Raw genomic sequence first — 230,686 nt, 5'->3', positions numbered from 1 at the left:
GTGATACCGCCCGGCGCCAGATCGACGTCCAGTTCCTGTGAAGGAATGATGTCGCCGCCGATGGCGAACCCGTTCGAAATGTCCAGGCCCAGTTCGAAGTCCGGAACCAGACCGATACCGAGGTTCGTTCCGCTCTCGACTGCCCAGTCGAGGCCGGGACTGTTGAGAACAACCGTCGCGCCGGTCAACGCGATCGGGTAGCCGATTTGATAACCGATCGTCAGCTTCGTTCCGGTGAAGCTTGCCGCGTCCGGCCCGTCGATCTTCACGCCGGCAACCCCGTCGTGGAAGAACTCGACGCTCAGCGGTGAGCTGTCGAGAGGCGGAAAGACGTGGATAGCGGTATCAGCCTGATAGACCTCTATCCGATTTCCTTTGACGTCGGTGATCGAACTGGTGTTGTCGACGCCTGCCGACGCCGTCCCACCCCCCAGGACAACGGCCAGTAAGGCCACTGCTCCCACTGCGCTACTGCGAACTGCTGTCTTCGACATGCACAAGCACCATCCCATCCGGTATAGGCCCCGGACGTAGGTTCCAACTCTTCGTCGAGGATGGGATTCGTCGGGGCTGCCTGAACAAACGCGAGCAAGATCCTTGTTGCGATACCCCGGTCACGAACCCGTCAAACGATGCACGAAAACATTACTTTCCGGACAAGTCGGGTGGCCCGGTTTGTCCCTTCGACTGCGCCCGCTCGCGGACGCGAACCGTTTTGTTCGTTACTCTGACAGAGGAAGTTATCGAATCGAGACCTAAATAGGCCACCCCGAACTTCTGAGAACTGCCACTTCAGGGATGGGCGCCAGAACCGAAAGGCACCGACTGCATGACCGAGACCTTGCCCGACGTCCAACTGCTCGAAGAAGCACGTCCAGGGCGAGTCCGTTCAGCAGTGCGGCGCTCGGTCGTCCAGCGCGGGCGTCTTGTCGACCTCGCGATCATGGCGACGTTCACCGTTGCGGCGATCTACGTGATGTCGAACCTGTGGAGCGATCTGCAGTCCGGCTATCTGTTCAACGCGGGCCGCGACCAGGCCATGTGGGAATGGTTCTTCGCCGACACCGCCCACGCGCTCGCCCAGTTCCGCAGCCCGCTGTTCAGTGACCTGCAGAATTACCCGCTCGGCGTGAACCTGATGGCCAACACCGCGATGTTCGGCATCAGCATCCCGCTGGCCCCGATCACGCTGATTTTCGGACCGACGGCCACGTATGCGATCGGGCTGACCGCCGGACTCGGCGGCACCGCCATAGCTTGGTACTGGGCATTCTCGCGGCACGTACTGACCGGTGTCTCCGTCCGCTCCAAGATCGCCGCCGCCGTCGGAGCGGGGTTCTGCGGATTCGCGCCCGCCATGATCTCGCACGCCAACGGTCATCCGAACTTCGTCGCATTCTTCGTACTCCCCTTCATCTTCTTGCAGGTAGTACGCATCTCGAACGGCAAGCGTCCGGTTCGCGACGGAATCGTTCTCGGCCTACTCGTCGCGTGGCAGATCTTCCTCGGCGAAGAGCCGCTCCTCATCTTCACGATGTCAGCCATGGTGTTCGGCGCCGCCTATGCACTGCCTGACCTGGCCAAGTCGCGCCAGGCGATCAAGCGCGCGATGCCCGGTCTCGTGATCGGCGGCGCGGTCACACTCCTGATCACCGCGGTGCCGCTGTGGTCGCAGTTCTTCGGCCCTGCGAGCTACGACGGCGTCTCACACGGTCAGGCAGGCAACGACACCGCTGCACTCACCACGTTCCCGACCGAATCGGTTGCGGGTGATCCCGAGGGCGCGGAGTTCCGAATGAACCCGACCGAGGAGAATGCGTACTTCGGATGGCCGTTGGTGCTCCTGCTTCTCGGTGCAACGGTGTGGCTGTGGCGCATCCGCCTGACCCGCGCTGCCGCCGCCGTGATCGTGGTGATGGGTGTGCTCTCGCTCGGTTCGGAACTGACCATCGACGGTGACAAGACCGGCATCACCCTGCCGTGGAAACTCCTCGCCGACTTGCCGTTGTTCGAATCGGTGCTCGAATCCCGATTCGCCATGGGCGCGATTCCGGCGATCGGACTGTTGCTCACCCTCGGCACCTACCGCGCTTTTGTCGAACTTCGTGGACCGCGCCGCACGGCAGCCGGTGTCTGGCTGGTGGCACTCGCCGTCGCGATGATTCCCCTGATCCCGACCCCCATCGACGCCGATCAGCGATCTGCGACGCCCGAATTCATCACCAGCGGCTCGTGGGAGAACTACGTCAGCGACGGCACCCTGGTGACGGTCCCTGTCGCGAGCGCCGAAGATGCCCGCGCACTGAGCTGGCAGGTCGACGCCGACTTCGGCTTCCCCATCGCCGGCGGGTACTTCGTCGGCCCGGATTCGAAGACCCGCGCCGGGATCTACGGCGCCGAGTCACGGCCCACCTCGACCCTGCTGGTCAATGCCAAACAAACCGGCAAGGTCCCGTTGATCGACGTGGGCACCAGGGCGAACGCACTGACCGACCTGCGGTACTGGCACGCCGATGTACTGGTGCTTCCCCGATTCTCCGGCGACGACGCCCTGCGCCACACGGTCGACGAGCTGGTCGGCTTCGACGCCAAGCGCGTCGACGACGTGTGGGTGTGGGACGTACGAGACCTCGTGAGCGGCAAGACCTCCAACCAGAGCTAAGCGGGTTGATCAGCGGGTCATGATCACCGGACCGTCTTCGGTGATCGCGACCGTGTGCTCACTGTGCGCAGCCCTGGCGCCCGAAACGGTGCGAAGGGTCCACCCGTCGGCGTCGTGCCGGTAGTCGTCGGTTCCGTCGGCAATGAGCATCGGTTCGATGGCGATGACCAGGCCGGGCCGTAACCGGAAGCCTTTGCCTGCTCGACCTTCGTTGGGCACATCCGGCCCTTCGTGCATCTCGCGGCCGATGCCGTGCCCACCGTGATCGGCGAGCATTCCGTATCCGAGGCCGCGCGCGTACTGTCCGATCGCGGCACCGATGTCGCCCAATCGGTTTCCGGGCTGGGCGGCGGCAATGCCACGGGCTAGTGCCTCATCGGTCGCGTCGATCAGTGCCTGATCCTCACTACTTCCCTGTCCGACGGTGAAGCTGATGGCGGAGTCGCCGCACCAGCCGTCGAGTCTCGCACCGCAGTCGATACTGACCAGGTCACCGTCACGGAGTCGGTACCCATTCGGGATACCGTGCACCACAGCATCGTTCACGCTGATGCAGGCCACACCGGGAAAGGGTATCGGCGCCGTCGCCGGCCGATAATTCAAGAACAGCGCCGAGGCGCCGGCAGCCGAAATGACCTCCGCGGCAACGGCGTCCAATTCGAGCAACGTCACTCCGACGCTCGCCGCCTCACGCGCCGCAGCCAGCGCCTGCGCGGTGATTCTCCCCGCCGCCGCCATCGCGTCGATTTCCCCTGCGGTCTTGATTTCGACCATCTCGAACACCTTCCTTGTCGAATAACTATACCGGTATTACTATAAGCACATGGTGCGCGTGCCGCTGACGGCGGAAGAACTCGAACGAGGACTAAGACTGGGTGAACTCCTGCGATCGGCGCGGGGGGACCGAAGCATGGTTCAGGTAGCGCTCGACGCCGGTATTTCCGTCGAAACGCTGCGCAAGATCGAAACCGGACGCATCGCGACACCCGCCTTCTTCACCATCAGCGCGGTCGCGGAAGTGTTGGGTATTTCACTCGACACCATCGCCCGAACACTTGAAACACCACAATCCGAACAGGAAGTTGCATCCTGAGTAGTTCTCTCAGGATGTGTGGGCCCGCACTCGCCTAACATCGTTCCTTGTGCCGTCTGAAGTAGTAGTGCCCCCGAAACCCGTGCCCACTGGCCCCGAAGCTCCCCGAGAATCGGATTCCCAGAGAGTCCGGACGGCACGACTCATCGCGATAGTCACCGGCCTTCTTGGCCTGCTTCTTGCACTCGCGACGCCGTTCCTGCCCGTCAAGCAGGAAGCCGCGAGCATCGACTGGCCGCAGGGTGGGACCGTCAACAGCGTCTCGTCGCCGCTGATCTCCTACTCGCCCACATCGCTCGACATCAGCATTCCCTGTTCCACCCTCGGCCAGTTGGGCGGCAGCGGCGGCACACTGCTCTCGACCATGCCGAACGGTGCGCCGGACCGAAACGCCCGCGGCCTCACCGTCCGCACCACTGCCGACCGCCTGGAAGCACTCACTCGCGATTCGGTGCTGATCTCGGCTCCGCTCGATCAACTGAGCGGGTGCACGGCGATCACCATCACGACCAACTCCGAGCAGACCGTCGCGGCGGTCACCGGAATCGACGGCGTCGGCACCACCCTGACCGGTGACTACCGCCCACAGGTTGTCGGCATCTTCACCGACCTGCAGGGCGCAGCGCCCGCCGGATTGTCTGCCCATATGGACGTCGACTCGCGGTTCTCGTCCAGCCCCACACTTCTCAAACTGTTCGCGATGATCGTCGCGGCACTCTCGACCATCGTCTCGCTGTACGCACTGCACCGGATCGACGGCGTCGACGGCCGTCGTGCCCGGCGGTTCCTTCCGGCACGGTGGTGGAAGTTCACCGGCATCGACGCCCTGGTGATCGGCACGCTGGCGCTCTGGCATGTGTTCGGCGCCAACACTTCCGACGACGGTTATCTGCTCGGCATGGCCAGAGTCTCGGAGCACTCCGGGTACATGGCCAATTACTTCCGTTGGTTCGGCGTCCCCGAAGCGCCGTTCGGTTGGTACTACGACGTGCTGGCGCTGTTCGCGAAGGTCAGCACCGCGAGCATGTGGATGCGCCTGCCCGCATTGATCGCCGGCATTCTGTGCTGGATGGTCATCAGCCGCGAGGTGATACCGCGACTCGGTGTTGCGGTGCGCCGCAACAAGGTTGCCATCTGGACGGGCGGGCTCGTGTTCCTGGCCTTCTGGTTGCCGTACAACAACGGCCTGCGTCCCGAACCCATCATCGCCCTCGGCGCCCTGCTCACGTGGTGCTCCATCGAGCGCGCCATCGCCACCGGACGTCTGTTGCCCGCCGCGATGGCCGTGCTGATCGCCGCATTCTCGCTGGCCGCCGGGCCTTCCGGGCTGATCGCCATCGGCGCGCTGATCGCCGGAGCCCGGCCGATCCTGCAGATCCTCATCGCCCGCGGCAAACGCGTCGGCTTCCTGTCCCAGGTCATGCCGATCCTCGCAGCCGGAACCGTGGTTCTTGTCGCAGTCTTCGCAGATCAAACCCTCGCGACAGTTCTCGAATCGACCCGGGTGCGAACCGCCGTCGGGCCGAACGTTCCGTGGTTCGAGGAGCGGTTGCGGTGGGACGCACTGATGACCATCTCCCCCGACGGCTCACTGGCCCGCCGCTTCGGCATGTTCGTCATGATCGTCGGACTCGTCTTCTGCGTCATGATGATCCTGCGCAAGGGCCGGATCCCCGGCACCGCGATCGGGCCCTCGCGCCGAATCCTCGGCATCGTGTTCGCGTCGCTGCTCCTGATGCAGTTCACCCCCACCAAGTGGACCCACCACTTCGGTGTGTACGCCGGTCTGGCCGCCACGGTTGCCGTGCTCGCCGCTGTCGGCGTGAGTGCGTCGAGCATGCGTTCCAAACGAAACCGCGCGCTGTTCGCCGCGGGCATCCTGTTCATCCTCGCTGTGGCGTTCACCAGCTCCAACGGCTGGTGGTATGTCTCGAGTTACGGCGTGCCGTGGTGGGACAAGCCGCCGTCAATCGCCGGCAAGGGATTCTCGACGGGTTTCCTCGGCCTCACGATCCTCGCCCTGCTGCTGGCAGCCTGGTACCACGTCATGGAGCCGCGCGAGCGAAACGGCACAGAAGACAGCGTCAAGAAGACAAGGCGACTTCGCCTTCTCGCCCCGTCACCGTTGACCATCGCGGCCGGAGCCGTCGTGCTCTTCGAGGTGCTGTCCCTACTCAAGGGAGCGGTCGCTCAGTACCCCGCGTACTCGATCGGCAAGTCCAACATCGAATCCGTCTTCGGCGGAAGCTGCGGTCTCGCGGGTGAGGTACTCGTGGAGTCCGATCCCAACACGGGCGTCCTGCAATTGGTGGACAGGCCCACCGATCTCGCCGGCGCCGGAGCTTTCGGTGCAAGCGAATCGACCGGATTCTCGCCGGACGGAGTCGCCGGCGACCTCACCGCAGACGCCGAGGACTCGACGGCGGGCAGTGCAAACAGCCTCGACACGACAACATCTCAGTCCGGCACCACCAGCACGCCCGGCACCGGATCCGGAACCGCTGGCGGCTCGCAGTCGACCTCGGGCGTCAACGGCAGCAACGTCGCGCTCCCGTTCGGGCTCGACCCCGCAAAAACGCCGGTGCTCGGTAGTTACGGAGCGCCCCAGAACGCGTCACTGACCACCGGTTGGTACTCACTGCCCGAGCGCAACGACGCCGCGCCGCTCCTCACCGTCGCCGCGGCCGGACGAATCCGCTACGTCAACTCCGACGGCATCGTCACCCCCGGCGCGGTCTTGCAGGTCGAATACGGCAAGAAGCAGGCCGACGGAAGCGTCGACGCGCTGGGACGAGTCGATCCGATCGACATCGGCCCGTCGCCGTCGTGGCGCAACCTGCGCGTTCCGATGGATCAACTGCCCGCCGACGCCGACACCGTGCGTCTGGTGGCCAGTGACACCGACATCAGTGCCGACCAGTGGCTGGCGGTGACACCGCCGCGAGTGCCGACCATGCGCACGCTGCAGGACGTCGTCGGATCCACCGATCCGGTGCTGATGGACTGGGCCGTCGGTCTCGCCTTCCCGTGTCAACGTCCGGTCGATCATCTGTACGGCGTCGCCGAGATCCCCGAGTGGCGCATTCTGCCCGACCGCATCGGCGCGGAGTCCACCAACGCCTGGCAGGACCACTACGGCGGCGGACCGCTCGGTTGGACCAGCGAACTGCTCTCGGCCAGGGCATTGCCCACCTACCTGGACAACGACTGGGATCGTGACTGGGGTTCGCTCGAGCAGTACACACCGCTCGATCCGGACGCAGTTCCCGCGCAAATGAACGTCACCACCGAGACCCGGTCGGGCACCTGGACACCGGGCCCGATTCGTTACCAGTCGTAACTGTTACGCGTGGACCTACCAACCACCCAGGCACGGTAGGTCCACGCTCAGCCCTGACATACCATCGGTAGCCGTGCCCGACGCCGTGACAGCTTCACCCCAGACTTCGAGTTCGCCGCCTCCTGCTGGTCAGGATGCCCGCGAGCGTTTCCATCGCACTCGATGGGTTGCGATCATCGCCGGCTTGCTCGGCTTCGTACTCGCACTGGCAACTCCGCTGCTTCCTGTCGTGCAGACGACGGCGACGGTCAACTGGCCACAGAACGGCGTGATCGGCGACGTCGAGGCACCGCTGATGGCGCAGGTTCCCATCGACGTCAACGCGTCGATCCCCTGCACCGCGGTCAGCTCACTCCCCGAGGGCGGCGGCATCCTGATGTCGACGGCACCTGCTCAGGGCGACGGTGCCGCGCTCTCGTCGATGTTCGTCCGCGTGTCCGCTACCAGCGTCGACGTGCTCGATCGCAACGTCGTCGTCGCTTCGGCAGCGCGCGAGGACGTCGAGTCGAGTCGCTGCGGCTCCATCGCGTTCAGCTCGGATATCAATCGGACCGCCGCCGAGTTCGTCGGACTGACGTATCCCGACGGCAACCCAATTCGTGGCCAGCTCGACGGCGACTTCCGCCCGCAGGTGGTCGGCGTCTTCAGCGACCTGCCCGACGGCGCTGCCCCCGAGGGCCTCGGCTTCTCGATGACGATCGACTCACGTTTCTCGTCGAGCCCCAGCGTCCTGAAGCTGGTCGCGATGATCGTGGCAGTGCTCTCGACCATCGTCGCGCTGGTCGCCCTGGCTCGCCTCGACGGCACCGACGGCCGCAAGCACCGACGTTTCCTGCCCGAACGCTGGTGGAAGTTCTCCGGTATCGACGGAGTTGTGGTCGGCACGCTGGTCGTCTGGCACTTCATCGGCGCGAACACCGCCGACGACGGTTATCTCCTGACCATGGCCCGAGTCTCGCCGGACGCGGGATACATGGCCAACTACTTCCGTTGGTTCGGCGTTCCCGAGGCCCCGTTCGGCTGGTACTACGAAGTCCTGGCCGTGATGGCGAAGATCTCGACGGCGAGCCCATTCATGCGTCTGCCCGCTCTGCTCGCCGGAATCCTCTGCTGGATGGTGATCAGCCGCGAGGTCGTCCCGCGTCTCGGCCGGGCGGTTCGCCGGAGCAACGTCGCCCTGTGGACCGGCGGTCTGGTATTCCTGTCCTTCTGGCTGGCGTACAACAACGGTCTTCGCCCCGAGCCCATCGTGGCTCTCGGCGCACTGCTCACCTGGTGCTCCATCGAGCGCGCCATCGCCACCGGACGTCTGCTGCCGGCGGCCACGGCAATCTTGATCGGCGCCTTCACTCTTGCCGCCGCACCCACCGGATTGATGTGTATCGCAGCCCTTCTCGCCGGTGTGCGCCCGTTGGTGCGCATCGTCGTCAAGCGTCACCGACTGGTCGGCACACTGCCGCTTCTCGCTCCGATCGCCGCTGCCGGAACCATCGTGCTGGTGGTCATCTTCGCCGACCAGACCTTTGCCGGCGTCATGGAAGCCACGCGCGTCCGAACGATCATCGGCCCCAATCTCGAGTGGTACCAAGACTTCCTGCGCTACTACTACCTCTTCGTCCAGACGGTCGACGGCTCGGTTGCCCGACGCTTCGCGTTCTTGACGATGATCCTGTGCCTCTTCACGACGCTCTTCGTGTTGTTGCGCCGCGGCCGCGTCCCCGGCGCGGCAACCGGTCCGTCGTGGCGCCTGGTCGGCGTCGTCTTCGGCACGATGTTCCTGATGATGTTCAACCCCACCAAGTGGACTCACCACTTCGGTGCGTACGCGGGCATCGCCGGTTCTCTCGCCGCGCTGACCGCCGTGGCAGTGTCCGCGTCTGCCCTGCGCTCGCGTCGCAACCGATCGGTGTTCGTGGCCGGGCTGCTCCTGATGCTCGCGTTGACGTTCGCCGGCATCAACGGCTACTGGTACGTCTCGAGTTACGGCGTTCCGTGGTTCGACAAGACCATCTCCTACGACGGCCGTGAATCCAACACACTGTTCCTCGCGCTCTTTGCTCTCGCCTTGGCCTTTGCCGCCTGGCAGTACCTGCGTGAGGGATTTGCAGCCCCGCCCGAGAAGCCGAACACGGCCAAGGGCAGACGAATTCGCAAGTTCGCGGCTGCTCCGCTCACCGTGATCGCCGGTCTGATGGTCCTGTTCGAGGTGCTCTCACTACTCAAGGGCGCTGTGTCGCAGTACCCGGCGTACTCGCTGGGCCGAAGCAACATCGAGGCACTCGCGGGCAAGACCTGCGGCATGGCCGAGGACGTTCTGGTCGAGACCGACGTCAATTCCGGAAATCTGCGGCCTCTGCCCGCTCCCGGATTCAACGCCGAGGATCCGTTGTCCGGAGTCGATCCGAAGGGCTTCTCCCCCAATGGGGTTCCCAGCGATCTGACTGCGGATTACATCGAAGTCAAGCAGGGCATGGGCAATACCGACAGCCAGAGTGTCGGCCCCACCTTCGCCACCGGTTCCGGCGCCGGAACCAGCGGCGGCACCGGTAACCTCGGCGTCAACGGCAGCACGGCCAAGCTCCCCTTCGGCCTCGATCCGTCGAAGACGCCGGTCATGGGCAGCTACCAGCCCGGCGTGCAGGAACCTGCTTCCCTCATCTCGAGTTGGTACGGATTGCCCACTCGCAGTGAAGAATCACCGCTGGTGGTCATGTCCGTAGCGGGCCGCGTGTGGTCCGTCGACAACACCGGTGCGATCACGTACGGCCAGTCGCTTCTGGTCGAGTACGGCAAGACTCAGCCCGACGGGACCGTGCAGGTTCAGGGTTCGTACATGCCGCGAGACATCGGCCCGGCGCCGTCGTGGCGCAACGTCCGTATCCCGATCGACGAACTCGCGCCAGATGCCGACGCCGTTCGGGTGGTCGCGTTCGATCCCAACCTCACGGGCGATCAGTGGATGGCATTCACGCCGCCGCGCGTGCCCAAGCTCGAGTCCCTGGACTCGTACATCGGCAGCGAGCAGCCGGTTCTCCTGGACTGGGCTGTCGGCCTTCAGTTCCCGTGCCAACGTCCGTTCACACATCAGAACGGTGTGGCCGAGATGCCGAACTTCCGCATCCTCCCGGACCGTCCCCTGGCCGTCAGCTCCACCGATACCTGGCAGTCCGCAGACAACGGTGGACCGCTCGGATTCACCGAGGTCCTCGCCGGTGCTACGACGGTTCCGACGTACCTGAAGGACGACTGGGCACGGGACTGGGGATCACTCGAGCGCTACGACCGGTACTTCCCGAATGCTGTTCCGGCAGAGGTGGAGACGGGCACCGCAACCCGCTCGGGCATGTGGATGCCCGGCGAGATGCGAGTGCACTAGCCTGCGCTACCTACTCGGGTGACTGCTCGGGTGCGACGTACGGAGACGGCCGAGACCGCTCCGACAACGACGACGCACCCGAGTAGTTGCCCAACGCCTGGCCGTTCGCCGAGCAGCACAACCGCCAGCAGCACGGCGAGGACCGGTTGCATGAGCAGGAGCGTCGCGCCCACCTCGGCGGGAAGCCGAGGGAGCGAGTGCCCCATCAGCATCCAGCCGAACACCTGGCCGACCAGCGCCAGTGCCGCGAGCCAGCCGAACGCTTCCCAACCCGGGACGAAATCGATCCGGCCCCACAGCGATCCGATGACGGAGCCGGCGATGCCCGCGGACGTCGTCGAGATCAACACCTGGCTCGCGGCCCGATCCGCCTCGCCCGTACGGCCGACCACGAAGATGTAGCCGCCGTACGCAATTCCGGAGACGAGCGAGAGCGCCGTTCCCCACAGCAAGTCGTCGCCGGTTCCCCCGCTCCCGAACACGCCGCCCGCCAAGGCGATTCCCGTGAACATGAACGGTAGGGCGAAGACGAAGCGCATCGGAACCCGATTGCCGAATACCAACCAGGACAGTGCGGGCACCACGATCACCTGCACGTTCACGACGACGCTTGCCATACCCGCGCCGATCATCAGAATCGACTGCGACCACAACGCAAAATCCAGTCCGAGCAACAGACCGCCGAGCACCTGCAGAACGACTGCCCGCCGGCTCGGTTTGCCCACCCGGCGGTACTCTCGCCACGCCAACCACAACAGCGGCGGCAAGGCCAGGAAGCAACGGAAGAAAACGACGGTCGAGGGCCCGACATCAGCCAGCTTGATGAGGAGCGAACTGATCGAGATCGCGGCTGCGCCTCCGACGACCAGCAATCGAGGGTCGATACGCCCCCGAGGAGTTCTGGTGGGTGTCGGTGTCTGCGCAGTCACGGAGGTCAGAGTGGTCACCCGACAATGTTCCTGCCGCTAACTATTCAGCACAAGCAAATGTTCAGACCGTATATTCGGTAGCATTACTACTGTGTTGAATCTCGAAAGACTCCGCGCCCTGCACGCTGTCGCCGAGAACGGATCAGTAGCGGCTGCCGCCCGCACCTTGCATGTCACACCCTCCGGAATTTCGCAGCAGTTGAACAAGCTCGAGCGCGAGGTCGGTGTTCCGCTCCTCGAACCGCAGGGCCGCGGTGTACGACTCACCGAAGCGGGCCGGATCCTCGCGCGCCGAACCGCAGAGGTTCTCTCGACGCTCGCCCAGGCCGAGGCGGAAATCGCGTCGCTGCAGAGCGAGGTGACGGGCCGCGTACGCATCGGGGCCCTGGTCTCCCCCAGCAGGACAGTGCTGCCGCGAGCCATCGCCGAGATCAGGCACGCGCACCCCCAGCTCGAAATCACCTTCAACGAAGGCGAATCCGAAGAACTCCTCCCCGCACTGATTCGCCGCGACCTCGACGTCGTGGTGGTCGACAGTTGGAGCACTCTGCCCGTCGAACTTCCCGACGGAGTCTCCTTCACGCCCGTGTACGACGACGTGGCGCTGCTCGCTCTCCCCGCGTCACATCCGCTGGCGGATAACAAGGTCGTCGCGCTCAGCGAGCTGTCCGAGCATGCCTGGGCGACGTGGACCCGGGGAACGGACTTTCACACCTTCACCGTCAGGACCCTGCGCGCGCAGGGGTTCGACCCACGAATCGAGTACGAGGTCGCCGAGTTTCCCACCCAGGTCGAATTCGTCGCTCAGGGCCTCGCCGTCGCTTTGATCCCGCGCCTGGCGAGAGTTGTACCACCGGAAGGTGTTCGAATGCTCGACACCCTTCCGCCGCTGGGCCGCGACATCTACCTCGCCTGGCGGACCGACAGCGAAAGACCTGCCGTCCTGGCGGCGATAGAAGCGCTACGCCGCCAGTTCGACGCCCTCGGTGACAAGAAGAATTAGAGCGGCATCAAGTTGTGCTTGCGCGGGTTCTTGAAAATCGTCTTGTCCTTGAGCAACTTCAGAGCCTTGCGGATTTCGAGACGCGTCTGCGAAGGCTCGATCACCGCGTCGATGTATCCGCGCTCAGCCGCGATGTACGGCGTCGCGACGAACTCGTTGTAGAAGTTGATCAACTGAGCACGCACCGCGGGTGCGTTCTCGCCCGCCTCGGCGAGCTGACGACGTCCCATGATGTTGACGGCACCCTCGGCGCCCATCACGGCGATACGAGCGGTCGGCCACGCGAGGTTGATGTCGGCACCGAGCTGCTTGCAACCCATGACGGCATAACCGCCGCCGTACGCCTTACGAACCACCACAGTCACCTTCGGGACAGTGGCTTCGATGTACGCGAACAGGAAACGCCCGCCACGCTTGATGACACCGACCTTTTCCTGATCGACGCCGGGAAGAAAGCCTGGTGTGTCGACGACAAAAACGAGCGGGATGCTGAAAGCGTCGCACAGGCGCACAAAATGGGCAGCCTTGTCGGAGCTGTCCGCATCGAGGGCGCCACTGAGGTACGTGGGCTGGTTGGCCACGACACCGACGGGCAGGCCGTCGACGCGGGAGAACCCGGTGATCACGTTGTGCGCGACCTGGGCTCCGATTTCATGAAAGGTTCCGTCGTCGAAGATCCGCAGAATGATGTCGTGCATGTCGTAGCCGGCATTGTCGGCATCCGGCATGAAGGCGTTGAGTTCGAGATCCGACTCGGTGATCTCGGGTTCGAGACCCGGGTTGATCAGCGGCGCCTTCTCCGTGCACGAGGACGGCATGAAGCTCAGGTACTCACGCACCCAGTCGAATGCAGCCTTCTCGTCGGGAGCGACGTGATGGATGTTTCCGTACTCCGCCTGCTTGCGCGCTCCGCCCAGATCCTCCAGGCTGACCTCTTCGCCGGTGACCGACTTGATGACGTCGGGTCCGGTGACGAACATGTACGACTCTTCGGTCGCGACCACGACGTCGGTGTTGATCGGTGCGTACACGGCACCGCCGGCGCACTTACCGAGGATGACCGAGATCTGTGGGCAGACGCCGGACAAGGGCTCCTGACGTGAACCCATGTTGGCGTACCAGGCCAATGAGGAAACGGCATCCTGGATTCGAGCTCCACCGGAATCGTTGATACCGACGACCGGGCAGCCCACCTTCAGTGCAAAATCGTTGACGGCTGCGACCTTACGGCCGAACATCTCTCCGGCGGCACCGCCGAACACAGTCTGATCGTGCGCGAACACGGCAACCGGACGCCCGTCGACAGTTCCGTGACCGGTCATGACGCCGTCGCTGTACGGGTTGTCCTCGCCCGCCATCTTCACCAGGGCGCCGACCTCGACGAAGCTACCGGGATCGAGCAACATGTCGATGCGCTGGCGCGGCGTACTGTGCCCTGCTGCATCGCGCTTCGCAATGGCCCGAGCCGAGCCGGGTTCCTTTGCCTTCTCCAACTTTTCGCGGAGTTCAGCGAGCTTCTCCGCGGTGGTTGTCGTCACTTCTGAACTCCGGTTTCCGCTGCTTTGGTCTGAGCTGTCTCGATCTGGGCCAGCTTGGTGGTGAGGTCTGCCGCAACCTTCGCGATGTACGGCTCGTCGACGATCTGCAGGTGGTCCCCGCCGATGTAGACGACCTCGAGGTTCTTCACGTAGTCACCCCAACCACCATCTGCCTTGCGGGTCTTGAATGCAGGCTCGAGCGTCATCAACTCGTCGTGGTACTTGTCGGCCATGTAGAGCACGACGTCGCCGTCGTAGCTGCTGAACTCGGCCGTCTGGATGGCACGGTTGTCCAACCACGACGTCCGCTGATGCTCGATGATGCCGCCGGGAATCTTGGCGCCGCTCATCTTGATCATGTCCATCAAGATCTGGATCTGATCTTCGTCCGCTTCGGTGGAGGCCAGAACGTCAAGCGGCAGCGGAACATCCAGGTTGTAGGTGCGCTTGGCGAACTTGCCGTAGCGCTCCCAACGCTTGCGTCGTTCCGCCTCGGTGTCCGGCACGACCTCGCCGGCCATGACGGTGTCGAGCAGTCCGACCACACGCACGTCGGCGCCCTGCTCACGCAGCAACTTCGCGACCGCATACGACATCACGCCGCCGAACGACCAGCCACACAGCACGTACGGTCCGTCGCCCTGGATCTCACGCAGCAGCGGAACGTAAGCAGCAGCACGGGTTTCGATCGAGCCCTCGACCCGCTCGAACCCGTACATCGGCGTGCCGGCGGGCAGGCGCTTGAGCAAAGGCTCGTACGTCACGGTCGAACCACCGGCAGCATGGAAAACGAATACCGGTACGGCAGTGGAACCTTCGGGACGGGCACGCAGAGTGCGTACGAGTCCGTCGATCTTGCCGTCGTCCTCGAGGTACTGGCGCACGACGTCCGCGAGCTCTTCGATGGTGGTGGAATCGAGAACGTCGTCGAGAGTGATCTCGCCGCCGGCACGCTCGGAAAGCCGAGCAGCAAGCTTCTCGGCGACCTCGTCACCGACGATCGGCAGATCGTTGAAAATACCCTTGGCGGACTTCCCGGTGACGACGGCCCACGTCGCAAACGTCAAGCGCTCGGCCGCATCTCGCGGCGGAACATCGGAGCCGGCATCGTCGGCAGTTCCGGCTCGAGAAGGATCGGAAGGCGCAGCAGCAACCGGAGCAGTCGCCGGCAGTTCCACCGACTCCTCAGCGGGAGCAGCGTCCTCGTCAGCCGCATCGGCTACCAACTTCTCGGCAGCCTGCTTGTCGGCCATCGCCTGAACCTCTTCGCGATTGTCAATCGCGTAGCGCAGGTACTTGTTGACCTCGTTGAGGCTCGCGTCCTTGACTGCCTGGAGCTGGAGCTGCGGAATGTCGAACTCGTACTCGACGCGGTTCTTGATACGCATCGCCATGAGCGAATCGAGACCCAGTTCGATGAGCGGAACCTCGGCCGGAAGATCTTCCGGCGAGTACCCCATCGACTCGGCCACAACGATCTTGAGGCGGTCGTCGAGGCTCTGCGAACCGTTCGGATCCCACTTGTCTCCGGCGTCTTCGACGACCTCGGCCAGGGTTTCCATCGGCGCACTGGTCTTGACCGGCGCGCTAATGACCAGCTCGGGCAGCGGCTCACCGGACGTGACGACGGCATCGAACAGCAAACGGAACGTAGCGCCCTCGCGTGCGTGCACCTGCACCGACGCTCCACCCGGATGCGGGTTGAGGGTTGTCGTCAGGGTCGCAGCGCCGGCCAGTTCACCGTGCGGAACGGCAGCGGTGAGAGCGACATCCGAGAGCACCTGTCCGGCAGCAGCGCTCACGAGCACAGCCAGATCGGTGACGGCGGATGCGTCGACCTCCCACACGTAGCGGCCGTCGGGCAGAGCGACGTGCGAGCCGGGTACGCGAGCCGAACCGCCGGCACTGACGCGAATGTCGAGCCAGTACGGCTTACGCAGGAATGCAGTACGCGGAACCGAGGCGAAATCGCCTGCAGGAAGCAAGGACTCGAGGTTCACGGCATGGCCGTGCACGTACAGCTGCGCGAGAGCGGCAAGCACACCCGCGGACTCGTCTTCCTTACGCTTGAGCGTCTGGATGAGTTCCATGTCGTGCAGGCCCGAATCGAACGCGGTAGCCGCCACCGACATCAGCGTCACCGGGTTGGGTGCAAGCTCGACAAAAGTGGTGTGGCCGTGGGCAACTGCACCGCGTACCGCATTGGTGAAGTACACGCTGTGGCGAAGGCCCTTGACCCAGTACGCCTCTTGATGGATCGGCTCGTGACCGGGACGGTAGAAGGTGTCCTTGTCGACGGACGAGTAGACGCCGAGCTTCAACGTGGTCGGCTCGATACCGGCCAACTCCGCGGCAAGCTCGCCGAGCAACGGATCGACCTGTGAGGTGTGGCTGGCACCCTTGGTCTGCAGGACACGCGCCATCTTGCCGTCGGCCTCGGCGGCCGCGACGATCGCCTCGATGTCCGGCTGCGGTCCACCGATCACCGTGTGCGTCGGAGCTGCGTAAACGCAGACCTCGAGCTTGGGGTACGTGGGCAGCAGCGCCTCGATCTCGGATGCGCTGTACTCGAGCAGTGCCATCAGACGGATGTCGTCACCGACGAGTGCGCCCTCGGCCTCACCCATCAGCCGTGATCGTGAACAGATCACGCGCACAGCGTCTTCCAGGTTCAGACCACCGGACACGTATGCGGCAGCGGCCTCACCCATCGAGTGCGGAACCACGGCTTCGGCCTCAGCGCCGTGGTGACGCAGCAATGCGGCCAGACCGACCTGGATGGTGAAGATTCCCACCTGTGCGGTCTCGACGTTGTACTCGATCGAATCGTCGAGGAACATCTCGACCATCGAGTAGCCGGCCTCGTCCTGGATCAGCGCATCGACCTCGTCGACGGCTGCCTTGAAGGCCGAGTTCTCCGTGTAGAGCTGCTTGGCCATCTTGCGGTGCTGCGAGCCGAAGCCCGAGAACACCCACACCGCGCCCTTGGGCGACGGCGAGTCGGCCGAGAAGACTCCTTGAGCCGGCTTGCCTGCGGCGACGGCGCGCAGCGAGCTGATGGCCTCGGACCGCGTCTTCGCCAGAACAGCGGCGCGCGAGCGTCCGTGGTTGCGACGCGCGAGTGTGCGGGCAACGTCGGCGAGGGGCGTCTTGCTTCCCTCTTCGGTTTCGAGCCAGTCGGCCAGATCTGCAGCTGCGCGGCGACGACGCGAAGGCAGCGCACCGGACACAGCCAGCACAACGGTGCTCTCGTCCTCTGCTGCCGGTTCGTCAACTACCGGGGCATCCACGACTGGTTCATCGACTGCCACGTCGGCGGGCACGTATTCCTTGACCACGACGTGCGCGTTGGTTCCGCCGAAACCGAAACCGGAAACACCGGCGACGGCCTTGCCGGTGTAACGCGGCCAGTCGGTGGCCTCGGGCGTCACCTGCAGGTGCGACTTCTCGAAGTCGATGTGCGGGTTCGGGCCCAGGTAGTTGATCGTCGCGGGAATCTTGTTTTCCTGCATCGCCAGAACGACCTTGATCAGGCCGGCGGCGCCCGCAGCTGCTTCCAGGTGCCCGAAGTTGGTCTTCGCACTACCGAGCAGAGCCGGCTTGTCGTCGTCACGGCCACGACCGACGACACGGCTGAGCGCGTCGGCCTCGATTGGATCACCGAGATCGGTACCCGTTCCGTGCGCCTCGATGTAGTCGACTGTGGTCGGCAAGATTCCGGCGTCGCGGTACGCGAAACGCAACACGTCGGCCTGGGCGTCAGGGTTGGGCGCGAGCAGACCGTTGGAACGGCCGTCCTGGTTGACCGCGGATCCGGCGATCACCGCGAGGATGGAATCGCCGTCACGCTCGGCGTCTTCGAGACGCTTGAGCACGACGAGTCCGCCACCCTCACTGCGAACGATGCCCTGAGCGTGTGCGGAAAATGCACGCAGTTTTCCGTCGGGAGCGAGCATCCCGGTCTGATCGAAACCGAGGGTTCCGGGAGGGGCCAGCAGCATGTTGACGCCACCGGCCAGCGCGATGTTGGAATCACCACTGCGCAGCGAACGCACAGCCTCGTGAACGGCAACCAGCGAAGACGAGCACGCGGTGTCCAGAGCGATGGACGGTCCACGGAAGTCGAAGAAGTACGAAACCCGGTTCGCGACGATGGCCGTCGACGTTCCGGTCAGTGCGTACGGGTGCGCCGTCGTCGGATCACTGACCGCGAGCAACTGGTAATCGTTGGCGGAACTGCCGATGAAAACACCGACCTGCTTGCCCTTGAGCCCGCTGGCCGGAATGCGCGCGTGCTCGAGCGCTTCCCACGCGAGTTCCAGGGCGAGGCGCTGCTGCGGATCGACGTTGACGACCTCGAGCGGAGACATCGCGAAGAACTCGGCGTCGAAGCCCTTGACGTCGTCGAGGTACCCGCCCTTGGTGTTGGCATTCTCGACCGCGGCCTTGATGGCGGGATCCGACATGAACTCGGCCCAGCGGTCCTCGGGGAGGTCGCTGATGCCGTCGCGTCCGGCCGCCAGCATTTCCCACATGTCCGAAGGCGTGTGCCCGGCACCGGGGAATCGTGTGGACAGTCCGACGATGGCGATGTCGTGGGCGTCCGTCGTGGCGCCTGAGACGTAGTACGACGCGTCGACGGTCTCCTCCGGCGCCTCGGGCTCACCTTCGATGATCCGAGTAGCCAGCGAAGCGATGGTGGGGTGTTGATAGGCAACCGTGGCGTTCAGCGTGACGCCGAGCAGATCCTCGATGTCTCCGCTCAGAGCGACTGCGTCCCGCGAGGCGAGCCCGAACTCTTCCATCGGGCGATCGTCCGTGATCGACCCAGCCGGCTGACCGGTCGCATTCGCGATCCAATTGCGAAGCCACTCACGCAGCTGCGCAACACTCATCTCGCTCACAACGTCTTTGCTCTGCACACCATCTTGTTCAACCATCAACTCACCAAGCCACCGATCATGAAGGGACTGCTCCTCAAACGCTATCGGGGAATGCGGTCTGCTGATAGCCGCCTCGCAACGTTCCCTCGATATAACTCGCCTTACACGCGCGGCGAGCGATCTTGCCGCTGGACGTACGCGGAATCGAACCCGCGGGGACGAGCAGGATGTCTCGGGCCGTAACACCGTGACGGGAAGAAATCGCCGCACGCACAGTGTCCGCGATCGGCTGCGGATCGGCCTTGCCTGCGCCGGGAGCACGCTCGGCCACGATGACCAACTGCTCCGAGGAATCGTCGTCGTCGAACTTCAGACCGGAGTGCGTGTTGGAGAACACGACAGAAGGCAGCTGGTTGGCCGGTACGGCAAACGCAGCGATGAAGCCGGGGCGCAGGGCGGGGCTGGCTTCCTGAGCCGAAGCCTCGAGGTCCTGCGGGTAATGATTGCGACCGTCGACGATCACGAGGTCCTTGACGCGACCGGTGATGTACAGCTCGCCGTCGACGTAGACACCGAAGTCGCCGGTACGCATCCAGTTGGCATCCGCCGGCGTGCCCTCGGTGTGGCTGTCTTCGCTCAACCGATTGTCCAGCTTGTTGTGGAAGGTCTCCGCCGTCTCGTCGGGGCGACCCCAGTAGCCGATGCCGATGTTCTCGCCGTGCAACCAGATCTCGCCGACGTGATTGTCGGGGACCTCGGTCAGAGTTTCGGGATCGACGATCGCCGCCCACTGACTGCGCGAGACGTACCCACAGGAGACCTGTGCGATGGCGTTCTCGGAGTACTGGTCGACGATGACCATGCGGCCCTTGTTGAGTTCCGTGCGGTCGACGTAGATGACCTTGGCCTCGTCGGAATGCTTGGTCGAGGAGACGAAGAGCGTCGCTTCGGCCATGCCGTACGACGGCTTGATCGCAGTCTTGGGCAGACCGTACTGAGCAAAAGCGTCGTTGAACTTGCGCATCGACGACGTCGTGACCGGCTCACTGCCGTTGATCAGGCCGATGACGTTGCTCAGGTCCAGGGTCTCGCCGTCCTTCGGCAGGCCGCGCGCGGCAGCGTGCTCGAAAGCGAAGTTGGGAGCGGCGGCAAAGGTGCCTGCGCCGTCGGAAACCGCAGCCAGTTCCTTGATCCACCGGTACGGCCGCTGCACGAAAGCGCGCGGGCTCATGATGGTGATGTACTTGCCGCCCAGAGCAGGCAGGATGACCGTCAGCAGGCCCATGTCGTGGAACAGCGGCAGCCACGTGACGCCGCGTGAGTCCTCGTTGAGTTCGATGGAGTCGACCATCTGGAGCGCGTTCGTTCCGACAGCGCGGTGGGTGATCTCCACGCCGGCGGGAACTCGGGTCGAACCGGAGGTGTACTGCAGGTACGCGATGTCGTCGAGTTCGATGTCGGGACGAACCCACGTTTCACCGACAGTGTCGGGAATCGCGTCGACGGCGATGATGCGCGGACGCTCGGCAGCGGGAAGCGAGCGGAACAACTGACGAACACCGGCTGCCGACGATGCGGCAGTCAGAATCGCAGTCGGCTTGCAGTCACCGAGAACAGCGTGAAGACGGTCGGTATGGCCAGGCTCGTCCGGATCGAAGAGCGGCACCGCGATGGAACCGGCCTGAATGGCGGCGAAGAACGAAATGACGTAGTCGAGCCCCTGCGGCGCAAGAATCGCGACACGGTCGCCACGCTTGGTGACCTGCTGCAAACGGGCTGCAACAGCGCGCAGACGCACACCGAACTGCTCCCAGGTCAGCTCCAGGGCTTCACCGTCACGCTCGCGTGAGTAATCGATGTACCGATACGCGAGCTCGTCCGCGTTGACACGCGAGTGTTGCTCGACGTAGTCGACCAGCGTGAAGCCTGGTTGCAGGCGGATCTGGCCCTTCTCGTCGAGAAAGCCATCGAACAGCGCGTTCATTCCATCTCCTCCGAAGCGATCACACAAGCACTGTCTTTCATGCCTGCGCCCCAGACTTCCTTCGCTCTCTCGGGTCCATCTTCGATCAATCGAATCGCACTTTGTGCGCAACTCACCTGAATCACTTCATCGATCCCAAACCATCGATATGTTACAGATTCGCATCGTCCGTATTCTCCGGCCTACTCGCCCGCCAGTAACGGGATGATCGGGGCGAACGCTTCCATCTGCGTCGGGAAGACCCCGACGTACGACATCGACGTCTTCTCGCGGACCAGTCGAATCTGGTCTGCGATTTCCTCGAAAGTGCCCACAGCCAGGTATGGAGAGTTCAGCAACTCCTCCACGCTCAGCTTACGATCCACTTCGATGTTCGGCGGAAAACCTTGGTCCAGAGCGGCGATTGCCATCTCGGCAGCCTGCTCTCGATCGTCGGTGATCATGATCATGGTGATGGTCCAGTTGAGTTCGATCTCATCGAAACGCTCGCCGGCAGCTTCGCGGATCCGCTCGACACGTTCGATGGTCTTTTCCATCGTGATTCCGGAGAGCAGAAGCCGCCCGTCACGGTTGGTCGGTGTGGCGACCGAGATGATGTCCGCGTACTTCGCGGCGAGAGCGAGCATCTTCGGTCCACCGCCACCGACGATGATCGGTGGCCGCGGGCCCTGCCGCGGTCGCGGGCTGCCCTTGAGGCCACGCACCTGATAGTGCTTGCCTTCGAAAGTGCATTCCTGCCCGCGCAGCAGTGTGTCGAGAATCTGCAGAGACTCCTCGAGTTTCTCGATGCGAACGCCGGGGCTTTCGTATGGGATGCCGCCCTTGTCGAACTCTTCCTTCATCCAGCCTGCGCCGATACCGAGTTCGAGTCGACCACCGGACAGCACGTCGATAGTCGCCGCGTCCTTCGCGAGCACAGCAGGATGACGGAAGCCGTTGGCCAACACGGCAGTGCCCAGACGGATCTTGTCCGTGGCCACTGCGAGCGCTCCCAGTGCGGCGATCGGTCCGACCTGATTACCCAGGTGGTCCGGAATCATGAACGAGTCGTAGCCGAGTTCCTCGGCCTTCTGCGCAAGCTTGACGAAACGTCGCGCACCACCCTCTTCGGCGTTGCCCTCGCCACCGGCCGCAAACCGGAATTTGCGTAGGGCATCGCTGCCGTGGGTGGAACTCATATAGCGATTCTCCTGTGATGGACACGTACGTCGTACTCGGACTTCGAAACCGGACAAATCGAACCTACTCGCCAGTCACTTACGTGACAGCACTGTAGAGGACGCCCCCGGACCGTGCAGCACTCTACCGGGACCAAACGAGCAGATTACCCGCGAGCGAACTCCCGAGACGCCCGATTGTGACGAATCAACAGTGCGGCGGTGACTCAACTGTGGGGCGGTGCCGGTGCGGCGTCGATCTTCTCCGCAGCCCACTGTGCCATCCATTGGGTGGCCGTCGTGCCGTTCGGATCGACTTGGAAGGAGTTGTACATCGCGTGCACAGGGTTGTTGTAGTACTCGAGAAGCCGCGGCGCCGAACTCAACCAGTTGGTCGGATTGAGAGCGGCGGCCGGAGCGTCGCAGATACCGTCGCTCGGCGCGCAGATCTGATAAGTCCGGTCGTTGAGGTCGCCGAATCCGCCTGGCCTCGGGCCGGTCATCGTGAGACCGGGAAGCTTCAGCCCGTTCAGCGACAGCTCGGCGCCGACACCGGCAACGCTCGGGCCAACCGTGTTCCCGAACGCCGGATCGCGCCGACCGTCGGCAATCAAGCCGACGCCCAGAACCAGATCGGCAGGCACCGCGCCGGTACCGTCGCCGATACTCGCGGCGACGTCACCCGCGATCACCGCGCCCTGGGAAAATCCGGTCAGGACGTAGCTCGTGAGCGGGCACTCGGCGTGCCGCTTCATCAGAAAGTCGTTAGTGGCAGCAGTTCCCGCAGCCCGGCTGTTGTTGTAGGACTGCTGTCCGTCCGGCGGGATCGCAACCGGATTCGAAAACTGTGCGACGTAAGGAACGGTGTAGACGTCGGCCCTCGAACTATCGAACTTCTCCTGCAGAGGACGGGTCACGTTCAGCATCAACGACGCCGGATTGGCCGTCGGGTTGTACGGGTCGTCGGTAGCGCTCGACTCCCACGTACCCGGTATGGCTACTACCTGGACATCGGGGCAACTGGCCGGCTGAGAGACCGGTGGCTCCGGACTCGGCGGGATCGGAGTCGGCGAAGGCACCCGCCCGGCCAGGATGTACCAACCGCCGATCACGACCGCTGCGACCACAAGAATGATCAGCAGCGGGATCAGGCACCCACGACGCTTTCCAGACCTCGCCATGACCCGCGCCTACTTGCAGTAGGTGGTGTTGGCGACGTCGATATAGATCTGAGCGTTCGCACCTGCCTGCTCGGGAGTGATCTGCTTGCCTTCCGCCGACGCTTCCTGGCCGACGAAGGCAGTCACGAAGGTCAGGACCTCGTCGTCGGTCTGAGGACCGGCAGCGCAGATGTAATTGGCCGTGTTGACGGCGATGCTTCCGTCACCGGCTGGGGTGATGCCCTTCGCCTTCAGTCCGTCGAGGAACTTCTGTGCCTCTGGACTGACCTCGACGACTGTGGGGCCCGGGAAGCCTTCGATGCTCTGCGGCTGCTCCGGCGGCGCAGTGGCTGCTGCTCCTGGACTGGTGGGCGCAGCCGACGCCGTCGTGGTCGCAGAGGCGGACGAAGACGCCGAACCGCTCGAGGACGAAGCCGCAGCGGACGTCGTGGTGACCGGATTGGAGGTTGCAGTGGAGTCGTCACTACCGCACCCGACCAGCGCGCCACCCGCGGCGAGCGCCAAGGCGCCGACCGCGATCGCGCGTGCACAAGTGTTTCGGTTACCCGAGAAAAGCGACATCAATGTCCGTCCTTGCCTTCAGTCGAAAGTCCATCAACAGGTTACGCAACGCACGCGGGCGGGCACCGATCCGTGATCGGGCCCGCCCGTCGTGCACCACTGTGAGTTAGTGAACTTCTGTCTTGTCACCGATCACCGTGATGTAGCCGAACTGGAAGTTCTGCTGGACACCACCGGGAATGTCGAACTTGTCACTGATCGGGAATCCGAGGCGGCCGCCCTCGTATCCGACGCTCTTCCAACCGTCGAAGAGCGGGCCGTTCTCGACGGACCATGCACCGGTGCCGGGGCTCCAGTAGATGTTGCCGCCCTCGAACTCGGTGAAGCGCCCGTTGTCCTTGATCGGAACCTCGTTCGACTTCGGGAATCCGAGCCAGCCGTTTTCCCAACCGAGTTCGCCGTACTTGCCCATGATCATTCCGAGAACCGCGTGAGTTCCGTTGGCGCTGCTGTACATCGCGCCGATCTCGAATCCCTGAACCTTGCCCGGCTTGCCGGGCGTCGCGATCTCGTCGGCGGTCGGGTAGCCGAGCGGGCCACCTTCCCATCCCTGTGCGGACCACTCGGCGAGGATGTCGCCGCTGACGGGGTGAGCGCCGGTCTGCGGGGTCCAGTAGATGGAGCCGTTCTGGAAGTGGTTGAAGCGTCCGCGTCCGTCGGGGGTACCGAGTTCCGGGGTACGCGGGAAGCCGAGCGGGCCGGCCGCTGCTCCGGTGTTCATGTACGCGCCGGCGATACGACCGGCGACAGGCTGGGCGCCCGTTCCACTGGTGAAGTAGATGCGACCGTTGCGGAAGTCCTGTGCCAGTCCACCCGCGACGCTGTACTCGGGCGTGATGCAGTCGCCGATCCAGCCGTTGGCTGCAGCCGTCGCACCGATCTCACCCGAAGTGCCGCAAGCCGGCTTCTCGACCTCGACGCCGATGGCGTTGGCCAACTGCGGCCACAGCTGATGAAGCTCGAACTGCCAGTACGGCCACGAGTGGGTTCCGGACGGGCGGTAGTTGACCTGCGCGGGGATGCCGAGCTGGTTGAGCTTGGTCGCGAAGGTCTGCGAGGTCAGGCGAGCGAGGATCTCGAGGCCCATACCTGCGTAGTTGGTGCTGACGCCGGGAATTCCCGACGGCTGGTCGTACGGGCCGGTCGTACCGCTGCCACTCGAGACGTACAGGCTGACGCCCTTGAGCTTCTCGGCGAGCGCATACGGATCGTGTGCAGCCCACTGTGCGTTGGACGGCGGTCCCCACATCGCGGCGGAGTTGTATCCACCGGCGTCGGTCATCGCGAACTGGATTGCCTGAGGCATGCCGAGCGAAGTGGTGGTGAGGATGCCGGACAGCGAAGCCGCGAACTTGAAGAAGCCGGGGTTACGCGCCGTGAGGAACATCGCGGACGTTCCGCCCATCGACAGTCCGACGACACCGCGCGTCTGCGTGGTCCGCCAGTCCTTTTCGAGGATCGGGGGCAGTTCCTTGGTCAGGAACGTCTCCCACTGGTAGTTCTTGCCGTTGTCGGGCTCGAGCCAGTCGGAGTAGAAGCTGGACTGACCGCCGACGGGAAGAATGACGTTGACGTTCTTGTCCGCGTAGAAGGACTCGGCGTCGGTTTCGTAGGTCCAGGCGTTCTCGTTGTCGGTCGCGCGAAGACCGTCGAGCATCCAGACCGAGGGGAAGCTGGCCGACGGATTGACGTTCCAATCGCGAGCCAAGAGGATCTGCACCTGAATCGGGGCGCCCATCGCGGGAGAGTTCACCCACAGCGCGACGCGACGCTCACTGAGCCAGTCGACCTTCGTGACCGCTGCGCCGGTGGGGTTCTGGGTCACGGCCGGTGCGGCCTGAGCAGGTGCCGGCGCGGCTGCCGCGGTTCCGGCCGTCGTCAAGCCCGCGGCGATCGGCAGTACCAGCATCGCTGCCAGTGCGCCGACGACCTTTGTCCGGAAGGTTGCCCGGGACCGGCGACGGTCCTCCGTGGCAAGGCCTACTCGCATGAGCTCACTCTCTTTCCTTACGTTCGGTCCGCGCGTCGATCGTGTAGCCGCCTGAGCAGCCAGACCCCCGTTGAAACTATTTCTACACGCAAACGATCCCCGCTTGGGGTAGCCGCGCTGTTACTGGTGGTGCAATTGTTACTGACCTCAGGCGATCGTGCAGCACCTGAATACACAAGTGCCGTCCCGGTTTCCCTTGGAGGGAGTCCGGAACGGCACTGGTGAAGTGACTAGGTCACGGGATGGCGCACGATCACCAAGCGTTCATGGTGTCGAGGATCTGGCCGCGAGCCTTCCACAGCTCTGCCGACCAGTACGGCCACGAGTGCGTGCCGTTGGACGGGAAGCTGTAGGTGGCCGGGATACCCAGCGAGTTCATGCGGATCTGGAATGCACGGGTGTTGACCAGGGCGAGTGCTTCGAGGCCCATGCCGTTAGCCGTGTTGTAGTAATCGATCGGTGCGCGCGGGTGGTCGTATTCACCGGGCAGGCCGCTTGCCGACGAGATGTACATCGACAGGCCCTGCAGACGCGGTGCGAAGACGAACGGGTCGTTGCGCAGCCAGGACGGGCTCCACGGCGGTCCCCACATGGAGTCGACGTTGAAGCGACCGGCATCGAGCATTGCGACGCGGATTGCCTCGCGCATGCCGGGAGCCGAGATGTTCAGGTAGCCCGACAGCGAGCCGGCGAACTTGAACTGGTCGCGGTGGTAAGCAGCCAGCGTCAGAGCAGCGCTGCCACCCATCGAGAGACCGAGAACCGCGTTGTTGTTCGGCGAGACGCCGTAGTTCGCGAGGAAGTTGGGGAGTTCCTGCGTGAGGAACGTTTCCCACTTGTACGTGATCTGCTGACCGTTGAAGTTCGACGGTGCATACCAGTCGCTGTAGAAGCTGGACTCGCCGCCGACGGGCATCACGAGGGTGATGTTGTCGTTGCGGTACTGGTCCATCGCGTTGGTCTCGAAGCTCCACGCGTTGGCGTCGTTGCGCGCACGCAGGCCGTCGAGGAGGTAGAGGGCAGCGTTTCCGCCGCGTGCGGCCCACTGGACCTGGACCTTGATGTTGCCCATCGAGGAGGGCACCCACAGCTCGTCGTATCCGCCCGAGGGGGCGGTGTGGCTGGGAGCAGTGTGCGCGGGCGCAGCAGAGGCGACAGCACTACCGGCAACTCCTGCAGCAAGGGGTAGCACAAGTGCTGCGGCACCGATGGCCAACGCTCGGTGCTTGAGGCGCTGGGTCAGCCTCTTTCTGGCAAAACGCATGGATACTGCTCTCTCTCTTCGTCTGCGGCACTCACTCGGTGGAGTGGCTCCGGCGGATTCCGTCGGGGAACAGGCTTTTCTGCCAGCCCGAACAAGTTCGGGTCGGCAGCGGACCTCTTCCAAGTCACACTGCGCTCGCTGGACTTTATGTCACAGGTTCAGCTGTGACAAATAGACAGACCGTTACGTCTCAGTCCGCGGGCGACGCCGTCATCACCCGCAGGGAGTGATTCAGGTTAGGTGAATCGTCTTCGAGTACATCGTGGCCAATCGATTCGGTGTTACTGAATCGAAATATTCAAACCTTCAACCGTCGGTGATGCTGATCACATCACTTCGGCGGCTCCGGCGGAACGAGCCCGCAGCGTTCCAATTCGTAGGCCGGAACCCGGTCGAATCGGTACTTCGCGAAGTCGAAAGCCTGCTGGAAGTTCTGTTTGAATCTGGCCCAGGTCAGCTCGGAGCGATACGACGTGAGCAGCTCCTGCGTTTCCGGGCACGTGATGGCCAGCTTCGCGTCGGCAACCCAGTCCTCGTCGAGGAAGAACGGCAGCCACGGGCGAACGTCGATCATTCCGGTATCCGCGACCACCCAGTCCGGGTAAAGGTTCTTGTCGTGCCCGATCCGGCCGTCTTCGAGGCGCTCGGTGTGTGCTGCCAGGGGGTACGCCAGCCCCATCTGATCGAGCACCCGAACGTCGAGGCCCACGTTCATGCTCGTCATTCCGAGGTTGAGGAAGAAGACGACGTGCTCGGCAGGCTCCTCGAGCGGCCCTGGCGGTGGGACGACGAACCAGGAGTCGTAACTCGCCGACGGCAACAGCAGCCCACCCTCCGGAGTCCGCGCGATGGTCTCCACCATGGCACGCATTCGCGGATAGTCGAGGTAGTCCTCGGCAAGAATCGGGTGCTTGTGACCGGTGTTGAGTGCATAGAACGCACGCTCGTCGACGATTCCCGAGCGACCCACCACGGAGCCTTCCGGCATGCCCGTCGTGTTGGCGGCGAAGAAGGCCCAGATGATCGTGCCGATCCACAGCACCGCCGAGACTCCGAAGATCGCGGTGTCGCGGTTACTTCCGAACGCTGCCCGCGCCGGAACCCGCAACGGAATAACCGCGACCGGGATGAGCAGGCAGAACAACACCGGCAACAGGACGCGGCCGTGCATGAAGTCGCCGCCGACGCGTAGCGAATAGATCCCGAGGATCAGCCCACTGCCGAGGATGAACGTGACGACGGCCCGCGGCGTGCGCAGAAACTGCTGAAAGCGCTGCCACAGCGAGCGTGCGGGTTGATCGGTGGCGGTAGCAGGTGCGTCCGCTCGGCTTCGCCACACGAGCAGCAGCGCGCCGATGAGCAGGAACAGCAGCGGCAGCCAGAGCAGGTACGGCCCGACGAGGTTCCACAGGTACGCAAAACCCTGCGCCCACTTCGCGCCACCGGCGTCCTTCGACACCGCGGTGTTCGGGTACGGCAGGGCGTAATAGCCCATTCGCCAGATCTGATAGCCCACCGGCACAAGTCCGGCGACGACCACGATCAGTGCACGAATCTTCCAGGTCAGGCCTGCGGAGAGAACGATCATCATCAACGCGGCGGCACCGGGAATTGCCATCTCGGGTCGAACCAATGGTCCGAGGCCTGCCACGAACGAGAGAGTCAGGATCGACGCCGTGGACGGCGTCGACGCCTGCGCCCACCGAACGAGCAGTAGCCACAGGAGCGCGATCCAGAAGATCACCAAGCAAGTCTCGAGCCCGGAAGTGGCGAAATCTCGCGCAGGCGGAACCGCGATGTAGACGAGAACACCTGCCGGTACCAGCAGGATCGTTCCGCCCGCCGACGGCCGAACGCCGCGGTACAGACGACCGGTGCCGAGCATCGCCAGCACGACGGCAGCAGTCGAGAGTACGAGCGCGATCGTCAGAACGACGTATTCGAGGCGGATCTGCGTGAGCCAGCTGAACGCGTAGACGATGTACGTCCACGCGGTACTCGTGTTCGCCTCGACACGCTCCCCCGCATTGAAGACCGGGCCGTTCCCCGCGAGCAGGTTGCGGACGGTTCGCAAGACGATGAGTCCGTCGTCGGCGATCCAGCGACGCTCCCACGCCCCCCAGAACATGAGGGCAGCAGCAAGCACCACCCCGCCGAGAAAAACTCCTCGACTGAGGGTGGTGCGATTCGCCGCAGTGTCGACGTGCGGGTCGGCCTCGGTGCGTGGCTCAGACGAGGTAGACAGCGACACCCACTACTCCGATCCACGCAATCGCGAGGAGTTGCAGCACCCGGTCACCGAGCGCGATCTCCTCAGGCTCTCCGGCTTCGCCGCCGTCGACGTCCACCGCGTATCGCAGCACCGCGATGGTGAAAGGCACCATCGAGATGGCATACCAGTTGGTGCCCTTGATGGCGTCCTGTTGGAACGCCCACAGTCCGTAGCAGAGGACCAGCGTCGTCGCTGCCATCGTCCACACGAAACGCAGGTACGTCATCGTGTAGCTCTCGAGGGACTTACGGATCTTCGCGCCGGTCTTCTCGGCCAACTGCAGTTCGGCGTAGCGCTTGCCAGCCGCCATGAAGAGTGAACCGAACGCCATCATCAGCAGGAACCACTGCGAGAGATCGATCTCGGCGGCAACGCCACCGGCGATCGCTCGAAGCAGGAAGCCGGACGAGACGATGCAGATGTCGATGACGGCCTGATGCTTGAGACCGAAGCAGTAGGCGAGCTGGATGACGATGTACACGCCCATGACCACGGCGAGTTGCCAGTTGGCCAGGAAGGACAGCCCGATCGCACCGGCAAGCAGCACGACTGCCATGCCGTACGCGATGTTGACGGGTAGAACTCCGGCCGCGATGGGACGGAATCGCTTCGTGGGGTGAGCACGGTCGGCTTCGACATCCATCGCGTCGTTGACGAGGTAGATGCCCGATGCCGCCATGCAGAACACGACGAACGCCAGCGCGACGGGCAGGAGCACGTCGGCTTCGGTGGCGGTTCCGGCCGCGATGGGCGCTGCCAGCACAAGGACGTTCTTGACCCACTGACGTGGGCGAAGCGCCTTGACGATGCCGGCGGGCAGGGACTTCGGGGGTCCGCTGACCGTAGCCGGTTCCTCGCTCATTTATCTCCACATTTCTGTTCGGCTCTGGCTTCTTCGACCCGGCGAACTACCGCCGCGGATGCGGCTCCCAGTGCCGCTCCGGCGAGTACGTCGGTCGGGTAGTGAACTCCCAGGACCAGACGCGAGAGCATCATCGGGGGCACCAGCAACGCCGGTAAGGGTAGCCCGGTGAGTCGACCGATCAGCACAGCCGCCGCCGTCGTCGACGTCGCGTGTGACGACGGGAAGCTGAGCTTGCTCGGTGTCGAGACGTTGACCTGCACCGAAGGGTCGGAAGGTCGCTTGCGCCTGACGACTCGTTTGATCACCACGGAGGCGGCGTGTGCACCGAATGCGCCGACGGCTGCTCCGGCCCACTCACGTCGACGCGGCTTGTCCACAGCAGCTCCGACGGCAGCGATCGCGATCCACCCGAGGGAGTGCTCACCGAAGTGAGACATACCGCGGGCGACCTTGACGGCTCCCGGCAGCTGCCCGACGGTCGATTGAATTCCGGCCAGAATCTGTACTTCAGGAGATGCCGAAGACACGTTCCCACCTTTCCGTGCTGGTCAGTGAAGGAACGGCGTCCTGGTACTGCTTCTTGAGTTCAGGGAAACGCGCGGCGAGTTCGCGGCGCAAACGCATGGCTTCCTTGAGCAGTTCGAGTGCCTGCTTGGGGTTGCGCTTTCGGTAGACGACGCCGCGGCCGTCGGCGGTGGTGACGGTGACGCCGTCGACCTGCGAGAGCAGGTACCACCTGGCGTCGATGGTCGGCACGTTGAGCTGAGGACGCTCGTGATGCTCAGGGTGCGCAGGCTTGAGGTTGTGTACCACGGCCTTGCCGACGCGGACGATCTTGGCGACGGGGTTGGTCGGCGCGCTGACGTCCCCGACCTCGGCGCCGGAGGGCAGCGGTAGTGCGGTTGCCGAGGGCACCACGACGGCGTCGGGGTACTCCTTGCGCTGGGCATGGACCTCACCGAGTGCGGTGGGCAGCATGTTCGCGACGTGTTCCGGTCCGGCAAGGAAGTCCGCGATGGCCTTGTTCTGGATCGCAACGGTGGAGTACTCGAGGCACAGCAGGTGCTTGAGAGTCGCCTTCACCGTGTTGACGACAAGGCCGCGGCCGTTGCCCGGCATATGGAGCGCGGCCACCACCAGACGGTTTCGGAGGTGGAAGTACGCCTGCCAGTCGATGGCGTCGTCCTTGTCGCTCCACGCCATGTGCCAGATCGCGGCACCGGGCAGCGTGACGGTCGGGTATCCGGCTTCCTTTGCGCGCAAACCGTATTCGCAGTCGTCCCACTTGATGAACAGTGGCAGCGGCTGCTTGAGCTCTTCCGCGACCTGGCGCGGGATCATGCACATCCACCAGCCGTTGAAGTCGACGTCGATGCGACGGTGCAGCAGTTTCGAATCTCGCAGCGAATTCTTGGAGAAGTCGTGGTCGTATTCGACGTTCGGCGCGGCAGACCACATGAAGATCCCGCGGTTGACCACTTCACCCATCACGTGAAGGTGGCTACGTTCCTGCAGGTTGAGCATCTGCCCACCCACCAGCATCGGCGACTTCGCGAAGCGCGAGAAAGCAAGCGCGCGAAGGATCGAGTCGGGTTCGATCTCGATGTCGTCGTCCATGAACAGGATGTGCTGGCACTGCGTGGTCTTGAGTGCCTCGTACATGATTCGGCTGTATCCGCCGGAGCCGCCGAGGTTGCCCTGATCGTGAATGGCGAGCCGATCACCAAGTGCTGCAGCAGCTTCGGCGAACCCGGGCTCGTCACGTACCTTACGAGTGCCCTGATCCGGCATGATGACGGCCTTGATCACGTCGGACACCAGAGGATCCGAGGACAATGCAGCCAGCGCCTTGACAGCGTCGGTCGGGCGATTGAACGTCGGAATACCAACGGCGACCGTCGCTTCGCCGGGAGCCTCGACGGGCGCGTACCAGCCGCCGCTCTCGACGACTACGGCCGTATCGGTGGTGATGTCGAACCAGATCCAGCCGCCGTCCTCGAACGGTGCCAGCTCCACCTCGAGTTCGACCGCGGCATCACCGTCGGCAAATTCCTTGCCTTCCACGTGAATTCGCGAGGAGTCCGCCTTGGAACGGTAGACATCCACGCGGCCGTGTCCGGACAGTTCGAGTCGAAGGACCACAGATTTCAGGATGGACCATCGACGCCAGTAGCTGGCGGGGAACGCGTTGAAGTACGTGGCGAACGAGACCTCGGTCTCGGCGCCGAGCGCGACGGACGTCCGCGAGGTGGAGTGAGCCCGACGACTGTTGGTCGAAGCTTCCTCCAAGTACAGCGTGCGGACGTCGAGAGGTTCGCCGGCGCGGGGAAGGATGATCCGAGAGAGCAGGGACTTGCCGAGGTAGGTCACCTCGTCGCCGGTGACGGCTTCTTCGCCTTCGAGTAGATGACGTGCGTTCATTCGCTCTCCCCTGCCAATTCCGCACCCGTTTCGAGATGCGGGCGCAGGGTGTTCTCGAACATCGTCAGCGCGCTGGCGATCGCCATGTGCATGTCCAGGTACTGGTAGGTGCCGAGACGCCCACCGAAGAGGACCTTGTTCTCCGCGGTCTCCTTCTTGGCGCGTGAGCGGTACGCGGAGAGCTTCTCACGATCCTCCGGAGTGTTGATCGGGTAGTACGGCTCGTCCTTCGCCTCCGCTGCACGTGAGAACTCACGCATGATGACGGTCTTGTCGGTCGGGTACTCGCGCTCCGGGTGGAAGTGACGGAACTCGTGGATGCGGGTGAACGGGACGTCCGCGTCGTTGTAGTTCATGACGGGGGTGCCCTGGAAGTCTCCGGTGGGCAAAACCTCGGTCTCGAAATCGAGGGTGCGCCATCCGAGCGAACCTTCGGAGTAGTCGAAGTAGCGGTCGAGCGGGCCCGTGTAGATGACGGGTGCGTCGGGGCTCGCGGTGCGCAGTTCGTCGCGGACGTCGAAGTAATCGGTGTCGAGGCGGACCTCGATCTTCGGATCCTTTGCCATGTTCTCGAGCCACGCCGTGTAGCCGTCGACGGGCAGGCCCTCGTACGTGTCGTTGAAGTAGCGGTTGTCGAAGTTGTAGCGGACCGGCAGGCGGCTGATGTTCGCCGCGGGCAGCTCGGTGGGGTCGGTCTGCCACTGCTTTGCCGTGTAGTCACGCACAAATGCTTCGTAGAGCGGGCGTCCTATCAGGGAGATCGCCTTCTCTTCGAGGTTGGAGGCATCCTTCGAATCGATCTCGCTGGACTGCTCGGCGATGAGGGCCCGTGCCTCTTCGGGAGTGAAGTACCGACCGAAGAACTGCGACACGAGGCCGAGGCCCATCGGGAACTGGTACGCCTGTCCCTTGTGCAGCGCGAAGACGCGGTGCTGGTAGTTCGTGAACTCCGTGAACTGGGTGACGTAGTCCCAGACCTTCTTGTTGGAGGTGTGGAACAGGTGGGCACCGTACTTGTGGACCTCGATGCCGGTCTCCGGCTCAGCCTCCGAGTATGCGTTCCCCCCCAGGTGGTGACGGCGGTCCAACACCAGCACACGCTTACCCAGCTGGGTAGCGGCACGCTCGGCGATGGTCAGCCCGAAGAATCCCGAACCGACGACGATCAGGTCGTACTGGGCACGGGCGGTCTCTGAATTTGCAGCGGTCACGATGAACCAGGGTATCGGACCTGTTCGGACGCCGAGGGTTGGATGCGTCACCAGGGACTATGGCCCTTGTTTCCTGATTTCAGCATCCCTGGCGGCTACTACTCATGAATTACTTGGCAATACCAACGATTGTCTTGCCAATCATTGGTAACACTGCTTATATTTTGGGAACAGTGACCATCAAGTGCATTCGAGGGAGATCATCGTGATTCAGGAACTGTCGTATATCGGAGTCGCGTCACCCAGGGCTGAGGACTGGAGAAAGTACGGAACGGGACTTCTGGGCGCGAAACTGTCACCAGACGGACCGGATGGCGCAATCCGGCTCGCAGTAGACGACGTCAACTATCGAATTGCCGTCCACCCCGGCAAGGTAGACGAATTCCTTTACGCCGGCTGGGCAATGGCCAATGAATCCGATCTTCACTCGTTTGCCGCACACCTCGACCGGAGCGGCATCACGCTGCACGACGGCAATCCCGACCTGCTCGCCGAGCGGCAAGTCGCCGAACTCGTGTGGTTCACCGACCCATGGGGAACTCGACACGAAATCTCGTGGGGAAAGGCATCGACGCCACTGTCGTTCACACCGGGTCGTGTCATGCGCGGTGGATTCGTGACCGGAGATCAAGGCCTGGGCCACATCGTTTTACAGGTGCCGAATATCGAGGAAGCCAACAAGTTTTACGTGGATGTGCTGGGTTTCCGACTCTCGGACCGGATCACCAACGACCAATTCACCGTGCGCTTCTATCACGTCAACGGGCGTCATCATTCACTTGCGCTGGCCGAATATCCCGGCCACGTCGGCTTCAACCACCTCATGCTCGAAGTCGAATGCATGGACGATCTCGGACGCCTGATCGATCTTCTCGACAGTCACGACACCGAGGTCATGCAAACGCTGGGGCGCCACACCAATGACCTGATGACGTCGATCTACATCGGCAGCCCGTCCGGTCTGCAGATCGAGTACGGGTTCGGTGGTCTCACCGTCGACGATCTGAGTTGGGTGGCAAGAACTTACAACCAACCGAGTTACTGGGGCCACAAGCGTCCAGCCGAGATGAGCAAAAGAGTACCCGGAATCATCAGGCCTCTGACGGCCGCGCCGTCGGCCCCGTGAGCTTGGCGGATACGACCGTCAATGTCTCACGTTCCTGATCGGTCAACGACTCGAAGACCTCTTGCTCGACGGCGTCGAGGGCCGCATCGCCCTCGATCAACTTCGCTACTCCGGAGTCCGTGATCGATACGACCTGCCTACGCCGATCAGATTGATCGCGTTCGCGCACAACGTATCCCGACTCCTGCAGACTGTCGAGATAGGCAACGATGTCACCGGGGTCGACCACCACTCGGGAAGCAAGCTCCTTTTGATGGCATGGGCCGAGTTCATCGAGTGTGCTGAGAATGGCGTGATGATTGGGCAGCAGTCCGACGCGAGACAAAGCCTCCGCGTACGACTGCCTCACGCGGAGTGCGGCTTTGACCAAGCCGTATCCGATCCGACTCGAAAGCGGCCTGCCGGAGAGCGATGGCGTCGATTCGGTCGCAGGCATTGGCCCATTCTATGCAGGCCTCGCAACATATATCGAAGGTGCCATCGGGCGATCGTCCTCGTTTAACCGAACCGTGATCGGTTCGTCGACGGGGAAGTGTGCGGGAAGTAGAAGCAGTCCCTCCGACGCGCAGCGTTCGAGAAGTTCGCGGCGGGTGACCCTGGCGATCTCGGGATCGGCGTCGCCGCCCTGGCTGAGGTCCGGGTACAGAAACTGGATCGGATGGTGGATCACGTCGCCGGAGATGACGGCGCCGCCGTCGGCAGTGCGGATCTCGATCACGACGTGACCCGGCGTGTGGCCGGGCGCGCTGCGCACGACGACGCGTGTGCCTTCGGACTCGGCCAGGACGTGGCCGTCGTCGACCGCCTCCCACTTCGCCCCGTCCAGAACGGGACGGACGCTGTCCTCGAAGGTCTGCGCCAGATCCGAGACCACTCCTTCGTGTGGACCGTCGGCGGCGAGTTGTTCGAGCGCGGCCAGTTCGGTGCGGTCGAAAATGTAGGTCGCGCGGGGAAAGGTGGGCCGCCAGGTTTCGGCCTCGAGGTTGGTGTTCCAACCACAATGATCGGGGTGCAGATGTGTGCTGACCACCAGATCGACGTCGCCCAAGTCGACGCCGGTGTCGGCGAAGCGCGAGAGGTAGTCGGTGCCGAACATGTGGTGCGGCAGGAGGTTCGGCCGGTGCTTGCTGTTCCCGTTGCCGGTGTCGACGACGATGGCCTTGCCGCCGATCTCCACCAGGTAGGTGTGGATGGCAAGTACGAGGTCACCGCTACCCGCGTCGAAGAACTCCGGTGTCAGCCGCGCCGACGCGTCCTCGATCTCCGCATCACCCGCGTGCGGAAAAAGCTCTCGCGGCGGGAACGGCCAGTGCGCCAGCTCCGTCAGTTGGGTGACGCGCGCCGATCCGACGTCGATGGTGAAGCTCATCAGTGATTGCCTTCCGAACAGCTCGATCCCGCTTGTAGGCACACACAAAGGCACCCACCGAAATGCTCGGTGGGTGCCTGGTCGGTGTCAATGGTTTTCGACGCCGGTGATCAAAGACTCTTCGCGATGATGCCCTTCATCACTTCGTTGGCGCCGGCGTAGATCTTCTGGACTCGGGAGTCCTCGTACATGCGCGCGATCGGGTATTCACGCATGTAGCCGTATCCGCCGTAGAGCTGCACGCACCGGTCGACGACGGCGCACTGCTGTTCGGTGAGCCAGTACTTGACCATCGCGGCGTCTGCGCCGTCCAGCTCGCCGTTGAGGTGATCCTCGATGCAGTTGTCGAGGAAGACACGGCAGGTGCGCGCGATCGTCTGGCACTCGGCCAGCTCGAAGGCAGTGTTCTGGAACTCGAAGAGGCTGTGCCCGAACGCTTGACGCGCCTTGGTGTACGCGACGGTCTCCTCGACGGCACGCTCGATGGTGCCGATGGCCTGCGCGCCGATGATGAGACGTTCCTGCACCAGCTGCGCCATCAACTGACCGAAACCGAGCCCCTCGGACTCGCCGAGGAGGTTCGAAACGGGAACGCGGACATCGGTGAAGGACAGCTCCGACGTATCGGCGCCGTGCTGACCGACTTTGTCGAGGACGCGGCCGACCGCAAAGCCTTCGCAGTCACGCAGATCCACGATCAGGAGCGAGACACCCTTGGCGCCCGCCTTGGGATCGGTCTTGACGGCGAGCACGATCATGTCTGCGCTGCCACCGTTGGTGATGAAGGTCTTCGACCCGTTCACGACGTAGTGGTCACCGTCGCGGATCGCGGACGTGGTGATGGCCTTGAGGTCGGAACCTGTTCCCGGCTCGGTCATTCCGATGGCGCCGAGGATTTCACCCGTCGCCATACCTGGCAGCCAGGCCTTCTTCTGCTCTTCGCTTCCGTACTCGAGCACGTAGTGGGCGACGATGCCACTGTGCACGGAGTTACCGAGTGCATAGTCACCGCAGTAACCCTGCGCCTCGAAGACTGCAAGATCGTGCGCGAAAGATCCACCGCCCCCGCCGTATTCCTCGGGAATCGAGCAGCACAGCAGGCCGAGCTTGCCGGCTTCGAGCCACACGGACCGGTCGACGCGATGCTGAGCGTCCCACTGCTCACGCTTGGCGATCAGTTCACGATCGAAGAAACCACGGGCCAGTTCGGCTACTGCGGTGATCTCGTCGTCATGCCACGACGGCTTGCGCTTGGTCGCCATGATCAGACCCGCTTCAGCAGGGCAGCGAGTGCCTGACCGCCGCCGATGCACATGGTGACGATGCCGAATTCGAGGTCGCGACGGACCATGTCGCGTGCCGCGCGCAGCGTGAGGATGGCTCCGGTGGCACCGACCGGGTGTCCGAGGGCGATTGCTCCGCCGTACGGGTTGGTCTTCTCCGGATCCAGGCCACTGTCACGGATGACGGCGATGGCCTGCGAAGCAAAGGCCTCGTTGACCTCGGCGGTGCCGATGTCGGACGGCTTCAATCCTGTTTGCGCAAAAAGCTTTTCGAGAGCGAGCACGGGAGCGTAGCCCATCAGGCCGGGCTCCATGGCTGCCGTCGTGACAGTTTCGAGCGTGACGAGTCCGGTGAGACCGCGCTTGGCTGCCTCGGTTCCTGTAGCGAGGACGAGTGCGCCGGCGCCGTCGTTGATGCCCGACGCGTTACCGGCGGTGACGGATCCGCCCTCTTCGAATGCGGGGCGCAGCTTGGCGAGGGTTTCGACAGTGGTTCCGGGCTTGGGGTGCTCGTCTTCGGTGACGGTGACGGAGCGCCGACCACCGGTCTCGACGGGAGTGATCTCCTCGGCGAATGCTGCCTTGGCTGCGTCGGTAGCAGCGCGGCGCTGAGATTCGACGGCGAACTCGTCCTGCTGCTCGCGGCTGACGCCGTACTTGCGGGCGACGGCTTCGGCGGTGCGGCCCATATGAGCCTTGCTGAACGGGTCGGTGAGCATTGCGACGGTGCCGTCGACGAGGCTGCGATCGCCGAGCTTGTAGCCCGAGCGGGCGGCGAAGTCGTAGAACGGCATGCGGGACATGCTCTCGTCGCCGCCGGCGAGGGTGATGGCAGCTGCGCCCCAGCGCATCTGCATCGCCGCCGACCACACGGCCTGCAAGCCGCTGCCACAGAGGCGGTTGACGGTGTAGGCGGGAACGTTCTCGGGCAGTCCGGCGGCGATGCCCACGCGGCGTGCGTTGTAGGCGTCGGGGCCGACCTGGCCGATGCAGCCCATGACGACCTCGTCGATGTCTTCGGGTGCAACGCCGGCGCGGCTCAGCGCAGCCTTGGCTGCTGCGGCACCCAGCTCGTGTGCGGGTACGTCCTTGAAGACGCCGCCGAAGCTACCGACGGGGGTCCTGGCCCCGTCGACGATGACGATCGGTTCGGGTGTGGTCATGATTGTCCCCATCTGCTGTGCTCACGTCGATTTCTCTGTCCGTGGCCGATACTAGGACATCTAAGTATCTCGCAGATGGGGACGTTGGTGTCAGGGTGTGGGAGCGCTCTCGGACACGGGTACAACCTCGGCGTCGGCGCCTTCGGCGTCCTCGGTCTCTTTGTGGTTCCGGTATCGGTAGAGCCCGATGCCCACGAGGATCGCTGCGAGCCCCAGGGACACGATCATCTGGCTGCGCGTCGAGTCCAGGGTGAGCATGCCGATGCAGAGCGCGATGATGGCGGCGATCGTCGCGTAGGTCAGGTACGGGAAGAACCACATCTTGAGTTCCAGCTCCTGGCCCGAAGCTTCGAGCTTGCGGCGGGTGCGCAGCTGGGACACCGAGATGACCAGCCAGACGAACAGCGCGATCGCACCGGAGGAGTTGACCAGGAACAGGAAGACCTTGTCCGGGGAGAGGTAGTTCATGCCGACGGTCAGGAAGCCGACGATCGTCGAGACCAGGACAGCGCGCATCGGGACGCCGGTCTTCTCGATACGTGAGAGCGACTTGGGGGCGTCGCCGCGGCCGGCGAGAGAGAAGATCATGCGGCTCGCGGTGTAGAGACCGGAGTTGAGGCAGGACAGAACCGACGTGAGGACGACGACGTCCATGATGTTGCCCGCGGCCGGAATGCCGTAGGAGTCCATGACGGCGACGTACGGGCTGAGCGCGACCGATGCGCTGTCCCAGGGAAGCAGGGTGACGACCACCGCGATCGAGCCGATGTAGAAGATGAGAATTCGCCAGACGACGGACTTGACGGCAGCGCGAACAGCTTCGAGCGGGTTGGCCGATTCACCGGCGGCGATGGTGGCGATTTCGGCGCCGAAGAACGAGAACACGACCACAAGGACTGCGGCGAGCATGGCTCCTGTTCCGTTCGGCAGGAAACCGCCGTGACCGGTCAGGTTGGTCATTCCCGGTGCTTCGACGCCGGGCATCCATCCGCAGATCGCCACAATGCCCATGCCGAGGAACGCGATGATGGCGACGACCTTGATGGAAGCGAACCAGAACTCGAACTCGCCGAACGACTTGACCGAGATGATGTTGGTCAGCGTCAGCACGATCATCAGAATCAGAGCCCAGGTCCACTGGGGAACGCCGGGAACCCAACGATTCATGATGAGGGCACCGGCGGTGGCCTCGATGCCGAGCACGATGATCCAGAACCACGCGTACAGCCAGCCGATCGAGAAGCCCGCCCAGCGGCCGATGGCCTTGTCGGCGTACGACGAGAACGAGCCGGTTTCCGGCGACGCTGCCGACATCTCGCCGAGCATGCGCATCACGAGGATGACGACTACGCCGGCCAACGCGTAGGAAACCAGGACACCCGGTCCCGTCTCCTGGATCGCCACACCGGAGCCGACGAACAGTCCGGCGCCGATGACGCCCGCGATCGCAATCATCGACAGATGCCGCTTCTTCAGCGTGTGCTGAAGTGCCGGCTGGTCTGTACTGGACATCAGTACTCCTTGTGGGCTGTTCGGGAGGGTGGATCTCGGTGACGCTCTTCTGGAGCGCATTTTCGATAGCGCCAGTGTCGGACCTTCGGCAAGCTCGCGTCAGGCTCCACTTTGTACAAACGTGACCGCAGGCACTACAAAGTGGCGAGTTCGAGGTGTCAGACTGGACCCATGCCCATCACGCTCCGCCAGCTTTGTGCGACCGAACAGTTCGGCCTTCGCGTCCTGGCGGGGCACGATCAGCTCGATCGCACCCTGACCTGGGCACATGTCTCCGAACTTCCCGACCCGACGCCCTTCCTCGACGGCGGCGAACTACTACTCATCACTGGAGTGTCGCTACCGACGACGGCCGCGGAAACGACCCGTTTCGTACGCACCCTGGTGGCGGCCGGAATTGCCGGAATCGGTTTCGGAACCGGCCTCGGATACGAGCAGGCGCCGCAGACTCTGGTGGATGCGGCCACCCGTTTCAGTGTGCCCCTACTCGACGTCCCATTGCGAACACCTTTCATCGCCCTGACCAAAGCGGTGTCGAAGGCGCAATCCGACGACGACATGAAAGCGCTGCGCAGCAACTACCAGAGCCTGCGGCGACTGCTTCAAGCTGCAGTGACGGTCAACGGCACCCGGGCAGTCGTACGACGGGTGGCGGAATTGATCGGCGGATGGGCGGCCCTGCTGGACTCGGCCGGCCATACCGTCGAGATCTCACACACCGCTGCTGCCGCAGGAATCGAGCGAACGGCTCCCGAGCGCGACGCCCGCCCGATGGAAGTCAGTTTCCTCACGAGTGAGAACGAGGACGTCATCTCGCACCCTTTGATGACGTCGAGGGGAAAGCTGATGGGGTATCTCGTCGCCGGCTGCCCCGGCGCCGTCGGCTCTCTGAATCAGGGCATCGTCATCGCCGCCGCGTCTCTGCTCACGTTGATGACGGCTCGAACCCGAGATGCGCAGTTGACGATGAACCACTTGCGTACCGTGGCGATGCATCAGCTGTTCGAAGGACAGAATGCGCTCGCCCGCAACATCTCCGGGGAACTGTGGGGAGGATTTCCGGTCGAACCTTTCCAGGTCTTCCACGTAGCGGGCCCGAGTGGCCTGCTCGAGAGCGTGTCCGTCTCACTGCTCGACGGCCTCAGCCGCGATCTGGCGTTCGGCATCACCGACGGAGCGTTGATCGCCGTCGTCTCGGCTACCGACAGCGGGCGAATCCTCGCCCGTGTCAACGAAATCGACGTAACCGTCGGCGTGTCGGACATGCTGTGGTGGGACGATCTCTCGCGCGCCAGACGCCAAGCCGCGCAGGCAGCAGCCGAGGCCGGCGCCCGCAACCTGCCTTCGATGCGGTTCGCCGAACTCTCGGAGAGCGGATTGTCCGCGTTTCTCGATCAGGATCGCTCGACGGCATTCGCGGCGGCACACTTGCGCCCGCTCCTGGAAGCGAAGGGCGGTAGCGATCTCTACCGAACCTTGGCCATGTGGTTGGCACACAACGGTGTGGGCGACGCCGCAGCCACAGCGCTGAATATTCATCGGCATACGTTGCGCAGCAGACTCGCTCGGATCGAGAGCCTTCTCCAACTGGACCTCGGCTCCCCCACGGAACGTGCGGAGTTGTGGCTCGAGTACCGCTTGCTCGGCGACGCTCCGACCATCTGACCGACAACCAATGAGCCCTGAACGACCTGAAGGGCCTCCGCCGGGTTACGGCAGAGACCCTTCAGAGTCGATACGTGCGAGTCGCTACCGACCGACCTTCCCCTAGCTTCCGCCCGTCGGTATCCACTCGCGGAGCACGTTGGCATCAACTACCTGCGCACCCAAAACCTTTGTCCAGATGATGGTTCCGTTTTCGTAGACACGGAAAGTGCCTGCTTCGGAGGGCAACTGCATCTCCGGGCCGGCAGGAGCACCGAGAGAGCCGCTTTCACCGCCGAGCTCCCGATACTTCTTCTCGATCTGCGTCTCCGTAACCGTACCCGATGGATCGCCGAATGGCGAATTGGATTCCGGCACTGTCGATTCCGAATCCGGTGCCACTACCACACCAGCGCCGTCGCCGACGGTAAACCAGTCCGATTTCAGGCCGAGTTTCTGACGGAACTGCATTCCGGTGGCGCCAACAGTTGCATCTGTTCCGACCACCTCGACTGCCGTCACTCGCCCGCCGTCGGTACCGAATCCGTTGCGCGAGAGAATCTTGAGCGATTGCAGCTCGCCCACATCGAAGGCGTCCGCAATCTCACCCGCGGTCAGATTCACTGTCCAGTCGTGATTGGGCGAAAGGGCGTCACCGAGATCCTCGACGGCCGGGAATTCACCGCCGGAACTGTAACCTCCTGTGGACGAAGAGAATTCGGTGGCAACAATCTTGCCGTCACGCGACAGAACGGCGCCGGCGGTGGACCGAACGGCTTCAGTGGTGCGGGGATCTTCCTTGCCAGCTCCGCCGTAGACCTGGCAGTCCTGAGTGTCGCACGTGTCGGCGTACGAGCTGCGATGCTCGGTCGCAGCGTACGAGCGTGCCGCCACGGCTTGCGCCCGTAGTGCTTCGGCCCCACCGGAATCGGCCCATTCGGCCTTCGCTTCGACCGGCACCACGCCGAGCAGGTAGTCCTCCATGTCGAGGAGATTGACCGTCCGAGCCGAGCCGTTGTCGAGCACTACGCCGAGGGCGCCGCGATAGGGCGCGTCGTTGTTGCACAGCTTCAGGAACTGGTCGGCGGGTCGATCGGGACTGAGATCCACCGGATCCACCCACGGATGCTCGGTGACCGCTTCCCAGACAACGCCGCCACCACAACCGCTGGTGACAACCACCTGCGCACCGCCACCGGGCAGTGCAGTGAGATGGGCAGCCTCGCCGGGCGCGGTGCGCTGACCGTTGACCACGAGGCCGGCGTCGGAGTAGACGTCGAGCGTCGAGTTGTCCTGGGCTGTGAGCCGCACACTCATCTGGGCGGGCGGCAAGGAGTCCAGGACGGTTCCGCCGTAGTAGTGACTGAGGATTCGCTCGCCGGACCAGCCGTCGTTCTTGGCGTAGCCGTAAGCGCCCCACTGCCCCATTCCGCGGCCGTGTCCGTTGCCATGACCGGAGAGCGTGAATTGTGTATCGGCGGCGACGGCGTGCAGGATCGACGGCTCGTCAGCGCGGATTTGCGTGAAACCTCCGATCGCGACGCCGAGCGCAAGAGCCGGAACGAGACCGAGGACCGAGACCCGCATCAGCGAGGTTCGCCTCCCGGGTCCGCCCACCAGAAAGCGACCTGCGCGACCGGACGCAGGCTTCTTACCTGCAGTTCCGCTTCTTCCGCTTCTCGCCATCAATGCTCTCCTCATCGCTACCGGCCTCACGAGTCCGCGAAGTCGGTACTTCGCGCGCAGGCCAGTCCACAACGATTTAACTAAAGTCTCACCCTAAGGTTGAGCGTTATGGACTTTTGTGACTAGTGTGGCAAGAGTGTTTGGAGTTAGCAACACCAGTCACACGAGTCACATCAGCATCACGAGTTGCAGACGTACGCGTCCGAAAACTGGAGTTCAACCCCAGAACATGGCATCCGACCTGCTCGGATCCGGTTTTGAAGGATTCCGTTCACGGCCGTCATCGGCCCTGAAGTTCGCTCGCAAGTAACTACAACCGAGGAGTAATCCCTTGCCACACCGTCGACCGAAGCCCTCGCTCGTACTCGGGGCTGTAGCCGCAGTGGCTGTCGCAAGTCCTTTTGCGGTCTACGGCTTCACGAGCACTACGTCCGATGTACGTTCCGCGAACGAAACGACGTCAGTAGCAGTGCCGACCCAGATCGCAGAGGTGCTCCTCGCGTCGGTGCCCGACATCATCATTCCGGTCAAGGAGCTGACCGGTCTCGATCTCCCCGACATCAACCTGGGCGATCTCAGAAACCTCAAGCTCCCGACCGAAATCCCGCTACCTCCAGGGATCACGTTGCCGACCGAGCTCTTCCCGGCACCCGCTGCTCCCGGTGCCCCGACCGAAACCGCTCCGGTTCCTTCCGAGGAAGAGCCAGGTGCCGTGGTCAAGGAAGTCACCCGCGACACTCCGTTCAGCATGGTCGCGTTGACCTCGGACACGCTCGCTTCGGCGCAGTCCAAGGTCCGCGCCCTGGCCGAAGACGGCACCTGGGGTCCGTGGTTCACCCCTGACGCCATCGACTCCGCCAGTTCGGATCAGGCCACCAATGCCGGTACCGCCACCGAACCTGTCTTCGTCGGCGCCACCAAGTCCATCCAGATCCTCACCCCGCAGGGTGTCGCTGCCCCCGCGGCCGAAGCTGTTCCGGCTCCGGAAGCCGCACCCGCACCTGTCGAAGCACCTGCTGAAGCGCCTGTGCCTGCCGAAGCACCTGCCGAAGCACCTGTGCCCGCGGAAGCACCCGCAGCCACCGGCGAACTCGGGTACACCCCGGCTTCGGTGTCCAAGCCGCTACGCCAGGCGACGACGGCAGCAGATGCCGTTACCGCAGTGTTGATCGATCCGGGTACCAGCGACGCGGACAGCAATCTGCAGGCAGTCGCGGCACCGCTCGGCGGCAGTGGACCCTCCGTCATCACCCGCGCACAGTGGGGAGCCGACGAGTCACTTCGCTGCGACTCCCCCACGTACGACGACTTCACCGGTGGAGCAACCGTTCACCACACCGCGGGCAGCAACAACTACACCAAGGAAGAATCGGCCGGCATCGTCCGCTCTATCTACGCCTACCACGCACGGACTCTCGGCTGGTGCGACGTCGGATACAACGTCCTCGTCGACAAGTACGGTCAGACCTTCGAAGGCCGCGCAGGCGGACTCGACAAAGCAGTTCAGGGCGCGCACGCCGGCGGCTTCAACGAGAACACCACCGGTATCGCGATGATGGGTGACTACTCCACCGTCGAGCCTTCGCAGGCGACGCTCAATGCCGTCGGCAAGTTCCTCGGTTGGAAGCTCGGCCTGGCCGGCCTCGACCCGAAGGGTCGAACGACGATGTACTCCGAGGGCACGGAGTTCACTCCGTACCCGCAGGGCGCAGCAGTGGATCTGCCGATCATCTTCGCCCACCGCGACGTCGGAAACACGGCTTGCCCTGGTGATGCCGCATACGCACACATGAACGACATCCGGAACATCGCGGCCGCGAATATCGGGGGATCGTTGAACCCGTCGAACCCCTCCAATCCGTCGACGCCTGCGCCCAAGCCGACCACTCCGGTCGACACGGTCACCGGTGGCACCGGATCGTCGATCCCGGACCTGGTCACCCAGATTCTGAAGATCACCGACAATTCACCGCTCGCGCAGAAGTGGATCGCCGAAGGTGGTGACCTCGGACGCCTCGGCCAGGCGCTGTCCGGAATCCTGCAGGCGAAGCTCGGCAACCAGGGTGCGTTGTTCCAGAACGGCGCTGTCTACACCTCACCCAACGGCGGAGTGTTCACCGTGCTCGGCGAGATCTTCAAGTCGTGGCAGAGCTTCGGTTCCGACGCGGGTGAACTCGGATTGCCGATCTCGGACGAATACTCGATCCCGGACGGCCTGCGCAGCGACTTCGAGAACGGTTCGCTGATCTTCAACCAGATCACCGGCATGGTCACGAAGGTCCTCAAGACCTACAACGAGACCTTTGCCCAGGAAATGGCCAACAGCGCGCCTGTCGGCTGACACTCGAGCAGTACACGTCCTCGGGCGCTGGTGGGTTCTACGACCACCAGCGCTCGAGGACTTTTGCGACGCCGTTCTCCGAATTGGTGTCGGTGACCTCGTCGGCTGCGGCTTTGGCTTCGGGGTGAGCGTTGCCCATGGCAACGCCGAGGCGTGCCATCCCCAGCATCGGGATGTCGTTGGGCATGTCCCCGAAGGCCACCAGACCAGACAGGTCGAAGCCGAACCTTTCGGCCGCGGCAACCAGGCCGGACGCCTTCGTGATTCCCGGCGCCGAGAGTTCGATCAGTCCGTTCTCGGTGGAGTACGTCATGTCGGCGAGCGCACCGACGTGCGGGGCGAGCGTGTCGTACATCGCCGTGCTGGTCATGCCTGGACGGCGAATCAGGAGTTTGACGGCCGGCGCCGCAAGCACTTCGTCCTCGGACATCTCGGTGTTGTCCGGGTTGAGCCAGGCGTGTTCGTAATCTGGTGAGCTGACGAACTGTGGGGTGGCGGCGTCGTGTGCGCTCTCCCCCACCCGTTCCGCGGCCAATCCCGACCCGGGAAGTGCAACCAGAGCCAACTCGGAGAGTTCGGTGAGTGCGTCGACCGACAAGGTCGCGGCGCTGAGGACGCGGTCGGCGTAGCTGTCGTAGACAACGGCTCCATTGGCGCAGACGGCGAGTGGCGCGTATCCCAAACCTTCGACGACGGGCGAAATCCATCGCGGAGGACGCCCGGTTGCCAGCAGGAACGGCGTGCCGGATTCGACGACGGCATGCACGGCGGCGCGGGTGCGGGCACTGACCAACTCGTCGTGATCGATGAGGGTGCCGTCGACATCGGTCGCAACCAAGGTTGGGCGGTCAGGGCTGATACGACGGTCTGGGCTCACACCGCCATTGTGCCTGCCCGGTACGACGGTCTCGCTCAGCGCGCCCGCTTCGCGCGTCCTCACCGGAGATCGCGAACCCCGAGAGATACCCGCAAATCACATTTCAGTCCGACCGGTCTGGTATCTATTGCGGGAGAACCAGACATTCGGCCTTACCTGGGACCGCTGCCCTGCTCCTTCGGCGCACCTGACTCAGGGTCCTTTCGTCCTCGAACCCGAGACGATCAACCTTCTCAAGGAGAACACCCCATGTCCGTGCCACCCGATCTGCCGCAACCTTACGGGGGCCCACAGCCTCCATTCCAGATTCCGCCACAACCGCAACCTGAGACCAAGAAGTCGAAGAAGTGGCCGTGGATTGCCGGTGCAGTCGTCGCGTTGCTCGTCGTCGCAGGCATTCTCGGCGGACGAGACAAGGACGACGCAAAAACCACCAGCGCTGCACCGAGCTCGAGCGCCTTACAGGCCACTACCAGTGCCGTTACGTCGCGCGCCTCTGTCGCACCGATCGTCAGTTCGCCGACCGCTGCTCCTGCCCCGCCATCCAGCAAGGTGGCGGAGCCCACGACGACCACGTACCAGGCGCCCGCACCTGTGGTCACTCCGACAGTTGCGCCTGCCCCGGCCAGGCCGCAGGTAAGCTCCGGTCAGCGCAACGCCGTCCGATCCGCCCAGCAGTACATCGACATGACTGCCTTCTCCCGCAGCGGACTGATCGAACAGCTCGAGTACGAAGGTTTCTCCACGGAGGATGCGACGTACGCCGTAGACAATTTGAACGCCGATTGGAACAAGCAGGCTGCGCTGAGTGCCGAGCAGTACCTCGAGATGACGTCGTTCTCCAGGTCAGGACTGATCGAACAGCTCGAGTACGAGGGCTTCACGAGTGCGCAGGCCGAGTACGGAGCCAACGCTGTGCACTGACCGCATCAGCGCAAGCGCCGTCTATTCAGCGCGCCCGCTTCGCGCGTTCCTGGGCATCCATGGCCGCGGCTTCCGCCGGCGTCGGCGCGCCACCGCCGAGTCGACGAGGCACCCAGTACGCCCCGGGCTCGTGCACGAACCCGTCCTGAACGTGGCGCAGGATCGCATCCATCTCGATGCGCAGGATCTCGCTCAGCGCTTCGGCGGGCTCGACCGGATCGATCGGTGCACCCACCTCCACCGAGATCGGGAAATGATTGCGGCCCAGATTTTTCGGTCCGCCCTTGGTGACGATCCGCTGGGCGCCCCAGACGATCAGCGGAATTATCGGCACGCCGGCGTCGATGGCCATCCGAGCTGCTCCGGATTTCATTTCCTTGATCTCGAAGCTCCGGCTGATCGTCGCTTCCGGATAGACGCCCACCAATTCGCCACGCTCGAGGGCGTCGACTCCGGCTCGATACGCCTGCGCTCCGGCGGAGCGGTCCACTTCGATGACGCCGCATCCACGCATGAGGAAGCCGAGGACCTTGTTGTCCGCCAGCTCAGCCTTGGCCATCACTCTGAGCTTGCGTTTCGCGGTGCCGACCGCCAGGGCCGCCGGTATGAAATCGAGGTAACTCGTGTGGTTGATCGCGATGACGGCGCCGCCGGACACCGGGACGTGTTCCGTCCCGGTGCGGGTGACTTTCACGCCCTGAAAACCGCTCAGACCACGCGCGACTACCTCGACGGCGGTGTAAACGGGTTCGAAGGACATGGGTCAGCCTTCGGACTTCCGCGCCTCACGTGCTTTGGCTTTCGCCTCGGCCTCGTCGGCATCCATCTTGTCTGCCTGCTCGAGCGTCGGCGCGCTGCCACCGAGGCGGGCCGGTACCCAGTACTCGCCGGCGGGATGGTCGTAGTCCTTCTGCAGATCGAGTAGCAACTCCTGCATCGTCGACCGTAGCTTCGCCGTCAGCTCACTCGCCGGTTCGAAAGGTGCAATCGGCTCGCCGACGGCAATGGAGATGGGAGTGTTGGTGCGGCCCAACCGCTTCGGATAACCCTTCGTCCACACGCGCTGAGCGCCCCAGATGACGACGGGAACGATCGGGACGCCCGCCTCGATCGCCATCCGGGCGGCGCCGGACTTGAATTCCTTGATCTCGAAGCTCCGACTGATCGTCGCTTCGGGGTACACGCCCACCAATTCGCCGCGCTTCAGGAAATCTACGGCCGCCTTGTAGGAGTCGGCGCCCGCGCCGCGGTCGACCGGGATGTGCTTGAGGGCCCGCATGATCGGTCCGGAGATCTTGTTGTCGAAGACCTCCTTCTTCGCCATGAACCGGATGTAGCGCTTGGGGGTCCGCGCCGGCAGTCCCGCATACGTGAAGTCCATGTATCCGGTGTGGTTGATCGCGATCACGGCGCCACCGGACGCCGGGATGTTCTGCTCTCCCTTGACGGAGAACTTCAGGCCCTCGAAAGCGAAGACGGTACGGGCGATGCCGATGACTGTTCTGTAAACGGGATCCACAGTTCGCTAGCGTAGACGGGAATCCGTGATCTGACCCGCAGCAGTTATGGGGTGGATGTTGGTCAGAATGTCGCAAAAGGGGCGTAAGAACGAATGAAGTCGGCAGGACGAGCGGCAGTGGGGGCAGTCGCACTCGCCATGACGTTGGCGATAACCGCATGTGAGGACGACGGACGGACAGGAATCCTGACGGACGAACCGTCTCCGCCTACGACGGAAACCACGACGACAACCACTCTCGCGCCCACGACCACCACTGCGCCCGCCGCGCCGGTCGCGCCACCTCCGGTTGGTGACGTGCCCGGTAATCCGGCTGCTGCGCCGGCCTTGGCGGCCTGGGCAACGGACCTGGTGTCTTTGGACGTCGACGCGCTCACGAACGCATGCTGGACGATGCCGCCCACAACAATTGCCGACCGATACTCGGATGTGCCCGCCATCTTGACGGCCATCGCCGCGCCAGGTGTCGACGGCCAGTACGCGGTCACCTGGAGTGGAGGCGGACTCTCCGTCGCCGCCAAACGCTCGGAGATCGCTTCCGGCTATGCGTGCCCGTTCGTCTTCCCTGCGGGGCAATCAAACTTCTACACCGCGGCCGACGCTTCCCACGCCGTCGTCCGGTTTCTCTCACGCGCCACGGGACGGCCGGTCAATACCCGCGACGTCGAGACGTTCTATCCACTGATCTGCCCCGGCAACAGCCCGTGGGATCCCGACGGCACCGGCGCCACCGGCCAGCCGCCACTCAAGCTCGATCCGAATCAGCTGGCCGGTATCAAGTCTTTCGACGCCGACGCTGCAACAGTCACTCCGGTTCGCGGCGACTACGTCCGTGTCACCCTGCCCGTCAGCGACGGAACCGGTAACTCACGCCCGATGCAGTTCACCCTGTCGATCGGCCCCGAGGGATACTGCCTCGGGGCCGCGACCTGAACCGCTTCGGTCAGGAACCGAAGGGAAGGAAATCGCTCGAGCCAGCGCTGCCTGAACCGAGGCTGCCCGTGCCACCGCCGGTTGCAGCCTTGATCTGAATTGCGTGGGCCGCCGAGGTGGAGCCTGTGAATCCGGCTGCGCCGCTGTAGATTGCCGAAATCGAATGCGCACCGGTTGTGGTGAAGGTGTGGTTCAGCGCCGCAATCCCGTTGACCACTGGCACAGCGTCACCGATCGGGGTGTCCCCATCCATGAACTGCACCGTTCCACCGTTCTGCACCGAACTGACAGTCGCCGACAGGGTCACCGACTTGTTCACCACACCATCGGCAGGCACCGTCACCACAGTCTCCGTGGTGACATCCGAAGGCGCAGGGTCCGTTACATTCACCGTCCGCGCCTGGGCCGAGGACCCGACTACACCGGCTCCTCCCGAGTAAACCGCCGTGATGCTGTGCGCACCCGCAGAGGTAAACGTATGCGACAGACCAGCAGCTCCTGCCGTCACCGCTTCAGGACCGCCGATCGCGACGCCACCGTCGTAGAACTGCACGGTTCCGACGCCGACAGCGTCATCCGACGACGTTCGGACGGTTGCCCACAAGTCGGTCGCCACACCAGTTTTGGCGTCGGTGGGGACATTCAGTTCGACGACGGATTCCTGGTCGGCAACACTCACCTGAACTGACTTCGCACTCGCAACCGAGTTCTTGAATCCGGAACCAGCGGTGAAGTCAGCCGTAACACTCTGAGTGCCAGCAGCATCGAAGATGTGCGACAGCGTCGCGGTCCCACCGGAAACTGTCACCGGTGAACCAATGGCCGTGCCGTTCGACTTGAACTGCACCGTGCCCACAGCATTGTTCGGAGCAACCGTCGCAGTCAGATCAACCGCCGCACCCGTAGTTGCCGTAGCGGGAACCGAGAGCGACGTCGTGGTCTCGACATCGATGGGAGCCGGATCCGAAACGGTCACCGTCTGGGCCGATGCCGAGGAGCTGACGAAGCCTGCACCGGCAGTGAAGTCCGCCGTAACACTCTGAGCACCAGCAGCATCGAACGAATGCGACAGCGTCGCAACACCCGACGTGACTGTCACCGGTGAACCGATCGCCGTGCCGTTCGACTTGAACTGCACCGAACCGACAGCGTTGTTCGGAGCCACGGTCGCCGTCAGATCAACCGCCGCACCCGTGATCGCCGTCGCCGGAACCGAGAGCGACGTCGTCGTCTCGACATCGACCGGAGCCGGATCGGACACCGTCACCGTCTGAGCCGACGCCGACGAACTCACAAACCCTGCACCAGCAGTGAAATCAGCCGTAACACTCTGAGCACCAGCAGCATCGAACGAATGCGACAGCGTCGCAACACCCGCGGAGACTGTCACCGGCGAACCGATCGCCGTGCCGTTCGACTTGAACTGCACCGAACCCACAGCGTTGTTCGGAGCCACCGTCGCCGTCAGATCAACCGCCGCACCCGTGATCGCCGTCGCCGGAACCGACAACGACGTCGTCGTCTCGACATCCACCGGAGCCGGATCAGAGACCGTCACCGTCTGAGCCGACGCCGACGAACTCACAAACCCTGCACCAGCAGTGAAATCAGCCGTAACACTCTGAGCACCAGCAGCATCGAACGAATGCGACAGCGTCGCAACACCCGCGGAGACTGCCACCGGAGTGCCGATCGCCGTGCCGTTCGACTTGAACTGCACCGAACCCACAGCGTTGTTCGGAGCCACCGTCGCCGTCAGATCAACCGCCGCACCCGTGATCGCCGTCGCCGGAACCGAGAGCGACGTCGTCGTCTCCACATCGATGGGAGCCGGATCGGACACCGTCACCGTCTGGGCCGATGCCGAGGAGCTGACGAAGCCTGCACCAGCGGTGAAGTCAGCCGTAATGCTCTGAGCGCCAGCAGCATCGAACGAATGCGAGAGCGTCGCAGTCCCACCGGACACCGTGACCGGGGAACCGATCGCCGTGCCGTTCGACTTGAACTGCACCGTACCGACAGCGTTGGAAGGAGCAACCGTCGCCGTCAGATCAACCGCAGTACCCGTGATCGCAGCAGCCGGAACTTGAAGCGTTGTAGTCGTACTCAGCGCTGAGCTCGAGATCTCGATGGTCTGAGCTTGCGCGGTCGAACCACCAAAACCTGCAGTGCCTGAGTAGACCGCAGTGATCGAGTGCGATCCCGTCGTAGTGAACGTGTGATCCAGGGTCGCTCCGCCGGCAGTCACCGCGATCGGTCCGCCGATGTCTGTGCCACCGTCCTTGAACTGGACCGTTCCGCCGTCAGCTGCCGGAGAGATGTTTGCGGTCAGCGCGACCGAGGTCTGCTCGACGGCGCTGCTCGGAACTGTCAGCGCCGTGGTCGTCTGTACATCGGCAGCAGCCACGCTCACTGTGCGCGCCGGTGACGTTGAGGTCAAGAACTCGAGAACTCCGTCGTACACAGCGGTGATGGAGTGATCTCCCGCCGCGGTGAATGTATGTGGCAGTGTGGCAACGCCATTGACGACGGCCACCGGGGCGCTGATGTCAGTCCCGCCATCCTTGAACTGAACGGTGCCGCCTGTCGGCGCCGGGGAGACCTGCGCAATCAAATCCGTCGATTGACCGATCGTTGCCGACGCGCCGGACGTCACTGCGGTCGTGGTCGCCACCTGCGAGACGACGTTGACGGTGGCCAATGCCTGACCACCCGCATTCAATCCCGCGCTGCGTGAGTCATGCGGAGAGCAGTTGTACCTCTCCCAGTATGCGACGGTGAAGACGTCCTTCTCGCGCTGCAAGAAGGTGAAGGCATTTTTCGGAGAATCAAAGGATCCCGAATTGCCATCCGTCACCCTTAACTTCGGCTGCACAGTGCTACCCGCACCACCCGCAATCACCGTCACATCGATCGCCGGCAACCGGAAAGTCTTTCCAGCCTCCGCGCCGATTCCGCCATCATCGTTCTTACTTGTACTCGGACCGTTTCCACCACCGCCATTGGAGTCAGCAGTCTGATTGTTCCCCGAAATACGCAAGTGAGTGCCCGCAGCATCCGGCGAACCACCGTCGTTGATTCGAATTACCGAGGGCGCCGCACCCGACAAATTCGACGACGTACCCGCCACTACCTGAGCATCGACCAACGACACCCCCGCAGGAATGTCGAAGTCGTACTTCATCCGTGTCCACCTGATCGCCGAACGCCCCGCATGACCACTCGTGGGAACAGTCATCGCACCTGGCTGGACTCGGTAGGTGAACGTCGACCCCGCCGCGACCTTCTCCGGAGCCGAGATGGTCACGCCCGTGGAGTGGAATTCGTCGGAGATGCTGCCCAAGCCAGGGTGCTCGTAACCATCGCAACCCAGTTTGAACCCGATCGTGTTCTCCACCGCGGGAGATGACGTCGGAGCAGCCGAAGCAACACCACCTGCCACCAGCACGCCACCGACCAACGCCGCCACCACAACCGCGGAACTTCTTCTCACCAACACGAACTCTCCTCAGCTAGCAACAGACGTGGATCGGGAACCGCACGGAAGGAGGTCACTCGAACAGAGCGGAAATCAGAATGGAGCTGGACGCTCGTACAGTACCCGTCGAAAGTAGTACTTGTATCAGTTATTTCAGACAAATATTCACGAATTGCCGATAGTTCTGCTAACGACCAATCATCGATTCGCGAAGAGTGATGCCCCTTGCACCCGTCGGGCGCAAGGGGCATCACATCATCGGAGAATCAGGACCCGAACGGCAGCGACAACGATCCGAGCGAACCGAAGTCACCGCCCCCGTTACCGACGTTCACAACCGATGCAGTCGACGTGGAACCCGTGACGCCCTGGGCTCCGCTGTAGACCGCGGTGATCGAATGGTTGCCGGTCGTGGTGAAGGTGTGGCTCAACACAGCCTGCCCACCGACAACATCGACGGCCGTTCCGATCGGAGTCGTTCCATCGAAGAACTGGACGGTTCCCGACGTCGCGCCGGAAGAACTGACCACAGCCTTCAGCTGCACCGACGTCCCGACCTTTGCCGAAGACGGAGCCGTCAACGACGTAGAGCTTTCGACATCCGACGGGGTCGGAACCGTGACATTGACGTCGACGGATTCCGCGGTGGACGACGTGAACACGCCGGAGCCACTGAATACAGCCGAGACTACAAAGGTGCCTTCTGCTCCGAACACGTGCGGCAGCTTGGCAACTCCGTCAACAACCGCGACCGGGGCACCCTGATCGACTCCACCGATCTTGAACTGAACCGTTCCGCCGGACGGCACCAGGGCGTCCGAGGGATCTTCGGACACCGTCGCGAAGAGATCAACAGGCAGTCCGACCTTGGCTTCACCCTGAACGCTCAGAACCGTCTTCGTCGCCTTGTCGACCGGAGCCGGATCGGACACCGTCACCGTCTGAGCGGACGCCGAGGAGCTGACGAACCCTGCACCGGCGGTGAAGTCCGCCGTAACGCTCTGAGCGCCAGCAGCATCGAACGAATGGCTCAATGTCGCAACACCCGACGCGACTGTCACCGGAGTGCCGATCGCCGTGCCGTTCGACTTGAACTGCACCGTGCCCACAGCGTTGTTCGGAGCAACCGTCGCGGTCAGATCAACCGCCGCACCCGTAGTTGCCGTAGCCGGAACCGACAGCGACGTCGTCGTCTCGACATCGACCGGAGCCGGATCCGAAACGGTCACCGTCTGAGCAGATGCCGACGAACTCACAAAGCCAGCACCGGCAGTGAAGTCAGCCGTAACACTCTGAGCACCAGCAGCATCGAATGAATGCGACAGCGTCGCAACACCCGCGGAGACTGTCACCGGTGAACCGATCGCAGTGCCGTTCGACTTGAACTGCACCGTACCGACAGCATTGTTCGGAGCAACCGTCGCGGTCAGATCAACCGCCGCACCCGTGATCGCCGTAGCCGGAACCGACAACGACGTCGTCGTCTCCACATCGACCGGAGCCGGATCAGAAACCGTCACCGTCTGAGCCGACGCCGAGGAGCTGACAAACCCTGCACCGGCAGTGAAGTCAGCGGTAACACTCTGAGCGCCAGCAGCATCGAAGGAATGCGACAGCGTCGCAACACCCGCGGAGACTGCCACCGGGGAACCAATGGCCGTGCCGTTCGACTTGAACTGCACCGTACCGACAGCGTTGTTCGGAGCAACCGTTGCCGTCAGATCAACCGCCGTACCCGTGATCGCCGTAGCCGGAACCGACAACGACGTCGTCGTCTCCACATCCACCGGAGCCGGATCAGAAACCGTCACCGTCTGAGCCGACGCCGAGGAGCTGACAAACCCTGCACCGGCAGTGAAGTCAGCGGTAACACTCTGAGCGCCAGCAGCATCGAAGGAATGCGACAGCGTCGCAACACCCGCGGAGACTGTCACCGGCGAACCAATGGCCGTGCCGTTCGACTTGAACTGCACCGTACCGACAGCGTTGTTCGGAGCCACCGTTGCCGTCAGATCAACCGCCGTACCCGTGATCGCCGTCGCCGGAACCGACAACGACGTCGTCGTCTCCACATCGACCGGAGCCGGATCAGAAACCGTCACCGTCTGAGCCGACGCCGAGGAGCTGACAAACCCTGCACCGGCAGTGAAGTCAGCGGTAACACTTTGTGCACCAGCAGCATCGAAGGAATGTGACAGAGTCGCAACACCCGCGGAGACTGCCACCGGGGAACCGATCGCCGTGCCATTCGACTTGAACTGCACCGTACCCACAGCATTGTTCGGAGCCACGGTCGCAGTCAGATCAACCGCGCTGCCCGTGATCGCCGTAGCCGGAACCGAGAGCGACGTCGTCGTCTCCACATCCACCGGAGCCGAAGCAATGCTGATTGTCGCAAGCGGACCCGCGCCGGCATTGAGCGGTGTGGTGTCCTTGTTCTCGCGGGGCGAGCAACGGGTCGGCGCCCACTGTGTACCAAGGAAACTCGCCTTTGCGAGCTGAGTGCTGAAGTTTTCGCTGGCACCGAGGTTGCCGGCCGTACCCGCGGTCCTCACCTTCGGTTGGATCACTCCCGTCGCACCAGCGACCATTGTTACGTCGACTGCGGGAAGCCGGAACCAGGTGTCTCCGTTGCCGTTTGTCGAGCCATCGAGGTTCTTCTTGGACTTCGGTACTCGAATACCTCCCTCCGAGTTGGTACTCGTCGTCGGACTGTTGCCGATCACCTGGTTGTTTCCGGACAGCCGAAGGATCCCGCCGCTACCGTCGACGTTGCCAGAGTCGTTGACCCTGAGAACGTTCGGTGCGACGCTGTCGAGTCCGACCGAGGTGCCCGCGACGACGGCCGCGGAAACGAACGTCGCGTTGGCCGGGATTGCGTAGTCGACCTTGAGACGTGACAGGTTCGTAGTCGTCGCGCCGGAATCCTTGTCCGGATACGACGTTCCGCTCGGCTGAATTCGGTAGGTGAAAGTCTCGCCGGGTTGGACAGAAGCGGGTGCGTCGACCGTGATGAGGTTGTCGGTGACCTTGTGGACGTCTCCGATGATGGAGCCTGCGACACACGCTGTTTTGAAACCGGTGGTCGAGATCGCGGCGGATGCGGGCGTGCCGATCAGCAGCATCCCCGCGACCATGGCGGTTCCGGTTATGGGCACGGCGAATCGCCGCAACTGAGAGATTTGGGGCATGGGCACTTCCTTCGGAAGGGCAAACATAGGCAGTGGATTCGGACAAAACGTGTGCGCGCCGTCACAACATAACGAAAAAACTAGTACGTGTACTACTTTTGGCAAGACACTTGTCCAATTCACCCCGGACTCACCCTCACATCACCTGACGGGGGATGGAAAAGCAGGGTATGGAAGCCCGATTGAACGCAAAACTAACGCCAAAGCGGTCTATCGACAACGCTTTTGGTGGTCAACTCGTCAATCGGCGGGAAAAATTTGACATTCCGCCAGTTCAGAAAAAGTTCCAAACCTACCAGTACGAAAGTACGAATCAGGGCCGCGACGGAGTCCGTCGCGGCCCTGATGGTGTTGGTTCAGCGTGTCAGCGAAGCACATCCGTGCCGACAAACGGCACCAATGCCTCGGGCACTCGCACCGAGCCGTCGGCCTGCTGATGATTCTCGAGAATCGACACGATCCAGCGCGTCGTTGCCAGGGTGCCGTTGAGAGTGGCAGCCGTCTGCGGCTTGCCGTTCTCGTCGCGGTACCGAACTCCGAGGCGGCGGGCCTGGAAAGTCGTGCAGTTGGACGTCGATGTCAGCTCGCGGTAGGTGCCCTGCGTCGGAACCCATGCCTCGCAGTCGAATTTACGCGCAGCCGAAGAACCGAGATCTCCGCCGGCGACGTCGATCACGCGGTAAGGAACGTCGATGGCGGCCAACATGTCTCGCTCCCAGCCGAGGAGACGCTGGTGTTCGGCGTCGGCATCCTCGGGACGGCAGTACGTGAACATCTCGACCTTGTCGAACTGATGGACACGGATGATGCCGCGGGTGTCCTTCCCGTAGCTACCGGCCTCACGGCGGAAGCACGAGGACCAACCGGCGTAACGCTTCGGGCCTTCGTTCAGTTCGAGGATCTCGCCCGAGTGGTAGCCGGCCATGGGTACCTCGGAAGTTCCGACAAGGTACAGGTCGTCATCCTGCAAGTGGTAGATCTCGTCCGAGTGAGCACCGAGGAAGCCGGTACCCGCCATGATTTCCGGGCGTACGAGCACCGGCGGAATCATCATCGTGAATCCGTTGGCGATCGCCTTCTGCGCCGCCAACTGCAGCAGTCCGAGCTGGAGCATGGCTCCGTAGCCGGTCATGAAGTAGAAGCGTGAACCCGAAACCTTGGCGCCGCGTTCCATGTCGATCAGGCCGAGCGACTCGCCAAGCTCGAGGTGATCCTTCGGCTCGAAGTCGAACTTCGGAATCTCACCGACGTGTTCGAGCACGATGTAATCGTCCTCGCCGCCGGCCGGCGCACCTTCTTGTACGACGTTGGAAATCGCGCGGTGTGCGGAGTCGAGCGCGGCCTGCGCCTCGTGCTGCGCGGCCTCGGCTTCCTTGACCTTGGCCGCCAGTTCCTTGGAACCCTCGAGCAGCGCGGGACGCTCCTCCGGAGATGCCTGTCCGACCTTCTTGCCGAAGGCCTTCTGCTCTGCGCGGAGGTTGTCTCCGGTCAGAACGGCAGCGCGTCGGGACGCGTCGGCTTCGAGCAGAGCGTCGACCAGTCCTGGATCTTCTCCACGGGTGCGCTGCGACTCGCGGACGATTTCGGGGTTCTCACGGAGAAACTTGAGGTCAATCACGACTTCGAACTTTACCCACTCACCGCAGCTCGCCGACGGTCACGTCCACGTCGGAGAGGGGGAGATCACGATTCGAGCAGACTCAGGTAGTCCTCGCGTCCGAACATCCGAGCCGCGTCGACGGCAGTCGGGTGTCCACCTTTCGGGTCGGCTCCCCCGCTCACCAGCGCTTTCACCACCGCATCCTCGCCCTTGAAGACGGCTCCGGCGAGGGGCGTCTGGTTCTTGTCGTTGGGCCGGTTGACGTCGGCGCCGCGCTCGATCAAGGCAACGACGGCGTCAGCGTGACCGTGATACGCCGCCAACATGACGAGCGTGTCGCCACTCTCGTTGGTCAGATTGACGGGAACTCCAGCATCGACGTACGACGCCAGCCCGGCCGCGTCGCCGGTTCGTGCCATGTCGAAGAGCCGGCCCGCCAGCTCGACAGCCTCGGGATCGAGTGGGGTGTTTTCGCTCATGATTACAAAATACTCACAGACGCGTTTGTGAGTTTTGTAGTGAAGGTTCGATATCGCCACGGCAACAGGCATGATGGAATCGATGTCCGAAGACAAGATCGAGAAGTCGCCAGATCCGGCAGATCCCCAGGGGACGCCGGCGAAGAAAACTGTCTCAGCGAGTCGCACCCGTCGGGTCCTGGCTGCTGTGGCGGTAGGTGCGGTGGTCGCCGCGATCGCAACGATCGCGATTTCCGGTGGATTGAACAAGGACGACTCGTCCTCGGTCAGTGTCAGTGGTGGCGGTCCGGCAGCGACGGGATCTACTCGCGACGACGCCTTCACCGCGGCTGCGGCCGGCGACTGCCTCAACTGGACGCCTGCGACCGAGTCGGGCGGGGACCGCACGGACATGTCAAAGGTTCAGTGCGGAACTGAACACCGCTTCGAGGTTGCCGGACCACTCGACCTGTCGGTGTTCCCCGGCGCCGAGTTCGGCCCCGGTTCCCGGTACCCGGGCGCCCTTCGATTCGCCGAACTCCGCGACGAGCACTGCACACCCATCGTCATGTCCTACCTCGATTCGAAGTTCGATCCCAAGGGCAAGTTCAGCGTCGGCCTGATGTTCCCGAGCGAATCGGGTTGGGCTTCGGGCGAGCGCGCACTGCGTTGCGGCTTGCAGTTCTCGACCACGACCGGCGAACTACAACCGTTCGTGGGCCGCGTGGCGGACCAGGACCAGTCGAACGTGTGGGACGTCGGCACGTGCATCGGCATCAACCAGAACCTCCCGACCGATCCGGTCGATTGCGCGAAACCGCATGCATACGAGGTTATTTCGGTGATCGACCTCGGCACTCAGTTCCCGGGCGCAATGCCGTCGGTCGAAGATCAGGACCGTTACCTCGAGGGCGTCTGCACTCAGGCGTCCAACGAGTACCTTGGTTCCGCAGACGCGCTTCGCGACAAGACGCTGACGCTGTTCTGGGACAACATTTCACTGGAAAGCTGGTTGGCCGGTAGCCGCCGAGTCAATTGTTCGATCGGCAAAGAGGTCGAAACCGGCGGGTTTGCCGCGATCACCGGAAGCGCCAAGGGCGAAATCCTGATCAACGGCGCCGCTCCGGTCCCGCCACCCGCTGCACCGGAAGGTCGGTCGCTGCCGACGCCGTTGCCCGGCGCAGCTCCGCCGTCGTAAGCCATGACGGTGACTATGACGCCCGACCGGTTCGAGGAACTGGTCGGCGAGGCGCTCGATCTGATTCCGCCCGAACTTGCCAAGGCCATCGACAACGTCGTGGTGCTTGTCGAAGCACGTGACGAGGAAGAACCGGGGCTGCTCGGTTTGTATCAGGGCGTCGCTCTGACCGAGCGGGATTCTCATTACGGTGGGTACCTGCCGGACACGGTCACTATTTTCCGCGATTCGATACTCGACATCTGTGCATCCGAGGACGAGGTTGTTCACGAGGTTGCCGTGACCGTCATCCACGAGATCGCGCACTACTTCGGCATCGAAGAAGACAGATTGCACGAACTCGGCTGGGGCTGAGGGCAAAGTCGTCCGATTTCGGGGGAACCAAAAGCGGCCGGTATGCATCAAACTATGTGCGGGGGGATTTCTACGGCTTTGTGCACGACCTCCCGACCACTTATCCGCCCTGGTCAGGAAGGAGTTCGGCACTATGTACGTCGACCCTCAAGCCCTAGTTGCCGCCGCAATGGAACTCGAGTCTGCGGCGACGCGATTGCGCGGAATCGTCTCTACTGCGCAGCCGACGCTACGCGTTCTCCCAGCCGGATCCGAGGAAGTGTCCGGTAGCGCGGCAAATTACTTCAACACCATCTCGGACAGCCTTGCCTCGTCCACCGATCGGGCAATCGAGGAGCTCACCGCGGCTGCGGCAGCTCTGCGCAAGAATGCAGCTGCCTACGAGCTCGAAGACCAGCTCACCAAGTCCAGCCTGGCAGCCGCACCGATCTGATCGACAGAAATCGAACTCGGTAACTCGGCAACTCGGCAACTCGGCAACTCGGCAACACAGTCACACTTCCTGGGGGGAAGAACAATGGTCGGCATCACCGGCGTCATCTGGTATCCACGGGGCGCAGCACCCAACTCTGCAGCACTGGTCGCCGGGGCCGGGCCGGTCCCTCTCGGTGTGGCGGCCGGGGCCTGGTCCACCGTGTCGTCCGGACTGACCGACACCGCTGCGTCCATCTCTCGCGTGATGGCGGACCTTCGCACCGGGTGGTCAGGAGAAGCCGCGGATGCCGCGTTGAGCAAGTTCGCACCGTTCCAGGAATGGGCTGCCTCGGCCGCGCTGCTCGCCGGAGAAACCGCTGGTAAAGCCCAAGTGCAGTCCGGTTCCTACACCGTCGCCACCCTGGCCATGCCGTCCCTGGCGGAGATCGCGGCGGTTCAAGCGGCCAAGGTCGCCGCGTACTCCATCGGCGGGGCCCTGGTCGGCGGGGCTGCTGCCGCCGAGGCTGCCGAAGAAGCACTCAAAATTCGAGCGGCGGTGACGATGGAAACGTACGACGCCGCAACGACGCATCTGGCCGTGCAGCAGAACTTCGATTCACCACCGTCCATCGCGGAACCCACAGCTGGGGCATCCGCTTCGGCCGAAAGCCCAGGCAGTGCTGCACGACAGTCCGTCGTGCAAGCGGCATCAACGCTCGCTGACGTAATCGCGGATCCCGTGCGCGCCGCAACCGCTGCTGTCGCATCCGTAGCTTCCAACCCGGTATTTGCCGCCGCTGCCTCACAGGCCGGTGCCATCTCCGGTGGAGCGTCGGCCGCCGTCAGTGCCGCGACCACCGCCGTCACGGGCGCCACCACTGCCGCATCAACTCTCGCGACGGCCGGAGCAGGACTCACCGGACTGGGCGGCGCAGGGCTCGGTGGCGCAGGACTCGGCGGCGCGAGACTCGGCGCTTCCACACCATCACTGTTCGGCGCCCCCTCGGCAAGTCGGGCAACGGCACAGGTCAGCGCAGCTTCCGCGACCACCGGAGCCGGAGCATTCGCGGGCTCGTCGTCGAGCAGCAGCACCGGCCGGCACGCTCTTCCGGATCCCTCCACCGGCCAGAGCGCCGCGCGCCAGAACCCCGTGACCTCGCCGGTTCAGGGCACCGTCGATACCGTCAAAGTGGATCCGGCCCGAACCGCAGGCGGATCTGCGCCGATCGCCGGCGGCCGTCATGCGGCCCAATCTCAAGACGAGACCGAGCACGACACACCCGATTATCTGAAGCACTTCGAGCACTTCGCCGACGGCCGAACAGTCATCCCGTCCGTGATCGGTGGCGCACTCGAAACTGCAGAGCGTTGATGGTGGACCTCGGCACCTCACCTGATGGGTGGAATTTGCCTGTCGTCGCCCTGTCACAGGACGAAATCGACTATGTACGTGAGCGACTCGGGCTCGATGCGCTTCCCGTGGTTCTCGGTGGCGCGACGGTTCACGCCAGTGCGAGCGCTCACCATACGGCGATGCAGTCCGCGGCAGATTCGCTCTCCGAGCGCGATCTCCTCCCCGGCGGGGAGATCCATCACGAACTCAGTGCCCGCCTGCGCGTCCTGACCCACCCCAAATGGGAGTTGGCGCTGCGTCGGCATGTCGGTGGAAGGATTTCACGCCTCTGCGTCGCACAGGGCGAATTCCTTTGTGTCGAAGCAACTTCAACCGATTCTTCGTTCGCATTGTGCAGCGTCACCGCCGAACCAGCTGCACCCGTCGTCACCGCGCTCGGCAGCGCCGAAGCAATGCCGATTGCCGTGATCAACGCACCGACCGAGATGCTCAGCCTGGCATTCGGCGCCGGCCCGGATGCAGACAGCGTGACCTCGGCCTTGATCAACGCCGGGATACCCGAAGACGACGCGCGCCAACTGGGTAGCGCAATCGTCACATGCACCGCCTTCGCCGAATTGGTTGGAATACCACACAGTTTGGGAGCGACGACGCTCATGACCGGCGCAGTGACTGTGTACGACACCTTGGCCGGCCGGCTCGTGGGTTCGACTACTCGGGCTGCCGACGGCACCGAGTGGACGTCCATCAGTTCCGGAACACCGCATCGCCTGCGACAAGCCGTGAACGCGCTGGTAACCGAACTCGAGGAATCGACGCCGGAGACTTCCGGGTAACCTCGGGGCGTCCCTTCAACGCCCGGAGCCTTACTTCAGCATGCAGTTCTCGCGTCAACCGTCGTCACCGGGCGAACAAGGCTCGGTCGCCACGATCGACCGGCCGAACGAAGAACGGGCAACAACACCGCACCGACAAGACCTGAACGGACTGCGTGGCCTCGCCATCGGTTTGGTGGTCGTATTCCACGTATGGTTCGGACGGGTATCGGGCGGGGTGGACGTCTTCCTGGTTCTGTCCGGATACTTCTTCGTCGGCTCACTGGTTCGACGCGCCGAAGCCGGGGGTTCACTCAACCCGGTCCCGGCACTGCGGCGGGTGTTTCTGCGGCTGTTCCCCCTGATCGCGGTGGTCAGCATTTTGACCGCACTGGGGACCGCGTTGCTGCTGCCACGCACACGCTGGGCCGATCTGGGCGATCAACTGATCGCGGTGCTCGGGTTCTTCCAGAACTGGCAGCTCGCCAGCACCGCAAGCGACTACCTGGCCGCCGACGGCTCGGTCACTCCCCTGCAGCACCTGTGGTCGATGGCCGTGCAAGGTCAGTTCTATCTCCTGGCCATCGCACTCGTCTCCGTGATCGCTTATGTGGCTTCACGCGTGAATCCCAACTATTTCCGCCCGTCACTCGCGGTCACCCTTCTGGTTCTGACCGCAGGATCTTTTCTCTACGCACTCGCCAAATCTTCGCGTCACCAAGCCTGGGCGTACTACGACTCCGGCGCCAGGTTGTGGGAATTGGCCCTCGGTGGTCTGCTGGCCGTTCTGATGACCAGCACGCGCAGTCGGCAGATCGCATCCCTGCCGTTCTCGGTCAGAGCGACGATCGGCTGGGCGGGGCTTTCGTCGATCCTGTTGTGCGGCATAGTGCTCGACGGCGCCCAGCAGTTCCCCGGCCCGTGGGCGCTGGTACCGGTGCTGGCCACTCTTGCGTTGATACTGTCCGGAGTCGGCGACGACACACCTTGGACGTCGAAGACGCTCGCCCATCCGGCACTGACGTGGCTCGGCTCGTTCGCATTCGCGCTGTACCTGATTCACTGGCCGATTCTGGTGTTTGCACTCGTGATCACCGGACGCCCCGAAGCCGGCCTGCTCGGCGGGGCACTGATCATCGCCCTCTCCGTCGCGGGGGCGCTTGCACTCCGGCGCCTGGTCGAGGTTCCGGTGGAGCGCGGAGGCCGCTCGCGCCGGTACACCGTCCTGGCATGCGTCGTCACCGCTGCCGCGGTCCTCGCCGCTTCGGTCGCCTGGCAGTCGTACGCGAGCAGCCAGACGACGGGCCAGCGGGCGGTCGACACCCTCGACCTCCCGACCCATCCCGGCGCACTCGCGCTCACCGACGGTGCCGAAGTACCCAAGGCGTCGATGGTTCCCTCGATCTTCGATGCGCCACTGGACCTTCCGGCCAGTACGCTCGACGGCTGTATCGCCGATTTTCTCGAGCGGGACGTCGTCCACTGCACCTACGGCGACGCCGATGCAGACAGAACCATCGCGCTCGCGGGTGGTTCGCACTCCGAGCACTGGCTCACTGCGCTCGACGAACTCGGCAAGAGTCACGGGTTCCGCGTCGACACGTATCTGAAGATGGGCTGCCCGCTCACCGTCGACTCCATGCAGACGTTGTCGGACAACGACTATCCGGATTGTGTCGACTGGTCGCGTGGAGTGCTGACCGAGTTGGCCGACGCCTCACCCGATTTCGTGTTCACGACGGCAACCAGGCCGAGTTCCGACGGCCCTGGTGACGTGACGCCCGAGTCGTACGTTCACGTATGGGAGGAACTGGGGCGCGACGGTATCGACGTACTCGCCATTCGCGATACCCCCTGGCTGCACCACGACGGCGTCGCCTATCGCGCGATCGACTGTCTGGCGACAACCACGTCACCCGATCACTGCGCGATGCCACGGTCCGAAATGCTCAGCGACGTCAATCCGGCGCCGTCGGCAATTGCCGATCTGACCAACGTCCGTCTACTCGACCTCAGCGACGGCGTGTGCGGACCGGAACTGTGCCGGGTCATGGAGGGAAATGTGTTGGTGTATCACGATTCCCACCACCTGACAGCCAGCTACGTGAGCACACTGTCGGCTGAACTCGGGCGCCAACTGAGCGTCCAGACCGGTTGGTGGTGAAGCAGTCCGTCAGCCCATCACGTCGTCGGCGCCGGGGATGAGTCGGTGCTCGAACGGCGGGTTGACGGCTCCCCAGCGTAGGCATTCCCAGCCGCCATCAGCTGAGGGCAACAGTTCGACGGTCTCGGTGTTGGCCAAGTGGTTGTTGGCTGCGAACAGTCCGGGGACACCGGCAAGCTGGGCGGCGACAAGACGAATCGCAGCACCATGACTCACCACGACGATGTCGCCGCCGTCTCGTGAGCCTTCCAGAAATTCTTCGCGCAGCGCATTGACGACGGGGACGTACCGTTCCAGGACGTCGTATCCCGTTTCACCGCCGGGAATGCGAGCGCCGAGGTTGCCGGTGTGCCAGTGATGGAACGTCTCCATGAACAGTCGGTGCGCGGCCTCGTCGGTGCGATCCTCGAGGTCACCGGCCTGGACCTCGTGCAGTCCGTCCCGCACATCCAGGGATACACCGGCGGCCTGCTCCACAAAACCTGCTGTCTGCCGGGCACGCAAAGCCAAGGACGATACGAGCGCCAGAGGAGGAGCCGAAGCCAGGCCGATGCCCAACGTCTCGGCCTGCGCCAACCCTTCCGGCGTGAGCTTTGCTCCGGGCAGAGCGGTGTCGAGACGTTTGGCGACATTCGCCTCCGTCTGACCGTGCCGAACGAGGATGAGCCTTCCGGTCATCGTTCTCCCCCTCCATGCTTGAGCTGGTCGATCCACCGAATCGCTTCTTCGTCCGAAGGAGGTTGTGGCCCGGTCGAATTCGCTGTCGCCCACGACCCCAGGAAGCGGACTCCGGATTTGCGATGCAGTGCACGCATCGCCTCGGCCACCAGCGAGTCCTCGACGTGTCCGACGCAGTCCACGAAGAACCGGTACGTACCCAATTCCGTTCGCATCGGACGTGATTCGATCCGAGTCAGATCGATACCGCGAGCGGCGAATTCGGAGAGTGCGCGCACCAGGGAGCCGGGAGCGTTGTCGAGGTGAAGCACCAGCGCGGTCCGATCGGCACCGGTCCGTTCGGGAACCGGAGCCGGCTTGGTGACCAGCACGAAGCGTGTACGGGCGCCGCCCACATCGGCGACGTTGTCCGCCAGGCTGTCGAGTCCGAGCATCTGACCGGCCAAAGCCGTGGAGACACCGGCGTCGACCGTTCCGGCCTGCACGTCCAGCGCCGCACCGGCGTTGGACGAGGCCAACACCACCTCGGCCTGGGGCAGGTTCTCGGCGATCCATCCGCGGACCTGTGCGCCCGCATGCGGATAGGCCCCGATCGTGCGGACCTGGTCGGCGGTGGTCCCCGCGCGAACCAGGATGGAGAAACTCACGTCCAGATCGGTTTCGGCAACGATCTGCAGGGGCGAACCGAGAGCGAGTGAATCGAGCGTCGGCGCTACGCCGCCTTCCACCGAGTTCTCGAAGGGAACTACGGCCCCGTCCACGGAACCATCGCGAACCATGTCGAGAGTCGCCGGCGGACTGCCGGCCGGTACTCGCTCGACGGTTTCGCCGAACGCGCCCTCAGCCTCCAACTGGGCGAGAGCTATCTCCGTGAAGGTTCCCGACGGACCGAAATACGCGATTCTTGGCACGCCTAAAAGATTACGCATCGCCCCACGCCGGTCACTGCAAACCCGCGGCACGCAGAGCCGTTTCCACCGCAGGCAGATCCGCGACCTCGATCGTGAGCAGCACCTCGCGCATCGCGGACGCGGCTTCCGGGATCAGCGCGGCGAGTTTTTCGGGCTTCGGATCGACTATCGCGGCGCGCACGTCGTCGCCGCGTAGTGCAGCGACGGTGCCACACAGTAGGGCGATCACCTCGTCGCCGTCGGCTGCGCGGGCTACGAAACCGACGGACTCGTGCGCGAGCACCGCCAGGAAATCAGCCACTTCGGTGGGCGCGAGACCGGCGGCGAGTCCGGGGATCCGTCCACCTTCGCACAGGCGCAGCGCCGCTTCGGCGGGTGTCAGATCCTCTTCGCCGCCGTCGACGTACACCGCGAGCGGAGCGGGCAGACGTAGCGCGATCGCGTCGTCGATCTGGTCGGTGGTGACGTCGACGTCGAAACGGACGGCCTCGTACGACGCATCCGTGTCCGCGCGCAGTTCTTCCGGATCGATATCGAGGCGGACGACAACCCGGCCTGCTGCTTCGCCACCGATCAGCGCCGACGCCGGAACGACCGGGAGAAAGAGTGCTTCGAGGAGTCCGCGCGAGTTTCTCGGGGCGGGCAGCCCGAGTGAAAGAGGAATGGCCACAGACAAACCGTAACCCCGGCGCAGGCGGCGGATTCCACGCGAGTTGCGCAAAAGTCTTGCGATTCACACCGAAGCGCCTTAGGTTAGGGTTACCTCATCATCCGATGGAGTTCGAGAGAACACCCGCCAAGGGGGCAGCATGGCAACGAAGACCAGCACCGGCCCGTCCACCGCCGAACGCGTCCGCAGCGCCTGTGTGCGCGCACAGGACGCAGTTCTCGCCATCGAAGGCAGCGATCCCACCGTCACGTCGGTGCATCACCTGCGTTCGAACGGTGACGTCGTCGTTGCAGTCCCACATGCCTCCGCAGCTGCGGCCCTGGCCTGGAACTCCGGCGGCGGCGGACTGCCTGCCGTCCTCGAGATCACCGATCACGCACCACTGCGGCTGCGTGAGCCCGTGCGCTCCCTCGTGTGGCTTCGCGGCTCGTTGCACGCCGTGCCCGACTACGAGGCACGCGTTCTCGCCGACGACGTCGCATCCGAACATCCCCACCCGGGGCTCCTCGACATCGGCCACACCTCGGTCCTCCTTCGCCTGAGCCTGGCCTCGGCCGTTGTCGCCGACTCGACGGGGGCAGAGCCCGTCGCCGTGGACGAGTTGCTGAACGCCAGCCCCGATCCCTTCTGGGAAATGGAGACGGCGTGGCTGCAGCATCTCGACGAAGACCACCGCGATCTCGTGGACCTGCTCGTGCGCAAGCTTCCCCCGTACATGCGCACCGGACGCGTTCGCCCACTCGGCATCGACCGCTACGGACTGCGCCTGCGGGTCGAGGATCACACCGGTGACCGCGACGTGTGGATGCCGTTCGCCAACCCCGTCGACGACGCTCCCGCGCTGAGCCGTGCCATCCGCATGCTTGTCGGGTGCCCTTTCCTCAACGGCCTCCGATCGGGTGGCGCTGCAAACGGCTAGCGTTGCGCGGGTGAATGCCCGCGAAACCGTCCGCACCTGGTTACGGCCGCCGTCTCCCGTTCGAACGGACCCGGAACTAGATCCCGCCGCCAGACGCGGAATCCGGATCGAGATCACTATCGTTCTGCTGGTCACCTTCGGGCTCAGCGGATTGTCCGGGATCCTTTCGCTCGCCGAATCCTTGGCGACGCCGGTTGCGCTCTCGGATCAGACGGTTGCACTCAACCCGTCGCGCGCTGCCATCGACTGGATCGACCTGGCGCGCCAATTACTCGGCGTTGCAAAGCTTCTCGCGTGGGCAGCGCTGGGACTCTATCTACTGTGGCGTTCGGGGATCGGTCCACGTGCTGCGGGCCTGACTCCCAAACCTCGATTCGGTCGCGACATAGCTCCGGGATTCGGCCTCGCCGCTGTGATCGGCCTCCCCGGACTCTTGTTCTACCTCGTCGCTCAGGCACTGAGCTTCAACCTCACCGTCCAGGCCAGCGCGCTCGACGACCACTGGTGGCGGGTGCCGATCCTCGTACTGTCCGCGATCGCGAACTCGGGCGCCGAAGAGGTACTGGTCGTCGCCTACCTGATCACTCGCCTCCGGACACTCGGCTGGAGCGAGAACAAATCTCTGCTCGCGTCCTCGCTCCTGCGCGGTAGTTATCACCTCTACCAAGGGTTCGGCGGCGGTGTGGGAAACGTGATCATGGGGCTCGTGTTCGGTCGATACTGGCAGCGCACCGGCAAGCTGTGGCCGCTGATCATCGCCCACGCGCTCATCGACATGGTGGCGTTCATCGGTTACGCCCTCCTGCGCGATCACGTCTCCTGGCTGCCGTGACCGGTACCGTGAACTGGTGACCGGCGACTCCGAATATCCTCAGCGCCCTCCGCGGCGCCAGCCGCCAGGGCCACCTCCGCGGCGCCAGCCGCCCCCGCGTGGACCGATGCCACCCCGTCAGGGCCCACCCCCGCAGCGGCGCCCACCGATGCCGCCCGAAGGGCCGACGGTCATTCGCCGCGACGGACGTCCACCGCAGCAGAATCCGGCCAATCAGGCCTGGTCACAGGTCCCACCAGAAGCGCCGCAGCAACCCAGGCGTGAGGACTGGGCGCCGACCCAACGCCCGCAGCCGTTCCAGGACGACCCCCGCAGGCAGGGGCCGCCGCGTCAGGATCCGCAACGCCAGGCGAAGTACGCACCCGCGCCGCCGCGCCGAACCCCGCCGAACGCCCCGCCTCGCCCTCCTGAACCCCCGAAGCAGCGACGCCCACGCAAGCGTCGTAGCTGGGGTAAACGTATCGGCATCACGTTGTTGGTCTTGCTGCTCGCGCTGGCCGGCGCGGTCTATTACGTCGACAGTTCGCTCAATCGAATCGACGCGCTGCCCGACTACGCGGGACGCGTCGCCGATACTCCGGGCACGAACTGGCTGATCGTCGGCTCCGACAGTCGTGAGGGACTCACACCCGAGCAGGAGCAAGCGCTTGCGACAGGTGGTGACACCGGCCCCAAGCGCACTGACACGGTCATCTTGGTCCACGTTCCCAAGAGCGGGAAGACGACGATGGTCAGCATCCCTCGCGATTCGTACGTTCCGATTCCCGGCTACGGCTCGGACAAGATCAACGCCGCCTTCGCTTTCGGTGGTGCCCCCTTGCTGGTGCAGACCGTCGAGGAGGCAACCGGACTTCGCATCGACCACTATGCCGAGATCGGATTCAGCGGGTTCGCCGGCATCGTCGACGCCGTCGGTGGCGTCAATGTATGCCTGACGCAGGCGATCGACGATCCGCTGGCTGGGATCAACCTCCCCGCTGGATGCCAGGACTTGAAGGGTTCGGATGCACTCGGGTTCGTGCGGACCCGAGCAACCGCGCTCGCCGACCTCGACCGCATGAACAACCAGCGCCAGTTCATGTCGGCGTTGCTGTCGAAGGCGACGAGTCCGAGTACGTTCCTCAATCCGTTCCGGTTGTGGCCGCTCGTCTCCGATACGGCCAAGTCCCTGCAGGTCGACGAGGGCGATCACATCTGGAATCTGGCCTCACTCGCCTGGGCGCTTCGCGGCGGGATGACCACCACGACGGTTCCCGTCGCCGGTTTCGAGGACGTGGACGGGTCGGGCAACGTGTTGTTGTGGGACAAGGCACGCGCTTCGCAGTTCTTCGACGCCCTGGCCAACGATCAGCAGATTCCGCAGGATCTGATCACCACGGGGTGATCGCCCTGAGTTTCGGTAGTACCCCGGGAGGACAGGCCGAGCGAACAAATCGCTTTCCGGCAGGACGCGGAACGGCCGGCGGAAAAATACCGTGAAGGTATGAACACAGCACACCGCCGATTCCGCACTGCCGCCGTCATCGCCGCCTCGGCCGGAGCGGCTTTACTGGCCACGTCCTGCTCGGGCACCTTCGACAAGTTCGACGAGTCGAAGGCATACAAAAAAACCGAAACCTTCTCTTTTGCACAAGCATCCAGCGGAATCGACACACTGCCGAGTTGGGTTCCCGCCGGCGCGACGGGTATCGACGAGGTCATCCGCACCACCGGCAACGAACGCATCCTGCGAATGACTGCGAACATCACAGAGATAGATCACAACAGCTGCATCGCACGACCCACCGTCGAAACTCGTCCGGCATCGCTGTCCGCACAGTGGTGGCCGACGGGGGTCGAGAAGGGCAGTTCTTTTCAGTGCGGCGACTGGTACGTCGGCGAAAAGGACTCGTTCGTCTACGGATACCGGCCGGAAACTCTCGACTTCATCATCGATCAGCTCGACAACAAGTAGCTCCCTGTCCGTGCCGCCGACCCAGTAATCTGTTGGGATGACACAGGCGAAGAACTCGAGCGAATTCACCACTCTGCTGCGTCAGCAGATCCGTAACGAGTTCACTGCATCGCAGCAGTACATCGCGGTAGCGGTGTACTTCGATGCACACGATCTTCCGCAGATGGCCGCGCGCTTCTACAGCCAGGCCGCCGAGGAACGCGGTCACGCGATGATGATGATCCAGTACCTGCTCGACAACGACCTCGACGTGGACGTACCGGGTGTCGACGACGTCGTGACGAAGTTCGACAGTGTCCGGGCTCCCGTCGAATTGGCACTCGAGCAGGAGAAGACGGTCACCGAGCAGATCACGCAGTTGGCGCGCACCGCGCGCGATACCGGCGACTACCTGGGCGAGCAGTTCATGCAGTGGTTCCTCAAGGAGCAGGTCGAGGAAGTTGCAAGCATGACAACACTTCTCACCATCGTCGACCGTGCCGGCGACAACCTCTTCCACCTCGAAACGTTTGTCGCACGCGAGATGAACACACCGGCAGCTGCCGACGCAATGGCGCCGACACCCGCCGGCGGCGTCTGAGGGCCACCGGCCTACCGAGTCTCCGGCCGCTCGGCGGCGCTCAGTGATCTGAGGAAGTTGTTGTATGCCTCCAGATCACTGTCGCCGTCGATCTCGGCGCGGCGGTCCTGGGCGGCATTCATCCGTTTGTCGTCCCGGTTCCAGCGCATCGCGAAGATCACGACCACCACCAGCGCGACGGGCTCACCGTACGACCACGCAAGGGCACCGGCCAACTGCTGGTCCTGCATCACGTCCACGCCCCACTCGGGAGGCGGATTCACGAACGTGGTCAGCAGCGGCTTTGTCGCCATCATGAGAACGACTCCGATGAACACGTGCAGCGGCATCTCCACGAAAAGGTCGAAACACCGGCCGAGATAGCTTTGCCGCACCGGCAGTGGTCCGGTGGCGAGCACGGGCATGATGAAGAGCAGACCGCTGGCGAGAAAGAAGATTTCGAGAAAGACGTGTCCGGCCGCCGGACGGCTGCGCAATGCCGATAGTGCAAGCGCCAGAACATTTCTCCCGGGACCTCGATGCGACGTCGAACGCAGTAGCAGCAGTCCTGGCGAGCCCAGCACCCACAGCGGCGGGATCGCCATCGAGAGCGTCAAATGCTGGAACATCCAGACACTGAAGAGTTCGTTCCCGTAACTTTCGACCTTCGAACCGGTCACGGCGATCAACAGCAAGCACCCGGCCAGAAAACATGCAGTTCGATACCAGGGCCATAGCCGTCCCCGCGCACGCACACGGTGCATTGACCACCAATACCAAAGCGCCAGAACAGCTCCCAGTAGAACAAGAGGTGACAGGGACGAGGAGTCCCAGGTCAACATCTGTCCGATCGACGGCGGCGCCAGACCGTTCACCTCCGATTCACGGGCGAACCCTCCTTCGAATCCTTTCGGGTACGGTCGACTCTACACCTAAATACTATGTTGGATAGTATTTAAGTATTCGACGGAAGGTCAAGGTACACAGCAGTGTCCAGAAGCATGAAGATATCCGCCGCCCTGATCGCGTTGTTCGCGGTAGCACTGATCACGTTCATCACCGTCGATCCGATCAGGGCGGACAACGAGAGCACCGATCGGGCAGCACAATCCACCGCCGTCCTGACCGACGACGCGTACCGATTGACCTCGGCCGCTGACGACAAAGTGAATCTTGTCGAGTTCCTCGACTTCGAATGTGAGGCCTGCCTCGCGCTGTACCCGACGATGGAGCGAATCAGAGCCGAGTACGAGGATCGAATCACATTCGGTATCAGATACTTTCCGATTCCGAGTCACACCAACAGCACTCTCGCGGCGCAGGTCGTCGAATCCGCATCTCGCCAGGGCAAGTTCGTCGAGATGTATCAACGGATGTACGAGGCTCAGTCGCAGTGGGGTGAATCCGCCGAATCGCAGGAGGCACTGTTTCGCTCCTACGCACAAGATCTCGGCCTGGACATGACCCGATTCGAATCCGACCTCAGCAGCCGCGGCGTCCGCGAGCGGGTCGAGCGCGACTTCAACGAGGGCAAACGCCTTGGCGTCCAGGGCACCCCGACGCTGTTCCTCAACGACGTGAAGCTGGCCCAGATGCCGAGCTACGAAGATCTGAAAGCCCAGATCGACTCAGCCTTGGAGCAATGATCAGGTCAGAACAGCGCAGATACCGGCGGAGACGGCCACCGTCACGGCTGCGGCAACGGCCGTCGTGACGGCCGCCGGCACGCACGCCGCGACCGCGCAGGTCAGTCGCCGAGGCGACGCCACGTCGCCGTCGACCAGGGAACGCAATCGCACTGCGGTCGCGCCGCCGCGATCGCCCAAACTCCAGTCCGGCTGAGGAAGCGGCGATTTCGACACCACGGCAAGGGCGGAACGCACTGCAGCCGGGCTGGTGACGCGAGCGGCGTGCCGGTCCGCCGACAGTTCCACGATCGCGCCGACGGCAGCAGGTGCCGCCGCGAACAACGGCACTCCCGGCAGAACAGCGGCCAAGACTTCACAGGCACCGACGATTCGGTGATGACCGCCGCTCAGGTGCGCACGCTCGTGCGCGAGGACCGCGTCACGCTCGCCCCCGGTAAGAGCGGATGACAAGCCTTGTGTCGCAACAACAAATCCAGGCTTTCCGGCGACACTGTAGGCCATCGGCAGCGGATGATCCAACCACAACACGTCGGACTCCGAGTTGTCGCGGCGCGCGACGATCGAGAGAACATCACGATGGAAATCTCGGACTCTCGCGTGCTCACGTGCCTGTTTGCGGCCGGCCAGCACGATCCGAACAGCGGTCAAACCCACCACACCAACGGCTGTGCCGGTGATCAGTTCACCCACCCATGAACTCGTGCCGTGCGCGAAGGCGCTGAAACACCGAGCGATACCGTCGACCAGCCCCTCGACCGGCGCGTGGCTCGGCCACACCAGAACCAAGACCGCGGAGAGAGCGAGATACAGAGCCGACGCCATACTGCCGAGCCACGCCGCGAGCAGCACCGTCGGTGACAACGTCGAGGAAACGGCCCGTAACGCTCTCGGAACCAAAAATCCGACGAATACCGCACCGAGAAGCATCGGCAAGGCCAGTGTCATTGCGCACCTTCCCCGGAAAGTCCCCGGCGCAGGGCCTCGTTCTCAGCGTCCGTCATTGTCTTCGCGAAGTGCAACAGCACGGCAGCGGAATCGGAACTGCTGTCCAACAATTCGCGCAGTGCCCTGGATGTGGCCTCTTCACGGCTGCGACTCGGCCGATAGAAGTAGGCGCGACTCTTCTTCTCACGACTCACCCAGCCCTTGTCGTAGAGATGAGTCACGACGGTCAGGATGGTGGTGTACGCGAGTTGTCGACGCTCACCCAGGATCTCGACCAGATCCTTGACCGAGAGCGCGTCGTCGGACTGCCAGAGCACATCCATGACCTCGGCTTCGAGTCCGCCCAGCCCCTGCATTGCTCCTCCATCGCGTCGTGACAGAACTTCAGCCGCTCGCGGCCTTCTCCCCGAACGACACGCCCCGGGAATTCAGATACGCGAGCGGATCAGTCTTCTGCCCGTCAGATTGCCACACCTCGTAGTGCAGGTGCGGTCCCGTCGATTGTCCACGATTGCCGACGGTCGCGATCAGTTCACCCGCCCGCACCTTCTGACCGGCAACCACGAGTGCCTCGTTGATGTGCCCGTAGACGCCGACGGTCCCGTCGTCCTGCTGGATGCGGACCCAGAGCCCGAATCCCGCGGCGGGACCGGATTCGATCACAACACCGTCGGTCGCCGAGACGATGGGCGTACCGATCGAGTTTGCGATGTCGAGACCGTAATGGGTTGTTCCCCAGCGTGGACCGAAGTTGGACGTCATCGTCCCGCTCACGGGGGCCATCACCCGCGGCTTTTCTGCCTCGTACGCCAACGCCGCCCGTTCGGCTTCGAGTTGTCTCGTTTTACCGAGTTGTTCGGCTATCCCGGCAAGATCCGTCGTCCGAACAAGGTCGAGTATCTCCGGCACCGACACCAGCGCTGGACCTTCCGTTGCAACTGGAAGCGGCGATGCGTGCCCGATGGAAGTGCCGGACGCCAGGATTGCGCCCGTCGCCACGGAAACCGCGGCCATGCGCCCGCCGGGTCTGATCGGCTCGGATTTTCGATGTCTTCCCACTGCTCGGTCCTCGCGTCGATGACAAATGAAGGTCTACGCCGCCACCTTAAAACTATGTTGCATAGTTTTTAAGACATGCACTATTGCGCATATATGCATATATGTCTAGGCTGACGTCGACGAAAGGACCTTCGATGTCACACGGACACGGGCACGGAATCTCTCCCGCCGAGGCTGCGACCAGCAACAGCGGCAAGCATGTCAACAAACTGTGGATCGCCGCCGGCCTCGGGTTGGTGACGTTCGTGCTGCAGGTGACGGTCGGCTTCTTCACCTCGTCACTGGCGCTGCTTTCGGACTCGGCGCACGTGTTCACCGACATCTTCGGCATCTTCATGGCGCTCGCCGCGATCCTCGTCGCACAGCGCGCAGCACGGCGCCCGGATCGCACTTTCGGCATGTACCGCACGGAAGTGTTTGCGGCACTGGCCAATGCGATCCTGCTCTTCGCAGTCGCCGGGTGGGTGCTCTACGAGGCTGCCAGCCGATTCTCGGATCCGCCCGAGGTTCCAGGCCTCCCCGTCGCGACAGTCGCCGTCGTCGGTTTGGCGATGAACGTCATCGCCTTCCTGATGCTCCGCAGCGGCGCGAAGGAAAGCATCAACATCCGCGGCGCCTACCTCGAAGTCATGGCGGACATGATCGGGTCCATCGGCGTCCTCGTCAGCGGCTTGGTCACGCTCGCTTTCGGTTGGCGCTACGCCGACCCCGTCATCGGCGTCGCCATCGGCCTTTTCGTCTTGCCGCGCGCCTTCAACCTGGGCCGCCATGCGGTCCGCATCTTGCTCCAGCAGGCTCCCGATCGCATCGACGTCACCTCGATACTCGAGAAGATCAACACACTCCCGGGAGTCGTCGACGCGCACGATCTGCACGTCTGGACACTCACCTCGGGGATGGAAGTTGCTTCCGTTCACGTCACCGCGGCCAGTGACGCCGATCCCACTACGGTGCTCGCGGCCACCCAAACCTTGCTGGCCGAGGTATTCGAACTGGAGCACGCCACCGTGCAGGTGGAACTCCAGGGAAGTGACGGTAAATGCACGGAACTCGCCTGGTAAAAAGGACATTCCTAAATGAAACATTCGCTTTCGGGCCAATGGATAACCGCACCGAATTCGAAAAGAAATTAGGTCTTCTTTAGTTTGGGAACGCTTACCACAATAAGGTCAGACTGGGATGACAGGGCCTCTGACCTGCACTATCTTGGAATTCATGACTTCTGGGGAGACTCACATGACCAAATTCCACGCACTACTCCGAGACCAGATTCGCAACGAGTTCAACGCTTCGCATCAGTACATCGCGACAGCGGTTTACTTCGACAATGCGGACCTGCCACAGCTGGCAAAGCACTTCTACAAGCAGGCTGTGGAAGAGCGTAACCACGCCATGATGATCGTTCAGTATTTCCTCGATCGCGACATCAACGTCGAACTCACCGGCGTCGACGCCGCGAAGGCCGACTTCAAGGATGCCCGTGAGCCGATCGCTCTCGCGCTGACGCAGGAGAAGACGGTCACCGAGCAGATCGTCCAGCTCGCGAGCACTGCCCGCGAAGAAGGCGACTACCTCGGTGAGCAGTTCATGCAGTGGTTCCTCAAGGAGCAGGTCGAGGAAGTTGCCAGCATGACAACACTTCTCACCATCGCGGACCGCGCAGGCGCCAACCTGTTCGACCTCGAAGACTTCGTGTCCCGCGAGATGAGCACCGTCGGTGACACCACCGGTGCGCCGAACGCAGCAGGCGGAACCATCTAGCCTGCAGCACTCACGGATTTTGCCCTCGAGCCGAACGGTTCGCTTCCTGCCAGCAGGATCGAACTGATCAGCTCGGGGGCATCTGTCATCGGCACGTGCCCCAGTCCGGGCAAAACCATCAACTTCGCCTGCGGGAACGGCTTTTTCACGCGCTGCGCTTGGTACACGGGCAGAATGAGATCGCGTCGACCCCACGCAACCGTCACCGGCACAGTGGGATCCACGATGGGCGGCAACACGAAGTCCATCTCGAGACCGAGATCGACGAGTTCGTTGGACACGAGCGAACGGCAGTCGGCCAACGCCGCCGCATAACCGACATGACTCGGATGAGCGAAGAACGCGGCGAGCGCCGGATAGCGAATCAGCTTGTACCGCAATGCGCGTGGCAGACCATCGCCCATGAGCTTGGCCGTGCCGCGCAGTGCACGGAACGTGTTGATCGCCCGCACCTGATCGAGGTGATTGACAAAGAACCCGGCCGGCGAAAGAGCTGTCGCCGACGCGACGTCTCCGCGCGCGGCCAGCGAGAGTGCAATCCATCCGCCGAGTGAGTTACCGGCGACGTGGGCGCGCTCCCCCGCCGGAGTCACTTCCTTGACGAACTCACTGACGTCGTCGATCAGCTGTCCCATGACGTCCGGACCGAGTTCGGGCAGCAGAGACTCTCCGTGACCTGGCAGGTCGACCGTGACCACACGGCGATACGGCGTCAGCTGGTCCAAAAGCGAATCCCACGCCTGCCGTCGATGGACGATGCCATGGACGAGCACAAGCGTGGGACCGCTACCGGAGATGTCGTGCGACAAAGTCATGCCGCCAACATTAACCGTAACTTTGCGTAACGCCTATAGTTCTGGCGAAAAAATCAGCGCAGCGTGACCTGGCGTCCGCGCAGGCCGTCGCGCGAGCGCAGCTCGGCCGAGTTCAGTGGAGCGTCGACGGCCAGAGCCTCGGCAAGACGCTCACCGAGCTCGACGGTTGCCGCTACCCACTCGTTTGCATGCTTTTCGCGGTCGAGGTCGAAGACGGGGACCAACAGGCCGTGGGTGCGGAACGAGCCTGCGTAGCGCGAGCCCTCACCCAGGTGCAGTCCACCGGTCGCGTGCACGCGCGCCAACGCGAGCATCAGGTCGTCTTCGCTCTCGGGGCGAACCCAACGCAGGTGCGCCTTCTCGCCGGCGTCGACCCACCACGCGGCAACGAGGCCGTCGCCTTCGAGGCGTGCAGAGGGCATGATCGCCGAGTTGGCGTGCTGCACGGTGGCGGCAACCTCAGGATCGGTTTCGACGCCTTCCGGAATCCACCAGTTGAAGTTCTGGTGCACCGTGATGTCGAGCAGAGCCGATGGATCGACAACCTCGGTGACGGCGGGTGTCTCGGAATCGGGGTTCGCGGCAGAAAGCGCGTCGCCGGGGGCCGCGTCCTTGATCCAGTTCACCGAAGCGGCGAGGTCTGCGCCGAGGTCGGCAGAGTGCGCTTGAACCTGGACACCGACAAATCCGGTGGCCGTCTCGCCCTCGTCGCGGACGAGGGCGGCAACAGCGCCGGGGAGGACCGTCGCCAACGTGACGGGACGGTCGGAGCCGATGACCGGCAACGGAGCCGTGGCGGACGGAACGAATTCGCGCAGCGCGACCAGATCGCACTCGGCGGCAAGGCCCTCGAACGGGCGGTTCACTGCGCCGGCAGCGGCTTCACGCTCTGCTTGGCGTGCCGCCAGCTTCTCTGCGCGTGCGCTGCCCTGCTTCGGTCCACTGTTTCTTTTGCTCTTCTTGGCCACGAGGGCAAAATCTACACGCTGCCCAGCCATTGCTTCGTGCGCCCGGGATGGTTGGTGGCCACCCAACTGACCCCGAGCTCACGACACAGGTCCACATCCGCCTTGTCGTCGACGGTCCAGCAGTACGTCGCGCGACCCGCAGCGGCAGCCCGATCGACCAGATCGGGATGTTCGCGCAGCGCCTTGATCGACGGCCCGATCGCCGTGGCGCCGACAGCCGTCGACGCACCACCGCCGAGGTATCGCGACGCGTCACCGAGCAGGACCGTCGGCAGCAGCGGTGCCGAACGACGCACTCGCCAGACCGCAGTAGCCGAGAAAGACATGACCACAGCGCGAGAGTGATCGGCCGACGGCGGCGACGCGATCCCGAAGCGGTGCAGTTCCGCGAGAAGTTTTGCTTCGACCAGGCCGCCGAATCGCACTGGGTGCTTGGTTTCGATGAACAGCTTCACCGGGCGCGCGAAATCCAGGGCGAGGGTGATGAGGTCGGAGAGAGTCAGCAGTTCGGCCGGTTCGCTCGTCGACCCGTAGTCCAGAGCGTTCAGCGAATCGAGCGTCATCTCGCTGACGATCCCCGTGCCACTGGAGGTGCGATCGACCTTGCGGTCGTGAACGCAGACCAGGTGCCCGTCGCGGGTGAGGCGGACGTCGCATTCGAGCCCGTCGGCACCCTCCTCGAGGGCCAGTTCGTAGGCGGCGAGGGTGTGCTCCGGCCGCGCAGCCGACGCACCTCGGTGCGCAACGACGAGTGGACCTCGACGATCTGGGCTCACAGGGCAGCGGTCTCCTTCTCGTCCAACTCCGTCTTCTCTTCCAACACCGAGCGCGGCACTGGCACCCATCGAGATTCCGATTCGGGTTCGCCGCGCCAACTCTTGCGCTCGATCCGTCGGATCACGACGAGCGTCAACGCCGCGGTGACGGCTGCGACCAATGCGATGAACGCGTTCAGCAGAACCCCGTCGGCCATTGCCTGAATCCCCGGGCGTGATCGCCAGTACGCGTTGACCACCAGCAGCAGAGCGCTGAATCCCCAGAAGCCCCACCAGATCTTCACCAGCAGAGTTCCGCGCGGATCGCGGCGGACCAACTCGAAGAGATAAACGGCCGGCATCACGAGGTTGAGGATCGGCACAGCGCAGCCGACGACAACTTCCGACGCTGTGCGCGGATCGGATTCACAGCCACCTGCGAAGTGTTCACGACGCCGACGAAGCAGCCAGCACACACCGGCGACAGCCGCGAAGACCGAGATCAGCAGTCCACCCAACTGAGTGAAGTACACGGCGGCGTCGGAGACCGTGAGAAGCCACTGCGGGATCAGCGTGGTGCGGTTACGCACCAGGATCGCGTACCTGCCCAGTTCGGCGAACACAGCGAGTCCGTAGAGGATTGTCGCGAGTGTCAGCAACGGCCCGACTCGGTCGGCCATCCGGTCCGCTCGCGAGGGCGGCACCGGTGAGGTGTCGACGATGTCCTGGAGTCCCCACTGCGGGACGGCGTCGTAGCGCGGGGTGGTGAGGCTACGACGCACTGGTGCGTCCCCCACGCCGCGTGGGTCGGACGGTGAGCGCGCGATCCAGCGGAAGCCACGACGGTTGGGTGGTTGGTAGATCTCGGTGCGGGTGGGGATCAGCAGGACGCCGCTGCAGCGCGGGCACCACTGCGTTGGGCCGCCGACGACAGGCCATCGTGCGGCGCACCGGGCGCAGACCTGAACGACACTCACAACTTCGATTCTGTCACGCCGTATCGGTAACGGCAGCAAATGGATTCACTCCCGATTTGTGATCGAACCTCCACCCCGTTCACCTGCATTGTTCGAATAATGTGACCTCCGCCACTTAAAAACTCGAGTTATCCACAGTTTCCACAGGTTCATCCACAGTTCTGGATGAATGAATCGGGCTTTATCCACAGGTCACGGGCAAGACCCTGAGAATTTGCTGACAGGTGTTAGCGAACGATGCACAGGCTCGAGGATGAATTTGACACCGCAGGTCAGTGAACTTTTGGGCGTCGGCGTCATTTATCCCGGCAAAGTTCACAATCCATTCAGAAATTGCTTCCGAAAAGACAGAAAAGACCGTTATCCCCTTTTTGGGGGAAGTCGGTTTTTGACACACCTGGAAGCATGACCGTCGATGACTTCTCCACAGCCCGAGCCAACTCTGACGTTCACCCCGAAACGGGTCGCGCAGCTCGCGTTCGTGTTGATCGGATGTCAGCTCGTCATTCGCGCCTGGGTTGCCTCGAGCAATTACTTCTACTGGGACGACCTCATCCTGATGGGCCGCGGAGGACGCTTCCCTCTCTTCTCGAGCGAACTCCTGCTCTACGACCACGACGGTCACTTCATGCCCGCGGCCTTCTTCTTCACCGGGTTGATCACCCGCATCGCGCCGTACAACTGGGCGCTGTCGGCAACGCTGCTCGTCATCGGCCAGGCCGCGGCGTCGTTGGCGCTTCTGCGCACTCTTCGGTTGGTCCTTGGTTGGCGACCGGCGCTATTGATTCCGCTGATCCTGTATCTCTTCGTCCCGCTGACCCTTCCGTCGTTCTCGTGGTGGGCGGCCGCACTCAACGCCTTGCCGCTTCAGATCGCGCTTGCCTGGGCGTGTGGGGACGCGATCAAGCTGTACCGCACCGGGCATGTGCGCTACGTGTTCTCGGGCACCGCGGTTTTTGTCGTCTCTCTGCTGTTCTTCGAGAAGGCAGTGCTCGTTCCGTTCGTGGCACTCGCTTTTCTGGTGCTGTACTTGCGCACACAAGGTGAAGGAACGCCGATACGAAGTGCGGTCACGAAGTGCCGACGCCTGTGGACGGCCTGCGCCGCCGTGCTCGCGATCTGGATTCCGGTGTATCTGACAACTGTCGAATCTCCGATCACCGGCAACGGCCGTTCCATGTCCACCGAACTGCTGCATCACGGCACGTCTTTGGGGATGCTTCCCACCCTTCTCGGCGGCCCCTGGCGCTGGGAGCGGTGGATCCCCAGCCCCGCCTGGGCCGATCCGCCGACGGTCTTGGTGGCCGCGGCCTGGGCCGCGCTGCTGACGACGGTCGTGATGACCGTGCGTGCCCGACGCGGCGCTGCCTGGATCTGGGCCGCCGCTGCGCTGTACTTCCTGGCCTCTGTCGTGGCGATGACCGCTACCCGATCCGACGCCGACACCACGTACGAGTTGGCGCAGACCTTGCGGTACTTCACGGATTCGGCGACGGTGTTCGCCCTCGCCGCCGCTCTGATTCTCGGTGCACCTCGGCGGCGTCCGGCCCGGATACCCGTCGCAGTCGCCGCCGGCCTGTCGGCGCTCTTCGTGGTCAGTTCGCTCGTCTCGACCGTCACGTTCGTCGACATCTGGCGCGAGAACCCGACTCGCGACTACCTCGCCAACGCGCGAATGTCGTTGTCACAGAATCAGGATGCTCCACTGCTCGAGCAACCCGTCGCGATCGAAGTGCTCCTTCCCGTCGCCTTTCCGAACAATTTGGCAAGCAATGTTCTCGCGCCACTGCCTGATCGCCCCGAATTCTCTTCCAGCACTCCGATTCTGCGCACCATCGACGACAGCGGACGGATTGTCGACGCCGAAGTGACCTGGACGAGAAGGATTCCCGAAGGAGCAGCACCGAACTGCGGCACCCGTGCCGAAGGCCCGACCGAACTCCCCCTCGACGGCCCCCTGGCCGGCTGGGAATGGACGGTGCAGCTCAATTACCTCGCGAGCACCGACGGAACGATCGATGTTGCGTTGGAGTCCGGCGACGCAGTATCGGTACCCGTGACGCAGGGTTTGCACTCGGCATTCGTGCGCCTGGTCGGCCACGGAAACAGTGTGAAGATCACGCCGACAACGCCGGGACTGACGCTGTGTTTCGGCGCCGGACAAGTCGGTGCCGTCGTCCCGACCTCCGCAAAATAGTGGCAGAGTAGAAGTCATGGAGCTGCGTATATTCACCGAACCCCAGCAGGGCGCTACCTACGAACAACTACTGACTGTTGCCCAGACCGCCGAAAAACTCGGCTACGGCGCATTTTTCCGCTCGGACCACTATCTCGCCATGAATTCCGACGGCCTTCCCGGGCCCACCGACGCGTGGATCACGCTCGCCGGAATCGCCCGCGAAACATCCACCATCCGCCTCGGCACTCTGGTGACGTCGGCTACGTTCCGTCACGCCGGACCGCTGGCCATCTCGGTCGCACAGGTCGATCAGATGAGTGGTGGCCGCGTAGACCTCGGCATCGGTGCCGGCTGGTACGAGGAAGAGCACCAGGCGTACGGCATCCCGTTCCCGGCGCTCAAGGATCGCTTCGAACTGCTCGAGGAAACTCTCGACGTAGTGACCGGCCTGTGGCGTACGCCGGTCGGCGACACGTTCGACTACGACGGTAAGCACGTGCAGATCAAGAACTCTCCCGCGCTTCCCAAACCGCACCAGGTCGACGGTCCGCCGATCCTGATCGGTGGCACGGGCAAGAAGAAGACTCCGGCGCTCGCCGCTCGGTTCGCGAACGAGTTCAACATCCCGTTCAAGTCCCTCGCGGAAACGAAGGACATCTTTGCGCGGGTTCGTCAGGCTTGCATCGACATCGAGCGCGATCCGAACGAATTGGTGTACTCCAACGCTCTCGTCCTGTGCTGCGGCCGCGACGAGGCGGAGATCAAGAAGCGCGCCGAAGCGATCGGACGCGACGTGGACGAGCTACGTGAGAACGGTCTGGCCGGAACACCTTCGGAGCTGGTCGAAAAGATCGGCACTTTTGCCGAGGCCGGTTCACAGCGCGTGTACCTGCAGACTCTCGATCTGGCCGATCTGGATCATCTCGAACTCGTCGCAAGCGAGGTCATGCCCCAACTGCAGTGAGGAAAGGTCCGGGATCTACAGCGCGTTCGCGTCGAGGAACGCGCGTAGGTCTCGGTCCCACTGGGCCGAGCGGGAACGATCGAGAAAGACCCGCACCAGCATGAACGCGATGACCAACAGGGACATCACGCTGAACCAGGTGAAAACCCCGGTCACCACGGCTGCGACGTCGGCAGCACTCTGTGTGATCGGAGCTACGGTCTTGTCGCCGTGATCGTTGACGTAGATGGGGACCTCGGTGCCGACGGGCGTCGCCGAGTCGACAGTGACATCACCCGTGTGAACCTCACCGTTCCAGTTCCATTGCGCGCTGGCCATTTCGGTGGTCGGTGCAATGTAATCGGCTGTCGAGGGGGTGGTCTGCGTCGAGTCTGCAGTCGTCGTCGCCGAAATGCTGTGTAGTTCGGCGGATTGTTTGGCGATCAGTGCGTTCTGGCTCGAAGCCGTCGCAGCCCCTGCCCATACCGCGAGAGGCAGCAGAAGAATCGCGAAAATGATCAGACCGAAGGACATGAATCCTTCGATCCGATCACTGCGGCGAACCATCGGATCGTGGCCTACATGAATGGTGCGTCGGAGCAGCGACGCAGTTCCTCGCGTACTACCTGACATTATTAGCTCAGTTCTCTCGACGACACACTCTTACATCGAGATTCCCTTTGTTTCGATCTAGTTGCAAGTGTTAACGAGCTGAATCACATGTGTCCTCCAACACCTGTCCAGTTATTCACTCGGCGGAAGGATGTCCGTCTGCGCCGGAACCTGATCCTGACGGAGCAATCCGACCGGGCAACTGACGCCGGTGGCATGCACCGGGCAGTAGCCGCCGGGGTTCTTCGCCAAATACTGCTGGTGGTAATCCTCCGCGTAGAAGAAGTCGCGCAGCGGACCGATTTCGGTGGTGATCGCGCCGTATCCGGCTTCGGCAAGTCGTTCACCGAAAGCGACGGCCGACGCATGAGCGATTTCTTCCTGCTCGGCGGACGTCGTGAAGATCGCCGAACGGTACTGCGAGCCCTGGTCGTTACCCTGACGCATCCCCTGCGTCGGATCGTGGTTCTCCCAGAAGTGCGCCAGGATCTGCTCGTAGGAGATCACTGCGGGATCGAAGACCACCAGCACCACTTCGGTGTGACCCGTACGTCCGGAGCACGTCTCTTCGTACGTCGGGTTGGGAGTGAAGCCTCCCGCATAACCCGCAGCGGTTGTGTACACACCGGGAAGCTGCCAGAACTCCTTCTCGGCGCCCCAGAAACAACCCATCCCGACGACGACGGTCTGCAGTTCGGCCGGAAACGGCGGCGTCAACGGATGCCCGTTGACGTAGTGCGCGGTAGGTACCGGCATTTTCTGCTCTCGCCCGGGCAGGGCGTCCTCAGGCGCGATCAGCGTGGATTTTGCGGACGCTCGTCCCAGAATGTCGTCGTACCAGCTCATGCTTCGATGCTACGCGCGAGCGGCTGTTTCGCCACGCCGTGACCGCACGGGCGCCGGGCAGCTCCACCCACCGGTAGCCGATTTCTGCTACCGCGGCCGTTGCCAGAAGGAACAGCGCGAACGCCAGCGTCGGTCCGACGTACAAAACGGTGTTCTCGACAACGCGGTACAGGATCAGGGTGTGCACGAGATAGATGATGTAACTGCGCGTCGAAAGCCATTTCACCACCGACCAGCGCGTCGGGACACCGTCGTAGCGGCCGATGAGAACTACCGCTGCGGCGACTACCGAAATGGTCCACAGGTAGTGCTCGCCGGCCCAATAGACGCGGAACTGGGTCGCCACGATGATGACGTGCATCTGAACGAGGACGGCAACGATCAGCCAGCGGCCGGGAGCGAGCTTGGCCCACGCGAGGTACATGATCTGACCGAGGAAGACAGCCGGCAGCGTCGCGGCGATCTTGGACAGCATCGGCACCGTGTACGGCAACGGCGCGTAGACGTTGTAGAGCAGCACCAATGAGCACAGTGCTCCGCCCGCGAGCGGCATGACGATTGGACGCAGACGCAGTATCGGTCGAGCCGCGACGCAGGCGAGATAGAAGAGGAACTGGACGGTGAGCGTCCAGGTCACTCCGAGAACCGCTACCTCGGGCTTGAGAAAGAATCCGCCGAGAAAAAAGCTCATCAATGCTTCGGTATCGGAAATACCTTCCTGACCGCTGAACATTCCGTTGATTCCGAGGCGGACCAGAAGAATGGCAATCGCGGTTGCCACCCAGAACGCAGGCAGCAGGCGGCTGAATCGGTTGGTCAAGAACTTTCCGGGGCCGTCACGAATCGCGGACCGCGTCACCAGAGCGCCGGTCAGCATCATGAATACCGCGACGCCGACAAAAGAGAGGTGCTGGTTGAGTTCGGCAGGCTCGATCAGAACGCCGTAAACGACGTCGATCACCCACCAACCCGAGCCGAGATCGTCGATGACGTAAAAAGAGATGTGGGAGTAGATCACGGCGGCAACCGCCAGTGCTCGCAGCAGGTCAGCGCCCGGAAGATTCACCCGAGGCGCGGCCGCCTCTGGTGATTCCGGGAGGAAAACTGGTGCGGGCATCGCGCAAGTTTAAGGTTCCGTTCACCTTTACGACGAATTTGCGCATATTAGCTTACCCTTAGATCCGACTAAGTTCGGTTAACCAAACTTTATTCTTTGGTGATTACTACCTGAGCCGGACTGTTGCGGACGGTGTACGAATGTTATTGGGTGGAAACCCGAAGAATGATTTGCACATACGCGAGTGACGTCACGCCGTGACCGGTGATCGACGCACTCTAAAGCACCAGGGCTCACCAGCCCGCAAAGAAGGGACCCTCGTGTCTGTTTACACGCTGCCGGAACTCCCCTACGACTACGCAGCCCTCGAGCCGCACATCTCGGGCAAGATCATGGAGCTGCATCACGACAAGCACCACGCGGCTTACGTTGCCGGCGCCAACGCTGCACTCGAGAAGCTGGCCGAGGCTCGTGAGAACGACACCATCGCAGCGCAGGCCAACCTGCTCGAGAAGAACCTGGCGTTCCACCTCGGTGGCCACACCAACCACACCGTTTTCTGGAACAACCTCAGCGCTGACGGTGGCGACAAGCCCGAAGGCGAGCTCGCCGCAGCGATCGACGACAACTTCGGTTCGTTCGATCTCTTCCGCGCTCACTTCTCCGCGAACGCCAACGCCATCCAGGGCTCCGGCTGGTCCATCCTCGCGTGGGACTCGATCGGACAGCGTCTGATCATCGTCCAGCTCTACGACCAGCAGGGCAACATCTCCATCGGCCTCACGCCGCTGCTGCTCCTCGACATGTGGGAGCACGCTTTCTACCTCGACTACCAGAACGTCAAGGGCGACTACGTCAAGGCATTCTGGAACATCGTCAACTGGAACGACGTTTCGGCTCGCTTCGACCGTGCACGTACCCAGACCGCAGGTCTGATCGTCTAGTCACAGCTCTTCTTGCGAACGGCGGCGCCTCACCAGGGGCGCCGCCGTTCGCGTCAGCAGAGCGCCACCGAGCAGGACCGTCGTGGCTCCGAAGACCAATGCCAGTGTGCGAGTTCCGGAGTCACCACTGTTCGCGCTGGTCTGATTCACGGCCACCGGATCCGACAGCACCGAGGTCAACTGAACCTGCTGCGGAGTGGTCATCGCCGGAATACCGGATTTTGCGCCGTCGAGGCCCGTGACCAATGACTTGGCGATCCCTTGCAGCGTCGTGAATCCCTGGGTGATCTGATCGGTCACGTCGCCGAGCATCTGCGGTGCCTGATCGGCGATGGGGATGAGTCCGTCGTTCAATTGTCCGGCAGCACTGCTCAGTTGATCGCTTGCGCCTTGCAGCTGCCCGACAGCGGTGCGGACTAGATCACCGAGCTCCGTATCGGGTCCGACCGAGCCACCCAACAGTGCCGGAACGCTGCCCAATTGCGCATTCAGCGCACCGAGATCCGAACTCACACCGGCCAGTTGCGCTGTCACGTCGGGCGGGATCGGAAGGCCGTTCAACGCAGTTTGCAACGTGTCGATCCGTGTCTTCAATTCCGCGGTCGACGACGACGCCTCCCCCAGCGTCAGGCCCAGTGAGTCAGCGCGCGTGGCCAGCTCTTCCGCCGACCCCGACGCCTGATCGACCACGCCGGATACCTGGTCCGCCACGCTCATCAACTCCAACGCTCCCGAGCGTGCGGTCTCGAGATACGGCAGCAGAGTGCCTGCGCCTGCCTTCACCTGATCGATGGACTTTCCGGCCTCGTTGGTGCCGGCGACCAGAATCTGTGCGGTGGTGAGGTTTTGATCGATCGAGCGCCGCGCGGCCGAAGTCTGAGCCAGCAAACCCTTGATTCCGTCCGCGCCGACCTGCGCCGATACGGCCCGAGTCAACTCGGCGGACTTCTCCGAGTCCGAGCCATTCACCGCCAGTTCGACACTGGCTTGGCGGGGATCAGTGCCGAACATCGACGCGACGGTTTCGCTGAAGTCTTCCGGCACCGTCAACGTCGCGAAGTAGTTCCCGCCGGGATTGTCGACCACCTGGAAGTCGAAGTCTTCGTTCTTGCCCAACGTGTCCACCAGGGTGTCGCCGGCCCGAAGTTCCTTGCCGTCGAGCGTGGTTCCCGCGTCGGCGTTCACGATCGCGACGGTGTTCGAGGAATCGGCACCGCCCGCGAAGATCACGAACCCGATCCCCGCCACCGCAGCCGCGACAATCGCGGCCACACCACCCACTGCCAGCCGTCGACCGAGGCGTGACGGCTGGCGGTGGGAGTTCTCGGTGGTGTTCTCGGCGCTCATGGGCGAGACGATAAAGCAACAACTTGTAGAAACACTGAGAAGTTCTAGGTGGGCGCCGGGGTCGGTTTCGCTTCTTCTTTCGGGTCTTCATCCGGTTCGGTTCGAGGACCACTGATCAGGATGTCCGCCCAGCGTGTGGCCGGGTCGATGTCGAGCAGGACGGCCTTCACCAGCAACGAGAGCGGAATCGCCAGCAATGCTCCGAGTGCTCCGAGAACCCACGCCCAGAAGACAAGCGAGAGGAAGGTCATCGTCACCGACAACCCGACGGCGTCGCCGACGAACTTGGGTTGGATGATGGACTGGATCACGAAGTTGATGACGGAGTAGACGACGATCACCCACAGCATCAGCCACGGCCCGCCCTGAAGGAGTCCCAGGAGCGCCGGTGGGATGACGCCGATGACAAACCCGATGTTGGGGATGTAGTTGGTGATGAAGGACAGTAGCGCCCACAGGACGGGCAGCTGAATGCCCATCAGCCACAGCGCGCCACCGTCGAGTACCGCCACGATGAGGCCGAAGACCGTCGAGACGACCAGATATTTGCGAGTGCCGGCGGCAAAGGTGGAGAGCGCGTAGGAGATTTCGGGACGTTGCTCGGACAGCACATTCAACCGTGAGCGGATACTCATGCCGTCGAAAGCCATGAACAGCAACAGCGCGAGGATGAACACCAGATCCGACAGAATGCCGAGCAGACCCTCCAGCCCACTTTCGAGTACGCCCACGACCTTCGTGAGATCGATACTGCTGAGTGTGCTTTGGATCTGTTCGGTGCTGACTCCGAAGTCGGCCAACTTGTCGCGGCCCTCGTTGAGGAGGTTGGTCATCTCCTCGGAGTATTGAGGCAGGATTGTCGCCAACTGGGCCGTCGACACGATCAACGACGCCGCCAACCCGAGCAGAATCAGGTACACGGTGACCAGTGAGCCGAGCATCCCGACCCACTTGGGCCATCCTCGTCGCTGTGACCAATCCTGAATGGGCTGAACGGCAATCGTCAGCACGAGCGCCAGGAATACCGGTCCGAGGATGCCGCCGAACACCTTCATTCCGCCGACGGCAACCACGGTGGCCGCGAGACCGAGCAGGACGATCAGACCGCGCGGGATCGACCAGTTCGCACTACCGGAAAGCGTGGGGATCGGAGCGGGAGCCGCGGCGGCCGGCTTGCCCTTCTTAGAGAACACCGGCTTCCTTTGCCCGGCTTCTGATCTGGAATGCGCCCACGATCATGAAGAGGCCGAACAAGATTGCGTACCAACCCAACAGCCAGATGAGGCTGATGATGCCTTCGCCTGGTGCGATCAGAAGGATGATGCCGAAGATGACCGCGAGCACCGATGCGGCGAGCAGCCATCCCCAACTGGATCCTGGCAGCGCTTTCATCTTGAAGGCGCCGACAATTCCGAAGATTCCGAACATGATGGCGTAGAAGGCAATTATGTACAGAAGTACCAGCGCCGTGATGCCTGGCCAGACCAGCGCGACGATACCGGCTCCCACCGAAACGACGCCGGTGAACACCCACCATCCCCACGAACTCAGGTGTTCGCGGTCCCGGATGGCTCGAACGAGCGTGATCAAGCCGTCGACAATGGAGTAGATACCGAACAGGAAAACCAAGGCCACCACGGTAATTCCCGGCCACACGAGCGCGATGATTCCGAAGATCACGCCGAAGATTCCGCGGATCAGGATCATCCACCAGATCTCTTTGCCGTACTGCACGAACGGATTCTGCGTGACCATCAGTAGCCTCCGAAGCAAGCGGGTGTCTCTGACCGATTCAACAGCTTTTCAAACAGGGCAATACCGACAGATCGTATGGCTATCGTGACCTTTCCGCCCATCGAAACGCGCGGCTGATACCGAGTTGTGCTCTTCGGGTGCGAAGCGAGGGGACTTTCAGCCCGCTTCCCGAATACTTGCTTCCCGAATACTTGCTTCCCGAATACCGGGCGCAGTCCACGATCCCGAAAGCACTGCAGCCTTCGGCCAGTACAGGCGCAGAAAGACGTTGAATTCACCGGACGGAGCCGGCAGCCAGTTCCGCTCCTTCTCGCCACCAGGCGACTCGTGCTGGAGATAGATGTCCAGCGAGCCGTCGTCGGCGAACACCAGATCACTTCGATCGCCGATGGCATATCGATCGATCGGGTTGTCCACGAAGTACTGTCGCTCGTTCATCATCGTGAGCGACCAAAATCCCTCGACCGGCGGGAGCTCGTCCTTCTCGAAATGAAGTACGTACTTCTTCTCACCGGTCAGAGGCTTACCGGCGACGTCGGTGGTGGCGTGCGGGTACACGGCATCTGCGTCGAGGTTGGCCCCGAAACCGAGCCAGACGATCAGAGCCCGCTGAGCGTAATGAGTCCCGTAATGCCCCAAGCCGCGGTGCATCGTCCAGCCGTTCTTCGGATTGCCTTCCGCCTCCTTGGCGATCTCGCTCAGCACGTCCATTCCGGTCCGCGCAGCCCGGTCGAGGGCATCACGCACCTCTTGCGGGCGCGACTTCCAGGGCAGCGAGGAGCCGATTCCGATGTCGGACAGCTGTTTCATCATCTCGGTATCCTCCGGACGCGGAGGATTGTCGTCGAGAAGTGCGTCGAGCGTGGTGAAGAAGGCCTCGCCGTCCATTGCGGCCACCTGGTCCACCGGCGGTGTGCGCGTGTCGACAGCAGAGTTCACCGGAACTTCTCCGGGCGTGTAGTCCTGCGGGTCACCCGTCCATTCCGACAGTGGTGTGAGTCGCGTCCGGTCCTGCAGGCTGTGCACTTCGGCCAGGTCTGTTCCCCCTGACGTCGCGTAGCGGGCGACTATCCAATTCATCGCCGTCGGCGACCGCAGCAGCGTCAAACCCTTGGGCACGTTGCCTTTCCAATTCGGTCCGGCCACCAGGTACGGCCCCCCGGTGCGTCCTACCGTCCGAGATCCCGGCACCGTGAAGACGTCGCTCCACGCGTCGAGGATGGGGACCAACCAGTACCGGGTGCCGAAGTCCGGCAGCGAGAGCACCTGCGGTTCCGTCGAGACGTCCAGCCACCCCGACGAGTAGAGAGTGTCCGCGTTCGGCGAGACGACATCGGTGAAGCTCGCGTCGGGCGTCGTACGCGCATAAGCGAACTGGTTGAGCGGGGCTTTCATCGCCACCGGGGTCGGCGTCGCCGTCATGACGTCACGCGATACCGCCGCAATCAACAGGGGATACCCGAAGATCCACGCCTGCGTTGCCAGGTCTTCGAGCCGAGAACGGTTCTTCGACAGAGTCATGCCTGCGCATACCACCGCTCTCACCAGCGCAAACCTGGCTGGCACTCTCCCTGTCTTGTGTGCCAGTACCGAATAGGTGCATATTTCGATTACCCAACGAGGTGTGCCGGACCGACGCATGCGCGTCAGACCGAGATTTGCCCCAGCACCGAGGGAGGAACAGAAATGAACAGAAACGAAGCAATAGGCATTTCTCCGTTCCAAGCCGCTGGGTCTTTGCAGGGTTTCGTCATTTCCGGCCGTTGGCCGGACACCACCCAGGAGTGGGCGCAGCTTCTCGCCCTGGCTGTCCGAGTGGCCTCGATGCCGGGATTGTTGCCGACGACGACGGTCTTCGGAGTGCGTGAGGACGTTCCCGAGGATCCGCAACCCGGCACCGTCGGTCTGGTGGTTGCCGAAGGTCCGGTGCTCGGCGATTTTGCACTGACACCCGGCCGTTTCTCCGACCATCAGCCGCCGGCACTGATCATGCTGCACCCGCCGTCGGAAACTACCCCCAGCCTGCCGGAATGCGAGGGAAGCGCGTCGGGGTGCGTACTACTGCCAGGACTTCCCTACCTGGGCTTGGAGCATCGTGCGGCCTGGGTGGAGGCAGAGCCGGACGGCACGGTCGTCTCCATGATCAGCCGCGTCGGCATCGATTTGATCAGCGATCCCGACACCGCTGTTTTGGCCATGCTCCTCGCTTCGTGACGGCCGCGGTAAGCGATAAGTTCGGACTCCCAAACTTGCTGTGCGCTTTGCCAATTCGTTTCAGGCGCGCTAACGTGGGGAGCAACGAAGGGGAGTAGCCCCCAATCGCCTGTGTCGACATACTGGTTCGACGCGCTCCGCCTGGTGCGGATCGCGAAGCACCCGGCCTGGCGAACCGAAGGTCCTGTGGCCTCGGTGGGCGAGACCTTCGGCCGGACAAGCGCACTATGCGCCTGCCCAGGCCGGAGGCTCGCATTTTTCCTCCGACCTACACCGACCGGAGGAGTAAACCTTGCTTGCCGCAATACTTTTGAGTTTTGGCGTCATTTTCGTCGCGGAACTCGGCGACAAGTCGCAACTGATGGCAATGACGTTCGCCTTGCGATATCGCTGGTGGGTCGTCCTCGGCGGAATCACCGTCGCCACCACCCTTGTTCACCTTGTCTCGGTCGCCGTCGGCCACTACCTGGGCGTCGCACTCCCCACCGCGGCAATCTCCATCGTCGGCGGTATCGCGTTCCTGATCTTCGGCCTCTGGACCCTGCGCGGTGACGATCTCACCGACGACGAGCAGAACAAGGCCGGTCGCGTCACGCGATCCGCCTTCATCGCCGTCGCGTCGGCCTTCTTCCTGGCAGAACTCGGCGACAAGACCATGCTCGCCACCATCACCCTTGCGACCGACAACGACTGGATCGGCGTCTGGATCGGGTCGACGGTAGGCATGGTGGCGGCCGACGCTCTCGCCATCATCGTCGGCTCGGTACTGGGCAAGCACCTCCCGGACGGATTCATCAAGATCGGCGCCGCGGTGCTGTTCTTCGTCTTCGGTGTCTGGCTGCTGCTCGAGGGCATCTTCCCCGACTCGTCGGCCGGCATCATCGGCGGTGGCGTTGTCCTGGCAGTGTCCGTGCTGGGTGCGCTGGCTCGGATGATCTGGAAGCGCTCCCGTGCAACCGACTCCGATACACACCTCGTCGACGACAATCGGACGCCGATCGACTGACGCTCAACGAATAACGTCGCCGGCGCCCCAAATCGCGACCGGGACATGACCTTCCGCCACTCCGCTCGGTCCGAGCAGCTGCCCGAACCGCTTCATCGGGTACAGCGAGACACGTCGATCGAGGATCCGCACACTACCGATTCGGCGGAGTCGATCCTCGACGACAAGACTCTGCGCGAGGGTGCTCAGCCACACGCTGATCAACATGTTCGCTGTTCCGGTAGTCGCCACCAACAATCTGATCTCCGGCCAACTCGACACAAGATTGCCGAGTTCGTCGGTGGAACCGTCCACAGCGACATCGAAGATCACTTCGAACGGTGAACCGACAGCCTGTTGCGAGACATCGCAGCGGAAAATCAACTGTCGCGATGCAGTCAGCTGGGCCAAGCGCCGTCGAATCGCAGTCTCGTTCGTTCCACAAATCGCGGCGAGACGCGCATAGCTGGCACGTCCGTCACGGCCGAGCGCCTCCAACAGGGCACCGTCGGACTCACGGAACACTGTCGGATCTGCCGGCGCCGCAGCGGTTGCCAGCTGAGCGCGACCTGCTTGCCCCAGAGCGCCCGGCTCCCAACTGAAGCCGTCTCGGTACACCTTCACCCCGACCCGGCTTCTGATCGACAAGATTCCAGGATCGGCAGCAAGGTGCTCACACACCAAGGCGTCCAAACTCTTCTGGTCGGCGGCCACAACTCCGACGAAGTACTCGTACTCACCTTCCGTCCTGGCCAACAGATAAGCGCAGGCCAGCTCACGTAACCGCTCCCCCACGTCGGCAACCGCATCCTGAGTGGTCCTGATCAGGAGATAGCCGAATATGTGGGTTCGACCGATTGCGACCGCGTTGACCCACGAATGACCGTTCGAGACGAGTCGACGCCACCGGCGGGCGATCGTCGTCGAATCCATGTCGAGCACCGAAGACAACTGCGTCCACGACGCGCGGGGGTTGAGTTGGAGTGCATTGATGATCTCCAGATCAGATTCCGCGATCACAAATGCGTCGGATTCCGGCTTCATCTGCCAAGTATTGCTGGATTACTGCATTACGGCCGGTGATCCCTGCCTGTTTGCCAAGGATATGTGAATCACTTCACAGGTTCACCACTTGGAGGCCCAGTGCTTCGCTCCACCAAAGTCACGGTCGCGCTGCTGTTCGTCGCCTACGCGATCGACTACATAGACCGGCTGGCGATCAACCTCGCCCTCCCTTTGCTCGGTGAGGAGTTCGATCTCGACTACTCCCAGCGTGGGTTGATCATCTCCACGTTCTTCATTGCATACACACTGGCCCAACTGCCTGGTGGACTGCTCGCCGATCGATACGGCGCAGTCCGGATGGCTCTGATCGGGTTGGTGGCGTGGAGTGTCTTCACCGGCCTCACTGCCCTTGCGTGGTCGTTCGGGACGCTTCTGGTTGTTCGCTTTCTCTTCGGTCTCGCACAGGGCGTGTTTCCGGCAGCCGCAGTAAAGCTGGTTGCCGAACGCAGCATCCCGGAGCAACGTGCCACCGCAACCGGATGGATGAACAGTTCCAACGCCGTCGGTACGCTTCTTGCCATTGTCGTTGCGGCAGCTCTTCTCCCGTTGATCGGCTGGCGCGGGATGTTTCTGGCCGTCGCGGCGCTCGGCGTACTCTCGCTCGTCAGCATCAAGTTGTGGCTCCCGCCCGCACTTCAGGCGGAGATCGACCACGGTCCGGATTCCTCCTGGGACAACATGCGCACCGTACTTCGCTCCCGCGCGATGTGGCTCTTCGCCTTGATGTTCTTCGGCTACGACTTCGTGATCTGGGGGATGTCGTCCTGGGTTCCGTCCTACCTCCATGACGAACGTGGAATCGCCCTCTCGAGTGCGAGCCTCCTTCTCATCCCGGCAACCGTGGTGGCCGCCGTGACCACCGTCATCGGCGGCCGAATCTCGGATCGGCTGGCAGGCAACAGCCGCATCGTCGTAGTGCCGTCCATGCTCGCGTGCATCGTGATGCTCGTTTCAGTTCCTTTCGCCTCCGACACGGCCTTGTTCGTCGTTCTCGTCACCCTCGGATCTGCCGCTGCCTCTTTCGCTTTCATGCCGTGTTTTGCACTCCCACTTCGTAGCCTGCCTTCTTCGGTGGTCGGAGCCGCCTCGTCGATGATCATTTTCGGCGGCATGGTCGCCGGGATTGTCGCGCCGCTGGTGTTCGGATTCATCGTGGACCATCTCTCCTGGTCAGCGGCGTTCGTATCGCTCGCGCTCGGGCCCGTCGTGGCGATCATCGCGGTAATGGCAGCGCCGCAGACCCGAGAAAAGATGCTGAACCTGGTGCAACTGAAAACCGCCAACTGATCATCACCAACCGAAAGAAGATCGACCATGAATCAACTGCTTTCGAATCTTGAATTCGGAGACCCGTCGCGGTTGCGAACCGTCGAGCCGCACTGGTTCGATCTGTACCGGGACCTGCACGCACACCCCGAGTTGTCCGGCAACGAAACTCGCACTGCCGCACTTGTTGCCGAAGAGCTTCGGCGGATCGGCGGCTGGGACGTCACGATCGGAGTCGGCGGCACGGGTGTCGTCGGTGTTCTCCAAGGGAGCAGCGGGCCGGTGATCCTGCTACGCGCCGACATGGACGCGTTGCCGGTCGCAGAAGACACCGGGTTGTCATACGCCTCCAAGACGGATGGCGTCATGCATGCGTGCGGCCACGACGTCCACGTCACCGCGCTACTTGCCACGTGCGCAGCACTTTCCGCGGATCCGACGTCGATCACCGGCACTGTTGTCGCGGTCTTCCAGCCTGCCGAGGAGACCGGGTCCGGCGCTCGTGCGATGGTCGACGACGGAATCTTCGACCGTTTCCCGCGACCGGACCTCTGCCTGGGACAACACGTGGGTCCGACTCCGGCTGGGATGCTGGTCAGCAAACCCGACATCTTGATGGCAGCATCCGACACGATTCGAGTGGTTTTTCACGGCCGTGGTGGACATGCGTCCTCGCCGTACGCGTGCATCGACCCCTTGTTGATGGCAGCATCTTTCGCGCTGCGCATTCAAAGTCTGGTCGCTCATGAAGCGGCAACCCCGACAGCACCGGTGCTCACGGTGGGAGCATTGCACGCCGGCACAGCTGCGAACATCATTGCCGACGACGCCGAACTACTACTCAGTCTGCGAACTTTCAGCGCATCGTCGCGAGAACACATGCTCGAATCTGTAGGCCGGATCGCTCGCGCAGAAGCGGACGGAGCAGGCGCCACCGAAGCGCCGGACGTTCATGCGTACAACGGCTTTCCGGCCACGGTCAACACTCCGGACGCAACGTCCACGGTGATGACCGACCTACGCCGGGCCGGATTGGGAATGCACACCCTGCTGCAACCACTTTCAGGCAGCGAGGACTTCGGAGTCTTCGGCACTGCTGCCCAATGCCCCTCCGTATTCTGGCATTTCGGCGGGACGGCGCTTCGGAGTTTCGACGAAAGAGCTCTCGCCGCACTCGCCGAGGGACGGATTCCTCCCGGCACACCCTCGAATCACTCACCGCGCTTCGCGCCGGATCCGGCCGCGGCACTACCCGAAGGTGTCACGGCTATGACTGCGGCCGCACTGGGCGCCCTTGCGCGAAGCGCGTGATTCCTACACATACTTCTCCAGGGAGATAACGCCATGTCAGACGACCTGCATTACCTCAGCGCCACCGAAGCTATTGCACACTTTCGCACGCGAGAATTGTCTCCGGTCGAGCTGCTACAAGCAGTCGTCGACCGAACCCAGAAGTTCGAACCTCGCATCAATGCCTTCACCGAAGAGATGTTCGAGGAGGCACTCATCGGCGCTCGGGAAGCTGAGAGCCGATATCTCGGCCACGGACCCGATCCGCGGCCGCTGGAGGGAATTCCGGTAGCTGCCAAGGAAAAACACGCTATTGCCGGAAAGTCTCTGACCGAAGGTTCGCTGGCGGCACGCGGAAACATCGCCCGCGAGAACGCACCGGTGATCGATCGAGTTCTGGCAGCAGGCGGCTTGATTCACGCACTCTCCACTGTGGGGCGTGACTCGCAATCCCTGGAACCTCGATTACAGTCCCGGCGGTTCATCCGGAGGCGCGGGCGCCGCCCTCGCTGCCGGAACTACCACTCTGGCAACAGCATCCGATATCGGCGGGTCGACGCGGGGCCCGGCAGGCTTCACCGGCACCGTCGGACTCAAAGCGTCGTACGGCCGCATTCCCGGAGTCGCCCCGCTGTCCATGGATTCCTACCGTGGCGACGGTCCGATGGCCCGAACTGTCGACGACGCAATTCTTTTGGCCAACGTTCTGATCGGGCCGGATCCGCGTGACCATTCTTCCCTGAGGCCGGCGATCACGCTGCCACACGAGTACCCGACGGTCGAGGGAATGCGCATTGCCCTGTGCCTGCGGCTCGGTGACTTCCCCATCGAGCCTGACATCGAGGCGAACACCCGGGCTCTCGCACAGTCGTTGGTCGATGCCGGCGCGATCGTCGAGGAGATCGAGTTGCCGTGGACTCGTGATTCGATGGCAGCAGCGGTGAAAGTCCATTTCGGAACGATCATGGGTGCATCCGTCGCGGAAGTTGCTCGCGTCCACGGTGATCTTCTTGCCGACTACACGCTCGACAACGTCGCGATCACGTCGAAGGGCGCTGCAGAAATGTCATTTCTGGACGGCCTTCGCAAAGAAACCCAGATGCAACGAGAGCTCGCCGAGGCGATGGCTCCATTCGATGCGCTGATCTGCCCGACTTCGGGCACCATCGCCTTCCCGGCAGGCGAGTCTTTGCTCGACGGCCTCACGGTTGCGGGCCAGCACGTGAACACCACCGCCGAAGCACTTCTCACGTTGCCGTTCAACGTCGCCAATCGGTGCCCCGTACTAGCGGTGCCCAGTGGACACGCACACAACGGCGTTCCCACGGGCGTCCAGATCGTCGGCCATACGTACGACGAACCGACCGTGTTCCGGATCGGCAAAGCACTGGAGAAGATCCGCCCGTGGGCATACACCGACCAGCATCAACCGAGGCTGGACGTGGTGGCACCGGCTTCCTCTTGATCGCTGAGGAGATCAGAGCTTGGCTCTGATCTCCTCAGCAATCGGCTGGAACTGCTCGAGGAACGTCAGGGCCCAACCGAAGGACGCGACGCCCTCGTAGTCGAACGAGTACACCTGATCGTTCTTGACGGCGCGCAGACGCTGGAAGATGGTGTCGTTCGCCAACTTCTCGTTGATGGGACCCTTGCCACTGTTGGTGATGATGACGTCGGCTTCGTCGAGTAGCTCCAACTGCTCCTTCGGGAACCACTCGTTGCTGCCGGCAGGAATTGCGAGTGAGCGGTCGTTGAACTGGAACCCGGCCTCGCTGAGGACCGTCGTCTGATACTTGGTCGGCGAGTACAGCGAGAAACCACTCTCCTCGAAGTACGTGGTGTAGACGACCTTCACCTTGCTCAACACGTCAGCATTGTCGCTGCGGAACTTCGCGATCCGCGCCTCGTACCGGTCTGCCAACTCTTGAACCTTCGCACTCTGGTTGAGTGCGTCCGCGACCCCGAGGGCGCGCTCCTTCCACGCGTACTGGCCGTCTTCGGCAAAAACTGCGGTCGGTGCAATCGACCGGATCTGCTCGTAAAGATCCGGGTTGTTCTCCGAAAGGAGGTTGGTCATCACGATCAAGTCGGGAGACAAAGCCGCTATCGCCTCGGCGTTGGGCTCGTACCAGCGTCCCACCTTCGGAAGAGACCGCAGGGCAGACGCATACGGTTCCGGGACACCGTCGGCGTTCTCGTAGTCCACCGGCAATCCGACGGGCGTGAATCCGGCGTCGAACATCGCGGGGCCCGTGTAGTAATCGGCGCTGACCACTCGCTGCGGGTTGGCGGGAACCTCCACCTGCCCCAGGGCCGTGTTGATGGTGCGCATCGAGCCCTCGGCCGATTCACTGGAGCTGGTTCCACAGGCCGTGAGCAATCCGATCCCCGCCAAGGCACCGGCCCCGAGGAAACCGCGTCGGGTAAGTGCTGCGGTGATGCGAGCGAACTCGGCATCGGTGTCAGCGGTAGGCAAGAGAAGTGATGTCATGGGTTTCCTGACGGTATCCGAATTAGGGCTACCTAAAATTACTCTCACCTGCACTGTTACGGTGAAGCGTCATGGCCAACCACTGTTTCGATCGAGCCATCGATACGCGCACCCCCTCGGTCGACGGCCGGAAGCCGGTACGTTCTTGGTTCGTGACGCCTTCGCGACAGGACTTCCCCGGCATCATGTTGTGGGGAGCGCCGACCCTGGAACCGTCGACGTGGAACGAGCCGGTGTCCACCCCGAACCGGATCGTCGCGGAGCCGTGGTCCGTCAGCACCATCCGGTTCAAGAGCACGGCAACTGGCGTCTGGGATTTCCATACCCACCGCGAACATGAACTGCTGTGGTCGGCAGGTGGGACCGTCACCCTCGAAGCGTCCGAACACCTCTGGATGGTTCCGCCGATGCTCGGCATCTGGATTCCTGCCGGCACTGCGCACCGCGTCCGCTCCGACGACGGCGCCGTCATCTTCGCGACGTACCTGACGCCGGATCGAATCGACACCGATTGGGACTCGATAGTCGGCATACCCATGACCGGTGCACTTCGGGAGGTGTTGTTACACAACGAGAACAACGCCATGCCCGACCTGAAGCGACTACGGCTACAGCAGGTGGCAATCGACCTCATCCATCCCGTTCAGGCCGCGAGTCTCGACATTCCGTTGCCGAGAACGCCTGACCTTCTTTCGATTGCCCAGCAGATCATCGCCGATCCGGCGGACGACCGCACCACTTCCGACTGGGCTCGCACCATCGGCGTGAGTGGCCGGACCTTGATGCGCCGCTTCCAGGCCGACACCGGCACGACGCTCACTCAATGGCGAATTCTGGTGCGCGTCCGCGTTGCATTGATCGAGATTGCCGCAGGCAAACCTGTCGTCGCCGTGGCCCGCGGCCTCGGGTATGCCAACCCTGGAACGTTCATCGACCTGTTCAGGCAGGTCATCGGCCACACCCCCGCCGCGTACTTCCGCTCGTTCTCACCTGTCATGAAACCGCATCAGAATGGCACCAAACCCGCACGGGTGACACGTTAGCGTTGTTAGGCAAGGCAAACCATGTTGCCCGAACACGTTGGAGAACACCACAGATGCACCACCGCCGCCGTTTTGCCAGGTCTATCGCGCTCGCGGTCGGCGCGATCCTGATCGGCACGCTCGCCTCGTGCAGCTCGTCCGACGACCAGCCCTCGCCTTCGGCCGAGACCATCGACTACAGCTTCGCGGGGTACTCCGCCCAGATACCTGCCGACCCGCAGCGAGTGGTTGTCATCGACTCCCGGACGTCCCTCGAGTTCGCACTTCTCGCCGATTACCCGATCGTCGCCCTCGATTACGACGAGTCGAGCCATCTCGCATCCAAGGTCCCTGCCGATGCGGGGCATCTGGGCGGCAATCTCAGCAAGGAGGACGTGCTGAGCTACAACCCGGACCTGATCCTCATCTCCGTCGGCTGGTACGAGAGCTACAAGTCACAGAACCTCACTTTCGAGGACATCGCACCGGTTCTGGTGATCCAGGACGGCAGCTCGCCCGACAAGGAGACCGAATCACTCGGCGGGCCTCTGGGATTCATGGGCGAGCAACTGGCACTACTGGGCAAGACCGCCGCCGCCTCGGCAGCACAGGCGCGGTACGAAGCCGCTCTCGCCACTGCCCGCAACGACGTCGGTTCCGTCGCGCAGACCAAGACGATCGCCTTCGTATCGCTGATCGAGGACAAGTTCTTCGTGTTCAACACCCCGAACAACCTGACCGTCGACGTAGCGTCGTCACTCGGTTACACGATCTTGTCCAACGACGCGATCACCGCCGCCCAGTCGGCCGCGATCGGCGGCTACAGCGCCGAATTCGGTTGGGAGAATGCGGATGTGCTCGCCGACGCCGATGTCGTCGTCGCCCAGAATCTCGACTCCTGGCCGGGCAACCCGGCGTGGGATCGTGTTCCAGCCGTGGCCGCCGGCAATGTTGCACCGCTCGACTACGACGACAAAGTCGGATTCGCACTCACCTACACGGACTTCCTGAACAAGTTGGCGGACACCACTCGCAACCTGCAGTGACGGTAACTGGTCATACCACTTGACCTCTCACCAGTTAGCGCTTACGGTCAGTACATGTTCCAACCCGTTGCACGTACCTCCGCTTCCGGCGCAGTGTTCGACCAGATTTCGGTGAAAGTGCTGGCCGGAGAGTTGGCCGCGGGTGAGGCGCTACCCAGCGAGCGCAAGCTCGCCGAGGCATTCGGTGTCTCGCGGCCCGCAGTCCGCGAGGCAATTCAGAAGCTCGCCCAGGCCGGGCTCGTCGAGGTCCGCCAGGGCGAGTCCACGTCCGTGCGAGATTTTCGACGCCAGGCCGGACCCGAACTTCTCCCCCAGTTGTTGGTTCGAGACGGCGTCCCCGACCTGACCGTGGTGCGCAGCGTCCTGGAAACTCGCGAGTTGATGGGACCGCAGATCGCGGTGCTGGCCGCCCGTCGCATCTCCGCGGAATCTGCCCGAGAACTCGACACGGCCGTGGATCAACTAGGCGCCACCGAAGATCCGGTAGAGCTGCAAGACCGCGCTCTGGCGTTCTGGGACGTCGTCGTCGACAGCGCGGATTCCATTGCCTTCCGTTTGATCTTCAACAGCCTGCGCGCTGCATACGAACCGGCCATGACTGCACTTGCCTCCGTCATGGTCGCCGAAGTCGGCCAGACCGACCTGTATCGAAAACTGGCCTCCGCCATCACTTCACACGACGAGTCAACTGCCGAGGCGTCAGCCGCACAGCTCCTTCACACCGGTACGACGGCAATCGGCGATGCTCTCACCTTCCTGGAAGGACTCAAACCATGAGCAAGCCTCTCACTCTGGCCGACGCAGCACGGACGTTCCGCAAGTCACCGACGCCGTGGATGATCGGCACCATGTTGGTGGTCGCTGCGGCAGCGCGCTTCACGCTGGGCAACTGGCAGATCACCGACGCCCTTGTTCCGCTCGTGATGCTTGCCGCATTCCCCTTCGTGGAGTGGATTATTCACGTCTTCGTTCTCCATTGGAAGCCGCGGACCATTGCCGGCGTCACCCTCGATTCACGCCTGGCGCGCAGCCATCGGGAGCACCATTTCGCCCCGCGAACCATCTCACTCATCTTCATTCCGTGGCAGACGCTCCTGATCGTGATTCCCGTCCTGACTGCCGTCGCACTCCTGGCGTTTCCCCGTGTCGAACTCGGTCTGACCTTCCTGACCTGTATTTCCGTACTCGGCCTCGGCTACGAGTGGACTCATTTCCTCATCCACAGTGACTACAAGCCGAAAACTGCTCTCTACCGGTCGGTTTGGCGCAACCATCGCAACCATCACTTCAAGAACGAGCACTACTGGTTCACCGTCACCACCGCGGGAACGGCCGATCGCGTACTGGGCACGTACCCCGATCCAAAATCCGTCGAGACGTCCCCGACAGCCAAGAATCTGCACGGCACCGCGTCGAAGCTGTGAAGAAACGCCGATTCCTGGCCCCTAGCTGGCAATGAACTTGAACTTGACTGTGTATCAGTGATTTTCGTTGAAACCCACCCGAACCGTGCTTAGTGTCGATGGAGTCAGAAGTTCGAAAAACGCTGTAACCGAAGGACGCAACACATGTTCAACGATGTATTCAACAACGTCATCCACCCGATGGTCACGAACTTCCAGCAGTTGGGTCCCCAGCAGTTCATTCCTCAGCAGTTCATCCCTCAGGGCCTGTTCCAGCAGGCACCGCAGGCAGCAGAGCAGGCTGTGACGATCTTCGGTAGCTGATACCGCAATCCACAGATAGCGCCACTCAGGGGTCGTCCGTCCAATATGCTGGACGGACGACCTGAGTGCCTCCGCCTGACAAGGATCCCCATGAGCCCCAACACCCCCGTCCACGCATTCACCGATGACGCCCTGGGCGATCTCGACGCCACCGGCGTCGCCGCCCGGATCGAATCAGGCGAGGTGACCGCACGGGAAGTCATGGAGGCGTCGATCGCGCGCGCCGAGGCAGTGCAGGGGCGATTGAACGGTCTGGCCTGCACAGATTTCGATCGCGCCCTTGCCAGGAGCAACCGGCCGGCCGCGGGCATCTTCGCCGGTGTGCCCACCGCGATCAAGGACAACACCGACAGCGCCGGCCTTCCCACCCAGCAGGGCAGCACCGCCTTCACAGCAGTCCCCGCCAAGGCTGACAGCGATTTCGCGAAGCAGTTCCTCTCCACCGGGGCCATTTCGATCGGCAAGACCCGACTGCCCGAGTTCGGATTCAGTGCGTCCACCGAGTACATGACGGAAGAACCCGTGCACAACCCGTGGAACCCGGCCTACTCGTCGGGCGCTTCCTCGGGTGGCGCTGCCGCACTGGTTGCTGCCGGAGTCCTCCCGATCGCGCACGCCAACGACGGTGGTGGATCGATTCGCATTCCCGCCGCTGCCTGCGGACTGGTCGGACTCAAACCCACTCGCGGCCGTACCATCGCCGATCCGGCCGACAAGTCGATGCCGATCCGGCTGATCTCTCAGGGCGCCGTCACCCGCACGGTGCGTGACACCGCACGATGGATGTCAGCGGCCGAAAGTTACTACCGCAATCCACGACTCGCACCGGTTCGCCTGATCGAAGGACCCAGCTCAACCCGCCTGCGCGTCGGCGTGATCACCGATTCCGTGACGGTCACCAAGACCGACGACGAGACACGCAAGTCCGTCGAAGCTACGGCTGAACTCCTTGCCGGCCTTGGCCATCACGTCGAGGACGCGGCATTGCCAGTCGGACCGGAATTCATCGACGACTTCAGCATCTACTGGGGCTTTTTGTCGTTTGCCATCTCCACCGGTGGCAAACAGATGCTCGGGCCCGACTTCGACAAGTCCGGCACCGACAATCTCACCAAGGGCCTGTACACGCTGTACCGGAAGAACCTGGTGAAGACGCCGCGCGTGCTCTACCGCCTGCGACGGCTCCAGCAGCAGTACAGCGCCATGTTCTTGAAGTACGACGTCGTGCTCTCGCCGGCTCTTGGGCACACCACCCCCGAGCTCGGACACCTCTCTCCCGCTCAGCCTTTCGAGGAGCTTTTCGACAAGTTGATCGCGTACACGTCGTTCACACCGCTCAACAACATCTCCGGTGGTCCCGCGATTTCGCTACCGATGCACCAGTCCAGCAACGGTTTGCCGTTGGCTTCGCATTTCTCCGCCGATCTCGGCGACGAGCGCACACTCCTCGAATTGGCCTTCGAACTGGAAGAGGCTCAGCCCTGGAGAAGAATCCAGGACTGAGCCTCACCGGTAAATACCCTCAGTCTCGCGGCAATCCGAGCATGCGCTCACCGATCACGTTGAGTTGCACCTCGGTTGTGCCGCCGTAGATGGTGGTGGCACGGCCCGAAATGAGCTGCTCCATCGCCTTGTCGCTTGGCTGACCTGGGATGCTGACTGCTCCGGCAGCACCCAGTTCGGCGACGACGAACTCGGCGATCGACTGGCTGATCTTCATCGCCAACAGCTTGCCGACGCTCGACGTCGTACTCACGTCGATTCCCGAAAGTTGCTTGAGCACAACGCGGGAGCCGATGAGGTCGATCGCCTGACTCTCGGCCACCAGCTCGCCGACGCGGTAGCGCCCGATCGGGCTCAGGTCTGCCGACTTCGCGAACTTCAGTAGATCGGAGTCCGAGGCGTACGCCTCCATCTTCTGGCTCAGGGCGACGCGCTCGCCGGCCAGCGTCGTACGTGCGACGTTCCAGCCGTCGTTGACCTCGCCGACCACGTTCTCGTCGGGGATGAACACGTCGTCGAGGAACACCTCGTTGAACAACGCCGAACCCGTCATCTCACGCAGCGGGCGGACGGTGATGCCCGGTGTCGACATATCGAGCACGAAGTAGGTGATGCCCTGATGCTTCGGCTTGGTGGCGTCCGTACGGGCGATCAGCATTGCCCAGTCGGAGAACTGCGCAACCGTGGTCCAGATCTTCTGACCGGTGATCTTCCAACCGCCGTCGACCTTTTCGGCCTTCGTGGACAATGACGCGAGGTCGGAACCAGCACCGGGCTCACTGAAGAGCTGGCACCACACCAGCTCACCCTGCAGGGTCGGTATTGCCAATTCCTGCTTCTGCTTGTCCGAACCATGCGCTACGACGGCCTGCACGGCCCAGGTGCCCATCAGGAGCTGCGGCATCGAGATACCCGCAGCCTTGATCTCCTGGGAGATGACGATCTGCTCGAGCGGAGCGGCGCTGCGCCCGTACGGCTTCGGCAGGTGCGGCTGAACCCAGCCGCCGTCGCCGAGCGCGATCAGCTGGTCGTCCTCGTCGAGCTCGACCAACTTGGCAAGCTCGGCCGCGATGCCGCCGCGGATCTCCTCTGCCTCGGGCGGCAGTTCGAGAACCGAAGCCCGGCTGACACCGTCAAGTGCCTGCTGCGCAACACGGTTGGCACGATCCTCGCGGGTACCGAGAATGCCGCGGATCGAGAGCGCGCGCCGGTAGTACAGGTGGGCGTCGTGCTCCCACGTGAATCCGATGCCGCCGTGGACCTGCACACAATCCTGCGCTACCTGCACTGCGGCGTCCGGCACGATGACTGCGGCGATATCGGCGGCAAAATCTGCCGTGTCGTCGCCCTTGTCCAATGCGCTTGCCGCATCCCACACAACGGCGCGTGCCTGCTCGAGTGCAATGCCCATCTGCGCACACTTGTGCTTGACGCCCTGGAACTGGCCGATGGGTCGCCCGAACTGCACGCGTGTCTTGGCGTACTCCGACGCAGTGGAAACACACCAGGACATGACGCCGACGTCTTCGGCACCGAGAACGACTGCGGCAATGGACCGTACCCGCGCCTCGGTGAGACCGTCGAGTATCCGTTCGGCGCTGATCTGAACATTGTCAGCTTCGATCCGCGCACTGCCGCGCAGCACGTCGATGCTGTCCTGCACGGTGATCGCGACTGCGCTGCTCTCGAGCACCGCGTAGCGGACACCCTCGGGCAACTGGATCGGGACCAGCAGCACGTCGGCGTGTTCACCGCCGAGCACACCGTCGAGTGCGCCCGTGATCTTGTATCCGCCGTCCGACGACTCGGCCGTCAACGGTGCACCCAAGGCGACTGCTGCCGTACGACTTCCGTCGATCAGACCCGGCAGGAACTCGGGTCCCGCCTTGGAATCGGCGGCACCGAGAACGGCGCTTGCCAATACTGTCGGAACAAACGGGCCGGGAGAGACAGTGCGACCCAATGCTTCCAGTGCCACCGCCAAGGTCAGCAGACCGGCGCCGTGACCACCCTGTTCTTCCGGAACCGCGAGCCCGAGAAGGTCTTGCCCGACCAGGGCCGTCCAGAACTCGGGGAACTTGTCCTCGGTCCTCGACTCCACCGCCGCGCGCACCTGCTCGGTAGTGATGGTGCGCTCGGCGAATGACCGCACCGAATCTGCGAGTGCGGTGTGCTCCTCACTCAGCCCGAGGCCGAGTTCGTATGCGTTGCGTGCCATGCGCTTACAGACGTTCTGCGAGGTCGGCGGTGGTCCAGGGACCCTCGCTCTCGATGGTGTTCACACCGTGCCAGCCGGCGAGTTCCGTGATGGCCCCACCCTGAACGGCATACACCTTGCCGGTCAGCTTGCAATCCGCTGCCGCTAGATAGGCCACCAGCGGGGAGATGTTGGACGGCGCAAACGCGTCGAACTCACCCTCGGGGACCTCGGCGGCGAACAACGCGCCCATACCGGGTGTCGCCAGCGTCAGCCGAGTACGCGCGATCGGCGCAATAGCGTTGACACGCACGCCGTATCGATCGAGCTCGTCAGCGGCCACCAGAGTCAGGGCTGCGATGCCCGCCTTGGCGGCGCCGTAGTTGCCCTGGCCCGCGTTGGGCATGAAGGTACCCGAAGCCGAAGCGGTGTTGATGACCGAAGCGTTGACGGTCTCGCCTGCCTTGCTCTGGTCCTTCCAGTACGCGGCAGCGTGGTGCAGCGTCGCCGCGTGACCCTTGAGGTGCACGGCAATGACTGCATCCCACTGGCTCTCGTCCATGCCGGCAATGAAGGCGTCACGGAGAATGCCCGCGTTGTTGACCAGTACGTCGAGTCGGCCGAACTCGCTGACGGCCTGCTTGACGAGGCCCTCGGCCCCGTCCCAGGTGGCGATGTTGTCGGTGTTGGCAACAGCCTTTCCGCCTGCGGCGACGATCTCGTCGACTACCTGCTGCGCCGGGCCGGCATCTGCGCCCGATCCGTCGTTTGCGCCGCCGAGATCGTTGACCACGACGCTCGCACCCTCACGAGCGAAGAGCAGCGCATGCTCACGGCCGATGCCGCGTCCTGCTCCGGTGATGATCGCTACGCGACCGTCGAGACTTCCCATCAGTTCAGATTCCCATCAGTTCAGTTGTCGGACATGAAGACTCATTTGTCGGCGATGACCGCGAGGCCGTCCTTGATGACGAGGTCGCCGACCGCGCTGGTTTCGTACGAGTACGACGTGGCTCCGTCTGCCGAACCCGACTTGTAGAACACCGTCTCGATGTCCTGGGTCGGGAGCACGGGCTTCGCGAATCGCACTGCGAGACGGCGCAACCGCTCGGTCTCTCCGCCCGCCAGTTCGGTCAAGGCTCCCCACGACGTGAACGCCATCGTGCACAGTCCGTGGTTGATGATTCCGGGGAGCCCGGACATCCGAGCGATCTCCTCGTCGAGGTGAATCGGCATCGGATCGCCGGAAGCCGGTGAGTACCGGAACGTCTGGTCCTCGTCGATGTGCTGGTTCACCACCGCTGCGGGACTACCCGCGCGAAGAGCGTCGTCGAATCGGTGTTCGGGAGCCTTCTCGCCAAGTCCGGGGCCTGCGTCGACCTTGCGGAAGAAGGCCGTCATCCACTGCTCGTTGACCAATTCACCCTTGTCGGTTTTGGTTTCGACATAGATGACGACGGTGGATCCGTTGTCCCGGCCCTCGAATCCGATGGGCTTGGCACGAGCGACAAGGTGGTCACCGGGGTAGATCCGACGGTGGAACAGGAAGTCCTGCTCACCGTGAACGAGCTTCATCAGCAGTTCGACCGGCGCCACCGACAGCGCAGCGGGTGCCATCGACATGAAGACGGGTACCACCGCGAAGACCGGTGGAGCGATCTCGCCCTTCAGGTGTCGCTCGATGGGATCGTTGGTGGCAGCGGCATATTCAGCGATGCGCTCGGCTGTCACCTCGAAGTGCTCCGGATCGGTCCATACGTCCAGCCCGGACGTATCGAATTCGACCGCGTTGGTCTTCGGTGTCGTCATCGAGCCGTTACCCGACCAGCTCGGCGAACTTGGCCAGCGAGGCCTCGAGGTCAGCCTTGGCGTTCTTGGCTACTGCCTTGCCGATCGGCCCGACGATCATGGTGCCCTTGAAGCTGGCGTCGACGGTTGCCTTCGAACCGGCACCGTCGGCCTCGACCGAGAGAACGAATTCGACGGTGACGCCGGCCATTCCGGTACCGGCAATCTTGACCATCTTCGGAACCTCGACCTCTTCGACGGTCCACTCGATCTTGTTTGCCATACCCATCACGGAGACGACCTCGGTGAACTTGGCGCCCAACGCAACCTGGGTGGGGAGTTCACTCTTCCAGCCCTGGTGAATGGTGAGCCACTCTTCCCAGCGAGACAGGTCGGAGAGCGCATCCCAGGTCTTCTCGGGGGATGCGGGCAGTACAGCGGAGACGGAAACGGAAGCCATGATGAAACTCCTGGTGGGTAGCTAGCGGGTTGTGGGTGTGATTCAGCGTGCGTAGGGCTTGTATGCGGTCACGACAACTGCGCCGCCGAGTCCGATGTTGTGCTGGAGAGCGACCTTCGCGCCGTCGACCTGACGCTTGTCGGCGGTTCCGCGGAGCTGCCAGGTGAGTTCGGCGCACTGGGCAAGACCGGTTGCGCCGAGGGGGTGCCCCTTGGAGATGAGGCCGCCGGACGGGTTGACCACCCAGCGTCCGCCGTAGGTGGTGTCGTCGGCGTCGACGAGCTTGCCGCCGTCACCTTCGGCGCACAGTCCGAGCGCCTCGTACGTCAGCAACTCGTTGGTGGAGAAGCAGTCGTGGAGTTCGATGACGTCGACGTCGTCGGCGGTGATCCCGGCCTGCGCGTACACCTTCTCAGCGGCCTTACGGGTCATGTCGGCGCCGACGAGACTGATCGCGCTCTTGTCCTCGAAGGTGCTGTTCATGTCGGTGACCATGGCCTGTCCGACGATCTCGATCGCCTGAGCAGCGAGGCCGTGCTTCTCGACGAATGCTTCGCTGGCGATGATCGCCGCGCCGGATCCGTCCGAGGTAGGCGAGCACTGGAGCTTGGTGAGCGGCCCGTGGATCTGGCGCGCTTCGAGGATCTGCTCGAGGGTGTACTCGTCCTGGAACTGGGCATACGGGTTGTTCAGTGAGTGCTTGTGGTTCTTGACGGCGATCTTCGCGAACTGCTCTGCAGTGGTTCCGAAGCGTTCCATGTGCTCGACGCCGGCCGCGCCGAACATGTACGGAGCGGGCGGCATCGCGAACTCCTGCAGCTCGGCGAGAGCGAGGAGGTGCCGCATGAGTGGCTGTTCACGGTCGTCGTAGGTGGATCCGAGGGACCCGGACTGCATCTTCTCGAAGCCCAGCGCCAGTGCGCAGTCGGCCTGACCACTCTTGACTGCCTGCGTGGCGAGGTAGAGCGCGGTCGATCCCGTCGAACAGTTGTTGTTGACGTTGACGATGGGGATGCCCGTCAGACCCAGCTCGTAGACAGCCCGCTGACCTGCGGTGGACTCGCCGTAGACGTAGCCGACGTATGCCTGCTCGACCTCGGTGTAGTCGATACCCGCGTCTTCGAGCGCCTTGGTACCCGACTCGCGTGCCATGTCGGGGTAGTCCCACTCGCGGGCTCCCGGCTTCTCGAACTTCGTCATGCCGACGCCGACGACAAAAACCCTGTTACTCATTGCCACTCCTGAAGAGAACGGTATCTGTGTGTGACACGCTGTCCCACCAAAGTATGTGAGACATCTTGTCCAGTCAATGGCGGGGTGAGTATCGTTCGATTTATGACAAAAACAGCCGAGTCGGCGCAGCCCGACGGGCGCAGCACTCGCTGGAACGATCACAAGGAGCAGCGCAAAGCGCGGATCCTCGACGCAGCACTCGATGCAGTCAACGAAGGTGGCGCCGACGTCGGCGTCCAGCAGATCGCCGAGCGCGCCGACGTCCCACGTTCCGTTGTCTACCGGATTTTCAAGGATCGAGCCGACCTCGACGAGCAGCTGCGAGTTCGCATCCTCGAGATGATGATGACCGACCTGACACCCACCCTCACGCCGCAGGGTACGGTCGGCGAGGCTATCTCACGGGCAGTCGAGACCTACCTCCAGTGGATTGTGAAATACCCACGACTGCACCACTTTTTAGGCAAGGGCTCGCCGAGCACGCGGGCCACCGGTTCGAAAGTGGTGACCGGAACCAAGACGGCCATCGCCGTGCAATTGGGGAACCTGTTGGGTGCGATCCTCGCCAGCCGCGGCAAATCGTCGAAGATGGCGGAGCCCTTGGCTTTCGGCGTCATCGGATTGGTCGACGTCAGCGTCAACCGTTGGCTCAGCCAGCCGGGTTCCGATGTGACCAGTGCGGAATTGGCCGAGTTCCTCGGGCGCTCCATCTGGCAGGTTCTGGACGGCAATCTTCGGAGCATCGGCGTCGACATAACTCTGTCGACTCCGATCGCCGACCTGTGACAGTTACCGAACTACCCTGGGCACTCGACGGACGTGGACTTCAACTGATCCGGGTTCCACCACTCGCCCTCCACGCACTGGGTGAAGACAACGCCACTCTCGCAATGGAACTCGAACCCAACCTCCTGACCCCGTATCTCCTCGGCGAAGAATGCCAGGGCTTGTGGCGCTACCGGAGCAAGCAGATATCCGGGAACCCACTCGACAACGCGTGGATCACCCGCATCGCCGTCGATGCCCGCACCTCGACGCCGGTGGGGTTGGCCGGATTCCACGGTCGCCCCGATGCGCGCGGGATGGTGGAGATCGGATATCGCATCGACCCGGTATTCCGGCGACTGGGCTACGCTCGAACTGCCCTCGAGATACTTCTCGACGTCGCGAGTCGCCAATCCGAAGTGCACATCGTTCGAGCGACCATCAGCCCGGACAACATCGCATCGCGAAATCTGATCAGCCAGTACGGTTTCAACGAAGTCGGTGAGCAGTGGGACGAAGAAGACGGTCTGGAGACCATCTTCGAAATCAGTGCCTCTCCGGAACCGTGACAGCCGTCAACCCGCTGGTGCTGTCGGTCCAGTGAATGGCACGGTCCTCCAGCATCACCGGCGTCCATAACCTGTATGTCTTCACCTGATGGTGATGAAGACACAGGCATTGGAGGTTGCTCGCAATGGTCCACCCTCCGCGTCTCGGATCGGAAGGATCGAATTCGGTGATGTGGTCGAGTTGGCACCTGCTCGCGGGCACCGAACAACCAGGGAACCGGCAGTGACCGTCGACGGCCCGTACAAGCGCGGCCAGAGCCGCTCCCGGAGCGTAGGTCAGCGCGCCGGGAGGTGGATCGGGCTGGGCGCCATGCCCATCCGATCTTCGAACTATGTCCGGGGCTCGCGCGACCAACCGTTGCATCGCTCGAATCCGATCTCCGCAGCCTTTCGGTTCGCGACTCAGGCGATCGCGTCGGGCGACAAGCGGCAGGACAGCCGGAGTATGTTGCCGGCGCGGTCGATTCCCGGCGGCCTGAGAGCGAAAGTCGACAAACAGTGCCTGCCAAGTGGAATCGGCGGCAAGCTCGCGAGCAAAGTCGGGATCGATTGGCCCGTACCCGTCGATACTCGCGGGATCTGACGTCAACCCGAGGAGCGTCGGCAGATCGCACACGATGTGCAGCAACGGCTTCCGACGCGAGGGCGCAGTTGATCGACTTGCTGGGGATACTGCCTCGCACGTTTCGCTGCCACACTGGCAAGTCAGCCCGTTCTCACCGTGCAGGAGAGCAACCAGCGCGTCGGCCCGGCGCGTCGAGGCATTTCGTGGATCGTGGTTGCAGACGCTTCCGGCGGCCTCGTTGATCAGGCCAAGCGCTTCGACAGCCTCGTTCGCGCTGAGTGTTGCCTGCAACTGGGCGAGTCCGTGACGGTCTGCACGCGTGCGAACATCGCGGTGCTCCAGCATCTTCCGGCGACGTTCGGCAGCAGCATCCGGATCGTAGGCAAAGAGCTGACGTTCGATGTCGCGCTCCAGTTGCCCGGGCGGAAGACGGTGCGCCGAGGCAAGTACCCGGCGCTCGAGTGCTGCGATCGCCTCGGGGTCGACCCCGGTGAGTCCGTCGACAATCTTGCGCACGCGCGCATAGTCCAGCTCGCCGGCAGCAAATGCGGCCTTGGTGAGCGGAAGGAACTCGCGCAAGGCGTCACCGATCTCGATGTGAACTTCGGCTGTGCGCCGCGAACACGTGAGCATGACCGCGATCTCGTTGCACGCGATCCGCCACGCCTTGTCGACATCACCGGACACGTCGAGTTCCGCATTGAATCTCGACTCCGACAACATGGATGCACCGAGCACCTTCTGTGCGGCCAGCATGTTCTCGCTCTGCGCCGTTGCAAAGAGCATGTCCGGCAGCACGAGTGGATCGACGACAGGACGGCCGTCATCTACGACTGCCCCCACACCGCCCGTCGATCCATTATCGAACATACATTCGACACTAGACCTGCCCACCGACAAGAAAGCTAGAGTGCCGGTTTGTATCCCTTACCCTGCATCCAGGCGAGCACATCCAGCACCCGGATCGCCGGAATGGCATCGTCCAGTCCGGCCCGAACTCGCAAGTCGAGCAATCGCACGTGTAATTCTCCGTCGTGCAAGGCCTCTCGTACCGGTTCCACATGGGCAGCCTTCGTTCCCAACTCCCGCCCGATGACGTCGTCGTAGATCGGGTAGAGCCGCGGACGCTTGCGTGCGATCAGTTTGGACGCCATGGTTCGCCCGACGCCGTGAATCTCTCGAAGCGCCGTCTCCAACCGCCACACCGGAGATTCCGGAGTGAAGGGATCGGGTTCGTTCGACAGATCGCGATCGGGGCCCACGTCGGCCAGGAGTCGGTTCAGTTCGGCATTGTTCTCCCCGAGTAGGAAGAAGGCCCCTTGCGCCGGAACCTGAACCGACAGAAGCGTCACCGCAACAAGATCTTCCGCGGTAAAGATGTTCGCATCACGATCGCGGTTGCCACTGGGATCCCAGGAATCCCACAGCGCACCGGTACGGAGATAGCCCGTCTTTCGGAGCGGCCTCGTGAAGTATTCCTGCAGCACGTCGACCGCGCCGGCATCGTCCCCGTCTCGCAGCACACGCGGGAGGCGGATGGGCAACTGATCAACCATGGTCGAGCGACCTTTCCAGTACATATTTGGCGAACCCGGAGTTGTGATATTGCCGAAATGGGCCCTTGCCCTTGGCAACAAGATGCTCCGCGAGTGGACGTACCGTCGTCACATCGACAGGCAGTAGGGCGAACTGTTCCAACGCATCCGAGTCCTCGAGACTGCAGTCGATCACGGTCCCGTCGCCGTCGGCGGACGCCAACTCGGTGCGTCTGATGGCGACCAGATCGTGCTTGGCATCGAGTTCTTCGATGCTGCAGCCGGTTCGCGATTCCAGTGCCGAACTGGATACGTACACGGACATGACGTGTTCGATCGGCTTACCGCCGACCAGATGGCACTCGACGCTCAGAATCTCCATCGGACCGATGTTGAGAGTGAACAAGCGATGTCGCTCCGCCGATCGGTTGGTCGACGGCAGGCAACTGATCGTCCACTGTTCGATCTCGACGGCGGCCGGCGCATCGAACGCGTAGGAGAGAACCTCGGCAATCAGCTCGGCAAGATCTTCGAAGAGCGGGTCGCGCTGCAACCGCTCGAAATTCTCGACAGAAGCGGCGGGACGCACAGGCGCCTTGCTCACGCAGGTCCCCTCTCGTCCGGTGCTTTGCTCTCAGACCTCGCGTCCAAGGTACCCAGCCCTACGCGGGTCTCGCGCGTTCGCCCTCACATACACCCTCGCGTTATGGTTCTCGACACGCACCACCGCCTTACCGATCGCTAACTCGAGGAGCACACGAAGTGGAAATCAAGGGAACCGCAGCACTGGTCACCGGAGCGGCATCAGGCCTCGGCGCCGCAACAGCCAAGCGCCTCGCCGACGCCGGTGCTACCGTCTTCGGCCTGGATCTGCCCGCGTCGATCGAGCGCGCAGGCGACAACGTCCCCGCCGGCGTCACTCTCATCCCCACCGACGTGACCAGCGGCGAAGAGGTCGAGGCAGCGATCAACCAGATCGTCGAGTCGGGCTCCCCGCTGCGCATCGTCGTCAACTGTGCCGGTGTCGGCTGGGCGGGACGCGTCCTGTCCAAGAAGGGTCCGCACGACCTCGAGCTGTTCCGCACGGTCATCACCGTCAACCTGCTCGGCACCTTCAACGTCATGCGCCTGGCCGCCGACGCCATCGCCAAGACCGAGGCCGTCGACGAGTCCGGCCAGCGTGGCGTCGTCATCAACACCGCTTCCGTTGCTGCCTTCGAAGGACAGATCGGCCAGATCGCGTACTCCGCTTCCAAGGGCGGCGTGCACGGCATGACTGTTCCGGCTGCCCGTGACCTCGCGCAGTTCGGCATCCGCGTCAACACCATCGCCCCCGGCATCATCGACACCCCGATGCTCGCAGGCGTCACCGACGAGTACCGCAAGGGCCTCGAGGCCGGCGTTCCGTTCCCGTCCCGCCTGGGCCAGCCGTCCGAGTACGCGCAGCTCGCGCAGATGATCGTCGAGCACGACTACCTCAACGGCGAGACCATCCGCATGGACGGCGCTCTCCGCATGGCGCCGCGCTAACCTCCCTGCTGTGCGCCTTTATTAACCGCCCGCGGTTAATAAAGGCGCACGGTTGTCAGAACGAATGAAAATACCCACCGCTGGATTGGGCAGTTGCGCTGAGGTACTCGGCCACTTCCGTCGCCGGCATCGGTCGGCTGACGTAGTAACCCTGAACCAATTCGCAACCGGCGGTACGCAAGAGACTCAATTGGTCGGCCGTCTCCACGCCTTCCGCCAATGACTGCATACCGAGCGCCTTCGCCACCTCGACCACCGAAGTGACAACTGCCGAATCACCCTCGCTCAGTTCGGTGATGAACGACCGGTCGATCTTGAGAATGTCCAACGGCAGTTTCTTCAAACTCTCGAAAGACGAATAGCCAGTTCCGAAGTCGTCCAGGGCAATCGCAATTCCGGTGGCACGCAGGCGATCCAGCTCGGCGACGGCAAGCTCCTCTACCGCTCCCGTCTCTGTGATTTCCAGCTGAAGCCGTTTGCTGGACAGACCGGATGCCTCCAGCGCATCGTTGACTGCTGATCCGAAGCCGGACGACATCAGTTGCACCGGAGAGACGTTCACCGTCACGTAGGTATCATCGGGCCAGGTCGTCGCTTCGGCGCAGGCCATGTGTAAAACCTGAAGCCCCAGCGGGACAATCAAACCCGTCTCTTCCGCGACATCGATGAAGATGCGCGGCGCAAGCACTCCCCGCACCGGATGGTTCCAGCGAAGCAGTGCCTCGAAACCCTCGACGCGGCCGGTGTCCGCACGAACCTGCGGTTGGTAGTACAGCTCGAACTGCCGAGACTCGATCGCAAGCCCAAGCTCTTGCAGGGCCGATGCTCGTTCCCTGGCCCGCGCGCGCAGCACCGGCGAGTATCTTCCGACCCGGTTCTTGCCGGCGGATTTTGCGGCATACAGCGCCAGGTCGGCGGACATGACAAGCGTGTCCGCGTCTTCGGAATCTGCCGGCGCGCTGGCATAACCGATCGATGCACGAACCTCGATGCGATTCCCCCGCACGAAAAACGGCTCACGCAGTGCGCCCAGATAGCGAGCAAACACCTCGCCGCCGTCCCCTGTTCCCCGCAGGACGACGCCGAATTCGTCGCCCCCGATTCGCGCACACATGGCGCCACTGACCACTCGATTGAGCCGTGCAGCAACGGAAATCAACAATTTGTCACCGACGGGGTGCCCTAACGTGTCGTTCACCGACTTGAAATTGTCCAGGTCGAGGATGCCGACAAGAACCTGCTCGCCGGTCCGGACAGCGCCGAGCGCGTCGGACAGCTCCGTGCCGAACGTCCGGCGATTCGGGAGCCCGGTCAGTCCGTCGGTTGCAGCGAGCCACAGAATTCGCCGCTCGTAGTTGTACTTCTCGGTGATGTCCGAACCCACGCCTCGCCAACCAACGAACTCCATGGCCTCGGAAAGCCTGGGATGACCCGACAGAGACCACCATCGGTCGACGCCGCCGACACGAACGGGAATGACGACCTCTCGAAACGGCATGAGGCGGTCGAGGTGATCTCCGATGACGTGGACCGCGGCTCGTCCACTCTTCGTCGAACCGACGTCGAGCCGATCCAACAATCCGCGCAGCGACAGGGTTCGCAGGTCGGAGACAGAGACACCCGAGATCTGCGACAGCCGAGCGGAGGTGTGCGACAACGTCCCGGTGGTGTCGACTTCCCACAGCCAGTCGCGTGACCCACCCTCGAAATCGTCGAGAAGCAAACTGACCGTCTGGCGCTCGGCAGCAGCCTCGAACTCGGCAAGACAACGACTTCGGAACGACGCCCAGAGGTACACGACGCCGACGCACAGAATACTGATGTAGACAACGAGTTGAAACGAAAGGACGAAGTACTCGGCCGTCGCCCCGGCAAGCATGACGAATAACAATCCCAGGCCGTGCACCAGAATCCAGGCCAAACCCAGCGACCGAACAGTCGACAGCGCAACTGCACCGGCACCCACCACACCGGCGATGGTCGCGATCAGAACCAGCTTTCGTGAACCGTCTATCACCGGAAGCATCTCGGCCGCGAGGATCGTGTACAAAACACCCAGCAGTACCACTTCGAGCATGAGCGCCCAGTAGTCGTACCGGGTCGTGTGCTTGGGCGAATACCTCTCTCCCTGAATGGCCCTCGGCAGCCACACACGCACCGAATTGAGGATGACTGCGAGCGCTGCCGCTCCCCAGATCAGGCGGAACTCTTCGTGTGCCGGCGGCACGACATAGGCCAACAAAGCGCACGCACTGAAGAAATTCGCGACGTTGGCCAGCGGAGCTACCGTTGTCACTTGACGAACCTGGCGAGAGAAGAGGTCGCGCCGCTCGACGTCAGACAGTTCGGCGTCGCTCGCACTCGAAGTCAGCCTGCTCAGCATGCAACACCCTCCATCGTGGAGCCGACCAGATGAAGGTAGCGCGGATGCGGGCTCGGGGCACACGATGACGAGAAACTACGAATTGAAACACCCTGTTAAATAGGATGTTTCAGACAATAGCGACAGAACGGATCGGCGCTACAACTCGGAAGCCAGCGGAATTTCCTTCTCCGCGCGGTCCGTCATCCACTCACGTAGAACCTTGGTGGCAATGACGTCGTCCTCGTTGTATTGCAGGATGCGTGTCCGCTGCGTCTCGTCGGGCTCACCGTCGTAGCCGACCGCCTCGCGGTACCACGCCATCGACGCTTCACCACCGGCTTCGGCGTCACGCCAGTTGAACCCGGCGACGGGGGCAATCTTCTTGAGTCCCTTGCCGTTCGGGCAGATGAACTGATCACTCACCGCTTGATAGATGTCGACCCACTGCGGACTGTCGATGAACTCACGAATCTCGTCCTTGCTCGGAATCCCGGGCTCACCGGCAAACCTGCGCGCCGAGTCCAACAACCACTTGTCCTCGGCCGAACGCGAATAGCAGTATGCGGCAAAGGTTTTACCCGAAGCAGCGGCTGCGGCACGCTCCGCCATCAACCAACCCCAGAACTCTGCGAACGACCGCGCCTCGTCACGCGTCGGCAGCGGATCCCACGTCGCAAATCCTCGGTACATCGAGAAGCCACCGACATTGAGCAGCGTTCCCCACAGATAGGCGCCGTGCTCCTGATAGCTCTCCATGTCGACGTCGATCTCGATGTCCGCCCGAGTCACCGAGATCTTCTCGAACCGCCGCACCAACGGAGCATCTGCCAACCACGCCTTGGCGATCACTACTGCGTCGTCGAAATTTCCGTGCGGCCAATCCTCGAGCGGCTCACCGTCCCATGCGGCCAGCTGATCGATCGTGTTGCAGCCGACGTCGCGCAGAAGCTCCGCTCGCGATCCGACAGCCACCAGGCTGACATCGCGGTTGCGAACCAACTCCTGCTTGCATTCGGTCCACCACGGGCACGACTTGCACTCGCTCACCTGTGACGGAGACGTCAGCACCTCGCCGCGGGCAACAGCGATACGGTCGGCGAAACGCTCGTCGTAGTCGTCGAGAATCGCACTGAGGTCGTGGACGAGGACGCAGTCTCCGTTGTATCCGATCGCGCCTGCCGTGAGCGACGGGCTCGCCAGCCCACGACGCTCGAGCATCCGATAGACCTGCGCGACGCGCATCTGATCGCGGACCTGACTGCGGACCTTGCGTTTGGGATCGACCGCGGGCTCCCATTCGAAGAGCCCCGAGGTGATCGCGCCCTGGCCGGGATCGGTCACCTTGTGATTGACGACAATGACGGGGATGTACCCGCCGCCCTCGTCGTCACGGATGAGCATTTCGCAGCGGCCCTTGCGTCCGGTGTCGCGCTCGACCGGCAAGACCGCGCCCCAGATCCGGTCCGCGCCGGCCTCACAGGCAGCAAGTGTGTCGCGAGCCTGAGCCGACGCCGATTGATCGGGGTTGATCTTCACCCAACGCTCGGGAGCAGCGCCGATCACCAGTTCGGCGATCTCCGTGCGCTTCGCGATCGCGGCATCCTGGCGCTGCTTGACGCCGGTGTCGACGGGTTCCGAAGCCGATTTCCCGGGAAACAACCCGTCCAGACGCACCCGATGACGGCATCGGGTCAACGCCCCCGAATCGATGATCGGGAGCTGGGGCGCGGGGTTGTTAACGGAACACACGATGACGAAGATTATGTGCTCCCCTAGGCTGAAGCCGAAGCGCAGGTACCTGGCAACACACAAACACCTGGAAACGGGGTCCTTTTCGATGGGGTTGTTCAAGAAGCGAAAGTCTCGTGCCACCCGCAAGGCGGAGGCAAAGGCTCTCAAGCACAAGGCTGAGGTCGAGGCGAAGCTCAACGCCAAGAGCCAGCGTAAGCGCGACAAGGTCGAGACCAAGTCGCTCAAGAAGCTGGAGAAAGCCGAGATCGAGTCACAGCACAAGATCGAAAAGGCGCAGATCGCGACCCTGAAGGCGCAGGAGAAAGCCGCTGCGAATCAGGGCCTGACTGTCGCCAAGGTGCGTAAGTACCTGGGTGTGGCACGTCTGCTTGCCCCCGTTCTCCTGCCGATCGCCTACCGCGCTGCCACGGCTGTGCGCGCCCAGCTCGACACCACGCGCGCGCAGAAGATGGGCATCGCCGTCGACCAGCTCGGTGACTACACCGGTCACGGCGCGAAGTTGAGCGCTCGTATCGCCGGCGCCGAGAGCTCGGTCACCGAGATCCTCAGCCGCAAGCCCGACGATGCGGAGACGCAGCGTTTTGCCACCGCCATCCGCGAGCGCCTCGGCGATCTCAGCACGGCAGTTCGCGCTGCCGAGCAGATGCCGCAGGCTCGCCGTAAGGCAGCTCACCAGGCAATTTCTTCCGAACTCGACGGCGTCGAAGCAGATCTGCTCGCACGTCTCGGCGTGCGCTAGACCTGAGAACGCCAGTGAGAGCAGCCGAGCAGACCGCGACCCTCCGGGGGATCTCTGTCGGTTCCGCTTCGGCTGCTCTCGCTGTAGCCGCGCATGGAATCGGCGGAGGCGAGCTGCCACAGTCGTCGTCGCTGACCCTGCTGCTCGCCGTCTGCGCAACCGTCGGCGCCGTGACGGCCACCCTTCCCGCCCTCTCCCGGGGGCCCGCTGCCCTGATCGTGGCTCTTGGCCTGGGTCAGCTTGCCGCCCACACCACCATGACGCTCTCCGAGCACGCTCATTCGCCCGCTCCGGGATTGGTGATGCTCGGTGCTCACGCCGGTGCCACCGTCGCCTGTGCGGTGGCGGTCCTGGCCGCCGAGCGCCTCTACCGCGTTGTCACCCACGCTCTCCACGTCGTCCTGGCGTCCCTGGCTCCCGCCGCCGTCACTTCCCGCGGCCACACCGTCTCGACCGGAATCCATCACGGACCCGTCGACGCCCTTCTTCGCGCCAGCATCTCGCGGCGCGGTCCTCCTGCCCTGGTCTGAAGATTCGTAGAACTCCCCACCCCTTCACCAGACCAAGAGGACACTTCCCGACATGAAGAACACCCTGATTTCGCGTGCGGTTGTCACGACCGTCGCTACCGGCAGCGCTGTGCTGCTGGCCGCCGGAATTGCTTCAGCACACGTCAGCGTCGTCGCACCAGGAGCTACGCAGGGCGGATACTCCGTTCTCACGTTCCGCGTGCCCACCGAATCCGACACCGCTTCGACCACCAAGCTGACGGTGGCCCTCCCCGACCTCAAGTCGGCACGCACCGAACCGATGCCCGGTTGGACCGCCGTCGTCGAGAAGGACCCCACCTCGCTGGTCGCGAAGTCCGTGACCTGGACGGCCGACCCCGGCGTCGGAATCGCCCCCGGCCAGTTCCAGCAGTTCGTTCTTTCCGCCGGCCCGCTGCCGGAGCAGGAAGAGGTCGAGTTCAAGGCCGTGCAGACGTACAGCGACGGCAACGTCGTCAACTGGGATCAGGAAGAACTTGCCGACGGCAGCGAGCCGGACAAGCCCGCGCCGACGCTGACTCTCGCCGCATCCACCGGCGATGCTCACGGAGCGCCTGCTGCCGATAACACTGCCGAGACGTCCGCTGCTTCCGAATCTTCTTCGTCAGACAACACCGCGCGCTGGCTCGGCGGCGTCGGCCTGGTGCTCGGCGCCTTGGGCGCTGCACTCGGCCTCGGCGCACTGGTCAGGAGCAAGCGCTGATGAGTACCCGGATCAAGGTCATCGCCGTCGGCATGCTCGCGATGCTGGCCACGATGCTCGGAATGGGCACGGCCAGTGCGCACTCCGCGGTTGTCGGCTCCAACCCGGAAAACGGCGCGTCCATTCAGGTTGCGCCTGACAAGGTTTCGGTCACGTTCAACGAGGCTCTGCAGGCGCAGTTCGCGGCACTGACGGTCACCGGCCCGGACGGCAACCTCTGGACCAAGAGCGATCCGTCCGTCGAAGGACCCACTGTCAGTGCAGACCTCGGCGATCTCGGGCCGACCGGCGTCTACACCATCGCGTACCGCGTCACTTCCGCCGACGGTCACCCCGTCAACGGAACACTGACCTTCACCCTCACCGAGGCGGGGTCGGGCACTCCCGGCGCTGCCGCCGCGTCGAGTACGGGTGAGTCGGAGTCCGGCAGCATGCCGGTGTGGATCTTCATCGTCGCCGGCGTCGTCGTGTTCGGCGGTGCGCTGTTCTTCGTGCTGCGTAAGCCGAAGTCGAGCTGATCGCGTGACGGGTACGGCAAACAGGTGGTGGTTGCTGTTTGCCGTACCCACAGCTCTGCTGGGAGTCCTCATCGCCTGGGGCCTCGCGAGTCCGTCGGGACCCGAATCGTCGAGCACTGTACGCGTTCTCGCGATCGGATGCGGCTCGTTGACGCTCGGCATCGCGACGCTTGCCTGGATGGGCCGCAGTGAACGCCGTCCGGCAACAACCCCCGCGATCATGTGGACTCAGCTCACCGCGGCGGCAGCGGTTTGGCTCGTCGCCGAGATCACGCTCCTCGTGCTCAATGCCGCAGCGGCAGACGGCGCCCCGGTCACCTCACTGACCATCGGGCACTTCGGCGCATTCGTCTCCGAGGTCAACGTCGGCCGCGTCGGTGTCGCGATCATCGCGTGCGCGTTTGCCGTGGTCTGTTACGGCATCTACGGGTTCACCAATCCCGAGACGGTGCCGGTCGCACCGGCATTGGTCGTCTCCGCGTTGGCGCTCGCTGCCCGCCCGATCACCGGGCACATGGCGCAGCAGAGCTTCGGATCGATCCTCGACGCCGTTCACGTCCTCGCTGCGGCCTTGTGGTTCGGCGTGCTCGCCGCACTCGCGCTTGCCGTACCGTCGCGCGGTGCCTGGGCGATCTGGTTGCCCAGGTACTCCGCCCTCGCCTGGCGATGTGTCCTCGCGTTGGTCGTCACCGGTATCGTCAACGCCGTCGTGCGACTCGACTCGCTCTCCGCCTTCTACGACACCGCTTACGGCCGGGTGATCCTCGCCAAGATCGTGGCGATCGCAATGCTCGTCGCACTGGGATGGTGGTGGCGCCGGACATGGGTGGTCGCAAGTGCTGCACACCGCATGAGTTCGGACGGATCCCTGCGCCGCGCCATCGGTGAAGTTGTCTTCATGGCCATCGCATTCGGGCTCGCCGCGGCCCTTGCGACAACTGCGTAAGACGTGCCTCAGCACAAGATTTCGTGACCCGCACATTTAACGTTTCACGTCGAGATTTAACCTCTACGTGAGTTTATTTTCCCAGCTTGCGGCGGTTTCCGGCCACCCTTAGCGTTGCTCGCATGACGGAGGCCCAACGCTCGTTTCTCGTCTGCGCTTCGCAGCGCAGTGGCAGTACTTTGCTGGTCGAATCCCTGCGAGCAACAGGGGTCGCGGGTGAGCCGGAAGAGTTCTTCCAGTACCTCCCCGAGACCTCGCGTTCGCCGCAACCGAGGCAGTGGTTCGAAGACGTCACGGACGAGTCCGTCTTGGGTCTGCTCGCCCCGTTCCACCCGGGTACGCCGGACACCCGCACCTCCGAGCAGTGGCGCACACAACTTCTCGAACTCGGCCGAACACCCAACGGAGTCTGGGGCGGCAAGCTGATGTGGAATCAGACACCGCTCCTGCTCGATCGCGCAGCCGGATTGCCGTGGCGCAGTGGGACAGATCTACGTTCCGCACTCCACGACACTCTCGATCACGACCTGCAGTTCATCCACGTCTATCGAGAAGATCTTGTCGCTCAGGCTGTATCGATGTGGCGAGCCGTGCAGACGCAGGTCTGGCGCGACGACGCGACCCCACCGAATCTCTCGGACGGTGCGCAGTACAACGCGCTCGGAATCGCACACCTGGTGACGATTCTCGGTGAGCAGGAACGACAGTGGAAGCGCTGGTTCGAGGAAGAGGACATCTCCCCCATCGAGATCGGGTTCCGCGATCTCACCGAAGACCCGCAGTCCGTGGTCGCAAAAACTCTCATTTCCCTCGGTCTCGACGGACAACTGGCCCCACCACCGCCGCTGCGTCGTCAGAGCGACGGACGCTCCCGCGAATGGGTGCAGCGCTACCGCATCGACGCCGAACAGAACGGATACCCCGTCACATGAGCACCGTCACCGATGTTGTCGACGAACTCCGAGTTCTCGAATCCGAAGCGGTTCACATCATTCGAGAGGTGGTGGCAGAACTCGAAAGACCGGTACTGCTCTTCTCAGCCGGCAAGGACTCGATAGTCCTGCTTCGACTCGCCGAGAAGGCGTTTCGACCCTCCCCACTCCCTTTCCCCGTCCTACACGTCGACACCGGTCACAATTTCGAGGAAGTCATCGAATTTCGCGACCGCCGAATCAAGGAGGGCGGGCACACACTTCTGGTTGCTTCCGTTCAGGATTCGATCGACCAGGGTCGAGTGCAGGAGTCGACCGAGACCAGCGGATCGCGAAACCGCCTGCAGACCAGAACTCTGCTCGACGCTCTCGAAGGCGGGCGATTCGACGCCGCATTCGGCGGCGCCCGCCGGGACGAGGAACGTGCGCGAGCCAAGGAGCGAGTCCTGAGCTTCCGTGACGAGTTCGGCCAGTGGGACCCTCGGGCGCAACGGGCCGAACCGTGGTCGCTCTACAACGGTCGGATCAGGCGCGGAGAGTCCGTTCGTGTCTTCCCGCTGAGCAACTGGACAGAACTCGACATCTGGCGCTACATAGCCCAGGAGGAGCTGGAACTGCCGCCCATCTATTTCGCGCACGAACGGCGGGTATTCGAGCGCGACGGAATGCTCGTCGCTGCTTCGGAATTCAGCACCGACGCCGAGAACGCCGCGGCAACGACCGAGTGGGTGCGATATCGAACCGTCGGCGATCTGACCATCACCGGCGCCGTTCGATCGCACGCCACCACCATCGACGACGTCGTCACCGAGATCTCGGCCGCGACGGTTTCCGAACGAGGCGAGACTCGCGCAGACGACCGAACCTCGGTCGCCGCGATGGAAGACCGAAAGCGTGAGGGCTACTTCTGATGACCACCACCATCACTCGCCAACTCCTGCGGCTGGCCACGGCGGGTAGCGTCGACGACGGCAAGAGCACGCTGATCGGCCGACTGTTGCACGACACCGACAGTCTGCCTACCGATCACCTCGATTCCGTGACCGACGAGCACGGTGTCGCCGACCTGGCTGCACTCTCCGACGGATTGCGCGCCGAGCGCGAACAGGGCATCACGATCGACGTCGCGTACCGATTCTTCTCCACTCCGACCAGAAGTTACGTACTTGCCGACACCCCGGGACACGAGCGCTACACGCGCAACATGTTCACCGGCGCGTCCAACGCTCACGTAGCGGTCCTGCTGGTCGACGCGAGAACCGGCGTGCTGCGTCAGACGCGTCGGCATGCCAGAATCGCAGCGCTACTGGGTGTTCCGAACCTTGTGGCCGTGGTGAACAAGATCGATCTGGTGGGCTTCGACGAAGCGAGATTCGCGCAGGTACAGGAAGAATTGCGGGTATTGGCACGCCAGCTCGGGCGAGGCGACGTACTTGCCATCCCCGTCTCCGCGAAAGCCGGCGACAATGTCGTGACCCGCTCGGAGAACACCGAGTGGTACAACGGGCCGACACTTCTCGAATATCTCGAAGGCGTCGAACTCCATGCGCCCGCGACCCACATCGAGGAACTTCGGCTTCCCGTGCAGTGGGTTTCGCGCCCCGATCCGCAGAATCGGCGCCGGTACACCGGCCGAATTTCGGCGGGCACACTGAGCGTCGGAGACGAGGTAGTGGTACTGCCGTCCGGATCGAAGAGCACCGTGATCAGCCTGGACACCCTCGACGACAACCGCAGTACTGCCGTTGCACCACTGTCGGTTTCGGTGGAACTGGCCGACGACATCGATGTCGGACGTGGCGACGTTCTGGTCAGCGGCGGTGCGCAGGCCCATTTGCCGGTTCTGGCCCGAGAACTCGAAGCCACGATCTGCTGGTTGTCGAACACTCCACTGCGAGCCGGCGATAGGATAGCGCTCAAACATACGTCCCGGACCGTGCGCGCGACGGTCCAAGAACTGCACACCCGACTCGACCCCGAGACGCTCGACGAGCAGGACAGCCCAGTCGAACTGGGGCTCAACGACATCGGAACGGTCACGCTCCGAACCAGTTCCGTGGTGGTCGCCGACACCTACGACCAGAATCGGGACTCCGGCGCTTTCATTCTGATCGACGAGCAGAGCAACGACACCGTCGGCGCCGGCACCATTCTCGAGCCACGCGTCGTCGTTCCCGGTGAGCAGACCCGCAACGACATCAAGTGGCATCCGTCTTCACTCGAACGTCAGCGGCGGTGGGCGTCGACGACCCAGAAGGGCGCGACGATCTGGTTGACCGGCCTACCTGCCTCCGGAAAATCCACCGTCGCTGTGGCTGTCGAACGTGCGCTGGTCGACGCGGGACGCACCGCGTATCTCCTGGACGGTGACAACGTCCGCCACGGTATCTCCGACGATCTCGGGTTCTCGCCGGGAGACCGGGCCGAGAACATCCGGCGCGTCGGACATCTCACTCGACTGTTCGCCGACGCCGGCGTCGTGGCCATCGCGTCGATGGTCTCACCGCTGCGTTCGGATCGGGCAATTGCGCGTGCTCTCAACGAAGCTGCCGGGCTCACTTTCCTCGAAGTTGCCGTCACCACTCCCGTCGAAGAATGCGAACGCCGAGATCCCAAGGGCCTGTACGCGCGTGCGCGAGCCGGTGAACTGAAGGGGCTCACCGGAATCGATGCACCGTACGAGACTCCGGAGGACCCGGACCTGGCTTTCGACACGACAGGCGCTGACATCAACGAACTGGTCGGGCGGGTCATCGAATTGTTGGAGGAGCGCGAAACCGCTAGGCCCTAGGGGTTTTCGGTGTCCGACTCGAGGTAACCGCGGTCCGCACTGTAGGCGGACCGCACGTTGGGTCGGACACCGATCTTCTCGAGGTAGGCCGCCATGCGATGCACCGCCATCGCGCTTCCCAATGCCTCGTCCGGGAGACGATCATCCGTTTCGGCGCGCCACGTGTGAAGCTGCGAGGACAATTCCGCCTGTATTGCCGAGACTTCCGGTCGATCGATCAGATTGATCTTCTCGTCGGGGTCGGCACGAAGGTCGTACAGCTCCCGGGGTGCGCGTACCGCCAGATGCTCGGTGCCGAGCGCCTTTCCGGAAAGACTGTCCTCTATGTCGAGCGGTAGATCCAGAGCGGGGCGGACAGCGTAGTTCTCGATGTAGCTGTAGTCCTTGGTGCGCACCGCGCGAATGGGATCGAAACTGTCGTGAAAGGTCTTCTCCGTGAACAAGGAGGTCCGGACGGGTTCGGACGGCTCGGTTCCACGATCGACGAGGGCATCGGCGTGCGAGCGCCCTTCCACCTCGGTGGGGACGTCGATACCGAGGAGATCGAGAATGGTCGGAACAAGATCCACACCGCTGAACAGTGTCTCGTATTCCTTTCCGCCACTGCGATACCGAGCCGGAGGGCGAGCGATCAACGCAATGCCGGTGCCGGGGGCGTAGAGCGTCGACTTGGCACGTGGGAACGCGGCGCCGTGATCGGTGAGGAAGAAGACCCACGTGTTCTCGTCGAGCCCCTCTTCCTCGAGAGTCCCGAGCAGATCACCCACCGCGGCGTCCGCTACCTCTACGCTGCCGTGGAATTCGGCCAAGTCCTCGCGTACCTGCGGCACGTCGGGAAGGTATCCGGGAACCTCCAGCGCTGCGGTGTCCGCCGGGGTATAGCGATCGGCCGGGTACGGCCGATGCGTTTCGAAGAACCCCGTGGTGAGAAGGAAAGGCTCGGGCGGGAAGCGTCGTAGCCAGTTCTGGGCACGCGGAACCACGTAGTCGCAGAACGAGTTCGTGACGTCGTACTCGTGATAGCCGAGTCGCTTCGGGTACGCAGTCTCGTGCTGCATGCCGAAGAGCGAGGTGTACCAACCGTTGTCGGAGAGGATCTGCGGAAGCGTCTGCACCTCAGCGTGGTACTCCCAGCCGTGGTGCGCCAACCCGATCAGACCGTTGTTGTGCGGATACCTGCCCGAGAAGAGAGAACCGCGCGAAGGTGAGCACAGCGGCGCCGTCGCGTGTGCGTCGGTGAACCGGATGCCCTCTGCCGCCAGCCGGTCCAGGTTGGGGCTGTTGACCCCGGCGACACCGTAACTCGCGAGGTGTCGGCCCAGGTCGTGCCAATGAATGATCAGGACGTTATCTCGCGCAGCCGACACGTGGGCAAGGCTAGTTGCCCTGCCCACGTGCGGCAACAGCTCGAATCAGCAGGATCTCAACTGTTTCTGCCGAGCTGCCTGATCCAGGCGCGGGTGTCGGCGGGATCGATGACATCGTCCAGTTCGAACGTGGTAGCCGCCATCAATGCCTTGCCCTGTGCGTAGGCCAGTTCCACGAACTGACCGAACAGAGTTTCCCGAGCCTCCGGGTCTTCGACGGATTCGAGTTCCTTCCGGAAACCGAGGCGCACGGCACCTTCCAGACCCATCGGCCCGATCTCGCCGGTCGGCCACGCCACCGTGAACTCGGGTGCGTGGAAGGAACCACCGGCCATCGCCATGGCGCCCAACCCGTAACCCTTGCGCAGGATGATCGTTCCGAACGGCACCGTGAGGCGAGCACCGGCAACGAAGAATCTGCCGAACCTTCGGACCGTCGCCTCCTCCTCCGAGTCCGGGCCCACCATGAATCCCGGTGTGTCGCAAAGGGTCACCAGAGGAATACGGTGCGCTTCCAGCAGTTCCAGGAAATCCGAAGCCTTGTCCGAGGCTTCCGCGTCGATCGCTCCGCCGAGATGCTCGCTGCTGTTCGCCAGCACACCGTACGGAACTCCTTCGACACGAACGAGTGCCGTCACTACACCGCGACCGTAATCTCGACGCAGTTCCAGGACGCTGTCGACGTCCGCGATCGCCTCGATCGCTCCACGAACGTCGTACGAGCGCAGGCGATTCTCCGGGACCACGTGCCGGGAGAGCCGCGGATCCGGAGCCGTCCACGCCTGGCTCGCGCCCTGGAAGTAGCCGAGGTACTGCTTGGCCAGCGCCACCGCATGAGCGTCGTCGTCAGCCACCAGGTGTACGACGCCGTTACGGCGCTGCACGTCGATGGGGCCGATGTCCTCGGGGCGGAAGTTTCCGAGCCCGCCGCCCTCGACCATGGCAGGGCCGCCCATGCCGATGTTGGCGTCGGGCGTCGCGATCAGTACGTCGCAGGCGCCGGCCAGGGCCGCGTTGCCCGCGAAACAACGACCGGACACGACGGCGACCATGGGCACCCGCCCGCTCAGCGCCGCCATCGCGCGGAAGGTCCCCAGTTCCAGGCCCGCTCCCGCCCCTGCATCGGTGTCACCGGGGCGACCGCCGCCACCTTCCGCGAACAGCACTACCGGAACCCGCTTGCGATCGGCGATCTCGAGCAGGCGGTCGGTCTTGGCGTGATTGCGCATGCCCTGGGTACCGGCCAGCACCGAGTAGTCGTACGAGATCACGACGCTCTCGCCGCCGCTGATGGTCGCCACTCCGCCGATCAGACCGTCAGCAGGAGTGTTGGCGATCAAGTCTTCCTCGCTTCGCCGACTGCGCTGCGCAGCCAGTGCGAGAGCGCCGTACTCGACCAGGCTGTCGTCGTCGACCAGGTCGTAGACGTTCTCGCGAGCAGTCCGCCGCCCCAGCTTGTGGCGCTTCGCCACTGCCGCAGGCCGCGCCGCATCCAGGGTCACCTCGTGGCGAGCGATGATCTCCGCCAGATCGGGACGTACGTCGTCGAGGTCCACCTCGTCGACCTCGGCGAGCTTCGATCCCGCGCTTGCGCTACGGACGACGAGCAACGGTTCGCCCGCACTCACCGATCTCCCCGGTGACGACAGGATCCGGACCACTTCGAGGTCACCGGGCGCCGAGAGAACATGCTGCATTTTCATCGCTTCGAGGACGGCGACCTGGCCACCCGCATGGACGCCGTCACCGACTGCGGCAAGTTCGACGACGATTCCCGCCATCTGTGCACGGACCACGTCCTCGTCCGGCGCGATGTCCACACTCGCGGAGGGTGTTTGTGGGCCCGCTTCGGGAACGAGGTCCGCCAATCGAGAACCCAACCAGTCGACGTCGACCAGGCCGTCGCGGAAGTCCTTGTCCGACAGTATTGCCTGCAGGAATTCGAGGTTGGTCGCCACGCCGTCGATGGTGAACTCACTCAGAGCAGCAATCGACTTGCGCACAGCGGCAGGAAAATCCGATCGACGCGTGTGGGTGACGACCTTCGCCAGCAGCGAATCGTAACGCGCACTCGGCGAGAGTCCGACCGTACCGAAGGTGTCCACTCGCACGCCGGGTCCGCCCGGAGGAGTGAAGTTGTCGAGCGTGCCGGAGGACGGCAGCGCATTGCCGTCCGGCGTCATGGTTTCCATGTTGACGCGGGCCTGTATCGCAATCCCCGAAGCGTTTGCCACGGATCCGACTGTCTCCGAGGCCTTCTCGAAAGCGGTGATCCCTGTTGGCAGGTCCAGGTTCTCGAACGGAACTCCGTCCGCGATCGCGAGCTGCACGGCGACGAGGTCGATTCCGGTGACCTCTTCGGTCACCGTGTGCTCCACCTGAATTCGTGGATTGACTTCGAGGAAGACGAATCCGCGTTCCTCGACCAGGAACTCGACCGTCGCGATGCCTCGGTAGCCGACCTCGGCGCACAGCCGCGCGGCCGCAGCGTGAAGACGCTCGCGCAGGGCCCCCGACAGCCCCTGCGCGGGCGCAACCTCGATCAACTTCTGATGCCGACGTTGGACGCTGCAATCACGGTCACCCAGAGCGATCGCGTGGGTTCCGCCCTGCCCCGGCGCCGCCACGATCTGCACTTCGATGTGCCGAGCGTGCTCACTGAGTACCTCGGCGAACAGTGCCGAACTGCCGAATCCCGACTGGGCTTCGGCCGCACACACACGGTACGCGTCGTCGAGCGCTTTCGGGTCGCGCACCGCGCGCATGCCGCGGCCACCGCCGCCGCTGAGCGCCTTGATCATGATGCCGCGGGAGTTGCGCTCGAAGAATTCACGCACCTCGTCGAGGTCGGCGTTCGCCGATGTCGACGGCAGGACCGGTACGCCGGAGTCGACCGCCGCAGTGCGGGCGCTGGCCTTGTCGCCGAAAGTCCGGAGAACCTGGGCGCCCGGGCCGACGAAGACGATGCCCGCCTCGGTACACGCCTGCGCGAATTCGGCATTCTCACTGAGGAATCCGTAACCCGGGTGCACGTGCGTGGCGCCCGTTTCGGCCGCGATCTTCAGCAATGTGCTCTGATCCAGGTACGCGGATGCGCCCGACGCTCCGAGCGGCACCGACTCCGTGGCCGCCGCGACGTGCGGACTGGACGCGTCGTCCTCGGCGTACACCGACACCGTCTCGATCCCGAGTTCACGGGCAGTTCGAATGATCCGCAGCGCAATTTCGCCGCGGTTCGCAATCAGCAGTCTCACTTTTCCCCCTGAGTGCGCTCGAACAGATCGCCCTTGCGCACCTTTCCTGTTGCAGTCATCGGAAGCGCCTCGAGCACTTCCACTTCGGGCACCTTGTACGTAGCCATGTTCTCCTTGGCCCACGAGACGATCTCGTCGGCCGCGGTGTCGGAACCCTCGACCAGCTGGACAAACGCAAAAGCCACCTGCCCCTTGTCCGGGTCCGGTTTCGGTACCACCGCAGCCTTTTCGATCGCCGGGTGCAGCATGAGCAGCGCTTCCACCTCGGAGGGGAAAACACTCATGCCGTTGGTCTTGATCATTTCCTTGTTTCGCGCCAGGTAGTGCAAACCACCACGCTCACTGAACTTTCCGACATCGCCGGTCTGCAACCAGCCGTCACGGATGGCGTCGGCGGTGGCAGCCTCGTTGCGGTAGTACGCGGAAAGGATCGACGGACTGCGCACGATGATCTGTCCGTGCTCACCGACGGGAACCGGCCTGCCGTCGTGATCGACGATCAGAACGTCGGTACCGGGCACCGGAATTCCGCAGAACACCGGCTCGCTTTTCAGGTCGTAGTCGCCGTCCTGGAAACCGAGAGTGATCGTGTCCGCGGTGTGGGTTTCGGTCATGCCGTAGCTCGCTTCGCGCAGAACACCGCCGGTAGCCTCGCGCCACCGCTGGCGCGTGGCCGGATCGAGTTTGAGAACAAACGAGACCGCCATGGCGTTCTGGAGTGTCGAGAGATTTCGCTCCGAGAACCCTGATGTGTCCATCAGTTCGACGTAATTGTCGACGGTTCCGACCAGCGAGGTCACACCGTAGGTCTCGACCGCGTCGAGCGTGGTCTCCGCATCCCAACGATTCAGCAGGACAACGGTTCCGCCGTTGACGAGCGGAACCAGAATGCCGAAGTCCTCACCCGCGATCCAGAAGATCGGCAGAAACACCAGAGATACCGGCGGATTGGCGCCCACCTGGTCACCACCGGCAAGCGTCGCGGTGGCCGCGGTGTAAACCATGTGGCGCTGAGTGTGCTCACAGCCCTTGGGCATTCCCGTCGTTCCGCCCGTGTAGTTCAGGGCGGCGAGGGAATCGAGCTCGGTGGCAACGGGAGTCGCCCGCTCACTGGTGATGATCGACTGCCAGTCGCTCAGGCGCGGATCGTCGACCTCGAAGGGCAGTTCGACGGTGGGGATCGCAGTCAGCATGTCCGATACTGCGGTCTTCGCGACGTGTTCGAGTGAAGTCTGTGAGCGAACCTTCTTCACCAGCTTCGAGAAAGTGTTCTGCGTCAGTAGGACCTTGACGCCGGCATCGTTGAGTTCGTGAATCAATTCGTGTTCACGGAAGAGCGGATTGATGGGCACGTGAACCGCACCGACCTTGAGAATGCCGAGCATCGCGATGTGGAACTGCGGGCAGTTGACCAGGTGAACGCCGACACGATCACCTCGTTCGACTCCGAGTGAAAGCAGCCATCCGGCAAAACGATCCGAAAGCTCGTCGTACTCGGCGTACGTGATGACGCGGCCGTAAAAGACGATTGCGGGAGTATCCGGCCGCTCGAGCGCCCAATGCCGCAAGTAGTCGACAAGTCCCCCGCCTTCGAGCGGATACTCGACGGCGCGGGGAATCCCGGCGGGCCAATGCGCCTGCTGCAGCGCAGTGATTTCCGCCAGAGCCGCTTCGAGCACGTCTTGTTCTGCCACCGATCACTCCATTCGTAAAAGAAATCTATTTCGACTCTTCGAACCCGATCAACCGTTCGGACATCGTCGTCATATCTGCAATGAACTGGTTCTGCTCTTCGACACTCGCCTTACTCAGTCGTGCTCCACCGGCCATCTGTGCGTCCGAGATCATCTGAACGAGCACCGGGGGCGAAACGCAGGGATCTACATCGTGAACCTGTCGAATACGTTCGACGAAGCGTACGTAGCGGCTCACGAGCTTTTCGCGAACTGCTGACCAACTGCGCTCGACCTCGGAATCCACCCGCGCCCGGTGCTCGATCACCGCGAGCAGGTCCCCGTAGGTGTACACGGCCGTGATGAACGCCGACGTGGTCGTTCTGAGAACTTCGCGTAGATCCTCGGCCGCTGGCCCCTCCATGTGCTGGGCGTCGAGAAACCGTCGGCACATCATTTCGGCGACGGCACGAAAGACCTCGTCCTTCGACGAGAAGTACGCGTAGAAGGTCGCTCGGGACACATCGGCCCTGGTGGTGATGGTCTCGACGGTCACGGCGTCGTATCCGAGTTCGCCGAAACAGATGGCAGCGGTGTCGAGCAGGCCGGCCCGACGTGGACCGTCCCCGAGCTTGCGGGCTGTCCGCGCTCGCTCCTGCGTTTCGCTGGTGGTCACCGTCACAGTGTGTGTTGACGTTGACGTCAATGTCAAGAATTGCGGCATCCTCGCCGCCGTTCTCGTCGGCTCAGTCGCGAAGATGGGCGAGAAGAAAATCGTCTCCCGGATCACCCGTGGGGCCGGCGACATGGTCGGCCCGGCGATCGTCGTCGTGGTGATCGGTGCGGCAGCGGTATTCGAGTAGTTCAGGCGTGGTGGGCCTCGCGTGCCGCCGTCTCCAGACGGTCGTTGTACTCGGCCCACCACGCCTCATCACCGGGAGCCAGATTGTTGTCGCCCGCCTTCATCCCAGCAGCGCCGTCGATCAGCTCCCGCACGATGTCCGCGTGGCCGGCGTGCCGATGGATCTCGGTGACAACGTGAACGAGTATCCGGTGCAATGTGACGTCGCGACGATCCTCCGGCCAGTGCTTCACGAAGCCGGGGGCATCCAGATCGTGCTGCTCGATCGTGGCGTCGGCGAAAGCCCAGGTGCGGCGATAGGTTTCGACGATGTCGGCACTGGACTCATCGGCGCGGGCCCACATGTCGACGTTGAGTTCCTCCGAACGCAACCACGCCGGTAGATCGGGAACCCGACGGCCGAACGTCGGACCGAAATACCCGAGCTCGACGCCGATCATGTGTTTGACCAGTCCCAACAAGTTGGTCCCTGTCCGGGTCATCGGACGCCGAATGTCATACTCCGACAGCCCGTCGAGCTTCCAGACGAGCGCGTCACGTGCTGCCTGCAGGTACCGCTGAAGATCTTCCTTTTCCGAGTTGGTGGTCATGAAACCAACCTAAACCGAGTGGAGCAGACATTGACAGCGGTGGAGGATCTGACCGAGGTTGCATCCCGGGCCGTCGCCGCCGAGCGTGATGCCCGGTCGGTGCGCTGGCACAACCCGGCAGCCGTCCGCAAGGCCGCCGCGTCCGTCCGTGATTCGCTCGACGACGAACGATCAGCGCTGAGCCGACCGTCGTACAGCGGGTTGTCGCCGTCGCCGCACATGGCTCGCCAACTCGAACTGATCACGACGTTGCAGCCGCCACTGCCCGCCGACGCCGGCATCAGCACCGCCGCGCAGGCCGAGGCCGACGCCGTCGCCGCGGTGACCACCGCGCGGATAGCCTTGCGCGCCGCCCACCTTGCGGTTCTCGAAGCACGCGTCGCCGCGCTCGATGCCGGAGATACCGATACCGTCGCCGCCGCGATTCGCGGTTACGTCCCGCTGAACTCGGGCAACCCCGTCGTCCGGCACGTGCAGGGTCTCGGCTCCCGGATCCGTGAGGAAGCACGGCACGTCGTGAGTGGCAAGCCTCGGTCGATCGCTTTTCGACTGGGGCTGAGCCTCGGCATGGGCTTGGGGTACCTGGCATTCATTCGCCTCTTCCAGTGGGACGCCAAGGAAGATCGACTGCCTTACCTTGCGCTGTACGCACTCTCGGGTGTGGTCGGAAGCGTCGTGTGCACCAATGCGCTCAGCTTCGACGCCGGCCGCGTCCGTGCTGCTTTGTCCGGCGGAACCAGGCTCTGGCACGTCCTCGTCGCGAAGAATACGATGATGCTGCTTCTCGTCGGCAGCGCCGGGTTCTTGCTCAGTGCCATCCTCGCGTGGCGCTCCGGAAGCAGTGCTGATCTGGTGAAGGCGTGCGGTCAGGTACTGACCATGATCCTGCTGTGGCTCGGTGTCGCCAACGTGATGTCCGTGGCCTTGCCGCTGCGGGCCGAACCGATGACGGCGAGGCGCCACGACGGCACATGGAAGCAGTTCCTGCTGTCCTTCGTCATCTCGTACGGTGTCGGACTGATCGTCAATCTGATGCTCTACTGGCGAGTCTGGGCCAAGACGACGATGCTCGAACAAATGGGTGGGCCGTGGATTCCGGTCCTGTTGCTCCTCGCGAGCGCGGCCGCGACGTGGCTGTTGCTGACCGTCCTGGCCGTACTCCTGGCCGAGCAACCACGCTTCCGGCGCGCCTTGCAACGGGAGATGGTGGTCTACCGCGAAGAAACCAACCACTTGCAGGCGACCATTCAGCACAATTCCGGCTAATGTAACCGTGCGTGGCTGATCCGGGCACGCCGCGAGTACACGCAGTGTCGAGGAAGGCGTGACCCATGATGTCCGTAAAGCCTGGCGCAGCCGATACGTCGGCCGCCGTAACCACCGCCTCCTGGCTACCACTGATCGTGGTGGTCCTCACGCAGATTCAGGCGTCGTTCGCCGTCAATGCGCTTACCGTCTCGATGGCCGGAATCACCACCGATCTCGACACTCCTGCAACAAGTGTCGGCACCGCGATCACCGCAGGCACCTTTGCCATGGCTGCCTTCATTCTGCTGGGCGCCAAGATCGGCGCCCGCTACGGGACGCGTTTGGTCTTCCAGATTGCCGTCGCGATTCACGGTCTCGCGATGGCTGCGGTCGCTCTGAGCCAGAGCCCGGCAATGCTGTTCGTGGCGCAAGCCGCGTCCGGCGCCGTGATCGCTCTCATCGCCCCCGCGTTGACGGTTTTCATCGCCACGAACTTCAATGGCGATCAGCAGGCAAAGGCCATCGGTTACCTGGCAGCAGCAATCCCCGCAGCCGGTGTGCTGGCACTACTCATCGCCGGTTCCTTCGCGACGACCATCGGGTGGCGTTACTCCTTCGCCCTCGTCGTGGCGCTCGCCGTGGTCAACCTGGTCCTGAGTTTCCGTGTCAAACCTGTTCCCCCGCAGAAGGACATCACCATCGATTGGGCCGGCGCCGCACTGGCTGCCGTTGCCGTCATCCTGCTCAGCTTCGGTTTCAGCGGCCTGAACTCGTGGGGCGTCATCCTGGCCACCGACGCTGCGCCGTTCTCGGTCATCGGTGTTTCACCCGCGGCCATCCTGATAGTCCTCGGCACCATCTGCGCGCAGGGATTCTTCCAGTGGACGCGAAGCCGCAAGGCGCAGAACAAGCCTCAGCTCTTCAATCTCGACGTCCTCAAGACCGGCGCCGAGCGCGCCACCACGATCTGCATGGCGACGATGATGTTCGTGGGAACCGCGGCCAACTTCCTCATTCCGCTGTACATGCAGATCATCCAGGGCCGCAGCAGCTTGCAGACGTCATTCTCGATCATCCCGTACACACTCTCGATCTTCATCGCGAGCACCGTCGTCGCGCGCCTGTACAAGACGTACTCCCCGCGTCTGATCGCACGAGCCGGGTTCGTCGTTGTTGCCGCTGGACTCATACTGTTGGCCTTCACCATTCGTGGTGACTGGCATCAGATCTTTGTTGTCATCGGCCTTATCACCCTCGGCCTCGGGCAGGGCGCCATCGTTGCGCTGGTGTTCAACACCCTCCTCACCGCAGCTCCCAAGGAACTGGCCGGTGACGTCGGCGCCTGGCGAGGACTGGTACACAACATGTCCGGGAGCGTCGGCATCGCGGTGGCCAGCGTGTTCGCCGTCGGAATCCTCGGTACCCTCGTCAGCTCGCAGCTGATCGACAACCCCACCATCCCGGCATCGCTCAAGGTCGAGTCAGGGATCAATCTCGACCAGGTCAACTTCGTCCCCAACGATCAACTCGTCGTGACGCTCGAAAACACCTCCGCGACACAGGCACAGATCGACGAAGCCATCCGGATCAACACCGAAGCGCGCCTGCGCGCACTGCGAACCTCGCTGCTCGTACTCGCCGGGCTCTCTCTGCTCGCCATCATTCCGGCCGGGCGCATGCCCAACGAAGTACCTGCTCTGGACGAACCGCAACCCACGAAGGGCAAGAAGTAACCGATGTCCAACCAAGACCAATTCGGTCCGATCGAATACGTTGCCGTCGAGTTTCCCAGCGGTGCACCGACCTCCGCGGGATTCGAGCAGCTGCTCACTCTCGTCGACTCCGGAGTGATCCGCATCCTCGACCTCGAGTTCGTCACCAAAGCCGCCGACGGATCGGTATCCGTCGTACCCGCGTCCACCTTCGAACTCGCAGATTTCGATCTGGCGCAGTTCGACGGCGCTGCCTCCGGACTGCTCGACGCCGGCGACATCGCTGCCGTTGGTGAAGAGTTGGCTGCCGGAAGTGTTGCCGCCGTACTCGTCTACGAGGAACTGGCAATACTGCCGGTCATCGAGGCCTGGACCCGCAGCGGCGCAAAGGTTGTCACCGAAGGTCACCTGAGCGTGGACGAACTGGCTGCTGCACTGGACAACACCGCACCGGATACCACGGAGAAGGACGCATGAGTTTCTTGAGGCGAGCCGGCCGGGTAGCCGTCGCAAGCTCCATTCACGGCAATGTTCAGCGCCGTCAGCGGACCCGTTGGGCTGCCGAAGATCAGGCCCGCGCAGCGCAGGTCCAGCCGGTGCCGCCGATTCCCGATCTACCGCCCCTCCCGCCGCAGGCACCTCCGGCAGAATCGGAAATGTCGATGGATGCGAAGCTCGAACAGCTCACCAAGCTGGGCGAACTCAAGAATGCCGGCGTATTGACGGAGGCCGAGTTCGAGACCCAGAAGGCGCGCATCCTCGCCTGAACTAGCTGGGCCGCCCGAGTGCAAAAGCCATGACGGGAAGCTGCGTCGTCGCGAGATTCAACAGAGATGCCACTCGGGCATCCGTGAATCCTGCGATGGCGCAGCCCACAAGTCCCATCGCCTCGGTCACAAGGTACAGATTCTGAACCAGCACACCGGCATCCACGTGCATCGTGCGGTAGTGCCGCATCGCGTACTTCTCGAGCGGCGCTTCCACGTCGGCGACCACAAACAGAAGAACCGGGAACACGTCGACGAACTCGGGCTGGAGAAGGCTCGCTCGAAGGTTTCCTTGTACGTCACCCGGCCGAACGGCCTCAGCACGGCCTTCCTGGATGTACCGGTACACCCCGGCTCCAAGCGAGGGTCCGGGATGGCTGACAACAAACGACAGCGTCAGTTCGCGCATCCCACCGGCCGTCGGGCTGCTGACCAGACTGTGGTGCAGCACATTTGAAAGTTCATCGATTCCCAAAGCATCTTGCGCTGGGTTGTAGTGGCTCCGTCGTGCCTGCAAGATATCCGGAAAGTCCTGGGCCGGCAGTGGCGTCGGCGCCGGTAATTCAACGAACTCAGGCGTCACCGGGGGCAGTGCGCCCTCGTCGAACGGTAGCTCCGACGGAGCCACCGTCCGGTCAAGCGCAGCATGCAGCGATACGACGGCCTCGACCCGCTCGAGGGCGGTCAAGACCTCACGAACCCGGGTGCAGCAGGCGAGATACCTCGGCAGCTCCGTCGATCGACACCAATTCACCGGCGAACCACGCCTCCGGAACGGCAAAGATCGCATTCGACGTCGCGGCAGGCGTCCCGGCAAATGCCGTGCGGGCAGCCTCGAGTGTGGATTCCCGAGCCGACTCGGTGGAGTAAACGACAAGAATTGCCTGCGGCGACTTCGCGAGTATCGATTCGGTGGCTACCTGGCCGAAGTACTTCCCATCCGGAAGGTCGCTCTCGTAGAGGTTCTTTCCCCCGGCCGCCTCGAGCACGCTGCTGTAGAGGCCCCTCGCCAGAGCGTAGGACTGCCCCTCCGAAACCTGAACCATCACAGTGGCAACCGGCTCCTTCCCGGCCACGGATGCCTCGGTTGCTGCGAGCGACTTCTTGCCATCTGCCAGAAGTGTTGCTGCTTCGTCACTTGTTCCGGTCAGGGCACCGAGACCGTCGATGTCGGACCAGACGTCGTCGATCCGCCCCTCGGTGACCGCCTTGTGGCAATAGCCGCTGTTCACGAAGATCGGGATGCCGAGGTCACGCAATTCGTCCATGCTCTGCAGTCGGTCACCGTCGAACCAGTATTCCCCGTCGGAGACGATCAGATCCGGACGGGCGTCGAGCAATGCTTCTTTCGCGGGAACTCCGGTGCTCAGTACCGGCACGGCCGCGAACTGATCCGCGAGTTCGGGGCTGGGAGGAGAGAGATCGGTATTCGATTGTCCGACAATGCGGTCGGCGGCACCGAGTTGAATCAGAAGCTCCGTCATCGACGGATACAGCGAGACAATCCGCTCCGCCGTCTTGGGCAACGTGACCTCGCGGTCACAATTGGTGACGGAAATCTTCTCGGACGACGACGCCGCCGAATCCGCCGTGGAGTTTCCGCATGCGGTCAGTACCGCAGTGGCAGTAACGGCCGAGCACAACAGCGCGGCAGTACGTATCGAGGATTTCAAGACACTGCTTCTTTCGTGTGTAGGAGCGGAGGGGCGAACGAGAGCAAGGGACGCCCGGTCAAGGGGTGAGTGCCGAGATGCACCTGAACCCCGAATACTTCGGACAGCAGGTCCTCGGTGAGGACCTCAGCCGTTGGTCCTGTCGCGACAACTACCCCGCCGGAGAGCAGACAGACGTAGTCGCAATACGCTGCGGCCAAAGCGAGTTCATGGATCGCGACAATCGTCGTAGTACCGAGTTCGGCGACCAATTCCATCAATTCGAGTTGAGCTCGGATGTCGAGGTGGTTGGTGGGCTCGTCCAAGACCAGCACCGAAGGTTGTTGAGCGATCGCCCGGGCCAACATCACACGCTGCTTTTCTCCGCCGGACAGTTCGGCGAAGAGTCGTGATCCGAAGCCGTGCATACCGGTTCGCGCCAGGGCGGCACTGACGATGTCCCGGTCGATTTCACCGAGTCGAGAGAATGCGCTGTGATGCGGCGTCCGGCCCGTCGCCACCACCTCGCGGACGCTGAACGAGAAGTCGGATGAATGCTCCTGCCCCACAACACCGATGATGCGTGCTGCGGATCGTGGCGAGAGATCGTCCCACACGTTCACTTCGTCGACCTTCACGATTCCGCTTCTCGGCTTCATCGAGCGGTACAACGCGCGCAGGAGGGAGGACTTTCCACTGCCGTTCGGCCCGACGAGTCCGACCACGCTCCCCTCGGGCGCTTCGAGATCTACGCCGGAAACCACCAGACGCCCACCTCGAACGACGTGAATCCCGCTGGCCGACAATCTCATGACTGCGCACCTCCGTCGCGTCGAAGTAACCAGAGGAAGAACGGAGCACCCAATCCGGCGGTGATGATTCCGAGCGGCAATTCGTTGGGCGCATCCAACATCCGAGCCGCAAGATCGACGATCACCAGGAAGGTTGCACCGACCAGCGCGGTTGCCGGCAGCAGCTTGCGGTGGTCGGATCCGACGAGGAGTCGTACGGCGTGCGGCACGAGAAGCCCCACGAAACCGATTCCGCCGGCAACGGATACAACAACCGCGGTCAGCAACGACGCGATCACCAGTAGTAGCAACCTGGTACGGCGCACGTCGACGCCCACCGATTGCGCGCTCTCGTCTCCCATAGCCAGCGCGTTGAGTTGGCGAGACTGCGTCAACAGCACTGCCGCACAGACGGTGATCACCGCGGCGGGCACACCGAGATCCGACCAACCTGCCCCGCTCACCGAACCGAGTAACCAGAAGAGCACTCCCGAAAGCTGACTCGGATCGGCGCGCAACTGCACAAAACTTGTTGCAGCCGAAAGCAGATAGCCGATGGCAACTCCGGCCAAGACCATGCGCAGCGGGACAAGCATTCCCTCGCGCCGACCCAGTACGAGAACCGCGATCAGGGAAACCATGGCCCCCAGGAAGGCTGCCACCGGAACACCGATCGACAGACCGGTTCCGATGCCCGTCGTCATGATCAGCACTGCGCCGAAGGACGCTCCCGAACCGACACCCAAGATGTACGGATCGGCAATCGGATTGCGCACCAACGCTTGCAGTACCGCGCCGGCCAGTGATAATCCGGCACCTGCCAGTGCCGCGATCAGAATGCGCGGGACCCGCAGTCCCCACACGATCCGATCGAGCAGCGGGTCGACCGGCGGTCCACCGACGTGCGCGTACAACACCGCGAATACGTCGGCGAAGGACAGCGACGCAGCGCCCGACCACACCGCGACGGTAGAGACGGTGGCAAGGACCACGGCCGTGGCCAACAGAAACGGGACGTATCCGCGGTCGCCGACGGGATGCGCACGCGACGGGGCATCAGGTACTGCTTCGCTGGTCAGCGTCATCGCACTCCTGAAGAGGTGGGGTTCACAGGCATGAACAGGTGGATCTAACCATAACGACAGTCGTTTTCATTAATAGTGACATGCTCATCTGTGCGGACAAGGATCGGTCCGCAGGGCGCTCACCCACGCGAAGAGTGCCCCGACCAGCGCAAAGCTGCACGCAACGAGGTAGGCGGTGCCGATATCCCAACGTCCTGCAATTGCCCCGGCAATCAAGGCACCCACCGGCGAACCACCCCAGGCGACCATCCTCGCCGTGGTGTTCACGCGCCCCTGTAGACGATCCGGAGTCAGACGCTGACGTGCACCGATGCCGTTGAGGATGGTGACAGTCGCACAGCCGGAGTAGACGGTCAGAGCGGTGATCGCTGCGGCGGTGTTGCTGGTTGTCGCAACGACGAACAGCACCACCGGGGCGATGGTCAACGCACCGACAGTGATCGCGCCGACCGGCCATTGCGCCGGTAGGCGTGGGAGCAAGACTGCGCCGACCACGCCACCCACGGAGACTGCTGTCCACACGGCCCCGATCATCGGACTCGACGTCGAAATCCCCAGCCTCCCGGACGCGTACACCACCAGGAGCGCCGTGACAGCACCCTGCGTCAGCGAATTGACGAAGCCGACGCCGGTCAAGGCTCGCAGGAGCGGAGACTGCCAGAGGAAGCTGAGGCCTTCGCGTATGTCACGCGCAATTCCGGGTTCCGACTTCTTCGGCGCCGCAGGAATACTCGAGAACGAGGCTCCGATCGACGCCATGGCCAGCCCGGCCAATACGTAGGCCAGTGCATCGGCACCCAATGCGTAGGCCGGGCCGATCGACGCCACGAGCACTCCGGCAATAGCCGGAAAGGCAACATCGACGAGCGTGCTGGAAGTCCACAGCGCACTGTTGGCGGCCGGTATTCTCTGCCGACCGACCAGGGCAGGCAAGGCTCCGAAAGCTGCGGCATCGAACCACACGAAACACGTTCCGATGCACATCGATACGCCGACCGCGTGCCATGCCGTCAACACACCGAGCGCCTGCGCCGCCGGAATGCTCGCCAAGGCAAGAGCAGCAACGGCCTGCGCACACAGGATGACCGTCCGCCGGTTGACTCGGTCTGCCACGGCGCCCGCGAACAAGCCGAACACGAGGTACGGCAGAACCGTCCCCGCAGCCGCGAGCGAGGTGAGAAACGGAGACCGGCTGATGTCGAACACCAGAATCGGCATTGCCACTCCGGTGACGGCCGCACCGGCCACGGCAATCGTGCGAGCCGTGAAGAACAATCGAAACGATCTGTCCCGAAACACATGTGGTTGCGCTTCGGCGGATCCCGTCGTCGAGGTCTCGCTCATCTATGCACTCTCTTGTACCTGTTGCTCTCCGTGGCGATCTTTCGTACGGTGGCATCGTAATGGAAATGGTTTCCATTACGGAAGGGATGACAATGAGCAACATTTCGTTCGACAGCGTCTCCAACTCGGCTCCGGCCAATGCACTCCAGGGCGTCGGCACCAACGCCCTCGTCGACAACCCGTTCACCTTCGAGCCGGTTGCCGAGGCGACGTCCGCACACGCTCTGCAGGGTGTGGGCACCAACGCCCTCGTCGACAACCCGTTCAGCTTCCAGAGCTGAAACCTTCCCTGATCCAGACCGTTTCGACGGCCTGATCTGCCGATGACCCCGCCCGCATCCGACTCGTCGGGTGCGGGCACCGACAAGGAGATCCGTGTACGCCCTCGCCGACGGACACCAGCTGTATCCGACACCGGACGGTGTTTGGCATTACCTGACACCGGACGAGAACGCAGTCACGATCGGTGCGCCGGCCGAAGACCTCGCGGAACTCGACAACTTTCTCAGGCGCTCTGGTTCGGTGCTCGGCCCGGGAGCGATCGAGATCGCCGACGCTCTCGCCTCTCGCGGCGTGCTGGCTGTTCCAGGTCAAGTGCCCGAGATTCCGGGTCCACAGCGTGTGCTGATGGACGGGGTCGGACCCGTTGCCGATGCCTGCATCGCTCTGCTCTCCAAGGCTCTTCCGGATCTCGACGTCGTATCCACCACTGCGCCAATCGAAGACGACGTTGCGTCTTCGGACCTCGTACTGTCGGTTGCCGACGCTCCTCCTCACGACGCGTGGTCGGAACTCGATACCTGGTGCCGCCACAGCCGAACTCCGTGGCAACGCGTCCACGCAGAGCTGGGTGAGATCTGCATCGGTCCCTTCTTCGACGGCATCGACAGCGCGAGCTACCGGGACGTCTGCGGTCGACGGCTAGCCGCGTCACGCGTACCGGATCACCTTCTGGCGCTGTGGAACCACCTCGCCGACAGTGAACGTCGTCCGCTTGGACTTTCACCCACCACAGCCGCAATGGTCAGTGCACTTGCATGTTCGGACGTCGTGGCTAGTTCTTACGGCGCACCGCAATCACACCTTCACCACCAGATCCGGATGAATCCACGAACCCTGATGATGACTCGACATCCCGTGCTACCACTGCCAGGCGGCGTTCTCGAACCTTCGCCGACGCTCCGGTGATCTCACTCGGAGTGAAGATCCCGGCAGCAGACGGCTCTTCGCTGGCTACGGATGTGCTTCTCCCAGATTCTTCACCTCGAGGATTGATCGTGATCCGAACCCCGTACGGACGCGGGTGGCATCTGGCCGAGGGGCTCGAATGGCGATCACGAGGAATTGCCTTCATCTGTCAGGACGTACGTGGACGGCACGATTCCACCGGATCTTGGGAACCCTACGTTCACGAGCGCGAGGACGCCGCCGCCCTTGCCGAGTGGCTGCAGGATCAGCCGTGGACACCCGAGTGCGTCATCGCAAGCGGGGCTTCGTATGCGGCCGGAACTGCGTGGGCGTTTACTGCCGAGACCAACGGCGCCGATCGGGCATTTCGTGCTCGCGGCGTCGTCTCCAAAGTGCCGACCATCGGAAGCGACCGCGTCAAACGTGATCCCTCGGGGATACTTCTCCTCGCCGAGCATCTGGCGTGGTGGGGCGAGCACGGAGATTCGTCTTCCTCTCGTGAGGGTTTCATCCCTGCCCTGATGCGCTCGGATTCGTCTTTGCTGGAACATCTCCCGGTGCAGTCGATGATCGAGGATGTTGGCCTGACCTCCGATTCACCGGGCTGGTTGACGCCGATCCGTCGCGCTCGCGAGCGCGAAGACTTCGGTGGCGATGATCTGGTGTCCGCGGACGAACTCTCCGAACTCGACGTCGCCGGGCTGCACATCGGCGGTTGGGACGATGCGATGATTCGGGAGACACTGCGGCACTTCGCATCCGTGTGGCGCGGGCCGCAGAGTTTGATCGTGGGCCCCTGGGCGCACGACCTCCGCCCGGGAAGGGTCGGCGAGACAAGTTTCGGCCGCCTTCAGGTCGAGTGGATGGAATCGATATTCTCGGCGCGGCCCGTGACCATCAATCGGGTATTCGACCGGGGTGCCGGCGAATGGTCGACCGAACCGTACGTCACGGGTGCGAACCGGATTCGTCTCGAACCAGACCCGAGGACGGCGCCTTTCAACTTCACGCACCACGCAGACGAGGGCCGAAACGACTGTGTTGTCTGGACTTTCGACATGGAGGTCGAGTGTGTGCTGTCGGGAATGCCTTCGGTGGAGTTGACAGTGCATTCACCCCAGGGCGAAGCCGATTGGATCGCCGAACTGAGCGTCGTCGATCCCACTCGAGTCACGAGATCGATCGCTCGTGGCGCGGGCGTCAGCCTTTGCTCCGGCACGTTGACCATAGATCTCGATCCCGTGCTCCACACTGTGCGCGCGGGTGATGTCTTGACGCTGCGGATCGCCGGCTCGGACTTCCCACGGCTCGCACGCAATCTCGGAGACGGTGATCGCTATCGAGGAACACGCAGTACCGCACTGCACCAATCATTTTCCGGGTCGTTGACCCTGCCCATACTCGGAGGAACTGCCGGTGGATGACTTGCTGGTCGACGCCCGAAGCGGCGTGCTGACCTCACTGGAACCACACATTCGCTCGGACATGCCGACAGGCTGGGTCGGTTGGGCCGCGAGGGTGGCCGACACCAGAAACTTCGGCGGCAGCGGTTCACTGTTTCGCGCGGACCCTTACGGATTCGGGGCTTCGATACGCGACGACGCAGCAGCTCGCGGTGCTGCAACCGGTGAGGCTGTCGAAAGATATTGCGGCAACGTAGTCCCCGAAGATCTGATCCGCAGCAGTGCGTCAGCGCTGGAACTGGCAGGCTCACGGGTCGTCGATCCCGCGAAATTTGCGTTGTACAGCGAGGACCAGTACCGCCTTCCCGGATTCCCCTTTGTTCCCTTCACATCGGCTCTGGAAATCCGCTGGGCGCTGGGTCACACCATGGACGAAAAAGTGCCCACCTATGTGCCAGCCGCCCTGACCTATCTCGGGTACTACACCGGCACCCGTCGCGGCGAACCACCGATCGCGTCGTTGCAGTACGCCGGAATCGCCGCGGGACGCTCACGCGCCGAGGCCGAGATGTCAGCTCTGCTGGAACTTCTCGAACGCGATGCCACCGCACTGTGGTGGTGCGGGGACCGGTCACAGCCGGCAATCGAACTCGCCGACTGGGAGCGGTTACCTGTGCACCGCCAACTCGGGGATCTGGAGAGCGACACTCGGAGCGTTCGAGTGCTTCTGCTCCCCTCCCCCTTCGGCATTCCCGTCGCCGCAGTGTGGATCCGGGATGACCGACGTGGATTGGTCGCGCTGGGCACAGCTTGTCGACCAACGGTGGAGGCGGCAGTCTCGAAGGCCCTTGTCGAGGCGTACGCCGTACTTGCCATCACGATCGACCTCGCCGACCCCGACGGGCCGACCTGGCGCAGCGTGGCGGACGGAACGCTGCCGGCGCACCTGTACAAACCCTTTCGGGCCGACCGTCGTTACCGGGACGAGTTCGATGCGCAGTGGAAGGACGTCGTCGATCTGCCGACCGTCGCCCAGCTGTATCTCGACCCCGTGATGGCTGGGGCAGCGGAAGAGCATCTCTTCGATTACACCGAAACACGCTCGGTATCAGAGATTCCCGACGAAGATCCTGTGAATCTTGCTTCTCTGGTAGCCCTTCTGACGTCTCGAGGGTACCAACCGATTTCCGTCGATCTCACCACCCGCGACATCTCGATTGCCGGGTTGCACGTCGTCCGCGTCCTGTCTCCCGGCCTCTACAACAATGCGCCGGCAGCTTTTCCCCTTCTTGGAGGTAGCAGATTGACCAGCGCATCGACCACCCATCTGCATCTGCCGGTCCCTCTCGCATGAGGTCTTTGCTCGTCGACCGCCGAACTGGGATCATTCGAGAGTTGGTCGACGCCGTTGTTCCCCAGCACTTTCCGCCGGAGTTCAAGCTGATTCACTCGTATGCCTCCGACTCGGCACGCTTCTCACCCTGGTCCAGCGACTCGGCGGGCGCCGGATATTGCTTCGATCTGGGTGACCGTGCGCGGCCTACCGCAGCTGCGATAGGCGAAGCGGTGGAACGATATTGCGGGAACATCGTCGCCAAACCGATCGTCCGCGGGTCGGCCGATGCATTGATCGGAGCAAGCATCGACCTGTCACAACTCGCGCGTTTCGACGCCGCCCAGTACGCGCGGCCACAGTTCCCGTTCGTCGAACCAACCGACGATCTCGAGTTGGACTGGACTCGCGGAGTCGACCTGATCACGGGTTCGGATATCTGGGTACCGGCCGAACTCGTCTGGGGTTCGTATCCTCATTTCGTCGCCCGGACGGGTCCGGCGATCTCTCCAGTAGCGCAGGCGGGTCTCGCTGCCGGTCCCACGACGGAATTCGCGATACGGAATGCATTGCGCGAGATAGTCGAGCGCGACGCGATGACGCTTTCCTGGACCGGAAGACGCGGCGTTCGGATAGTCACCGGCATCCCCGAGGTGCTTCGCCGCCTGGGCAATCACGGCAGCCTCTCGACCAGGTGGTTGTCATTCGACAGCGATTTCGGCATCCCGGTGCTCGGCGCCCTCGTCCACGACCGACTCACCGGATACTCGACCATGGGTACCGCCTGCCACGAAGAAGCGCAGACGGCTGCTTTCAAGTCGCTCGGCGAAGCGCTTCAGCTGCAACTGCTTTCCGCCGACTACGACAACCCGGAGAGCGGCATCGGTCGAGCCGCGGCCTCCCCGACCAGCCCGCTTGCGCCGTGGCGAGCTGACCGAAGCTATGCAGGCGCCTACCGATCGGACTTTGCCGACGTGATGGATTACGGGTGCCACTTGCAGCTCCACCTGGACCCGGAGATCCAAGCACGATTCGAGAGTGAGCTGGCAGGTGCCGTCGTCGGCGAGGTGGACCTCGACTCTCTGACGTCACCCATCGACACCGAAAGCGCACTGACAGGCTCGGGTTTCAGGCCGGCATGGGTCGACCTCACCACTGCTGATGTTCTCCGCGCTGGCTTGCATGTCGTCCGCGCCGTCGTACCCGGTTGTCTCACCAATGCGGCCGCCGGATTGCCGTTTCTCGGATCACCACGACTAGTCGACAGTCTTGCCGGACATCCAATTCGCACCATCCCATTGCCGCACTGACAGTTCCGGAACTGCCAGTTGTAACGACTCTGCGGTCTCCACCGCGTGAAACCACGTCGGCTTCGAGATTGCACGGTCTCGAATCACCTGCACGGCACGCGCGGCGATGGTTGCCGTCGCGGCCGACTGGCTACGCCCCGAAACCCACAGCGCCGGAACGGTATCCGTTCGGGCCATCGCAACCCAACGATCCGAACCCCACAGCTTCTTCGGCACAACCTTCTGGAGGGCGGGCGCCCACGTCATGGCTGCAAGCCCGAGTGTCGCTGTGGACGTGTCCAATCGCAGGTACGTCCGCACCGGTACGCCAAGGTCGCGCGTCAGGGCATGTTGGTCCGAAAAATCGGCCCGCACAGCAGGACCGGTGCGGTAGCCGGTCGCGTCCGCCGGCATCCGAAACGTCTTCAGCCCGGCGTAGTTCCGGATCGATCGCCCGTCGGGATCGGGAAACCTCGTTCCCAACATCCCGTACGTCCACGCCGTCGCGGCCGGTCCGTGTAGTTCTCCGCCGCCGAGGCCGATCACGATGTCCACGGGTCCGTCGCCGAGTCGATGCGCTTCGGCGGCAAGGACACTGGTCAATCCCGGTGCCAATCCGACGCCCATCAGAACTGGGCCGTCGACCGCTTCCAGTTCTTCGCAGTAGCTCGAGGTTGCCGTGATGTCGACGAATGCCGCCCCACCGCGTACCGCTTCTTCTGCCAGGCGAACATCCTCGAAACCCGAGGCATTCACCACGACATCGAAGTCTCGAACCGCAGCCGAATACGCGCCTGGTTCTTTAAGATCAACGACGACGTCCGCGCGGGCACGATCACGCCCGGCAGAGTACGCGGAGATTTCGGGGACCTTCGCGAGTTGTTTCATCAGGGGAATCCCGACGGCACCGTAGCCACCGAGTACAAGAACCTTCGTCATTATTTCGCCTCCCGAGTCGCTAGAGTTCGACTCTAGAGTTAGACTCTAATCATGACTGAGGTACTTCGGGAAGACACGTCGGCGCGGCGCAAGATCATCGAGGCAGCGCGTGAAGTTTTTGTCGATCCCGGCTACGCGGCCGCCACGATCAAACAGCTTGCCGCGGCGGCGGGCGTGTCGGTGCAGAGTGTCTATTTTGTGTTCGGCAACAAGCCGAGCGTGCTGTCAGCACTGCTCGACGTGGCCGTTGCGGGCGACGAGGAAAAGACGGCAACTCTCGACCGTCCGTGGGTGGCGGCGGCACTGGGCGCCCCACATCCACTCGGGCAACTCCGGATTCAGGTTCACCACGGACGGCTCATTCTGGAGCGTACCGCGGACATCCTGTTGGCCCTGCGGGCCGCTGCTTCCGCGGACGAGGACGCCGCCCGCCTTTGGCAAATCAACCGCACTCAGCGACGCACGGTGCAGGAACATCTGATGGTCGGCATCGTCGAAAAAGCGCCAACCGTCGACCTCGAAACAGCCGTGAACGTCGCACTCACGCTGCTCAGTCCCGAGACGTACACAGACCTCGTGGTCGGCGCGGGCTGGACCGGCCAAAAGTACGAAGAATGGGTGGTCAACACCCTTGCCGCCACCCTGGGCCTGGACCGAACCGTCAAATCCCGGAAGTAGCTGGGACTACTTGGTGGGCTTGTCGTCGATGTGCCGTGGGTTGTTCCACAGGCGTTCCGTCAGATCGTGAAGGACGGCGAGGGTGATCGTGTCGTCGTCCCGTCGGAGCAGAGACTGACTGACCGTCGCGCGCACCAATGTGCTGTCCGAGTGCACGAACTCCTTGACCGAGCCCGGCTCGGAACTCAGTTCACGATGAGCCTGCTCGGCACTGACGTCGTCGGCATCCTTGTCGTAGAGAATGTCCTGCAAACGCAACGCCGAGACGGCCTTCTTGGGATATCCCAGCATGTCAGCGAAGGACGGGTTGGCAAAAACGATGCTGCCGTCGCGGTGAACGGCCATAACCGGCACCGGAAGCCTGTCGAGGAGAATCAGAGCAGGCATCTGCTCCAGATCCGCAATCGGCGATTGTGGCGGCTGCGCAACATTGCGGCGGCGTTCCATAACACGTCCTCTCAAGTTGCCCGAGTCGACAACAGTCTAACTGCCCAGCAAATCGCGGGTTGACTTCCCGCCAGGATGCAGTGACGAATGCCCGAATCGTGCCCGCCTGAGTTACGCCGCGAGCGCCTCCTGGTCCTCCGCCAAGGAACCGTCAACAACACGATAGACAGTATCCATCCGAGACAGGTGACTTCGGTCGTGTGTCACGAGAAGGGTTGCCGCCTCGTGTTCCCGCACCACCCCGATGATCAGATCCATGACAGCGGCACCGCGCTCCTGATCGAGCGCGCTGGTGGGCTCGTCGACCACCAGAAGCTGCGGATCGTTCATCAATGCTCGCGCGAGATTGACGCGCTGTCGCTGCCCACCCGACAGCTGAGACGGTCGTTTTCCGCTCTGATCCGCGAGCCCGACAGCGTCCAGCAAATCCATCGCTTTTGATTTCACGGCCTTGCGACGGGTCCGTGACGTGAAAACGGACTGCCCCAGATGCGCCATCACCTCGAGCTGCTCCAGAGCCGTCAACGACGACACGAGGTTGGACTGCTGGAAGACGATTCCGATCGACGAGCGTCGCAATTCCGACGCCGCCCTCCGACTCAGCGCCGCTATGTCGGTGCTGCCTTCCGGCGTCCGGAGATAGACGTGCCCGGAATCCGGACGGATCAGGGTCGACGCCACCGCCAACAGGCTGGACTTGCCTGAACCCGAAGGTCCGGTGATTGCGGCGATCTCGCCGCGGTGCAGTCGCAGAGACACGTCGTCCAGCGCCGTCACCCGCGATTGCCCGTCGGGAAACGTCAGATCGACGTTCTGGATGTCGAGAACTGTGGTGCCGGTTGTCATGGTCATCGTGCGCTCCCCAATGCTGTGAGTGGATCGGTGGTCGAGAGGAATCGAAGTGCAAAGGCCGCGCCGAGCAGACCGAGTCCGATCAATGCCACGGCAGGTACGACGGTCGTGGATGCGTCCAGGACAAACGGCATGGCGTCTCCGATCAGCGAGCCGGCCACGGCCGTCAGCCCGATTCCGACGGTGACGCCGGCGATCAGAACGATGAGCGCCTGGCCCAGTGCGTCGCGCACCAGAGAACCAGTAGTCGCGCCGAACGCTTTCAACGTCGCGATGTCCGGGGTTCGCTGGATCGTCCACACCGTGAAGAACGCACCGATCACCAGGGCCGAGATCGCGAACAACATGAGCGTCATCAGCGTCAACGACCCGTTTTCCGACTTGTACGAACCGATCGCGTCGAGCGAACCGCTGACCGTCGTCGACGTCGTCGCGGCTGACTTGTCCGTTGCGGAAGCGTCGGAGGCTCCGGTGACAGCCAGTACTGTCGCAACTCCGCCGCGTGGATTGGCCGCCTGCCAGTCACCGAGCGTCATCCAGACGACGGGCGAATGGCTGTACCAGTCGTCACCGCGAACGTCGCTGACGGTGAACTGCTGCGTACCGACGCTCACCTGATCGCCGGCGCCCGCCCCCAGATCGCGGGCGGCACCTTCGCTCAACACCACCGTGCCTGACGCCGACGGCGTTACGTCACCGAAACCGCCGTCAGCACCGAACAGGGCCACCGACTTCTGATTTCCGTCGGCCAATCCTGCCTTCCCGCGGCCGATTCCGATGGGATCGACATCCTTCGCGGCCCCGGCCCAGGCGTTGACCTGGTCCTGTGTGAGCGCCGACTCGTCGAACGACGCCCCAGCTCCGGTGTCTGCAAACACCACCGTGTCGGCATTCATGGCCTCGATGGCCGACACGTTCTGATGGCGAAGTCCTGCAGTCAACCCGCTGAGAAAACTGACGAGAAGTGCAACCAACAGAACCACGACGGAGATCAGCGCGAAACGACCTCGCGCTGCCCGTAAGTCCCTCATTGCGACAAACACTGTGAATTCCTTTCCTGTGCTTGCCTCTACGCTCTCGCGGATGCAGACTTTTTCCATCGCACCTCGGATCGACATTCCAGCGCTCGAAAGAACCATCCCGGTTTACAACTTTTGATGGATGAACCAGGCCCGAACCTCGCTAAGCTGGGCGAGATGCACCGATCTCCGCTCACGCCTGTCTTCGCCGGCCTACAACTGGGCCTGCATGTCCTTGTCATGGCGCTGGCCGGTGTGGTGTTTCTTCGAGCGCTGATCGACGAATCCGACCTCACCGCAACAATCATCGCGTTGGCCGTGATCTTTGTTGCCGTCTATCTTTTCGGCGTTGCCAAAAGGCTGCGCGGCAACGCTGCCCGCTGGTGGCTGGCCGTGCTGACCCTCGTCTGGATCGCGACGATGGCGGTATCCGCCGACGCCGCCTACCTCGCATTCGGACTCTTCTTCCTCTATCTCCATATTCTGCGGCGCCCCTGGAGCCTGCTGGCCGTCACCGCGGCAACGGCCGTCGCCGTGATCGGCACCGGATTGCATCGTGGGTGGACGGTGGCCGGCGCCGTCGGCCCGATCATCGGCGCCGCCGTAGCCGTTGCTATCGGTCTCGGATATCAGGCGCTGTACCGGGAGGCAGCCGAGCGCGGACGTCTCATCGACGAATTGATGAACACCCGTGAAGAATTGGCGTCGACGTCTCGCGATGCCGGAAAATTCGCCGAACGTGAAAGGCTCGCAGCCGAGATCCACGACACCGTGGCCCAAGGACTTTCGAGCATCCAGATGCTCCTTCACGCTGCCGAACGCGCCGATCCGGAGAGCCCGGCCATCCGGCAGATCAGCCTCGCACGGGAAACCGCAGCGGACAGTCTTGCCGAAACCCGCCAACTCATCGCCGAATTGACACCGGCGGCCCTGGACGGTCAGTCGCTCGCCGATGCGCTTCGTCGAATCTGTGAACGCGCGAGCAGTCCTGAACTGGAAGCGCGATCCCTGGTCGAAGGTGAGGCAATCCGGCTGCCTATGCCCCTCGAAGCAACACTGGTGCGCATCGCCCAGGGTGCGGTGTCCAATGTTCTCCGCCACGCGGATGCAACCAGAATGGCTGTGACACTGACGTATTCCGACAACACCGTCAGCCTCGACGTGGTCGACAACGGCCGCGGCTTCGACGTGGCAGTTCTCGAACGTGGACCGGCGGAATCTTTTGGCCTCAACGCAATTCGACGACGCGTCGAACTGCAGGGCGGAACGTTCTCCATCGAGTCGGAGCCGGGACACACGGCCGTCGCGGTGACGTTTCCCCTCGATGTCGGTGAACAGTGATCCGCCTGCTGCTCGCCGACGATCACGCGATCGTGCGCGCCGGGCTGCGAGCGCTGCTCGAAAGCGAATCCGACATCGAGGTGGTCGGCGAAGCAGGGACCGCCGAGGAAGCCATAGCCTTCTGCGCCACCACGCCGGTCGACCTCGTGCTCATGGACCTGCGGTTCGGGCCAGGCAAGACGGGGGTCGACGCCACCCGCGCGGTATGCGCGCTGCCGAATCCGCCGCACGTACTCGTTGTGACCAACTACGACACGGACGCGGATATCTTGAGCGCCGTCGAAGCCGGAGCCAGCGGCTATCTGCTCAAGGACACACCCCCGGTCGAGTTGCTGTCGGCCGTCCGCGCCGCCGCAAGCGGGGACAGCGTTCTCTCCCCCTCCATCGCGTCGAAGCTCATGACTCGGGTACGCAAACCCGAAACCAGCCTCAGTCCAAGGGAAATCGAAGTGCTGAAGTTGGTGGCGGCGGGTCGATCCAACCGAGAGATCGGTAAAGAACTGTTCCTGAGCGAGACCACGGTCAAATCGCATCTGGTCCACATCTTCGGCAAGTTGGGCGTGAAGTCGCGGACGTCGGCGGTAGCTCGTGCGCGGGAGCTGGGTTCGATCTGACGTTTGTCCGAATTGTCGAAAGTAGCTGGACAGCAGTAATTTTCGCTTGCAATTCTCTTGTGTTCGAAACTCTGTTCGAATATGATTGCTTCATGGACAGTCGGGAAGCGTGGCAGCTGGATGGTGAGGACCTCAAGAGTGAGGTTCTCGATCTGGCGCGTGCCCGGCACGAGTTGCAGTCGCGGATGGTGTTGTTGATCGTTGAAATGTTTTCCCGTGAGGTTCTCGGGGGGAAGGGTTTTCGGGCGATCGCGCAGTGGTTGCATGGTTCGACGAATTTGGAGATCGGTGAGTGCAGTCTGCTGGTCGGGTTGGCGCGGTTGTTGATGCTCGAACCTGTTGTGGCGGATGCGTTTCACCGCGGTGATGTGGATGCGTTGAAAGCCCGTCAGGTGGCGTCGTTTTGTCAGCATCCGCCCAAGAACATGACCCTGGCAGATGTGGACAAGGCTCGCGGAATTCTGCTTGGTCTGGCGTCGAAGAACATCGCGGATTGTGATGCGGTGCGGGCGGCGATTCGGCGGATCGAGAAGCAGTACGGCAAGCGTGAGGACGGTGTTCCGGTCGGTGAGGATTCGGAGCGCAACGAGTTCTACGCCTCGAAAGGCCTGTACGGCAGAGTGACTGTGAAGGGCGACTTGGATGCTGTGAACGGGGCCCGTCTGATCACGTTGTTGTCGAGTCTGTCGGCTCCGACACCGGAGAAGGACGGTGTCAAGGACACCCGCACGCCGGCATTACGACGGGCGGACGGGTTTTGCGAGTTGTTGCGCCGGTATGAGCGGGCGGGGTTGGGTCCGATCGAGGGCGGCGTGAAACCGCACATCACGGTGACTGCGTCGGCGAAGGACTTGACGGATCTGCAAGCGTTGAAAGACCTGCTGCCGTCGACGGAGGAACTCGGGTTTGCGTGGACGGATTGGGTGGGCCCGATCAGTATCGACACTGCACGGATGCTGGCGTGCGACTGCACCGTCACCCGAATCTTGTTGGATGAGAATGGTGTTCCGCTCGACTGCGGTAAGGAAGCGAGAACGGCGACGGTTCCGCAGCGCCGGGCTCTTGCGGTTCGGGATGGCGGGTGCGCGTTTCCGGGGTGCGGGACGCCGTCGGGGTGGTGCGATGCTCATCATATTGTTCACTGGAATGATGGTGGCCCAACAGATCTCGACAACCTGATCTTGTTGTGCGGTCATCATCATCGGACGCTGCATCATACGGAGTGGCGGGTGGAGATCGGCCCGGATCGGAAGTCGGTGTTCTACCCACCGATGTCGGTTGATCCGCACCAGCATCCGATCGGCGGGAACAGCCCACCGACAGCCGCCTGAACGGGTATAACTGAAAATGCCAGCGTATGCACCGGGGAAGAATCATTCCCCGGGGCATACGCTGGCATTTTCGGTTGCGCGCGATGTCCGTCTTGCGACAGCATCTGTCTCCACTTCGACACGCAGGACCAATAGGGTCGAGGAATGTCTTTCTGCGAACCCGCCCGCGTTGTCACCGTCACGTCCCTGACCCCGCACATGCGGCGAATCAGCATCGAGGCAGAAGGCGACTGGCACTGGCCGACCGGCGGACAAGGCGACGAGCGCATCGATATTGCGTTCCCGAAACCCGGTGAAACAGAAGCAGATTACGACTACTTCAACAATCCCGACTACGGCAAGGCCGATCTCGGAACCGAGCCACCGTGGCGGCACTACACCGTGCGCAAGGTGCACGACGGCGGCCGACGTCTGGACATCGACTTCGTCGTGCACCCTGGCGGTATTGCAGCGGATTGGGCCCTGCGGGCCGAACCAGGTCACCTACTAGGCGTCTTCTGGTCGGACAGTTCGCGGTCCCACTACCAAGCACCGGCGGGTCCTCGCTGGCAGCTGCTGGTCGCAGACGCCACGGGTCTCCCCGGACTGGGCAGGATTGTCGAAGAACTTCGAGAGGGCGATGTCGCACAGGCGATCATCGAGGTCGAAACCGAAGAGGATCGACAGGAATTTGTCACTCGCGGCGACGTCACGTACACGTGGCTCGTGGGGAGTGGCCTCGGAAAGGCGCCGAGCGCGCTGTTCGAGGCTGTGGAGAAGATCGAGTTTCCCGAATCCGAATCGGCCGACATCTACGCGTGGGTGGCGTGCGAAAGCGCAACCAGCCGTCGTATTCGTAAGCATCTGAGGGAAGTTCGAGGAATTGCTCGCGACAAGCACAATGTTGTCGGGTACTGGCGAGAGGGCGCCGACGGCCACGTTTCCGGCATGAACAGCGAGGAAGTCACCGTCGGCGCCTGAGCGCCGTGATCACTCTGCCGGCAGTGTGTCGGTAGATTCTGCGTGAGCCTGCTGCACGTCAGCCGGCTTTTCCGCCAGCATCTCGAACAGTGCACGGCGTGCCTCGGCAAGAATTGCCTCTGCCTTGGCGACCTGCTCAGCGGTCCCACCTGCGGCTACCGCGACAGCGGCGCCTCGGAGTAGACCCATCGCGGGACGGAGCGCTGCGCCGGCTTCACCGAAGTGAGGGCGGCCGTGTCCGCGCTGGTCGGGGCGACCGTGTCCGCGCTGACCTTCGCGACCGCGTCGGCCTTCGGGGCGTCCTTCTGCTCGGTCTTCGAAGCGACCCTCGGGGCGCTCTCCATCGAATCCTCGACGGAAACCGTGTCCACGATGCGGGCCTCGGCGGCCATGCTCGCGACGTTCTTGCATTTCTGGGTTGTTGTGTGAGGCGTACATGTTGTCCTCCTGGACTGTCTGTGTTTGTTTGACGTATCGACGATATATCGACAATAGATCGAACGCAAGGGTCTGGAGAATAATTCCCGCACCCTCGTCCGGATACGCTGAAGCCGTGAACACGGATCTACAAGCCCAGGCCGCAGACGTCCTACGCCGCCTCGCACTCGACGAATCCCTGAAAGAACGCACCATGGCGGACGCTGCGACTGCAGCTCTCGCACGGAAAGTCGCCGCTCGCTACATCGGCGGCGAAACCATCGACGACGCTTTCGACCGCCTCCCCTCGATCTTCGCGCGAGGACACAAGGCGAGCATCGAATACACCGGGGAAAGCGTCCGGGATCCCGAGCTCGCGAACGCCGAAACCGATGTTTTCGTGGAACTCGCGGAACGAATCGGCACGTCGGGTGTCGAGAGCACCGTGTCGTTCGACCTCTCGCACATCGGCTTGGTAATCGATCCGGAGCAGTGCTTTCGCAATGTCGTGCGCCTGGCCGAGGCCACGGAACGCGCAGGTGCCGAGCTGATCATCTCCGCCGAAGCGTCCGATCGCACCGACCTGGTCCTCGACATGCACGCGCGGCTGGCCGAGCGCTTCACTCACGTGGGGATCACTGTTCAGGCCCGACTGCACCGGACCGCAAAGGATCTCGCCGCTCTGCTGGACCGACCCGGCCGCATCCGTCTCGTGAAGGGCGCCTTCCTCGAAGCCGAATCCGTCGCCTACCCACGCGGTAGTGCCGAACTGCGAAGCGCGTATCTCGACTACGCAGCCCGAATCGTCGAATCGGGTCACCAGGTTTCCATCGCGACGCATGACCGCGACATCCTCGAAGCATTACGCGCCGAGCATGATTCGAAGCTCAGAGCCGACCACGTGGAGTTCGAGATGCTGCTCGGTCTCGGTACCGAGCAACTGGACGCACTCCGAGCCGCGGGCTTCACCACACGCGAATACGTCATCTTCGGAACACAGTGGTGGCTGTACGTACTCAATCGCATCGCCGAAGAGCCGGAGCGTGTCTACACCGCGCTCGTCGACGCCGCGCTTGTCACCACTGCAAACTGATCCGCAGCAACACAAGTGGGGCTGCACTCGAATCGAGTGCAGCCCCACTTGTGTATGTTTCTAGCTCTCCAGAAACGCCTTGATGCGCGCCAGAGTGGTTTCCATTCCGGTCTGCATCAGCTGATCTCGACCCCGACCGAGCAGGCCGCTACCCGACATCATGCGGACGTAAAGCGCAGGCGTCGCATAGATTTCACGAGTCTCGGTAAGCACAGTGCCCGTTCCCGAAGGCTCGAGCACGTACGTCCACCGAGCCTTCGGCTCGTCCGATTCGAAGGAGAACTTCCGGCAGTCGACCACGTCGACCACCGTGCAGTGCGTGCTCCACCGAATCAGGCCGTGCTTGTTGGTGCCCTTGAACTTTGCACCCACAGTGCCCGGAGTTCCGGAAGTCCATGTTCCACCGGTGTTTTCAGGGCTGAAGCGACCCATACCTTCGATGTCGCTGACAACCTTCCACACCGATACCGGAGTTGCCTCGATGTACGCGCTGGCGGTTTCCACCCGTTACCGGCCCGGAACCCAGGACATGATCTTGATGGCGTGAGGCATGAGCTTTGCCCACACCTTGGCCGGAAGTCCGCGCGGTCCACCGAGATTCATGACGCGGGTGGTGGCAACGGTCTGCGGCTCGGTGTACTTGATCAGCCCCTCGGCGCCGTGACGACGACCGACGCCCGAGACACCCATGCCGCCCATCGGTGCTGCGGTGCTGCCCCAGGTGGGTGCGTAACCCTCGTCGACGTTGACGGTGCCGGCGTGGATGCGCGCTGCGATGGCTTCGCCGGCAGCCTTGCTTCCCGCCCACACACTGGCGTTGAGGCCGTACTCGGTGTCGTTGGCCGCAGCGATGGCCTCTTCGACGTCCTTGACGGGGTAGATCGAGACGAGCGGCCCGAAGGTCTCGTCGCGGTAGCACTCGGCGTCTTCGGGAACCCCGGTGAGCAGCGTGGGCTCGTAGAACAGCGGTCCGATGTCCGGGCGGGCCTTGCCGCCGGCAATGACGGTGGCGCCCTTGACCACTGCGTCGTCGACATGCGCGGAGATTGCCTTGACCTGGGCCTCGGAGACAAGGCTGCCCATCTCGATTCCGAATTCGTAACCGGCGGCGAGGTTCATCTTCTTGACGCGGTCACCGAACATACGGATGAACTCGGGTGCGATGGACTCTTCGACGTAGATGCGCTCGATGGAGATGCACAGCTGACCGGAGTTGGAGAAGCACGCACGCACAGCGGCGTCGGTGACCTCGCGCAGGTCTGCGCCGGCCGCGACGATCATCGGGTTCTTGCCACCGAGTTCGGCGGAGAAGCCGATCAGTCGACGGCCGGCCTGCTCGGCGAGGAGCTGACCGGTCGCGGTGGAACCGGTGAACATGAGGTAGTCGGTGTTCTCGACCAACGCGGTGCCCACGACGGAGCCCGGTCCGGGAACCACGGCGAAGAGGTCGCGGGGCAGTCCCGCCTTGTAGAGCAGCTCGACGCAGGCGAGCGCGCAGTACGGCGTCTGGCTGTCCGGCTTGAGGACAACGGCATTGCCCGCGAGCAGCGCGGCGATGGCGTCGGACACGGCCAGCGTCATCGGGTAGTTCCACGGCGAGATGACGCCGACGACACCCTTGGGCTGGTATCGAACGACGGTCTTCGTCAGACCCGGGAGCATGCCGGAGACGCGACGCGGGCGCAGCAGCTTCGGCGCCACACGTGCGTAGTGACGCGACGTCATCGAGATGTCGAGGACTTCTTCCTGAGCTGCGGTACGCGACTTTCCGGTCTCGGCCTGAGCCATGTCCATGAGGGCGTCGCGGTTCTCGAGGATGAGGTCGCGGTAGCGGTGGAAGACGGCGGCGCGGTCGAGGACGGAGCGCTTGGCCCATTCCTTCTGGGCGACGCGGGCACGGGCGATGGCCGCAAGTGCGTCGTCGGCGGTGCCGACGGGGATGGTCGCCAGCTCCTTGCCGGTGAACACCTCGGTGATGGACTTCGTCGGGCGTTCGGCAACATTGTCGATGGCGATCAGATCGGCGAGCCGCGAGAAGGTCGCAGCGGACGGAGCAGGCATTTCAGTACCCCTACTGGTGAGTAGTTCTTGGAGTTACACACAACTTACCCCGTCGGTGGTACCGATCACAGTGCCGAATCAGACAGAGTCAACCAATACTGCCTCTTTCGGACGTTTTGCGATCAACAACGACATGACTGCAGCGATCGCGCAGAGCGCGCCGGCCACCAAGAATGCAGCGTCGTACGAGCCGATCTGATCACGAACGAGGCCGGCCAAGAAGGCCACCAGACCCGCGCCGATCTGATGAGATGCCAGCACCCAACCGAACACGATGGGGGCGTCGGCGCCGAAGTGCTGACGGCACAGCGCGACGGTCGGCGGAACCGTCGCCACCCAATCGAGCCCGTAGAAGATGACAAACGCGATCATCGGCGGATTCACGGTGTTGGCGAGCAGCAGCGGCAGGAAGAGCAGCGAGATTCCGCGGAAGAGGTAGTAGATGCCGAGAAGTTTTCGCGAGTCCATCCGGTCGGTGAACCAACCCGAAGCAATGGTGCCGACCATGTCGAGGATTCCGATCAACGCCAACAGGGACGCGGCCGTCGTGATCGGCATTCCGTGATCGTGCGACGCCGGGACGAAGTGCGTTCCGATCAGGCCGTTGGTGCTCGCGCCGCAAATCGCGAAGGTACCGGCGAGAAGCCAGAACACCTTGGTCTTCGACGCCATCACCAGCACCGAGATCGCCCGGCCTCCGGCGCCGCCGCGCTGGTAGACAGGCTTGGCGGGTGGGGCGTAATCGGCGGGCGCGCCGTACGGCGTCGTTCCCACGTCTGACGGATAGTTGCGCAGGAACAGCAGGACGAACGGCACGACGGCCAGCGCGGCAAACGAAACTGTGAAGGCGACGCTCTTCCAGTCGTACGTTTCCGCGAGCTTCGCCAGGACGGGCAGGAACACCAGCTGACCGGCAGCACCACCGGCCGTCAGGATGCCAGTCACGAGACCACGCTTCTCGACGAACCAGCGATCGACGACGGTGGCGACAAACGCCAGCGCCATCGAACCGGTGCCGAGGCCGACGAAGACACCCCACAACAGAATGAGCTGCCAACTCGAGGTCATGAAGATCGTGAGACCACTGCCGAGCGAGATGAGCGCCAACGCCGAAGTGACGACCGCCCGGATACCGAACCTTTCCATCAGGGCAGCGGCGAACGGCGAGGTCAGCCCGTACAGGATCAGGTTGACCGAGACGGCGGCCGAGATGCTGGCGCGGGACCAACCGAAATCCTCGTGCAGCGGATCGATCAGGACGGACGGCGCGGCGCGGAAACTCGCCGCTCCGACCAATGCCAGGAATGCCACGATCGCGACGGACCACGCGCGGTGAAAGCGCGGCGGGCTCACCTGCTGCGGGCCCGATTCGGGGAGAGCGGTCTCAGAAGTCACAGAGAGAATTCTGCAGTTCGGATTCGATCGAGAACAGTGGCCAGATTGCCAATATATGAAAGAATCGAGCCATGTCTGGTCCGCATCGCGTCGTCGTACTGGCTCTGAACGGAGTCATTCCCTTCGAACTCGGGATCCCCGCGCGTATCTTCGGGCGTGCCATCGACGTCGAGGATCGGCCGCTGTACGAGATCCTGACGTGCACAATCGACGGCAATCCCGTGCGGACCGACGCTGACTTCAGCATTTCGGTCGACCATGGGAGCGAGTTGCTCGCCACCGCCGACACCGTCGTCATCCCCGCGTCGTACGAATTGGGCCCGGCCTTCGACGAGGGTTATCTCTCCCCCGAATTGACCGCAGCATTCGACCGCATCCGCCCGGGGACCCGGCTGGTCTCGATCTGCACCGGTTCGTACATCCTCGCCGCGGCCGGTTTGCTCGACGGACTCCGCGCCACGACGCATTGGCGCAACACCGACCATTTCCAGCGTGTCTATCCCAAGGTGAACGTGGATCCCGACGTGCTGTTCGTCGACGAAGGCCACATCCTGACCTCGGCCGGCGTGGCGTCAGGCGTCGATCTCTGTCTGCACATCGTCAGGCGCGACCACGGCATGGAAGTGGCGAACACCGTCGCGAGGCGTTGCGTCGTACCGCCGTGGCGCGACGGTGGTCAAGCGCAGTACATCCGCCGCCCACTGGCCGACAAGCCTTCGGAATCGACTGCCGACGCTCGGCACTGGGCCCTCGAACATCTCGGCGATCCGATCACGCTGGCAGACCTGGCGACGCGTGCCAACATGAGCGTCCGCACCTTCAGCCGTCGATTCCGCGACGAAGTCGGAACCACACCGAACCGCTGGCTGACCAGCAGACGCGTCGATCGGGCACGCGAGCTGCTGGAGGAATCCGATCTGTCGATCGATGCAATTGCAGCTCGAACCGGCTTCGGGACTGCGACATCGATGCGTCAACACATGAACGAAGCGCTCGGCGTTTCACCGAGCGCCTACCGACGCACGTTCAAGGCACCGGCGTAAGCGGCAGTACCAGGCACTATCCTGGAGGCCATGGCCGAACAGACTCGCCCGAACTTTCCCCAGTACTGCGGATACCTCCTGGGGAAGACGCTCCCCGACCGGTACCAGGACTGGGTGCGGAACGATCTGGTCGGACCGGGTGCGCAGGCTCGCTACATCATTCGTTTCACCGTGCCGGCGACGCTGATTCTTCTGCTGTTCCTGTTGATTCCGGGACCGATCTGGATTCCCTTGGCCATGATGGCTTTGCTGCTCATCCCGCTCGCGTACTTCGTCGTGGCGCTCGGGACCATCTACCGCCGTCACCGCCTGCTGAGCCACGGACTCGATCCCGAACTGCTCGACGAGAAGGCCCAGCGCCGTGCCGATCGCACTCGCGAGGACTACGAGAAGCGGCACGGTCGCTGAGCACCCCTCAGCGGAACATCGTCACTGCGGCCTTGGCGAGGACCTTCGGATCCTTCTCGTAGTGATGCATCTTGGTGAGCTTGTCTTCCGGAATCCCCAGGAACTTGTAGACGGCCACCTGAGCGCACCGCACCGAGTACTGCTCTGTGAACACCATGTCGAACGGCAACTCCGCGAACTGACTGATGAAGGCCAGGTTCTTGGAGTGCTTCGGCACCACCAGCGGCCGGTCGCCGACGGCTCGCCGATTGAACAGCGCACTGGCGTAAGGCATGTGGCTGGGAATCGAATTCACGACGCTGCCGGTGATCTCTTGTCGGCGCGCGGCGAGCGCACCGCTCTCGTCGAGTGCCTCGAGATGCCCGAGAGTCTCTTCCAGCATTTCCCGGCCGGTCATCTCGATGAACGGCTTCTTCACGTAATCGCCGTCCTTGCGCGGGAACAGACAGTAACCCCAGAAGACTCCTTCGTTCTCCTTCTGCGCGTGGTAGTGCGGCTGATGGTGAACCACGATCGACAGAAGCACGTTCGAGCCCACGAACGTGTTGAGTGCATTTCCGGGGAGCTGCTTGGTGATTCGGGAAATCTCGTTGATGAGCTCGTGTGACGAAGTGGTGACGGTGAAGCTGGTCCACTCACTCTGCGCCCGGTCCCCGAAGAACTTGTCGGGATTCCCGAGATCGTAGAAATGCTCGGTGGCCTGCTTCCACAGCAGCGCACTCGGCGCGTATCTCATGTCTTCGACGATCGGAGTATCCAGATCGCCGATCGACGAACTGTCGGTGATGCTGCCGTTGGTGTCGAAGACGAAATCGCCTTCCGCCACGTCGATTCGGCCCTTCTCCCCGGTGCGGACGTTCTCGTAATCGAGTCCCGTCACGATGATCTCGTCTCGAAGCGGGGTGTCCTTGAACACGAATTCGGTGATCTTCAGTTCGTTGACGAACTTCACGCCCTTACCTTCGAGGAAGGTCCGCATCGGCAAGATGATGCTCTCGTACTGGTTGTACGGGGACCTGGTGACACCCGCAAGCGTCTGAATGCGGCTGAACTCGAGAATCATTCGGTTCATGTACCGGCGAAGCTCCATCGCCGAACTCACCCGCTTGAAAGCGAAAGTGGTCTCCCACATGTACCAGAAGTTGGTGGTGAAGAAGTGCGGAGTGTCCTCGAACCACTGCTCGATGCTGATGTCGTCGAGTTTTGCCTCGTCCGACTCCGGCATCGTCATCAGCTTCGTCAACAAGTACCGGTCCTTGTTGTCGAATTGCATGTGCTTGTAATCGTTCTCGCCCTTGTTGCGAATACCGTCTCGGTCGATCAACCGTGCGACGTCATGCGTGGGGTGCGCGTGGTCGAAGTCGAGAATGTCATCCGTCACCGACTTTCCCGGGTTGTCCAGCGACGGAACCGCACTCAATACGTCCCAGAGGTTCTCGTAGGTTTCCTCGTTGAGCATGCGGCCGCCGCGGTTGATGAAACCCGCGTCGTTACCGAGTTCGCGATGGCCGTACTGGTGCTGAAACGTAGCGGCGGATTCGCCGTCGTTCGCTCCGTGCATGTCCAGGCCCATGATGGTGATGTCCTCACCGTTCCACTCACCGTCTCGAATCAGATAGACGGCAGCCGAGAGGTTTCCGATGCCGGCACCGATCATGTAGGCCTTGTGAGACAGATTGGAAGACATTGGGTTTCGTTCCTTACTCGAGTCGCGGTACGGATACCTTCCAAGCATGGACCCGTTTGCCCGCAGGCGCATCACCCGAACCGGATGACGTCCGTCACGGTCGCTGAAGGCGCACCAGATCCAGCGCAAAACGCGAGTAGTCACGTGCGATTTCCTCGGGCGTTTGCGGCCCACTCGGCCGATACCATTGCGCGACAGAGACACACATCACGACAATCGCACGCGCGGCCTGTCGCGGCCGATCCGTCTCGAACACACCCGCGGCGATTCCGTCGTCCACTTGCTTCGTCATCAACCATTGCTGGTAGTTGCGTGATTCCGTGATGCGCAACCTGTTCTCGGCTGTGAGACTGCGCATTTCGCTGGCGCCGAGGAATCCTTGATCACGCCGATAGATATGGAACAAGGTCACACATTCGACAAGGAAAGCCAATCTTTCGTCGGGACTTTCGCCCTCTTCGATAGCCGCCAACGATCTCGTGTTCAGTTCAGCCATGGTGAGGTCGAGAATTTCGGCCAACATCTGTTGCTTACTGGAATAGTGGTGATACAGACCCGGAACACTCATCTGCGCACGTTTGGCGATTTCACGCATCGCAGCGCCGTGATATCCGGTCTCCACCATCTCCGCGAGCGCGGCAGCCAACACCGGATCGAACGAACTCGGACCGAACCTTCGCCACTCGTTCGGGCGAAAATGTGCGTCCGGGTCGGCGTCGTCGCCTCCCCATCGCGGCTGTTCCGGCGGACGCACTATCGCAGCCGGGAGCAGAGCGTCGAAACGCACTCCGAGAATCCCGCCGATTGCCGCCAACCTGTCGACGCTGACTCTGGTCTTTCCGGTCTCGACAGCGCTGAGCGTCGCCGGGCTGACATCGAGACGCCTGGCCAATTCACGCAGCGAGAGCCCGCTGTGACGCCGCGCTTGCCGGATCGACGCCCCGATCAGGACAGCATTCTCAAATTCGGTCACAGTGTTCAGTATTGCCGAACATAGGATTTCCAACAATGCGATGACCACGGAAATCTATGAACGTGTTGACTACTAGTTATCGGCCTGAACATGATGTGGATCACAAAGACCCAGGTCCGCCCGAGCGATCGTTCGGTGTCGGTAGCGAGAGGATCGAATCACCATGACCGAGGCGCCATATCTTGGAGAACTCCTGCGCGACGCACCCAGCAACTGGGGCAAGTGGGGAGAGTCCGACGAGGTCGGTTCACTGAACTACCTCGACGCCGGACAGGTGCTTCGCGGCGTCGGAACCATCAAGCAGGGTTCCGTGTTCACACTCCAACGTCTTATCGGCGATCCCAAGGGTGATCCGGTCTGGCCGGGCCGGAGCCCCGCCGAGCGCACACAGATCTTCGACGAGAGCAGCTGGGACGGCGACGACGCCCCCAACTTCCCCGGCGGCCTGCATTACGCGGACGACAAGATCGACGCATTCCTGCAGGGCTCGACGCAGTACGACGCACTCGGCCACGTCTGGTACGACGGCGCCCTGTGGAACGGATACTCGGCTGATACCACTGTCGGCGGCCTGGAGAAGGCCAGCGTCGAACCGATTGCCGACCGCGGCGTCGTCGGACGCGCAGTACTTCTCGACATGGCGAAGTTCCGCGGCAAGGAAAACCTCGACAAGGCCGAAACCTTCACGCACCATGATCTTTTGGCCTGCGCCGAAGCGCAGGGGGTCACCATCGAGAAGCGTGACATTCTCGTCATCCGTACCAACTTCCTCAAGCTGTTCTTCGACCAAGGCGAGGCCTTCTACGAGGGATTCTGCGAGCCCGGCTTGATCTACAGCCCCGAACTCGTCCAGTGGTTCCAGGACATGGAGATTCCGAACCTCGTCACCGACACCATTGCCAACGAGGTCACCACCGACCCCGAAAACGGTGTGGCACTGGTTCTCCACAACGCATTGATGCGCAACCTCGGTGTGGTGTTCACCGAGATCTGCGATCTGGAGAAGCTGGCCGCGGACTGCGCGTCCGACGGCCAGTACACGTTCTTGTACGTCGCCGCACCGCTCAAGGTTGCCAAGGCCAGCGGCTCTCCCGTGAATCCGGTTGCCATCAAATGACATACGAAGATCGCCCTTGGTTGGCGTTGTACCGCAACGACGTTCCCCCCGACATCGACGTCGAACAGCCCACAATGCTCGAAATGTTGGCGGCGGCGGTCCGCTCTGATCCGGACGCCACGGCTGTGAAGTACTTCGACGGTCAACTCAGTTTCGCTGAACTGGATCAGCAGAGTGACGCCCTGGCCCGCGCACTACGAGCAGGTGGTCTGGCGAAGGGAGACCGTGTCGCACTCTTCCTGCAGAACGTTCCGCAATTCGTGCTCGCCCTCGCCGGAATCTGGAAAGCCGGCGGCGTCGCAGTCTCGATCAATCCCATGAGCCGTGAACGAGAACTGGGATACCAACTCGAAGATTCCGGAGCAGCGGTTCTGATCGCTCTCGAGGGGCTCTACGAGTCCGTCGGCCGCAACGTCGTCTCCGACTCGCCGGTCAGGCGAGTAATCACCACCTCGGAACTCGAGTACCAAAGCCGCAACGATCCAAGGGTTTTCGACGGAATCGTGAAGAAGGACCTCGGTACCGACGATCTCGCGACGCTGATCGACCAGCATCGTCTCGGCGATCCGATCACTACCGACGCTGCACCGGAAGACATTGCGGTACTGACCTATACGTCGGGAACCACAGGTCCGCCGAAGGGAGCGATGACCTCTCACGCGAACATGACCTTCAACGCCCAGGTCTACCGTGACTGGCTGGGGCTCACCCCGAAAGACACGGTTCTCGGCGTAGCACCGCTCTTCCACATCACGGGGTTGATCGGTCACATCGCGGTGTCCGTCTTGGCGAGAATGCCGCTGGTGCTGGCCTATCGCTTCCAGCCCGAGGTGATGCTCGACGCGATTCGTGAGCACCGCCCGACATTCACAGTCGGCGCCATCACTGCGTTCACCGCACTGCTCAACACTCCGGGTTGCGCGCCCGAAGACTTCACCTCCATGCGGTTGCTGTATTCCGGCGGCGCACCCATCTCGCCGACAGCCGCCGAGGCAGTCCGCGCCATGACCGGTACTGCGCTGCACAACATCTACGGGCTGACCGAGACCACGTCGCCCACTCACGCCGTTCCCGTCGGGGCAGATACCCCCGTCGACCCCACGTCCGGGGCACTGTCCGTTGGCGTTCCGGTACCCAACACCGTGGTCCGCATCGAAGACGAGGGCGGTGCGGTCCTGCCGATCGGAGAGATCGGCGAATTGGTCGTCCGTGGTCCACAGGTGGTGCGCGGTTACTGGAACAAGCCGGAGGAGAGTGCGTCGGCCATTCGCGACGGGTGGTTCCACACCGGCGACGTCGGTTTCATGGACGAAGCCGGCTGGTTCTACGTCGTCGACCGTAAGAAGGACATGATCATTGCGTCCGGCTACAAGGTGTGGCCACGCGAGGTCGAGGACGTTCTTGCCGAGCACCCCGCAGTCCGTGAGGCGGCAGTCGTCGGGATCGCCGACGAATACCGCGGTGAGACGGTGAAGGCGTTTGTCAGCCTCGTCGCGGGGGCCTCGGTGACGCCGGAAGACTTGATCGATCACTGCAAGCAGCGGATGGCGGCGTACAAGTACCCACGCTCCGTGGTGCTGGTGGAGGAACTGCCCAAGACCGTCACGGGCAAGATCTTGCGACGGGAGCTGCGCACGACCTCCTGATCACAGGGCAGCGGGCGGACTTCACGGTCCGCCTGCTGTCTGATCGCGCACAGTTTTAGGTCGACCACGCAATCGGGGTAATGGAACAGTAATATGTGCTGAGTACCCACGGACAAACGGGAGACATCAGTGAGCAAGTTCGGACGTAAGAAGCAGCCCACGCCCAAGAGCTACCAGTGGCTGGCCATGACCCTCATCGCGTTGTCGCTCTCCGTGTCGATCGGGATTGCCGCCAAACCCTCCTGAGCTCGGCGGATCCGAAACTTGTAACCCCGCGTCCATCTGCACATGGGCAAATAGGAGCAATTCCGACGCTTAGCTGTTCTAACTTTCCTTCCGTCGTGTCACCTCGGCACCGACGGAGAGGATCAACTCACCATGCGAAGCTCACGCTTCGGCGTGCTGGCCGCTGCCGGCGCTGTCGGACTCGTGCTTGTCACCAGCAGCGTCCAGTCCATCGCCACGGCGTCACCGTTCGGTTCGCTCGACGCCGGTTCGAGTTCCGGTTCGACAGAGACACCGACCGTCAGCAACGGCGGTTTCACCTCCAAGACGCCCTACACTCCCGGTCAGCGCATCGCCGACTATCAGGCGCCGCCGACCGGATACATCCCGGTGTACACGGAAAGTGTTGCGCGCCATGGTTCCAGAGCACTGTCGAGTCTGAAGTACGACGACCTGAGCCTGCAGCTGTGGGAAATCGCCGAAGCCGAGAACGCATTGACTCCCGTCGGCAAGGAGTTCGGCCCGGCGCTTCGTGATCTCATGGCCGCCAACAAGAAGCTCGGGTACGGCAACCTCAGCGGACTCGGGGTCACCGAACATCGGCAGCTCGGAGCGCGCGTCACCGAGCGCCTCCCGCAATTGTTCGACGCCATCGCAGCGCAACAGGGCACCATCACTTTGACTTCGTCGGGCGTCGACCGTGCCGTGGACAGCGCCGAGAACTTCGCTCAGGGCCTGACCGGTGCGTTTCCGGCCGTCGCCGGCGATGTTGCGCCGGTGACCACGGATGCCGACCTTCTCTACTTCCACGACTCGGATGCAAACGCCGACTACAAGGACTACGAAGAGTCCGATCCTCGACTGAAAGCCGTCGACGACCAGATCGCCGATCTTCCCCGCACCCGCGAGGTCTCGCGGCACATGATGCTCAGGCTCTACTCGGAGGACTTCGTGAACCGGCTGAGTGCAGGCGAGTTCTCACTCGTCGACCGTGGCAAGGGTTCCAGCACGATCGACAACGAGGTCGACGCCGCGTACATGCTGTACAACACGTACATCATCACTCCGGGCATGGCCGAAGAAGGCAAGTGGAATTTCGAGCGGTTCATCGACTCCGACGACGCTCAGTGGCTCGCGTACACGAACGACGCCGAGGACTTCTACGCCAAGGGCCCTTCCTTCACCGGTGAAGACGTCACCTACCGGATGGCAACCGTCCTGCGCGACGAGTTCGTGCGCGGCTTGCAGGAACACACCGGCGACGCCGCCGTACCGGGAGCAGACTTCCGGTTTGCACACGCAGAAACGATCATCCCCTTCGCTGCGCTCCTGAAACTGCCGGGGAGCACCGTCTCGCAGGCCGAGGGTGACCTGTACACCTACGCGAACAACCCCTGGCGCGGAGCGAATGTCAGCCCGATGGCCGCCAACGTGCAGTGGGACGTCTACGCCGGACCGGACGGTGAGCGGCTGGTCCGAATGCTCTACAACGAGCGCGAGACAGCATTTGCTGCCCCGTGCGCTCCGGTGAGCGCCGGGAGTTTCTTCTACACGCCGGACGAACTGGCCCGCTGCCTACCGGAGATTTCACCGGCGGCCTGAGGTCCGGCAACTCGGGATCCAGCCAGCGGTCGACGAGGGCGCGCCCATGCCTGGTGCAACGCCAGCATGCGCGCCTTCTCGTCGTCTTCCATCAACAAGGCGTCGCAGATACGTACGATGACCGGAGCCGAAACACCAACGGACGTACCCTGTTCCAGCCGCTGATAGTGATTGAAACTGATGTCGGCAATCTGCGCGACATCACGCCGACTGAGTCCGTGCATACGGCGAGCACCCTCGCAGCGCATGCCGACCTTTTCGGGCGCAAGACTGTTTCGTTTTTCGACGAGCATCTGGCTCATCAACTGACGCGCGCTCGACCCGTTCACGTCGCCACCTTTTCCATCCCTGAAATATGCTTTCAACTAACACGTTTCAGAATATGGGATGGGACGGACACGGCGGTATCTCCGAGATGACAGATAATCACGCGATACCGCCAACCCTGTGCCCGTTCAGGCTGTGACGATCAGGGGCCGAAGATCAGGCTATGAACCTGCCGATCGTCGGATTCGACTGGCAGATGGGACTACTGCCCCAATTGATCGAACCGAACGCCGTCGCAACGACATTGCCGACGCCGGTATTCACCGTCGCAGAGAGATACGGGTACGCCCCTACCAGGTCGACGATTCCGGACTTACCCGTGTCGGTGTTGACCCACGCAACGGTCACCTGACCCGCCGCCGGGATGGGCGCGGCTGCCGGGAACGAATCGAAGCGAATATCACCCTTGGCGATGGGCGGATTGGACTCTGGTCCGGACTGGCCGGTGAGCCCGGTCAACGAGGCCAGTGACCCCTGATTCGGGCACCCGATGGTGACGGCGGCGCCGCCGAAAGGGTGGGGCGGATCAGCCGAGGCGACTCCGGCGAACATGACGCTCGCGGCAATCGGTAATCCGATGGCCGCAAAAACCCCGGCCGTGCGTGTGACGCTCATAGCTGCTCCTCGGGTCGACAACACTTTCCGGATACCCCTGGTACAACGCCCGAAACGATGGAAAGTCGACTATTCACACCACTAGACAACGCGTGTTGTCAGAACTACAGTCGGTGGTGCAGCTCACACCTACCTCTGCAGCGCGCAGACCAGTCCCAGGGAGTGTTCAGATGAAGCGCTACGACCTCCGCAGTCGCACGGATCGACTCGATCCCGAAACCGATTACGAAGAGATGTCGCGCATTCTCGCGGCGCAGGAGTTTCCCTGGGACATCAATCAGGCGCTCAGCTTCGCCCTTTTTCGCACGTACGCCGTTCCCTCGATCGGCAAACTTCTCTTCTCCACCGGGGAGTTCACCGACAAGGTTCAGAAGCGCTACGACGACACCAGCCTGATCCTCGACGCCATCCTCGAGCACGGCCTCAGCAGCACCGAAGGCCGCAAGAGCGTGCGTCGTATGAATCAGATGCACGGTTCTTACGACATCTCCAACGACGACATGCTCTACGTTCTGGCCACCTTTGTAGTCACGCCGGTCAGATGGCTCGACGAGTACGGCTGGCGGAAGATGACCGAGAACGAGATCGTCGGGTCGACGAACTATTACCGCCACCTGGGTCGGTACATGAACATCAAGGACACTCCTGACACCTACGAGGGGTTCGTCAAACTTCTCGACGACTATGAGCGCGAACACTTTTCATTCGACTCCGGAGCGCGGGCCGTTGCCGATTCCACCCTCGACCTGATGTGCACCTTCCCGCCCAACAATCTGGCGCCGAAGGCTCTGGTCAAGGGATTCGCGTTCGCCCTCATGGACGATCACCTACTCGACGCCTTCCACTACAAGCACCCGAGCACCGCGATGCGCGTCGTCTCGCGCGGTGCGCTGAAGGTCCGTGCGCGTCTGCTGCGCTTCTTCCCGGTGCGTACGAAGCGGAAATTCGCCCGCGAGCTGCCCAACATCCGCAGCTACCCGAACGGTTACAAGGTCGAAGACCTCGGCACCTTCCCCACGGGGTGCCCGGTCAAGCACCTGCAGGCAGACCAGCAAGCTCAAGCGTAGACGCGTTGGGATACTTGCACCGTGGCGCAACTCTGGATGCTCGAGGATCTCGAACCGTGGCGCGATACCCCCATGCCTGGCGATACTTGCGAACCGACGACCTACTGGGCCAGTCCCGAAATGTTGGACCTTCCTGCCGAGGTGTGCTGCGAAATCGATGCACGCATCGCGACTGTGACACTCGACGGCCGCACTGAGCACATAGCCCATCTCGGACACGGATTTACGACACTGATCGGCGACGATGTCGGAAGCGTCGGCGAGGTGCGGTTGAGAGGTTGCCTGGTGTGGGATCGCTACCTCTGGACGCAATACCGCACTCAGCCCACTGGGCGCATGCGGGTGAAAGCGCGGCCCGGCCACCTCATTCAACACGAAACACTCTTGACGACAATTCATTCCGGTCTCTTCAACGTCGTTTTCGACGGGCCGACGGTGTACTGCGAGACGGGTCAGGTCCCCACAAATTTCGGCGTCCGCTGGAACACGCTGGTAGTCGAACTCGAGACTTGGCCGTGATCGGTCGTCAGTGCCAATACGGCGGAACGATATCCGGGTCGTCGAGGACGGCATCGATCCGCGAATCGGCCACAATTCGAATGATCGCTTCCTCAGGGGCGGCGATGATCGCGAAATGTGGGTCGACATCATTGGTTATGCACCATGCATGATCCGCCGGCCAGATGAAGGCCGGATCAGGGGAAGAACCCCACGGCCAACGAGCTGAGTTCTCCACGCTCCAATCGGCGTAGTCGGCAAGCGTTCCACGGAAGAGCCAGTAGTCACGATTGGGGATCTCGAACCGCGGAACGTCATCACCGACTGCCGACCCCCACCCGGTCCACATGCAGAAATAGCACTCGTCGGGTGTGGTTGTGTAAGTGGACAACACATCCAGGGCGACGCCGATCAGCACTTTCTCTTCCGGCCCGGTTTGATCGAAATCGACATCATTGGATTTCTGACCGGGAAAGCTCGGATCTGGGATGAACCGCAGGCGCGCATACTTCGGAAATCCGATCGGGCCGCGCCCAGCCAACTGATACCAAGGCAAATCCTGATCGACCAGCCAATCGGTAGCCGTCAGATCTGTGCACAATGTCAGGCCCGTTCTGGGCTGATCCGTATTTCTCATGCCGGCGCTTGGGAGGAGTCGCGACCAGTACGACGCAGGGTGATCAATTCATGGTTTGTCTCGGCGTCGAGTCGGCGCCCCTCTTCTTCGAACTCCATCAGCGCATAGAACCTGCGGGCGCGATCGTTGAGGGTGTAAACCTCGAGTGTCACCTCGCCGTGCATGGTTGTGGCGTGTTCGACCAACGCCCGACCGACACCCAACCCTTGCGACGCCGGCGCGACGAACAGTCCCCCGATCTCGGAGCCGATCATTCCCAACAGGCCAACAACTTCGGAGTTGTGCTCAGCCACCCAATTGTCGGCCTGAATCAGATAGACCTCTCGCATCTTCTGCTCCCGCTCACCGGTCCCCTCGCCTGCAAGGAATGGATGGGCTTCACGGGCAGCGCGCGACCACAGGTCGACGACCACATCCTCATCCGAGGGTAGGTAGCGGCGAATGATCAGATCCTGGTTCACAATCCGACCATACCTTCCGGCCTCGGAGGACTTTTTGGTGTCGGAGGCGATCCATTCGAAATCGTTTCGATCTCAGACTGATCCGCAAGCATTCAGGCGGAAAGCATTGATGAACAATAGCTTTCGATTTCTCTAGGCAATGCGCCATTTGCTCCGCAGCATCATTGCACTCGGCTTCTCGAACCACCACTACGGTGAGTGCAGCGGTCCGACATTCCGCAAGTTGATTGTGCGCATAGATAGTGCCTAGTTTATTCAGACGCAAAACGAACTACTCTCGTCGAAATCGATTTCGTCGCATTTGCATCACCCCCCCAACATCGCCCTCCAACAACACCGCGCCTTACCCATTACTTTCAGATTTGTCAGAGGGGTGGTGCATAGTGCATCGAGAACTTCACTGAGCGCATATTCAGAACAGAGGACATAGCATGCCCGCAACAACAGATGATCGGGTTGACCTTCTCGCAAAGCGCTGCGACAGCGATCTCGGCGACCCCGACCTGTGGTTCCGACCCGACGGTTATCCGCACAGTCTTGCCCTGTGCATCATCGACTCGATCGCGTCTACCGGCGCGCACTACAACTCTGTCAAGAATCTCCTGCGTCACTACATCGAATATCGGCAGGCCCAAGGCGGCAATGCGGATACCGACAATGCGGGAGCTCTATTGGGCACCTTCACAGAACTTGGCGGTCCACAGCAATGGGCTGAGATGACGAACAATCGCAAACCAACCTCGACGAGCAAGGGTGCTCCGCTCAAGGCTGCGGCTATTCACGAGGCTGCTGTTCAGCTGCGTGAGCAGGGAATCAACAGTACCTATGACCTCCTCAACGCCGCCCCAAGCAAAATTGAGGAGGCAAAGAAGGCGTGGATCAGTGTGCCGGGACAGCGCTCCGGGATCACCTGGAACTACTTCTTGATGCTCGCGGGTATTGGGGGTGTGAAAGCTGACCGCATGGTCATCCGCTTTGTGGCGGATGCGATCGGATCTGCGCCCGAGAATGTCAGTCCCACTGATGCCGCGAACCTGGTGAAAGCGGTGGCCGAGAAGTCGGCCCGCAATGTCACACATCTTGATCATGCGATCTGGCGATTCGAATCCGGCCGACCCGTGAACCAGCAGCACTGAGCGCAAGCGAGGGTTCGATCGAGAACTCCTCGAGGACGGGGAAGTTGACCAGCGACACACGGTTCGAATAAGAAGTCTCAATCTGATGGCGGTTACGGCATTTGGCCGTGCGCTGCGCAGAATAGACCTGGAGTGGAGAACAGATGAGTGCCACGAAAAAGAATTCATCCGCTGAAGGGGTGGTGGAATTCATCAGTTTTCTCATCGTCCTGGCGATTGTCATCGGCGGGATCGTCGCCGCATGCTCCTGATCGTCATTCGTTGCACAAAATACCGACCTCCGCCGTTCCAAGGAGTACTGACATCAATGCATGGTCACCGCTATGAGTAACGGACGCAACGCCGACCCGGCCGTTGTCGCCGAAAAGAAGCGCCGCATCCACGATCCCCATGTAGCGCCGTTGAACGCGCTTGCGAATCGGATAGCCGACGCTGAAGGCCTTCCTCATGGATACGTGCCCTACGTAGATCCAGACCAGGGCGGAATCGATGCACGGGTCCTTGTCCTGCTCGATAATCCGTCCACGAAAGCCGAAGCCGGCACGGGATCTGGCCTACTCAGCCTCGACAACAACGACCGCACTGCACGTAACTGCCGCGAAGCGTACTCACGTGCCGGCATCTCGTCCTCAGACGTCGTGCATTGGAATGTCGTCCCCTTCCCCGTTTCCGGCGTCAAGAACGGTGGTTCGACGCCCGCCGAACGCGCCCGCGGGACCCAATGGACTACCGAATTCGTGGGGTTGTGCCCAAACCTGGAGATCGTGCTGCTGCTGGGCGTCGCGGCCCGAGATGGATGGAACCGTGCAGGAATCGAACGGGACCTGTACATCATCCCGGGAAAGGTTCCACACTGCTCTGACCGGGGCTTGAACTCACCCGGAGGACGAGAGCGATTCGAAACCGCGGTCTCCGCGGTCGCCCACAGACTCGCCCCCAGAAACACGACACCGACAGGATGCATGCCCCGATGAATGACACACCGGCCGTAGAGAACTCCCTTTCCCCTGCCGTTGCCGATGGCAGTGGTCCAGGAACCGAACTCGCTATATCCGTTGAGCCCGAAGGCATTCTTGTCGCCGGAGACCCAGAGGTCGTTGCCGGGTATCTCGCACGAATGACCGATCTCGCCGGCGAAGCCCTGGACGTGTCCGGAGTCAGCAAGTCATCCATGGCCGGCGCTGCGGCCGCAGCGTTCGGCGTGCAGTCCATTCTCGCCCAGGCCGGTCAGTTCGTGCGACTGTCCCCGGAAAGCGTTCAAGCCTTGAAAACTCACCGGGTCCTCCCTGGGGACAACGGTTTCTTCCGAATGACCGTTGTCGATCAGAGCGGGAAATTCCGGAATCAACTGCAGTGGCAGAAGGTGCCTCTCGGTCCCACGCAGGCGCTGTCCCTGCAACTACTCGCCGTGCAGGTCGCACTCTCGGCCGCGATCGCGTCGGTGAACGAGTCGATCGCCCGCGTCGACGGCAAAGTCGAACAGCTACTCGTCCTTGCTCAAGCGACCCGCGTCGGAGACGTAGTCGGGCACTTCTCCACCCTCGAACGACTCGTGGCCACTCTCGACGACCACGACGCGCTTCCGACTGCGGACTGGGAATCGGTTGCCGGACTCCGTCCGGCCCTGAGCGTGACCATCGAACGCCTCCGCGAACACGTCAAACGCACCCTCGCCGGGTTCGATCCCACGCGCCCGGTACAGGATCGGGCTGACTACCTACGCCGCGCAATCGAAGAAAATCGGCTCGGAGAATCCTTGCACCTGTTGGTGGTCAGCGAGCAGTCGCTGTATCTGTGGCAACGACTGCGGATCGCCCGCGTTCAGGCAACCGAACCGCAGCATCTGCAGACGGTGCTCGACGATTCGCGCGCCCTGCTGGCTGAGCATTTCGAACGCGACGGCCAACTCCTACTCCATGCTCGCTCGGAGCTGTCGAACTTTGCGCACATGCGCCGACTCGATGGATTTCGTTGGGGCGCCGCCCACAACCTCACCCACGATATTGTCACGCTCAAAAGCGATCTCGACGATTTTGCGCAGGCACGCGGCAGTCAAGTCATGGGGTGGACCGAGCACGAGAGTCCTAGTGTTATCGACGCCCTCGCAGAGGTGGGAAGTAGAGCTGTCGCCGTCGGCAGTGCGGCAGGAAGGGCGATCGGCTCCGGTGTGTCAGGGGTCGGTGCCGGATTCGGGCGATTGGGGCGTGGAATTGGGAATCTGGTCGGATCGCAGCAGCCGCAACCCGAGAAGATCGACCTACGTGCCACCAGCGACATCTCCACCGCCCAGCATGTCGCCGGAGCCCCGGGCGCCACGCACACACCTCCGCCGGAACAACCAGCTTCCAACGCAGTCGTCGATCCTGAAGTCACCTACGACGACGACATTCTGCAGCTCATGCTATTCGGGTATCTGCAGGTCGACCAGCAGCTGAGCTACCACGACATCGGGCGCGGGCTGAACTTCACCGCGACGGTCACACGGGACGGAGCGCTCGAGGTAAACGGAAAACGCTACGGTACCCCGTCAGCGCCACTGACAGAACTCATGGGGCAACAGAGGCACGGCTGGAGAGACTGGCAGCTCGCCGACGGACGACAGCTTTCCCAACTGCGACGCGAGGGCCGCACCGAAATGGCCTGGTAAGCGCCACTGGCTTCCTCGGTGCGTCGGCGGGAACAATTCCACTTGCCACTCCGCGGCTACTGCCTTGTGCAAGGGTTGTCCGATGACTGACGGTGATCCGGTAACTAAGCGCGGAGGTCCGGCATCCTGGTGGAAGGTGACAGCGATTGTCGCCGCAGTGCTTGTCGCTCTCACATGCGGCGTCATCGTGTGGTCCTTCATGCCGCCGGTTGTGTACTTTCCGTTTTTCGCGCTCGCCGCCTCAGTGTTGCTGGGTTTGGGTGGAGTGTGGTTGATACTCAGCCTGATTGGTTGGATGAAGTACAAAACGCTCCGTTTGAGCACGATCGCGCCGGTGATAGTCCTCGTCACCGGCGCGCTCGTGACCTTGTCCGCCCCTTCGCGTGTTGCGTTTGCATTGTCGAAAGATTCGCTCGAAGCAGTGGCCGCGGATTGCCAGAAGTCGTTGGACAACCAAACAATTGGCGTCTACCGGGTCCTGCAGGTCTGGCCCGTCGGCAACGGGTGCCGCTTCCACATCGAGGGCGGTCTGATCGATTCGATCGGATTGGCGTACTTACCGGACGGCGCACCATATCTCGGCAAGCCCCGCCGCGACGGCGAGATCGGATACCAGGAGTTCGACGGCGACTGGTACTCGTTCGTTCAAGCGTTTTAGCGGCGCGCAACTAGTCGACGAGCTTGGCCTTCAAAAGCGCGATCGTGTCCGGAGTGAGTCCGAGACCTTCGGTGAGATAACCGTCGACGGTTCCGTAATCGCTGGCTATCTGCGCGAGTCCAGCTTCCAGGTACGACGCATCGACACCGAGGGCTGGCTCGAGATTGGTCGCTACCTGCGGGCTCAGGGCCTGAGAGATCTGCGCAAGGATCTTCTCGTTGGTCGCCTGAAGGTAGGTGTTGCTCAACAGATAGTCGTCCATGATCGTCTGGGCGGGGACACCAGCGATGGTCTGCAGCAACATCGCGGTCCAACCCGTGCGGTCCTTGCCTGAAGTGCAATGGAACAACTGCACCCCGTCACCAGCAGCGATGTCCGAGAGAACCTGCTTGAAGCCGGCGCGGCGCACAGGGTCGGTGACAAAACTGCGGTTGGTGTCGACCAAGAACTGCTTGGCCTCTTCCGGCGACTTGATCGTTGTGGCGAGCTGAGTGAGATCCTTGAACTCGATGGGGATGTTCGTGTACGTCACACCGTCCGGGAGCTTGTCCGCGCCACCGATGAACGGGTTGGATATCTCGGTTGAACCGCGGAGGTCATAGGCGTCGGCAAGTCCGAGGCCGGTGAGCGTCGCCTTGTCTGCATCGCTGGTCGCGGTCAGCGCATTGGACCGGTAGATGACGCCGCGCTTGAGGTGCGAGCCGTCGACGGTGGCGTATCCCCTACCGTCATTGCCGGCGACGTCGCGAAAGTTGGCCACGGAGGCCAAGTTCGGTGTCGGCGCGAGCACAGGATCGAGCGAGCCGAGATCGACCGATCCCGTGTTGAGAGAGCCCAAGTCGAGCGGGATGGCCGTGGCGGGAGCGGCAAACAACAGGCCTCCGGTGACAACAAGTGCGGCGGCCTTCGCAGTGCGAGCGAACAACATTCGTGAGCGTGTGGACATGTGGCAGTGTCTCTCTCTGTGGTTTGGGATTTGCGGTTTGGCGAGCTGGAGTTACGGTGCGACGTCACCGATTCCGGTGAACCCGTATCGCTGGTGGGGTCCAATGACTGCTACCTCGAACAGTCCTGTCCCGGTGCGAGTTACGCCGTCTTCTACAAGGGTGAACCGGGCCAAATTGTCGACCGGGCACAGCATCTTCTTCCACGGTTCGATGTCCGAAACCTTCTCTCGCAGGCCCTGAACCACCAGTTCTCCCTGCCACATCCCGTGGCGCCAATCCTGCTCGAGTCCGTAGCCCGTACCGACACCGATGTAGTTGGGCAGAATCGGTTCGCAGGTTATCTCCAGGATGTGGTCGGATTCGCCTGGTGCACCGGGACGCCGGAAGTACAGAGTTCCGCTCTTCACCTCGCGGGTACCGGAAATGAAGGTGAGCTGGTGGTCCGGTCGACCCAACCACTCCGGCTCGCGCGAACGATCCGCCCAGACGCGTGTCGCATCCTCCAGAATTCGGCGTCCCTGCTGATCCTCTTGAACGACCGTGACGACGGTGAAGTCCCCGAATTGCATGATCGAGTAGATCCAGAAGAAGTTCTGACTACCGGCGATCGACGGATCCGCCTTGCGTCCAGGAGGTTCCGCCTCGCCGACCGGTCGAACACCCCAGGATCGATCGCGATTACCCCGCCACGTCTCCGGGGTGACCGGGATGACGTCGCCGTCGACGGTCAGGGATCCGGACCATGTTCCGGTCTGCACGAATCGTTGCGTGTCGAAGGTGACTCGTTCGAGTTGGCGATGGAAATGTCTGGCCTCGAGATTGGCGGGGCCGTCGGACTCGAAGGTGAGGTCGAAGCTCAGGTCCGGCGCTTCGGGACTCGGGTCCAACACCACCCGCAGACGGTGCAGACCCTCGATGATCTCGATCCTCAACGGGCCTACTGACAGGTCCATACGATCGTCACCCAAGGCGCGGGATGCCCGGAAGACGATATGGTCGTCGCCGCGCCGAAGAACCGCAAAGCCGTCGCACACACCGAGATTGGGGTACTGACCGAGACCGATGATGAGAAACAGCGGCTCGCTGTCGCCGTCGACGCCTGCATGGCAGTTGAAGTAGTAGCGGTCGTAGAAGTTTCGATCCGAGGTGCCCACGTGGCGGATAGTCTCGGCGATCTGATGTACCGGGTAGTCGTCGAGCGGGGACAGTGTCATCGTGCATCTCCTGTTGCGACCGACGCTGTTGTGAGCGTGGCTGTAGCGAGCGATTCCCAATAGGTGCCGTCGAGCATGGCTTCGAGCGTCTTGTGGTGCAGGATCATCTCGTCCGGATTGTCGGGGAATTCCGCCTGACCGAAAGCCACTGCGCGACTTTGGACTCGGAACATGATCACCGCATGCCGCAGCGCGGCGTACACGATGTAGAAATCTAGATCCGCAACCTGGTGGCCGGAAAGCGAGCCGTAGACCTCTGCCACGGCCTCGCGACGAAGGAAGTCCGGCATTCCGGGGAGCCCGGCCATGGCAGCGAGATCCTCGAAGAACCTGTGCTGGAAGATCATCCAGCCGAGGTCCAGTTCACGCGGCCCCAGTGTGGCCATCTCCCAGTCGAGGACCGCCGCTGGTTCGAAGTCGCGGTAGATGACATTTCCGATCCGCGAGTCACCCCAGCAGAGCACTGCGGAACCGGCATCGGCGGGAAAGTTCGCTTCGATCCAGTCGAAGCCGCGCTCGATCAACGGAGATCCTGGTCCGTCGGCTGTTGCCCACTCGTAATAGCGTCGCTGGTCCTCGAGGTGCGCGCGAAGAGCTTCTGCCCCAGTCGGTTCGGCACCGCCGCCGCACAACTCGGGGAGAGCGAGGTGTGGATCGGCCATAGCGTGCAACTCCGCCAGCACCTGGACCGATGACTGCTGGAGTCGAGAACAGTCGTCCGCTGAAGCCTCCGAGAGCCAGGATCCGAACGTGTACGGCATGACGTCTGGCGGGATTTCGCCGTCGCGCCGTTCCATCACGAAGAACTCGCCGCCGAGCGCGTCCGGGTTGCTCTCGGACCAGTACACACGCGGGATCGGCACCGACGTGTGGGCTGCGACGGCGCTCATGACCCGAAACTGCTGGTCCAGGTTGTACGACGGGAAGATCGGCACCGCACTGTCTCGCGGAGCGATACGGGCGACCAGGCGATGCTCGGCTCGAATCCCGTCCTCGATCCACGTTGCATCGAACAGCACGGTCTCGTTGGACATGCCGTTCGCGGCGGGCACCTCGACCGAGGTCACGGAAGGTTTCGAGCCTCGCCACAGCACGCTCGCGAGCCAGCCTTCGAGGCTGCGTCGCATCTCTGCCGGGTCGTTGCGGGATTCGCCGGGCCTGGCGAATTCGGCGTAGTCGGGATCTCCGCCTGAGGTTTCTGTTTCGGTTCGAAGGTTCATCACCACTCCTCGTGGTTCGGTGGCGCCGATGCGCACGTGCCGATAGTCGATACAATATGTAACGACTAAAGCCGTGACAGAATGTAACGGCCATCACAGCGATACCGCAAGGGATTTGCCCAAAATGTCCAAAGATTCCGAAACTCAGCACCGCCTGGGCCCGCAGCGAAACCCTGCAATCGACGACGCAGTACTGGACGCGACCAGGCAACTGTTGGAGGAAAAGGGGTACGCCGGCACATCCATCGACGCCATCGCGACGCGCGCGGGAGTCGGGCGTCCAGCCATCTACCGTCGGTGGCCGTCGAAGGCACACATCGTCAACGACGCGATCTACCCCGTGCTCGACGTCGAACAGGGCGCGGACATCGACACCGAACTCGGCGCCGAGGGCACGATCGCGGATCAGATTCGCGCGCTTGTGCAGGGCGCGGTGGCACTGTTCGCCGCTCCCGCCACCCGGGCCGCGGCGCCCGGACTGATGAGCGAAGTGCGAACAAACGCGGAATTACGCGACGTTCTCGTGGTGCGGCAACTGGCCGGAGTCCGCGTCGAGCTGAACCGTCGACTGGAAGCGGCGAGGGAGCGCGGCGACATCCGAAGCGGCGTCGACGCCGACGCTCTTCTCGACATCATGGCGGGCGCGGCCATCTTCGCGATGTCGGTTCGCGACGTCTCGGACCCGGGACCGTTTGCCGATTCTCTTGCCGACATAGTGCTGAACGGCATACTTCCCAGCACCTAACCTGCTCGCGCCGTGCGGGTTTGGTCTAACCAGTCGAGGAACTGCCCATGGCCACCGGCTAGCCCGCGGGGTGTGCCGTCAAGAGAGACAACAAATTTGCCACGGCGCGCCTCTGGTGATGCCGTCAACTGGGCATCGACTTCGGGCAGAACCCCAAGACCTTCGTTGGCTATCCAGTGGCATGGCAAAGCACGAACAGTTTCTGCGAATTCCTCTCTGGCAGTGAGGGTCAGATAGTTGAGGACTGCACTGTGATAGACCACGACCGTTGTGTTCTGTGGCGCACGCCGGACCAGATCGGCAACAGCCGCCGTGAGATCTCCGCGAACCAGATGCGGTGGATCCACACGAGCGAGTGCAGCAGCGTCGCGTAATCGCTGACGGCGATGGTCCTGTTCCGGCCACACAAGACTCTCCAACCATCTCATGTCGTCGGTGTCGCCTACATCGAGTGGGTTCAGGTCGATGCCCGCCCGGTACACCACGTCTGGGACTCTCTCCGGAATCGGCGGACTGCCGGTCGTCGCACACTCCAGCAGAACGGTGGACGGACCATCGACTGGATGCAGATACTTTGTGCCGTCGTAGAGAAAGCTGTAGCGGTCAGGGTAAAGGCACAGGCCCGCCGAAGCACCGACTTCGATGAGGGAGAGCGGGCCCTTCAACAACCCGAGAACGGGAAGCAACACAGCAGCGCGGCCTGCTTCATTGGTCTGGGTAGTCCGGATCCGCGCAAGTTGTTCAACCGCAGACCAGTTCTCTCTCAGCCACCGGCGAAACGACGCATACGGCGCGACCGGTGCACCGAGGTGACGACTCGCCCCGAATATCAGGTTGGGTTGCCTGCGGGGTTCTGGAAGTCGATTGATCAGAGCGAGGACTGCTGGATCCTCCGATACGCCGTTGCCCCATTCCTCGTAGACCTCGGAGTTCCCTCGGGCTTCCACTTCCGCGAACGATCGGTACCAGCGCGATGTGTCCACCGTCGATGTCTACCGGATGCGGCGTAGGTCTGGGAACCCGTGGTCAACTCTCTGCCGACTATCCTGTGGGGCATGACCGAGCCTGTAGCGACCGCTGACCTTGCCGACGAGATCGGACCCGACATCCGTAGCTGCGACACGCAGTTCACCCAGTTCGGTGGACGTGAAGTGTTTGCCGGCCCCATCACGACCATCAAGTGCTTCCAGGACAACCTGCTCGTGAAGCAGACCCTCAGCGAACCGGGCAACGGCGGAGTCCTCGTCGTCGACGGTGACGCGAGCATCCACACCGCCCTGGTCGGCGACATCATTGCCGGCCGCGGCGTCGACAACGGCTGGGCCGGCGTCATCGTCAACGGAGCTGTCCGCGACTCGGCGATCCTGCGCACCCTCGACATCGGCGTCAAGGCGCTGGGCACCAACCCGCGCAAGAGCACTCAGACCGGTTCGGGCGAGAAGAACGTGCCGATCGAAATCGGCGGAGTCACCTTCAACCCCGGCGAGATCGTCTACAGCGACCAGGACGGCGTCGTCGTTCGCGAAAGCTAGTCAGAAGTCGCGGGATCAGGCGGGGGCTTCCACTTTGGCGGCCATCCCGCCGATCTCGACGACATCGCCGTCACGAAGCTGGCGGCCCCGACGATCTTCGACCTCACCGTTGACCGAAACCATGCCGTCGGCGATCACTTCCTTGGCCTCCGCGCCCGATTCGATGAGGTTCGCGAGCTTGAGAAACTGACCGAGCCGAATCATTTCGTCGCGGATGGGTACTGCTGGAATGTTGTCGGTCATGTCAATCATCTTCCTCCTCCCACAAAACTGGACACGACAGACCACACTTAGCGTGAGGATCTGATCGACCGGTAGGAGAGGAAGCTCGATGGCACCATTGACCGAGGTATCGGACACCACTGCAGAGTTGGTGGAATCGCCACCCGAAAATCCGCGCCAGGCGCGGCGATTCCGCAAAGGGCGGTTCAGCCAGGTTCCCCATATCTCGGGATTGATCCTCGGAGTCTTCTCCGTACTGGTGTTCCTGTGGAGCATCTCGCCGGTACTGCGGCACATCCTCCGCGTCCCACGCGAATACATCGACAGCTACTACTTCGACGCACCGGATACGAGCCTGTCGTGGGCGCTCGTCGTCGCCCTGCTCGCCGCGGCCCTCGCGAGCCGCAAGCGCATCGCCTGGTGGCTGCTGACGATCTACCTCGCGCTGATCACCCTCACCAACATCGCCTCCACGATCGTCGACAAGAACCCGAACAACGCCGTCGCCGCTGTCGTTTTGCTTGTCGTGATCGGAATCCTCATCGCCGCGAGGCCCGAGTTCTACACACGCGTACGACGCGGCGCCGGTTGGAAAGCGCTCGGCGTACTGATCGGCGGCATGGCTGTCGCGACCGTGATCGGTTGGGGCCTTGTCGAACTCTTCCCGGGCGACCTGCCGCAGAACCAGCGATTCCTCTGGGCCCTGAACCGCGTCACCGCGGCGGCTTCGGTCGACAACGAGGTGTTCGACGGCCATCCACGCGTCTTCGTCAACACGGTCCTCGGTCTCCTCGGCGCCATCGCACTACTCGCCGCGGTTATGACGCTCTTCCGCGCGCAACGCTCCAACAACGCCCTCACCGGCAACGACGAGTCCGCGATCCGCGGGTTGATCCAGAACTTCGGCGCCGACGACTCCCTCGCTTACTTCGCCACCCGCCGCGACAAGGCCGTCATCTTCGCGCCGAGCGGCAAGGCCGCGATCACCTACCGCGTCGAGATCGGCGTCTGCCTCGCCAGTGGTGATCCCATCGGCGATCCCGAGGCGTGGCCGCACGCCATCGAAGCGTGGCAGGACCTGGCCTCGCAGTACGGCTGGGCGACAGCCGTCATGGGCGCCAGCGAAACCGGGGCGACGGCGTACAAGAAGGCAGGCTTGAGCGTCCTGCAACTCGGCGACGAAGCGATCCTGCGCACCCGCGAGTTCAACCTCAACGGACGCGACATGCGCCCGGTGCGCCAGGCCGTCACCCGCGTCAGGCGCCACGGCGTCACCGTGCGGATGCGACGCCATCGCGACATCCCGCCGGAGGACATGGCGGCCGTCATCATCCGCGCGGACGACTGGCGTGACACCGACACCGAGCGCGGCTTCTCCATGGCACTCGGCCGACTGGGCGATCACCTCGACGGCGACTGCCTCCTCGTCGAAGCCGTCATGGGCGAAGGCACGGAGGACGAAAGCGTCGTCGGCATGCTTTCGCTCGTGCTGTGGGGACCGAACGGCGTTTCGCTCGACCTGATGCGTCGCAAGCCGACGGCACCCAACGGAGTCGTCGAACTGATGGTCTCGGAGTTGGCCACACGTTCGGACGAGATCGGCGTCGTGCGGGTCTCGCTCAACTTCGCCGTCTTCCGCTCGGTGTTCGAGGAAGGATCGCGCATCGGCGCCGGCCCTATCCTCCGCATCTGGCGCTCAGTGCTCGTCTTCTTCTCCCGCTGGTGGCAGCTCGAAGCGCTGTACCGCTCCAACGTGAAGTACCAGCCGGATTGGGAGCCGCGTTTTCTCTGCTTCGAGGACAACCGTGAGCTGCCGCGCGTCGGATTCGCGTCGGCCATCGCCGAAGGCTTTGTGGTTCTGCCCAGTTTCGGACGCAAGTCGAGCCAGGTCGTCAAGCACACCGGAACACATGCGGCGGTGCCGGCAGCTCTGGTGACTTCCGAAGGACTGCACGCCGACGGCAGCCCGCCGGACTCGGCGCCGTCGTTCACGACCAACGGTCCGCGTCGACCCGAGCAGGTCCGCGTGCGCATGAACAAACTCGCGCAACTGGCCGACGAAGGAATCGCCGCCTACCCCGTCGCCTACCCGCCGACGCATACGATCGCAGCCGCAGCGAAGTCGCCGGAGGGCACCCGCGTACGCATCGCGGGACGCCTGCTGAGGGTTCGCGACTACGGCGGAGTCGTGTTCACGGACGTGCGCGACTGGTCCGGCGACATCCAGGTCCTGGTCGACCAGGACAACGTCGGCCGGGAGAAGCTGGCGGAGTTCGCCGCCGAATTCGATCTCGGTGACCTGATCGAAGTGAGCGGAACCATCGGGCGTAGCCGCAAGGGCGAGCTGTCGCTCATCGCCGTCGAGTGGCGCATGAACGGCAAGTGTCTGCACCCGCTGCCGGACAAGTGGAAGGGCCTCTCGGATCCCGAGACCCGAGTCCGCCAGCGGTACCTCGACATCGCCCTCAACCCGAAGGCCCGCGAACTGCTCGAAGCTCGAAGTGCCGTCGTGAAGTCGCTGCGCGATTCACTCGGTGGTCGCGGATACCTCGAAGTCGAGACCCCGATCCTGCAGCAGGTGCACGGCGGCGCGAACGCCGCTCCGTTCCTGACACACATCAACGCGTACAACCTCGACCTCTATCTCCGCATCGCACCCGAGCTGTACCTGAAGCGTTTGTGCGTCGCGGGTATGGAGAAGGTGTTCGAGATCGGCCGCGTGTTCCGCAACGAGGGCGTCGACTTCAAACACAATCCCGAATTCACGATCCTCGAGGCCTACGAGGCGCACAGCGACTACGAGGGCATGATGCGGATGTGCCGCGAGCTCATCCAAGCCGCGGCCGTCGCAGCGTTCGGGCGCGAAATCATCATGCGACCCGGCCCGGACGGCGAATTGGTCGAGGTCGACATCTCCGGCGAGTGGCCGGTGAAGACGATGCACGGCGCCGTCGCCGAAAAGCTTGGTGTCGACGTCTCCCCCGAGACGAGTCTCGAAGACCTGCAGAAGCTGTGCGACGCCAACGAGATCCCGTACCAGTCCAGCTGGGATACCGGCGCCATCGCGCAGGAGATGTACGAGCACCTGGTCGAGGACTACACGGAGTTCCCGACGTTCTACACCAACTTCCCCACCTCGATGTCTCCGCTCACCCGGCCGCATCGCAGCATCCCCGGCGTCGCCGAGAAGTGGGACCTCGTGGCGTGGGGTGTCGAACTGGGAACCGCGTACAGCGAGTTGACCGACCCTGTGGATCAGCGCAACCGGCTCACCGAGCAGTCGATGCTCGCGGCCGGCGGCGATCCAGAAGCGATGGAATTGGACGAGGACTTCCTTCAGGCCCTCGAACACGCGATGCCGCCGACGGGTGGTCTCGGGATGGGCGTCGACCGAATCGTCATGCTGATCACGGGCGGCAGCATCCGCGAGACGCTGGCCTTCCCCCTCGCGAAACCGCGTCAGTAGTCCGGATTCTCACGTGCCGGAATTGTTCCACGTGAAACCACCGGGCGAGATCTTGCAGGTCGGCGAGAGCCGCCTTCATGTTCTTGCCGAGGGCGACGGTCCCGTCGTCGTCCTGTGCGGCGGACTGGCGGGCAACTGGTTCGACTGGGATGACTGCGCGCGTCATCTCCAGTCGGACCACACCGTCGTCCGCTTCGATCGCCCGGGCTTCGGACTCAGCGAGCCTACTTCCGAAGTGCCGACCGTCCGCGGCGAAGCTCAGCGGATCCGCGACGTGCTCGACACTCTGGGATTGGCACGGCCGGCCGTCGTCGTCGGCCACTCCATCGCCGGCTTCTACGTCGAAGGCTTCGCGCGCCTGTTCCCCGATCGGGCGGCGGGGATGCTGCTCCTCGATTCCAGTGCCGAGAAAGAACCGAAACGTCTTTTCCCCCGCGACCTGCTGCTGATCGCCTCCCGGGCCGCCGCGGCTTCGTTCAGCACCACCGGGCTCCAACGACTCCTCGGCACCACGACGCGCAAGATCCTCAACCAGTCCGTGCCGCCGAGCGGGTCGTCCGAAGCCACCCTCGAATGGGTCAGGAAGATCTACCGCGAACCTCATTATCTGGAGGCGGCGATGATCGAATACGTCGCGTACACCGATATGGCGCTGGAGCTCACCGCTTTACGACGCTCGAGCAAGCATCCACTGCCCGACATCGACCTCAGCGTCGTTGCTGCACACACTGGCCACACCACTCCCTGGTCCATCGCCTGGATGGCAAAGCAGCAGAAACTCGCCACCTACCTCGGCGGGAGTTTTCACGTCCTGCGCCCGGCGCATCACCACGCGATGATCGATCAGCCCGAGGAGTTGGCGAACTTGATTCGGCGCCTCACGCAGCCGAACCGTCGGGGATGACACTTAAAGTTACAACTCGGACAGTAGCCGGATCATTGCTAGTCTCGGACAGCTTCTGCTTTCTACGACAGGCTGACCATGGACCGTTCGACACGTCGGGTGCGCTCGTGCCTGATTTTCGTGGCGATCCTCGTTGTCGCCCTGGCGGGCATCGCCGCCCGTCCGCCCGGTTTTCTGTCGACCTTCTGGCCCGCCAACGCGATCCTTCTGGGCATTCTCCTCCGTAACCCGCGCTCGTTTGCGCCGATCGGACTCGCTGTCGGCGGCGCAGCGCTGCTGACGGCGGATCTTGCGACCGGAAGCCCCGTGCAGAGGGCCTTCGAACTGAATGCGATCAATCTGGTCGGCGTCACGACAGGATTGATCGCCGCGAACTTGCTCGGCTGCTTTCCACGGCGAATCTCCGAGACGAAGTACACGGCCAGAATCTTCCTCATCTCGGTTCTGGCGTCGTTCACGGCTGGGTCCGCCAGCGCACTACGCACTCAACTCCACGAAGGAAGCGGTGCGGCAACGGAATTGGTGGGGTGGTTCTTCGCCGACCTGTGTACGTATCTGATCGTGCTGCCGATCGTTCTGTCGGCACCGACGCTCGAACACATTCGAAGAACCTGCGGGCCGTCCGTGCGGCAGAGTCTGCGCTTGAGGCGGCTCGCACAGATCCTGGCACCTCTGGCCGCTCTCCTGGCCTGTCTGCCACTCGCCCTGGAGGTCCAGGGAGCCCTTGCGCTGCTGCTGCCGATGCCGGCGCTCCTGTGGTGCGCAATGCGTGTCTCACTGTTCAGCACTTCGCTCCTGGCAGCCGGATGGAGCGCGTGGGCACTGGTCATGGCGGGTAAGGGACGTCTGGCACTGGCAGATCCGGTGCACCTACTCAGTGAGGGGGTGACCACCCGGATCTCCGTCATCTTGATGGCACTCTCCCCCATCGCCGTAGCCGTCGCCACTGGCGCACAGCGGCGCGCTGAGCGAGAACTCCAACGCATCGCCGAATGCGACGCCCTCACCGGAACGCTGAGTCGCCACGCGTTCTGGACCCAATCGCAGGAACTCCTCGACGCCCAGCACGCGGCGCAACGACCAATCGCCGTCATGATGCTCGATCTCGACCACTTCAAATCGATCAACGACAACCTCGGCCACCTCACCGGCGATTCGGTCCTCGAACAGTTCGGAAACACCCTCCTCGCCGCTACCGAAGGGCTGGGACTCTCCGGCCGACTGGGTGGTGAAGAATTTGCCGTCGCCGCCGCCGACTGCACCTTCGAGGAAGCCATCCAGCTCGCGGAGCGCATCAGAGAGGCGCAAGAGGCCCACGCGCGATCCATTCGCGGTTTCGCGGGAACGGTCAGTATCGGCGTCGCCTGGGCCGATCGCGCGATGCCGGGCATGGAGACTCTGCTCGATATCGCCGACAACGCGATGTACCAGGCAAAACGCGACGGCCGAAACCTCGTGGTGGCGTTCGATCTCTACATGGCAAGGTGACGTAGGTGCAACTACTCCTGATCCGACACGCGCTCCCCGAACTGGCCGAGGTCACCGAAGGCCGCGCAGATCCCTCGCTGACCGACGAAGGTCGTGCCCAGGCACTACGGCTGCCCGCAGCACTGGCGCCGTACCAGATCACCGGACTCTTCAGCAGCCCGCAGAAGCGCGCACTCGAGACCGCAGCCCCGGTAGCGCAGATATTGGGCCTTCCGGTCACCCAGCGCGAGGGTCTGGCGGAATACGACTACGAGCAGCCGCACTACATCCCGATGCACGAGGTCCTGGAGCGGGCGCCGGAAACCTATGCGCGAATCAAAGCCGGCTGGCTCCCCGAGTCGGTGGACGGCGACGCCTTTCGTGCGCGAGTCCTCGGTGCGATCGACGAGATAGTCGCGGCAACGGACAACGACGCCACCGTGGCGATCTTCTGCCACGGCGGCGTCGTCAACATCGTTCTGCAGGAACTGCTCGGACTGGAGCGCCCGTTGACCTTCCCGATCGAGTACGTGTCCGTCACGCGCATTCTCGTGTCGCGTAACGGAAGCCGCAGGGTCGGGTCGATCAACGAAACCGGTCACGTACGCAACATGCTTCGCGTGTAGTCACACGTGGTGGCACGCCACCTGATGGCCGCCCTCGACGAGACGCAGCTCGGGAACTTCCTCGGCGCAGAGATCAGTAGCCAGCGGGCACCGCGTGCGGAAGCGGCAGCCACTGGGCGGATTGAGCGGCGAGGGCAGTTCGATGACCTTCTGCTCGACGTTCTGCGCCGCGGTGACGGTGGCGTCGGGATCGGGAATCGACGCCAGCAGTAGCTGCGTGTACGGGTGCAGCGCGCGGTTCTGCATGTCTTCTGCGGGAACGATTTCGCAGACGCGGCCCAAGTACATGATCATCACGCGGTCACTGATGTTCTTCACGACGGCCATGTTGTGCGCAATGAACAGCAGCGACAGCCCGTGACGCTTCTTCGCGTCCTCGAGCAGGTTCAGAATCTGCGCCTGCACGGAGACGTCGAGACTCGAGACCGGCTCGTCACAGATCAGGACCTTGGGGTCGACCATCAATGCGCGGGCGATGCACACGCGCTGGCACTGACCACCCGAGAGTTCGCGTGGGGTTCGGTCCCACACCATGTCCGGGTCCAGCCCGACCTCGGCAAGAACCTCGCGCGCCCGAGCTTCGATGGCGGCCTTGTCTTTTCCGCCCCAGATCGACGGACCCTCGGTGATGAGAGCCTTGACCTTGCGTCGTGGGTTCAGCGAGGAGATCGGGTCCTGGAAGATCATCTGCAGCTGAGTGCGGCTGCGACGCAATTCTTCCGCACCCAGTGCCGTCATTTCCGTCTCTCCGAGGCGGATCGAGCCCGACGTCGGTGAGGGCAACTGCATGATCGCCCGGCCCGCCGTGGACTTGCCACAGCCGGATTCACCGACCACGCCCAAGGTTTCGCCCGGCGCGACGGTGAAACTGATTCCGGACACGGCGTGAACGGTCTGCCCCTTGCCGACGTTGAATTCGACAACCAAGTCCTCGACCGTCAGGGCCGCGTCCACCGTCTCAGGCTTTCTGGTATCCACTGATGCAGTCATCAGACCATCTCCTTCACCGCGAGCGTCAGGCCCGCTGCGGTAGTGCCGGCCTTCTCGTTGGCGACCAATGCCGTTGTGCCTTCAGGGGTGTCGACCGGGTAGTGGCACGCGAACGTGTGGCTTTCGGTTGTGTTGTCCCCCGGTCCGCCGGGAGCCAGGGCCGGGTCGCCGGTCAGGCAGTCGTCCTGGGCGTACCGGCAGCGAGCCGCGAAGCGGCAGCCGGTGATCGGCTTCGTCATGTCCGGGAGACCGCCCGGAATTGTCTGCAGCACTGTGTGCGTCGGTGACTCGAGTCGCGGAATCGCGGCCATCAGCGCTTCGGTGTACGGGTGGCGAGGACGAGTGAACAACTCTTCGGTTGCCGACGTTTCCACGACGGAACCGGCGTACATGACGGCGACACGATCGGATCGGCCCGAGACCACACCGAGGTCGTGGCTGATCAGGATGACGGCCATGTTGAGCTTGTCGTTGAGTGAGGCGAGCAGATCGAGAATCTGCTTCTGCACCGTCACGTCGAGAGCGGTGGTCGGCTCGTCGGCGATCAGCAGTTTCGGCTCGCAGGCCAGGGCCATCGCGATGACCACGCGCTGTCGCATACCGCCCGAAAGTTCGTGGGGGTACTGGTCGAGCCGACGCTTGGGCTCGGGGATACCCACCATCGACAGGAGTTCCGCTGCGCGATCGCGGGCCGCGTCCTTCTTCAGACCCAGGTGGAACTTCAAGGATTCGGTGATGTGGGTACCGATGCGCTTGAACGGATTGAGCGAGGTCATCGGATCCTGGAAGACCATGGCGATCTCGGGTCCCCAGAAGTGCTTCATCTCCGACTTCTTCATCGTCGACATGTCGCGGCCGGCAAACGTCACCGTCCCGCTGATGTCGAGAGCCGGACCCTTCTGGAGCAGTCCCATGATGGTGCGCCCGAGAACCGACTTGCCGGAACCGGATTCACCCACGATGCCGAGAGTTTCGCCGGCAGAGACGTGGATCGAGACACCGTCGACTGCTCGCAACTGGCCACGGGGAGTGGCGAATACGGTTCTGATGTTGTCCGCCTGCAGCAGCGGAACGCCGTGCTGAGCTGAAGTGGTCACAGCTTACTCCGATACTTCTCGCCGATGAGGTTGAAGGAGAACACCGTCAGGAAGAGGAAGACGCCTGGTACCAGGACGATGAACGGATGCTTCTCCACGATCCCGCCCTGACCTTCCGCAATCATGTTGCCCCAGGTCGGATCAGGTTGTGCGATACCGAGTCCGAGGAAGCTCAGTGATGCTTCCGCGACGATCAGGCCGGAGACGGCCACCAGGCCGAGCGCGGCGACGGGAACGAGGACGTTGGGAACCAGCTCGCGCCAGATGACGCGCCATTTGGTGGCGCCCATGGCTCTCGCGGCAAGCACGAACTCCCGTTGGGCGACGACGATGGTGTTTGCCCTGGCGATTCGAACCATGCTGGGAATGCAGAGAATCGACAGTGCGAGGGTGATGTTGCGCAGGTTCGACGTGAGTACCGCGGCCAGTGCGATGAGCAGCACCAGAGAAGGAATGGCCAGCAGCGAGTTGGTCAGGATTCCGACCACGGCGTCGACCTTGCCACGGAAATAGCCGGCCATGACGCCGATGGTGCCACCGATGATCATGCCGATCAGCACGGCGCAGATGGCCACGGTCAATGAAGCGCGAGCACCGAACAGGGCGCGGGCAAGCAGGTCGAGACCGAAGTTGTTGGTACCCAACGGATGATCGGAGAGCAGGCTCGGCGATGCGAAGCCCGGCTCGGCCAAGGTCTTGACCGTGTCCTTGTACTCACCGAGTGGCAGCAGCGGCGCGAAGATCGCGGCCAGGATCAGCGCGACCAGCCAGATGCACGCCAGCCAGTACGAGAGATCGAACTGACTGCCCCACTTGGACGTACCGAGTTTGCCGAGCCCCTTGAAGAGGAAAACCAAGGCAACGAGCGCGAGCACGATGCGGACGGTCATCATGATCGCTGAACCGAAGAGTGCGGTGCCGAGCAGCGCAACGCCGACCACTGTGAGAATCGATCCGATCAGGACCAGATTCTTGGGCTGTTCCAGCGTCTCGACGGGACCGGGAGCCAGCAGGACTGTCTGCTGCCGGTATGTCATCACCTCGGACGGGGCCGGCGACGGGGCCGCTCCGTCTGGCGTCACTTCAGACATGGACACGACGACTCCTCGGGTCAAGATAGGTGTACAGAACATCGATCGCACTGTTGACGAGGACGTAGATGACCGCGATCACGACCACCGCGCCCAGCAGCATCGGCGAATCACCCTGCTGCGCTGCGCGGACGATGAGCGTGCCCATTCCGGGCAGTGAGAACAGCGTCTCGACGATCACGGTGCTGCCGATCATGCCGCCGAGAGCCAGACCCATCATCGTGATGAGCGAGAACGACGACGGGCGGAGCGCGTCGCTGAAAAGCACTCGCAGCGTGGGCATTCCCTTGGCCTTCGACGCGAGGATGTAATCCTCACGGAGCGTCGTCACCAGGTCGGATCGGAGAACGCGAGTGAACATCGCCATCTCGAGGAGGCTGATGGTGATCGCGGGAAGTATTGCGTGTGAGAGGTTTCCGGAGAGGCTGTCGCCGATGCGCACCCACTGTGATCGCGGGAACCAGCCGAGCCAGTTGACGGTGACCATGATCAGCAACAGACCGGCGAGGAAGCTCGGGACGGAAAGAACACCGAATGTCGCGGCGCTGATGACGCGGTCGATGACGCCGCCTTCGTGGTGCGCCGACCAGAGTGCGAGCGGAACTGCGACGACGAGTGCGATGACCAGACCCATCACTGCCAACTGAACGCTGACGGGGAGAGCGGAACTGATCGCGGTGAGGACGTCCTGCTGCGGGGGAACGAGCGAGTTGCCGAGGTCGCCCTGGAGAGCGCTGGTCAGCCAGTCCCAATAGCGAACCAGGAGTGGATCGTTGAGTCCGAGCTGCTGCCGAACTTCCTCGTACTCGGCAGGCGTTCGGCCTTCACCGAGAACGGAGACAGCGGGATCGCCGGGAATCAGTGATGCCAGCACGAAGGTTCCGAAGCTGACGATCAGGATCACAATGACGAGCTGGCCCAATTTCTTACCTATTGCGCCGATGTTCATCGATTTCGTCTCCTTCGTACAGCGAGCTCGCAATACACAGCAGTTCCTCTGATTTCATTTCTTTGTTCGCAGCCGGCCCCGATCCGCTGCAATACGGGCGCGGGGCCGGCTGTGAACTTCAGGCTCTCTAGGACTTCCAAGCTCCGTCGAAGAGCACGATTCCGTCGAGGCTCTGCTCGAGTCCGTGAACGTTCTGGTTCCACACGTCGAGTGCGGCGACGTTGCCCCACACCTGCCACGGGACGGTCTCGTTGGCGCGTTCCTGGATCTGTGCCAGGACTGCCTTCTTGTCCTCGTCGGTGGTTGCGACGCCCAACTTGTCCAAGAGAGCATCCATTTCGGCGTCGGAGTAGCCGGTCGCGTTGTTACGGCCACCGGACTTGATGCCCGTGTACAGACGCTCGTAGGGATCGGCCTCGGCGAGGCTCAGTGCTGCGGTGCTCATGTCGTAGTCGTGATCGGCGTACATCCGCTTGACCAGATCACCTGCACCGGTGACGTATTCGATCTGAGCGTCGAAGCCGACTGCGTTGAGCATCGCCTGGATGGCCAGAGCCGTTGCCTGTGCGGACGGTTCCTGGATGGAGAGGAAGGTGATCTTTCCGTCGTAGCCGTCGGCCTTGGCCTGATCGAGCAGTTCCTTCGCCTTGGCGGGATCGACGCCGATCGGTGCGACGTCGTTGTGCCAGCGCGAGGTGTCCTGGAAGATCTCCTGGCCGGGCAGTCCCTTGCCGTTGTTGACGCGGGTGTTGAGCGTCTCCGGATCGACGGCCAGCGCCATCGCCTGGCGGACACGGACATCCGAGCCCGGGCGGCCCGGGGCCATGTTCACGTTGGCGATGTAACCGAGCGACGGGATGTCGACGAAGCCGGGGTAACCCGACTCGATCAGATCCAGGATCGGGGTGAGCGTACGCATGTACGCGGCGTCGATGCCGCCCGTCTTGAGTGCTTCGGCGGTGGGCTGAGCTCCGACGATGCTGATCAGCTTGAGCTTGTCGATGTTCGGTGCGCCGTCGTAGTAGTCGGGGCGAGCAGCCAACAGCAGTTCCTCGTTGGGAGCGAACTTCTCGAGGGTGAAGGCGCCGGCGCCGATCGGGGTGAACTGGTCACCCTGCTGGGCGCTCGGGGCGACGATCATGCCGGGTCCGGTGGCGAGCATCGACTGGATGCCTGTCCACGGATCAACGAGGTTGAAGACCACGGTCGTCGCGTCGGGGGTGTCGATCGAGGCAACCTTGGAAGCCCACAGGCTCGACTGAGGTCCCTTGTTGGTGACGTAGCGGTTGATGCTGTCGGCGACGGCCTTCGAGTCGAGAGCTGTACCATCGCTGAACTTCACACCGTCGCGGAGCTTCAGCGTCCAGGTCTTGCTGTCCGAACTCGCTTCGAGCGACTGAGCGAGCTTGGGCTCGAACTTCTGCCCGATGGGGTCGTAACGCATGAGCACGTCGTAGATGGCGCTGAGCTCGCTGCCACCGGTGGCGCCGGCAACCTGAGCCTTCGCGGGATCGAGAGTCGTGACCGCCGAGTAACCGCTGAACGTCAGCGTGCCGCCCTTGGTGGGAGTGCCGGGATCAGCCTGCTCGTTGACCATGCCGATCTTCAGCGAGGAACCGGAATCAGCGGATTCGCCGCCGCCATTGCTCGAGCCGTTGTCGGCGCACGACGCCAGGAACATACTTGCGGTGATCGCCAGCGCAGCCGCAGCCAATCTGCGACTTCCGCGGCGGGAACTACGACTCATTCGAATGCCTCCAAGGCGGGGTAAGACCGTGACGTGATGTTGAACACGAAACAGTCTGTGATGGGAGGCACAGAAAATTGGATCGAGTCTCGCTCAGTGGAATCGGTTAAGTTGCAGGCCTCAACAGTCAGGTAAACCGACCCTGGCCAGCGGTTACCTTCGTGGACAGCAGACCAGCCGGTCTAGTCCCGGTCGAGCGTCGCTTCCTCGAGATCGAGCTCGCGAAGCACCTTCCGGAGGACCTCGTCGTCGATCCGGCCGGCATCGCGTTCGGCGATGAAGACGCCTCGCTCGGCATCGATCATCTCGAGGCGCAGCGAGCGGAAGGCGTTCGACGGGCTCTCCCCCAGATCCTCGTCGCTGCGTCCCAGTCGCTCCCACGCCGAGTTCGCGCGGTGGGTGTTCCAGCTTCGCAAGATGTCCGCGGCACGATTGCGGACCTGAGGGACGTCGTCGGCGTCGGCTCCGACCAATTCGTCCAGCCGCGCCGCAGCGGCCCGTGCAGCCTTGTCCTGGGCTGCCGCCTCGGCGCGGGCGTCGGACTGCTCTTCGTCCCCCTGCACGCCGAGGACACGGATCACCCACGGCAACGTCAGGCCGTGCAGCAACAGCGTGCCGACCACGACGACAAACGTCAGGAAGAGGATCAGCGACCGCCCCGGGAAGTCCTCCCCACTGTTGACCGTCAGCGGAATGGCGAAGGCAGCTGCCAGCGACACGACCCCTCGCATACCGGCCCACGACACGACGAACACCGCCCGCGCCGAAATCTCCGGCTCCCTCGCTCGAATACGCGGCGACAGCCAGCGCGGTACGTACGTGAACGGGAACACCCAGGCGATTCGGACCACCACGACGGTCACGAGAACGGCAACCGACGCCCAGACGACGATCGAAGTGCTGTACCCCTGCAATCCGTTGACGACACTGGGCAATTGGAGGCCGATCAACAGGAAGACGAACGACTCCAGGATCAGGTCGACGGCCCTCCACACTGCCGTGTCCTGCAAACGCGTCGCATAACTCGCGCGGGTGGAGCGCTGGCCGAGGAACAATCCGGCTACGACGACCGCGATGACGCCCGACGCGTGGACCTCTTCCGCAGCGAGGTAGGTGAAGAACGGCACCACCAATCCGATTCCGCTCTCCATCACCGGATCCTGGAGCTTGCCGCGAACCTTCGAGATGACGAACCCCACCGCGAGGCCGATCACCGTTCCACCGACCGCCGCGACGAGGAAGGTCTCGAAGCCGCCGATCAGCGTCGCACCCGTACCGACGGCAGCCGCGAGAGCGACCTTGTACGCCGTCAGAGCGGTGGCGTCGTTGAGCAGGCTCTCCCCGCCCAGCAGGGTCATGATTCGGCGCGGCAGGCCGAGCTTGCGTCCGATTGCGCTCGCGGACACCGCGTCCGGCGGCGCCACGATGGCGCCGAGAACCAGAGCAGCCGCTATCGAGAACTCCGGCACGATCAGGTAGGCGACAAAGCCCACCGCAGCCGTCGTCGCCAGGGGAAGCCCCACCGCGAGAAATCCGATCGGACGCAGATTCGAGCGCAAAGCCAGGTATGAACTGTCCAGTGCTGCCGAGTACAGAAGTGGAGGCAACACGACGAACAGGACGAGGTCTGGATCGAGTTCCAATTCCGGAACACCCGGTATCTGACAGGCGATCAAACCGACCAGGACGAGGATCAGCGGCGAAGACAGCCCGAACCTTCGCGCGACCGCCGCCACCAGCAACGCCGCTACTACAACCCCCAGTAATATGCCGTTCACCCTGGCAGCATGCAGTATGGAAGGCGATGAAGAAAATCCTGACGCGAGCAGCAGCTCGCACACAGCAGCCCGCACCCGCTCCCACCGGTTGCGAGGAGCTAACCAATGCGCCCGAAACAGACCCGGCGGCGCTGACGCCCGGCGTCTGCCAGGAGTGCGCCGAGTTGGGTGAGGATAACTGGTCTCACCTGCGCATGTGCCTGTCCTGCGGCCACGTCGGATGCTGCGATTCCAGCCCTCATCAGCACGCCACCAACCACTACCGCGAAACCGGGCACCCGGTCATGCGCTCACACGAGCCCGGCGAATCCTGGCGCTGGTGCTACGTCCACGACCTGATGGACTGACCGCGCGCGACTGGCGGTGCACTGCGCATAGTGCCCACCTGTCACGGCGCACAGCCCTCGGTGTTGCGCACATTGCTCAATCCACCGGGTAGCTATTGCCCAATCTGTATGCCGATGATGGACTTTGACGCAGAATCTGCACAACAGATCGACAGGTGCGGCTGGACTTTGCCGCACCGAACGGTTCGGCCTCAGGAAGTCCTGCCAAACATCACAACCACATCGTCGGCCCCACGATCTGGGGTACAGGCGGTGCGGTGATCGATGTCCACTACTGAAGGCAGGACCGGCCGTGAACAGCCCCAACATCGACCAGAACGCTCCCGAGTCACTGGCGGAGATCGAGAAGCGCGTTCTGTGGTTGTCGACCGCGATGATCCATCACGCCAACCGTGTCCGTCCGAATCCCAGCGGGCTCAAGGTCGGCGGCCATCAGGCCTCGTGCGCGTCGATGGTCTCGATCATGACGTCCCTGTGGTTCGGCCAACTTCGTTCCGGCGACCGGGTTTCCGTCAAGCCGCATGCGGCGCCGGTGCTCCACGGCATCAATTATCTGCTCGGTGAACTCGACGAGTCCTACCTGACGACTCTGCGCGAATTCGGGGGCCTGCAGAGCTACCCGAGTCGATCGAAAGATCCTGATCCGGTGGATTATTCGACCGGTTCGGTGGGCATCGGCGCGACGGCTCCCATCTGGGGCGCCATCGCTCGCCGATACGTCGACGCCTCCCTCGGCGGCGCCGGAACCGGGCGTCAGTACTCCCTGGTCGGTGACGCCGAACTCGACGAGGGCGCTGTGTGGGAAGCAGTTCTCGATCATTCGGTTGCCGAACTGGGTGAGATCGTGTGGATAGTCGACCTCAACCGCCAATCACTCGACCGGGTGGTGCCGAACATCGCGGCAACCCGCCTGGAGCGCATGTTCTCGGGTGCCGGCTGGCAGGTCATCACCGTGAAGTTCGGTGCGCTGCTCGAATCACTGTTCACCCGGCCGGGCGGCACCGCGTTGCGCGAACGAATCCTGGACATGCCGAATCCGGAGTACCAGCGCCTGCTGCGATGCACGGCCGACGAGGTACGTCTGAGACTGCCCGGCGACGCGGCGGACGCCGACGCGATCACGGCGCTGATCGACGACCTCGACGACGCCACGGTGCTCGAAGCCATCCGCAATCTCGGTGGCCACGACCTCGACGCTCTGCGAGAGGCGTACGCACAGATCGACGACACCCGTCCCACCGTGATCATCGCGTACACGATCAAGGGTCGGGGTCTGCCGACGCAGGGTCATCCGCAGAACCACTCGTCGCTGCTCACCGCCGAGCAGTTCGAGCACCTGGCGTCGGAACTCGGCATGGATCCGTCGAATCCCTGGGAACGGTTCGAGACCGACAGCCCGTCCGGCCGCATCTGCGCCGAAACCGCTGGGCGCCTGGCTCGCCCGAAGGTGGAGCATCTGGTGCCCCCGGCAGTTCCGAAAGACATCGGCCGTACGCCCTCCGGCACGTCCACCACTCAGGCAGCTCTCGGCCGGGTACTACTCGACCTGAGCCGCGAAGCGCCGGACGCCGCGAAACGTGTTGTCACACTGAGCCCGGACGTCAGTTCCACCACCAACCTCGCAGGCTGGCTGAACAAGGTCGGCGTGTGGTCCCCCGACGAGCGGCACAACTGGTTTGCCGACGACGCCGAAACGATCATGCACTGGCGTGAGAAGCCCACCGGTCAGCACATGGAACTCGGCATCGCCGAGACCAACCTGGTCGGACTGATGGGCGAACTCGGTGCAACCTGGAGTCGTTGGGGCCAGCCACTCTTCCCCATCGGTGTGATGTACGACCCCTTCATCGAGCGGGCTCTCGAACCGTGGTCGTACGGCATCTACGCCGGTGGCCAGTCGATCATGGTCGGCACTCCGTCGGGCGTCACCTTGGCCGCCGAAGGTGGTGCACACCAGTCGATCAAGACCCCGTCCATCGGACTGGAACAGCCGGGTTGCACCAGTTTCGAACCGGCATTCGCCGTCGACGTGGAGTGGACGCTCCTCGACAGCATCGGACGCCTCGGTCGCCCGGACGGCAGCTCGTCGTATCTGCGCCTGTCGACCCGTCCGGTCGATCAGGCCCTGGCCGCGGTACCGACCGATCCGGCTGCGCGAGAACGCCGTCGACGTCAGGTGGTGGCCGGGGCATACACACTGCGGCACAACCCTGATCCGGCCGTCACCCTGGTCGGCATGGGTGCCACCGTCACCGAAACACTGGTCGCAGCCGAAAGACTGGGCGAGCAAGGTATTTCCGCCGACGTCGTGTGCGTGACCAGCCCCGGCTTGCTCTTCGAAGCGCTCCAATCGCGGCGCGGTCTCGCGGACGGCCCGTCGTGGATCCTGGATCAGGTCTTTCCGAGCAGCCGGTCCGCGCCGATGGTGACTGTTCTCGACGGACACCCGCACACCCTCGCGTTCCTGACGGGAATCAACAACGTTCCGGGTGCTGCGCTCGGAGTGAGCCGGTTCGGTCAGGTCGGTTCACTCGAGGACGTCTACCGGTACCACGGCCTCGACTCCGACAGCATCGTCCGCGCCGCCCTCGATCTCACTTCTTGATCGATCACACTCACTGATGCCGAGAAGCGTCCCCGCAGGGACGCTTCTCGGGTCCAGTCAGTTCTTCAGCTGTCTAGTTCTTCCAGGCCTTGTCGAAGAACATGATTCCGTCCAGGCTCTGCTGAATGCCGTGGACGTCCTGTCCCCACACACCGAGCCACGGGGTGTTGCCGTAAACCTGCCACGGCACAACCTCGTTGGCGCGCTCCTGAATCTTGGCGAGCACCTCGATCTTCGAGTCGGTCGACGTCGCGACACCCAACTGGTCGAGCAGCGAATCGATCTCGGGGTCGGAGAAGCTCGTGGCGTTGTTTCGTCCACCCGACTTGAGATTGGAGTACAGACGCTCGAAAGGATCGGCTTCCGCGAGGTTGGCGGAACCTGTTGCCATGTCGAAGTCGCGGTCGGCGTACAAACGCTTGACGACGTCGGCAACCGAGTTGACGTACTCGATCTGGAAATCGAATCCGACGGCGTTGGCCATCGACTGCAGTGCGAGAGCCATCGCCTGCGCCGAATTCTCCTGCAGCGTCAGGTATGTGATCTTGCCGTCGTAACCGTCAGCCTTGGCCTCGTCGAGAAGCTGCTTCGCCTTGGCGGTGTCGACGCCGATCGGAGCGACGTCGTTGTGCCAGCGAGAGGTGTCCTGGAAGATGACCTGCCCGGGCAGACCCTTGCCCTCGTTGAGTCGGTTGTCGAGTGCGACGGGATCGGTTGCGAGCGCCAATGCCTGACGGATGCGCACGTCGGCACCGGGACGACCGGGTGCCGTGTTCACCAGCGACAGGTACGACAGCGACGGAATGTCGACGAAGCCCGGGTAGCCGGAGTCGATCAGATCCAGCACGTTCGGTAGCGACCGCATGTACGCGACGTCCGTGCCGCCGCTCTTGAGCGATTCGGTGGTGGACTGCGAACCTACGATGCTGATCAACCGCAGCTTGTCCACGTTCGGGGCACCGTCGAAGTAGTCCTCCCGAGCGTCGAGGATCAATTCCTCGTTGGGAGCGAACTTCTCGAGGGTGAAGGCACCCGCGCCGATCGGGGTGAACTGATCACCTTGCTGGGCGCTCGGCGCGACGATCATGCCGGGGCCCGTCGAGAGCAGTGACTCGATACCGGTCCACGGGTCGACGAGATTGAAGACGACCGTCGACGGATCCGGAGTGTCTACCGACGCGACCTTCGACGCGTACAGACTCGACTGCGGTCCCTTGTTGGTGACGTAGCGATTGAGGCTCGCCGAGACGGCCGCCGAATCCACCGGCGTCCCGTCGCTGAACTTCACACCGTCACGCAGTTCGAGGGTCCACGTCTTGAAGTCGGAACTCGGCTCCATCGACTCTGCGAGCTTCGGAACGAATTCCTTGGACGCCGGGTCGTACCGCAGGAGCGTGTCGTAGATCGCGCCCAACTCCGAACCGGCGACCGAACCGGCGATCTGAGTCTTCGCCGGATCGAGATTGGTGACGGCGGAGTACCCGCTGAACGTGAGGGTGCCGCCCTTGACCGGATCGCCCTCGCCGGACTGCTCGTTGACCGGGCCGATGGACAATCCCGAACCGGAGTCCGGTGCGTCGCCGCTCCCACCCCCGTTCCCGCCGTCAGCGCACGACGAGACGAACAGGCCGGCGGAGACTGCCAGCGCGACGGCGGCAACCTTGCGGTGACCGCGCCGAGAACTGCGACTCATTCAAAACCTCCAGGTCAGAAACTGTGATGTGAAGCATTGTCGAGACAGTTTGTGACTTAAGGCACAGGTATTAGTCGCAGGTCCCGCTCAGTGGAATGAAGCGCGACGATTCGTCAGTTTCGAGCGACATTCGCAGGTCAGACCCTTAGCGAAGGTCAGGAATTCATTCTGATTCAGGCGCCTTTCAACGGATGAATCGCCGGAGCGCCGTCGAGAAGTGGTCCGGCGGCGGCCAGCGCGGCCTGCAGATGCGGGGACTGCATGTGAGCGTCCAACTCCTCCTGCCCGCGCCAAGTTTCGATCGTGACGAACGTGCCGGGCGCAGCCGCTGACTCGAACAACTCGTACGACACACAGCCGTCCTCGGACCGACTCGCCTCCGCGAGAGTTGTCAGAGCCGATCGGACGTCGTCCTCGGAACCGGACTTGGCCGGGATGGTTGCAACTACACGAAGCTCGCTCATCGGATACCTTTCGCAGAGGGGAAGTCAGCTAGAGACACACGCCACAAACGTACACACGAAAAGGGCAACCAATGGGGCTACTGAAGGACGTCACCGGCTGGCGACGCGGAACGAAGTTGCAGCGTCGACTGCGCGATCTCACCGGCACGCTGGTGGTGATCACCGGTGCGGGCAGCGGCATCGGGCGTGAAACGGCCCTCGCCTTCGCCGCCCAGGGAGCTATCGTCGTGGTCTCCGACATCAATCTCGAAAGCGCGCAGGACACTGCGGCACTTGTAAACATCCCTTCGCAAGCCGGCGGCGCCGAAGCAGTGTTCGGTGGCGGTGCCCACGCCTATCAGGTGGACGTGTCCGACGAACAGGCCGTGATTCGGTTCGCGGAGACGGTCGCGGCACATCACGGCGTACCGGACATCGTCGTCAACAACGCCGGAATCGGGTTCTCCGGGACATTCGCCGACACCGAGCAGCGCCAGTTCGAGCGCGTCATGGACATCAACTTCTGGGGAGTTGTCTACGGCTGCCGGGCATTCACCCCGATGATGATCGACCGGGGAACAGGAGGGCACGTCGTCAACCTGTCCTCGGCCGCCGCGTACACACCACAGAAGGCCCTCACCGCGTATTCGACAAGCAAAGCAGCGGTATTCATGCTCTCGGATTGCCTACGGGCAGAGCTGCTTCCACACGGCATCGGCGTCAGCACCATCTGTCCCGGCCTCGTTCACACGAACATCCTCAAGACCACCGAGTTCGCCGGGACGACCGCCGAGGAGCAGCTCGAGAACCAGACCAAGGTCGACAACTTCTACCGCAAGCGGAACTTCACTCCTGATCGAGTGGCCAGTGCCATCGTGAAAGCGGTTCGCACGAACAAGGCCGTCGTACCCGTGACCGTCGAAGCCAAGCTCGGACGCACGATCAGCCGGTTGTCTCCCGGGTCGATGCGCGTCGGAGCTCGGTTCGAGATCTAGGTCAGCTTCCGAAACTCAGGCTGCCCGTGAAACCCTGCTGCACATCGGCTTCCGAGCGGGGAAGAACCTCGTAGGTGCTGGCGTACTGGCCACTGAAACCGGTGACGGTGATCGGGCGTCCGACGGCGACGGCATCGACGTCGATTCCCGTCTGGGTGTTGACGAAGATGACGGTGTTTCCCTCGGCGCCCGAGACCAGGATCTTGTGGCCGTACGGCAGATCGTCGACGACGGGTCCGCTCACGATTCCGGACACCGTCACGAGACGACCTTCGCTGCCCCCACCGATTGCATTGAGGGGCAGTCGCGCCGGGCTGATCTGGGTAGTCGTGCCGATTACCTCGACGGCAGTCGGGCGGACGACGAGCAGGCCTTCCTGATCCGCGAGGACTCCGGTGACCTGAACCTGATCGCCGAGAGCAATCCCGGAGTTGTTCGGATCGCTGATGTAGATGCCCGAATTGCCGCTCTGGAGACCAAAGCCCTTGTCGTAGAAGCTGGATTCGAACACTCCCGACGGCGTAGTCGCGGTTCCCACGACGGTGACCGTCGTTCCGATGGCCTGCGCACGGGCTGCCGCAATGGAGTCCGCGGACACCTCACCGGCGACTGCCGCCGGCTCCGCCGTTGCTGCAGTACCGACAAACATCGTGGCCGCGGCCGCAACTGCCAGTGCTGTCACACCCCGGCGCAGGACCGGACCGGCAAGAACGCTGTCTCGAAACATGTTTGAGGACTCCCCTGTGATTTCGTGGCCGCGCAGGTCCTCCTGATGGAGTCCGCCTTCGCCCACCCTGAGGCACAGGTTATTACAGGTCGGACGCCGCAGCGGTGGTGACATTCCGTCACCACCGCTGCTTCAAGGCATCCGAGTTTTCAGGAACCGGAGCTTCCGGACGAACCGCTCGAGCCACTGGAACCGCTGGATCCTGTTCCGCCACCGAGATCGTCGAGAGGATCGCTACCGGTGAGGCCGCCCGGGTACAGGTAGGCGTCGGAGATCGTGCTGAGCGAGGTTCCCGACGTGGCCGGTACCTTTGCTCGCCAGTTGACGATCGGGTTCAGCACTCCGAACGGTCCGCATCCACTGGCGGCGGGCAGCGCGAAGCCGGTGGCCTGGTTCCCGACCGGGCTCACCTTCAGTGCATTGTCCGGGAGCACCGTGTAGGTCGGTACCACCGACGGGTCAGGCGCGAGACGAAGATTCACCGGCGCAGCCGCGGAGCCCAGGTAGCAGTTGTCACCGAGGAACGCGTTGTTGATCTTCATCCGCACCGGGATGCTCAGATCCATGTCGGTGATGATGCCGTTGAGGGTCGGGGCAGCGGTCGCCTCCACCTCGGCGGTGACTGCGGCGAGGCCGAACAGATTGCCGAACGGCAGGTCGATTCCGAGGACTCCACCCGGAACGGTCAACGGCTTGGAGTAGACACCGTGGTGTCCGTCGTCGCGCGGGAGAAGAACGGTGGACTCACCTTCACCGGAGCCGGCCTCGGCGGCGATGATCATGTCGCCTTTTCCGATCGGGAGGTTGAAGCCGTTGTTGTCGAAGGTTCCGCTCTGAACCACAACCGACACACAGGATTCGGCAGTAGCCGGACACACTGCGGCACCGGGTATCGAATTGTCGACCGGATCCTGAGCCGAGGCCATCGGCGCCGCGAACGCGAGGACCGCACCTGCGGTACCTGCAATGACGGCCACGCGCGTGCCGAGACGTCTGTTGCCGTTCTTGTGAGATTTCTGCACTGATTTCTCCCTGCCGTTTATGTGATGGGGGACGAAACTCGCAGTCATTGCTTGTGTTTCGACCGCCGCCGACAAGGTCTTCGCGGTGTGCTCCTACTCACAAGTAACAACTGAACAGATGTATATCACAGGACTTCGACTTAAAAACAGGGCAAAAGGGAGTTTCCTTAAAACGGACAAAATAAGCGGTACGGTGTGTAACACTCACGGGTGATGAACACGAACAGACTGGTCCTCTGCGTCGCGGCAGCGGGCCTACTCCTCAGCGGCTGCAGCAGCCAGTCCGACAGCGACGCATCGGAATCCACTTCTGCGGCCACCAGCACGTCGGTTGCGGCGACGTCGAGTTCGACTGCCCCCAGTACGCTTTCCGAGCTGCCGACCAGCCCGCTCGCCGCAACAACTCCGGAAGCGGCGCCGAGCGTCGTCGAATCGACGCCCCCGCCGGTGTCGCTACCAGTAGCGCCACAGGTAGCGCCACCGGCAAACTCACCGATCGACGCCCGCTCACCGGAAGAGATCGTCGCGAACGCCGGCGAGAAGGGGCAGCGGTACATCGCCGCCCTTCGTCTGGCCGGGATCCCGCCCGCCGGAATGGATTCCGCAGAGATCCTCTACGCCGACGGCACCTGCAAGGCGCTCGCTGACGGTATGCCTCGGTCCGAAGTGCTGGCAGAGTTCAACTCCGTCGGCGAGGTGTACTCACAGATCACGCCGATGTCCTCGCAGCGCATTGCCGAGATCTACGTCGACACGGCGGAGCAGACGTACTGCTGATCAGGCCTTGCCGGCCAACCAGCCGTGCAGCCAGGATGTAGCCGAATTGCCTGCGCCGTCAACGACGTAACGCGTGTAGTCGGTGTGGACCTGCGAGCCGTAGAAGTCGACCAACTGATCGATGCGCCGCGAATTCGCGCCCGGATCGAGCTGGGCCATCAAAGCGGGGAGACCGCCTGCGGTGATCAGATCATTGACGATCACGGCGGCCTCGTCGCGCAGCGCGAGCGCACTGGCCGGAGTGGGATCGGACGCCTGAGCCATGAATCCGGCCAGACGCATCACGAAATCGTCCTTCGGCGTCGAGCAGTACAGGTCACCGACCGCGCACAGCGTCACCGTTTTGCCTGACAGCCAACCGAATCCACCGATGCGAGGGCCGCTGGCACCGTTACCGCCGACAGCGGGACCGATCAGGACGTCGGACTCGGAACGACGGGGATCGGACAGCAAGCCGACGCCCTCGACGCGAGTCGGGGGGACAACGCCGATGCCGGTTCCGATCTCGGCGGCGAGATCGCCTGCCGCGTCGGCACCCTGGCTGTATCCGACGATGGCGAAGCGAGTGTCACCGCACGAGGCGGCCATAGCGCCGATCATGCCGCGGGCATTGTCGACAGCCTGCTGCTTCGACTTGGCGTAGACGTTGGACTCCCACGGGAAGGCCGTCGCCGAGTAGGTGACGTAATCGGTGCGTACGGAGCCCGGAAGCCCGTTGGTCACCGGGGCGAGCATGCCGGCGCCGGGCCTGGTGCCCGAGGGCTCCCACGTTCCCGGGATGGCCACGACGTACAGGCTGGGGCAGGAATCAGCCGACGCCACGGGAGCACTGACAACCGGTACCACTACTGCCGCAGCAAGTGCCGACAACACCGCAACGAGACGCCTCGCACGCATGAAACTCCCCTGATTCAACTGAAGCAACCCATACACCACTATCGATGCTCAGGAATCATACTGTCTGGGCGTTGTGTCTGTCCGATGCACGATCGATGAAGGTTTGTTGCAGATCGCGCGAATTGCTGGCAGAAACAAAGCCGCACCCCACCGAATGCGGTGGGGTGCGGCTTAGTAAGAGCCTCTAGCGCTGCGGAGCCGCTGTCGGGTGGATCGGTGACGGAAGGGCCGTGACACCCTCGAGGTAGGTGTCCACAGCGGCTGCTGCGGAACGTCCCTCGGCGATGGCCCAGACGATCAGGGACTGACCGCGGCCCATGTCGCCGGCCACGAACACGCCGTCGACGTTGGTGTTCCACTTCGACGTGCGGGCGACGTTGCCACGCTCGTTCAAGTCGACACCGAGATCGGTGAGCAGACCCGGCTTCTCGGGACCGACGAAGCCCATGGCCAGGAGCACGAGATCGGCTTCGAGCTCGAAGTCCGAGCCCTCGACCTTCTCGAAGCGACCCGACTTCATCTCGACCTCGTGAGCCTTGAGACCGGTGACCTTGCCGTTTTCACCGACGAAGTTCTCGGTGTTGACGGAGAACAGACGCTCGCCGCCCTCCTCGTGAGCCGAAGCCACGCGGAACATGAGCGGGTACGTCGGCCATGGAGTCTGCTCGGCGCGAGTCTCCGGCGGACGCGGCATGATCTCGAACTGGTGGACGCTGGCCGCACCCTGACGGTGCGAGGTGCCGAGGCAGTCCGCTCCGGTGTCGCCGCCACCGATGATGACAACCTTCTTGCCCTCAGCGGTGATGGTGGGAGCGTCGAGGTCACCCAACTGCACGCGGTTGGCGATCGGCAAGAATTCCATCGCCTGGTGGATGCCGTCCAGTTCGCGGCCCGGGATCGGAAGATCGCGAGCTGCCGTGGCGCCGCCGGCCAGAACCACTGCGTCGAACTGCTCACGCAGCTCGTCCGCGGTGATGTCCACGCCGACATTGACGTTGGTCTTGAAGACGGTGCCTTCGGCTTCCATCTGCTCGAGACGGCGGTCGATGTGCCGCTTCTCCATCTTGAACTCGGGGATGCCGTAGCGCAGCAGGCCGCCGATGCGGTCTGCCCGCTCGAAGACCGTCACTGCGTGACCGGCGCGGGTCAGCTGCTGCGCTGCAGCCAGACCGGCCGGACCACTGCCGACAACCGCAACCTTCTTGTTGGTGGAGTGCGCGGCGCGAACCGGCTTGACCCACCCTTCGTCGAAGGCCTTGTCGATGATCTCGACCTCGACCTGCTTGATGGTGACCGGATCCTGGTTGATGCCCAGGACACAGGACGCCTCACAGGGTGCGGGGCACAGTCGACCGGTGAACTCCGGGAAGTTGTTGGTCGCGTGCAGACGCTCGATGGCGTCGTGCCAGTGGTCCTTGTAGACCAGGTCGTTCCACTCGGGAATCAAGTTTCCGAGAGGGCAACCGTTGTGGCAGAAAGGAATTCCGCAGTCCATGCAACGGCTGGCCTGGGTCTTGAGGGTTTCCTTCGGGAACTCCTCGTAGACCTCTTTCCAGTCGAGCAGGCGCAACGGCACCGGCCGGCGAACCGGAAGTTCGCGCGACGTGTGCTTCAGGAAGCCGCTTGGATCACCCACGAGCTGCCTCCATAACTGCCTCGTCCACGTTCTTGCCATCCTTCTCTGCGGCCGCGATGGCCAAAAGAACCTTCTTGTAGTCGCGGGGCATCACCTTTGCGAAGTGACCCACCTGCTGCGACCAGTCAGCGAGGATGCGCGTTGCAACCTCGGAGCCGGTTTCGTCGCGATGACGTTCGATGGCGCCCTTCAACCAGGTGAAGTCGTCGCCCGAAAGATCCTCGAGGTCCACCAGTTCGGTGTTGAGGTTCTTCTCGAATGCCTTGTCGGGGTTGTAGATGTACGCGACGCCACCGGACATGCCGGCGCCGAAGTTACGTCCGGTGGCTCCGAGGATGACCACCTTTCCACCCGTCATGTACTCGCAACCATGATCGCCCACACCCTCGACGACGGCAGTGGCGCCGGAGTTACGGACTGCGAAGCGTTCGCCGACGACACCGCGAAGCAGAGCCTCGCCGCTGGTGGCGCCGAACAGGATGACGTTGCCACCGATGATGTTGTCCTCGGCGACAAAGCCTTCCGCTGCATCGAGCGGCGGGCGTACGACGATGCGTCCACCCGAAAGGCCCTTGCCGACGAAGTCGTTGGCGTCGCCGTGCAGGCGCAGGGTCATACCGCTGGGCACGAAAGCACCGAAGCTGTTACCGGCGGAACCGGTGAACGTGATGTCGATGGTGCCCTCGGGCAAGCCCTCTCCACCGAACGCCTTGGTGACCTCGTGGCCGAGCATGGTGCCGACCGTGCGGTTGACGTTGGTGATCGCGGACTCGAAGGAGACCGCCTCACCCTTGTCGAGTGCGTTGCGGGCCGAGACGATCAACTGCTGATCGAGTGCCTTGTCGAGACCGTGATCCTGCGTACCGGTGCAGTGGACGTCCTGGTCCATGAACGCGGACTCGACCTGGGTGAGGATCGGCGACAGATCGAGATTGCCTGCCTTGCTTCCCTTCCAGTGATCGAGAGCGCGCGTGGTGTCCAGCATGTCGACCTGGCCGACGGCTTCGAGCAGCGTGCGGAATCCGAGTTCCGCGAGAAGCTCGCGAACCTCTTCGGCGATGAACATGAAGAAGTTCTCGACGAATTCCGGCCTGCCGCTGAAACGCTGACGCAGCAACGGGTTCTGCGTCGCGACACCGACGGGGCAGGTGTCGAGGTGGCAGACGCGCATCATGATGCAGCCCGAGACCACCAGCGGTGCGGTGGCGAAACCGAACTCCTCGCCGCCGAGCAGGGCAGCGACGACGACGTCGCGACCCGTCTTGAGCTGGCCGTCGACCTGCACGACGATGCGGTCACGGAGACCGTTGAGCAGCAACGTCTGCTGGGTCTCGGCGAGGCCGAGTTCCCACGGTGCGCCCGCGTGCTTGACGGAGGTCAGCGGGGTGGCACCGGTGCCACCGTCGTGACCGGAGATCAGAACGACGTCGGCATGTGCCTTGGAGACACCGGCCGCGACCGTTCCGACGCCGACCTCGGAGACCAGCTTCACGTGGATGCGGGCCTGCGGGTTGGCGTTCTTCAGGTCGTGGATCAGCTGAGCGAGATCCTCGATCGAGTAGATGTCGTGGTGCGGCGGCGGCGAAATCAGGCCGACGCCAGGCGTGGAGTGCCGAACCTCGGCCACCCACGGGTACACCTTGTGAGCCGGAAGCTGGCCGCCCTCACCGGGCTTGGCTCCCTGCGCCATCTTGATCTGGATGTCGGTGCAGTTGCTCAGGTAGTGCGAGGTGACGCCGAAGCGTCCCGACGCGACCTGCTTGATGGCACTGCGACGCAGATCGCCGTTCTCGTCCGGCGTGAAGCGCGACGGATGTTCGCCGCCCTCACCGGAATTGGAGCGGGCGCCCAGACGGTTCATCGCGATGGCGAGAGTCTCGTGAGCCTCGGCGGAGATGGAGCCGTAGCTCATCGCACCCGTCGAGAAACGCTTGACGATCTCGCTGGCCGGCTCGACCTCGTCGATCGAGATCGACGGCCGCTTGCCGATGTTGAAGTCGAACAGACCACGCAGAGCGGCAAGGCGCTCCGACTGGTCGTTGACCATGGTCGTGTACTCCTTGAACACCTCGTACTGACCTGTGCGAGTTGCGTGCTGGAGCTTGAAGACCGTGTCCGGGTTGAACAGGTGGTACTCGCCTTCACGACGCCACTGGTACTCGCCGCCGACCTCGAGCTCGCGGTGAGCGCGCTCTTCGGGGCGATCGAGGTATGCGACGGCGTGACGTGCCTGGACGTCGGCTGCGATCTGGTCGAGGCCGATGCCACCGAGCTGCGACTGCAGACCGGTGAAGTACTCGTCCGTCAGCTCCTGTGAGAGGCCGATGACCTGGAACAGCTGCGCACCGGTGTACGACGCGAGCGTCGAGATGCCCATCTTGGACATCACCTTCAGGACACCCTTGCCGGCTGCCTTGATGTAGTTCGCGATGCCCTTCTCGAGGGTCAGACCCTCGAGTTCGCCGTTCTGCAGGAACTCGTCGATGGTCTCGAAAGCCATGTACGGGTTGACCGCTGCGGCACCGAAGCCGATGAGGAGCGCCATGTGGTGCACCTCGCGGGCGTCGCCGGCCTCGACGATGAGACCGACCTTGGTGCGCGACTTCTCACGAACCAGGTGGTGGTGCACTGCCGAGGTGAGGAGCAGCGACGGGATCGGCGCGTAATCCTCGGTGGACTCACGGTCCGAGAGCACGATGATGCGTGCGCCACCCTCGATTGCCTGCGAGACCTGGTACTTGATGCCCTCGAGCGCACGACGGATACCGTCGCCGCCTTCCTTGACGGGGTACAGGCCGCGGATCACGACGCTGCGGAAGCCCGGGAATTCGCCGTCGTCGTTGACGTGAACGAGCTTCGACAGGTCGTCGTTGTGCAGGATCGGCTGCGGGAGCGCAATCTGCTTGCAGGAGTCCGCATTCGGGTGCAGCAGGTCGCCCTCGGGGCCGATGGTCGCGCCGAGGCTGGTGACAACCTCTTCACGGATCGCGTCGAGAGGCGGGTTGGTGACCTGAGCGAATAGCTGCGAGAAGTAGTCGAACAGCATCCGGGGGCGTGACGAGAGCACGGCGATCGGAGTGTCGGTACCCATCGAGCCCAGTGCCTCGGCACCGGAGAGAGCCATCGGCTTGACCAGCAGGTTGACCTCTTCGTTGGTGAAACCGAAGAGCTGCTGACGCAGCACGACGCGCTCGTGCGACATGTACGTGTACGGACGGTCCGGCAGGTCGTCCATGTGGATCAGACCTTCGTCGATCCACTGCTGGTACGGGTGCTCGGCAGCGAGTTCGTTCTTCAGTTCCTCGTCGCTGATGACCCGGCCCTGCGCGGTGTCCACGAGGAACATGCGGCCGGGCTGGAGGCGGACCTTGCGGACAACCGTGGACGGATCGATCGGCAGGACGCCGACCTCCGACGCCATGACGACGAGGCCGTCTTCGGTGATCCACAGACGCGACGGACGCAGACCGTTGCGGTCCAGCACGGCGCCGATGACGGTGCCGTCGGTGAAGCACACCGACGCCGGTCCGTCCCAAGGCTCCATGAGTGCCGAGTGGTACTCGTAGAACGCCCGACGAGCGGGGTCCATGCTCTCGTGCTTCTCCCAGGCTTCCGGGATCATCATGAGAACTGCGTGCGGCAGGCTGCGGCCGGCGAGGTGCAGCATCTCGAGCACCTCGTCGAAACGAGCGGTGTCACTGGCGCCCTGGGTGCAGATCGGGAAGATCTTGTCCAGGTTCTCGCGGCCACCGAAGACGTCACTGTCAATCAGGGACTCGCGAGCGCGCATCCAGTTCTCGTTGCCGGTGACGGTGTTGATCTCACCGTTGTGAGCGACCCGGCGGAACGGGTGCGCCAGCGGCCACGACGGGAACGTGTTGGTGGAGAAGCGCGAGTGGACCAGGCCCAGTGCGCTCTCGACACGATCGTCCTGCAGGTCGAGGTAGAAACCCTTGAGCTGCGGGGTGGTGAGCATGCCCTTGTAGACGAACGTCTGGCCGGACAGGCTGGGGAAGTACACGGTCTCGCTACCCGGGCCACCCTTGCCGGCGCCTTCGGAGCCGAGCTCGTGCTCGGTGCGCTTACGCACCACGTATGCACGACGCTCGAGATCCATGCCGGTGTACTTGTCACCCTCGGAGCCGATGAAGATCTGACGGAACGTCGGCATCGCGTCGCGCGCCAGTGCGCCCAGCGATGAGTCGTCGGTTCCGACCTCGCGCCAGCCGAGAACCTTCAGGCCCTCTTCGACGACGATCTTCTCGACTGCAGCAGCAGCCTCGTGTGCATCGGCGTCGCCCTGCGGGAGGAATGCGATACCGGTTGCGTACGCGCCTTCGGCGGGCAGCGCGAAGTCCACGACAGCTCGGAAGAACTTGTCGGGAACCTGCAGCAGAATGCCCGCACCGTCACCCGTGTTGGGTTCTGATCCGGCAGCGCCGCGATGCTCGAGGTTGACCAGAGCGGTGATCGCCTTTTCGACGATGTCCCTGCTGCGGCGACCATGCATGTCGACAACAAATGCGACTCCACAGGAGTCGTGCTCATTGGACGGGTGATAGAGGCCCTGGGGGCCTGGAAGTTGCTTCATACCCAGCCTTCGTATGCCATAAAGATGCACCGACGACCAGCAGCGCTGATGGCCATCAACTTGCAATGCAAGTCCTTCAAAGCACCGACACGACGATGTGTTCGGTACCACCGAAGTAGCCGCCCTGCGCAGACGCGATGGTGTGCGTTCTGCCACCCGGCGACGTGAGTCTTCGGTCGGTTGAAACTTTTGTGAGTCAACCGTGTAACGAAAACGATAATTCAGAACCCCGGCACGGGCGCAACTAAGGTAGCCCTATAATTGCTCTGAACTGCGGCGATGCAGGGAGCCAGAAGGCCCCTCGACAGATTTCGGAGCTGCGTCTGTGCAGAGAAGTTCCGATTCACAGGATACCGAATCCGCAGGAAACAGGCGCGATGGGCGATGAATGCAACAACTGGCCGCAGCGATAAAAATCAGCTGCGGCCAGTGCGCCTCGAACTGTAACAAAAGTTGATCGATCAACCAAGGTCTAGGCCTGAATTGTTTGCTCGCAGAATGCCATCGCTGTAATTTCCGTAGGCTCACCCTTGAGAAGACGGGTGGCGAAGAGCAAATGACAACAGCAGTAGTGGTAGGCAGTGGTCCCAACGGTCTCGCGGCGGCGATCGAACTCGCCCGCGCCGGAATCGACGTCCATGTCATCGAGGGTGCGGACAAGATCGGCGGTGGCACCCGCAGTAGCGAATACATAGTCGACGGGCTCGTCCACGACGATTGCTCCGCCTTCCATCCCACGGCCTTGGCTTCTCCCTACTTCAAGGAACTCGACCGCGAATTCGGGCTCGCCAAACATGGCCTGACGTGGCTGTGGCCCGAGATCGATCTGGTCCATCCACTCGACGACGGCACCGCCGGGGTTCTGTGGCGTGACATCAACCGGACCGCTGAAGGACTGGGTGTCGACGGTAAGAGGTGGCTCGACGTCTTCGGATACCTCTCCGAGAACTTCGACGAGTTGGTGCAGGACGTCTTCAAGCCGATCGTGCACGTTCCGAAGCACCCGCTGATGCTCGCGCGTTTCGGGACGGGTGCTCTGCTTCCCGCGACGGGTTTCGCTCGGATGTTCAAGACCCCACAGGCGCGGGCACTGTTCGGTGGCGTCGCGGCGCACATGTTCGGGACGCTGACCCTTCCTCTCTCCAGTGCTGTCGGCTCGATGCTCACCGCGGCCGCTCATGCACACGGTTGGCCTGTCGCGCAAGGTGGTTCGGGCTCAATTGCAGCCGCCCTCGCGTCGATCCTGCGCAGCCTCGGTGGCACCATCGAAACCGGGAACTGGGTCACCAACTACTCCCAGATCGCCGGTTACGACATCGTCATGCTCGACATCGCACCCGACGCTGCCGGTCGTCTGCTCGACGGCCGGCAGCCTGATCGCATTGCCCGGGCCTACCGCAAATTCCGCTACGGCACCGCCGCCTACAAAGTCGACTACGCCGTTCGTGGTGACTCCGACGGAAGCGTCGTGCCGTGGACGAATCCGCATGCCCGCAAGGCCGGCACCCTGCATCTGTCCGGGACGATTTCGGAGACTGCTGCTGTCGAACGCCAGACCGTGCGGGGTCAGATGCCGGACAAGCCCTTCATTCTGTTGGGCCAGCAGTTCTTGGCCGACCCCTCCCGTTCCGTCGGAGACATCCATCCCGTGTGGGCGTATGCGCATGTGCCGCATGGCTATCCGGGCGACGCGACCGATGTAGTCACGCGTCAGATCGAGCGCTTTGCGCCGGGGTTCCGGGACCGGATCGTGGGCGTCCATGTGCGCAATGTGCCGCAGATGCAGGCGTACAACCCCAACTACGTGGGCGGCGACATCTCCGCGGGTGCGAACACTGCGCGGCAGATCATCGCGCGCCCCCGGTTCGGGCTCGACCCCTATGCCACTGGGGTTGAGGGCGTCTACCTCTGCTCGTCCGCGACGCCCCCGGGCGGCGGCGTCCACGGGATGGGTGGGTTCAATGCCGCGCGGGCGGCGCTGAAGGCGCGGGGTTGAGGCGTCCCCGATGGGGACGACATTTCGGACAAACGTCTTCTGAATGGTCACCTAACCCAGTCAGCCAACATGGACGAAACAATGATGTACGGCGCCAAGTAGCGACGACAGAGCGACATCCAGAGCCTGGACTCGGGATCCACCAAAATCAGCATTGGGCCTATCAAAGGTCTCGAATCCTAGCTCGCGTGAACTCCTCCCAGATGGTCGAATTCAGTCACCACTTAACGACATGTCACGATTGCTTCCAGTAGATTGCTGAAATTTGTACCAGGGGGGCCGGTGGAAGCACATCCGCGCAGACTGAAGACAGTGTTCCGCAGCGATGTGCGGCCAAACTGTGGCGCGTAGACGCTCCTTCCAAGAAGGGGCTGGCGCGACGATCGGCGACGAAGCGGAGTACGCTGAGCAAGGCCGCGCCGGCTACGAAGCCACCGACATCAGAACTGAGTGCATAGCGCAGAGCTGGTGACGCAGCAGAACGCGATCACGCGTTTGGTTCGGTGGAGGAAACTCGCGCCCCGTCAGACGCTGGTCCTGAGATTCGTAGTAGTGGCCTTCGTTGTTTCGGGCGTTACCTCGACCGCTTATGCGGTGGGCAATTCGACAGCAGAGTTAATAGCGACATCGATCATTTCGTGGACTCTGTCGATCTTTTTCGCGTGCATCGACCGATATATGAGGCATCAGACGCCGAGGATTGATTGTGCGGAGTTCACCCGAATTGGTCGATGGATGTGGGCGGCCCTGCGGCGCTCGTTGATGTGGCGGGGTTTCGTGACCCCGCGTCCGGAGTCCGGGAAGTCGGCCGTTTATCGAATAGCAGTGTGGGTGCTTTTCGTTCCCGCAGTGCTCGGTGTGGGGCTGTGTACCTGTTCCTCAAATTCGGGATCGCTGTTGGCGCACGGTGGCCGGTCACAGACGCAGATGAGATCGCGAACAATCAGGAACGCTTCGATCACACCGTCAGAGGCGGCTTGTGCACGGCACTGATTACAGCGTTCTTTACCGCTGCGCTGCCTGAGGAGGTGTTGTATCGATCCGTTGTGCTGGCCGCGCAACGGCGCAAATCGGGCACTTGGATTTCTGTTTCCGTAGTCGCAGTGTTGGCCTTGGCGGTATTCGCTTGGGTTCACATCGGGTTCGGAACAGGCAACGTCGTCTCCGGTTTAGTTGTCGGCGCACTGTGTACGGCGATCGCGCTGTACACGCGCTCGCTGTGGCCGGCAATCGTTGTACATGGGGTGTATAACGCAGTCATCATGGTCAGTTGGGCTCTTTCCGTCTGACGTGGACGAACCAAACGAACGGGATGTCGGTTATCGCCGATCGACAGCTCCACCGCCCGATCTGCGGTGGAGTCGGCGCTGTATCAGGCAACGAAGCATCTGCGCGTGATCACCGGCGCGGATCTCGCGGCCGTCGTCGCCGGCCAGACCGTCGAACCCGATTCCGCGGAACGGATGGATGTCGTGTTCCCTGTTCCCGGTACGACCGGCGGTTTGTTCGACTGACTTTCCTGCGAGGCGCTGCATTGTGGTTGCGCGGGGAGTTGGCGCAGCGCTTGTTCGGGCTCGATGCCCGAACAAGCGCCACCGCGTACGGGAGTAGCCCCGACTTCTGATTCGAAGTCGGGGCTGCTCTCTTTTGCGTTCAGCTCGCGGGGTTGTCGAAGTCGACGCCGAAGGACTCCGCGACGTCGATGTGTACCGGGGCGAGGACCTCGGCGATCGTGGGCGGGGAACTCCGTTGTGCAGGGCTCCGTCGAGCAGTCGGCGCAGGTTGGTCTGCGCAGGCGTGCAACCGGCGGCTGTGGCAGTGCTCATCACCGCCTCGAAGGCAATTGACGCCGTCGATCCGTCATTGGTGAGGTACGCGCAGTATCCGGTGAGGGTGAGGTCCTGCACGCGCGCGCTGCCACGCACCTGGCACGCGATCGTCGCGAACGAATCAGCGTCGCGCTCACCTTGGGTGAACACTGCCATCTGTGCATTGCGAGCTGACGCGCTGACGGTGGCGCACAGTCCGACACGGGCGGCGAGATCAGCGGTCGGGACCGCGCGGGCACCGATGACCGCTCCGAGTTCGAGGATGGTGATGCGTACGAAGTCGTCGCCCTGGATCCGCTTCGCCTCGTGCGTTGGCGCGGTGGGAGCTTGGGTGGTTTTGGTGAAGCGGTCGATGATTTCTTCGCGGCTACCGTCGGTGGCACGCACGTCCTCGACATAAGCCATGTTGATATCCGAGATGCGGTGATCGGCCGTCGATCCGGTCTCGAAACTGTCGAGGTCCGTCCACCGGGCACCGGCTTCGAGTGACGGGGCGTGCAATGCGCGGGCCACCTCGATTCCTGCGTTGGTGAACGCGTGGCGCACACCGGCAAGGCGACCTCGTCCGCTGCGAGAGCAACGATGATGACGATGTGGCCCTCGCCCGCTTCGCCGCACGGACCAGATGCGCGACGGGGAACCCTGGACTGACGTCCGCGCGGGCGGTCAACGCAACCGTCGTCGCTGACGCTCTCGCGAAGCATGAGCACAACGATCGAGGACACCGGGACAAACCCGAGCACGGTGAAGATCGATGCGAGAACCTCGGTGGCGCTGGTCAAACGGATGGACTGCATGTCGTTCCCCTCAATGATGAACATGTCGTTCCCCTCAGTGATGAAAGCGGCCGGGCCGGGTGTCCCGCCAATTCTTTTCGCCTGCTGGCAAAGGAGAATCGCGTCGGTATGAGGGGCCGAAGTGCCACCCCTGGGTCGAGAAAAATTTCGACAGGACCCTACGAGTGACGAAAAATTTCTCGGAGCCATCGGCCGGCGCTTGCGCCGCCAGGGGTTTGCGCACAGGTCACCGCCGACGAGAATCGGAAGGCCAGAAGGAGAAAAGATGTTCTTCATCCCGGCGGAGCGCCGCGGAGTTCCAATTAGGGGACACCGAAAGTCGCCAGAAAAACCCACCAGATATTCTCGAATGAGAATTCACACCCCGGTGATATCAGGAAAGATCCGGTAACGAACCAGGCTGTACGTCACGGCCCGAGGCCTTATCCGCCTCACATATTTGCGCGAACAACACATACATCGAAAGGGCCTCTACATGTCAAAGTTCGTGCGACAGTTCGGCATAACATTTTCCATCACTGCCGCTGCTCTAATCGCTCCGGCAGGATTCGCCCACGCTGTACCGAGCAGTGCCCCGACGGCATCGACTGATGTTTCCGAACACACGGTGATTACTACCTTCACCAACAATTCGGATCTCACGGTGACCTGCGCCGGCATGGGGGCCAAGCCAATCCCCGAAGGAGAATACGTACAGGACTACAGCCAAACCGTCTTCACCGTAGGCCAAACCGGAAGCGACTCACCGAATCCTCCAATCACCCTGATCCCAGGACAAAGCGAAAGTGTGACTGTCGTCGACGTTCCCGCAGGGACTTACACATTGGAATGGGCGTGCTCCACAGAATGGCAGCAAGGTGTTGACCAGCAAACGTGGGCTACACCGCTGCTTGACTTGGGGCCGGAGATCCATCGCGCACCAACATTGCCTTTTGTTGTGGTAGACGATTCACCGGAAACTTGCAGCGGTTCGATCTGCCTTTCGAATTCCTGAACGAGGAGCTCGATCCCGCACGGCTTTCACGATCGCTCGCGCGGCCTGCCCTCGTGTCGTGGTCGGCGGTGCCGGAAAAGCCAGGCGAACGGTGCGCATGAGTTCGCTGACTTCGGCAGACTCCGCCGATCCCGGTGGCTGGGTCCCAGCGAATGCCTTGTTCAGCGCCTCTTCGAGGCGGTCTGTTCGGGTGGTGGATTGATTGTAGAAGCGAGCGTGAACGAATTCCTCTCGCAATGGCCCATTTTCGGCCAACTGCATGATGTCCAGTTCGTAGCCGGCGTGGCGGGCGAGTTCGGAGAAGAACACGAATTGGGTTCTGGTGTTTCCTTCTCGGAAGCTGTGGATGGAGTTAATTTCTCCCCAGTGTTCGGCGAGGCCGACGACGAATTCTTCGCGGTCTCGGCCGCGCAGGAGATCGTGTTTGGCGAGTCGACGAAATTGAACATTGGCGGCATCAGCTTGGCGGCATCAGCAATGGCCGGGGCGAGGTAGTAGCCGTAGCTCACCATCGGCGCCTGGGGATCGCCTGGCGGGTAATGGACGACGTCGGGTCCGCTTTTACTCATCTGACTGAGCGGGCCCGTGCGTTCTTCTCCGGCCCAGTCGTACACGTCCTGAAAGAGTGCTCGGTGGAGGGCTTTGAGGTGGTTGTAATCGAATGAACCACGAATGGGAACGAGTTTCGCGGCGACCAGGCGCACGGACGCGGCGCGCTCTTCGAACGGCCGGAGCTTATCGGGATCGGTGGTTCCGTAAGGTTCGGTTGCGCTGGTCAGTTTGTTGCGTAGAACAGTTGGTCCGGGGATGTAATAGTCATCCCAGGAACGAAACTGTGGAGTTTTCCGCGGCAAGGGACGTCAGTACCCCAGTTCGCGGCGAAACGCGGCGACTTCTTCTTCCGGGGTGCGAGTTCCGGAAGCGACCCCGCGAGCGGCCGCTTCATCGGCAGGGGTGAAAGTTCCGCCGGCCAGGCGAATTCCCGCTGCGGCGAACTTGACGGATTCTTCGATGTCGCGCGAGGTGGTTTTGCGTGCTGCGGTCATGGGCGCTGCTCCTTGCGTTCGTTTCGTTCGTTCCGTGCTGCGGCGAGGGCAAGTTCGACGGCTTCGACGCCGGGGATTTCTCCGCGTAGTTACCGGCGTCCGATGGCGATGTCCGCAGCGCTGGGCTCCATACCCGCCATGCCGTGACCGGCCGTGGCGGCGGCGATCGCGCGGTCGATCTGGGCTTCTGTCATGGGCGATTTCGCGTTGGATGCGATGCTCACCGGTGCCCCTTCGCCGTCGCAGGGAACAATGCGGTCACACAGAGGGATCTATTCACTATTTTACCTGATCATGGCTGCTTTCCTGCGGTATCCGGGCCTCGCGGAGGCAGTCGGAACCGGTTCCCTGACTGTTCTGGCGGAGCTCGTACGGGCGATGTCAGTGGAGCAAGGCAGAATGCCATCAGAAGAACGTGAATATACATTCGCGTGGGCGGGTGGAAGGAGTCGCACGTGGGTGACCTGTCGCCGATCGAGCCGGACGGGCTAGGCATCGAGGGCTCCATGGAGCTGATGGTCATCGACGACGAGCTCGGTACCGCGCTTGTCGGTACCGAAGATGCCATTGCGGCCTTTGCGCTCGAGTGGGACACAGCGCTCTCACCTGTCCCGATCGACTCCGGCACAATGTTGCCGAAGATGGCCAGTCAGGCATTCGGGGGCCGCGCGGTCGGAGCCGCATACGCGGTTGGCAAGCGATACCACGAGCTGTTCGCTCGGCCGAAATCCGGGGCGACCGTCACTTATCACAAGATGGTGCGTAATCCACAAAGCGGTAAGATCATCTCCAATGCGCGGATCGCGAACCCTGGCGCGATGGTGGCGGGGGTAGGACCGCAGATGGTTGCGATCGCCGCGTTAGAAGCGGCGATCAGCGCCCAGTTCGACCAGGTCCATGAGCACCTGGACGTGATCGAAGACAAGGTGGACGAGCTACTCCGATTGGCCGAGGCTCATCGGATCGGGGATGTGTACGGACAGCACCGTCTCCTCTCGGCCAAAGTGCGGGACCTGGCGTCGGGGCATGCATTGACCAACACAGATTGGTCATCGATCGCCTCGCTGGGGGCAGATTTGGAAGTCGGGATTGAGAGACTTCGGGTCCATGCCGTCAAACAGTTGGAAACGCTGGACGGACGCGCCGGCCCAGGCAAGCGATCCGAGCAACTTGAGCAGCTGTTGAACAAGAACAGACTCGGAGAGACCTTGCAACTGCTGGTCGTAGCCCAAAAATCACTGTTTCAGTGGCACAAGCTCAGGCTGGAACAGGTGCGAAACACTGAGGCGCAGCACGTGGACCAAACCATCACCAGCGCGCGCACAACCCTCCGCGAGCAGCATGAGGCCGACGTACAGCTAGTTACGCGGATGCGAGAGGTCTTGGAAATTAATACCGTGCTGCGCCTGAGCGAAGCGCATCACAAGATTGCCGCCCGCGGTCTTGGCCGGCACCGCGACGCGTTGCGCGAAATTCTGGATCAGTTCATCCAGGCTCGGAACCTGCAGATTACGCAGTGGGACAGCCCGGAACACGCGCGGATCGCCGATGTATTCGTCGCGGCAAAGGACCGGACGTCTGAAGTATTGACGTCCGGGCGACGGCAGTTGGCACGAGGTGCCGCCAACGTCGCCGCGTGGGCCGAGCCCGAACCCAAGGAACCCAAGGACTGCTGACAGCGACCACGCGAACCATACGGGAAGAGCCCAGCTCCTCGATCTAGCTACGTAGGAGTTCCGTGCGGCGAGTCCGCCGGGACAGTCTCATCGCAGGCCCATGAACGTCCCGCTCGATGTTCAGGCACGTACTTCCAGCCCAGTTGGCCATCGACCGACGAACATCGATCGTCGCCGGAATCGGAGTCGCGCTGCTCTTCGGAGCACAACCTGCCGTTGCTTGTCGCGATCGACGCGGTATTCACGGGAGCCTTACGAGAACCTGTCAGGCCGGCCCGTTGTTCAGTAGCGCGTTCGGCACGGCCGCCCCGAGGCAGCTCGGTGGAGTAGCCAGACTTGGTGTTTCACAAGCCGTTTCCGCTGGCCCGGGCGATCCCTAAGGCGCCTTCGAAAGGGCACGGAACCGGAGCCGTCCCGCGGAGTAGCGGCGTGGCGCCCCTGGAAGCGTAGAGATTTACCCCTCGACGATATATCGGCCACCCCAGACCCCAGCCGCTTCCCTTCTCTAGAGCGCACCGCTCACGCACCGATGAAGGCGAGGACACTTGTTGCGGCACAACGATATTGCCGTCGAAAGTTCGCTACGTACCGACGAGAACCGCGAATCCGGGTCGTAGGATCGGCACGGGACCTCTGCACTGTCCATGCCGCCATCCTGACATGAACACGAAAGTCCACATCGTTGCGGAAGGGCTTCTCGTCAAGTGTCCACAGCGAGAACCTGCACAAGGTGGGATCTCATTGTTCACGCGACTAGAAGCTCGACGAAAGCCTGTATATGCGGTCACCACGAAGAGAGGACACTCGGAGGTGGTTCGGTTCTGTGCTGAATCGAGTCGCTTGAACCCGTCGAGTGCTCTCCCATTCGTACTCGATGGGCACAGCACAAGACGTTCTTCGGTGCTCGTCGATCTGGGTTGATCTCGAATGCGTCGCTGTTCCAGTCGAAACCAGGCGGAGTGGGCGCGCGGCGACGGTGCGTCGTGCTCCCGACAACAACGGCGCGAGGTGCTCCTCAAGAATAGTTCGGGGGTCCGACAGTGATGATGTCCTTGGTTCCTCGCGGCCGTACCTCCAGGTGCGCCTGTCGCCAAGGTAAGGCGTGTCTTCGCAGTGTTGTCTTTGGCCGGAGCACTTCCTGTGCGCAGCGCCTGCACCGTAACGCGCCACTATCAGGCGCGATGAACGAAGTAAGCCAGGGAAGGAAAGACACATGATCGGACGCCTACCTGGTTTTCCCGAAGAAATGCTGTTCTGGTACGCATTCTTGCTGCCACTGGCCGCCTGTTGAAGTCCACTCTGAGGAGAAGAACAATGATCGGATACTTACCTGACCTGTTTGTCATGCCTCCCGTCTGGGGGTGGACCAGCACAACCTGGAACGCACTTGCCACATGGTGGAATCAGTTCTGACTTCGCTTAATCACCACCAACTCCGCCGAATTATCGACGTGAAATAACTCCGAAATCAAACCATCAGTCGGTTTTGCACTGAGATACCAAGAGGCCAAGAGAGGCTGTACAGGTCTGGAAGTCGAATGATTCAAAGAGTGGGCCGCGCTCTTCCTAGATTCTTCCTGGATTTTGGCGTGAGGGACGGTACAGACCGGGGCCGTCGATTCGTCCGCGCCGGACGCTCTGCAGGTAGTTCAGGTACGGTTTTCGAGTTTGTCTGCTACTCGCTTGCCCAGGAGTTTGTCCACGGGGTGCCGATCGATCTGATTCAGTGTCAGGGACGACTCTGGGTGGGTCAATCGGGTCACGACCTCGGTCGATGGCTGCGGCACCTCCAGTGCCACCTCCCGTGCTTCGGTGGAGTCGATGTTCTCGTACACCCATTCGTTTGCATCGTCTTCTCGTCCGAAGTCCGCCGTCAGGAACCAGTTGGCGAGGAACATGCGGCTTTTCGGCAGCAGCGTCCACACTTTTTCGCGGTCGATCGCAGCGCGTGCACCCGGCCGCGTGACGGCGAGCCATTCCAATGCGCCGCTCGACGCATTGCTGACCCGCCAGAATTCCCAACCATCTTTAGCCACGTACGTCACTTCCTCGTTCTGATCAGTCCACTGGGTTCGCCGAAAACTTACCTTGCCGCACCTTCATCATTACCGCTGGCAAGTCAACGTCCTTCGCGATACGCCTGCGGCATTGATGAATTGAATTTGATCCCTCTCGCGATGTCGGCGCAGCTATCCGCAAAGGAAAGCCGGCCCCAGGTGTCGGAGAGGTGTGAGAACATCCGATATGGGCCAACGACGGAAGAAGCAAAATTCGGTAGAGCTGCCAAGTGAAAGCAAGCGTCAGAGGGTTGCACGTGCCGAGTTGAAGCAGGTGGAACAGTTCTTACGAACGGCGACCGACGTCGCATCTGCTCGCCCACTCTCAGAGCGTGAGCGCGAACTGGTTGCTGAAGCTCGTCGACTGCGCCGGCAACTGTACGTGCGGCTAGGCCCGAAGCCTCTTCCTGCGGCGAAGAAAGTTCCGCCTTGCGGAAGGCCGGCCCCGGCCGGAGGGATCCGCTCTGTCGTTTCCGGCGGTCTGCCCGGAACGGGTAAACGCCGATAACAAACGGCCGGCAGTTCCGCAGGGCACGCTTCCTACTGTGGTCCAGATCCGCCCACCGGCCGTCCGTGAGACGTAAAGCGCACTCGCGCTGCATGAACGGCACTGCGCAAGTTCGCCAGCCCACTCACCGACTTCCAAAATCACACCGCCGTTGTCCGAATCGCGTTCGACCGGGAAAGAGGGCATCGACCAGTGCAGCACTCAGCGTTGACTACTGGCTCTCATCTCGGTAGCCAACAGCATCTCTGCGACGGCGTAAACCATTGCTGTGCAACATCTCTCGCAGTTTATCTGACATAATTCATGTTATCGGCAGTATTTCTGCGATGCCAATTAGAAAGGTGGTTCGCCGGGAGACAAGCCTGTTGGCCCTCGGTATCGACGGAGGTGTGCTGCGGCATCTGCGAAGGAATCGTGCAGTTCACGAGCGCGAGCGAACCGTTCGATCTGTTCGGGTGTCTTGGTCTCAGGATCGACTACCCGAGAACCCCCGGGATAATCTCGTGGACAAAAATCCATACCCGATCGGGCTTGTGCTTAGTTTCCAATCGAGCAGTCGTCGCACTCAATCGTGCAGAGCTTCATTGCCGTCCATCTCGTACTGAGCGTGTAGCAGCGACAACGCGGTGTGCAGATCCGACACCGCATGTGCCAGATACAGGCCGACCGAAATCTCCTGGCCCGACTCGGCCTCGCCTGCGCCAGCCGTAGCGGGTGTGGCGAACAGGATTTCGCGTGCATCGCTGATCCCGGCGAGGGCGTCATTGAGGACGGCGCGCATGACGCTGAGCTTGTGGTCGACTGTCTGGCTGTTCTCGTGCAATCCGGTGACGAATTCGCCGTTGCCGACTATGGGATTGGAGTCGCCCGGGAATGATGTGGAGCCTATGGATCTCATTTCTCGCTCTGAGCTCGGCCGCCTTCAACGTGTCGACTCCATACTCGATATGTGGAACCTTCTCACTTCGCCGTTTCTCAAGCGCCTCGGTCTCACCGAAATTTATGACCCAGAAGCGTCTCGGTCACGTCGGAGGTAACGATAGGTTCCTGGTGGGAGATGATGTGAATGTGAAACAGCTGGAAGCGCATGAGGTACCCCTCCGCAAAGTATTTTGCAGTGACTACGATTTCCGGATCCCGGAGTACCAACGCCCATATTCCTGGGGAACGGAGCAAGCCTGCCAGCTTCTCGAAGACCTGACAGAAGCCCTCGATCGAGGTCCCGACGAACCGTACTTCCTGGGTTCGGTAGTCCTGGTGAAGTCGAGCGACGAAACGTCTGCCGACGTCATCGACGGCCAACAGCGTCTCACCACCCTGACAATTCTGCTGGCAGTTCTGCGCGACCTTACCGTCGATCCCGGCCTTGCTCGTGAACTCGAAGTGATGCTCCAAGAACCCGGCAGCAAAGTGCAGGGGCTGGCGTCGAAGCCGCGGCTTACCCTGCGTGATCGGGACTCCGACTTTTTCGCCGAGTTCATCCAGAATCCAGGGCAGCTCCAGGCACTCTTCGCACGGAAGTCGGAATCCTTGGCGACCGATGCGCAACGGTCAATACAGGTCAATGCGAGAGCTTTATGGGAGTCATTACAATCTCGCGACGAGAACTCCCGCCTCGGGCTTGTGCAACTTCTCGGGCAAAAGACGTTTCTCGTGATCGTGACCACGCCAGATCTCAACAGTGCTCACCGCATTTTCTCCGTCATGAATGCGCGAGGTCTTGACCTCTCACCTGCGGATATCTTCAAATCCCAGGTGGTCGGAGCAATGCCAGAAGGCCTGTCGAAGGTGTATGCGGACAAATGGGAAGACGCCGAAGCTGCTCTCGGTCATGACGATTTCGGTGATCTGTTTCTCCACATCCGCATGATCTTTTCTAAGGAACGCGGAAAACGAGAGCTGCTCAAGGAGTTTCCCGAGCAGGTCCTCAACGCGTATCTCCCGGACCGCGCGACGGAGTTCGTCGACGACATCGTCGCCCCGTACGCCAACGCCTATCGACAAATGCGCGATCACTCGTACGCCGCCACTCAAGGCGCTGACCTGGTCAACGCGTGGTTTCGCCGGCTCGACAAGATCGAGAACAACGACTGGCGCCCTGTCTCGCTCTGGGCTCTGCGGCATCACAGCGACGATCCAGTCTGGCTCGATACCTTCCTCAAACAACTCGAACGACTCGCCTCCAGCATGTTGATCCGTCGCGTCTACAACACTCCCCGTGTCCAGCGCTACGCGGAAATACTGCGTGAACTCGATGCCGGCGCCGGATTGGACGCCCCGTCCTTCGCTCTCACCTCTAAGGAGATCGAGGAAACTATCCAGGGCCTGGAAGGCGACGTTTACCTCTACACCAAGGGACGCCGCTATATTCTCTTGCGACTGGACGAGGCGTTGGCGAAAAGCCCCGGCGTGCGATACGAGCATCGACTCATCACTGTCGAACACGTACTCCCCCAGAACCCAGCCCCCGGATCGCAGTGGCTCAACGATTTCACCACCAACCAACGCAACGAGTGGACACACCGCCTCGCGAACCTCGTATTGCTCAACCAGGCAAAGAACTCCGAAGCGCAGAACTTCGACTTCGACAAGAAGAAATCGAAGTACTTCACCGGCAAGCGCGGCGTAGCGACATTCGCGTTGACCAGCCAAGTACTCAACGAACCAGAATGGACCCCGACTGCCATGCAGGACCGCCAGAAAACCCTGCTGGCAGCGTTACGCGACGAATGGGATCTCGGATAATCGAAAGCCGATCCGACATCCGCCGCATAGACGGGGATAGCGGCCGGTGGAGGCCGCCATGCCGACAGCGTCGCAGTCAACGCGGTGATGTGTCTTTGGCGGGGGGCACTTCCCGTGCCCAAAACCTGCACCAGGTGGGTCAGTTACTCGGCGGCGAGAGCAAGCAACCTTCTCCGTTCACTGCAATGGCACGATGACTTCTCCCATTTCTTGTGCACCGGTGGCAGGAATCGCCTCCGCCTTAGAGCCGCTCCTCGCCGAGCCCGGATACCTGGTTTCAGTCTGGGGTTCGTTTGTCATTTTGATGCCGCGCGCTATGAGACGGTGCGTATCTTGAAGCCGAATGATTCAAGAGGGCTTAATGCTCGTCCTGTATTTTGGTTGTTGGTGGCGAAGACCGTGATTCGTCCGCTCTCATCGATACTCGATGCATAGAAGCGCACGTGGTAGGCAACGAGGTCGTTCTGCATCTTGAAGTTCGAGTCGTATTCGAGAATGAAGATGGTCTCGCTGCCGGTGGTGATGCATGTCGCGCCGGCGATTGCGCCGCCGATCGGGTTTCCGTCGAAGAATTTTCCCGGCGCGCAGATCGCTCCTAACCAATCCTCGGCAGTTTCGTCAATCGCGTTGTCGTCGCTCGCGGCCGCGGATGCGGTGGAGTCCTGGGTGCCGCTGTTCTTACTTTCTGATGACAGTGCAAGGCCGGCGAACACCGCGCCGGCCACAAGTACGCTCGCCGATCCGATAGCGAGAGTGCGCACATGAGTGGCCCGCCCGGCGACCGGGCCGAGTGGATCGTGACGGGCCTTCGTGCGTGACTTGACGTAGAGGAAGAAGCCGCAGGCAGCCGCAACAAAGGGAAATATGCCGAGCCGGATGTAGGTGCCTTGGGTGCTGGTGCCCCTGACGATCTGACCCAAAGCGATGAATACCGCCCCGAGGGACAGCGCCAGCAGTATCAGTGCGAGTGACATGGCGGCAACTGTCGCCCAATGTCGATCTACAGGCCTGTGCCCGTGAGAGAGCGGTGTCGGGCGCGTCTGGGGACGCGTGGGCGCGGCATCGAGGGGCGCGGTGTGCGATGACCACGCTGTTCCGTCCCACCACCTGAGCACGTGGGTGTCGTGATCGGCGTACCAGCCCGGATTCGCCTTCGGACCAGGGTTGCCTGCCGATTCGGAATCTATGGGTCTATCCCACAGATGTTGGAAGTTGCTGTGCGAGGACGTGTCACTTCCCGACCTCTTGGCGATTGGGTCACGTGGATCAGGGGTGGCGGGCATCTTCGGATCGTGGTGGGAAGTCACAGATATTGCCCTGTATTTCAGGTGTGGTCGTGTTCGAGATCGAAAAATGAATCAAAGCTAGGTAATGAAGGGCCTCAGGTATCTGATCAATCCGTCTCGCGGCGCGCGCTGTTCCGCGGTGTTACGAGTTCGAGTGGCGGGCGATAGTTGCTTGTTTTGCTGCGGCGAATTCGGCGACATCGAGGATACCTTGATGATGGAGGTCGGCGAGGTTATGGAGTTCTTCCGCCAGACTTGTCGAAGGCGCCGCGGCGGTAGCACTTGGACTGTGCTGTATGTGGAATGTGGGGCGCTAGTAATCGATGATTTTCCTCTGAAATTTGGTGAGGTGAGGAAGAGCCAGTTTGTGCTGCGCTTTGGGGAGTGGAAGGCAGTTCGAAAGAGTGAAGGGACTCTCAGCGGCCTTGTTGCGGCTGGTGCCGGCCGATCTCCAGTAGTCGTGGTTCGCGGTTCCCTGGTAGCTCGGGGTAAGTACTTCGAGAACACCGCTCATCATCCCGCTGGGAAGGTGGTAACTCGTCCACCGCCCATGGATCCGGGCATGAAGCCGGCCATGCCGCCGACTTTCGCAATGATGAGACGGTCTTCGGATGCAGCGAGGATCCCTGCGGACCCGGAGTTGATGACGAACCAGGGCAATTCGTCTGGGGCTGTGTGCTCGTCTATGGTTCGCCACGCGACATCCTTGAGCGGCGCACCGATGATTTCGACGTCGAATCGGCCGGCGTCGCGTGCGCGCACGTTTTCGGTGGCGGGCAGCATCGCAGGCTCGAAGAGGCTCACGTATCCCGGGAGGGAAACCTGCCGAAGCCAGGTGGTGGATGTAGTGACTGACGAAGTCGATGTCCGCGTCTGTGGTCGCGCCGAACTGATGCACTTGCTGGGCGAGGTCGGTGACGTGAAGTTGCTTCCCTGTCATCTTCTTGACGAACTCGAACCGGGATGTATTGTCGGCGTCGACGGCGACTCGGGGGCCGCGGGTAGCTATTTCGATGCTGCTGAATGCCATGACACGGGCATTTGTGATTGCCAGTCCGTCCAGCACAGGCCGGAGTTGATTGGTTTTCGACAAGGCCCAAATTTCCTCGCCCGGAAAGAGTTGCCCCCGCAAGTTCGCCACCCACTTCTCGGCCCCACGCAGGTTAACCCGAAAATTGAAAGCGATCGCTTACCCTCAGACGGAGACCGTCGTCGGGGGATTCGATTCTTGTCCGTAGAGGTTCTTTACTCCTGCTTCGCGAGCGCCACCCGTGACCAAATCGTGCTGCACGGCGGCACCCGCCACAACGGCGAAGCAAAAATTGACGCTGCCCGGCGAACGAGAATGAGGACGAATGACTGTAGACACTCCGATGTGGAAATCTCAATCGACTATCACCATTCCGGGGAAGGGCAACGCCGAGGTAACCATCACGGAGCTGCTGTCAAAGACGCTTGGTGCCGCTCGTTCCGTCCTCATCGACGTCCGCCGTCAATTCGCTTCCCGGATATACGTCACGCCGAATGCCCTGGCCTGACGGAACTCCTGCCGCGTACTGCCGAAGTCGAACCAGCCGCCTTCTTGCTTCTGAAAGATGTCGAGGCCCCGGCCGAGGTTGATTCGCCAACCGTTGTTCGTGCGGATCCAGCGATCATGACCGCCAGGGTCCTTAGCCACGTCAAGCTTGATGCCCTGTTGGGCAGCCCCCTGAATGATCTGGCCGATCATCTGCAACTGTCTCTTCTGATACTCAGGGTC

Annotated in this window: 201 protein-coding genes and 1 pseudogene (2 of these 202 only partly in view); 92 read left to right on the top strand and 110 right to left on the bottom strand. The window is 62.8% G+C overall.

Annotated elements, in window-relative coordinates; all coding sequences use genetic code 11:
- A protein-coding gene (locus tag RA302_RS01235) for an MspA family porin (protein WP_020968119.1) crosses the window boundary here: on the bottom strand, positions 1–494 show its 5' portion. Its footprint begins 178 nt before the window's first position; the window shows 494 of its 672 coding nt (coding positions 1–494); it begins with the start codon at positions 492–494; the stop codon falls past the left edge of the window.
- Positions 495–829: 335 nt separating this feature from the next.
- Between RA302_RS01235 and RA302_RS01230 the strand changes: the two genes are divergently transcribed.
- A complete protein-coding gene (locus RA302_RS01230; protein WP_019746419.1) occupies positions 830–2,662 on the top strand; it encodes a glycosyl transferase in 1,833 nt (610 codons plus the stop codon).
- 9 nt (positions 2,663–2,671) lie between these two features.
- Here the strand turns inward: RA302_RS01230 and map are convergent, their stop codons facing one another.
- Positions 2,672–3,436, bottom strand: a complete 765-nt coding sequence (gene map, locus RA302_RS01225; protein WP_020905776.1) for a type I methionyl aminopeptidase — start codon at positions 3,434–3,436, stop codon at positions 2,672–2,674.
- A gap of 49 nt (positions 3,437–3,485) precedes the next feature.
- On the opposite strand from map, the gene RA302_RS01220 reads away from it, so the two are divergent.
- The 3 genes from RA302_RS01220 (at position 3,486) to RA302_RS01210 (ending at position 10,471) form a co-directional block, all read left to right on the top strand.
- Positions 3,486–3,755 carry a helix-turn-helix transcriptional regulator gene (locus tag RA302_RS01220; RefSeq protein ID WP_003943854.1) on the top strand — a complete coding sequence of 90 codons (270 nt, stop codon included), beginning with the start codon at positions 3,486–3,488 and terminating at the stop codon, positions 3,753–3,755.
- 82 nt (positions 3,756–3,837) lie between these two features.
- A complete protein-coding gene (locus RA302_RS01215) occupies positions 3,838–7,095 on the top strand; it encodes an arabinosyltransferase domain-containing protein (RefSeq protein ID WP_113683451.1) in 3,258 nt (1,085 codons plus the stop codon).
- A gap of 73 nt (positions 7,096–7,168) precedes the next feature.
- Entirely contained in the window at positions 7,169–10,471 is a 3,303-nt protein-coding gene (locus RA302_RS01210) for an arabinosyltransferase domain-containing protein (RefSeq protein ID WP_166501639.1), read from the top strand.
- Here the strand turns inward: RA302_RS01210 and RA302_RS01205 are convergent.
- Positions 10,468–11,418 (bottom strand): DMT family transporter, encoded by a 951-nt coding sequence (locus tag RA302_RS01205; protein ID WP_166501638.1) that lies wholly within the window; start codon positions 11,416–11,418, stop codon positions 10,468–10,470. The two genes, RA302_RS01210 and RA302_RS01205, sit on opposite strands and share 4 nt — an antisense overlap.
- A 73-nt stretch (positions 11,419–11,491) precedes the next feature.
- Between RA302_RS01205 and RA302_RS01200 the strand changes: the two genes are divergently transcribed.
- A complete protein-coding gene (locus RA302_RS01200; RefSeq protein WP_166501637.1) occupies positions 11,492–12,403 on the top strand; it encodes a LysR family transcriptional regulator in 912 nt (303 codons plus the stop codon).
- Here RA302_RS01200 and RA302_RS01195 read toward each other — a convergent pair.
- From RA302_RS01195 to glf, 13 genes are all read right to left on the bottom strand, one after another.
- Positions 12,400–13,941 carry an acyl-CoA carboxylase subunit beta gene (locus tag RA302_RS01195; RefSeq protein WP_019746413.1) on the bottom strand — a complete coding sequence of 514 codons (1,542 nt, stop codon included), beginning with the start codon at positions 13,939–13,941 and terminating at the stop codon, positions 12,400–12,402. The genes RA302_RS01200 and RA302_RS01195 overlap by 4 nt on opposite strands.
- Positions 13,938–18,881, bottom strand: a complete 4,944-nt coding sequence (gene pks13, locus RA302_RS01190) for a polyketide synthase Pks13 (RefSeq protein ID WP_166501636.1) — start codon at positions 18,879–18,881, stop codon at positions 13,938–13,940. The genes RA302_RS01195 and pks13 overlap by 4 nt, the downstream gene beginning before the upstream one ends.
- Before the next feature lie 37 nt (positions 18,882–18,918).
- On the bottom strand, positions 18,919–20,808 hold the full coding sequence (fadD32, locus tag RA302_RS01185; RefSeq protein WP_003943899.1) for a long-chain-fatty-acid--AMP ligase FadD32: 1,890 nt from the start codon (positions 20,806–20,808) through the stop codon (positions 18,919–18,921).
- Between the two features lie 182 nt (positions 20,809–20,990).
- Positions 20,991–21,986 carry an LLM class F420-dependent oxidoreductase gene (locus RA302_RS01180; RefSeq protein WP_166501635.1) on the bottom strand — a complete coding sequence of 332 codons (996 nt, stop codon included), beginning with the start codon at positions 21,984–21,986 and terminating at the stop codon, positions 20,991–20,993.
- Between the two features lie 206 nt (positions 21,987–22,192).
- The gene (locus RA302_RS01175; RefSeq protein ID WP_166501634.1) at positions 22,193–23,146 is read right to left on the bottom strand and encodes a cutinase family protein; all 954 of its coding nucleotides are present in this window, start codon (positions 23,144–23,146) and stop codon (positions 22,193–22,195) included.
- A gap of 9 nt (positions 23,147–23,155) precedes the next feature.
- Entirely contained in the window at positions 23,156–23,707 is a 552-nt protein-coding gene (locus RA302_RS01170) for a DUF732 domain-containing protein (protein WP_084324966.1), read from the bottom strand.
- A gap of 106 nt (positions 23,708–23,813) precedes the next feature.
- Positions 23,814–25,697 (bottom strand): alpha/beta hydrolase-fold protein, encoded by a 1,884-nt coding sequence (locus tag RA302_RS01165; protein WP_019746407.1) that lies wholly within the window; start codon positions 25,695–25,697, stop codon positions 23,814–23,816.
- 253 nt (positions 25,698–25,950) lie between these two features.
- Entirely contained in the window at positions 25,951–26,961 is a 1,011-nt protein-coding gene (locus RA302_RS01160) for an alpha/beta hydrolase family protein (RefSeq protein ID WP_020905770.1), read from the bottom strand.
- Positions 26,962–27,292: 331 nt separating this feature from the next.
- Positions 27,293–29,212, bottom strand: a complete 1,920-nt coding sequence (gene zomB / locus RA302_RS01155) for a flagellar motor control protein ZomB (RefSeq protein ID WP_029254208.1) — start codon at positions 29,210–29,212, stop codon at positions 27,293–27,295.
- Complete coding sequence (locus RA302_RS01150; RefSeq protein WP_003943808.1) at positions 29,190–30,095, bottom strand: decaprenyl-phosphate phosphoribosyltransferase; 906 nt, start codon at positions 30,093–30,095, stop codon at positions 29,190–29,192. The genes zomB and RA302_RS01150 overlap by 23 nt, the downstream gene beginning before the upstream one ends.
- Positions 30,092–30,625 carry a phosphatase PAP2 family protein gene (locus RA302_RS01145; protein ID WP_003943893.1) on the bottom strand — a complete coding sequence of 178 codons (534 nt, stop codon included), beginning with the start codon at positions 30,623–30,625 and terminating at the stop codon, positions 30,092–30,094. The genes RA302_RS01150 and RA302_RS01145 overlap by 4 nt, the downstream gene beginning before the upstream one ends.
- Positions 30,606–32,519, bottom strand: coding sequence for a glycosyltransferase (locus RA302_RS01140; RefSeq protein WP_046377736.1), 1,914 nt, complete (start codon positions 32,517–32,519; stop codon positions 30,606–30,608). Before RA302_RS01140 ends, RA302_RS01145 begins: the two co-directional genes overlap by 20 nt.
- Entirely contained in the window at positions 32,516–33,730 is a 1,215-nt protein-coding gene (gene glf, locus RA302_RS01135) for a UDP-galactopyranose mutase (RefSeq protein WP_046377735.1), read from the bottom strand. Before glf ends, RA302_RS01140 begins: the two co-directional genes overlap by 4 nt.
- 205 nt (positions 33,731–33,935) lie before the next feature.
- On the opposite strand from glf, the gene RA302_RS01130 reads away from it, so the two are divergent.
- Positions 33,936–34,856, top strand: coding sequence for a VOC family protein (locus RA302_RS01130; protein ID WP_113683446.1), 921 nt, complete (start codon positions 33,936–33,938; stop codon positions 34,854–34,856).
- Here the strand turns inward: RA302_RS01130 and RA302_RS01125 are convergent.
- From RA302_RS01125 to RA302_RS01105, 5 genes are all read right to left on the bottom strand, one after another.
- On the bottom strand, positions 34,822–35,292 hold the full coding sequence (locus RA302_RS01125) for a MarR family transcriptional regulator (protein ID WP_021342452.1): 471 nt from the start codon (positions 35,290–35,292) through the stop codon (positions 34,822–34,824). The genes RA302_RS01130 and RA302_RS01125 overlap by 35 nt on opposite strands.
- 9 nt (positions 35,293–35,301) lie before the next feature.
- Positions 35,302–36,225: an MBL fold metallo-hydrolase gene (locus RA302_RS01120; RefSeq protein ID WP_166501633.1), complete on the bottom strand. Its 924-nt coding sequence runs from the start codon at positions 36,223–36,225 to the stop codon at positions 35,302–35,304.
- A 110-nt stretch (positions 36,226–36,335) separates the two neighbouring features.
- Complete coding sequence (locus RA302_RS01115; protein ID WP_021332810.1) at positions 36,336–37,487, bottom strand: acyl-CoA dehydrogenase family protein; 1,152 nt, start codon at positions 37,485–37,487, stop codon at positions 36,336–36,338.
- Between the two features lie 2 nt (positions 37,488–37,489).
- Entirely contained in the window at positions 37,490–38,671 is a 1,182-nt protein-coding gene (locus RA302_RS01110; protein WP_007731825.1) for a thiolase family protein, read from the bottom strand.
- A 90-nt stretch (positions 38,672–38,761) separates the two neighbouring features.
- The gene (locus RA302_RS01105; RefSeq protein WP_019746401.1) at positions 38,762–40,183 is read right to left on the bottom strand and encodes an amino acid permease; all 1,422 of its coding nucleotides are present in this window, start codon (positions 40,181–40,183) and stop codon (positions 38,762–38,764) included.
- A gap of 171 nt (positions 40,184–40,354) precedes the next feature.
- Here RA302_RS01105 and RA302_RS01100 point away from each other — a divergent pair, with 171 nt between their 5' ends.
- Entirely contained in the window at positions 40,355–41,848 is a 1,494-nt protein-coding gene (locus RA302_RS01100; protein ID WP_019746400.1) for a PucR family transcriptional regulator ligand-binding domain-containing protein, read from the top strand.
- Between the two features lie 102 nt (positions 41,849–41,950).
- On the opposite strand, the gene RA302_RS01095 is transcribed toward RA302_RS01100, so the two are convergent.
- Positions 41,951–43,513 carry a SpoIID/LytB domain-containing protein gene (locus RA302_RS01095; protein WP_166501632.1) on the bottom strand — a complete coding sequence of 521 codons (1,563 nt, stop codon included), beginning with the start codon at positions 43,511–43,513 and terminating at the stop codon, positions 41,951–41,953.
- Positions 43,514–43,844: 331 nt separating this feature from the next.
- On the opposite strand from RA302_RS01095, the gene RA302_RS01090 reads away from it, so the two are divergent.
- Positions 43,845–45,854: an N-acetylmuramoyl-L-alanine amidase gene (locus RA302_RS01090; RefSeq protein ID WP_070796556.1), complete on the top strand. Its 2,010-nt coding sequence runs from the start codon at positions 43,845–43,847 to the stop codon at positions 45,852–45,854.
- Positions 45,855–45,891: 37 nt separating this feature from the next.
- Here the strand turns inward: RA302_RS01090 and RA302_RS01085 are convergent, their stop codons facing one another.
- Entirely contained in the window at positions 45,892–46,713 is an 822-nt protein-coding gene (locus RA302_RS01085; RefSeq protein ID WP_113683552.1) for an HAD family hydrolase, read from the bottom strand.
- A 267-nt stretch (positions 46,714–46,980) separates the two neighbouring features.
- Between RA302_RS01085 and RA302_RS01080 the strand changes: the two genes are divergently transcribed.
- Positions 46,981–47,655 (top strand): Ltp family lipoprotein, encoded by a 675-nt coding sequence (locus RA302_RS01080; protein ID WP_238054105.1) that lies wholly within the window; start codon positions 46,981–46,983, stop codon positions 47,653–47,655.
- Positions 47,656–47,680: 25 nt separating this feature from the next.
- Here the strand turns inward: RA302_RS01080 and RA302_RS01075 are convergent, their stop codons facing one another.
- A complete protein-coding gene (locus tag RA302_RS01075) occupies positions 47,681–48,415 on the bottom strand; it encodes a lysophospholipid acyltransferase family protein (protein ID WP_029254200.1) in 735 nt (244 codons plus the stop codon).
- 3 nt (positions 48,416–48,418) lie between these two features.
- Complete coding sequence (locus RA302_RS01070) at positions 48,419–49,174, bottom strand: lysophospholipid acyltransferase family protein (protein WP_020905757.1); 756 nt, start codon at positions 49,172–49,174, stop codon at positions 48,419–48,421.
- Between the two features lie 93 nt (positions 49,175–49,267).
- Here RA302_RS01070 and RA302_RS01065 point away from each other — a divergent pair, with 93 nt between their 5' ends.
- On the top strand, positions 49,268–50,107 hold the full coding sequence (locus RA302_RS01065; protein ID WP_166501630.1) for a hypothetical protein: 840 nt from the start codon (positions 49,268–49,270) through the stop codon (positions 50,105–50,107).
- 10 nt (positions 50,108–50,117) lie between these two features.
- Here RA302_RS01065 and RA302_RS01060 read toward each other — a convergent pair whose 3' ends face one another.
- The 4 genes from RA302_RS01060 to RA302_RS01045 all read right to left on the bottom strand — a co-directional run bounded on the left by RA302_RS01060 (position 50,118) and on the right by RA302_RS01045 (position 58,855).
- Positions 50,118–53,600 carry an Ig-like domain-containing protein gene (locus RA302_RS01060; protein WP_166501629.1) on the bottom strand — a complete coding sequence of 1,161 codons (3,483 nt, stop codon included), beginning with the start codon at positions 53,598–53,600 and terminating at the stop codon, positions 50,118–50,120.
- A 251-nt stretch (positions 53,601–53,851) separates the two neighbouring features.
- Positions 53,852–56,776, bottom strand: coding sequence for an Ig-like domain-containing protein (locus RA302_RS01055; protein WP_225320225.1), 2,925 nt, complete (start codon positions 56,774–56,776; stop codon positions 53,852–53,854).
- Positions 56,777–57,140: 364 nt separating this feature from the next.
- Positions 57,141–58,394: a serine--tRNA ligase gene (serS, locus tag RA302_RS01050; protein ID WP_003945400.1), complete on the bottom strand. Its 1,254-nt coding sequence runs from the start codon at positions 58,392–58,394 to the stop codon at positions 57,141–57,143.
- A 65-nt stretch (positions 58,395–58,459) separates the two neighbouring features.
- Positions 58,460–58,855 (bottom strand): ankyrin repeat domain-containing protein, encoded by a 396-nt coding sequence (locus RA302_RS01045; protein ID WP_003945404.1) that lies wholly within the window; start codon positions 58,853–58,855, stop codon positions 58,460–58,462.
- An 82-nt stretch (positions 58,856–58,937) separates the two neighbouring features.
- On the opposite strand from RA302_RS01045, the gene RA302_RS01040 reads away from it, so the two are divergent.
- The 6 genes from RA302_RS01040 to RA302_RS01015 all read left to right on the top strand — a co-directional run bounded on the left by RA302_RS01040 (position 58,938) and on the right by RA302_RS01015 (position 65,133).
- On the top strand, positions 58,938–60,032 hold the full coding sequence (locus tag RA302_RS01040) for a septum formation family protein (RefSeq protein ID WP_029254194.1): 1,095 nt from the start codon (positions 58,938–58,940) through the stop codon (positions 60,030–60,032).
- Between the two features lie 3 nt (positions 60,033–60,035).
- Positions 60,036–60,386, top strand: coding sequence for a metallopeptidase family protein (locus tag RA302_RS01035; protein WP_007736028.1), 351 nt, complete (start codon positions 60,036–60,038; stop codon positions 60,384–60,386).
- 133 nt (positions 60,387–60,519) lie between these two features.
- The gene (locus RA302_RS01030; RefSeq protein ID WP_031332657.1) at positions 60,520–60,819 is read left to right on the top strand and encodes a PE family protein; all 300 of its coding nucleotides are present in this window, start codon (positions 60,520–60,522) and stop codon (positions 60,817–60,819) included.
- Positions 60,820–60,903: 84 nt separating this feature from the next.
- Positions 60,904–62,172, top strand: a complete 1,269-nt coding sequence (locus RA302_RS01025) for a PPE domain-containing protein (protein WP_166501627.1) — start codon at positions 60,904–60,906, stop codon at positions 62,170–62,172.
- Positions 62,172–62,990, top strand: a complete 819-nt coding sequence (locus tag RA302_RS01020) for an ESX secretion-associated protein EspG (protein WP_060938687.1) — start codon at positions 62,172–62,174, stop codon at positions 62,988–62,990. Before RA302_RS01025 ends, RA302_RS01020 begins: the two co-directional genes overlap by 1 nt.
- 40 nt (positions 62,991–63,030) lie before the next feature.
- Entirely contained in the window at positions 63,031–65,133 is a 2,103-nt protein-coding gene (locus RA302_RS01015) for an acyltransferase family protein (RefSeq protein ID WP_166501626.1), read from the top strand.
- 9 nt (positions 65,134–65,142) lie between these two features.
- Here RA302_RS01015 and RA302_RS01010 read toward each other — a convergent pair whose 3' ends face one another.
- The 3 genes from RA302_RS01010 to RA302_RS01000 are packed head-to-tail and all read right to left on the bottom strand — an operon-like array spanning position 65,143 to position 67,392.
- The gene (locus tag RA302_RS01010; protein ID WP_019746386.1) at positions 65,143–65,811 is read right to left on the bottom strand and encodes a histidine phosphatase family protein; all 669 of its coding nucleotides are present in this window, start codon (positions 65,809–65,811) and stop codon (positions 65,143–65,145) included.
- Positions 65,808–66,740 carry a prephenate dehydratase gene (gene pheA, locus RA302_RS01005; RefSeq protein WP_029254189.1) on the bottom strand — a complete coding sequence of 311 codons (933 nt, stop codon included), beginning with the start codon at positions 66,738–66,740 and terminating at the stop codon, positions 65,808–65,810. The genes RA302_RS01010 and pheA overlap by 4 nt, the downstream gene beginning before the upstream one ends.
- 13 nt (positions 66,741–66,753) lie before the next feature.
- Positions 66,754–67,392: a hypothetical protein gene (locus tag RA302_RS01000; RefSeq protein WP_046377726.1), complete on the bottom strand. Its 639-nt coding sequence runs from the start codon at positions 67,390–67,392 to the stop codon at positions 66,754–66,756.
- Positions 67,393–67,531: 139 nt separating this feature from the next.
- On the opposite strand from RA302_RS01000, the gene RA302_RS00995 reads away from it, so the two are divergent.
- The 5 genes from RA302_RS00995 (at position 67,532) to RA302_RS00975 (ending at position 71,677) form a co-directional block, all read left to right on the top strand.
- Positions 67,532–68,311: a DUF2470 domain-containing protein gene (locus RA302_RS00995; protein ID WP_019746383.1), complete on the top strand. Its 780-nt coding sequence runs from the start codon at positions 67,532–67,534 to the stop codon at positions 68,309–68,311.
- 10 nt (positions 68,312–68,321) lie between these two features.
- Positions 68,322–69,143, top strand: a complete 822-nt coding sequence (locus tag RA302_RS00990; RefSeq protein ID WP_166501625.1) for a type II CAAX endopeptidase family protein — start codon at positions 68,322–68,324, stop codon at positions 69,141–69,143.
- 148 nt (positions 69,144–69,291) lie between these two features.
- Positions 69,292–70,527 (top strand): LCP family protein, encoded by a 1,236-nt coding sequence (locus RA302_RS00985; protein ID WP_020968096.1) that lies wholly within the window; start codon positions 69,292–69,294, stop codon positions 70,525–70,527.
- Between the two features lie 99 nt (positions 70,528–70,626).
- On the top strand, positions 70,627–71,097 hold the full coding sequence (locus RA302_RS00980) for a hypothetical protein (protein WP_029254187.1): 471 nt from the start codon (positions 70,627–70,629) through the stop codon (positions 71,095–71,097).
- A 37-nt stretch (positions 71,098–71,134) separates the two neighbouring features.
- Positions 71,135–71,677 carry a ferritin gene (locus RA302_RS00975; protein ID WP_166501624.1) on the top strand — a complete coding sequence of 181 codons (543 nt, stop codon included), beginning with the start codon at positions 71,135–71,137 and terminating at the stop codon, positions 71,675–71,677.
- 11 nt (positions 71,678–71,688) lie between these two features.
- Here the strand turns inward: RA302_RS00975 and RA302_RS00970 are convergent, their stop codons facing one another.
- On the bottom strand, positions 71,689–72,531 hold the full coding sequence (locus RA302_RS00970; protein WP_166501623.1) for a cytochrome c oxidase assembly protein: 843 nt from the start codon (positions 72,529–72,531) through the stop codon (positions 71,689–71,691).
- A gap of 126 nt (positions 72,532–72,657) precedes the next feature.
- Here RA302_RS00970 and RA302_RS00965 point away from each other — a divergent pair, with 126 nt between their 5' ends.
- Entirely contained in the window at positions 72,658–73,302 is a 645-nt protein-coding gene (locus tag RA302_RS00965; RefSeq protein WP_031330996.1) for a thioredoxin domain-containing protein, read from the top strand.
- On the opposite strand, the gene RA302_RS00960 is transcribed toward RA302_RS00965, so the two are convergent.
- Genes RA302_RS00960 through RA302_RS00950 form a run of 3 tightly spaced genes read right to left on the bottom strand, consistent with a single transcriptional unit; the run spans position 73,303 to position 75,264 of the window.
- Positions 73,303–74,250: a M56 family metallopeptidase gene (locus RA302_RS00960; protein WP_151531821.1), complete on the bottom strand. Its 948-nt coding sequence runs from the start codon at positions 74,248–74,250 to the stop codon at positions 73,303–73,305. It abuts the gene before it with no gap.
- Complete coding sequence (locus RA302_RS00955; protein WP_019746375.1) at positions 74,247–74,606, bottom strand: BlaI/MecI/CopY family transcriptional regulator; 360 nt, start codon at positions 74,604–74,606, stop codon at positions 74,247–74,249. Before RA302_RS00955 ends, RA302_RS00960 begins: the two co-directional genes overlap by 4 nt.
- A gap of 28 nt (positions 74,607–74,634) precedes the next feature.
- Positions 74,635–75,264 carry a M23 family metallopeptidase gene (locus RA302_RS00950; RefSeq protein ID WP_020968091.1) on the bottom strand — a complete coding sequence of 210 codons (630 nt, stop codon included), beginning with the start codon at positions 75,262–75,264 and terminating at the stop codon, positions 74,635–74,637.
- A 179-nt stretch (positions 75,265–75,443) separates the two neighbouring features.
- Here RA302_RS00950 and RA302_RS00945 point away from each other — a divergent pair, with 179 nt between their 5' ends.
- Both RA302_RS00945 and RA302_RS00940 read left to right on the top strand, forming a co-directional pair.
- On the top strand, positions 75,444–76,370 hold the full coding sequence (locus tag RA302_RS00945) for a cation diffusion facilitator family transporter (protein ID WP_166501622.1): 927 nt from the start codon (positions 75,444–75,446) through the stop codon (positions 76,368–76,370).
- A gap of 154 nt (positions 76,371–76,524) precedes the next feature.
- Positions 76,525–77,070: a ferritin gene (locus tag RA302_RS00940; RefSeq protein ID WP_024487904.1), complete on the top strand. Its 546-nt coding sequence runs from the start codon at positions 76,525–76,527 to the stop codon at positions 77,068–77,070.
- On the opposite strand, the gene RA302_RS00935 is transcribed toward RA302_RS00940, so the two are convergent.
- Genes RA302_RS00935 through RA302_RS00920 form a run of 4 tightly spaced genes read right to left on the bottom strand, consistent with a single transcriptional unit; the run spans position 77,067 to position 80,585 of the window.
- Positions 77,067–77,885, bottom strand: coding sequence for an alpha/beta fold hydrolase (locus RA302_RS00935; protein WP_003944129.1), 819 nt, complete (start codon positions 77,883–77,885; stop codon positions 77,067–77,069). The two genes, RA302_RS00940 and RA302_RS00935, sit on opposite strands and share 4 nt — an antisense overlap.
- A gap of 53 nt (positions 77,886–77,938) precedes the next feature.
- Positions 77,939–78,853 (bottom strand): DUF5926 family protein, encoded by a 915-nt coding sequence (locus RA302_RS00930; protein WP_024487903.1) that lies wholly within the window; start codon positions 78,851–78,853, stop codon positions 77,939–77,941.
- Between the two features lie 11 nt (positions 78,854–78,864).
- Positions 78,865–79,629 carry a glycerophosphodiester phosphodiesterase gene (locus tag RA302_RS00925; protein ID WP_019746370.1) on the bottom strand — a complete coding sequence of 255 codons (765 nt, stop codon included), beginning with the start codon at positions 79,627–79,629 and terminating at the stop codon, positions 78,865–78,867.
- Complete coding sequence (locus RA302_RS00920) at positions 79,626–80,585, bottom strand: DUF4328 domain-containing protein (protein ID WP_166501621.1); 960 nt, start codon at positions 80,583–80,585, stop codon at positions 79,626–79,628. Before RA302_RS00920 ends, RA302_RS00925 begins: the two co-directional genes overlap by 4 nt.
- A 415-nt stretch (positions 80,586–81,000) precedes the next feature.
- Between RA302_RS00920 and RA302_RS00915 the strand changes: the two genes are divergently transcribed.
- On the top strand, positions 81,001–82,782 hold the full coding sequence (locus tag RA302_RS00915; protein WP_166501620.1) for a hypothetical protein: 1,782 nt from the start codon (positions 81,001–81,003) through the stop codon (positions 82,780–82,782).
- Positions 82,783–82,798: 16 nt separating this feature from the next.
- Positions 82,799–83,728, top strand: a complete 930-nt coding sequence (locus RA302_RS00910) for an LLM class F420-dependent oxidoreductase (RefSeq protein ID WP_166501619.1) — start codon at positions 82,799–82,801, stop codon at positions 83,726–83,728.
- 15 nt (positions 83,729–83,743) lie between these two features.
- Here the strand turns inward: RA302_RS00910 and RA302_RS00905 are convergent, their stop codons facing one another.
- The 3 genes from RA302_RS00905 to RA302_RS00895 form a co-directional block, all read right to left on the bottom strand.
- Entirely contained in the window at positions 83,744–84,340 is a 597-nt protein-coding gene (locus RA302_RS00905) for a hypothetical protein (protein WP_223257952.1), read from the bottom strand.
- Positions 84,341–84,451: 111 nt separating this feature from the next.
- Complete coding sequence (msrA, locus tag RA302_RS00900) at positions 84,452–85,165, bottom strand: peptide-methionine (S)-S-oxide reductase MsrA (protein WP_020905733.1); 714 nt, start codon at positions 85,163–85,165, stop codon at positions 84,452–84,454.
- Positions 85,104–86,282, bottom strand: a complete 1,179-nt coding sequence (locus RA302_RS00895) for an acyltransferase (RefSeq protein ID WP_020968085.1) — start codon at positions 86,280–86,282, stop codon at positions 85,104–85,106. Before RA302_RS00895 ends, msrA begins: the two co-directional genes overlap by 62 nt.
- A 260-nt stretch (positions 86,283–86,542) precedes the next feature.
- On the opposite strand from RA302_RS00895, the gene RA302_RS00890 reads away from it, so the two are divergent.
- Positions 86,543–87,166 carry a superoxide dismutase gene (locus RA302_RS00890; RefSeq protein ID WP_003944189.1) on the top strand — a complete coding sequence of 208 codons (624 nt, stop codon included), beginning with the start codon at positions 86,543–86,545 and terminating at the stop codon, positions 87,164–87,166.
- Here the strand turns inward: RA302_RS00890 and RA302_RS00885 are convergent, their stop codons facing one another.
- From RA302_RS00885 to RA302_RS00870, 4 genes are all read right to left on the bottom strand, one after another.
- Positions 87,167–88,513: a hypothetical protein gene (locus RA302_RS00885; protein ID WP_166501618.1), complete on the bottom strand. Its 1,347-nt coding sequence runs from the start codon at positions 88,511–88,513 to the stop codon at positions 87,167–87,169.
- Positions 88,514–88,557: 44 nt separating this feature from the next.
- Entirely contained in the window at positions 88,558–89,706 is a 1,149-nt protein-coding gene (locus RA302_RS00880) for an AI-2E family transporter (RefSeq protein WP_020905730.1), read from the bottom strand.
- Positions 89,696–90,268: an HdeD family acid-resistance protein gene (locus RA302_RS00875; RefSeq protein ID WP_019746361.1), complete on the bottom strand. Its 573-nt coding sequence runs from the start codon at positions 90,266–90,268 to the stop codon at positions 89,696–89,698. Before RA302_RS00875 ends, RA302_RS00880 begins: the two co-directional genes overlap by 11 nt.
- 156 nt (positions 90,269–90,424) lie before the next feature.
- Positions 90,425–91,789, bottom strand: coding sequence for a DUF1254 domain-containing protein (locus RA302_RS00870; RefSeq protein WP_166501617.1), 1,365 nt, complete (start codon positions 91,787–91,789; stop codon positions 90,425–90,427).
- A gap of 165 nt (positions 91,790–91,954) precedes the next feature.
- On the opposite strand from RA302_RS00870, the gene RA302_RS00865 reads away from it, so the two are divergent.
- The gene (locus RA302_RS00865; protein ID WP_019746359.1) at positions 91,955–92,482 is read left to right on the top strand and encodes a hypothetical protein; all 528 of its coding nucleotides are present in this window, start codon (positions 91,955–91,957) and stop codon (positions 92,480–92,482) included.
- A 292-nt stretch (positions 92,483–92,774) separates the two neighbouring features.
- Positions 92,775–93,488, top strand: coding sequence for a TMEM165/GDT1 family protein (locus tag RA302_RS00860; RefSeq protein WP_019746358.1), 714 nt, complete (start codon positions 92,775–92,777; stop codon positions 93,486–93,488).
- Positions 93,489–93,491: 3 nt separating this feature from the next.
- Here RA302_RS00860 and RA302_RS00855 read toward each other — a convergent pair whose 3' ends face one another.
- Complete coding sequence (locus RA302_RS00855) at positions 93,492–94,511, bottom strand: Lrp/AsnC family transcriptional regulator (RefSeq protein WP_069146685.1); 1,020 nt, start codon at positions 94,509–94,511, stop codon at positions 93,492–93,494.
- Between the two features lie 99 nt (positions 94,512–94,610).
- Between RA302_RS00855 and RA302_RS00850 the strand changes: the two genes are divergently transcribed.
- The 3 genes and pseudogenes from RA302_RS00850 (at position 94,611) to RA302_RS00840 (ending at position 98,553) form a co-directional block, all read left to right on the top strand.
- Positions 94,611–95,819 (top strand): MFS transporter, encoded by a 1,209-nt coding sequence (locus RA302_RS00850; RefSeq protein WP_166501616.1) that lies wholly within the window; start codon positions 94,611–94,613, stop codon positions 95,817–95,819.
- 27 nt (positions 95,820–95,846) lie between these two features.
- The gene (locus RA302_RS00845) at positions 95,847–97,109 is read left to right on the top strand and encodes an amidohydrolase (RefSeq protein ID WP_166501615.1); all 1,263 of its coding nucleotides are present in this window, start codon (positions 95,847–95,849) and stop codon (positions 97,107–97,109) included.
- A 33-nt stretch (positions 97,110–97,142) separates the two neighbouring features.
- Positions 97,143–98,553: pseudogene (locus tag RA302_RS00840) on the top strand (amidase).
- Between the two features lie 12 nt (positions 98,554–98,565).
- On the opposite strand, the gene RA302_RS00835 reads toward RA302_RS00840, so the two are convergent.
- On the bottom strand, positions 98,566–99,579 hold the full coding sequence (locus tag RA302_RS00835; RefSeq protein ID WP_166501614.1) for an ABC transporter substrate-binding protein: 1,014 nt from the start codon (positions 99,577–99,579) through the stop codon (positions 98,566–98,568).
- 152 nt (positions 99,580–99,731) lie between these two features.
- Between RA302_RS00835 and RA302_RS00830 the strand changes: the two genes are divergently transcribed.
- From RA302_RS00830 to RA302_RS00805, 6 genes are all read left to right on the top strand, one after another.
- The gene (locus tag RA302_RS00830; RefSeq protein ID WP_198538398.1) at positions 99,732–100,622 is read left to right on the top strand and encodes an AraC family transcriptional regulator; all 891 of its coding nucleotides are present in this window, start codon (positions 99,732–99,734) and stop codon (positions 100,620–100,622) included.
- A gap of 53 nt (positions 100,623–100,675) precedes the next feature.
- Positions 100,676–101,647, top strand: coding sequence for an ABC transporter substrate-binding protein (locus tag RA302_RS00825; protein ID WP_166501613.1), 972 nt, complete (start codon positions 100,676–100,678; stop codon positions 101,645–101,647).
- Positions 101,648–101,701: 54 nt separating this feature from the next.
- The gene (locus tag RA302_RS00820; RefSeq protein WP_019746349.1) at positions 101,702–102,424 is read left to right on the top strand and encodes a GntR family transcriptional regulator; all 723 of its coding nucleotides are present in this window, start codon (positions 101,702–101,704) and stop codon (positions 102,422–102,424) included.
- Positions 102,421–103,071: a sterol desaturase family protein gene (locus RA302_RS00815; protein WP_019746348.1), complete on the top strand. Its 651-nt coding sequence runs from the start codon at positions 102,421–102,423 to the stop codon at positions 103,069–103,071. Before RA302_RS00820 ends, RA302_RS00815 begins: the two co-directional genes overlap by 4 nt.
- Before the next feature lie 144 nt (positions 103,072–103,215).
- Positions 103,216–103,374 (top strand): hypothetical protein, encoded by a 159-nt coding sequence (locus tag RA302_RS00810; protein WP_020905720.1) that lies wholly within the window; start codon positions 103,216–103,218, stop codon positions 103,372–103,374.
- Between the two features lie 90 nt (positions 103,375–103,464).
- Positions 103,465–104,877 carry an amidase gene (locus RA302_RS00805; protein WP_166501612.1) on the top strand — a complete coding sequence of 471 codons (1,413 nt, stop codon included), beginning with the start codon at positions 103,465–103,467 and terminating at the stop codon, positions 104,875–104,877.
- A 19-nt stretch (positions 104,878–104,896) separates the two neighbouring features.
- On the opposite strand, the gene RA302_RS00800 is transcribed toward RA302_RS00805, so the two are convergent.
- Genes RA302_RS00800 through RA302_RS00780 form a run of 5 tightly spaced genes read right to left on the bottom strand, consistent with a single transcriptional unit; the run spans position 104,897 to position 110,555 of the window.
- Positions 104,897–107,095 (bottom strand): acyl-CoA dehydrogenase, encoded by a 2,199-nt coding sequence (locus tag RA302_RS00800; protein ID WP_092765635.1) that lies wholly within the window; start codon positions 107,093–107,095, stop codon positions 104,897–104,899.
- 4 nt (positions 107,096–107,099) lie between these two features.
- On the bottom strand, positions 107,100–107,966 hold the full coding sequence (locus RA302_RS00795; protein ID WP_007735961.1) for an SDR family oxidoreductase: 867 nt from the start codon (positions 107,964–107,966) through the stop codon (positions 107,100–107,102).
- A gap of 41 nt (positions 107,967–108,007) precedes the next feature.
- The gene (locus RA302_RS00790) at positions 108,008–108,883 is read right to left on the bottom strand and encodes a MaoC/PaaZ C-terminal domain-containing protein (RefSeq protein ID WP_166501611.1); all 876 of its coding nucleotides are present in this window, start codon (positions 108,881–108,883) and stop codon (positions 108,008–108,010) included.
- A 7-nt stretch (positions 108,884–108,890) separates the two neighbouring features.
- Positions 108,891–109,322 carry an SRPBCC family protein gene (locus RA302_RS00785; protein WP_019746343.1) on the bottom strand — a complete coding sequence of 144 codons (432 nt, stop codon included), beginning with the start codon at positions 109,320–109,322 and terminating at the stop codon, positions 108,891–108,893.
- Positions 109,323–109,364: 42 nt separating this feature from the next.
- Positions 109,365–110,555 (bottom strand): lipid-transfer protein, encoded by a 1,191-nt coding sequence (locus tag RA302_RS00780; protein WP_007735955.1) that lies wholly within the window; start codon positions 110,553–110,555, stop codon positions 109,365–109,367.
- A 102-nt stretch (positions 110,556–110,657) separates the two neighbouring features.
- Here RA302_RS00780 and RA302_RS00775 point away from each other — a divergent pair, with 102 nt between their 5' ends.
- Both RA302_RS00775 and RA302_RS00770 read left to right on the top strand, forming a co-directional pair.
- The gene (locus RA302_RS00775; RefSeq protein WP_020905717.1) at positions 110,658–111,341 is read left to right on the top strand and encodes a TetR/AcrR family transcriptional regulator; all 684 of its coding nucleotides are present in this window, start codon (positions 110,658–110,660) and stop codon (positions 111,339–111,341) included.
- Positions 111,338–111,889, top strand: coding sequence for a GNAT family N-acetyltransferase (locus RA302_RS00770; protein WP_166501610.1), 552 nt, complete (start codon positions 111,338–111,340; stop codon positions 111,887–111,889). Before RA302_RS00775 ends, RA302_RS00770 begins: the two co-directional genes overlap by 4 nt.
- Here the strand turns inward: RA302_RS00770 and RA302_RS00765 are convergent.
- From RA302_RS00765 to RA302_RS00755, 3 genes are read right to left on the bottom strand one after another with little or no spacing between them, the layout of a single operon-like run.
- Positions 111,867–113,324 (bottom strand): HNH endonuclease signature motif containing protein, encoded by a 1,458-nt coding sequence (locus RA302_RS00765; RefSeq protein ID WP_166501609.1) that lies wholly within the window; start codon positions 113,322–113,324, stop codon positions 111,867–111,869. The two genes, RA302_RS00770 and RA302_RS00765, sit on opposite strands and share 23 nt — an antisense overlap.
- Positions 113,325–113,359: 35 nt before the next feature.
- Positions 113,360–114,010 (bottom strand): DUF6308 family protein, encoded by a 651-nt coding sequence (locus RA302_RS00760; protein WP_084325541.1) that lies wholly within the window; start codon positions 114,008–114,010, stop codon positions 113,360–113,362.
- Positions 114,003–114,593, bottom strand: a complete 591-nt coding sequence (locus RA302_RS00755; protein WP_020968068.1) for a hypothetical protein — start codon at positions 114,591–114,593, stop codon at positions 114,003–114,005. Before RA302_RS00755 ends, RA302_RS00760 begins: the two co-directional genes overlap by 8 nt.
- Before the next feature lie 158 nt (positions 114,594–114,751).
- Here RA302_RS00755 and RA302_RS00750 point away from each other — a divergent pair, with 158 nt between their 5' ends.
- The gene (locus RA302_RS00750; protein WP_166501608.1) at positions 114,752–115,519 is read left to right on the top strand and encodes an SDR family NAD(P)-dependent oxidoreductase; all 768 of its coding nucleotides are present in this window, start codon (positions 114,752–114,754) and stop codon (positions 115,517–115,519) included.
- Positions 115,520–115,574: 55 nt separating this feature from the next.
- On the opposite strand, the gene RA302_RS00745 is transcribed toward RA302_RS00750, so the two are convergent.
- Both RA302_RS00745 and RA302_RS00740 read right to left on the bottom strand, forming a co-directional pair.
- Complete coding sequence (locus RA302_RS00745; protein ID WP_166501607.1) at positions 115,575–117,902, bottom strand: bifunctional diguanylate cyclase/phosphodiesterase; 2,328 nt, start codon at positions 117,900–117,902, stop codon at positions 115,575–115,577.
- A 138-nt stretch (positions 117,903–118,040) separates the two neighbouring features.
- On the bottom strand, positions 118,041–119,597 hold the full coding sequence (locus RA302_RS00740) for a TM0106 family RecB-like putative nuclease (RefSeq protein ID WP_070384810.1): 1,557 nt from the start codon (positions 119,595–119,597) through the stop codon (positions 118,041–118,043).
- 124 nt (positions 119,598–119,721) lie between these two features.
- Here RA302_RS00740 and RA302_RS00735 point away from each other — a divergent pair, with 124 nt between their 5' ends.
- The 8 genes from RA302_RS00735 to cysC all read left to right on the top strand — a co-directional run bounded on the left by RA302_RS00735 (position 119,722) and on the right by cysC (position 126,813).
- The gene (locus RA302_RS00735; RefSeq protein ID WP_166501606.1) at positions 119,722–120,375 is read left to right on the top strand and encodes a DUF6474 family protein; all 654 of its coding nucleotides are present in this window, start codon (positions 119,722–119,724) and stop codon (positions 120,373–120,375) included.
- Between the two features lie 14 nt (positions 120,376–120,389).
- The gene (locus RA302_RS00730) at positions 120,390–120,905 is read left to right on the top strand and encodes a hypothetical protein (RefSeq protein WP_019746333.1); all 516 of its coding nucleotides are present in this window, start codon (positions 120,390–120,392) and stop codon (positions 120,903–120,905) included.
- 52 nt (positions 120,906–120,957) lie between these two features.
- Positions 120,958–121,626: a YcnI family protein gene (locus RA302_RS00725; RefSeq protein WP_020905708.1), complete on the top strand. Its 669-nt coding sequence runs from the start codon at positions 120,958–120,960 to the stop codon at positions 121,624–121,626.
- Positions 121,626–122,144, top strand: coding sequence for a copper resistance CopC family protein (locus RA302_RS00720; protein WP_020905707.1), 519 nt, complete (start codon positions 121,626–121,628; stop codon positions 122,142–122,144). Before RA302_RS00725 ends, RA302_RS00720 begins: the two co-directional genes overlap by 1 nt.
- Positions 122,145–122,148: 4 nt before the next feature.
- Positions 122,149–123,090 (top strand): CopD family protein, encoded by a 942-nt coding sequence (locus tag RA302_RS00715; RefSeq protein ID WP_019746330.1) that lies wholly within the window; start codon positions 122,149–122,151, stop codon positions 123,088–123,090.
- A 122-nt stretch (positions 123,091–123,212) separates the two neighbouring features.
- A complete protein-coding gene (locus RA302_RS00710; RefSeq protein WP_166501605.1) occupies positions 123,213–124,022 on the top strand; it encodes a Stf0 family sulfotransferase in 810 nt (269 codons plus the stop codon).
- The gene (gene cysD, locus RA302_RS00705; RefSeq protein WP_166501604.1) at positions 124,019–124,933 is read left to right on the top strand and encodes a sulfate adenylyltransferase subunit CysD; all 915 of its coding nucleotides are present in this window, start codon (positions 124,019–124,021) and stop codon (positions 124,931–124,933) included. Before RA302_RS00710 ends, cysD begins: the two co-directional genes overlap by 4 nt.
- A complete protein-coding gene (cysC, locus tag RA302_RS00700; RefSeq protein ID WP_166501603.1) occupies positions 124,933–126,813 on the top strand; it encodes an adenylyl-sulfate kinase in 1,881 nt (626 codons plus the stop codon). Before cysD ends, cysC begins: the two co-directional genes overlap by 1 nt.
- Here cysC and RA302_RS00695 read toward each other — a convergent pair.
- Genes RA302_RS00695 through RA302_RS00680 form a run of 4 tightly spaced genes read right to left on the bottom strand, consistent with a single transcriptional unit; the run spans position 126,810 to position 133,789 of the window.
- Positions 126,810–128,180 carry a sulfatase gene (locus RA302_RS00695; protein ID WP_020905704.1) on the bottom strand — a complete coding sequence of 457 codons (1,371 nt, stop codon included), beginning with the start codon at positions 128,178–128,180 and terminating at the stop codon, positions 126,810–126,812. The genes cysC and RA302_RS00695 overlap by 4 nt on opposite strands.
- A 56-nt stretch (positions 128,181–128,236) precedes the next feature.
- A complete protein-coding gene (locus RA302_RS00690) occupies positions 128,237–131,434 on the bottom strand; it encodes a carboxyl transferase domain-containing protein (protein ID WP_166501602.1) in 3,198 nt (1,065 codons plus the stop codon).
- Complete coding sequence (locus RA302_RS00685; RefSeq protein ID WP_029254154.1) at positions 131,431–133,128, bottom strand: AMP-binding protein; 1,698 nt, start codon at positions 133,126–133,128, stop codon at positions 131,431–131,433. The genes RA302_RS00690 and RA302_RS00685 overlap by 4 nt, the downstream gene beginning before the upstream one ends.
- A gap of 25 nt (positions 133,129–133,153) precedes the next feature.
- Positions 133,154–133,789: a TetR/AcrR family transcriptional regulator gene (locus tag RA302_RS00680; protein ID WP_021332686.1), complete on the bottom strand. Its 636-nt coding sequence runs from the start codon at positions 133,787–133,789 to the stop codon at positions 133,154–133,156.
- A gap of 1 nt (position 133,790) precedes the next feature.
- Here RA302_RS00680 and RA302_RS00675 point away from each other — a divergent pair, with 1 nt between their 5' ends.
- Positions 133,791–133,970, top strand: coding sequence for a hypothetical protein (locus RA302_RS00675; RefSeq protein ID WP_060938715.1), 180 nt, complete (start codon positions 133,791–133,793; stop codon positions 133,968–133,970).
- A 1-nt stretch (position 133,971) separates the two neighbouring features.
- Here RA302_RS00675 and RA302_RS00670 read toward each other — a convergent pair whose 3' ends face one another.
- A complete protein-coding gene (locus RA302_RS00670; protein WP_019746321.1) occupies positions 133,972–134,559 on the bottom strand; it encodes a DinB family protein in 588 nt (195 codons plus the stop codon).
- 18 nt (positions 134,560–134,577) lie between these two features.
- Here RA302_RS00670 and RA302_RS00665 point away from each other — a divergent pair, with 18 nt between their 5' ends.
- The 4 genes from RA302_RS00665 to RA302_RS00650 all read left to right on the top strand — a co-directional run bounded on the left by RA302_RS00665 (position 134,578) and on the right by RA302_RS00650 (position 138,286).
- Positions 134,578–135,825: a hypothetical protein gene (locus RA302_RS00665; protein WP_166501601.1), complete on the top strand. Its 1,248-nt coding sequence runs from the start codon at positions 134,578–134,580 to the stop codon at positions 135,823–135,825.
- Between the two features lie 65 nt (positions 135,826–135,890).
- On the top strand, positions 135,891–137,540 hold the full coding sequence (locus RA302_RS00660) for an MFS transporter (RefSeq protein WP_019746318.1): 1,650 nt from the start codon (positions 135,891–135,893) through the stop codon (positions 137,538–137,540).
- A 3-nt stretch (positions 137,541–137,543) separates the two neighbouring features.
- A complete protein-coding gene (locus RA302_RS00655; RefSeq protein ID WP_070384763.1) occupies positions 137,544–137,996 on the top strand; it encodes a DUF6325 family protein in 453 nt (150 codons plus the stop codon).
- Positions 137,993–138,286 (top strand): SHOCT domain-containing protein, encoded by a 294-nt coding sequence (locus RA302_RS00650; protein ID WP_020968057.1) that lies wholly within the window; start codon positions 137,993–137,995, stop codon positions 138,284–138,286. Before RA302_RS00655 ends, RA302_RS00650 begins: the two co-directional genes overlap by 4 nt.
- A 1-nt stretch (position 138,287) precedes the next feature.
- On the opposite strand, the gene RA302_RS00645 is transcribed toward RA302_RS00650, so the two are convergent.
- The 5 genes from RA302_RS00645 to RA302_RS00625 form a co-directional block, all read right to left on the bottom strand.
- A complete protein-coding gene (locus RA302_RS00645) occupies positions 138,288–138,974 on the bottom strand; it encodes a SagB family peptide dehydrogenase (protein ID WP_166501600.1) in 687 nt (228 codons plus the stop codon).
- A gap of 4 nt (positions 138,975–138,978) precedes the next feature.
- On the bottom strand, positions 138,979–139,959 hold the full coding sequence (locus tag RA302_RS00640; RefSeq protein ID WP_020968055.1) for an ABC transporter substrate-binding protein: 981 nt from the start codon (positions 139,957–139,959) through the stop codon (positions 138,979–138,981).
- Positions 139,956–140,750, bottom strand: coding sequence for an ABC transporter ATP-binding protein (locus RA302_RS00635; RefSeq protein WP_020968054.1), 795 nt, complete (start codon positions 140,748–140,750; stop codon positions 139,956–139,958). Before RA302_RS00635 ends, RA302_RS00640 begins: the two co-directional genes overlap by 4 nt.
- Positions 140,747–141,814, bottom strand: coding sequence for an iron ABC transporter permease (locus RA302_RS00630; RefSeq protein WP_019746312.1), 1,068 nt, complete (start codon positions 141,812–141,814; stop codon positions 140,747–140,749). The genes RA302_RS00635 and RA302_RS00630 overlap by 4 nt, the downstream gene beginning before the upstream one ends.
- An 84-nt stretch (positions 141,815–141,898) precedes the next feature.
- Complete coding sequence (locus RA302_RS00625) at positions 141,899–143,158, bottom strand: MFS transporter (protein WP_166501599.1); 1,260 nt, start codon at positions 143,156–143,158, stop codon at positions 141,899–141,901.
- A gap of 92 nt (positions 143,159–143,250) precedes the next feature.
- Between RA302_RS00625 and RA302_RS00620 the strand changes: the two genes are divergently transcribed.
- From RA302_RS00620 to RA302_RS00600, 5 genes are all read left to right on the top strand, one after another.
- Complete coding sequence (locus RA302_RS00620; RefSeq protein ID WP_003943543.1) at positions 143,251–143,439, top strand: streptamidine-related RiPP repeat protein; 189 nt, start codon at positions 143,251–143,253, stop codon at positions 143,437–143,439.
- 94 nt (positions 143,440–143,533) lie between these two features.
- Positions 143,534–144,346, top strand: coding sequence for a hypothetical protein (locus RA302_RS00615; RefSeq protein WP_166501598.1), 813 nt, complete (start codon positions 143,534–143,536; stop codon positions 144,344–144,346).
- Positions 144,343–145,770 (top strand): CocE/NonD family hydrolase, encoded by a 1,428-nt coding sequence (locus tag RA302_RS00610; RefSeq protein WP_070796733.1) that lies wholly within the window; start codon positions 144,343–144,345, stop codon positions 145,768–145,770. The genes RA302_RS00615 and RA302_RS00610 overlap by 4 nt, the downstream gene beginning before the upstream one ends.
- Positions 145,763–147,103 carry a YcaO-like family protein gene (locus tag RA302_RS00605; RefSeq protein ID WP_113683416.1) on the top strand — a complete coding sequence of 447 codons (1,341 nt, stop codon included), beginning with the start codon at positions 145,763–145,765 and terminating at the stop codon, positions 147,101–147,103. The genes RA302_RS00610 and RA302_RS00605 overlap by 8 nt, the downstream gene beginning before the upstream one ends.
- Positions 147,100–148,392, top strand: coding sequence for a YcaO-like family protein (locus RA302_RS00600; RefSeq protein WP_113683415.1), 1,293 nt, complete (start codon positions 147,100–147,102; stop codon positions 148,390–148,392). Before RA302_RS00605 ends, RA302_RS00600 begins: the two co-directional genes overlap by 4 nt.
- On the opposite strand, the gene RA302_RS00595 is transcribed toward RA302_RS00600, so the two are convergent.
- Positions 148,339–149,310 carry a sugar nucleotide-binding protein gene (locus tag RA302_RS00595; RefSeq protein ID WP_166501597.1) on the bottom strand — a complete coding sequence of 324 codons (972 nt, stop codon included), beginning with the start codon at positions 149,308–149,310 and terminating at the stop codon, positions 148,339–148,341. The genes RA302_RS00600 and RA302_RS00595 overlap by 54 nt on opposite strands.
- 51 nt (positions 149,311–149,361) lie before the next feature.
- On the opposite strand from RA302_RS00595, the gene RA302_RS00590 reads away from it, so the two are divergent.
- Positions 149,362–149,988, top strand: coding sequence for a TetR/AcrR family transcriptional regulator (locus tag RA302_RS00590; protein WP_019746303.1), 627 nt, complete (start codon positions 149,362–149,364; stop codon positions 149,986–149,988).
- Between the two features lie 6 nt (positions 149,989–149,994).
- Here RA302_RS00590 and RA302_RS00585 read toward each other — a convergent pair whose 3' ends face one another.
- The 3 genes from RA302_RS00585 to RA302_RS00575 form a co-directional block, all read right to left on the bottom strand.
- Positions 149,995–150,435 carry a PAS domain-containing protein gene (locus RA302_RS00585; protein ID WP_003943598.1) on the bottom strand — a complete coding sequence of 147 codons (441 nt, stop codon included), beginning with the start codon at positions 150,433–150,435 and terminating at the stop codon, positions 149,995–149,997.
- Positions 150,436–150,546: 111 nt separating this feature from the next.
- Entirely contained in the window at positions 150,547–151,287 is a 741-nt protein-coding gene (locus tag RA302_RS00580) for an ABC transporter ATP-binding protein (RefSeq protein WP_020968047.1), read from the bottom strand.
- Positions 151,284–152,330: an ABC transporter permease gene (locus tag RA302_RS00575; RefSeq protein ID WP_166501596.1), complete on the bottom strand. Its 1,047-nt coding sequence runs from the start codon at positions 152,328–152,330 to the stop codon at positions 151,284–151,286. The genes RA302_RS00580 and RA302_RS00575 overlap by 4 nt, the downstream gene beginning before the upstream one ends.
- A 153-nt stretch (positions 152,331–152,483) precedes the next feature.
- On the opposite strand from RA302_RS00575, the gene RA302_RS00570 reads away from it, so the two are divergent.
- The 4 genes from RA302_RS00570 to RA302_RS00555 all read left to right on the top strand — a co-directional run bounded on the left by RA302_RS00570 (position 152,484) and on the right by RA302_RS00555 (position 156,552).
- The gene (locus RA302_RS00570; protein WP_225320223.1) at positions 152,484–153,647 is read left to right on the top strand and encodes a sensor histidine kinase; all 1,164 of its coding nucleotides are present in this window, start codon (positions 152,484–152,486) and stop codon (positions 153,645–153,647) included.
- Positions 153,644–154,261 (top strand): response regulator transcription factor, encoded by a 618-nt coding sequence (locus tag RA302_RS00565; RefSeq protein WP_166501595.1) that lies wholly within the window; start codon positions 153,644–153,646, stop codon positions 154,259–154,261. Before RA302_RS00570 ends, RA302_RS00565 begins: the two co-directional genes overlap by 4 nt.
- Positions 154,262–154,353: 92 nt before the next feature.
- On the top strand, positions 154,354–155,592 hold the full coding sequence (locus tag RA302_RS00560) for an HNH endonuclease signature motif containing protein (protein ID WP_238054104.1): 1,239 nt from the start codon (positions 154,354–154,356) through the stop codon (positions 155,590–155,592).
- A 144-nt stretch (positions 155,593–155,736) separates the two neighbouring features.
- Positions 155,737–156,552 (top strand): siderophore-interacting protein, encoded by an 816-nt coding sequence (locus RA302_RS00555; protein WP_166501594.1) that lies wholly within the window; start codon positions 155,737–155,739, stop codon positions 156,550–156,552.
- A gap of 9 nt (positions 156,553–156,561) precedes the next feature.
- Here the strand turns inward: RA302_RS00555 and RA302_RS00550 are convergent, their stop codons facing one another.
- Positions 156,562–156,741: a hypothetical protein gene (locus tag RA302_RS00550; RefSeq protein ID WP_019746296.1), complete on the bottom strand. Its 180-nt coding sequence runs from the start codon at positions 156,739–156,741 to the stop codon at positions 156,562–156,564.
- Positions 156,742–156,786: 45 nt separating this feature from the next.
- Here RA302_RS00550 and RA302_RS00545 point away from each other — a divergent pair, with 45 nt between their 5' ends.
- Both RA302_RS00545 and RA302_RS00540 read left to right on the top strand, forming a co-directional pair.
- The gene (locus tag RA302_RS00545) at positions 156,787–156,981 is read left to right on the top strand and encodes a hypothetical protein (RefSeq protein WP_166501593.1); all 195 of its coding nucleotides are present in this window, start codon (positions 156,787–156,789) and stop codon (positions 156,979–156,981) included.
- A gap of 124 nt (positions 156,982–157,105) precedes the next feature.
- Positions 157,106–158,062 (top strand): proline dehydrogenase family protein, encoded by a 957-nt coding sequence (locus RA302_RS00540; protein ID WP_060938727.1) that lies wholly within the window; start codon positions 157,106–157,108, stop codon positions 158,060–158,062.
- A gap of 60 nt (positions 158,063–158,122) precedes the next feature.
- On the opposite strand, the gene RA302_RS00535 is transcribed toward RA302_RS00540, so the two are convergent.
- The 3 genes from RA302_RS00535 to RA302_RS00525 all read right to left on the bottom strand — a co-directional run bounded on the left by RA302_RS00535 (position 158,123) and on the right by RA302_RS00525 (position 161,518).
- A complete protein-coding gene (locus RA302_RS00535; protein WP_019746286.1) occupies positions 158,123–158,566 on the bottom strand; it encodes an SRPBCC family protein in 444 nt (147 codons plus the stop codon).
- A gap of 3 nt (positions 158,567–158,569) precedes the next feature.
- The gene (locus RA302_RS00530; protein ID WP_046377681.1) at positions 158,570–160,123 is read right to left on the bottom strand and encodes a succinic semialdehyde dehydrogenase; all 1,554 of its coding nucleotides are present in this window, start codon (positions 160,121–160,123) and stop codon (positions 158,570–158,572) included.
- A 78-nt stretch (positions 160,124–160,201) separates the two neighbouring features.
- Positions 160,202–161,518, bottom strand: a complete 1,317-nt coding sequence (locus tag RA302_RS00525; RefSeq protein ID WP_021332663.1) for an MFS transporter — start codon at positions 161,516–161,518, stop codon at positions 160,202–160,204.
- A 71-nt stretch (positions 161,519–161,589) separates the two neighbouring features.
- Here RA302_RS00525 and RA302_RS00520 point away from each other — a divergent pair, with 71 nt between their 5' ends.
- Both RA302_RS00520 and RA302_RS00515 read left to right on the top strand, forming a co-directional pair.
- Complete coding sequence (locus RA302_RS00520) at positions 161,590–162,561, top strand: helix-turn-helix domain-containing protein (protein ID WP_166501592.1); 972 nt, start codon at positions 161,590–161,592, stop codon at positions 162,559–162,561.
- A 30-nt stretch (positions 162,562–162,591) separates the two neighbouring features.
- On the top strand, positions 162,592–162,969 hold the full coding sequence (locus tag RA302_RS00515; RefSeq protein ID WP_003943558.1) for a DUF5313 family protein: 378 nt from the start codon (positions 162,592–162,594) through the stop codon (positions 162,967–162,969).
- A 7-nt stretch (positions 162,970–162,976) separates the two neighbouring features.
- Here the strand turns inward: RA302_RS00515 and RA302_RS00510 are convergent, their stop codons facing one another.
- Both RA302_RS00510 and RA302_RS00505 read right to left on the bottom strand, forming a co-directional pair.
- A complete protein-coding gene (locus tag RA302_RS00510) occupies positions 162,977–164,704 on the bottom strand; it encodes an oleate hydratase (RefSeq protein WP_166502881.1) in 1,728 nt (575 codons plus the stop codon).
- Positions 164,705–164,750: 46 nt separating this feature from the next.
- Complete coding sequence (locus RA302_RS00505; RefSeq protein WP_166501591.1) at positions 164,751–165,677, bottom strand: TetR family transcriptional regulator; 927 nt, start codon at positions 165,675–165,677, stop codon at positions 164,751–164,753.
- A 115-nt stretch (positions 165,678–165,792) separates the two neighbouring features.
- On the opposite strand from RA302_RS00505, the gene RA302_RS00500 reads away from it, so the two are divergent.
- The 3 genes from RA302_RS00500 (at position 165,793) to RA302_RS00490 (ending at position 170,219) form a co-directional block, all read left to right on the top strand.
- Positions 165,793–166,746, top strand: coding sequence for a cyclase family protein (locus tag RA302_RS00500; RefSeq protein ID WP_003943547.1), 954 nt, complete (start codon positions 165,793–165,795; stop codon positions 166,744–166,746).
- The gene (locus RA302_RS00495; RefSeq protein ID WP_166501590.1) at positions 166,743–168,392 is read left to right on the top strand and encodes a long-chain fatty acid--CoA ligase; all 1,650 of its coding nucleotides are present in this window, start codon (positions 166,743–166,745) and stop codon (positions 168,390–168,392) included. The genes RA302_RS00500 and RA302_RS00495 overlap by 4 nt, the downstream gene beginning before the upstream one ends.
- Before the next feature lie 378 nt (positions 168,393–168,770).
- Positions 168,771–170,219, top strand: a complete 1,449-nt coding sequence (locus RA302_RS00490; RefSeq protein ID WP_166501589.1) for a histidine-type phosphatase — start codon at positions 168,771–168,773, stop codon at positions 170,217–170,219.
- On the opposite strand, the gene RA302_RS00485 is transcribed toward RA302_RS00490, so the two are convergent.
- Together RA302_RS00485 and RA302_RS00480 are read right to left on the bottom strand one after the other, a co-directional pair.
- The gene (locus RA302_RS00485; RefSeq protein WP_070796722.1) at positions 170,165–170,548 is read right to left on the bottom strand and encodes a helix-turn-helix transcriptional regulator; all 384 of its coding nucleotides are present in this window, start codon (positions 170,546–170,548) and stop codon (positions 170,165–170,167) included. The genes RA302_RS00490 and RA302_RS00485 overlap by 55 nt on opposite strands.
- A 154-nt stretch (positions 170,549–170,702) precedes the next feature.
- Positions 170,703–171,161 carry a hypothetical protein gene (locus RA302_RS00480; protein ID WP_019746277.1) on the bottom strand — a complete coding sequence of 153 codons (459 nt, stop codon included), beginning with the start codon at positions 171,159–171,161 and terminating at the stop codon, positions 170,703–170,705.
- A 170-nt stretch (positions 171,162–171,331) separates the two neighbouring features.
- On the opposite strand from RA302_RS00480, the gene RA302_RS00475 reads away from it, so the two are divergent.
- Together RA302_RS00475 and RA302_RS00470 are read left to right on the top strand one after the other, a co-directional pair.
- Positions 171,332–172,228: an oxygenase MpaB family protein gene (locus tag RA302_RS00475; RefSeq protein WP_166501588.1), complete on the top strand. Its 897-nt coding sequence runs from the start codon at positions 171,332–171,334 to the stop codon at positions 172,226–172,228.
- Positions 172,229–172,249: 21 nt separating this feature from the next.
- Positions 172,250–172,747 carry a hypothetical protein gene (locus RA302_RS00470; RefSeq protein ID WP_166501587.1) on the top strand — a complete coding sequence of 166 codons (498 nt, stop codon included), beginning with the start codon at positions 172,250–172,252 and terminating at the stop codon, positions 172,745–172,747.
- A 7-nt stretch (positions 172,748–172,754) separates the two neighbouring features.
- On the opposite strand, the gene RA302_RS00465 is transcribed toward RA302_RS00470, so the two are convergent.
- Together RA302_RS00465 and RA302_RS00460 are read right to left on the bottom strand one after the other, a co-directional pair.
- Positions 172,755–173,363, bottom strand: coding sequence for a hypothetical protein (locus RA302_RS00465; protein ID WP_238054102.1), 609 nt, complete (start codon positions 173,361–173,363; stop codon positions 172,755–172,757).
- Positions 173,360–173,824 carry a GNAT family N-acetyltransferase gene (locus RA302_RS00460; protein ID WP_021332653.1) on the bottom strand — a complete coding sequence of 155 codons (465 nt, stop codon included), beginning with the start codon at positions 173,822–173,824 and terminating at the stop codon, positions 173,360–173,362. The genes RA302_RS00465 and RA302_RS00460 overlap by 4 nt, the downstream gene beginning before the upstream one ends.
- Positions 173,825–174,255: 431 nt before the next feature.
- Here RA302_RS00460 and RA302_RS00455 point away from each other — a divergent pair, with 431 nt between their 5' ends.
- From RA302_RS00455 to RA302_RS00440, 4 genes are all read left to right on the top strand, one after another.
- Positions 174,256–174,960, top strand: a complete 705-nt coding sequence (locus RA302_RS00455) for a heme peroxidase (RefSeq protein WP_021332652.1) — start codon at positions 174,256–174,258, stop codon at positions 174,958–174,960.
- Between the two features lie 323 nt (positions 174,961–175,283).
- On the top strand, positions 175,284–175,934 hold the full coding sequence (locus tag RA302_RS00450; protein ID WP_051253104.1) for a uracil-DNA glycosylase: 651 nt from the start codon (positions 175,284–175,286) through the stop codon (positions 175,932–175,934).
- Positions 175,931–177,607, top strand: a complete 1,677-nt coding sequence (locus tag RA302_RS00445; RefSeq protein WP_238054101.1) for a hypothetical protein — start codon at positions 175,931–175,933, stop codon at positions 177,605–177,607. Before RA302_RS00450 ends, RA302_RS00445 begins: the two co-directional genes overlap by 4 nt.
- An 82-nt stretch (positions 177,608–177,689) precedes the next feature.
- On the top strand, positions 177,690–178,265 hold the full coding sequence (locus tag RA302_RS00440; RefSeq protein ID WP_225320221.1) for a hypothetical protein: 576 nt from the start codon (positions 177,690–177,692) through the stop codon (positions 178,263–178,265).
- Between the two features lie 10 nt (positions 178,266–178,275).
- On the opposite strand, the gene RA302_RS00435 is transcribed toward RA302_RS00440, so the two are convergent.
- From RA302_RS00435 to RA302_RS00425, 3 genes are read right to left on the bottom strand one after another with little or no spacing between them, the layout of a single operon-like run.
- Entirely contained in the window at positions 178,276–179,211 is a 936-nt protein-coding gene (locus tag RA302_RS00435; protein ID WP_166501585.1) for a tyrosine-protein phosphatase, read from the bottom strand.
- A gap of 51 nt (positions 179,212–179,262) precedes the next feature.
- Entirely contained in the window at positions 179,263–180,426 is a 1,164-nt protein-coding gene (locus RA302_RS00430; protein ID WP_020968030.1) for a hypothetical protein, read from the bottom strand.
- A complete protein-coding gene (locus RA302_RS00425) occupies positions 180,423–181,646 on the bottom strand; it encodes a phosphotransferase family protein (RefSeq protein ID WP_166501584.1) in 1,224 nt (407 codons plus the stop codon). Before RA302_RS00425 ends, RA302_RS00430 begins: the two co-directional genes overlap by 4 nt.
- A 124-nt stretch (positions 181,647–181,770) precedes the next feature.
- Between RA302_RS00425 and RA302_RS00420 the strand changes: the two genes are divergently transcribed.
- Positions 181,771–182,391 (top strand): TetR/AcrR family transcriptional regulator, encoded by a 621-nt coding sequence (locus tag RA302_RS00420; RefSeq protein WP_166501583.1) that lies wholly within the window; start codon positions 181,771–181,773, stop codon positions 182,389–182,391.
- Here the strand turns inward: RA302_RS00420 and RA302_RS00415 are convergent.
- Positions 182,388–183,374, bottom strand: coding sequence for a DUF2332 domain-containing protein (locus RA302_RS00415; RefSeq protein ID WP_166501582.1), 987 nt, complete (start codon positions 183,372–183,374; stop codon positions 182,388–182,390). The two genes, RA302_RS00420 and RA302_RS00415, sit on opposite strands and share 4 nt — an antisense overlap.
- A 72-nt stretch (positions 183,375–183,446) precedes the next feature.
- On the opposite strand from RA302_RS00415, the gene rraA reads away from it, so the two are divergent.
- Positions 183,447–183,923, top strand: a complete 477-nt coding sequence (rraA, locus tag RA302_RS00410) for a ribonuclease E activity regulator RraA (RefSeq protein WP_003943552.1) — start codon at positions 183,447–183,449, stop codon at positions 183,921–183,923.
- A gap of 15 nt (positions 183,924–183,938) precedes the next feature.
- Here rraA and RA302_RS00405 read toward each other — a convergent pair whose 3' ends face one another.
- Positions 183,939–184,166: an RNA-binding S4 domain-containing protein gene (locus RA302_RS00405; RefSeq protein ID WP_003943569.1), complete on the bottom strand. Its 228-nt coding sequence runs from the start codon at positions 184,164–184,166 to the stop codon at positions 183,939–183,941.
- Between the two features lie 88 nt (positions 184,167–184,254).
- Between RA302_RS00405 and lysX the strand changes: the two genes are divergently transcribed.
- From lysX to RA302_RS00385, 4 genes are all read left to right on the top strand, one after another.
- A complete protein-coding gene (lysX, locus tag RA302_RS00400) occupies positions 184,255–187,611 on the top strand; it encodes a bifunctional lysylphosphatidylglycerol synthetase/lysine--tRNA ligase LysX (protein ID WP_338478967.1) in 3,357 nt (1,118 codons plus the stop codon).
- 13 nt (positions 187,612–187,624) lie between these two features.
- Entirely contained in the window at positions 187,625–188,515 is an 891-nt protein-coding gene (locus RA302_RS00395) for an alpha/beta hydrolase (protein ID WP_166501581.1), read from the top strand.
- A gap of 78 nt (positions 188,516–188,593) precedes the next feature.
- A complete protein-coding gene (locus tag RA302_RS00390) occupies positions 188,594–190,003 on the top strand; it encodes a diguanylate cyclase (protein WP_003943555.1) in 1,410 nt (469 codons plus the stop codon).
- A gap of 5 nt (positions 190,004–190,008) precedes the next feature.
- On the top strand, positions 190,009–190,608 hold the full coding sequence (locus RA302_RS00385; RefSeq protein WP_030536672.1) for a histidine phosphatase family protein: 600 nt from the start codon (positions 190,009–190,011) through the stop codon (positions 190,606–190,608).
- On the opposite strand, the gene RA302_RS00380 is transcribed toward RA302_RS00385, so the two are convergent.
- The 6 genes from RA302_RS00380 to RA302_RS00355 all read right to left on the bottom strand — a co-directional run bounded on the left by RA302_RS00380 (position 190,609) and on the right by RA302_RS00355 (position 198,260).
- On the bottom strand, positions 190,609–191,598 hold the full coding sequence (locus tag RA302_RS00380; protein ID WP_030536673.1) for an oligopeptide/dipeptide ABC transporter ATP-binding protein: 990 nt from the start codon (positions 191,596–191,598) through the stop codon (positions 190,609–190,611).
- Positions 191,598–192,695 (bottom strand): ABC transporter ATP-binding protein, encoded by a 1,098-nt coding sequence (locus RA302_RS00375; RefSeq protein WP_021342346.1) that lies wholly within the window; start codon positions 192,693–192,695, stop codon positions 191,598–191,600. The genes RA302_RS00380 and RA302_RS00375 overlap by 1 nt, the downstream gene beginning before the upstream one ends.
- On the bottom strand, positions 192,692–193,786 hold the full coding sequence (locus RA302_RS00370; RefSeq protein ID WP_007735813.1) for an ABC transporter permease: 1,095 nt from the start codon (positions 193,784–193,786) through the stop codon (positions 192,692–192,694). The genes RA302_RS00375 and RA302_RS00370 overlap by 4 nt, the downstream gene beginning before the upstream one ends.
- Positions 193,779–194,735: an ABC transporter permease gene (locus RA302_RS00365; protein WP_003943571.1), complete on the bottom strand. Its 957-nt coding sequence runs from the start codon at positions 194,733–194,735 to the stop codon at positions 193,779–193,781. Before RA302_RS00365 ends, RA302_RS00370 begins: the two co-directional genes overlap by 8 nt.
- Positions 194,736–194,862: 127 nt before the next feature.
- Positions 194,863–196,482 carry an ABC transporter substrate-binding protein gene (locus RA302_RS00360; protein WP_003943605.1) on the bottom strand — a complete coding sequence of 540 codons (1,620 nt, stop codon included), beginning with the start codon at positions 196,480–196,482 and terminating at the stop codon, positions 194,863–194,865.
- Positions 196,483–196,664: 182 nt separating this feature from the next.
- The gene (locus RA302_RS00355) at positions 196,665–198,260 is read right to left on the bottom strand and encodes a Na+/H+ antiporter (protein WP_030536674.1); all 1,596 of its coding nucleotides are present in this window, start codon (positions 198,258–198,260) and stop codon (positions 196,665–196,667) included.
- Positions 198,261–198,286: 26 nt separating this feature from the next.
- On the opposite strand from RA302_RS00355, the gene RA302_RS00350 reads away from it, so the two are divergent.
- The gene (locus RA302_RS00350; protein ID WP_080712747.1) at positions 198,287–198,607 is read left to right on the top strand and encodes a UBP-type zinc finger domain-containing protein; all 321 of its coding nucleotides are present in this window, start codon (positions 198,287–198,289) and stop codon (positions 198,605–198,607) included.
- 292 nt (positions 198,608–198,899) lie between these two features.
- Positions 198,900–201,212: a pyruvate dehydrogenase gene (locus RA302_RS00345; RefSeq protein ID WP_030536675.1), complete on the top strand. Its 2,313-nt coding sequence runs from the start codon at positions 198,900–198,902 to the stop codon at positions 201,210–201,212.
- A 73-nt stretch (positions 201,213–201,285) separates the two neighbouring features.
- On the opposite strand, the gene RA302_RS00340 is transcribed toward RA302_RS00345, so the two are convergent.
- Together RA302_RS00340 and RA302_RS00335 are read right to left on the bottom strand one after the other, a co-directional pair.
- The gene (locus RA302_RS00340; protein WP_030536676.1) at positions 201,286–202,905 is read right to left on the bottom strand and encodes an ABC transporter substrate-binding protein; all 1,620 of its coding nucleotides are present in this window, start codon (positions 202,903–202,905) and stop codon (positions 201,286–201,288) included.
- A 173-nt stretch (positions 202,906–203,078) separates the two neighbouring features.
- Positions 203,079–203,369, bottom strand: coding sequence for a putative quinol monooxygenase (locus RA302_RS00335; RefSeq protein ID WP_003943546.1), 291 nt, complete (start codon positions 203,367–203,369; stop codon positions 203,079–203,081).
- 71 nt (positions 203,370–203,440) lie between these two features.
- Here RA302_RS00335 and RA302_RS00330 point away from each other — a divergent pair, with 71 nt between their 5' ends.
- Positions 203,441–204,343 (top strand): SDR family NAD(P)-dependent oxidoreductase, encoded by a 903-nt coding sequence (locus RA302_RS00330; RefSeq protein ID WP_003943614.1) that lies wholly within the window; start codon positions 203,441–203,443, stop codon positions 204,341–204,343.
- Position 204,344: 1 nt separating this feature from the next.
- Here the strand turns inward: RA302_RS00330 and RA302_RS00325 are convergent, their stop codons facing one another.
- Positions 204,345–205,070 carry a hypothetical protein gene (locus RA302_RS00325; protein WP_030536677.1) on the bottom strand — a complete coding sequence of 242 codons (726 nt, stop codon included), beginning with the start codon at positions 205,068–205,070 and terminating at the stop codon, positions 204,345–204,347.
- 149 nt (positions 205,071–205,219) lie between these two features.
- The gene (locus RA302_RS00320; protein ID WP_003943530.1) at positions 205,220–206,092 is read right to left on the bottom strand and encodes a hypothetical protein; all 873 of its coding nucleotides are present in this window, start codon (positions 206,090–206,092) and stop codon (positions 205,220–205,222) included.
- 213 nt (positions 206,093–206,305) lie between these two features.
- Here RA302_RS00320 and RA302_RS00315 point away from each other — a divergent pair, with 213 nt between their 5' ends.
- Positions 206,306–206,869 carry a DUF732 domain-containing protein gene (locus RA302_RS00315; RefSeq protein WP_030536678.1) on the top strand — a complete coding sequence of 188 codons (564 nt, stop codon included), beginning with the start codon at positions 206,306–206,308 and terminating at the stop codon, positions 206,867–206,869.
- Here the strand turns inward: RA302_RS00315 and RA302_RS00310 are convergent, their stop codons facing one another.
- From RA302_RS00310 to gltB, 3 genes are all read right to left on the bottom strand, one after another.
- Positions 206,870–207,766, bottom strand: a complete 897-nt coding sequence (locus RA302_RS00310) for a cutinase family protein (protein WP_030536679.1) — start codon at positions 207,764–207,766, stop codon at positions 206,870–206,872.
- Between the two features lie 184 nt (positions 207,767–207,950).
- Positions 207,951–209,402: a glutamate synthase subunit beta gene (locus RA302_RS00305; protein WP_030536680.1), complete on the bottom strand. Its 1,452-nt coding sequence runs from the start codon at positions 209,400–209,402 to the stop codon at positions 207,951–207,953.
- Positions 209,395–213,993, bottom strand: a complete 4,599-nt coding sequence (gene gltB / locus RA302_RS00300; RefSeq protein ID WP_030536681.1) for a glutamate synthase large subunit — start codon at positions 213,991–213,993, stop codon at positions 209,395–209,397. Before gltB ends, RA302_RS00305 begins: the two co-directional genes overlap by 8 nt.
- A 556-nt stretch (positions 213,994–214,549) precedes the next feature.
- Between gltB and RA302_RS00295 the strand changes: the two genes are divergently transcribed.
- A complete protein-coding gene (locus RA302_RS00295) occupies positions 214,550–215,989 on the top strand; it encodes an NAD(P)/FAD-dependent oxidoreductase (RefSeq protein ID WP_030536682.1) in 1,440 nt (479 codons plus the stop codon).
- An 827-nt stretch (positions 215,990–216,816) separates the two neighbouring features.
- Complete coding sequence (locus tag RA302_RS00290; RefSeq protein ID WP_243617509.1) at positions 216,817–217,278, top strand: CPBP family intramembrane glutamic endopeptidase; 462 nt, start codon at positions 216,817–216,819, stop codon at positions 217,276–217,278.
- A gap of 30 nt (positions 217,279–217,308) precedes the next feature.
- On the opposite strand, the gene RA302_RS00285 is transcribed toward RA302_RS00290, so the two are convergent.
- Positions 217,309–218,331 carry a DUF4192 family protein gene (locus tag RA302_RS00285; protein ID WP_141751386.1) on the bottom strand — a complete coding sequence of 341 codons (1,023 nt, stop codon included), beginning with the start codon at positions 218,329–218,331 and terminating at the stop codon, positions 217,309–217,311.
- 759 nt (positions 218,332–219,090) lie between these two features.
- Between RA302_RS00285 and RA302_RS00280 the strand changes: the two genes are divergently transcribed.
- Entirely contained in the window at positions 219,091–219,609 is a 519-nt protein-coding gene (locus RA302_RS00280; protein WP_141751387.1) for a hypothetical protein, read from the top strand.
- Here RA302_RS00280 and RA302_RS00275 read toward each other — a convergent pair.
- The 3 genes from RA302_RS00275 to RA302_RS00265 all read right to left on the bottom strand — a co-directional run bounded on the left by RA302_RS00275 (position 219,565) and on the right by RA302_RS00265 (position 220,879).
- Positions 219,565–220,023 carry a Fic family protein gene (locus tag RA302_RS00275; RefSeq protein WP_218102565.1) on the bottom strand — a complete coding sequence of 153 codons (459 nt, stop codon included), beginning with the start codon at positions 220,021–220,023 and terminating at the stop codon, positions 219,565–219,567. The two genes, RA302_RS00280 and RA302_RS00275, sit on opposite strands and share 45 nt — an antisense overlap.
- 446 nt (positions 220,024–220,469) lie before the next feature.
- Positions 220,470–220,655 (bottom strand): hypothetical protein, encoded by a 186-nt coding sequence (locus tag RA302_RS00270; protein WP_030536685.1) that lies wholly within the window; start codon positions 220,653–220,655, stop codon positions 220,470–220,472.
- Between the two features lie 89 nt (positions 220,656–220,744).
- The gene (locus RA302_RS00265) at positions 220,745–220,879 is read right to left on the bottom strand and encodes a hypothetical protein (protein WP_256261680.1); all 135 of its coding nucleotides are present in this window, start codon (positions 220,877–220,879) and stop codon (positions 220,745–220,747) included.
- Positions 220,880–221,110: 231 nt separating this feature from the next.
- Between RA302_RS00265 and RA302_RS00260 the strand changes: the two genes are divergently transcribed.
- Positions 221,111–222,331 (top strand): hypothetical protein, encoded by a 1,221-nt coding sequence (locus tag RA302_RS00260; protein WP_030536686.1) that lies wholly within the window; start codon positions 221,111–221,113, stop codon positions 222,329–222,331.
- A 1,649-nt stretch (positions 222,332–223,980) separates the two neighbouring features.
- Here the strand turns inward: RA302_RS00260 and RA302_RS00255 are convergent.
- Complete coding sequence (locus RA302_RS00255; protein ID WP_051720863.1) at positions 223,981–224,367, bottom strand: hypothetical protein; 387 nt, start codon at positions 224,365–224,367, stop codon at positions 223,981–223,983.
- Positions 224,368–225,461: 1,094 nt separating this feature from the next.
- Positions 225,462–225,794 carry a hypothetical protein gene (locus tag RA302_RS00250; protein ID WP_030536688.1) on the bottom strand — a complete coding sequence of 111 codons (333 nt, stop codon included), beginning with the start codon at positions 225,792–225,794 and terminating at the stop codon, positions 225,462–225,464.
- A gap of 170 nt (positions 225,795–225,964) precedes the next feature.
- On the opposite strand from RA302_RS00250, the gene RA302_RS00245 reads away from it, so the two are divergent.
- Entirely contained in the window at positions 225,965–227,641 is a 1,677-nt protein-coding gene (locus RA302_RS00245; RefSeq protein ID WP_030536689.1) for a DUF262 domain-containing protein, read from the top strand.
- Between the two features lie 314 nt (positions 227,642–227,955).
- Here RA302_RS00245 and RA302_RS00240 read toward each other — a convergent pair whose 3' ends face one another.
- From RA302_RS00240 to brxL, 3 genes are all read right to left on the bottom strand, one after another.
- A complete protein-coding gene (locus RA302_RS00240; RefSeq protein ID WP_030536690.1) occupies positions 227,956–228,615 on the bottom strand; it encodes a hypothetical protein in 660 nt (219 codons plus the stop codon).
- 825 nt (positions 228,616–229,440) lie between these two features.
- On the bottom strand, positions 229,441–229,731 hold the full coding sequence (locus RA302_RS00235; protein ID WP_030536692.1) for a hypothetical protein: 291 nt from the start codon (positions 229,729–229,731) through the stop codon (positions 229,441–229,443).
- A 688-nt stretch (positions 229,732–230,419) separates the two neighbouring features.
- Positions 230,420–230,686: the final stretch of a BREX system Lon protease-like protein BrxL gene (brxL, locus tag RA302_RS00230; RefSeq protein ID WP_080712753.1), read on the bottom strand. 1,881 nt of this gene lie beyond the right edge of the window; only the last 267 of its 2,148 coding nucleotides appear in the window; the start codon falls outside the window, past its right edge — the gene reads right to left on this strand; its stop codon occupies positions 230,420–230,422.

Source organism: Rhodococcus sp. DN22, assembly GCF_036669995.1.
Taxonomy (GTDB): Bacteria; Actinomycetota; Actinomycetes; order Mycobacteriales; family Mycobacteriaceae; genus Rhodococcus_F; species Rhodococcus_F erythropolis.
Note: the sequence above shows the minus strand (reverse complement) of the source record. Positions and strands in the feature narration are given on the sequence as shown.

Bases quoted from the DNA above. Each gene is read 5' to 3' on its own strand.
- RA302_RS01230 (WP_019746419.1), top strand. From the start codon at position 830: ATGACCGAGACCTTGCCCGACGTCCAACTGCTCGAAGAAGCACGTCCA.
- map (WP_020905776.1), bottom strand. From the start codon at position 3,436: ATGGTCGAAATCAAGACCGCAGGGGAAATCGACGCGATGGCGGCGGCG.
- RA302_RS01220 (WP_003943854.1), top strand. From the start codon at position 3,486: ATGGTGCGCGTGCCGCTGACGGCGGAAGAACTCGAACGAGGACTAAGA.
- pks13 (WP_166501636.1), bottom strand. From the start codon at position 18,881: ATGGTTGAACAAGATGGTGTGCAGAGCAAAGACGTTGTGAGCGAGATG.
- fadD32 (WP_003943899.1), bottom strand. From the start codon at position 20,808: ATGAACGCGCTGTTCGATGGCTTTCTCGACGAGAAGGGCCAGATCCGC.
- RA302_RS01180 (WP_166501635.1), bottom strand. From the start codon at position 21,986: ATGAGTTCCACCCACGGCAGCGATGCCCTACGCAAATTCCGGTTTGCG.
- RA302_RS01175 (WP_166501634.1), bottom strand. From the start codon at position 23,146: ATGGCGAGGTCTGGAAAGCGTCGTGGGTGCCTGATCCCGCTGCTGATC.
- RA302_RS01170 (WP_084324966.1), bottom strand. From the start codon at position 23,707: ATGTCGCTTTTCTCGGGTAACCGAAACACTTGTGCACGCGCGATCGCG.
- RA302_RS01165 (WP_019746407.1), bottom strand. From the start codon at position 25,697: ATGCGAGTAGGCCTTGCCACGGAGGACCGTCGCCGGTCCCGGGCAACC.
- RA302_RS01160 (WP_020905770.1), bottom strand. From the start codon at position 26,961: ATGCGTTTTGCCAGAAAGAGGCTGACCCAGCGCCTCAAGCACCGAGCG.
- RA302_RS01150 (WP_003943808.1), bottom strand. From the start codon at position 30,095: ATGAGCGAGGAACCGGCTACGGTCAGCGGACCCCCGAAGTCCCTGCCC.
- RA302_RS01140 (WP_046377736.1), bottom strand. From the start codon at position 32,519: ATGAACGCACGTCATCTACTCGAAGGCGAAGAAGCCGTCACCGGCGAC.
- RA302_RS01125 (WP_021342452.1), bottom strand. From the start codon at position 35,292: ATGCCTGCGACCGAATCGACGCCATCGCTCTCCGGCAGGCCGCTTTCG.
- RA302_RS01120 (WP_166501633.1), bottom strand. From the start codon at position 36,225: ATGAGCTTCACCATCGACGTCGGATCGGCGCGCGTCACCCAACTGACG.
- RA302_RS01115 (WP_021332810.1), bottom strand. From the start codon at position 37,487: ATGGCGACCAAGCGCAAGCCGTCGTGGCATGACGACGAGATCACCGCA.
- RA302_RS01110 (WP_007731825.1), bottom strand. From the start codon at position 38,671: ATGACCACACCCGAACCGATCGTCATCGTCGACGGGGCCAGGACCCCC.
- RA302_RS01105 (WP_019746401.1), bottom strand. From the start codon at position 40,183: ATGTCCAGTACAGACCAGCCGGCACTTCAGCACACGCTGAAGAAGCGG.
- RA302_RS01100 (WP_019746400.1), top strand. From the start codon at position 40,355: ATGCCCATCACGCTCCGCCAGCTTTGTGCGACCGAACAGTTCGGCCTT.
- RA302_RS01095 (WP_166501632.1), bottom strand. From the start codon at position 43,513: ATGGCGAGAAGCGGAAGAAGCGGAACTGCAGGTAAGAAGCCTGCGTCC.
- RA302_RS01080 (WP_238054105.1), top strand. From the start codon at position 46,981: ATGTCCGTGCCACCCGATCTGCCGCAACCTTACGGGGGCCCACAGCCT.
- RA302_RS01075 (WP_029254200.1), bottom strand. From the start codon at position 48,415: ATGTCCTTCGAACCCGTTTACACCGCCGTCGAGGTAGTCGCGCGTGGT.
- RA302_RS01065 (WP_166501630.1), top strand. From the start codon at position 49,268: ATGAAGTCGGCAGGACGAGCGGCAGTGGGGGCAGTCGCACTCGCCATG.
- RA302_RS01055 (WP_225320225.1), bottom strand. From the start codon at position 56,776: ATGCCCCAAATCTCTCAGTTGCGGCGATTCGCCGTGCCCATAACCGGA.
- RA302_RS01045 (WP_003945404.1), bottom strand. From the start codon at position 58,855: ATGAGCGAAAACACCCCACTCGATCCCGAGGCTGTCGAGCTGGCGGGC.
- RA302_RS01040 (WP_029254194.1), top strand. From the start codon at position 58,938: ATGTCCGAAGACAAGATCGAGAAGTCGCCAGATCCGGCAGATCCCCAG.
- RA302_RS01035 (WP_007736028.1), top strand. From the start codon at position 60,036: ATGACGGTGACTATGACGCCCGACCGGTTCGAGGAACTGGTCGGCGAG.
- RA302_RS01030 (WP_031332657.1), top strand. From the start codon at position 60,520: ATGTACGTCGACCCTCAAGCCCTAGTTGCCGCCGCAATGGAACTCGAG.
- RA302_RS01025 (WP_166501627.1), top strand. From the start codon at position 60,904: ATGGTCGGCATCACCGGCGTCATCTGGTATCCACGGGGCGCAGCACCC.
- RA302_RS01020 (WP_060938687.1), top strand. From the start codon at position 62,172: ATGGTGGACCTCGGCACCTCACCTGATGGGTGGAATTTGCCTGTCGTC.
- RA302_RS01015 (WP_166501626.1), top strand. From the start codon at position 63,031: ATGCAGTTCTCGCGTCAACCGTCGTCACCGGGCGAACAAGGCTCGGTC.
- RA302_RS01010 (WP_019746386.1), bottom strand. From the start codon at position 65,811: ATGACCGGAAGGCTCATCCTCGTTCGGCACGGTCAGACGGAGGCGAAT.
- pheA (WP_029254189.1), bottom strand. From the start codon at position 66,740: ATGCGTAATCTTTTAGGCGTGCCAAGAATCGCGTATTTCGGTCCGTCG.
- RA302_RS00995 (WP_019746383.1), top strand. From the start codon at position 67,532: ATGGCAACGAAGACCAGCACCGGCCCGTCCACCGCCGAACGCGTCCGC.
- RA302_RS00985 (WP_020968096.1), top strand. From the start codon at position 69,292: ATGCCGCCCGAAGGGCCGACGGTCATTCGCCGCGACGGACGTCCACCG.
- RA302_RS00980 (WP_029254187.1), top strand. From the start codon at position 70,627: ATGAACACAGCACACCGCCGATTCCGCACTGCCGCCGTCATCGCCGCC.
- RA302_RS00975 (WP_166501624.1), top strand. From the start codon at position 71,135: ATGACACAGGCGAAGAACTCGAGCGAATTCACCACTCTGCTGCGTCAG.
- RA302_RS00965 (WP_031330996.1), top strand. From the start codon at position 72,658: ATGAAGATATCCGCCGCCCTGATCGCGTTGTTCGCGGTAGCACTGATC.
- RA302_RS00960 (WP_151531821.1), bottom strand. From the start codon at position 74,250: ATGACACTGGCCTTGCCGATGCTTCTCGGTGCGGTATTCGTCGGATTT.
- RA302_RS00955 (WP_019746375.1), bottom strand. From the start codon at position 74,606: ATGCAGGGGCTGGGCGGACTCGAAGCCGAGGTCATGGATGTGCTCTGG.
- RA302_RS00950 (WP_020968091.1), bottom strand. From the start codon at position 75,264: ATGGCCGCGGTTTCCGTGGCGACGGGCGCAATCCTGGCGTCCGGCACT.
- RA302_RS00945 (WP_166501622.1), top strand. From the start codon at position 75,444: ATGTCACACGGACACGGGCACGGAATCTCTCCCGCCGAGGCTGCGACC.
- RA302_RS00940 (WP_024487904.1), top strand. From the start codon at position 76,525: ATGACTTCTGGGGAGACTCACATGACCAAATTCCACGCACTACTCCGA.
- RA302_RS00935 (WP_003944129.1), bottom strand. From the start codon at position 77,885: ATGACTTTGTCGCACGACATCTCCGGTAGCGGTCCCACGCTTGTGCTC.
- RA302_RS00915 (WP_166501620.1), top strand. From the start codon at position 81,001: ATGACTTCTCCACAGCCCGAGCCAACTCTGACGTTCACCCCGAAACGG.
- RA302_RS00910 (WP_166501619.1), top strand. From the start codon at position 82,799: ATGGAGCTGCGTATATTCACCGAACCCCAGCAGGGCGCTACCTACGAA.
- RA302_RS00905 (WP_223257952.1), bottom strand. From the start codon at position 84,340: ATGTCAGGTAGTACGCGAGGAACTGCGTCGCTGCTCCGACGCACCATT.
- msrA (WP_020905733.1), bottom strand. From the start codon at position 85,165: ATGAGCTGGTACGACGACATTCTGGGACGAGCGTCCGCAAAATCCACG.
- RA302_RS00895 (WP_020968085.1), bottom strand. From the start codon at position 86,282: ATGCCCGCACCAGTTTTCCTCCCGGAATCACCAGAGGCGGCCGCGCCT.
- RA302_RS00885 (WP_166501618.1), bottom strand. From the start codon at position 88,513: ATGAGCGCCGAGAACACCACCGAGAACTCCCACCGCCAGCCGTCACGC.
- RA302_RS00875 (WP_019746361.1), bottom strand. From the start codon at position 90,268: ATGGTCACGCAGAATCCGTTCGTGCAGTACGGCAAAGAGATCTGGTGG.
- RA302_RS00870 (WP_166501617.1), bottom strand. From the start codon at position 91,789: ATGACTCTGTCGAAGAACCGTTCTCGGCTCGAAGACCTGGCAACGCAG.
- RA302_RS00865 (WP_019746359.1), top strand. From the start codon at position 91,955: ATGAACAGAAACGAAGCAATAGGCATTTCTCCGTTCCAAGCCGCTGGG.
- RA302_RS00855 (WP_069146685.1), bottom strand. From the start codon at position 94,511: ATGAAGCCGGAATCCGACGCATTTGTGATCGCGGAATCTGATCTGGAG.
- RA302_RS00845 (WP_166501615.1), top strand. From the start codon at position 95,847: ATGAATCAACTGCTTTCGAATCTTGAATTCGGAGACCCGTCGCGGTTG.
- RA302_RS00835 (WP_166501614.1), bottom strand. From the start codon at position 99,579: ATGACATCACTTCTCTTGCCTACCGCTGACACCGATGCCGAGTTCGCT.
- RA302_RS00825 (WP_166501613.1), top strand. From the start codon at position 100,676: ATGCACCACCGCCGCCGTTTTGCCAGGTCTATCGCGCTCGCGGTCGGC.
- RA302_RS00820 (WP_019746349.1), top strand. From the start codon at position 101,702: ATGTTCCAACCCGTTGCACGTACCTCCGCTTCCGGCGCAGTGTTCGAC.
- RA302_RS00815 (WP_019746348.1), top strand. From the start codon at position 102,421: ATGAGCAAGCCTCTCACTCTGGCCGACGCAGCACGGACGTTCCGCAAG.
- RA302_RS00810 (WP_020905720.1), top strand. From the start codon at position 103,216: ATGTTCAACGATGTATTCAACAACGTCATCCACCCGATGGTCACGAAC.
- RA302_RS00805 (WP_166501612.1), top strand. From the start codon at position 103,465: ATGAGCCCCAACACCCCCGTCCACGCATTCACCGATGACGCCCTGGGC.
- RA302_RS00800 (WP_092765635.1), bottom strand. From the start codon at position 107,095: ATGGCACGCAACGCATACGAACTCGGCCTCGGGCTGAGTGAGGAGCAC.
- RA302_RS00795 (WP_007735961.1), bottom strand. From the start codon at position 107,966: ATGGGAAGTCTCGACGGTCGCGTAGCGATCATCACCGGAGCAGGACGC.
- RA302_RS00790 (WP_166501611.1), bottom strand. From the start codon at position 108,883: ATGACGACACCGAAGACCAACGCGGTCGAATTCGATACGTCCGGGCTG.
- RA302_RS00785 (WP_019746343.1), bottom strand. From the start codon at position 109,322: ATGGCTTCCGTTTCCGTCTCCGCTGTACTGCCCGCATCCCCCGAGAAG.
- RA302_RS00780 (WP_007735955.1), bottom strand. From the start codon at position 110,555: ATGAGTAACAGGGTTTTTGTCGTCGGCGTCGGCATGACGAAGTTCGAG.
- RA302_RS00775 (WP_020905717.1), top strand. From the start codon at position 110,658: ATGACAAAAACAGCCGAGTCGGCGCAGCCCGACGGGCGCAGCACTCGC.
- RA302_RS00765 (WP_166501609.1), bottom strand. From the start codon at position 113,324: ATGTTCGATAATGGATCGACGGGCGGTGTGGGGGCAGTCGTAGATGAC.
- RA302_RS00760 (WP_084325541.1), bottom strand. From the start codon at position 114,010: ATGGTTGATCAGTTGCCCATCCGCCTCCCGCGTGTGCTGCGAGACGGG.
- RA302_RS00745 (WP_166501607.1), bottom strand. From the start codon at position 117,902: ATGCTGAGCAGGCTGACTTCGAGTGCGAGCGACGCCGAACTGTCTGAC.
- RA302_RS00735 (WP_166501606.1), top strand. From the start codon at position 119,722: ATGGGGTTGTTCAAGAAGCGAAAGTCTCGTGCCACCCGCAAGGCGGAG.
- RA302_RS00725 (WP_020905708.1), top strand. From the start codon at position 120,958: ATGAAGAACACCCTGATTTCGCGTGCGGTTGTCACGACCGTCGCTACC.
- RA302_RS00720 (WP_020905707.1), top strand. From the start codon at position 121,626: ATGAGTACCCGGATCAAGGTCATCGCCGTCGGCATGCTCGCGATGCTG.
- RA302_RS00710 (WP_166501605.1), top strand. From the start codon at position 123,213: ATGACGGAGGCCCAACGCTCGTTTCTCGTCTGCGCTTCGCAGCGCAGT.
- cysD (WP_166501604.1), top strand. From the start codon at position 124,019: ATGAGCACCGTCACCGATGTTGTCGACGAACTCCGAGTTCTCGAATCC.
- cysC (WP_166501603.1), top strand. From the start codon at position 124,933: ATGACCACCACCATCACTCGCCAACTCCTGCGGCTGGCCACGGCGGGT.
- RA302_RS00670 (WP_019746321.1), bottom strand. From the start codon at position 134,559: ATGACCACCAACTCGGAAAAGGAAGATCTTCAGCGGTACCTGCAGGCA.
- RA302_RS00660 (WP_019746318.1), top strand. From the start codon at position 135,891: ATGATGTCCGTAAAGCCTGGCGCAGCCGATACGTCGGCCGCCGTAACC.
- RA302_RS00655 (WP_070384763.1), top strand. From the start codon at position 137,544: ATGTCCAACCAAGACCAATTCGGTCCGATCGAATACGTTGCCGTCGAG.
- RA302_RS00650 (WP_020968057.1), top strand. From the start codon at position 137,993: ATGAGTTTCTTGAGGCGAGCCGGCCGGGTAGCCGTCGCAAGCTCCATT.
- RA302_RS00635 (WP_020968054.1), bottom strand. From the start codon at position 140,750: ATGAGATTGTCGGCCAGCGGGATTCACGTCGTTCGAGGTGGGCGTCTG.
- RA302_RS00630 (WP_019746312.1), bottom strand. From the start codon at position 141,814: ATGACGCTGACCAGCGAAGCAGTACCTGATGCCCCGTCGCGTGCGCAT.
- RA302_RS00625 (WP_166501599.1), bottom strand. From the start codon at position 143,158: ATGAGCGAGACCTCGACGACGGGATCCGCCGAAGCGCAACCACATGTG.
- RA302_RS00620 (WP_003943543.1), top strand. From the start codon at position 143,251: ATGAGCAACATTTCGTTCGACAGCGTCTCCAACTCGGCTCCGGCCAAT.
- RA302_RS00600 (WP_113683415.1), top strand. From the start codon at position 147,100: ATGAGGTCTTTGCTCGTCGACCGCCGAACTGGGATCATTCGAGAGTTG.
- RA302_RS00595 (WP_166501597.1), bottom strand. From the start codon at position 149,310: ATGACGAAGGTTCTTGTACTCGGTGGCTACGGTGCCGTCGGGATTCCC.
- RA302_RS00590 (WP_019746303.1), top strand. From the start codon at position 149,362: ATGACTGAGGTACTTCGGGAAGACACGTCGGCGCGGCGCAAGATCATC.
- RA302_RS00585 (WP_003943598.1), bottom strand. From the start codon at position 150,435: ATGGAACGCCGCCGCAATGTTGCGCAGCCGCCACAATCGCCGATTGCG.
- RA302_RS00580 (WP_020968047.1), bottom strand. From the start codon at position 151,287: ATGACCATGACAACCGGCACCACAGTTCTCGACATCCAGAACGTCGAT.
- RA302_RS00570 (WP_225320223.1), top strand. From the start codon at position 152,484: ATGCACCGATCTCCGCTCACGCCTGTCTTCGCCGGCCTACAACTGGGC.
- RA302_RS00560 (WP_238054104.1), top strand. From the start codon at position 154,354: ATGGACAGTCGGGAAGCGTGGCAGCTGGATGGTGAGGACCTCAAGAGT.
- RA302_RS00555 (WP_166501594.1), top strand. From the start codon at position 155,737: ATGTCTTTCTGCGAACCCGCCCGCGTTGTCACCGTCACGTCCCTGACC.
- RA302_RS00550 (WP_019746296.1), bottom strand. From the start codon at position 156,741: ATGGGTCTACTCCGAGGCGCCGCTGTCGCGGTAGCCGCAGGTGGGACC.
- RA302_RS00530 (WP_046377681.1), bottom strand. From the start codon at position 160,123: ATGCCTGCTCCGTCCGCTGCGACCTTCTCGCGGCTCGCCGATCTGATC.
- RA302_RS00520 (WP_166501592.1), top strand. From the start codon at position 161,590: ATGTCTGGTCCGCATCGCGTCGTCGTACTGGCTCTGAACGGAGTCATT.
- RA302_RS00515 (WP_003943558.1), top strand. From the start codon at position 162,592: ATGGCCGAACAGACTCGCCCGAACTTTCCCCAGTACTGCGGATACCTC.
- RA302_RS00510 (WP_166502881.1), bottom strand. From the start codon at position 164,704: ATGCTTGGAAGGTATCCGTACCGCGACTCGAGTAAGGAACGAAACCCA.
- RA302_RS00500 (WP_003943547.1), top strand. From the start codon at position 165,793: ATGACCGAGGCGCCATATCTTGGAGAACTCCTGCGCGACGCACCCAGC.
- RA302_RS00495 (WP_166501590.1), top strand. From the start codon at position 166,743: ATGACATACGAAGATCGCCCTTGGTTGGCGTTGTACCGCAACGACGTT.
- RA302_RS00490 (WP_166501589.1), top strand. From the start codon at position 168,771: ATGCGAAGCTCACGCTTCGGCGTGCTGGCCGCTGCCGGCGCTGTCGGA.
- RA302_RS00480 (WP_019746277.1), bottom strand. From the start codon at position 171,161: ATGAGCGTCACACGCACGGCCGGGGTTTTTGCGGCCATCGGATTACCG.
- RA302_RS00475 (WP_166501588.1), top strand. From the start codon at position 171,332: ATGAAGCGCTACGACCTCCGCAGTCGCACGGATCGACTCGATCCCGAA.
- RA302_RS00465 (WP_238054102.1), bottom strand. From the start codon at position 173,363: ATGAGAAATACGGATCAGCCCAGAACGGGCCTGACATTGTGCACAGAT.
- RA302_RS00455 (WP_021332652.1), top strand. From the start codon at position 174,256: ATGCCCGCAACAACAGATGATCGGGTTGACCTTCTCGCAAAGCGCTGC.
- RA302_RS00450 (WP_051253104.1), top strand. From the start codon at position 175,284: ATGAGTAACGGACGCAACGCCGACCCGGCCGTTGTCGCCGAAAAGAAG.
- RA302_RS00445 (WP_238054101.1), top strand. From the start codon at position 175,931: ATGAATGACACACCGGCCGTAGAGAACTCCCTTTCCCCTGCCGTTGCC.
- RA302_RS00440 (WP_225320221.1), top strand. From the start codon at position 177,690: ATGACTGACGGTGATCCGGTAACTAAGCGCGGAGGTCCGGCATCCTGG.
- RA302_RS00435 (WP_166501585.1), bottom strand. From the start codon at position 179,211: ATGTCCACACGCTCACGAATGTTGTTCGCTCGCACTGCGAAGGCCGCC.
- RA302_RS00430 (WP_020968030.1), bottom strand. From the start codon at position 180,426: ATGACACTGTCCCCGCTCGACGACTACCCGGTACATCAGATCGCCGAG.
- RA302_RS00425 (WP_166501584.1), bottom strand. From the start codon at position 181,646: ATGAACCTTCGAACCGAAACAGAAACCTCAGGCGGAGATCCCGACTAC.
- RA302_RS00420 (WP_166501583.1), top strand. From the start codon at position 181,771: ATGTCCAAAGATTCCGAAACTCAGCACCGCCTGGGCCCGCAGCGAAAC.
- rraA (WP_003943552.1), top strand. From the start codon at position 183,447: ATGACCGAGCCTGTAGCGACCGCTGACCTTGCCGACGAGATCGGACCC.
- RA302_RS00405 (WP_003943569.1), bottom strand. From the start codon at position 184,166: ATGACCGACAACATTCCAGCAGTACCCATCCGCGACGAAATGATTCGG.
- lysX (WP_338478967.1), top strand. From the start codon at position 184,255: ATGGCACCATTGACCGAGGTATCGGACACCACTGCAGAGTTGGTGGAA.
- RA302_RS00390 (WP_003943555.1), top strand. From the start codon at position 188,594: ATGGACCGTTCGACACGTCGGGTGCGCTCGTGCCTGATTTTCGTGGCG.
- RA302_RS00380 (WP_030536673.1), bottom strand. From the start codon at position 191,598: ATGACTGCATCAGTGGATACCAGAAAGCCTGAGACGGTGGACGCGGCC.
- RA302_RS00370 (WP_007735813.1), bottom strand. From the start codon at position 193,786: ATGTCTGAAGTGACGCCAGACGGAGCGGCCCCGTCGCCGGCCCCGTCC.
- RA302_RS00365 (WP_003943571.1), bottom strand. From the start codon at position 194,735: ATGAACATCGGCGCAATAGGTAAGAAATTGGGCCAGCTCGTCATTGTG.
- RA302_RS00360 (WP_003943605.1), bottom strand. From the start codon at position 196,482: ATGAGTCGTAGTTCCCGCCGCGGAAGTCGCAGATTGGCTGCGGCTGCG.
- RA302_RS00350 (WP_080712747.1), top strand. From the start codon at position 198,287: ATGAAGAAAATCCTGACGCGAGCAGCAGCTCGCACACAGCAGCCCGCA.
- RA302_RS00340 (WP_030536676.1), bottom strand. From the start codon at position 202,905: ATGAGTCGCAGTTCTCGGCGCGGTCACCGCAAGGTTGCCGCCGTCGCG.
- RA302_RS00335 (WP_003943546.1), bottom strand. From the start codon at position 203,369: ATGAGCGAGCTTCGTGTAGTTGCAACCATCCCGGCCAAGTCCGGTTCC.
- RA302_RS00330 (WP_003943614.1), top strand. From the start codon at position 203,441: ATGGGGCTACTGAAGGACGTCACCGGCTGGCGACGCGGAACGAAGTTG.
- RA302_RS00325 (WP_030536677.1), bottom strand. From the start codon at position 205,070: ATGTTTCGAGACAGCGTTCTTGCCGGTCCGGTCCTGCGCCGGGGTGTG.
- RA302_RS00315 (WP_030536678.1), top strand. From the start codon at position 206,306: ATGAACACGAACAGACTGGTCCTCTGCGTCGCGGCAGCGGGCCTACTC.
- RA302_RS00310 (WP_030536679.1), bottom strand. From the start codon at position 207,766: ATGCGTGCGAGGCGTCTCGTTGCGGTGTTGTCGGCACTTGCTGCGGCA.
- gltB (WP_030536681.1), bottom strand. From the start codon at position 213,993: ATGAAGCAACTTCCAGGCCCCCAGGGCCTCTATCACCCGTCCAATGAG.
- RA302_RS00295 (WP_030536682.1), top strand. From the start codon at position 214,550: ATGACAACAGCAGTAGTGGTAGGCAGTGGTCCCAACGGTCTCGCGGCG.
- RA302_RS00280 (WP_141751387.1), top strand. From the start codon at position 219,091: ATGTCAAAGTTCGTGCGACAGTTCGGCATAACATTTTCCATCACTGCC.
- RA302_RS00270 (WP_030536685.1), bottom strand. From the start codon at position 220,655: ATGACCGCAGCACGCAAAACCACCTCGCGCGACATCGAAGAATCCGTC.
- RA302_RS00250 (WP_030536688.1), bottom strand. From the start codon at position 225,794: ATGAGATCCATAGGCTCCACATCATTCCCGGGCGACTCCAATCCCATA.
- RA302_RS00240 (WP_030536690.1), bottom strand. From the start codon at position 228,615: ATGTCACTCGCACTGATACTGCTGGCGCTGTCCCTCGGGGCGGTATTC.